This is a genomic window from Prochlorococcus marinus XMU1405 (assembly GCF_017696275.1).
Classification (GTDB): Bacteria; Cyanobacteriota; Cyanobacteriia; order PCC-6307; family Cyanobiaceae; genus Prochlorococcus_A; species Prochlorococcus_A marinus_AB.
Genome location: NZ_JAAORF010000001.1, coordinates 408,174 through 603,219, shown reverse-complemented (window position 1 = coordinate 603,219; position 195,046 = coordinate 408,174). Strand labels below are relative to the sequence as shown.

The following is a 195,046-nucleotide window of genomic DNA, read 5'->3' as shown; positions in this document are numbered from 1 at the left end:
AATGGAACGACGAATATGGTCAATCTTTCTGGATAAGTGTTCATGACGATCAAGGTAACTATATGTATTCCGAAGATCCTGGATATCCAGGGTATGTAGATCCTAATAATCCTGCAAATAATGACTCTCCTGATGGAGTTTTCTATACAACAGAAACTAATTTTAATGTTGACTTAAACAATGACGGAAGAGTTGGAGCTCCTCCTAATACAGCGCCAACGCAAACAGGACAAAAATATATTTTCCCAACATTAGAAGTTGGACAGGAATTTACTATTTGGGAATCTAATTTATTACAAGGATTCTCTGATCCGGATGGAGATTATTTCTATATAAATGACACCTGGACTGATTATGGTTCTTTAACTTTTGACTATGACTCCTTAACTGCATATTTACCAGTAAGTAATGGCCAGGAATTAGAGCTGGATATGATACTTGAGCATCAAGGATATGATGATTATTATTTAACTGGTTTATCTTTTACTGTTCCAGAATATTTAAGTGATACAAACCTAAATCTTTACTATGAATTAACTGATGATAAAGGTGGTTATCTAGATGTTTCTCAAACTTTAAAAATTGATTCTGTTCCTGATGTTCCTGTTAATAACGCACCAACGCAAACGGGATTGCAAGTAACCTTAAACGATGCAAATGCAGGGGATAACTATACTGTTTACAAATCAGATCTTCTGCAAGGATTTACTGATCCTGATGGGGATCCTTTATCAATAACAAATATCTCAACACAATTTGGAGAGATAGATATTTATGGATATCTCCCAGTATCTCCAACAGACTCCGTTCTTATTCTTACTAATACCAATGGGGACTACACATTTACTCCTGATCCATATATTTTAGAAGGCATTGACTTAGATCTCACATACACGATAAGTGATGACAAAGGTGGTCAGATTGAGGCTCACCAAAATCTTTTTGTTAACCCAATTTCATGGAATGTAACTTGGACTGCAACCAATAACAAAATTGTGGAGGGAGGAAAGATATGGAACCCCTCTACAAACTCCTATGATCCGCTAAGTTACATAAATGTTCATGCAGATATAAATCCAGGTAGAAAAAATGGATGGGATTATTTTCATTGGGTCATAAATGGAAAAGATGAATCACCATATGATGCATCACCTGGTCGATCCAACATGGCTGATACAGATATAGATTCTTCTTCAAATTGGGGTTCTTATGCTGCTAACAGTAATTATGCAGAATTCGGTTGGGATCTTTCTGCTATGGAAGATTATTTAGTTGAAGGTGTTGAAGAATTTAAAATCACAATCTTTGCAGATGATGAAAGAACAATTCAAATCGGAGAGCCATTTTATTTTCAGGTACTTGATAAATCTATTGATAATAGTGAAGGGTTAATTTTTCCTGAATATCCTTTTAATAGGGAAAGTAATATTCAAGTTAGTAGTTTAATAAGTGAATTCACATATCCTTTCTTGCAGAGTTTTGACTATTTAAACTTATATTCACCTAACAGCGAAATAAAAGTCTATATTCACAACGCCGAAGAATATGCTGGAACCGCTGATATTTTTGGTCTTGATCAAAATGTCAATCTAATTCCACACACAGAGGGCGAATCATTATTCATTACGGAACAATTCTTAGATTTAGATTCCAATTTATCACTAGACTTTGCTTTCAGTGAACAAGAAGCTGGTTCTCTAATAAGAATTTATAAAGTCAGTGAAGATAGTAATTTTTATGTAGGCGGTTCACCAATTTTAGGTTTAGCTTACTCTCCTTGGGATCCAGATAATTCAGTGATTAATTACGGCATATTTAATGGTGATGAAAGGATAGATGTAATGTGGCAAGATCTCTCAGCTTGGAATAATTACGCTGTTGAGGATACTTATAGTGAAATATACGAAAACAGAAATATTGATATTAATTATGGTGGTATTAGTTACGGTGGCCTTACAGAACATGAAGCTCATACAATAGTTCACGAAATAGGTCATGCTCTTGGATTAGATCATCCTAATGGTGATCCATATGGAGAGATCTCTTGGAACGATAGTTTGGATACAATAATGTCTTATAATTTTGAGCCAGAAAATATTAATTACAATTTACAGACAATTCCATCTATTGATGCCCCTAGCTTTTCAGAGATTGACATTGAGGCATTGAAGTATATTTGGGGAAGTGAAGAAGGAGGAATGTGGGGTAGTAATAATGGATATGAATATTCATTATTCACAGACATTCATGACGATGGATTAATTAATGAATCCATCGGAAATGGTGGTGTAATTTACGCTGATGTAATTGATGAATTAACTGGCTTAGCAAAATCTAATCACTCTCATTCACATTTTGGATTATCAAACCAATCTGCTATGCGAGCTTCAAATTATAATGAACTAGATTTAGAAACATTATCAAATACTAATCCATTCACAGATGACGAAATAATTTTAGATGAATTTACAGAATGCTTAAACAATAGTTGTTTGGGAACAAATCAAAACAATTCTCTAATTGATCCTATTACAAATTTCCAAAATAATGAATCCAGCATATTCGATGATAATCATACTCAAAATACTTTTAGGGAGGAAAACTTTATCTAGTCAAATATCAAACAGGTTATTATTTCTAAAATAAAGTAAACATATATCATTAAAAAATTTCTTTTTTTTATATACTTTTTCTATCACTTTCAAGCTAATTCTGCCCGAAGACACAGTAGCAATAAAATCTTCAATCCCATAGATTCAAATATTGAATATAACTGAATAATCCTGTGGAGGGGTGGTCGAGTGGTTAAGGCTCTAGTCTTGAAAGCTAGATTTAATTATAGTTATACCTGTGATTCGTAAGATAACTTGACGTGCAGTTCCGGATCAGTTCCGAAAAATTTAGCCATCTTTTGATATAATTAAAAAGCTAAAATTTAATATTTTTTGCCTGGAGGGGTGGTCGAGTGGTTTAAGGCTCTAGTCTTGAAAACTAGCGTGTCTGCAAGGGCACCGTGGGTTCGAATCCCACCCCCTCCGTTCTAATAAAAAGCAACTGAAATTCAACCAAATAATATAAACGCCCTTTTGGTAAGTCTTTGTTAGGATTATTTTATTTGGACTATGAGTAAAGGATTCGCTACAGATAATTTAATATCCAAAAAATCGAAAAAAAAAGTTATTTCGAATGAACCTCAAGGAAGATTAATATCTTGGTCCCCTTGGCCACCAGCTAATTTTCAGACAAGATATCCTGCCTTCCCTTTTGTTCTTACAATATTGATTATAGTTATCGGCCAATGGTATCTTTCTCTACTACGTTAACCTAAAACTGGATTTTATCTTTAAATTTAATTTTGAATTGAGTTCGAGAATTTATTTTGTTTTTTTCAATTTTATTATTAGCCCATTTTCAAGCGGTAATTATCCCAATATTATTAGGTATTAGATCGATCAACAAATTCAAACATATAAACAAAAAGAAATTTATACCTTTCGGTTTTATTTTTTTAGGATTATCATCGATTTTTGAAATGATAGATCATACCCAAACATCTTGGATTTATGTAGATCATTCCTCTTTATTTAATTGGTTATTTTATTCTTTTCTATCTTTAGGCCTTACATGTTTATCAATATCAGTTACAGAAAATAAATTTATTCAAACGACTAACTTTTGCATTTCTTTATGTTCAATAATTTCATATTTTTTATTTAATAAAACTACTGCTCTCCTTTTTCAAGTAATAATAAGTATCTTTCTAATAATAAATTGGCAAAGAGTTTTTAAAGATTGGCTTTTTATCTTTTACCCATTATTTGGTATTTTTTTTACAACTTTCTTTGGGACAAGGCTCTCCATTAGTGGCGATCAATTTTGGCATGTTTTAATTGGCCCATCTGGAACAATTAGCGTTCTTACCTTTTATTTAGTATTAAAGAGATCGAACAAAAAATTTAATTAAGATTCTCATGAAAATATTTGTATTTAATAGTTTTATAGTGTGCTTAGTCGCAATAATCTCTCCAGGTGAAATTTTTGCTGATACTGCACTAGACGTTTATATGAATGATTTTTATTCTAAATCGAATGAAGCTAGCCAGATTCTGATAGAAATCGAAAATAGTCTTAAAGAGGGATCAAGAAAAAAAGTATGCTCTAGACAAAGAGAGGCAGCAAGATTAGGTCTATTAGCTAATAAATCATTAATTAAAGCCTTTGAAATAGAGGGAGCTAATCCACCAATGCAAGCAATAAAGGCAAGTCAACAAAGATGGGAATCTATTCTGAATGAGTGCTGAAGAAAGTTAGTAAATCTATAAAACTTTTTTAAATTTGCATTCTTACAGATTTACTAATTAAGGGTATTTCAGGTTCAACTCCATTAATACATTGAGAAACCGAATAGATAAAAATACATAGTGTAAATATAAAAATAATTGAGCCTAATTCAACTATGGGAAATACTCTTAATAGATATGAAATTATTATCAAAGCAATATCAATGAGTAATGCTTGGCATGCGTTATATCTAACGAAATAGGGGACTTTTGGATTTCTTGCTAACCCAGCAAACAAAATTATAAATAATAAGAAACTACCAAAAGGCAAAGATTTTTCAATTATTGCTATTGGAAAAGTTAGAAATAATAGTATTTTTAAAAAAGAATATTTATAGAACAAATAATATCCAAAAGGTATTGATGCCTTTAAAGGCAAAGTATATAAAAATACTGATGAGAGTCTCTGGAATATCTGATTCAATAATATTATTGGAATTTCGTATTAATATTTTAACCTAATTTTTTGAACTTAATAAAAAGAGTTACTTTCGAAAAAATCAACTTTGGCAGATGGTTATTAAATATAAGATAATTGATTCAGGTTCATAATTCAAAATGCGTATCCTACATACAATGTTGAGGGTTGGAGATTTAGATAAATCCATTGATTTCTACGTCAATAGATTAGGAATGAATTTATTGCGAAAAAAGGATTACCCTCATGGAAAATTCACTTTGGCATTTGTTGGTTATGGCTCAGAAAAAGAAAACTCAGTAATTGAATTAACTTATAACTGGCACAAAAAGTCTGAAGACTATGAGCTTGGAGATAAATATGGTCATATAGCTATTGGAGTAAAAGATATTCATCTAATTTGCCAAGGATTAGAAAAAAATGGTTGTAAAATAACAACCAAACCTAAAACAATGAGAAACAGTACTACTGTCTTGGCTTTTGTTGAGGATCCTGATGGTTATAAAATTGAACTTATTGAAAGAGATTAAAAGCTCAGAAGTCTTTAATTAAATAAACAAATAACTTAAATTTAAAAATATTGAATTATCAAATATATCGTTTTCAATTAGCGAAAAAATACCTCTAAGATCACATTGGATAGATTCTGCACTTTCAATTATTGTAAAAGATTATTTCTAAGACGAGGAATTATTAAAAATAAAATTAAAACTTTAAACAATCTATATTAATTCTATTTAGAATGAATAGACAATCTATATAGATTTATATATCATAGAATTAACTTATAAAGCTTATGCCTAGTAATTGGTCAAAAATAAGAGATGAATGGCTTGATAGAACCGCGGTTGCGAAAGATGATGCTAAGTGGGCATTAGAAGCTTTAATTAATTCTGAAGAAGAGTTATTTGAAATAGAACAAAAAATAAAGAATAAAGAGGACGCTATAAGCCAAGTAAAATTTTTGAAGAAAAAGGTTAAAGAAACTATTTCCTCTAAAGAAATTAGTCTCGATGATATTGCATTAAATACTTCAAATTCAAACAAAGTACAGATCTCAGTACCATCAAATCTTACTTATCTTTTGAAAGTTTGGGCCGCAGCAGAAGGAAGAGATCTATCAAGTGTTGCTTTTCAATGTTTAGAAACTGGTATAAGGGAAATGAAAAGCAAAGGTTCAATACCTTCAATAGCAGTAAATAGATATGACTCGGCCTGTCAAAAGAGGATTGCACTAGCAGAGGTAAATAATCTATTGGATAAATACGAATTAGCTCAGGATGAAATCAAATAATTATGAATAACAGAAAAATCATCAAAGGATACAAAACATTAATATCATCAAGATTTAATGTAGATACTTCTGTAGATAAATCTAAAGATGGAATAATTTATACTCTTTATTCTGATGCATTTAATTCACTTAAAGTTGGTTTTGCTGAAAATGATAAGGTACTAGTAAAAAAATTATCAAGTGAAGCATTGATATTATTGGATATGAAAAAAGGCAAAAAGAAAGATTTATGCTTATTAATAAGCACTCTAAATGAACTTGGCATCAAATATTCAGACAATTTTTATTTCAAATACTCAGGTTCTTTAATGAAACATTTATCTACTTTAGGTTGGCCTGTTGGAAGATCACTTTATAAACAAAGAAAGATTAAAAAAGAACTTGTATGTGCATAAATTTAAATGTAATCGCACTCTAAAGTTTCTCTGGTTTCTCTATTTGTAATTGGATTAGTTCCAGTAGCACTTTCACAAAATTTCCTAATAATGTCTTTTGGCAAGAAAACATTTGTGAAGTCTGCGCCTTGTATTTTTACATTTTCAAACTGGGTACTATAAGCAAAAGAATCCTCCAAGTTAGTATTTGATAAATCTGTTCCATCTAAAACAGCCGAGTCTAAAGTTACTTCTCTTAAGTTGGAGTTACTTAAATTAGTATCTTTCAATTTTGCTCCATAAAGAGTCGCATTTTGGAGCTCACAACCTGACAAATTTGCGTCTTGTAAATCAGTCAAATAGAAAGTTGCTCCTTTTAAATCAGATCCAGAAAAATCAGCTCCTACCAAAGATTGTTTACCATAATCCAACGCAGCGAAGCTTCTAGAAGGGAGGGTTAAAACAACTATTAAAAAAGTTAAAATTATAAATCTCATTTGTTTGAGTAGTATTTCAATAAATTCTAACTTCTTGAGCTGAAATCTAAAAATTAATTATTTACTGAATGCTATATTTATTGAAATAGCAAATCACGAAATAGGTTTTGGATATAAGTCCTTATGATGCAATTGTTGTTGGTTCTGGAGCTACTGGAGGAATAGCAGCACTTACATTGGCAGAACAAGGGATCAAAGTTTTAGTAATAGAAGCAGGGCCTCAAGTTAAAAGGAATGAAGCTAGTAATCATGAGCCAAAAAGTACATTAAAAAGATTGTCAGGAGTCATAACAAAAAAACATGCCAATCAGTGCCAACATCCTGGTTATTGGAAAAATAATCCTGACTTATATTCAAATGAATTGAAGCATCCTTATGAGTTCCCAAAAAAAAAGCCATTTCTTTGGACGCAAGGTAAACAATATGGGGGGAGATCATTAACTTGGGGAGGCATAACATTAAGACTTTCCTCAGAAGACTTTCATCCGGCTAAAAAAGACGGATTCGGGCCAAACTGGCCTATTTCATACGAAGAAATTTCCCCGCACTACGATTTTATTGAAAATTTCTGTGGAATTTATGGACGAAAAGATGATATCAAGGAGGTCCCAAACGGTAAATATATTGGTGAAATTCCTCTTACAGAAAACGAAAATGTTTTTGGCAGAAAAGTTAAATCAAAATTAAACTATCCATTTATCCAATCAAGAGGATTTGACCGTAACTCATCTGTAAAAGAAAAAAATTGGCCCAAGTCCTCAAGCGTAGGAAGCTCTTTAAAAAAAGCTTTAGATACTGGAAATGTACAAATAATCTCTAATTACCTAGTGGAGTCTTTTGAGATTAACAAGATAACAGAGCTTGCCTCAAAACTAACGATTGTAAACCTAGAAAATGGACACAAAGAAGTATTGGATTGTGATTTGATTCTTCTTTGCGCATCAACAATTTCAACACTGAGAATACTATTGAACTCAGAATACAAATCAAATTCCTCAGGGTTTAAAGATAATTCTGGGAAATTAGGTAAATACCTAATGGATCACATATCTATCTGTAGATTTTTTTCAGTCCCAAAAGCAAAAAACTCAGATAAATCACTAGATAATCCTCCTGATCTTTCTGGAGCAGGCAGCTTCTTTATTCCTTTTGGTTCAAATTTACCAGAAACTGACGACATAAATTTCCATAGAGGTTATGGAATCTGGGGGGCAATTGATAGATTAGGGATACCTAAATTTTTACAAAAAGACGCAAACAAATCCATTGGCTTTCTTATCGCCCATGGTGAAGTACTTCCTAGAGAGAAAAACTCAGTTTCTCTCTCAAGAAAAACAGATGAATGGGGAATACCAATTCCCAACATTGAATTCGAATGGAGCGAGAATGAGTTAAAGATGGCAAAACATATGGAAAAAACAATACAAAAATCAGTCAAAGCTGCAAATGGGAAAATAAAAAATATTGATGAACTAATGAATATTCCATTAGGGAATTTATTTACAAAAAATTTGATAGCACTTTCAGATAGTCCTCCTCCTCCTGGATATTATATTCATGAGGTAGGGGGAGCCCCAATGGGGTTAAATGAAGAAAATAGCGTAGTTGATAAACTTAACAGATTGTGGAGATGTAAGAATGTACTGGTACTAGATGGAGCGTGCTGGCCCACATCATCTTGGCAAAGCCCCACACTTACAATGATGGCCTTGAGTAGAAGAGCCTGTTTAAATATTAAAAAGACTTAGAGGGTGTAAATAATTGATTTAAATAAATTTCTGAGACAGAATTATCTGTACAACCGTTTTGAACGAGAAAAGTGGCTAATGCTGAATTTATAAGCTTATATTGATCCCAAGTAGGATTACTTAATACGAAATCTTTCATAGTGTTATAAAGAGTTTCTGAAAGCTCTGTTTCTAATGAGACTTTATTTGAAGAGCACTCTACGAGTTTCTTATCAGTTAAATTTGTTTGGTTGATTTGATCCATAAATTTATTTTTTCTACATCAACAATAATGATATTTTTCTCTTTAAATATCAAGAAAAATCTTCTGGTAAACTTTTCAAATTATCAAATAAGACTCATGTTATAAGTAGGTTTTTAAAAAACTTCTTTTTCAAATAAGGAAATTGAATAGATCTTAAAAAAAAGTCAACAATAATGTTGAAGTCCTGTTTTTTTTGAAAAATACTGCCATTTCTAATCCAGTGTGGATTTGGACGTGGAAAACAACCTGCAAATTGTGGAAAATCTTGCTCAAAATACTTTCACGATTTTATATTAAGAATACTTATATATACTGAGTCTATTAAGACTAGGTCGAGAAAGAGACAGGTGATTCAATGATTTCAACGGAATTTCTTAAGATTTAGTCTTTATTAGGCAAGCGAAGCGTGACAGGTCCTAAAGGGTGTTTTGAATTTGGATAAATACTATTGTGATGATGATGGTGATTATGTTCATGTTGATGAGCCTCTACATGTTCATGTTCTAAGTAATCAACTCCTCCTGTGTCTGATTTTTCTTGATTATGAGTTGGTATTTGATTTTGTATTTCACAAGCACCATTACATTCAGGATCACATAAATCACAGCTGATACCCAAGCCCTCTACATGGTCATGATGACTTTCTTGTACCATTCCAACTTCTTTTTCAAAGCCAAATAAATTTGATCTATATTTACAAGTTGAGCAATTCATAAAATTATTACCTTCGTTATTAAGAATCTCTTCAATCCTTTCTACAAAAGTGTCGACCACATAAGACTGCGACGAAAGATATTTTGCATGTATAAATGAAATATTTGGATTATTAATCGCAACTAAATCACTTTGCCTTTTTATTCTTGTAACAAGGACACCTGAGAAAAGGAAATAAGGGAAAACAATTATATTTTTATAACCAAGTCTCACAACATTTTTCAAGCCAGGTTCAACAAGGGGGAAAGTTACTCCAGAAAAAACTGTTTCCCCCCACCCTAAACCAATACCCTCTACGATCATTCTCGTAATTTTTGAAACATTGGAATTCGCATCTGGATCAGAAGAGCCTCTACCCACAACAACTAATAATGATTCTTCAGGTTTGAGATTATTATTTTGTTTAAATACATCTTTTACTCTTTCACAAGCTGCACTAATCATTAAATTATTAATACCTAATTCTCTTCCATAAATTATTTCAATTCCTGTTTTACTTGAATAATTCATAAGCAGGCTAGGTATATCATTCTTTACATGGCCAGCAGCGAAAAGCATTGCAGGTATTGCAATTACTTTTTTTATAGAAAGATCTTTTAACTTGTCTAAAGCATCAACAATCGAAGGTTTAGCAAATTCCAAGAACCCATATTCAACAAAAAAGTTTGGATATCTTTTTTGGATGAAATTAGTTAATTCTTGAAATTCAGTAATGGCTAGTTTATTTCTACTCCCATGTCCACAGATAAGTATCGCGACTTGATTATTTAAATTCAAATCTAAATTATCCAAATTCAAATTATTACTTATACCATAATAGTAAAGATCAATATCATGTAGTGAAAAATAATAAAAACTTGCTTGAAGTTCCAAATATCAACTCAAAGGATGCAAAATTAAAGAAATTAATTTATGACGTGGATGAATCCTTATTTAATGAGGATAACTATTCTTATAAAAAATTCGAGCACCTTTGCGTGTGTAGTGGAGGTACAACTTCTAGCTGTGCGAAAAATGGTTTTACAACTCTTGATCTAAGAAAAAATCACAGCAAAATTCATCTAGATAGAAAAACCAATTTAGTAACAATTGGAGGTGGTGTAATAATGGGGGATCTATTAAATCATTTACAAAAATATAATCGAAGTTTTCCAATCGGACTATCTAAACTTCCTGGAGCAGGCTATATACTTACTGGTGGAGTAAGCCCACTTAGTAGAACCTACGGATTAGCAATTGATAATATTGAATCAATAAAAGGTTTCTTGGGTAATGGCACATTTATTTCTTTAAAAAAAAATCAAATAAATACAGAAGAACAATTAATTTGGGAAGGAATTAAAGGCGCAGCACCCTTCTTTTCAATTATTACCGAAATAGAACTTAAGACTATCCAATCTAATTCAATTAAGGTTATTGAAGGATTTGTAAATCTAAATGAACTTACAGAAATAATAAAACTATCAGAGGAATTTCCAGAAAATATTAGTCTTCAATGGATTTATGCCCAAAAAATTTACATATATATTTTTGCTGAACTCAAAAATAATTTAGAGGATAAAAGAACAGAAGAATGCCTAATGCTTCTAGACAAATTCCCTACTCTAGAAAAACAATTTTATGAAAACTTTAACAAAATAAATTTCTTCCCTAAGGAATTGAATTTATATGAGCTGAATGCAAATAACCATTCTGAAGTAATTAGTCTTCTTGGGGAAGATTTAAAAGATAATATCACAATTTTCATAAAATGTTTGGATGAAATAATGGATAATAAACCTAATAATTCCTGTTACATTGCGTCTCAACAATTAGGTTGCAAAACTAAAAAGTTAAATCATGGCTCAAGCTTTTTTGTTCATAGAAAAAGCACTTGGAAACCATGGATATATGCATCATGGGAAAAAAATGATCTTCAAGAAAAAGAAGTCGCTTTGGAATGGATTTATAAATCGTGGAGCAAGCTAAAAAAGTTTTATCCAAATATTCACTTAGCCCAATTGCATAATCATTTGAATTCTCATGATGAAGAAATTACATTAGCCTTTGGAGATAGAATGAATGAATTAAAAACTTTAAAGAATATTTTTGACCCACAAGGTATTTTGCCTCCTTTATAAGGTAACTTCTTAAGTATAAAGAAACCTAAAATGTCAAATTTCTCAAGATATTTATCTAAAAATTGGTTAGATGATCCAAAGTCAAATATTCTCTCAGGCTTAGTTGTTGCGTTTGCAATGATCCCAGAAGCAATTGCTTTTTCAGGTATAGCTGGTGTAGATCCTAAAGTTGGCCTTTTTGGTGCATTTTGCTTATCTATAACAATTGCGATTGTTGGAGGGAGAAGGGGGATGATCACTTCAGCTACAGGTTCAACAGCTCTTTTGATGACTGGACTTGTTGCTTATGGAGAATCACAAGCTCCTGGATTGGGAGTCCCATATCTTATTGCAGCTGGAATATTAACTGGAATTTTCCAAATTCTTTGGGGATATTTAAGACTTGCCTACCAAATGCGATTCGTGCCAACGGGAGTATTAAGTGGATTTGTAAATGCACTGGCGCTTTTAATATTTCAGGCACAACTACCTCAGTTAGGAATAGGTATTAAAGAATCAAAAGGATTAATTGAACAAACTTTGAGTCAGTATCCAGTTAACTCTCAGATCCCAGTAGTTTGGATTCTTGTAATCCTAGGATTAATAATCATCTATGGGCTTCCAAAAATCACAAAAGTAGTCCCTTCTCAACTTATCGCGATAGTAGTAATTACTCTCATAAGCATATTCTTGAATCTAGATGTCCCAACAGTTAGCGATTTGGGTAAATTACCTGATGGATTACCAAGTATTTCTCTTCCTTTTGGATCAATAGAAAATGGGAAAGTACCTTTTAGTCTTGAAACATTAGGAATTATTTTACCGACTTCACTTGCAATATCTCTCGTGGGTTTAATGGAAACCTTTTTAACTCAAGACATTTTAGACGATGTAACTGATACAAGTTCTAATAAAAATAAAGAAGCAAGAGGACAGGGAATCGCAAATATTGTGGCATCTTTATTTGGTGGAATGGCAGGATGTGCCTTAGTTGGGCAATCTGTTATGAATACTGAAAATGGTGGTAAATCTAGATTATCAACTCTCTCCTCAGGTTTATCTCTACTAATTATGATTATTCTCTTGAAGTCTTGGATTGGAGCAATACCAATGGCTGCTTTAGTAGCAATCATGATAACGATCGCGATAAGTACAGCAGATATAAATGGATTAAAAAATATTAGAAAGATACCTAAAAGTGATACTGCAGTAATGCTTATGACATTTGCGGTTACAATGCTGACAAAACCTCATAATCTTGCACTGGGAGTTATTGCTGGAGTTGCATTAGCTGCAATCCTTTTCAGCAGAAAAGTCGCAAAAGTTATAACTGTCTCAAGAGCTAAAGAAAATAATTTGACTACCTACAAAGTAAAAGGACAATTATTTTTTGTAAGTAAAATTTATTTCTTACAAGGATTTGATATTCATGAACATCCAGAAAATATTGTAATTGACATGTCTTTAGCTCATATTTGGGATCAAAGTGGCGTTGTTGCTCTTGAGCAAATTATTAGAAAGTTCCAGAATGGTGGTTCTAAAGTTGAAATTATAGGATTAAATAAAGAAAGTCTTAACTTATTTGAAAGACTAGGTGGGATAGAAAGCGCTCATTAAAAAATTTAATTAAGACTAACTTGTTGATAACAGAACCAAAGCCATTGTTGAAAAAGCAAATTCCTATGAGACCTCCAAGCGGTTTTTGAACTGTTTGGATCAAAATTTTTAGGAGGAGGAACATCTCCCTTTTCTTTGTCTCTTTCAATTTCACTAATAATTCTATGCACAGTATATTCAGGATGACCTAAATGCATAAGTTGTTTTTGATCATTAGATTCAAATATTGTATATCCAACGTTTTCTCCATAAGCCAACAAATTCAGTTTCCCTTCTTTTTGGGCTTTCTCCATTTCCAAATCTGGTAATCCAGCAAATCTACTTTGAGGACAAATAAATTCATCATCTTGTGTACCCATCAAAGGGTGTCCAGGAACAAGACTTTTTAAAGGGAATACCCCAAATAATTTCCTATCAAAAACTTGCTTATCAACCCCTGCCAAATATGCCAGCGCAAAGCCAGCCCAACATAATCCAAGAGTACTCGCACAATAATTTCTGGCTTCATTTACAATTTTCACAAATTCATCCCAATACTTAACCTCCTCAAAGGCTAGGTGTTCAATAGGTGCTCCAGTAATAATAATTCCATCTAACGGTTCTGGATTATTTGCTTCTTCCCAAGTAATGTATAGATTATTCAGATGATTAAGATCCCATGTTTTATAAGAGTGAGTTTTAAGCTTTATCCAAACTGGCTCAATTTGAAGGGGAGATAAACCAAGTGGATGTAGCAAGTTAAATTCATACTGCTTGCCTAGAGGCATGATATTTAGAATACCAATCCTAAGAGGACGTATATCCTGTCTTTTTGCCAATTCTGGTTCAATCCAAGATATATGATTTTTCTCAACATCACTAATCTTGTGGTAGTTACTAGGAATTATTAAAGCCAATAAATCTCCTTTCCTATGTGATTTGTGAAAGTGCTTGTTCGAAATCTGCTTTTATATCATCAATATGCTCAATTCCTACAGAAACTCTTACCATCGTGGGAGTAACACCTGCAGATAATTGTTCTTCTTCAGATAATTGCTGATGAGTTGTTGAAGCAGGATGAATTACTAATGTTTTTGAATCCCCTACGTTAGCAAGGTGACTCGCTAATTTTAAGGAATCAATAAATTTTACTGCATTGTCAAAACCCCCATTGAGAGAGAACATAAGCATGCAACCCATTCCCCTTCCAGTAGTATATTTTTTGGCACTAGAGTAATATGGATCAGATTCTAGGCCAGGATAATTAACACTACTTACATTAGAATTAGAATCTAGCCATTTTGCTAATTCAAGAGCATTAGAAGTTTGTCTTTCTATTCTTAAACTTAGAGTTTCCAATCCCTGCAATAACAAAAACGAATTAAAAGGACTTTGAGCTGATCCCCAGTCTCTGAGGCATTCAAGTCTTGCTCTTAAAGCAAAAGCTATATTTCTATTATCAGGTACCCCCAAAGATTTGCAGATATCACTACCGAAACCAAAAGCATCCCAATGAACGAGCCCATGATAAGCAGCGCTTGGCTCACTCATTAGTGGGAATTTACCATTTCCCCAATCAAAGGTTCCGGCATCAACAATAACCCCTCCGATACTTGTTCCATGTCCACCGATCCATTTCGTTGCACTTTCCACAACAACATCGGCTCCAAAATCAATTGGTCTTATTAAAGCACCACCAGCACCAAGGGTATTATCCACTATTAAGGGAATTCCATTTTCCTTCGCCAAAGCAGAGAGTCCCTCAAAATCTGGGATGTTGAATCGAGGATTTCCCATTGATTCGACATATATTGCTTTGGTTTTATCATCAATTTTATTTCTAAAGCTATCGATACTATCGCCATCTGCAAATTTAACTTCTATTCCTAATCTTGGAAATTGTACTTTAAATTGATTGTAGGTCCCACCATATAGAAAAGAAGTAGAGACAAAATTATCCCCTGCAGTCATACAGTTCACTATTGCCAAGAATTGAGCAGCTTGACCTGAGGATGTTGCAAGTGCTGCCATACCTCCCTCCAAAGCTGCCATCCTTTTTTCGAAGACATCTGTGGTGGGGTTCATAAGTCGAGTATAAATATTTCCAAATTCTTTTAATCCAAAAAGATTCGCTCCATGCTCTGCATTATCAAAGACATAGGAACTAGTTTGATAGATGGGTACTGCTCTAGAATTTGTAGTTGGATCAGGAACTTGGCCTGCATGTAACTGAAGTGTCTCGAACTTTTGGTTGCTCAAAATTTTTTAAATAATCCTATTATCTATTTAACTTAGAAAAGTCCCAAAAAAAAACAAAAAAAAGATAAATATTTATAAATCCTTTTTTAATGAGGGGTAATTATCTTTCATATATGAACTCAAATCATCTTTTATCGCAGATCTGAGTTTATCAATATTTGCAGATTCAATTATTGGAAATGTTTTATTAGCCTCAGGATCTTTTTCAGTAATTGATTTCCAATTCTTACCAACATCTTTTTCAGAGTTGTTTAAAACTTCATCAAAGTTGAAAACCTTGTCATTACTTTTAGCATCAAATTCGCTAAAAGCTTTATTTATAAGCTTTTTTCTATTTTCGAATAGATTCTTAGCTTTTAAAGTATCTGGAAGACCCATAACTGGTTGTAATTCCTTAAGAAGTTTTATTTCCTCTTCAATTAAAAGTGTCCAAACACCATATTTATTTTTTTGAAGATTAGAATTACTAAAAATATAAATTTCATCGAGGTAAAAATTTAACCATCGATAATAAGATTTTTCTTCAATAGTTTTTTTAACGGATATCTTTTTATTTTGGATCTTTGGGAGTAACTTTTCTGCATTCTTTAAAAACTGTCTGTCTTCTCTTTCTAAATTTATTAATCCCCATCTTTGACTGTAGTCCCATAAATCTTCGTATCTTGTTAAGTCTTCTTGATTCCAACCAAGAGCTTTAAGTTCATTAGAACGATGAGTTAATTCCTTTTTCAAAAAAAACCTTTTAAACCATAATAATTCTAACCCTGCAATCAATATTAGTAAATAAATTAAGAACTTTGCTTTCTAGCAAATTAAAAAAATAATCAATTATTAAAATATTTATTAATAATTTTCAATACATTGATATAACTAGGATTTTTCTTAGAAATTTGATTGCTATATTTATTTGTTTTAAGGGCGTTTTGCTCTTTGTCAATAAATAATTTCTTATAAAAGTTTTCAATATCATCAAAAAGATAATCTCCTTTTAATTTTTCATTTAGTTCGAAAGATAATTCAGATTTCACAGATTCTTGGCAAAAATTAGTGATTTCTTCTGAACTAATTAAAACCTTATAAATTTCTTTTTTTTCTTCTGAATTAGCATTAAAGCATAAATAAATCAGATTAATCATTGAACAATTGTTATTTTTAATTTTGAATTCTTTATAAATGTCTGGCCAAAATTTTAAAGATTTTAGACCTTCTAAACCTCCTTGACTGAGAGAATATTTATTACACCAATTTATAAATTCTGAGACATCTTTTGGACATCTGTTGAGTTGCAAAAGCATGTCTGATAAAACTTGTCCTGCTTGAAAATTCCGTGTTGGTTTTCCTTCGGTTGGTAGAGTCATACTCCCTAAGACATCAGCCTTAACAGCATTTAATTGAGAAAAAGTATAATCTCCTTTTTCACAAAATTTATCATTAATTTTTTCCCTTGCACTAATTATTTCTTCACCATAACCAAGTTCTTTTAATGAAAGATATTTATTCTCTAATTTATTTTCTTTTCTAACTTTTATTGATACTGATGCGGCCTGATCTAAACATTGAGTTAACAAAATCGTATTAATGGTAGGCAGCATTCCTGGCTTATCGAAATGAAAGTTATTTACAAAACCTGCAAATATTGATGAGATATTTTTTATTGATTTTATATATTGACATTCAATATTGTGAACTCCAGGAGAAACTTGAATTTTCGGTGATAATTGATTCAAAATGCGTGCTCCTATCAATGCTGTTAGCGCATTAGGATGGCAGAAATTTGCAGTAAAACTATCATTAGGATTTCGTAAAGCTCCGTGACGATGAAATCCTGTAAAAAAAGCTAAATTTGGATATTTATTACAAAGAATAAAAGGGCTTTTATTTTTATTATCAATACAAAAAGAACCGACAAGACAGCCAAGAACGACATTTTCTCTTTTTAAATTTTTTCTGAGTTCTAAAGCATTTTTAACATCATCTTGTATGTGATTACTATTTGAAGCAAGAATAACCATCTCACATTTCAAGAGAAGATCTTTTAGATCAAAAGACTTTATTTTTCCCTCTGAAGAATAATTTCCCATTTTCTTAATCTTTTCAATAATCTCATTATCCATATCAGAAATAACATCATTTGAGAAAGCACCTAACAAATCTCTATCTTCCCTAGGAGCCAAGAGAATATTATTTGATTTTCCATGCATAGCACAGTTGTATGCTAGTGATGCAGGATATAAACCAACACTGTAAAATCCAACTTTGCTATTCTCTATATCTTCAATCAATGAATAAAAATATTTTTCATCTTTGATGTTTTCTACGAAATTATTCTTCATTTTTGGAAACTCTTGATAATTTTTTTAATTTCTTACCCATACCAACATTTTTCTACATTAAAGCAATTTTTGACCATAGCAAATTATTTATTGAAAATATTGAGTTTTTTAATTTATAATTTCTGAGAAAGTGGAAATTAAAAGAAAAATAATTATAAATATGGAATATATGGCAAGTAATTCAAATGAACAAAAAAAATTAATTTCTTCTAAAAATATCTTATTTATTCAAGACATTGACGGAGTTTGTATCCCTTTAGTTAAAGATCCAATGACTAGAGAATTAGAATCAAAATATATCTATGCCGTAAAAGAATTAGCCGAGGAATTCTTTGTATTAACTTGCGGGGAACATGAAGGCCCAAGAGGAGTTAACAGAATAATAGAGAGGAGTTTAAGGAGCACTACTGAGCCTAAAAACAAAGAACTGTATTTAAGAGGTTTAGCGGCCTGTGGAGTAGAGTATCAAGACAGTAATGGTGAAATAAGTTTTGAAGGAGTCTCAGAAAAAGAGCTAAGTTTTTTATCTAAAGTACCTAGTTTAATAAGACCAAAATTTAATTATATAGTTAAGAATATTTTTCCTGAACTTAGCCAAAAGGATATCAATTTTCACGCAGTAAAATCAATATGTGAAACACGCTTCTCGCCAACGATTAATTTCAATAGTCTATTTGATTTAGTTCATGAAGATTCTGATAAAAGAAAGCTTATTCAAATTAGTTTTGAAAAAATGATGAATGAAATCATTTTAAAAGCTGAATCCGAAGGGCTCAAAAACTCATTTTTCCTTCATATTTCACCAAATTTAGGTAATAAAAATGGTAGAGAAACAATTAAACTTTCTTCTCAAAATGATATCGGATCAACAGACATACAATTACTTATTAAAGGAGCAGTTAAAGATTCTGGAGTTTTATTTCTTTTAAATAAATTTATTGCGGATAAAACTGGTAAAGCTCCTTTTGGAAGAAATTTTAATTTTAGAAACTCTCCAAATTCTTTTACGGAAAAAATTGATTTATGCAAAAGAACTATTCAAAAAGAAGATATGCCTTTGATTATAGGAGTTGGTGACACAGTCACATCAAAAAAAAATAATGATGAAAAAAGTTATTCAAGAGGAGGAAGTGACAGGTCTTTTCTAGAATTAATACAAATATTAGGTAATGAATTTGGGATTAAGAATAAAATAATTTTTGTAGATAGTAGTTCTGGTGAAGTTGAAAGACCCTCTACAAAAAAAACTGGTTTAATAGGGATCAGTGATGTTCATGACAATTTAAAATTTGACATAGTTTTTAAAAATGGTCCCAAAGAATACATAAGTTGGTTTATTGAACTTGCTAATGAGAGATCAAACTTTAAAAAAAATAGTTGACTTTTTTATTTTCGAATGACAATTTATAAATAATAGATTCATGAAAGAAAAATTCCCCTCAATATATAAAGAACCTATAGAAACATTGCAAATTAATATAGGTTATAAATGCAATCAGGCTTGTAAGCATTGTCATGTCAATTCGAGTCCCCTAAGGACTGAAAAGATGTCTAATGAAATGATAACTCTTATTCCAAAAATAATTGAAAAATACAAAATCAAGACTTTAGATATTACAGGTGGTGCGCCAGAACTTCACCCAAAATTTAAAAACCTAATAACCAGCTTGAACACAAAACAAGTTGATATTATTGATAGGTGCAATTTGACAATTTTTTTTGAAGAAGGTTATGAAGATCTTCCTCAATTTCTTGCAAAAAATAAAGTTATAATTACTGCTTCGCTACCGTGTTATGAAAAAAATAATGTTGATTTTCAAAGGGGTTTTGGCGTTTTTGAAAAAAGTATTAATGCCATAAAAATTCTTAATGATTTAGGCTATGGAAAGAAAGAAAATGGATTACAATTAAACCTTGTTTACAATCCTGTAAGCCCAATTCTTCCACCTTCTCAGGAAATATTGGAGAAGGATTATAAAAAAATTTTATTCGAAAAATACAATATCGTTTTTAATAATTTATACACAATAACTAATATGCCAATAAATAGATATGAAGAATCTCTTAGAAGAGAAGGGAAACTAAATACTTATTACAAATTATTAAAAGAAAATTTTAATGAAAAAAATTTAGAAAATCTAATGTGTAAAAAGACAATTAGCGTAAATTGGCTAGGAGAAATTTATGATTGTGACTTTAACCAACAGATAAATTTCCGAGAGAATAAAGGACCAAAGACACTTGTTGATCTGTTGGATGAATCATTTACTTTTGACTATGGGGTAGCTGTAAAAGAACATTGTTTTGCTTGCACTGCAGGAGCAGGTTCAAGTTGTGGAGGGTCTTTAAGTTAAAACCTGCTAAATACAATTAGGACAAATTGCTCTTACATTTAAAGAGGATTCAATTAGTTTAAAACCATTAACTTTTGCTGCAACTTTGCCTGCCTCTAAAACCTCATCATTTTCGAATTCTTCTGTTCTTCCACACCTAATGCAAATCAAATGATGATGTTCCGGTGTGTCGTTACTAAGCAATTCATATCTGTGTCCACCCTCACTGAGTTCTAATTCATGAAGCAAACCCATTTGCACTAAAAGTCTTAAAGTTCTATAAATTGTTGCTAGTGAAACTTTGGAGCTTGTTTTAACTAACTTTTCATGAACCTCTTCAGCACTAAGATGCTTTCCAGAGCCAATATTTTCAAATAAATTAAGAACCTTTAACCTCTGAGGAGTTAATCTCTTCCCATCTTTATGCAATCCATCACCAAGAGGAGATGTTATTACTTTGTATTGAGAGGATAATGACAAAATTAATCCTTGGCTATTCTCAATAATAACTCTAGATGAGAGTAAAACAACTTATTTATTTAAAATGTTTACTAAAGTTCTTCTAAATATTATGTTAAATGTATATCTATATGTAAATGATGAATGATCAAAAAATCTCTTCTGATAAATTATCATCGAAAGTAAATGCATTGATAATTATTGATATTCAGGAAAAAATAATAAGACCAATTTTTAATAAGGACTCAATAATCAAAAACATTAAAAAGCTAATAAATGCTTACAAAATTTTAGAAGAAAACATATTTATATCTGAACAAAACCCACTCAAATTGGGAGTAACGATTCCTGAATTATCACCCATAGTAGAATTTAGAAAATTTGAAAAAATGGAATTTAGCCTAGCTAAATTAGAAGATTTTTTGAAAGAACTTAAAGATAAGAAAATTACTAATTTGATAGTTTGTGGGATCGAAACGCATATTTGTATTCAACAAACAGTCTTAGATTGTTTACAAAAAGGATTTGCAGTTTTTCTCATATCAGATTCCATGGGAAGTCGAAATAGGGTAGATCATGAAATAGCATTACAAAGAATGACTCAGAGTGGGGCGATCTTAACAACAACTGAATCAATAATTTTTGAATTATGCAAAACTGCGGATAGAGAAGAATTTAAAGAAATTAGAAACATAATAATGAGTTAAAGAAAAATAAAGACTGGTTTGTTATTTAGAGATAATTTAAAATTTTATTAGAAACAAAATTTAAGGGTTTATTTGAATATGAAATTAGTCACTGAAAACTTCCTTCTGGCAATATCTATTTTTTTTGTTGGAACTTTATTATCGATAATAATTTCAAAAGTTTCAAAAATATTTTTTAAAAAGATCTCCAAAAGAACAAAAACAAATTTCGATGATTTTATTTTTGAGGTGATCTCTGGAATTATAAAACCTATAGGTTTCCTCCTCTCATTTTATTTTTCAATTGACTATTTTTTTGCTGATGAAATAACTTTCATCTCTGTCTTATTGAATATTTTGAAATTATTTATATTAATAATCATCATAAAAGCTCTCAACAAAGTTTTAATAAGATCTTTAACAGAATCAACCTCGAAAATTAATGATTCCTCAATTAGTTCGATGGTATCTTCACTAACTCCATTGATAAAAGCATTAACATGGACCATTGGCTCAATTTTTTTCTTACAAAATATAGGTGTTCAAATGACTGCTATTTGGGCTTTACTAAGTGCAGGAGGTATTGGAGCAGGATTAGCTTTGAAAGATCCAGTTCAGGAGTTCTTTGAATATATAACAATTTTGCTTGATAAACCTTTTCAAAAAGGTGAGTTTATAAAATCTGATGGAGTCCTAGGAATGGTTGAGAGAGTGGGAGTACGGTCATCCAGGATAAGAAGTATTAATGGAGAAGTAATAGTAATGAGCAATAGCGCCCTAACAAATGGAATAATTTCAAATTACGCACAAATGGAAAAAAGAAGGTTAGTGCATAAATTGGGAGTTGTTTATGAAACCTCTCCAAAACTTATGAAATTGATTCCAATAATAATTAAAAAAATAGTTGAAGAGACAAAAGATGCGTCTTTTGATAGATGTCATTTCACAGATTTCGGCGACTTCAGTCTTAATTTCGAACTTGTTTATTACATCCCAACAAATAATTATCTCGCCGCAATGGAAGCTCAACAATCTATAAATTTAAGAATTATTGAGGAATTTGCGGTTAATAATATAGAGTTTGCATTCCCAACACAAACCTTAAATATTGAAAGTAACAAAGCCAAATGATCTGCAAATCTCTTCACTTAAAATCCAGAGTTTTGAAGCCAACTCAGAATTATTTGCCTCATCACTAACCTTACTTTCAACTAATTTATGTTTTTTAAAAGATATAAGTTTATTACTTAAATGAACGTAACCAATATTATTTAAATTTGAATCAAAAACAATTTCAGAAAGTATCCTACCAGCATTTTCTATACTTTCAGAAATTCCTAAAATATTTTTTGCAGCTTTAGAAAAAATAAAGTATCCAAAGAGATTAAAACGCTTACTATATCTAAAAAAACCAAGATCATCATTTGGTATTACTAGACCAGGAGCCCAAGTAATTACAGAAATTTTACTAGAGGAAATTTTTAATTTTTTTTCAAGTTCTTTAGCAAACAAAATATTACATAACTTACTATTTTTATAAGCTTCATCAGCATTAAAATTTAAAAATTGCCCAGTTACTTTTTTTCTTAAATTAACTAGGTTATTAAGTCCCGCTTTCTTTCCTATATTGCCACCTGAACTTTTGGGGTCGTGTACATCTGATGATGTAATAATGATTCTAGATTCTCCCTTATCTCTAATAAAATCTTTTAGGACATTTACCAAGTAAAAATGTGCAAGATGATTTACTGCAAAAGTTAGTTCTATGCCTTGTTTTGATACTTTAGGGTAAAAAGAGCCTGTATATTGCAATCCTGCATTTAAAACAAGAACATCTAAAAAAATCTTTTTACTAATAAAATAATCTTTAATTTTTTTAATATTCTCTAGATCTGAAAGATCACAATTTTCAATAATAATTAAAAATTTACTAAGGTAATTTTTATCAAAATGTTTCTCAATTTTCCTGAGAAATTCATTCTTTCTAAATTCGTTTTTTATTACAACATATAAAATATTTTTCGTCTTCAGTAAATTAATAATGGCAAAAAAACCTATCCCCGAATTACCTCCAGTAATTAAAATATTTTTATTTTTAATCATTTAAATTCCTATATTTTTTTTATGATAAAAAAATAAATAAAGTTTTTTTTATTTTGTAATCTTATAAATTATTGTTAAAACACTGAAAACTTAGTCACTAGTATTTGAGTAATTTGATTATTATTAATCTACTCTCATTATAAGTATTGGATGAAAAATATAATTCTAGGCTCAGAAGTAATAATTTGTTCAATAAATTTCTTTAATCATAAGATTTATATTTAATGTCAAAAGAAAATATGCCAGATGTTCTTGTTTTGGGTGCAGGGCCTGCAGGTATGGCTATTGCCTCAGCTTTAGGGAAGGAAAAATTAGATGTTGAAGTGCTTTCTCCAAATGGACCAGATGAACCTTGGCCAAATACATATGGCATTTGGGGCAAAGAAGTTGATCAACTCGGGCTTCAGGATTTACTTGAATATAGATGGAAGAATACTGTAAGTTTTTTTGGGCATGGCGCTTTAGAAGAGCAGGACGACGAGAATAAAGCCACGGAACATTCACTAGATTATGGACTATTTGATAAGAAAAAACTCCACAATTATTGGTTTAACGAATGCAATAAGTCTTTTATTAAATGGCATCAAGGCTTTGCAAACAAAATACATTTTGAAAAATACAAAAGTACAGTAACTACAAAAGAAGGCGAAACTTACTCTGCAAGATTAGTAGTAGATGCAACAGGGTATGATCCTGTTTTTCTTAAATTAAAATCCTTTGGTCCCTTAGCAGTCCAAACTTGTTATGGGATAGTAGGTAATTTTAGTAAACCTCCACTTAAGAAAGGGCAGTTTGTATTAATGGACTATAGAAATGACCATCTTAACGATGAGCAAAAAAAAGAACCGCCAACTTTTCTTTATGCCATGGATATGGGGGATGGGAAATATTTTCTTGAAGAGACATCTCTTGGTTTAGTAAATCCTCTAACAATGGAAAATTTAAAAGAGAGACTAGAGAAGAGGCTTTCTTATCGAAATATATCAATCACAAGGATGCAGCACGAAGAGCTTGGCTTATTTCTTCCAATGAATATGCCAATCCCAGATTTCAAACAACAAATACTAGGATATGGTGGTGCTGCTTCAATGGTACATCCTGCATCTGGATATTTAATTGGTAATGTTTTAAGAAGAGCTCCACTTGTCGCAAAGGCAGTCTCAGAAGCAATTAAAAACAAAAATCTAAGTACCTATCATATTGCTAGAAAAGGTTGGGAAACTTTATGGTCAAAAGAATTAATTAGGAAGAAATCACTCTACCAATTTGGATTAGAAAAACTCATGAGGTTTGATGAGAAACTATTGAGAGAATTTTTTGGCAGTTTTTTCCAACTACCTAAAAATCAATGGTATGGGTTTCTAACTGATACTCTTTCTTTAAAAGAGATTGTATATGCTATGTGCGTAATGTTTATAAAGGCTCCATGGAGTGTAAAGAAAGGTCTTATGATTATGCATGGAAGAGAATTTAAAATGTTACTAAGGATAATATTTCCAAACATATAGTTAAAAAATGAGAACCATTTTAATAAGTGGAGCCAGTAGAGGTATTGGACTAAATATTGCACATAAAGAATTAAAAGAAGGCAATAGAATTAGTGTTGGCATAAGAGATTTAGAATCATTAAAAGGAAGCGTTATTGATCCAAAAAAATGGCCAGAAGGGAAAATTATAATCAACCACTATGATGCTTTAAAAAAAATTACAGCCGAAAATTGGATAAAGAATACCGTAGATGAATTTGGAGGATTTGATTCAGTAATAAATTGTTCTGGAGTATTATCGAAAGTTCCTTTCTTATACAAAGATGGTGATGAAGAAGATATTTTAAATACATTAAATATCAATTTTTTGGCAATTTGGCATTTATGTAGGCTTTCTTGGGATCATTTATGTACCTCTGGAAGAGGAAGAGTTATTGTTTTAGTTTCAATGAGTGGGAAAAGATCCAAAGGTGATTTAGCCGCTTATTCTTCTTCAAAGTTTGCTTTGATGGGATTATGCCAAACTATGAAAAATAAAGGTTGGGATAAAAATATAAGGATTTCTGCAATTTGCCCAAGCTGGGTTAATACAAAAATGGCCCAAAATATCTCTTCTTTAGACAAATCAAGCATGACACAACCTGAAGATATTGCCGAAATATGCTCAACTATTCTTAAGTTACCTACCCAATCAGTTCCATTTGAAATCGCGTTAAATTGTAACTATGAAATTTAACCTAAATTAAAAATTAAGTAAGCCATTGAAAGCATTGCAATTGCAATAAATAAACCTTTTATTCGATTAGTTAATAATGAAAAAAGAGATAAATCTTCAGAAAAGTATCCGCCAAAACTACCTGTAATAAATAATATAACCATTGGTAGAGATGCCATTCCGAAAGAATAAGATATAGATCTTACAAATCCAAAATTTAAGTAATTAAAAATAAAAGAACCTAATGAAAACAATAAAAAAGATGCAAATAGAGTTATAGAAACTTCAGCATCTAAAGTGTGAGGTAAGCTACCCTTTAATTCAAATTGCTTTTTACATTCTCTAATTTGTCTTTTAGAAAGCTTTAAATAACCAGTTTCAGGAATTCTTTGCGACTTATATTTTCTTAGTAATCTTGCTTCAAGAGTTTCCGGCTCTTTAGTCATAATTGATGTTAATAATTCATCTGGGTTTAATTTTTTAATTTTCTTTTCAAGATTATCCGTTTTCCCAATCCTATAAAGGTCTCCCACTCTAACTAGGTAAACATATCCCGACATTTGCGTTGTAAAATTAATACTGTTCCTAATTAGATAATACTAAAAGAATTAGGGAAATTAAAAGTTTTTACAATATGAAAAACGATATTTTATATTCTTTTCGAAGATGTCCATATGCAATTCGTGCTAGATGGGCCCTGTTAATTTGCGAAATAAAAGTAGAGATAAGAGAAATTGATTTAAAAAATAAACCTCTAGATTTTTTAAATAATTCAAAGACGAAAACGGTTCCAATTCTTATAAAAAAAAATAGTGAAGTTATTGAAGAAAGTCTTGAAATCATACTTTGGGCCCTCTCAGAGTCGAAAAAGGAAAACATCAAATTAATTTATTTTCCTGAGAACAAAAAGGAAGATATTTTTGAAATAATTAACGAAAACGATAACGTTTTTAAATATCATTTAGATCGATTTAAATATGCCACAAGATATAAAGATAGCGATGAAGAATTTCATTTCACAAATGCTATTAAATTTATAAAGAGATGGAACGATTTACTTGCAGAAAACAAATATTTTTTTGGAGATAGCCCCACAATCGCTGATTGGTCTATTTGGCCTTTTGTAAGACAATTTAGAATCGCTTGTGAAAGTCAAAAAAGGATAAATTATTTTGAACCCTCGATAAAAAACTGGTTAGATTCATTTGAGAAAAATACAGAATTTAAATCCTTAATGTATAAATACGAATTATGGGAACCAAATTATAGAAAGAATTATTTTCCTTTTAATTAACTTTCTAACAACTTCCTTCTTTCAATTATTCTTGCTAACTCCAAAAAATATCCTGCTGTCCTAAATTTTCCAATATTTTTTTCCTTAAAATCAAGATCGCTTCTAATTTCTGCAGTCTCTGCCATTAGCAAATCTAAATCATTTGATCCAAGACTATACAATTCTCCTAGTTCGATTTCCCTTCCGAGTAAATGACTCCTAAACCACTTTCCTTTATTTTCTTGAGGTGGAATATCGTAGGGAGTAAATGACATTAAAATAAAATTTAGGCTGATACTATTCTAGGGTTCTTATTGAAACTTTCTCATCTCAATTTTATTAAAAATCAATGCAATAAAAAGAATTGCGAATGTAATTAGGGCACAAATTTCTGTCCAATAATCTAACCCAATTTTAGAAATCATTAATGGTGCAAGAACTGTAAATAGTCCCCCAGAAAGAATTAACTGAGCGAAAAGCTGTTTTGACGTAAAAATTGGTAAAGTCTTAGAAATATTTTTAGGATCTGCAAGCCTTAAAAGAAGTAACCCAGAAGCAACTACACCTGTAGAATTCCCAAACTCTATCAAGCTTTTTTCAAACCAATAATCATCAAAAATAAAGTATGCGAAATAAGCAATACAGATTAAATTCCAAAATAAACCGAAAATAGTAAACACTAAAATAAGTATCCAATTATCAAAAACAACTGCGATATCTAAACTCGCCATAGCTGTAAAAATCAACAAATCTGTGGATAAAATACCAATCTCCCTTTGTAGAATATTTGAAATAAATTCTGTATTTTTGGTTTTCTCTAAAATATATCTTATAAGGAGCGAACCTATAAGGATAAAAGGGAATACTGGTAGTGAAAAAATAATTTCCTTCGAAAAATCTCCCAAAGAACTTGAAATATACCTTAAAAATTTAAGTAGCAAAATACCAAAAGAAATTGCCAAACCAGAAAAGCCAATATTTATTATAAAAATTCTTAAGTCTGCAAAAATTCCTGTCTTATTTTTTCCCTTTAGAGTATCTTTTTGTTCAAGAATTTCCTCAGTATCTGAAAGACCTAAAGTTCTTCCAAGGAAGATGAATATACTACCCAATATTGAAGAGGATAAAAGACCCATTGTTGCCATAGCCAAACCAAGATCTAAACCATTTGGGAAACCTAGTTTATTAAAACTTTCACCGATTATTGATGCAGCTCCATGACCGCCCTCAAAACCTACCTCTATTAAACAACCCATTAGAGGATTTGCGTCCATAGATGGAGGCAGAAAATATTTAACAACAAGGCCACCGACAAAAAATTGTCCGAAACCTAGTGAAAGAGCTAATAGAAATTGATTAAAAATCGGTTTAACTAAACCATTTATATTCGGTATAGGTCTTCCCATCATTAAAGTTGCGAAGACTAATGATAAAAGAGGAGTAGGAAAATTACTCCAAACATTTATTGTTTCTTTTGGTAAAAAGTGTATCGCACCAAATGGGCCTATAGATATACCTAAAATTCCTGATATGACTGCTATCGGCAATCCAAATCTCTCGAGTTGAACAGCTAGTTTAAATTTCCTTCCAAAAATCAACAAAAAAAATATAATTAACAATCCAAAAAAACTTATCAATAGAGAATTTGAAAAAATATCTTTATTCTGTATCGAAAAAATATTCAATGATTTCAAAAACATATAATTCTAAATCTAAATTAATAAACAAAATTTTTCAAATAAAAAAGGCTCCGATAAGAGGAGCCTTTTGATATTGGTAAGAAATTTTGAAAATTAATCTTTAAGAGTAACTGTAGCACTATCAATATTACTGATAGCATTTGTAACTCTCTTGAAATCAAAGCCTAGTGCTCTTAAAGCGTGCCATAGATGACCTTGAATAAAGAAGAATCCAAAATAGTAATGAACATTAGCTAACCATGCCCTTGAAGTGTACTCACCATCAGGAAGATCAACAGTATCTACCCAATAAGGAGAAATACTAAACTTCAATTCAAGTGGTTCACCAAAGAATTCAGTTGGATAAACTGTTGTGTTAGCTGCACTCCAGAAGGCTGCAATAATAGCCATCCAGCCTATTCCAGCTAGTGACCATGAGAGGACAGCTTCTGCAGAGAGAAGTCCTTTACCTTTAAATTTGGTATATTCACCAACTTGCTTAGTAGCAATATGCCAAGCACCACCAGTGATCTCAACGAAAGCAAGAAAAGCATGGCCTCCCATTACTTCTTCAAGGCTATCAATAGTCAAAAAGTCTGTTTGGTGATTCCAAATTTTGGCCAAATTTAATTCATACTCAACCTGTCTAACAGAACCAATAGCTGGATCATAAATTCCATGCACCCTTGCCCATTCAACAAAAGCGATAACTGCGAAACCAAGAATAATTAAATGGTGACCAAGAATAAATGTCAATTTGTCTGGATTATCCCATTCAATATTGAATTTTCTAGCTCTTGCTACATCAGAATCTTCTAGATTTCCAGGAAGAAGTAAAGAGTGTAAAAGTCCTCCGGCTGCTAAAACCATAGAAGAAACTAAGTGAACTATTGCTATCGCTAGAACAGGTTTAGTATCTCCCATAGCAACACCATTAGCATCAAACCCTATTCCAAGAGTTGCTAAGTGAGGAAGAACGATTAGAGGTTGATGACCCATTGGGACACTTGGGTCAAATCGTGAAAGTTCAAAAAGGGTGAATGCACCCGCCCAGAAAACAATTAATCCTGCATGAGCTACATGAGCAGCAATGAATTTTCCTGAGCGATTTGCTACACCTGAATTACCAGCCCACCATCCATAGGTAGTATCTGGATTTCCATAGGTTTGCATTTAGGAATTGATTAGCTTAAACGTTTTGAGAATACTTTATATTTCACCAAAGAGTTGAATTCATAACAAAATTGTAAAGGTTAGTAATCCTAACTATTACTAAACAAAAATTTTTCGTAGGGCAAGACAAGAGTAAAGAAGGTAGATTTAATGAAGAAAAATTATTCTCAGAGATATAAGTTCTATCAAATAAACCAGTATTTTTAAATTCAAATAAGTTAAATAAATTTCATTTTGCTGACATTAAACGATGTTTTGTTTCATTACACCGTGGAGGTTATTGCCTCATTTTCAAACAATTATTAAATATGGAATAAGACATCTAATATTATGACTACTTCTCAAGAGTCTTCTAGAAAATTTTCACTAGAAATGAAATCTGAAGTTCATTACAAAAAGGCTGCAAAATCTTACAGAAAATCGAAACAATATATAAATATGATTAATTTATATCCAACTTTGCAAAACACTCTTATTGAGTGTAAGGATGAGAATCTAATCGAATAAATATTTTATATATTTTTCAAAATTAATCAGGATAATATGTCATTCTTAGGCTGCAATATTATAGTTTTCTTCAGAATAAAATTTATTAATTATTTCTCTGCACATTTTTATATTGTATAGCGCTTTGGGTTTCCAAGGTTTTTTCTGACCAAGTGGAGAGCTTTTCCAATGAATCCCAGGCTTGAGTATTCCATTTTCACGCAAAGAAGAAAGTTTAATTTCAGTTATTCCCAGTTTTTCCGAGGTCAACTCAGATGAGCTCCACATATCCCCTAACATTGAATTAAGTAAATATTATTAATCCTTGATAACGTTAATTTTATTTTTTTGAAAGGGGTAAAACTTTTAAATAATTATTAAGTCACAAAAAACCTAGTATTTACAAAGAAAAGAGATTTGAAAGATTTATATCAAATTAAGAAATATTAAATAAAGAATCTTCATTAATGAATATCTCATCGATACCATTTCCTTTATTGATGGATTTATAGTTAACGTATTCTTCTGTAATCGATTGATGCTTTGCAAGATTGATCCAACCCTTCCACCAATTTCCACTATTTATTAATTCTTCATAAGTAGTTTTTAAGTTAATTTCAGAATCAAGGACAGAAACCATTAAATAACTAATATTTCCTTTTTCTTTAGTCTCATTTACTAAAACAAAATGTCTTAATCCTTTTATGGTTTTAATAGAAGTCCAGTAATTTTCCATAATTATTTTTTCTTAATGTTCCCCTCAGAATTTTTTCTAGATATTTTCTTATATTCATTCCTAATTTCGTCTAATAAAAGTTTTCTTTTATCCATGTAGTTAAGAGAATCTTGTTTTGTTAAGTTATATCTTTCTTTTTTAGGTAAATTCATCCAATTATTAAGATTCTTTTTATTGAAAGTTGTTATTTTTTTAGAATTAAAAACTTTTTGTTTTCTATTTAATTTAAGAAAATTCCTTAAATTAAAAAGAATAAATATAAAAAGAAAAATTATAACTATCTTCAAGAACATCACTTTTCAAGTAAGTTATTGTTTATCCAATTTTCTAATTTAATGTCATTCTCAAAAGATATAACCTCTTCTTCATTCCCATTACCTGATTGATCAAAGAGCCTAATAATATATTCCCCATTAACTGCCTCATCATCACCAATAACAATAATACTTTTAGATTTAAGTTTATTTGCCTTTTTAAATTGCTTAGAGAATGAGGCTCCGCTTAAATCTAACTCAACTAACAAATCGTAATTTCTTAATTTTCTAGATAAATCCATTGCTAATGATTCAGCAATTAAGCCTTGATTAATGATATAGATATCAGTATTTCTTGGGATTTCAAGCTCTTTTCCTGCGAGTAAAATTAATCTTTCTAAACCAATAGCGAAACCAATTGCAGGAGTTTTTGGCCCTCCCATTTGTTTTATTAAATCGTCATATCTCCCTCCTCCGCAAACTGTAGCTTGGGAGCCCAGAGCTCCACTAGTAATTTCAAAAGCTGTATGAGTGTAGTAATCTAAACCTCTTACAAGATTAAAATTTTCCACATAAGGTATTTTTAAAACCTCTAATTGTCTTTTTAAGTCTAAATATCTGTTATGACTTTTTTCAGATAAAAAATTAAATAATCTTGGTGCATTTTCAAGAACTTTTTTAGTTTGAATATTCTTTGAATCCAAAATCCTCAAAGGGTTTTTAGAAATTCTATTCTGAGAATCTAAATCTAGAGAATCTTTATTTGTTTCTAACCATTTTAAAAAAGATTTTTGAAAATTTGATCTGTCATTAGTATCACCTAACGTATTTATTTCAAGATTGAGTTCTTTTATTCCTAATTTACCTAAGATATCCCAAGCTAAAGCAATAATTTCAATATCACTTCTAACTGAATCATGTCCTATAAACTCAACACCTAATTGATGAAACTGTCTTTGCCTGCCTGCTTGAGGTCTTTCGTAACGAAACATAGGACCCATGTACCAAAGTTTTTGAAGAGGATTAGACGATATTCCATTTTGTATTAACGCTCGTGCGACTGAGGCTGTTCCTTCAGGTCTTAGAGTGCAAGATCTCTCCCCCCTATCAAGAAATGTATACATTTCCTTACTGACAACATCTGTTCCCTCACCAATTCCTCTTATAAATAGTTCGGTCATTTCCAATATTGGTGTTCTTATTTCTTTAATGGATGCTCTAGAAAGCTGTTCTAATAAAATTTTTTCAACGTTTTGCCACTTTATTAATTGATCAGGAAATAGGTCTACTGTTCCTCTTAGGTTTTTTAAGTTATTCAAAGTTCTAAAAAATAATTCAAAATTTTTAATTCATCTAGAAATTAATCTTTGATTGGTTATTTTGTGAGACAATTTTAATTTAACATTTAGAAAAACTATTGGGAATTAATAAAAGTAAAGAGAATCAACATTGCGGCACAAAACCAAAAAAAATTGCTTTTGGAATAGCACCTCTTGGTATAGTTTCAATAGGAATAGTGCCAATGGGAGTAATAAGTATAGGGGTAGTCCCAATGGGTGTATTTTCTTTTGGTGCAGTCGCAATGGGAATAGTCAATTTATCAGTAGTCGGGATGGGAATTTTCTCTGCCGGTGTTACTACTATGGGGATATGGGAGTATTCACCTAATTCTCATAAAGATTATCATAATCATTCCAAACAAATTTCAAATTCAAATAAGGAAAATTTGATGTCAGATCTATTTAACACTAAAGAAGAGGCTGAAAAGGCTGCTTCAAATTACGGATGTATTGGAGCACATAAAATGGGTAATAAATGGATGCCTTGTAAGATGCACTAAATATTTTCTTAGTCAAAAATTAAATAAATATTAATTCAAAATCTCAACTCTAAAATCAAGATTTTTTGCCTCATCAGTAGTTAATTTTCTTGACCAAGCTCCTTGCACAGGACTATTCCATCTAAACCCAGCATTTTTAGCTAAAGATCTATCTTCGTAACCAATAAGCGCCTTGTATAAAAATCTTGGTTCGGTAGCTTTAAGTAAAAGTTCATCTAAATTATCGCATTTTTTGAAGACCTCAGATAAGTAAAAGCAATCAGATAAAGCTCTATGTAAATTCCATACTGGTATTGAAAAAGATAAAGCTAGATCAGTTACGGATGGTCTATTTTTTAGTGATTTTTGAAAAGACCAATTAATATCCTCCAAACTGCATATCCATTTTTTATTAATTTTAGGTAATCTTCCATTCCCAAACCATTTCTTATCAAACTCTACATTATGCGCGACAATGAAATCCGAACAATCAACTAGTTTCAGAAAGAAATTCAATCCATCTTCCCATGGTTGAGAGATATTAGTTGCTTCAGCAGATATACCATTAACATATTCAGCTTCATTATTATTAACTGGTAATAAAAATGAAACTTGCGAAAGCACGCACTTAAAAGATACATCAAACAAAATACAACCTATCTCTATCACTTCATCTTTATTTTCGTCTAAACCTGTTGTTTCAGTATCAAGAATTAAAATTTTTTCAATTTTTTTATTTTGATTTGCAAAACTTTCTTCAGAGGGATAACTTACAATTTGATCCTGAAGAATATCCAATTGATTTAATTCTTTTTTGTTAGATAGTTCCAATTAGCTCAAAACACTTTCATTTATCTTGACGCATTTAATAAAAATTTCTCTTAAATTAATATAAATTAAGAAACAAGATTAGAAAATAATTTTTGAAACATTCTTATTTCATGAAATATGACTTTTACAAAATATCAATTTAACAATTTTTGTTATTGGCCTTCAAATCCTAAAAAAATTGTGGAATTTATTGGTGGAAGTTATCTAGCTTCTAAACCAGATTTTACTTATAGAAGATTCATAGAGAGTTTAATCAATAAAAACTATGCAGTACATGCATATAAATACACTCCACAATTTGATCATCAACAACTTGCTATTAAAGCATGGAGAGATTTCAAGAATTGTCGAATATCTTTGTCTAAGAGAATAGGAGTATCAATTCCTTCAATAAGAATTGGTCATAGCCTAGGCTGCAAACTTCATCTAATTTCCCCTGATGGTGGAAGAAATTGCGAAAAATTTATATCAATTAGTTTTAATAACTTCAGTGCTAACAAATCAATTCCATTATTGAAAAAAATTTCTCAAAAATTAGATTTCAATAGCGAATTCAGCCCAAGCCCTGAAAGAACTCTTCGAATAATTGAAAAGACTTATAATCAAAAAAATAACTTTTTAATTAAATTCAATTCAGACGAATTAGATCAAACAGATAAATTATTTTCTTGCCTGAAAGCAAGAAAAGAAGATAATTCTAAGGGTGTAATGTTAAAAGGTACACACACTATAATTGCAAGCGCAGGACTAAGAGAAAATTATTTGGGAGATTGGGCCGATGATGAATTCAAAAGAATTACAATAAAAAAAATTTCCAATTTAATTGATGAATCTGATTAGGATAATTCTTTCAGCTTTTCCAAAACAGAGCTATCTTCAAGCGTGCTTATGTCACCATTAATTTTTTCTCCAGCAGCCAAAGATCTTAAAATTCGCCTCATAATTTTTCCACTACGTGTTTTCGGAAGAGAATCAGAAATTATAATTTTTTCAGGCTTTGCAATAATTCCAATTTCATTAACAACATGTTTCTTTAAATTCTCTACTAATTCTGAAGAGCTGTTCACGTCTTTCTCAAGAGATACAAAAGCAACTATAACTTCACCTTTTAAATCATCTTTTTTGCCAACGACTGCAGACTCTGCAACTAATTTATGACTTACCAAAGCAGATTCTATTTCCATTGTTCCTAACCGATGTCCTGAAACACTTATGACATCATCAACTCTTCCCATAATCCATATATATCCATCTTCATCAATGCGTGCTCCATCTCCAGCAAAATAAACATATTTTTCTCCTTTAAAGGAAATATATTCCCAATAACTCTCCAAATATCTCTCTGAGTTTCCGTGAATTGTTCTCATCATTCCTGGCCATGGTTTCTTAATAATTAAGTAGCCACCCTCGTTCTCCTTAACCTTATCTCCATTCTTATCGACGATTTCAACTTCAATTCCTGGCAGAGGGACAGTAGCTGAACCTGGCTTTGTAGGAACAACTCCAGGCAAGGGACTTATCATCACGCCACCAGTCTCAGTTTGCCACCAAGTATCAACAATAGGGCATTTATTTTTACCAATAACCTCCCTGTACCACATCCATGCCTCAGGATTAATTGGTTCTCCAACTGTACCCAATAGTCTTAGACTTTCTAAATTGTATTTATCGGGGATCTCACGTCCAGACTTCATAAATGCTCTTATTGCTGTTGGAGCAGTATAAAAAATTGAAACCTTGTATTTTTGAATAATTTCCCAAAAAGCCCCCAGATTAGAGGGTCTTGGAACTCCTTCAAACATCAAAGTTGTAGCGCCATTAGATAAGGGCCCATAAACTATATAACTATGGCCAGTAATCCAACCAACATCAGCAGTGCACCAGTAGATATCGTCATCTTTTAAATCAAAAATCCATTTAAACGTCAAATGGGACCAAAGATTATAACCACCTGTAGTGTGAACTACGCCTTTGGGCTTTCCAGTAGAGCCCGAAGTATAAAGAATAAAAAGTCTATCTTCGCTACTCATTATTTCTGGTTCACAATGATTTTTTTGATCTTTTAATAATTCGTGCCACCATAGATCTCTATGATCAACCATCGAAATATTTTTTTTGGTTCGTTGAACAACAACTACTTTTTCAACAACTTTATCTGCCCCACCTTCAATTGCCGCATCAACTGCTTTCTTAAGTTCAATCACTTTATCTTTTCTAAAGCCACCATCAGCAGTAATAACAAATCTGGTATTTCCATCGATTAATCTATCTTTTAGAGCTTCTGAAGAAAATCCTCCAAAAACAACTGAATGAGGAGCACCAATTCTCGCACAAGCTAACATTGCAAACATCGCTTCAGGAATCATTGGCAAATAAATACATACCAAATCGCCTTTTTTTACTCCTATTGCTTTTAATGCATTAGCTGCCTTACATACCTCTTTTAGAAGTTCTTCATAAGTATATTTTTTGCTATCTCCTGGTTCACCTTCCCATATAAGGGCAGTCTTTCTTCCAAGCCCTCTTTTAATGTGTCTATCTAAGCAGTTATATGTAATATTGAGTTTTCCTTCTTTAAACCATTTAAAAAAAGGTGCATTATTGCTATCTAATACAGTTTGAAATGGCTCAAACCAATCTAATTCAGATTTTCCAAAAGATTCCCAAAATTGAATAGGATTTTCTGATGCTTGTTTTTTTAGACTTAATAATTCTTCTTGAGAACTTATATTTGAGTTTTCTGCAAATACTTCTGATGGAGGGAAAATCCTACTTTCTTCAAGTATGTTATTGATTGAATTTTTTTTATCTAATGACATTAAATAAATCTATGCTAAATAAACTTAGTCGAAAAATTTATATTTTTCAAAAATTTTAATATTAATTTAGTTGAAATAATTTATTTGAATGATTCTAATAAATTCGGCTTAGAACAAATTCTGGAAGAGCCATTAAAGCCCTTTTATATTCCGATTCAGGGAGCCAAGCTAGAGCTTCTTTGGAAAGCATTGCGAAATCCTCAGCAAGTTTTCTGGAACTTTCGATAGCTTTAGAATTCATAATAATACTTAGGGCGTCATCTAAATCATTTTTTTCGGCAAGTTCTCTGTTTATAAGAACAGACAATTTCTTATTTTCTTCTAAGGCATATAAAACTGGCGCAGTAAGATAACCACTTGCAAGATCGCTTACAGCAGGTTTTCCGAGTTGTTTATCATTTCCAGTAAAGTCAAGTATGTCATCTACAACTTGAAAGGCTAAGCCAATATTTTTGCCAAAATCGTACAAAGAGGTTAAGTTTTCATCATTAAGACCGCTTAAAACTCCAGCTGCTTTAGAGCTATTTGCAATTAATGATGCAGTTTTACAATAGCTTTTATTAATGTATTTTGAAAACGATTGAGCAGAGTCGAATCTATTTAGATTTTGTTTAATTTCACCTTCAGCTAAATCCATAATTACCCTACTAAGTAATTTAACTACATTTACATTATCAAGATTTGCAAGATGCCAACTTGCTTGAGCAAATAAGAAATCACCCGCCAAAACAGCTACTCTCGTATTAAATCTGCTATGAACTGTATCTACGCCTCTTCTTGTAGAAGCCTCATCAACAACATCATCATGAACTAATGATGCTGTATGAATCATTTCAGTAATCTCAGCAAGCCTTTTATGTTTACTAGTTAGATTAAACTCAGGAGATATTGCTTTTGAAATTAATAAGACAATACCTGGTCTAAGTCTTTTTCCCCCCGCACTAAAAAGATGTTCTGCAGCTGCTTGAAGAATTGGATGACCAGCTCCAATTAATTTTTTCAGTTCAAGAATTAGATCATCAAGATCATTTTCAACTGGTTGTAGTAGTTCTGTTACTGTGTTCATGATTGACCTCAACTATATATTAAGAAATCAAACATTGCTTCGGAGGTTAACTAACCTAATTTCTTTATTAATTTCAAACCAAAATTTTACTTTTTTGAAAAATACATCTTTTTCTGAAGTAACAAAGAATTCTACATTTTCATAAGAAAGACTCTCATAACAGGCAGTTTTTGGAATAGCAAAAGATTTATTAAATTTTTTTATTAATGCTACCGATGGATCAATAATTTTTATATTTGAATCTAATTTTTTTCTTAAAAAGTCAATAATTAAAGGGTAGTGACTACATCCAAGTATTAATTCTTCAATATTTTTGTTTAAAAGTGGTCTTAAGTATAAATCTGAAAGATAATTTAACTTATCAAGATTTAATTTTTCTTTTTCAATTTCTGGTACAAATTCTGGACATTCTTGCTGAAAAATTTTCGTATTCTCTTTTTTAGAATTTATGGCATTTTTATAATATGATGATCGAACTGTTGTTTGTGTTGCTAGGACTCCAATTATTTGTTTATCAACTATTTCTGATACTGAGTTTATAAGATCAAAACAAGGTACATTTAAATTACCTTCCAGGATATCAAGTGCACATGCATTTGTAGTGTTACAAGCTACAAATAGTGCATCCAAATTCTTATCTTCAAAAAAATTGCAAATCTCTTTTGCAATTAATCTTATCTCTTTAAAATTTTTGCTGCCAAAAGGTATTCTTTTCGTATCTGCCAAATAAAAAACTTCTACATCTTTACGTGTTTTTAGTAAAGAATTAAGGATAGTAAAACCACCTATACCACTGTCAAATATACCTATTTTAAGCTTCACCCTATTTTATAAAGATATTCAAGAATGCCTTTTGTAATCGCATAAGCTAATCTTTTACGGTGCGTTATTTTTTCTAATCTTCTTGCATCTAATCTCCCCGTTAAAAATCCAATTTCAACAAGAACTGCAGGCATCCTAGTATTTTTAATTACATAAAATCTACCTTGTTTAACACCTCGATCAGGACTCCCAGGAGAAACTCTTAGAATTTCTTTTTGAATTTTTTTAGCGAGTGACCTACCTCTCCAACCTCTATAATAAAATGTTTCCAAACCATTAATATCCCTTCTTTTCCCTCTTGATGCATTTGCATGAATACTCACAAAGATATCTGCATCCATCTTGTTAGCAAAGGAAACTCTTGGAGGCAAATCCAAATCAACTTCATTCTTTCTGGTTAATCTTACTTTGACACCTTTCTCAGACAGTAAATTTTTTACTATTTTGGAAACCTCAAGTACAACATCTGTTTCCCTAATACCACCAATACCTATTGCTCCTGGATCAGGACCTCCGTGCCCTGGGTCAATAACAACAGAATATTTATTTTGTTTTACATCTGGTAATTTCAAGTAATGATAATCACTTTTCTTCTCATGAATTGATTTTTGATTCTCTTTAATTTTTCCTATTCTCTTAACAACTTGACCTTCACTAATCTTCTTAAAAGTATATTTTGGTTTAAATAGTTTAATTCTCCACCTATTTTTATCTAAGCCAACCAATCTCCAAGTCAAAGGTTTCAAATAAGTTCCTTTCTTAAATTCAATTACTAGTCTTGTTTTACCCTTATTTGGTTTACCTAATCTAATTTCTTTTATTGGGCCATTACCTTTTATTGTTCTGGGATTTTTTAATTCTCCTGGAAAATCCACCCAGAATCTATCGCCATTTATTTGGTTAGCCTTCTGAAAGTATGCTTTTAAATTTGTATTTGATTTAGTTCTTAATTCTAAAACCCCATTAGTGTTTATAGCCCATGCCGCAAGAGCACTTGAAGATTTAACTGGGAGGATTAAAGAATTTAAAAATAAAAAAACTGATAAATAACGAAAAAGTTTATTATCTAAAAACTTTATCATTAGTTTGAAAACAATTTGTTTTTTCTATGTTTAAGGCTTGGCATTTGCTCCCTGATTTTCTTTACTCTTTCTTTATCAGCAGGTGCTATTGCAGCTCCCTGAGTTTTTCCTGCATCAGATAAAACTGTACCCCATGGATCAATTACCATTGCATGGCCATGACTTTGTCTCCTCCCATAATGAATCCCAGTTTGAGCTGGAGCAACTACGTATGCTGTATTCTCAATTGCTCTTGCTTGTAATAGGATTTGCCAATGATCTTTTCCAGTAAATGCTGTAAAAGCTGCAGGAATCATAATTAGCTCTGCACCATTCGAAGACAAATATCTATATAGTTCAGGAAATCTAACGTCGTAACAAATCGATAATCCTACTTTGCATAAACCCGGGACATCTATAACGGGTGGATACTCCTCCCCAGATAAAATAGTGGTTGATTCCTTATATAAATTTCCATCTGGCAAATCAACATCAAATAAGTGAATCTTGTCGTATTTTGCCAAAATCTGTCCGTCCTTCCCAAAAAGTGCCGACCTATTAAAAGTATGACTGTCATCACCTGCAGGAACGGGGTAACCTCCTCCAAGAAGAAATACTTGATATCTTTGTGACATGGTTTTTAGAAAATTTGCACACTTCTCTGACAATTCAGAAGCTAATCTCAGTTTTTCATCATCTCCTCCTAAAAAAGCAAAATTTTCAGGCAATCCTATTAACTCAGCACCTCTTCTAGCAGCTAATTCAATCTGTTCTTCTGCTTCAATAAAATTTGCATCAACATTTGAAGTACTCGTAATTTGCAATGCAGCTACCAAAAAATCAGTCAAGACTTTACTCCTAATGAACCAATTCGTAAATCATGAGGCACGAATTACACCTCTTTCAACTTGAGCTGGAACAATATCTAAGCAATCAAGTTCAGAGCAACATTTAAAATCATCCTCATAATCTCCAAGACTTGTCAATCTTTTGCCATGGGTTGCTGTTTTTAGACATTTCAAAATATCATTTTTCCAAAAATTCCAAAGTGCCAAAGCAGCGTATAATTCGTCATTCAGAATGTTAATTTCGAAATCACAGTTCTGTTTAAGGTATGAGGCCAAAGCACCAGCAGCTAAAGAATCCTCAAGAGAATAAGAGCCTTCCCAACCACTTCCAAGTATTAAAACATTTTCACTTTTTAATGAAATGATTTTTTCGGCAACTGCTTTCCTATTTGGGAGACCCATAGCAAATAAATGCTTAGCATTTTGAACTTTTTGCAATGATTTCGTCCCATTAGTCGTGCTCATAAATAGTCTTTTACCATTAACAACTTTATTTGTGACTGATAAAGGAGAATTTCCCAAATCAAAGCCCTCAATTTTCTTTCCGCCTCTCTCTCCAAGCATCAGTCTCTTTTCAGCTTGCCACTTTATTGCAGATTCTTTTAGTAAATCTAAATCAGCAAAAACTTGTATTGAATCAGCTCCATTCTTTAAAGCCCAAGAAATTGTGGTTGTAGCTCTTAGAACATCAATGACCACAGCAATGTCTGGACTTATTTCTGGAACCTCTCTTGCAACGTGATAATAAGTAAGATTAATAATCAGATCCTTTTTTTTTTATTATAGAAAACAGTTACTTAATTTGATTATTTTTTTTTTAAAAACAAACTTATTGATAATATATAAATAATTTGTTTTTACAGAAATCTTATCAAGTATTAAATTTGAAAATGAATAATATCCGCACAATAAAAGGTGGAGTTAATTTAAAAGGAAAAGTAAAAGTACCTGGAGATAAATCTATTTCTCATAGAGCTTTAATAATAGGAAGTATTGCTAAGGGTGAGACGACTATTGAGGGTTTTTTACATTCTGAAGATCCACTTTCAACTGCTGATTGTCTTAGAAAATTAGGTGTAGATATACCAGAAATAAAAAAAAATGAGCCTTTTACGATTTCAGGATTGGGTCTTGATGGATTAAAAGAGCCCAATGAAATTCTAAATTGTGGGAATTCGGGAACCACCATGAGATTATTAATGGGGTTACTTGCTGGTCAAGAAGGGAAAAATTTTATCTTAACAGGTGACATTTCTCTTAATGAAAGGCCAATGGGGAGAGTGGGTAAACCATTATCTTTAATGGGTGGCAAAATTTTTGGTAGAGAGAAAGGAAACAAAGCTCCAATCTCAATTGATGGGAATAAACTAAAAGGATGTGTGATTGGAACTCCAGTAGCGAGCGCTCAGGTAAAATCCGCAATCTTATTGGCAGGACTAAAAGCTTCTGGAACCACTTCAGTTATTGAACCAGCATCTTCAAGAGATCATACTGAAAGAATGTTAAAAGCATTTGGAGCAGACATCAGTATCAGAGGAGAATTAGGAAGGAATGTAGTTATCAAGTCAGGGGGTAACTTAATTGGCCAGAGAATATTGATTCCTGGAGACATAAGCTCTGCTTCTTTTTGGATGATTGCTGCATCTATTGTTCCAAATTCAGAGGTTTTAATTCAGAATGTAGGACTAAATCCTACTAGAACAGGGATTTTAAATGTAATGAATTCAATGGGGTGCAATTATGAGATTTTAGATAAATCGACTATTGCAGGTGAACCTATTGGATCTATAAAAGTAAAGACTTCAAATAATTTAAGATCATTCACTATTGAAGGAGATATTCTCCCAAAACTTATAGATGAAATTCCTATCCTTACTGTGGCTGCCTGTTTTTGTAACGGAGTTTCTGAAATTAAGGATGCACAAGAATTAAGAGTTAAGGAGACAGATCGATTAAAAGTCATGGCACGACAGTTACAAAAATTCGGTGCTGAAATAATAGAAAAAGAGGATGGCTTAATTATTAATGGGCAATCAAAATTTCATTCTGCGGAGGTAGACAGTGAGACAGATCATCGAGTAGCAATGAGTCTTGCTATTGCTTCACTTCTTGCCATAGGTACCTCAAAAATCATGAGGGCTGATGCAGCTAGCGTCTCGTATCCCACTTTTTGGGAAGAGCTTGCCAAACTAACTAACTAGCCTTAAAAGTTTTTGTCAGAATTAATAGAAGTTTTAACTAAAGATGGAAGTTACTCTTTAAGAAGTGTCTTTTTTCAAGAGAACTTCCATAGTTTATTGGGCGCATTGGAGGAAACAAAGTTAAAGTTTACATCTACTTCTCATTTGGAAAGATTTAAGGGTAAATCTCTAAATGTTTTGGATATATGTTTTGGCTTAGGATACAATTCCGCTTCTTTATTAGATGAATTAATCAAACAAAAATCGTATTTGAACTTGTATGCATTGGAGATTGATAAAAAGCCTCTTGAATATTCCCTTAGGAATGAAGCTTTCCTTAAATTATGGGCTCCAAAAGTCAAAACAATATTTGAATCAATGTATCGAAAAGATTACTTTGAGGATCAATTTTTTAAATGCAGTGTTTTGTGGGGGGATGCTAGAGAAAAAATCAACATTATTCCTTCATCTATTAAATTCGATCTGATTTATTTAGATGGTTTTTCTCCTCAAAAATGCCCACAATTATGGACAATTGAATTTTTATCAAAAGTAATAGAAAAACTTAATTCTCAGGGTTATTTAATAACTTATTCTTCTTCAGCGGCAGTAAGAAAAACTTTAAGAAATCTTGGATTAGAAATTTTTAGTATTAAGCCAAGTTTTAAAAACAGAACTTTTTGGAGTCAGGGAACTGTCGCAATATCAAAATTTGATAAGAATAAATTTAAACCTAATTTCAATTTTGAAAAGTTAACCTTAATGGAGGAGGAACATCTCTTAACTAAAGCTAGTGTTCCTTATAGAGATCTAGATTTAAACTCAAGCAAAGACGATATAATTAAGAGAAGATTAGATGAGCAATTATTCTCAAATCTATTATCCACAAATAAATGGAGAAAGAAGTGGGGAATGACGAATTTATCCGTTAAGAGTTAAATTTAAATAAGGATTTCAAATAAACATGTTAAGTGTTGCGATATTAGCGGCAGGCAAAGGTACTAGGATGGAAAGCTCATTGCCAAAAGTTTTACATAAAATTTCTGGCAAAAGTCTTTTACAAAGAGTAATTGATTCATGTGTCGAATTAAAACCTGATCAAATTTTCGTAATTACAGGGCACAAATCAAAAGAAGTACAAAAGTCAATCCCAAAAGATAAAAAAATCCATTTTGTTATTCAAGAACCTCAATCAGGAACCGGTCATGCTATCCAGGTACTTTGTAGAGAAGTAAAAAAAAATGAAGGAAAACTTTTGGTACTTAACGGGGATGTGCCACTCATTAAGACTAGTACCCTAAAAAGACTTTTATATTTACACGATTCAAAAAATGCTGATGCTTCTTTAATTACTACAAAGAAAACAAATCCTCATGGATATGGCAGAGTTTTTTTGAATGGGGATTTTATAGAGAGAATTATTGAAGAAAAAGATTGTAATGATCTAGAAAGAGAAAATCAATTAATTAATGCAGGTGTTTACTGTTTTAACTGGAGTAACTTGTCAGAAATAATTAATACCTTACAAAGCAATAATAATCAAAAAGAAATTTACTTAACAGATACAATTTCTTTGCTAAAAAATTCCTTAAGCCTCGAGGTAGAGGATAATGGAGAGCTTCAAGGAATTAATAACAGAATTCAACTATCAGAGTGCGAAGAAAGTATTCAGAATTTAATTAAAGAAAAGCATATGCTTAATGGTGTAACTTTTATAAATAAAGCAAGTTGTTCAATTAGTGAAGAAGCTGAAATTGGTAAGGATGTAATTATAGAGGCTAATACACATATAAGAGGAAATACCAAAATTAATAGTCATTGCATTATCGGACCAAATACTTTTATTGAGAATTCTAATGTGGGATTAAATTGTGAAATTTCAAACTCTACTGTTTATTCCTCTCAGATAATGGATCATATAAAAATTGGCCCTTATAGTCATATAAGACCTAATTCAAATATTTCTTCCTTTAGCAAAATAGGTAATTTTGTTGAAATCAAAAATAGTCAATTACAGGAAGAATCTAAAGTAAACCATTTAAGTTATATTGGCGATTCTATTATTGGAAGATCTACAAATATTGGAGCAGGCACTATTACTGCAAATTTTGATGGTCAGAAAAAACATCAAACAAAAATCGGGAAGAATTCCAGTATTGGCGCAAATACAGTATTTGTAGCCCCTATTAATCTCGGGGAATCAGTTACAACTGGAGCTGGTTCAGTGATCACAAAAGACTCCAAAGATAATTCATTAGCAATCTCAAGAACTAAGCAAGTAAATATAGAAAATTGGGAAAGAAAGAAATCCTGATCTAATTGATTAATTCAATAATTTTTTCAAGTTGCCAACATCTGCTTCCTTTTATAAGAATAGAATCACCTTCTTTTGTGGATTTATTTATCTCTTTAGGTACATCTTTAATATTATTTAAAACTATAAATTTTTTCTTATCTTTTAGATATTTAGTGTAAATTCTTTCATTTTTTTTATCGCAAATAAATAAACACTTTTCTATGTCTGAATTATTTATTAAGTTGAATATTTCTTTATGATATTTTTCAGATTCTTCGCCCAATTCTTGCATACTTCCAAATATGAAAAATTTATTTCTCGGTTTTTCAATCAGGTTTTTAATACATGCTTTTACTGACTCTGGAGAAGCATTATATGATTCATCATATATTGTCGTTTTTACTGATTTAAGAATTTTATTCCTTCCACCTAAAATTGCAAAATCAAATTTATTAAAACTTGCAAAATCTATGCCTATCTCTTTGGCAACTGCATAAGCAAACAAAAAATTAGAAGCATTGTGAAATCCCTCAAGTGAAATTTCAAAGATATTTTCTTCAATTAAAATTGTTTTATTCGAAGGATTATAAAATCCTCGCAAATTATCATCTTTCTTGAAACTCTCGTTTTGATTTTCTATATTTAATAGTTTTACTTTTATAACTCTACCTTTCCAAAATTCTTTTAAAGTTTTTTCTAGGAAAAGATCATTTGCTGGAATTATTACAACTCCTTCGGGATTTAAGAACTTACTAATTTCACACTTTGCATAAGTAATATTTTTTTTTGAACCTAACAATCCAATATGAGCTGTGCCAATGTTAGTAATAACTGCAATATCGGGTTCACTATATCTAGATAAATTCTCGATCTGTCCAAGACCTCTCATCCCCATCTCAAGAACTAAAGCTTTATCTTCTATATCTGTAGCAAGAATAGTAAGGCCAACTCCAATCTCATTATTAAAATTTGCATGAGATAATTTAATTCTTCCAAGTTTATTTAAAACTCCACCAATCATTTCTTTTGTTGTTGTTTTACCCACTGAACCAGTTATTGCGACAACAGGGATATTTAATTTTTTTCTTTTTAGCAATGCTAATTTTTGAAATGCTTCTAATGTGTCATTTACAACCCAATAAGGAAAATTACTAGGAAGTAAGCTCTGCATCCCTTTTTTAATTACTACTGATTTAACTCCTTTATCTAAAACATCTGGAAGAAAACTATGTCCGTCAAAATTTTTACCTTTTATAGCTATAAAAAGATCATTTTTTAATAAAGTTCTACTATCAATACTTATATTTTTAAAATAAAAAAGATCTCTTTTCCCTACACTAAGATTTTTAATATCCCCCAAAACATTGCTTAATTCTGATAAAGAGAATTCCATTAAAAAATTAAGTCATACTTTTTTTAAAGATGGATCAGCCGATTGTCCGTAAGAAAATTTTTCAACTTCAGCAAAATCTGGAGATGGTTCTTTTATTCCACAAACATCTTTGTACATAATTTCGTATTCGAGCGCGGATCTTTGCCAACTAAACTCTTGACTCATTGCTCTTTTTTGCAACAATTTCCAACTATCTTTATGCCTAAAGGCCTCCCAAGATCTTACTAAAGATGTATAGAAATCTATAGGTTCAAAGCGATCGAAGCAAAAACCTGTGCCACTATTATTTTCTGGGTCATAAGGTAAAACTGTATCAACCAAACCTCCTACTCGCCTTACTATTGGAATAGAACCATATCTCATGGCAAGTAGTTGACTAATGCCACAAGGTTCGAATCTACTTGGCATTAAAAATGCATCAGAGCCACCATATATAAGTCTTGATAAAGAATCATCATAGGTAAGAAATACAGAAAATCTTCCTGGGTAATCTAATGCAAGTTGCCATAATCCCGACTCTAAATATCTATCTCCAGTCCCTAAAACAACTATTTGCGAATCTGTATATGCTAAAAGTCTTCTTGAAACTTGTAGAAGTAAGTCAACCCCTTTCTGATCAACTAACCTACTGACCATTCCTAAAAGATATTTTTTAGGATTAACTTCGAGACCCATTTCTCTCTGCAGAATTTTTTTATTTTCTAGCCTATTTTCTAAATTCTTAATGCTAAATTTTGCAGGCAAAACTGGATCCTTGGCTGGATTCCATTCATCAAGATCTATGCCATTAAGAATTCCCCTTAATTTACCTGAAATGTAATTAAGTAATCCTTCAAGGCTTTCCCCGTATTCATGAGTTTTAATTTCATCGGCATAAGTCGGAGAAACAGCATTGACCCTATCTGCGTACAACATTGCCGCAGCCATTGTGTGGTCTCCATGCATATACCAAGGACACCAAGTCATTTTTTCAAGTTTCCATCTCCAAGGGCCTTGGTATTTTAAATTATGAATTGTGAAGACAGTGCTAATTTCGGGGTCCTGATGCATCCAAACAGGGATCATTCCAGTATGCCAATCGTGGCAATGGAGAACTTGAGGTTTCCAACAATTCCAGGCAAATTCTGCAGTAGCACTAGCAAAAAATGTAAAGCGCCAGTCCTCATTTTCGCCTCCGTATATTTGGTCAGAGTCAAATGTTGGATGACCCACTAGATAAATCACATAATTATGTATGGGATGTTTTGCTTCATATACGGCGAAATCAGTGCCCATTGTATTTGCTCTAAAGAGTGGTTCATTGGAAACCTCTAAAAGGCTCCACAATTTCCCATATCCTGGAATTATTACCCTTACATCGTGACCAAGTTTTATCAAAGATGGAGGTAACGAACCAACCACATCTCCCATACCTCCAACTTTGATCATTGGAGCACATTCAGCAGCGGCAAGAAGAATTCTCATTGATAACTATTTAAAAAGTTCTTTTGAAAAATAAACTAGGGTGTCCACTTATAGTCAGAAAAGTCTGGTGGACGCTTTTCAAGAAAGGCATCTCTACCTTCTTGAGCTTCTTCAGTCGCATAGAATAATTGAGTTGTGTATCCAGATAATTCTTGAATACCCGCAATCCCATCATTCTCCGCATTGAATGAAGCTTTAAGAATACGAATAGCAGTTGGACTATTTCGTAAAATCTCTCTTGCCCAGATTACACCCTCAGCTTCTAATTCTTCAATCTTTGTAATTGCATTTATCAAGCCCATCTTAAGAGCTTCTTTGGAATTATATTTTCTACATAAAAACCAAATTTCTTTTGCTTTTCTTTGACCAACAAGTCTTGCTAAGTAACCAGATCCAAAACCCGCATCAAAACTACCAACTCTTGGACCTGTTTGACCAAATATTGCATTTTCAGAGGCGATACTGAGATCACAAATTAAATGAAGTACCTGACCTCCTCCAATTGCAAAACCAGGAACTAAGGCAATAACCACTTTTGGCAAACTTCTTATTAATCTTTGAAGTTCAAGTACATTTAATCTCTGCTTCCCTTCATCATTTTTATATCCATTTTCACCTCTTACGCTCTGATCACCTCCAGAGCAAAAAGAATAGATACCTTTCTTGTCAGGACCCGCCCCTGTAAAGAGAACTACGCCAATAGTTTCATCATTTTTTACGATATTAAATGCGTTAATGAGTTCATCTATAGTTTGTGGCCTAAATGCATTTCTTTTTTCAGGCCGATTAATTGCAATTCTCGCAATTCCCTCATCTGATTTGTGAAACAATATATCTTCATAAGATTTGCATTCTGACCAATTTAAAGTTGTTTTACCGGGTAATACTTGCATGAAACCAAATTATTCAAAAATAGAAAATGATAAATTTAACTGCCAATTATTTTTTCTAGCAGAGCATTTTTTTCACAAATTTCACTTTCTGGATCAATATCAACTTTAATTATTACAGATTTCTTGATAGAAATGCTCCAATCGAATGCCTCTCGTAATTTTTTAAAATTTGCCACACTCTTAAAGTTTACTTGATAGGCCTCTGCGAGTTTTGACCAGTTTATTTCTTTTGGCATGAGAAAAAGTTTTTTTAATTCCTCTTCTTTTAAATTTTTTTTATAAATACGATTAAATATATTTCCGCCATTATTGTTTATCAAAAGAATTGTTAAATTCGTGTCGATTGAATTTTCAATCAGCCAACCGTTTATATCATGAATAAAAGCCAAATCTCCAGTCACAAGAAGTAGAGGCTTTTTAATTCTAGAAATACCTAATGCAAGAGATAAAGTACCGTCTATGCCGGAAGCTCCTCTAAAGCTGAAACAATTTCTTGTTAAAGTACCATTCTCAGAAAATGTAAGCCAATCTCTAATCGGGCTACTCGCAGAGAGCATTATAGGATTTTCAGCTGGCCAAAGTTTTGGAACAATATTTGCAATCATATACTCAGTAATTTGATTATCTTGAGTAATTTTCTCTTTTAAAATTTCTTTTATCTGCTCTCCTTCCTCTATTAAATCTAGAGCCATCGGAGTAAGAGACTTTTTGTTTTTTTCATTAATTGATAATTCTTCTAACAATAAATTAGTAAAATTTGATAGCCCAAAATCATATTCAAATGATTTTTTTATAGGATCCAATTTTCTGAAGTTTTTTTCTTTTATCAGAATTTGTATCCCATCGAAGGTTGTTAAAAACTTCTCCAAATCAATTGAGGATGACATAGGGCCAAGCCTCAAAAGCTGATGACAATTTACTAAATTCTTATTTTTTCTTAAGACTAATTCCCAATTAACAACTAAACCTCTCAAATCAGAACAAACGCCGGAAACAGGATCAGCAAATACTGGCCAACCAGTAATTTCTTGTAATTGCTCTAAAGATTTATTGAAAGAAGTTAAATCATTTATTGAACCTTGATAGGGACCTACCAAAATAATGCCGGATTCATCTAAATTTAAACTTTTTGAAACTTCTAAGAATTTGTTTTTATCAGACTTTATTTCAACCTCCTGAAATATGTATTTTTTCTTTAAATAAATTCTCTCAAAAACCTCTAAAACATTTTTTTTATTCAAAAATGAAATACCTAAAGGCTTATCAATAGGAATATTTAAATGAATAGGGCCAGGGAAGCTTGATATTTGTTTCTCAGTAATTCGAACTAAATTTAAAATTTCATTTTCTTGTGTTTCATGAAGTCCATTTAGATTTGTACTTAAAACTCTTCTGCAGACTGAACTCAAAAAATCTTCTTGATTTACTGTTTGATTAGCGCCACAATCTTTTAATTTTAAGGGTCTATCAGCAGTAAGAAATATAATACCTTTACAAGATCGGTCTGCCTCAACTGCTGCTGGCAATAAGTTACTTACGGCAGTCCCAGAAGTGGTAATTACTAAAGAAAGATTACCTGATGCAGCAGAAATTCCAAGAGAGTGGAATCCTGCAGATCTCTCATCTATTGAATTAAAAATATTTACCAGTCCTAATTTATTTAATTCTCCAGCAGCTATTGCTAAAGGTGCTGATCTACTACCAGGACATAGTATTAAATTTTGAACTCCTATTTTTATAAGAAGATTCAAAAGTTGTAAACTTCTAAGAAAATTTTTGCATTCAATAGTTGATGTCATAATTTATATAAATGCTTTGGTATTTTCCTTATAACTGAATTAAATAAAACATGTCTACAACACAAGAAAAAAGAAATTCAATACTAAAGGATTTAAAAAATCTTTTAATCTGGATATCTATTGCTTTAATTATACGATGGCAGGTTATAGAGCCAAGATGGATCCCATCCGGTTCAATGCTTCCAACTCTTCAAATACAAGATAAAATTCTTGTTGAGAAAGTAACACCCAAAATCACATCCAAATCAAATATTTCAAAATTAAAAAATAAAATAGTTGTCTTTAACGTTCCTGAACAATTAATTAATGCTGGTTATGAAGCAGATACTGCACTAATAAAAAGAGTAATTGGGATACCCGGAGACAAGGTAGAAGTAAGAGACGGTAACCTTTACTTAAATGATATCGCTCAAAAAAATTACGTTTTTGACAAAAACATTAATTATTCTATAGGGCCTTTTATTGTCCCAGAAGAGTCATTATGGGTGATGGGAGATAATAGAAATAACAGTATGGACTCACATATTTGGGGATTTTTACCATATAAAAAGGTTATTGGTAAGGCTATTTTTAGATATTGGCCGTTTAATAAAATTGGACCTATTCGGTTCCCTGCCCTTAATAATTTAGATTAATGGGTACTTGATGTTGTAGGGTTTTTATATCTTGAAGTTGTAGAAATGTTTAATCCAGAATTTCTTGCTACTGAAAATAATGATCCAAATGATGAGAATGACTTAATACAATATTTACAAAAACAATCTCCTGAAGTTTTGCAAAGAGTAGCAAAATCAGCTAGTGAAGATATTCAAGAAATTATTAGACATAATGTGCAAGGTCTTCTTGGAATGCTTCCTTCAGATCAATTTGATGTAAAAATAACATCTTCAAAAGACAACATTGCTAATTTATTATCTTCTGCAATGATGACGGGATATTTCTTAAGACAAATGGAGCAAAGAAAAGAGCTGGAACAAACTCTTAAAAATGATGAAAACATGTCTATTGAAGAATAATAGTTTTAAAGATTTACTTCATCAGGAATTATTCCTAGTTCAAACAACTTTTTATATAAACCCATCAAAAATTTATTATCCTCAGGAAGTTTGTCCCACTTTTGGGAATTAACTTCATTAATTAATTTTTGACAATCTTCTATTGTAAATTTTATAGGTGCCGTAAAATGCGCTGGAATTAAATATTCCATATCTTCAAAAGACTTGATATGTTCAAGCCATTTAAGTAATACTTCTTTTGAACGGGGAAAAATTAGTTTTTGTAAAACTGGTGCCACTTGAATCTTAGAAGTATCTTCACCCATTATTTCAACAAGAGAGGATTCCCAATCTTCGTCCCATAAAAAGGGATAAATACCGAAATGAGATCTCCAATTTCTAAGATCTTTTTTGAACGAATACTTAAATATTTCTCTCAAAGGTGGAATATTTAATTTACCTGGTTTCAAAAAAGATGAAAATAAGACTAACCTTTTCCAGCCTTTTTTTCTTTGTTCAATGGAGTCAATCAAAGGTTCATCTCCTCTCTCTCTCGAATGAAAAAGAAGTGGAGTTGGATCAAAATTAAATATCTCAGGTGGAGTGGAGTCTATTCCAACTAGTGCGTCAGTTACATGAAGAGTTTTCGTAGAATAATGGAAACAGCTTATCTCTTGATATCTTCCAAGTCCTAAATTCAGTGGGCCTAATGAAGACCATTTAAAGTAGTTCGTATGTGGAGTACCTTCCTCAAACAGTATTCTTGATCTTTTTGATGGAATACCCAAAAAGTCTAGTGGAAGATTGATGGGAAAACTCCACTGTCCAGGACAAAGCCAAATTTCTGCATCTTTGAAAATTCTTGAAAGAGCTGGCAGTCCGATTTTATGTTCTAGTCCGGAGGCACTTGGGAGAATTATTGTTTTTACTTTGCCGTGAATCGCAATTAATTTTTCTAATTCATTTATTAATTCTTTTGTAGGAGGCAGTGGGTTTATTAGCATCAACCCATTATCAACCTTTATTACCGTCATTCTTATTGGAACCGCAACATAATAAAGTCCCTGTATTTGTTCCAAGGACCATATTTGATCAGGAATTAATTCTCTTAAGATTGTTTTCTTTTTCCCATAAGGATATAGGGGAAATAATGGCCACCAATACCACTTTTTGTTAAAAGTTTCTTCCACCACTATCATTTATAACCAGCAAAAAATTTCTTTATCTTAAATATTCCGTATCTTGGAGCGAATAAAAAAGCGAATAAAAATATAAAAGTTTGTGCCAAGACAATTGATCCACCTGTTTCAAGATCAAACCAAAAACTAATGTAGATTCCTATTAGGCTTGAGATAATTGCACTTAATACTGAAATTATTGTCATATTATCAAACTTATCAGTAAGTAAATATGCTGTAGCCCCTGGTGTAATCAACATCGCAACTACCAAAATAATTCCAACAGACTGCAAGCCCACAACTGCTGCCAAAGATAAGCACGTGAGGAGTAAATAGTGAAGAAAAAATACGTTAATTCCAACTGTTTTTGCATGCCTAGGATCAAAACAATACAGCATTAAATCTTTCCTAAAAATTGATAAAAGGATTACTACCAATAAAGAAATGAATATAGTTTGTTTTACATCTGAAAGTGATATTCCTAATGGACTACCAAAAAGGATAGAGTGCAGATCAATATTACTTTTAATCTTAGAAACTAATACAATTCCAAGAGCGAAAAACCCAGTAAATACCAACCCAATAACAGTATCTTCCTTAACCCTAGATTTCTGCTTTATAAACCCTATCAATGCAACAGAACCAACTCCAAAAATAAATGCCCCTAATGAGAAAGGAAGACCTAATGCATAAGCAACCACAACACCAGGCATTACTGAATGTGACACTGCATCTCCCATTAAAGCCCATCCTTTAAGAGTTAAATAACTTGATAGGAAACCACAAACAGCTGCCACTAATGAACTCATAAGAAGTGCTTTTCTCATAAAGTCATGAGTTAAAGGATCTGTTATGAATGAATCTAAAGCTAAAAAAGAACAGAGCTCCATATAATTTAAAATTTAGGATTCAGGTCCAAACAAGAAATCAGGTGAGATTCCTCCAAAAGTAGTTGTAATATTTTCAGGGGTAAACACTTCAGAGGTCTCGCCATAAGCTACAACAGTTTTATTTATTAAAAGAACCAAATCACAAAATTCGCGGACATGAATCATATCGTGCGTTGATAATAATATAGTTTTCCCCTCATTTTTAAATTGAATAAATAATTCCGAGATAAGTTTCTCAGTTCTTATATCAACACCTGAAAAAGGCTCATCAAGAAGTAATATTGACGCCCTTTGCGCAATTGCTCTAGCTAAAAAAGTTCGTTTTCTCTGACCTCCAGATAAATTTCCAATAGGTGTAGATAAATGATCAGTAAGATCAACTCTCTCAATAGCATCTTTGACCGCCTGAACATCAGACTCTCTGGGGCACCTAAAAATATTCATCGAACCATATCTTCCCATCATCACTACATCCCAAACATTTATTGGAAATTGACTATCAATTCCCTCACTCTGAGGAACATAAGCAATTGTCTGATCTTTTTGAGCAGATCTTACAGACTCTCCATTAATTCTAATTTTTCCCTTTGAAATATTTACAAAGCCAGTTAAAGCATTAAAAAAAGTTGTTTTACCAGCCCCGTTCATCCCTACTAACCCGCAAATCTGGCCAGGTTTCAATCTTAAATTGGCATCATACAAAGCCACCTTACCGTTGTAATCTACGCAAATATTCTCTGCATCAATCCTAAAGTTTTGATAATTGATTGATTCCATAATTCAAAAAAGGCCTTTTTTAATTAAATCCAAATTATGCTCAAGCATTTTTATATAGGAACTAGCAGGCCCACTATCATCAGATAATGAATCAACAAAAAGATTTCCTCCAAACTTAGCCCCAGTTTCGTTTGCAACAACCATTTGAGATTCGTTACTTACAGTACTTTCGCAAAATACAGATGGGACATTTTTTTCTTTAACTAGTGAGATTGTTCTTGTCATTCTTTTGGGCGTAATTTGACTCTCAGCATTAACTGGCCATAAATAAACTTCCTCTAATCCATAATCATTTGTTAAATATGAAAAAGCACCTTCACAACTTACTAGATACCTACTGTCTTTATTTAAGTTATTAATAAAAAGTGAGAATTCTTTATCTATTTTAGAGAGTTTTTCTTTATAAATTTTTCCATTCTCTTCAAATAATATCCTTTTGGATGGCCTCAATTCTGATAAAGAATCCACCAGAATATCTACGTATAGGATCCCTCTTTTTGGAGAAATCCAGGCATGAGGATTGGGTTTCCCCTTATAAAAATCTTCACTGATAAAAATCGGATCTAAATCTTCCGCGACAGTTATTCTTTTAACATTTAAATTAGAAACAAATTTTTCAGCCCATAATTCAAATCCAAATCCATTATCAATAAAAACAAAAGCACTAGAGGCATTTACCAAATCGCTCGGAGTTGGTTGGTAGCCATGAACTTCAACTCCAGGTTTCGTTATTGATCTAACAATAAAATCATCTTTTGCAACATTGCTAATTATGTCCGCCAAAACAGTGAAACTTGCGAGTATTACTTCTTTACTTTCATTTTTATTGGATATTCTCTTGCATGAGCCTGAAACAAGAGAAAGCATAAGTAAAAAACTAAAAAAAAGAATTTTTTTTCTCATATTTAAATTTCATTCCTAGATTATGAACTAAAAGATATTTTCATAAGTGGTTTTCTAAGATCAGAAATGAATCCTTGCCAATTTATTTTTTCTTTTTCAAAAGCTTTTTCAACAATTTTCTCAGAATTTTTCTTTATAAAATCCAAATCAGGTTCTTCTACTCCTTTTGTTATTGCCATAAAATCAGCCAAAGAACTTGATACTACTCTTGTTAAATAAGCAGCACTGACAGCTTGAAATGTTCCAGAAACAAGCCAATTTGGTCCATGTAATTTTGTTATGCCAATTAGAGTCTGTCCACTCCATTCAATAACTCCCTGAGCAATTGCAGTCTTTAAAATCTCTTTAGAAACTTTATCTAAAATTTCAGGAGACCAATTACATCCCCATATAGACTTAATTTCTTTAATCATTAATGAATTTAGTACTGTCATTGCCATAACATCAATTGATGGGATAGGAGATAAGAAAACAGTTGTCGCGACAAGAATTTGATTTTTTCTTTGTATAACTTTTAACTGCATTCTTCTTATACCTTCAATTTCAGATTGCCAGGCAACATGAAGTTCTTTCAAGAGCCTTTTTTTTGTATTTTCAATATTTTTAGATGAACTTATGAAAAACCTCCTTAACGAAAAAGGTATATTTATTATTTCATTCTTATTCTCATCAAAAGTAATAATTTTATTTATGAAGTCACTTGAAATTTGCGACTTTAGTTCTTCTATCTGATTTTTGGCTTCTATTTCGTTGGAAGTTAAAGCCACCAACCAGATCGGCATATTTTTAGGAAACTTTTCCAGCCACAAAAAATCATTTGCGGACAAAGGCAAGTTTAAAAAATACAAGATTGCATCACTCTTCAAAGCTTCTTCTGGAATAACTTGAGAAGAATTGTATTTAGGCAGTTTTTTGTATAAATCAAAGTCAAACTTATCAACTTTAAAATGACTTTTTAAAACAGACTGACAACTTTGATAATCTTTTTGTCCAATGCAACTTATTTTTTCTTTTTCAAATCTATTAAGAATCGATTCAAGTGTATTTTGTCTTTTTGAATTCTGTTTTTCTAATTCATTTGTTGCTTCAAGTTCTTCAAAAAAATTTAAATCTTCATTACATAGATTTATCCAACCATCTAAATTATTTGGCTCATTAAATTTAGGCTTTTCATTCTTCAAGTAAAAATATCCCCCCAAACACAATGCAAAAAATCCTATTGAGCCTCCTGCAAAATGAATTAGGTCACTGACAAACCATTCACCAAAACCTAGCAATAATAGAATGATAATAAGATTTTTTTTCGGAAACTTTATGAAATCCTTTAAAAGGTTGTCTTTACTAATATCAAACACAATACTTTATTTTTCTACTATTATTTTAATGCAAGTTATGAATGAGAAAAGCAAAATTTCATAAGTCGTTAATCAAAAGATAAAAAATTAAGGCTTTTCAAAAGACTTATTGCATAACAAGATGCTAAGTTAATAGACTATTTAAATAACTTAAGAAACATCAAGATGTCTAATTCAAATTTCAGCAATAATTCTGGACAAGAAAATTATAGAGGTCGTTCTAACAATGAAAGATCTAATTTCAGAGATAGATCGGGCGGTAGAAGAGATGGAGGAGGATTCCGCATAAGATTGAGTGATAACGAAATGAAAGCTGTTAAATCAATACAAGAGGCCTTTGAATTGAGATCTACCGTTGCAGTTTTGGGTTTCTCTGTTAGAACGCTTAGCGAAATGATCAAAGACGAAAAATTGATTGAATCAATTACAGAATATGCAAAAAATAATAAAAACTCTTCTCCTAATAGACAATCACAAAATCCTTATGAAGAAAAGACAAAAACGGCACCTGACCCTTTTGCAAGACCTGTAAAAAGTACATCAACTGAAGAGATCCAATCTAGCGAAGTAGAAGAGGATGGCAAATAAAAAAAGAATTCTTTCTGGAGTTCAACCAACTGGTGATTTACATATTGGGAATTGGCTTGGGGCCATAAATAATTGGGTTATGCTCCAAGAGCAATATGAGACATTTCTATGTGTAGTTGATTTGCACGCAATCACAGCTTCATATAACCCCAAAGAATTGTCTCAGAACACTATCTCTACTGCAGCTTTGTACGTTGCTTGTGGAATAGATCCTAATATATGCTCAATTTTTGTCCAAAGTCAGATTTCTGCACATTCAGAACTTTGTTGGATATTAAATTGCATGACCCCAATAAATTGGATGGAAAGAATGATTCAATTCAAAGAAAAATCCATACAACAGGGGAATAATGTATCCATTGGATTATTTGACTATCCGATCCTAATGGCTGCAGACATTCTTCTATATGACGCTGACTTTGTACCAGTAGGTGAGGATCAAAAACAACATCTTGAACTTGCCAGAGATATTGCACAACAGAGAATTAATGCCAGATTTAGTAAGGATAAAAATATTTTAAAAATCCCTCAACCAATAATCATGAAGAGTGGATCAAAAATAATGAGTTTAATTGATGGTTCAAAAAAGATGAGCAAAAGTGATCCCAATGAAGGCAGTCGTATTAACTTATTAGATGCTCCTGAAGTAATAACGAAAAAAATAAAAAGAGCAAAAAGTGACAGTTCTATTGGAATTGAATTCAATAACCCTGAGAGACCAGAATCTAAAAATCTTTTGATGATTTATTCAATATTATCTGGCAAAGAAATTTCTCAATGTGAAAATGATTTCTCAGAGACTGGATGGGGGACATTTAAAAAATTAATTACAGAACAACTTATTGAATCACTAGAACCTATTCAGAAAAAATATAAATTATTGATTAATGATCCCTATCAATTAAATAAAATCCTTGATGAAGGGAAGGAAAAAGCTGAAGATTTAGCAAATCAGACTTTAAAAAGAGTTAAATCAAAATTGGGATTCTTTGAAATGGAGAAATAAAATATGCCAATAATTACCTTACCTGATGGTTCAAAAAAGGTTTTCGAAAAATCTGTAACTATTCTAGAAATTGCCCAGAGCATAGGCGCGGGATTAGCTAAAGCAACAATTGCTGGGAAAGTAAATGATGTTCTTCTAGATGCAACTATTCCTATAAAAAGAGATTCCGAAGTTGTAATCATCACATCAAAAGATAAAGAAGGAATTGAAATAATAAGACATTCATTTGCTCACCTTATTGGTCATGCTGTTAAACAAATTTACTCTGATATTAAGATGGCGATTGGGCCTGTAATTGAAGATGGTTTTTATTATGATATTTTTTCTGAATACAGATTTACTCCAGAAGATTTAATAAAAATCGAAAACAGAATTAATAAATTAATAAAAACAAACTATGACGTTGAAATTTTACAAGTTTCTAAAAAAGAGGCAATTAAAACTTTTAAAGAAAGAGATGAGACTTTTAAATTACGAATAATTGAAGAAATTCCTGAAGAAGGGCTCATAAATTTATACAAACACGAAGAATATATCGATATGTGTAGGGGGCCTCACGTACCCAATACTAGACATTTGAGATACTTTAAATTACTTAAATTATCAGGTTCATATTGGAGAGGGAATAGTGAGAATGAATCATTACAAAGAATATATGGAACTGCATGGGCAAAAGAAAAAGAACTCAAAGATTATTTAACAAGAATTGAAGAAGCGGAAAAAAGGGATCATAGAAAACTTGGTAAAAAACATTCACTATTTCATATACAAGAAGAATCTCCAGGAATGATTTTTTGGCATCCAAATGGATGGAGAATTTACCAAGTACTGGAAAAGTACATAAGAGAAATACTCAATAAAAATGATTATTTAGAAATTAAAACCCCACAAGCTGTTGATAAATCTCTTTGGGAAAAATCCGGTCATTGGGAAAAATTTAGAGACGATATGTTCACTACTGCATCAGAAAATCGAACTTATGCAATTAAACCAATGAATTGTCCATGCCATATACAAGTATTTAATCAAGGCTTAAAAAGTTACAAGGATTTACCTATTCGTCTTGCTGAATTTGGTTCTTGTCACAGAAATGAACCCTCTGGTGCACTGCACGGCTTAATGAGAGTAAGAAACTTTACTCAAGATGATGCACACATATTCTGCACAGAAGAGCAAATTCAAGAAGAGGTATCAACTTTTATAGATCTTGTTTTCGAGGTTTATAAAACTTTTGGTTTTGATGAAATAATTATCAAATTATCAACCCGTCCTGAAAAAAGGGTAGGTAGTGAAAAGATTTGGGATAAATCAGAGGAGGCTCTTACCAAAGCTCTCGATAATAAAAACCTGAAATGGGAACTCCAACCCGGAGAAGGGGCTTTTTATGGTCCAAAAATAGAATTCTCCTTAAAAGATTGTCTTAATAGAGTCTGGCAATGTGGCACTATTCAGGTTGATTTCTCAATGCCTATTAGATTGGATGCAACTTATGTGGATATTGATAATGAGAAAAGAAATCCAGTTATGCTTCATAGAGCAATTTTAGGATCCTTTGAGAGATTTATCGGAATCTTAATTGAACAATATGAGGCAAAATTCCCAATTTGGCTTGCACCTTATCAAATAATTTTATTGAGCATTACTGATAGAAATACCGAAAAGTGTTTAAGGTTTAATGAATTAATAAATAATAATGGTTACCGATCAAAAGTTGATGTTAGGAATGAAAAAATAGGATATAAAATTAGAGAGGCAACTCTCGGGAGAGTTCCTTTAATTGCAGTTATTGGAGATAAAGAAGAGGAAGTTGATTCAGTAGCGTTAAGAGCTTTAGATGGAACAAATTTAGGAATTTTCGACCTACCTAATCTATACAAATTAATGGATGAATTAATAGAAAAAAAAGGGAGAACAGAATAATTTCGAATAGATGAATTTTCTAGCTTGTGATTTAGGGGGTACCAAAGTTCTATTAGGAATATTTGAAAGAGTAATAAATGATGATTCGCCTAAATTGTTATTCAAAAAGAAATATATCTCTTCTGATTGGAATTCTTTTGAACTTATTTTAGAAGATTTTCTTAAAAATGAATGCAAAAATATTACACATCCTTCTTCTGCATGTTTTGCTGTAGCTGGTCCTTTATCTAACAACAACGCAAGAATCATGAACTTGTCATGGAATATTTCAGGAAATAAATTAAAAAATAAATTTAAATTTGAACAATGCGAGCTAATAAATGATTTTGCAGTGCAAATTTATGGAATTCCTTTCTTAAAAAAAAGTCAATATTCAACTATCCAGAATGGTTCATATTCTGAAGCCAATAATGATTTGCATGCCATTGTTGGAGCGGGGACTGGTTTGGGCATAGCAAGAGGCCTAATATCAGGGGGAAAGGTAAAAGTTTTAGCTAGTGAAGGTGGTCATGTTGAGTACTCTCCAAAGTCAAAATTAGAATGGGAATTAAAAATTTGGCTTAAGAATTATCTAAAAGTTGAAAGGATCTCCTGTGAAAGAATTATTAGCGGAACTGGTTTATCACGAATTGCCGAATGGAGACTAAGCAAACCTGATGCCCAAAACCATCCTTTACAACAATATTTAACTAAAATTAAAATTTTTGATGCTGCGAGGAAAGAACTACCTGAAAAAATTTGTAATCTTTCTAAAGAAGGAGATCAAATAATGATCGAAGTTGAGAGGATTTGGTTAGGCGCCTATGCCTCGTTGTTGGGAGATGTTGCTCTTCAAGAATTGTGCTTTGGTGGATTGTGGATTTCTGGAGGAACAGCATCAAAACATTTCAAAAACTTTAAATCAGACTTATTTTTAAAACAATTTTTCGACAAGGGAAGATTAAAAGATATTCTTAAAGCAATACCTATAAAAGTAATTTTAGATGAAGAGTTTGGACTTTTTAGTGCAGCCTGCAGAGCAAAAATGCTTTTAAAAACTTAAAAACAAAAAATGTCTATTCCTGAAGTAGGAAAAAAAATAAGGGTAACAGTGCCTTCCACAACTGCCAATTTAGGGCCTGGATTTGATTGCCTTGGAGCGGCATTAGATTTATATAATGAGTTTATTTTTACAAGAATTGAAGGCGGCGGAGATAGATTTGATTTAATAATGGAAAGTACAGATGGTAATCATTTAAGAGGAGGACCTGAAAACTTAGTTTTTAGAGCAGCTCAGAAAGTATGGGAGAGTGCAAATATGGATCCTTTTGCACTTGAAGCAAGAGTTAAGTTGGCAGTGCCACCTGCACGCGGGCTTGGAAGTAGCGCTACCGCAATAGTTGCTGGATTAATAGGAGCAAATGCAATAATGAACTCTCCATTGTCCAAAGAAAAACTCCTTGAACTTGCCATTGATATAGAAGGTCATCCCGATAATGTAGTTCCCTCTCTTCTGGGTGGGCTTTGCTTGACAGCCAGGTCTTCTTCTCAAAGATGGAGAATCATCAGATGTGATTGGCACGATTCAATTAAAGCTGTTGTAGCAATACCTGCAATTCGTCTAAGCACAAGTGAAGCAAGAAAGGTTATGCCCAAGAATGTACCCATTGCTGATGCAGTTACAAATATGGGGGCACTTACTTTGTTACTAAACGGCATAAAAGCAGGTAATGCTGAACTGATAAAAGAAGGAATGTTTGATAAATTACATGAACCATACAGATGGAAACTTATTAAGGGTGGATTAGAAGTTAAGGATGCCGCACTAAATGCAGGCGCTCTAGGATGCGCAATTAGTGGGGCGGGACCAAGTATTTTAGCTTTGTGTAAAAAAGAAAATGGGAAAAGCGTCAGTCAAGCCATGGTGAAAGCATGGGAGAAGTCAGGTGTAGCTAGCAGAGCACCGTTCTTAAACGTTCAAACAACGGGCAGCCAATTTAGCACTATCTCTGCTAAGTAGTTTTACTTAGGCATTTTTAATGTTATAGTCTCAAGCTAGTACAACTTCAACTAGAATAAAAAAATTATTCATTACATAAATGAATTTAGAATCTTTTCCTTGGCTCTCATCTATCGTTTTACTGCCTTTAATTGGGGCATTAATAATGCCTTTCTTGAGTTCAAAAGAAGGAGAAGATAATTCGTTACCTAGAAATATTTCATTAATTTTTCTATTTATAGATTTTTTATTAATAATCGGCGTCCTTTTTCAAAAATTCAATACTTCAGATAGCTCTTTACAACTGGTAGAAAGAGCTTCGTGGTTACCATCAATTGGCTTAGAGTGGTCTCTTGGCGTAGATGGGTTATCTGCTCCTTTAATAGCCTTAAGTGGGTTAATTACATTTTTATCAGCTGCGGCTAGTTGGAAAATTAAGAAAAAATCTAATTTATATTTTGCTCTTTTATTAGTCCAAGCATCAGCACAGGCACTAGTTTTCCTTTCTCAAGATTTCCTATTATTTTTCTTGGCCTGGGAACTTGAATTAGTTCCGGTTTATCTTCTCATTGCGATTTGGGGAGGAAAAAAGAAATTATATGCGGCCACTAAATTCATTCTTTATACAGCCTTAGCTTCTTTATTAATACTCATAAGTGGGTTAGCAATTGCCTTGAGTGGTGATACGTTTACTTTAAATATTACTGATTTAACCAATAAACATGTTTCTGGCAGCCTAGCTTTATTATCCTATTTAGGATTTTTAATTGGTTTTGGAGTAAAACTTCCTATCTTTCCATTACATACATGGTTACCTGATGCACATGGAGAGGCTAATGCTCCAGTTTCAATGTTATTAGCTGGAATACTCTTAAAAATGGGAGGTTATGCTCTCTTGAGATTCAATGTTCAAATACTACCTGAAGTACATCTTCAAATTGCACCTGCGTTAATCATTCTTGGAATTATTAATATAATTTACGGAGCTCTAAATGCATTTGCGCAAGATAATGTCAAAAGAAGAATTGCATGTAGCTCTGTGAGTCATATGGGTTTTGTTCTGTTAGGAATTGGAGCAGTAGATGCCCTAGGAATTAGCGGAGCAATGCTACAAATGATCAGTCACGGACTTATAGCTGCAGCTATGTTCTTTGTTACGGGCTCATTCTATGAAAGAACAAATACTCTTTCTATACCAAATATGGGTGGCTTAGCAAAGGTCTTGCCAATAACTTTTGCTTTTTTCTTAGCAAGCTCACTGGCCTCTCTTGCACTACCTGGAATGAGCGGTTTTATAAGTGAAATAACTGTATTTTTAGGTATCACTAGTCAAGAAGGATTTAGCTCTATCTTTAGATCAATCACGATTCTGATTGCAGCCATAGGATTAGTTCTAACACCAATATATCTTTTATCAATGTGTAGAAGAGTATTCTTTGGCCCTAGGATTCCAGCACTAGCTACAGTTAAAGAGATGAATGGTAGAGAATTGACTATTGGTTTCAGTTTATTGTTTCCTACATTGGTAATAGGTTTTTGGCCGAAAATCGCCATAAATTTATACGAATCTTCAACCAATGCTCTCAGTCAGCAGCTTACTTTAGCTAAATTGGTTGGGTTAATCCCAACTTTAGTTAATTAAATTATCTTAATAAATGGATACCTCAATCTTTAAATATGGAGAGTTACCACAATTTAAAAAATTTACTCCCGAAAGAATAAGAAAACAATTTCCAGTAGTACTAAAAAAGATAACTGAAGAATTTAAAAACATAGAAAAAAATTTATCTAATTATTTGATTGAAAATGATTTGAATTGGGATAAAGTAATAAATCCTTTAAATGAAGTAAATGAAATTCTTAGATGGAGTTGGGGAGTTATAAGTCATCTAAATGCCGTAAATAATTCTGAAAGTTTAAGAGATATTTATTCAAAATTTCTTCCAGAGATTATAAGCTTGAGTAATAAATTCGGGCAAAGCAAAATAATTTACAATTCTTTAGTCAAGCTTAAAGAAACAAATAACTTTGATCAAATTAAAAACAGAATTTTAGATAAAGAAATTCTTGAAATGCAACATAGAGGAATTTCACTTCAAAAAAATGATCAAGAAGAATTTAACAAAATTTCAGAAAAACTTGGACAGCTGTCAACCGAATTCAGTAACAATGTTATAGATGCCAGTAATGAATGGTTTTTAATATTAAATAAAAAATCTGAAGTCGATGGCCTTCCTGAACGAGTACTTGAATTAATGGCAATTTCTGCACACAATCACTTAAAAATAGATGAAGAAGTTAATATTAAAAATGGTCCTTGGAAATTAAGTCTAGATATTCCAACTTATACTTCGTTCATGACATATGCTAACAAGCGGAGTCTTAGAGAAAAACTATACAAGGCATTCGTTAGTAGGGCGTCTCAAGGAGAAAAAAATAATTCTCAAATAATTGAAGATATATTATCTCTTAGAACTAAACAAGCTAATCTTCTTGGTTATAAAAGTTGGGCAGAACTAAGTTTGTCAAAGAAAATGGCTAAAGAAATTAAAAATGTAGAGAAACTTTTAGAAGAATTGAGAGAACCAGCATTCAAAACCGCAAAAATTGAATTAGAAACTCTCGATAAGTTTTCAAAAGCTAATGGGTTTCCAAAATCGCAGAATATTGAGCCATGGGATATTAGTTATTGGTCTGAACTTCTTAGAAAGGAAAAGCTCAATTTGGATCAAGAGTCTTTAAGACCTTGGTTCCCACTAAATGATGTTTTGAAAGGTTTATTTAAATTAAGTGAGAAGCTTTTTGAAATTAAAGTTGTTGAGGCGACTGATGAGGCCCCTCTATGGAATGATGACGTCTTATTTTTTAATATCCTCAATAAAGAAGATAAGAAAATAGCATCTTTTTACCTGGATCCATATTCGAGACCTGAATCAAAGAGAGGAGGGGCTTGGATGGATGAATGTTTGAATAAAAACAATGTTGGCAAAAAGACCCTCCCTGTTGCTTATCTCGTTTGTAATCAGACTCCACCTTCAAAAGATAAACCTAGCTTGATGAGTTTTGAAGAAGTTCAGACACTTTTCCATGAATTTGGTCATGGCCTTCAACACATGCTTACTACTGTAAATCTTCCTCAAGCAGCCGGCATCAACAATGTTGAGTGGGATGCAGTTGAACTTCCAAGTCAATTTATGGAAAACTGGTGTTTTCATAAAAATACACTTATGAATATTGCTAAGCACTACAAAACAGGAGAAAAATTATCCAATGAGAATTTTGAGAAGCTCCTAAAGAATAGAACTTTTAATTGTGGTATGGCTACTCTTAGACAACTACATTTTGCAATCACAGACCTCAGATTGCACAGTAGTATTGATAATAACGAAGGCAAAACAGCAGATGAGATAAGAAGAGAAATTGCAAAACAAACTACTATTATTGAACCAATTCAAGAAGATCACTTTCTTTGTTGTTTTAGTCATATATTTGCAGGCGGATATTCTGCAGGATATTACTCATATAAATGGGCTGAAGTTCTAAGTGCTGATGCATTTTCAATGTTTGAGGAAGCTGATCTAGAAAACTCTGAAGATTTAAAGTTAATAGGAAAGAAATTCAAAGATACAATACTTAGCTTAGGAGGAAGCTTACCTCCATTAGACATATTTAAACTATTCAGGGGAAGAGAGCCACAAACTGATTCCTTAATAAGACACTTAGGTCTATCTGGAGCTACATAATAATTTCATCGATTATTTTGTCAACCACAGATTGATTTTTTACAAGGTTTCTATGTTTATATACTTTTACTGATATTTTTTTCCCAAAATTTAAATTTGTCCACCAGCTAGGGAAAACCATCATATCCCAATAAGTAAAGAAATTTATACACTCTATATCATCAAGAAAAAAATCATTATTTGCGAGTTCTCTTAAAAACTTACTATTTATTTTCATTTCTGATATTCCTCTGAAGGGGTATTTAGGTATTAATTGAGCCATCAAAGTTCCTTTGTGAGGGGAACCTATAGATATTAATCTTCTTGTTCTTTTATAACCATTAAATTTTTGAAGCCAGTATCTACCAATTATTCCTCCCATAGAAAATCCCAAAATATCTATTTCTTTTTCTAAGCCATATTTCTCTAAAATTAATTCGTTTAATTTATTAGTCAAATCCAGAATTGAAGTCATTCCATATGAATGCTTAAGAGTTGGGGCAAAATATTCAATGCCAATATCGTCAAGTTTTGAGGTAATAGAAGAAAAAATACTTGAAGTATTCCAAAGACCATGAATCAATATAATGGGATTTCTTTTTTCCAATACTTTAATTATTTTCAAGAATTCTTACTATTGAAACCTTGCCATCGAAACCTGTGATTGGAGGATTACATTTTGTCAGGATAATTTTAACTTTAGAAAACTTAAATTCCTGATCAATAATTTCTAAAATTGCGTTTGAATATTTTTCGATTGTGAAACAATATATTTTCTTTGATTGGTCTTTTAAAATTTGAACTAATTTTGAATAGTCAATTGTTTTTTTTATGTCATCATTTATTGTACATTTTTCAAAATCAGTCCACAAATATACATCTAAATTAAATAGTTGACCTAATTCTCTTTCTTCATCAAGAACCCCAACCCTAGCCCAAAGTTTAATATTCTCAATTTTTAAAAAAGTTTCCATCTTTAAAAGTTTTAAAGATCTTTATGTGTATAGATAGCCTTACCTGATGTAAAATCATCAACTATATTACCATCACCTTTTAGGAAATATTTATAAGTTACCAAACCTTCTAGACCTACAGGTCCCCTTGGTGGAAGAGTTTGAGTAGATATGCCAACTTCAGCGCCGAATCCATATCTAAACCCATCTGCAAACCTAGTAGAGCAATTATGAAAAACACCCGCACTATCAACTACGTTCATAAATTTATTGGCAGTATTTGAATTTTCAGTAATTATTCCATCTGTATGCTTTGAACTATATTTTTGAATATGTGTAATTGCTTGCTCAAGATCATCAACAATTTTTATCGATAGAATTAAATCCAAATATTCAGTTTTCCAATCTTCTAGGCTAGCCTTATACTTTAACCCTAATTCAACTGATCTCTTATCTCCAATTAATTTTACTTCTTTAGAATTAAATAGAGGGATGGCCTTTTCTAAAAAAGCTGGTGCGATATCTTTATGGACTAATAAGGTTTCGATAGCATTACAAGCTGCAGGATATTGAATTTTGCTGTCCAAAGCGACTGATAAAGCCATCTCTAGATTTGCCTCAATATCTATAAACAAGTGACAAATTCCATCAGCATGGCCTAGCACAGGAATTCTTGTATTCTCCTGAATAAATTTAACTAATTCATTACTACCTCTTGGAATTATTAAATTAATATATTTCTCAAGATTTAACATCGCCATGCTATCTTTTCTGCTTGTTAGTAAACATATTGCATTTTTATCAAGACCTGATTCATTTAAACCTTCTTGCAATGCTTTCACTATTGAAGTATTTGTTAAATTGGCTTCACTACCACCTTTTAGCATTACTCCATTACCTGATCTTATTGCTAAAGAACTAATCTGCATTACGGCATCTGGCCTTGATTCAAAAATAACCCCTAAAACTCCAATTGGTACAGTTTTTCTCTCTAAGATCAACCCCTCTGAAAGCTCTCTTTTTATTTGAACTTGATTTACAGGATCAGCTAAATCTCCAACTTTTCTTACTCCTTCAATTCCTGAATTTAATTTATCTTTTGATAACTTTAATCTAGAAAGTAAAGCTTTTGAAATCCCTCTCTTTTCTGCTCTTTGATAGTCCTCAATATTAGCCTCTAATATTTCTCTAGAATTTTTTTCTAGATAATCAGCCATAAAATTTAAGGCTTTAATTCGATTTTGATTTTCAGTCTGACTTATTTTTATTGATGCCAAACGAACTTTATCAGCTTTTTCTAGAAGATCATTACTTGGTTGCGGAATTTCAAAGATATTAACCATAATATTTTTTAGCTAATCTAATAATAATTCAAATTAACGATTCTTTAAAGTAAATTTCTTTCTGAATTAATATCTAAAAAATAATTGAACTTGGCTTTTCCAATCACCATTAGAGTCATAAGAACCTAACAATTCTAAGTTTGGATTGGCCTGAAAAGTCAAAGTTCCAATTGATGAAAGGTCATCTCTACCTGGAACGGTTTGAAAGGCAAAATTTATTGCATCAGTAATATCGAATCCTAGTTCAGCTACCCAAGCTTGCGAAGATAATTCTTTATCGGGAGATGACTCTTCATCATTATCAATATCTAAATTTTCATTTGAAAATATATTTTTTAAAGAATCATTATTTTCTATCAAGGCTGGATATAAAGACAACTGAAATCTTTCACTAAAAGCATCCGCATTATTAAGTTGAGAAATAAATGCTCTATTTATTAAATTTGAAGAGTTACCTCCTATTAAACCGATTATTTGTGATCTACTATAATTTGGAGTACTTCTCAATTGTATTCTTTTATTTTCATCTTCAAAAGATAATTGATCTAAAAATCCTTCGTAAGAAGCTTCAATTTTGATAAGCCTTGTATTACCAATTCCAAATGCCCCAAAACCACTTGAAGTCGCATCTTCATCAAGATCTTTTGCGATATTTGAATCTTGGTTATTTTCATTTATAGGTATTATAGAGTCTGGAACTTTGCTCACTAGAGAAAAATTAATAAATGGTACTACACCACTTCTTGAGGCAAATAAAATATAGTTTTCTTTATTCTTATCAAGCTTAAAGGGAGTAGTATACAAATTCGCTCTACCTTTTTCAAGATAAATAAGACCCCTAGCATTTAAATCTTTTCCCACCCCCCCATTGATATAAAGGTCTAATTTGGTTTTTAAATGAGCTTGAACTATTTCTGAATATTGAAGTTTAAAATCTGGTCCAAGTTTTAATTTAAGATTATTAAAACTCAAATTTTCCAAATAATTTGGCAAGGTTTCTCCTAATAGAACAGAATTTAAAATTGTTTCATTTGAAATTATTTCAATATTCTTATTATTGTTCCAATATAGTTCTGGCCAATTTTTGGTATGAACTTTCCTTTCAATGTTAGTATCTGTTTTATTGTTTTGATTAGTACTATTAAAATTAATATAACCATTATTAAGAGATAAATTACCTCCTAAAACTGGCTTTTCAAATGATCCATTTAAATCTATATCTGAATCTATTAGAAAATTGAAATTATCTTTCTTTATATTAAATTTATTTGCTCTCAAATTAATCTCTGACTTGCGATAATAATTTCTACTATAAAAAGGCAAAGAACCACCTATAAAAATATTTCCAGAATCTTCTGACTTGGCTTCTAGGTTTTTAATTTCTAAAGCATCAAAATCAAAAATTATCAAGCTATTAATATCTTTAATTATATTGCTATAAAAATCAATTTCAGAATCTTTAATTGCGACAAATCCATTTAATAGAGGTTTATTTAAGGTTCCTTTTAAAATCATTCTAAGATTCACATCCCCTTTTTTAAAGGTAAAGTATTCATCAGCAAAAATATCTATTAACTCAATAAATTTTCCATTCCCAATCAATCTTAGATCTAAGTTATCTGATTTATTTATAGGTATTGAGCCTTCAATATTAATTGGGACTACGGAATCATTTATTAGAAGTGAAAAATCAATATCAAAAATAGAATTATCAAATTCAACTAATCCTTTTTCAAATATTATTGTATTATTTTTAATTGATGAATTATTGGAAGAAATTTTGCTAGAGAAAGATCTTGTATCAAGATCATAAAATAAATCCATATCTAAACCTCCAAGAAAATCTCTTGGTTTATTTAAAAAGATATTTGCAGCACTTAATGGCAAATTATTTATTCTTAAAGAACCATTACCCTTTAATAATCCTCCTTCCAAATCAATAGAAAATTCTTCTTTATTATTCTTGTAGTCATCTTTAGCTACATCAAGATAGCCATTTAATTTTGCATTCAATTTGTAATTTACTGATCTATCGCCCTGAATAGTAAGTTTTCCGTTATATCTACTTCTGAATTTATTTAAATATTTTCGCAAATTAAATTTGTCCTCTAGCACATTATTATTTTCAATAAAGTTATTTATAAAATCGATTCTCTCTTTAAAGGATTTATTATCATTATTTATTTCCAAATCACCCAAAGTATTCGATTTACTTACGGGAACAACTTTTTTATTATCAAAGTTAAAAATATCAATCGCGGTAAGAATAGTCCAACTAGTGCTTACATTGGTAAATTCAGAATTAATAAAATTATTTTTATTTGAATCATATACAACTTCAATTTCTCCCCCATCTATTGGATAAAATGAAGAATTTATATAAAAATAATTATTTTTGATGTTGAAGTCAAATAATGAATTGGCTAGATTAATATTTCCATATTTACCTAAACTCCAAGCAATACGCCCAACAAGGTAGGACTGGTCTGACGAAATTGATCCCTCACCATTAATAATGCCATCAATTTTATCGAATTGATTTTTGTTTAAAGATAATTCAAGTTCATCAAGAGGAAAATTATCGGCTCGCCAGTTATAAATATTGTCCTTTTTGACTATACCTATAGTCCCTTTATTTGAGTTGAAAACTCTTATAAAATTTGCATTATCTAATTTAAGATCGGAATCAAACTTAATTGAAAGAAATGAAGGTATTGGAGAATATTTATTTTTCATATTTAGCAGAAATTCATTATTTTCATTTTTAATATCTCCCTCCCATGTTTCTCTAATGCGGATACCTTTAAAGTGCGGATAATCAACATTAAAATTTATAGAAATATCAGGATCAGTAATTTTTCCTTTTAATTGTCCTTTAGCAGTAATAAAACCCCTTATATCATTTTTTCGGAAAATATTTAAATTAGATAATTGAGTTCTATTTATTTTGAAACTAGTATCTATATCTCCAAAATTAATCCCTCTTTTATCAAACCAATAGGGAATAGTCCCCGATAATTTAATATCTGAATTGAGGCTATTAATGTAGCCAATACTTCCTTTTAGATCAATATTATTTAAACTTTTATTAAATGGTACATTTAGATTAAAATTCGAAGTTAAAGTTCCATAATTTAATTTTTCTGAATTACCAATTAAATTATTATCCTTACAAAAAAAACTAGTTGAATCTGAATTTATATTCTCTTCGAAATCTTCTGGTTTTATTTTTACTTTAGTAAAAGTAAAACTTCCTTCACAAAATGTACGCTTTGATGATTTATTAAATTTAAAGTTAGATTTAAAGGTACCCTTTTTAAAGCTAATTTTTCTATTCCCAATAATATATTCAGAATTCTCAAGATCTAAACCACTAGAAAATAAATCAAGCTTTAAAAAGTCTTGATTTAAGTTTGTATTAAATTTTAATTTTAAAAAACCCTTTTCATCAAAATTTGATTTTACATTTGCAATGATTTGTCTATTTCTTGACTTATAAATAACGTTACCTTTTACTTTTGTTTTTAATCCTGATTTTTTAAAATTTAAAATTGAATATTTATTTAAGTTAAAGTTTAATTCATACTTTGATTGTGATTTTTTTGTAATTCGATCATTTTTATAAGATTCCTCCCTTTTGAAAAAATCTCTATCTATATTTATATCTACTTTCTTAGGACTTATTTTTACAATCCATTTTTGTTTTAAAAAAGATCTAAAAGGCATAATGCCCACATATACATTTTTGGCTGTAATTTCAGAATCTATATTTTTTTTATCATTAATTTTTGAATTACCGAATGAAATTCCTAGAAATCTAATCCCGACATAATCACCTAAATCAACATTTTTATCTAAAAGATTCTCAATACTTTTTTCTAGTTCTAATTTCCTAGAAGTATAAGTTTCTTTTAAAAAATTATTTAATAAAAAAGATCCTAAAAAACCTAAGGGTAAAAGCATCCCTAATAAAAGTATCTTAGTATTTAAATTTAGAGATCTAATTTTTTTCAAGTTAGAGCCCAAAAATAGTGTAGGCTTACAAAATATAAGAAATTAATCAGGTCAAAGCCACTAAATGTCTTTTTTTGAACTATTAGAGAACACACCTAAAATTTTTGGATTCTTTGGAATATTTCTTTTCATTTGCACAATAGCGGCTTTTATATTAAATTTTGGTTTCAAATTTCGAATAATTGGAGCAACTATCTTTTCATTATTGCTTTCTTTAAGTAGTTGGGCATTTATACAAAGTTACTCAGAAAAGGTTGTAATAGAAGGAGCAAAATATGTTCCAATTGTTTATGACAATGGGTTCGATTTGATTATCGCTAAAGCAGATGATGACTTTCCAGAAGAATCTATTGAACCAACTTTAGAACAATTATCGGAAAACTTAAGGAAAGGTAGCAGATCTGGTGCGAATGTAAAAATAAAGATAAGAAAACTTGAAAGAATTTCAGATGGTGTGAGTAAACCAGTGGTTATAGGAGAAGTTCAGAAAAATGTCACAATGAATTAGTCTTTTAAAAATGGAAAGTAAAACCTTTTTAGATTTTTTGCCAACTAATTTTAGACATGAGAAATCTTTTTTTATTCAAAATAATCTAACTGACTTTGAAAAATTAAGTAATCTTTCGGACCAAGATATAAATCAGATTCAAAGAAAATCTTCACTATGTACGTTGAATAATCTAAAAAAAATTAGAGCTATATCTATTTTTAAAAAAGAAATTGGAATTTCCCCACCGCAAGCATATCTTCTTTTACATTGCGGTATATCTTCTATTAAATCATTATCACTATCTACTCCTTACGAATTAGAACGCAAAATTGGTAGATTAGAAAGAAATCTTAGAATAAAAAATGAGACAGATACAACTTTTAGTCTCTTAAAAAAATGGATTAAAAAAGCTAGTCAAATCGACAAATCTACTTAAATCTTGGTTAAAAATTTTTTTTAATGTAGAATTTAGTAAAAGTTAGTGATAATGAAACCTTTATTATTTTTGTTATTTTTGTTTTCCAACTCTTTATGCCCTGTTTTTAGTCAATCTAACTTATTGGAAAGTGTAAAAAAGAATCCAAACGAAGCCAAGAATTTATGTAATAAGTTTAGAGAGTTTAATTCAAAAGGTATTTCAGCTAGTTCAGATAAAGCTATTGAGTATATTTCAAACAAAAAAAAGTTAACTCCCGTTAACGCAGAGATCTTTTCTATTTACGTCATAGGGCTGCACTGCCCAGACATTATCTAAATTCTAAATGTCTGGTTCAAGATGCTTTGACAAGTCTCTATTACTTAGAGATGGAGTAAGACTTATATCCAGGATTTGGTTACCTAATAGTAAGGGGCCATGGCCTGCATTATTGATGAGACAACCATATGGCAGGGAAATAGCTTCAACTATTACCTATTATCACCCAGAATGGTGGGCTTCCAAAGGGTATATGGTAATAATTCAAGATGTTAGAGGTATGGGTTCTTCTGAAGGAGTATTTAATGGTTTTTCTCAAGAAGCTAGCGACACTTCAGAAACACATGAATGGGTAAGGTCTCTAAAAGAATGTAATGGAAAACTTGGCTTATATGGTTTTTCATATCAAGGATTTACTCAACTAACTTGTGAATTAAATTCAAAACCGCCCGATTGTTTATCTCCAGCAATGACTGGGATGAATATTAAGGATCATTGGTGCTCTGATGGAGGAGCATATTGGTGGCATAACAATATTGCTTGGGGACTTCAAATCGCAGCACTAAAAATGAAAAGAGAAAATAAATTGCTTGAGTGGGAAAATATAAGATTAGCTTTAGAAAATAAAAGTTATTTAAGGGAAGGAATTGATACTTTAAAAAAATATGATCCTAATAGCTTTGTTTTGGAATGGCTTAAAAATTTAAATAATGCTCGCCCATTTGAAGAATTTAAACCAATTTCAACATGGATTAAACAACCTATGTTAATTATTGGAGGACTTTGGGATCCACATTTAAAAGGTGCCTTTGATCTTTATAAAAAATCTAAAGAAGCTGGTGGGAGCCCAGAGATTATTATTGGGAATGCGACACATCTAAATTGGTGGGAGGGTTCACAAGAATCTTTATTAAATTTTTTTGATAAACATTTAAAATCAGATGAAAAAATTAATTCGAAGAATTTTAAAGAAGAGAAAAAAATATGGAATATATCATTAAATAAATGGGAAGAATTAGATAATAAATTTCACCCTGAATTTATTTTTGGACTCAAAAGCGATGGCACAGCAAATGTAGAGATTGAAGATGGAAGTCTGACAATAAATTCAAAAGGATCAGGATGGTTCACAATTGTTAATGACCCATGGAGACCTACTCCATCTGACGGTGGTCATTTAGGTCCAAATCCAGGAAAGTTTAATAGAGGTTTTATTGATAAACGCCTGGATGTAGGTGTTTTTCAAACCAATTCTTTTGAAGAAGATCAATATTTAAGAGGAGTTCCCACGTTAGAAATCCAAGTAAAAAGTGATCAGCCCAATTTCGATATCTGCCTCTCTTTATCTCTAGTTGAAGAAGATAATGAAAAGGTGAATCAATTTTCAACAGGATTCTTAAGGGTTAAAAACTCCAAAATAAGTGAAGAATGCATTTATCAAATAACAATGCAACCAACAAATATTTGCTTGATTAAAGATAGTAAGCTTCGCTTATCTATATCTGCAGCAGCTTATCCAGCTATTGGAGTTAATCCTGGATTTGGGGAGGGAAATATTGGAGCCCCTTCAGCAAATCATAGAGTTATTACTCTTAGTTTTGGCCTTAAAAGAACATTTATGAAAATGACCCCTTTTTTTTATAAATAATTATTTTTTTGGTTAATCATTTGATATTATAAATCCTTAATATCTACCAGTCATGATCGAGACAATTCAAGCAGACTGGATTAAATCAGAAGCTATCAACCTAGAAAATTGTTGCAATGATAATCCATTAAAAATATTAGGCCCTCATTTTTATGAAGAACAATGGGTAATAAGGGTATGGATGCCTGAAGCTGACGAAGTTAAAATAAAATTTAAAAACAATACCTATAAAGCGGAAAGCATAAACCATAAATGGCTTTTTGAAGCTATCCTGCCTGAAAATCCAAATTATAATTACGAAATAAATATTTCACGTGGAGGGATCACTCATACACAACATGACCCTTGGTCCTTTAGAGAAGAGTGGATGGGAGAAGTTGATAGACATCTTTTTGCAGAAGGTAATCATCATCATGTATGGGAAAAAATGGGAGCACATCTCATTGAAGAAAAGAATCAAAAAGGAGTCATGTTTTGCATTTGGGCTCCAAATGCAAAATCAATCTCGATAATTGGAGATATAAATTCTTGGGATGGAAGACATCATCCAATGCAAAAAAGATTAGGGGGAATTTGGGAACTATTCATGCCAACAATGCAGGAGGGCGACACATATAAATACGAAATAAGAACACAACAAGGTCATATTTATGAGAAAGCTGATCCATATGGTTTCCTTCATGAAATCAGACCTCAGAATGGTTCAATAGTTTCAAAATTGAAAAACTTTAATTGGAATGATAGTTCTTGGATTTCAAATAGAGATTCTTCTAGTCAAATTAACAAGCCAATTTCAGTTTATGAAATGCATTTAGGAAGTTGGCTCCATGAATCAACAGATAATAAATATCTTGAGGACAATGGTAAACCAAGAGCCCCAGTGCCTGCTGCCGATTTAAAACCTGGAACAAGATTATTAACTTATCCAGAATTAACCGAGAAACTCATCCCTTACGTAAAAGAGAGAGGATTTACTCATATTGAACTAATGCCAATATCTGAACATCCTTTCGATGGTTCATGGGGATACCAAGTTACAGGCTGGTATGCACCAACGAGTAGATTTGGTACCCCAAATGAATTTAGAGAATTTGTTAATAAATGTCATGAAGAGGGCTTAGGCGTAATTCTTGATTGGGTGCCTGGTCATTTCCCAAAAGATAAGCATGGTTTAGCATTTTTTGATGGTTGTCATCTTTATGAACATGGAGATTCACGCATAGGTGAACACAAAGAATGGGGAACCCTAATATTTAATTACAGTAGAAACGAAGTAAGAAATTTCTTAGTAGCCAACCTCGTTTATTGGTTTGAAGAGTTTCATATTGATGGCATAAGAGTAGATGCTGTAGCTTCAATGCTTTACAGAGATTATCTTCGTCCAGATGGAGAATGGATACCCAATGAAAATGGTGGTAATGAAAATATAGAAGCCGTTAAATTTCTTCAACAGGCTAATCATGTACTCTTCCAACATTTCCCAGGAGCACTTTCTATCGCTGAAGAATCAACAACTTGGCCAATGGTAACCAAACCAACTGACATGGGAGGATTAGGGTTTAACTTGAAATGGAATATGGGATGGATGCACGATATGCTCGATTATTTTGAAATAGATCCTTGGTTTAGGCAATTTCATCAAAATAGTGTGACTTTCTCAATAACATATAACTATACAGAGAACTTTATGCTTGCACTTAGTCATGATGAGGTTGTCCATGGGAAAAGTCATCTTTTGCATAAAATGCCTGGCGATGACTGGAAGAAATATGCAAATACTCGAGCTTTACTAACTTATATGTGGACCCACCCTGGTAAAAAAACGATATTTATGGGAATGGAATTTGGGCAAAGACAAGAATGGAATGTTTGGGATGATCTGCAATGGGAGTTACTAGAATTTGAGCCTCATAAAGGTATCAGAAACTTGGTTGATGACCTAAACGCACTTTATAAAAATGAACCTGCATTATGGAAAAATGACTTTGATCCTTATGGATTTCAATGGATTGATTGTAATGACAAATCTAATTCGGTTATAAGTTTCATGAGAAGAGAAAACGATACCAATGAGTGGCTTGTTGTTATTGCTAACTTTACACCTAATACTCATGAATCCTACAAAGTAGGTGTTCCTTTGGAAGGATACTATAAAGAAATATTTAATTCAGATGGCTCTAGATACGGGGGCAGTAACAAAGGAAATATGGGTGGTAAAGAAACTATAAATTACAATATTCATGATTATCAAAATGCTCTAGAACTAGCTTTGCCTCCATTAAGCGTTAGTATCTTCAAACATCAATCAAAAAAATAAGAAGGCTCATTTAACTAAGTTCTTCATATAAATGTTCATATAACGCTTTTGCTCTGCTTTACATTGTAAGATTTTTAAGTTGGATTTTAATTTTTTTTAAAAATATCGAATTGAAAAATGGGTCAAAACTTACCGCTACTACTTTCTGCCGCATTAGGTAAAAAAGTAAATAGGCCTCCAGTATGGATGATGAGGCAAGCAGGAAGATATATGAAAATTTATAGAGATTTAAGGGAGCGTTACCCAAGCTTTAGAGAGAGGTCTGAGAATCCAGAACTATCATATGAGATTTCAATGCAGCCCTTTCATGCTTTCAAACCGGATGGTGTGATCCTTTTTTCAGATATTCTCACACCTCTTCCAGGGATGGGCATAAATTTTGAAATAATAGAAAGTAAAGGTCCAATTATTGAGGACCCAATAAGAACTCTTAACCAGATAGAAAATTTAAAAGAATTAAATCCAAGTGAGAGTTTAAGTTTTGTTGGGCAAGTTCTTTCTTCACTAAAAAAAGATGTAAATAATGAGGCAACAGTTTTAGGTTTCGTTGGCGCACCTTGGACTCTTGCTGCATATGTAGTTGAAGGTAAAAGCAGTAAAAATTATTCTTTAATAAAATCAATGGCTTTTAATGAACCAGATTTACTTCATAAACTTCTTGATCATTTTGCAAAATCTATTGGTGAATATCTTAAATACCAAATAAAATCTGGAGCGCAAGTAGTACAAATTTTTGATTCATGGGCAGGCCAACTAAGCCCAAAAGATTACGATATCTTTGCTGGGCCGTATCAAAAAAAAGTTGTTGAAATTGTAAAAGCAGACTACCCTGAAACACCAATAATTCTTTACATTTCAGGAAGTGCTGGTGTCATAGAAAGAATGGCAAAAACTGGTGTAGATATAATCTCATTAGACTGGACAGTAGATATTGAAGAGGCTTGCAAAAGAATCCCTAGTGGGATAGGAATTCAAGGTAATGTTGACCCTGGCATTTTATTCGGCAACAAAGAATCAATAAAAGAAAGGATAGATAATACTTTCAATAAAATTAAAGACAGGAAATATATTCTTAATTTGGGTCATGGGATTTTACCTGGGACTCCAGAAGACAATGCTCAAACATTTTTTGAACATGGAAAAAAACTCACTTACTAGTCAAAGTCTTGGGATATAAAAACTTATTAATAACAGGCGCTAATGGATGTGTTGGCCAATATTTAGTTGATTGGTTTTTGAAAAACACAAAATTCAGGCTTTATCTGATGGTAAGAGACAAAAGTAAGTTACCAATTTCTGTTCAAGAAAATAAAAAAGTTAAGTTAATGGTGTGCGATATCAGGGAATCAAATAGGTATAAAAACGAAATTAGTCAAATTAATTACCTAATACATACTGCTACAGCTTGGGGAGATCCCAAAAGAGCCTATGAAGTAAATATTAAAGCTTTTGAAGAATTACTAGAAATGCTTGATATTGAAAAGTTAGAAAAGATTATTTATTTTTCAACAGCTAGTATTCTTGATACCCAAACAAAATTAATGAGGGAATCATTGATTTATGGAACAGAATACATTCAAACAAAATATGAATGTTTCTACAGACTTAGAGAAAGCTCATTTGCAGAAAAAACATTCGCTGTTTTTCCTACCTTGGTGTTTGGAGGGAATCTTGGAAAAAAAAGTAAATATCCTGTGAGTTATTTAACTAGTGGATTGAAAGAAATTGGGAAATGGCTTTGGTTAGCAAGATTTTTAAAACTCGATTCTAAATTTCACTTTATACATGCAAATGATATCGCCCAGATTTGCGGGTTTCTAATTAAAAATCATAAAAAAGAGCAATACAAAGGCTTTAGAAAATTTGTGCTAGGTCAAAAATTCATTTCAATTGATGATGCCATAATTACACTTTTAAAGAAACATAATATGAGGAGATTCTTTGCGATACCGCTTACAAAAAAAATTCTAAAAATATTATTAAGAATTCTCCCCATCCAAACTACTCCTTGGGATAGCTTCAGTATCAAAAAGTATGACTTTAATCATGTACCCATCACTAATCCTGAGACTTTTAAACTTAAAAGTTATGCCAAGTCACTGAATGATATTTTAAGGTTATCAAAGTTACCAAGCTGTAATAACAATTAAAATTCTCGCAGTTAGGTTCCCAAAGCCTTGTAATATATATATATAAGCAAATTTTTATTATGTTACGTTCAATCTTTGCAGGGTTATTTGCAATAGTTTTAACTCTAGGTATAGGTATTTCATCAGTTTCAGCTAAGACTGTTGAAGTAAAACTTGGAACAGATGCTGGAATGCTTGCATTTGAACCAAGTACAGTAACCATTAGTGCTGGTGATACAGTTAAATTCGTCAATAATAAACTTGCCCCTCACAATGCTGTTTTTGATGGGCATGAGGAATTAAGTCATGCGGACCTAGCTTTTGCTCCAGGAGAGTCTTGGGAAGAAACATTTGATACTGCTGGAACTTATGATTATTATTGCGAGCCACACAGAGGCGCTGGAATGGTAGGAAAAGTTATTGTTGAATAAATCTTCTAAATAGTTAAACTCCCTTTTTGACTTAATATTTATTTCGTTCATACCCAAATTTTGATTGATGAAAATAGTTCCAAGCGAATTTGAAAATTCTGCTTGGAACTGTTTTATTTTGGCCAAAGAAATTTCTTATAAAAATCATCAACAGAACGTAGACTCTGATAATTTATTATTGGCTCTTATAAAAGAAGACAGCCTTACAAAAAAATCTAAAAAAATAATGTAAATATTAAAAAGATTTAGAACGAAATAATGTCTTCACTGAATCGAAGGCAAGAATGAAAGATTAACGAGATAATTTATATATTTGTGATACTCTTACAAAATATTTTTGAAATCGAATGATATTAAAAATACTTTAAATGATGTAGTGATATCAACAGAACATTTAGTTTACGGTTTCACTTATGATGGTAAATATGGATTTCAAATTTTTAATAAAAAAGGTATTCCAGAATTTCTTGAAACTATAAAGAAAATGAAGTCAGATCCAGCAGTAAAAAATGACCTTAATACTTCTAATGAGTCTTTAGATAAATATGGTATTGATCTAACCCATTCAGCAAGGGATGGTGTCTTAGACCCAGTTATTGGTAGGGATGAAGAAATTAGAAGGACAATTCAAATATTGAGTAGAAGAACAAAAAATAATCCGGTTCTTATTGGAGAACCTGGGGTTGGTAAAACGGCCATTGTAGAAGGGTTGGCTCAAAGAATTATTAATGGAGATGTACCTTCTGCGTTAAAAGATAGGCAATTAATTTCATTAGATATGGGTTCACTTTTAGCTGGGGCAAAATATCGTGGAGAATTTGAAGAAAGAATAAAAAATGTCCTAAAGAAAGTGAAAGAATCGGATGGTAAGATCATTCTTTTTATTGATGAAATTCATACAGTTGTTGGAGCTGGTGCAAGCGGAGGTTCTTTAGATGCAAGCAACCTATTAAAACCAATGCTTGCGAGAGGAGAACTTAGATGTATTGGTGCTACAACGATTAATGAACATAAACAAAATATAGAAAAAGATCCTGCTCTAGAAAGAAGATTTCAGAAAATAAAAATTGAGGCTCCTTCAATAGATGATACTGTATCAATATTAAGAGGATTGAGAGAAAGATATGAAGTTCATCATAGTGTGAGAATTAGTGATAATGCTTTGGTTGCAGCTGCAACCCTTAGCGAAAGATATATTAACGATAGATTTCTTCCTGACAAAGCAATAGATTTAATCGATGAAGCAGCCTCAAGATTAAATATGGTCATAACTTCAAAACCTGAAGAAATTGATGAAATTGATCGAAAAGTTCTTCAGCTTGAGATGGAAAAATTATCTTTAAAAAGAGAAACAGATGATTTTTCTATAGAGAGATTAAAAAAAATCAATAATGAACTTATTTCACTTAAAGATAGACAGGAAGAATTAGGAGCTCAATGGAAAAAAGAAAAAGATGAAATTAATGAGATTAGCACCATAAAAGAAGAAATTGAATCCATCCAATTACAAATAGATCAAGCCAAAAGGAGTTTTGATCTCAATAAAGCAGCAGAATTGGAATTTGGGACTTTAAATTCATTACAGAAAAATTTGAAAGAAAAAAGTAAATCCCTTGTAAATTCTCAAAAAAATGGAGAGACAAGTCTTTTAAGGCAAGAGGTGACTTTTGATGATATTGCAGAAGTTGTCTCAAAGTGGACCTCAATTCCAGTTCAAAACTTAAACCAGTCAGAAAAAGATAAGCTTTTAAGCCTAGAGTCGATCCTTAAAGAAAAAATCATTGGTCAAGATAGCGCAATTAGAGCTGTGGCAGATTCTATTAAGAGATCAAGGACTGGTTTAAATGATCCAAACAAGCCATTAGCTAGTTTCCTCTTTTTAGGTCCAACTGGTGTTGGGAAAACAGAGCTGAGTAAAGTGACAGCAAAAATTATATTCGATTCAAATTCTTCAATTACAAGACTGGATATGTCTGAATATATGGAAAAGCATTCAGTGAGCAAAATTATAGGGGCGCCTCCTGGATATTTAGGTTTCGAATCAGGCGGTCAACTAACTGAAGCTGTACGCAAAAATCCTTATTCATTAATACTCCTAGATGAAATAGAGAAAGCTCACAAAGATATTTTAGATATTCTCTTACAGGTTCTTGATGATGGAATCATTACTGATGGTCAAGGTCGTACAATCAATTTCAAAAATTCAATCATTGTTCTCACAAGTAATTTAGGAAGTCAATCAATAAATGATTTATCAGTTAGAAAAGAAGATACAAATGAAATTAAAAAAGTTGTAGATAATGAAATAAAAAAATTTTTCAAGCCTGAGTTTTTAAATCGACTTGATGAAATAGTTATTTTTAATAATTTAGAATTAAATGACATAAAAGAAATTGCAAAAATCCAGCTTCAACATTTAGAAAAAAGACTTAACAAAAAAAACTTAAAATTCAAAATTACGGATGAAGCAATTAACCAACTTGTCGAAAATAGTTTCGATCATACCTATGGTGCAAGGCCTTTAAAAAGAATTATTCAAAAACAAATTGAGACAAAAATTTCAAATAATATATTGAATAATCATTACCTTAATAAAGACGAGATTAATATTTATCTGATTAATGGGAAGATAAATGTTGATTAAATATCTAATTAAAGAATCCTATATGACTTTAAAATTAACAACTTTAATCTAAGATTTGAACCAATCAGGAATTTCCTCATAACTTGCTTTATTCGATTTATTTTCTTTTGATTCTGTTTTCCAACAACATGTTCTGCCCTTATCCTTATCCTGCAAGTATTCATTAGCCCATCTCCAAATTAATTCAGAGGTGAACTCCATTCCCACATTATCCATAATTCTCAGATCTAAAGCATCTAAGTCATGTAATTTTTCCCAGTAATTCAGCAAAGGGTCATCTTTATTTATTAGAAAAGTATGGTCAAATTGCTCCTTTAGTCTATTTTCTAGGGGCTTTAGACTTGAAAAATCGACAACAAAACCATTTAGGTCTAATTTTTTTGCAGTGAACCAAAAGGTGAATGATCTTGAATATCCATGCACAAATCTGCAGTGGCCTTCATGGCGCCATTGCCTATGTGAACAGGGAAAATCCTCATAACTTTTGCTGCATGAAAATTTCAGAGAATGAATATACATCAATTAACTGTTAGGATAATTTTTAATAAAACACATTGAGGAGGATTTAACATAACGAACATAATGACTTATTCAACTAATTTTTCGATAGAGGATCTACGCTTTGATAATTATGGATTAATCCCTGCAATAGCACAAGATTGGCTTGACGGATCAATTCTTATGCTTGCTTGGATGAACAAAGAATCTTTGACAATTACACTTGAAACCAAAAACGTTCATTATTGGAGTAGATCAAGATCCGAAATTTGGAGAAAAGGAGCTACAAGTGGAAGTACCCAAATACTTAAGGAGATAAGATTCGACTGCGATAATGATGCACTTATCCTTTTGATTGAACAAAATGGTTCAGGCGCATGTCACACTGGGGAAAAAAGTTGTTTTTTCAACGAAATCAAAATTAATCAAAGTGATAAAAAAGAGAAAAAAACAACTCCCTTCTCAAATATTTGCTCTGAATTATTCAATACAATTAACGAAAGATCAATAAATCCATCAAAAAAAAGTTACACAAATCATTTATTAACAAAAGGTAGTAATACTATTTTGAAAAAAATAGGAGAGGAATCTGCAGAATTTATAATGGCTTGCAAAGATAAAGATAAAAATTCAATCTCAAATGAAGCTGCTGATTTAATTTATCATCTGCAAGTAGCCCTTATGCATAAAGGGGTTGAGTGGAGAGATGTACTTGCGGTTCTAGAATCAAGAAGAAAAAATTAAATAATTAAAATTTATAATTTTAAATTTTTTACCTTAGAAATTTTAAAAAATAATGTTAATTAACTAATTAATAATTATTAATTAATTATTAATTAATTATTACATGTATGGCTTATTACTGAATTAACTATAAGTTAAATATATCAACAATGAGGTAAATCGTGAGTTCATTAAGCGATTTTCTTGGTGAAATAGGTCGTCATCAACTTTTGACTCCCGAAAGAGAACTCACAATGGGCAGAAAAGTCCAAGAAATGGTAGTACTTGTTAATAGATGTCAAGAGGCAGGAGGGAAAGGCCCCGCTTGTGAATACTCCGAAGCTGAGAGAAAAAAGATAAAAATTGGTGAAAAAGCTAAAAACGAGATGATAACAGCCAACCTAAGACTAGTTGTCAACCTAGCCAAGAGATACCAAGGGAAAGGATTAGAATTACTAGACTTAATTCAGGAGGGTACATTAGGTCTTACAAGGGCCGTAGAAAAATATGATCCGTCTAGAGGACATAGATTTTCCACCTATGCTTATTGGTGGATTAGGCAAGGTTTAAATAGAGCATTGTCAACTCAAAGTAGAACGATAAGGATCCCTGTTAACATTAATGAAAAGCTTACAAAACTAAGATCAGCAAAATCAAAGCTTATGCAACTTAAGGGTATTCCACCTACTAGTGATGAGCTAGCTGAAGAAATGAAAATAACCAAAGAGGAAATTGAAGAACTCCTTTCTTGTGAATTGAGAAGCATCACTGTTAGTCTCCAAGGTACTGTTAAATCAAAATCAGATCCTTCCGAGTTAGTTGATATTCTTCCAAGTGATCAAACTCCCCCAATGGAATTAGCCGAATTAGCCGAAAGGACAGCTTCGGCTTGGAAGTTATTAGATAAAGCAAATTTAACTGAGAAAGAAAGAAAGATAGTAAGCTTAAGATTTGGTTTAGACGGCTCAAATGAATGGAGAACTTTAGCTGAAGTTGCGAGACATATGAGTTGTAGCAGGGAATATTGCCGACAAGTTGTTCAACGTGCTTTAAGAAAACTTAGAAAAGCAGGAATACAGAATGGATTAGTTGATAGTATTAGCTAAAAATTCCATTAAGAATATCTAAATTTCATTTATTTATAAGGATGAAGGAGAATTACAAAACTCAAGAAAAAATCTATGATGCTGAAGTTTTAGAAAGTTCAACATTTGATGAAAATATCATTATCAAGATTCTTATTAAAGCGGGAAGAACAATTGCCAAGCCTGCCTTAGAAGTTTTGGAGATGGCTTTAGATCCTTATACACCTGCACAAGTGAGAGTTTCATTAATGGCTGCTCTAGCATATTTGATTATGCCATTTGATCTTTTCCCTGACTTTATGCCTTTAGTTGGTTTTAGCGATGATTTTGTAGCCCTCACAGCAGTACTCAGTATATGGAGCAAATACATGACTCCTTCAATAAGAGCAAGAGCAGAGAATAAGCTTAATAAGTTATTTCCTTTTTATTGAATGAGTAAATTATCTATACAGGAAGAAAAAGAACTCGTCTCCTTCATTAAAGATTGGTTAAAAACGCATGGATTTACCCAAAAAGACTTAGCAAATGAATTAAATATTAAATCGAGTAGAACCTCCGAGATTATTCTCAAAATGAAAGAATTATATAAAAAAGGCGGCATGTTCAACATTGCAAAAAATCTTATAAAGATTGAGCAAAAATGGTTAAACAATATCAAGAACGATTATCTAGAAACAAAACAAACACCACCATATAATCAATTAGATATCGACTCATTAGTAAACCAGATAAATCAAGATACTAGTAAATAAATATTATTTAAAAAAATATATTTTTAATTAAAAATGATATAACCTCTTAAAACTAACGTTTAAATAAATATCGTTTTAACTCCCAAATAAGATAAATAATTGAATTTTTAAAGCAAAAATAATATGTATTTTTAAGTTAAATTAATCCTTTAAATAAATAGTTAATAATTACTAAATTTTTTCTTAAATCATATTTAAAATGCTTGAATCCAGGGATAAATATCATAATTAATCCATATACCTTTTTCCCAATATATATCCTCCTCAATAAGATCTTTCAACTCGTTTACATCATTAGCATTAAAAATTCCAAACAAATATTTGGTACATTTTGTTGGCCCTAATGTAACTAAAATATCGCTATCTTTTAAGTTTTTAAGTCTCTTAAGATGTTGTTCTCGAAATGGTTCCCTTTTAATAATTGCATCTTCACAGTACCGTCCAAAAACTACAAACTTTTCCATTTTTAAATATAAATAATAGAATTAATAGATACTTAATAATTGCATATTTTACACGCAGATTGCTATGTTATTTAATACAACTTTCTTTTAATTAATCATGCTAACTGGTAGCGATCTCCTTGCAAAAGTTAAAGAACTTGGTGATGTTAGCAAATCTGACCTAGTTCGCGCCTGTGGATATGTTTCCACTAAGAAAAACGGAGGTGAACGCTTAAACTTTACCGCATTTTATGAAGCACTTTTAGAAGCAAAAGGGGTTAATCTTGGTGATTCTGGAGTCGCAGGTATTGGAAAAGGTGGAAGAAAACTTAGTTATATTGCTACAGTTCAAGGCAATGGAAATCTTCTAATTGGGAAAGCATATACAGCACTTCTTGATTTAAAAGCAGGTGATGAATTCGAAATTAAGCTCGGAAGAAAACAAATCAGATTATTACCTACAGAAGAACCTTAAAGACAACAACAATAAATTGGTAATAACATTTTTTATTAATTTCTATAAATAATTCTTTTAATTAATTAATTATCTTTGTATTTATTTTTTTTGATCAGCAGCTAAACGCATTTCTTTACAAAATTCGCCAACATGATCGACAACATCTTTTTCTCTTGAGCTCGAGATTCGTTTTACAAATGCACTCCCAATAATTACTCCATCTGCTCCCCACTCACGAACTTTATTAACATGTTCTGGAGTTGATATTCCAAAACCAACAGCAATTGGATTGCTATTTACATCTTTTAATTTAGCAATTAGATTTTCTACTCTATTTTCCATTTTGTTTCTCTCACCAGTGACACCTGTAACACTTACTAAATAAGTAAAGCCTTTTGTATGATTTGATATTTGTTTCATTCTTTCAAAAGGAGTAGTTGGCGCTACCAATAAAATTAAGTCCATAGAATAGTTACTAACTATTTTAGAAAATTTATAAGCTTCTTCCAAAGGGAGGTCAGGAACTATTAGTCCAGAAACTCCAGCATCAGATGCCATCTCACAAAACCTTTCAAAGCCAAAACATAGTAATGGGTTCAAGTAAGAAAAAAGGATGATGGGGATATTTAATTTACCTTTTAAAGACTCTAAAAGTTTAATTACTTTTCTTAAGCTAGTTCCTGACTTTAAGGCGCGAGAGGCCGCGACTTGAATAACAGGTCCATCTGCAAGTGGATCACTATACGGGATACCTAATTCAATAAGGTCAGCTCCATTTTCTTGTAACTTTAATAAGATCTCAGACGTTATTTCAATATTGGGATCCCCAGCCATTATAAAAGGCATTAAAGCAAATTTTTTTTTATTTTTTAACTCACAAAACATCTCATCTACCTTAGATAAAGATTCATTTTTAGTAATTTGCATTTTGTTATCTTTCATAATTTTTAGATATTTTTCTATGAAAAATTTATGGATTTTTCTCTAAATCTTCCATAAGTTTTTGCTGCTCTTCCTTTGGCAATGAGTTGAATTTAGTTTCTAGTTTATCATTAACAACTTTTTCATACTCTTTTCTATAACGCTTCCTTTGTTCCATAAAAGTCATTTTTCCATTTACAACTCTATAAACATAAGATGTTACCCAAGTAATAACAATCAAAATCAAAATACAACTTGATAGAGTAGTGGCTGTAAAATTATCGATACCAATTTGCGGTGCAAATTTATAACTAATTAATCCTATTAATGAAATAAATAAACCTATTTGTATAACTTTTCCTTTAGTCAATTATTTACCCTTTACCACTTCCTTTTAGTCTGAGATTTAAAAATGGAGAAAATAAAATTAAACCAGGAAAGAAAAGAAATACAAGGCCATAAATTCCTAATCTTTCAAATTTGCCCATAATATTCCATCTATTATTCATCCAGTAAAATAGTAACAATGGGATAACCAATAAATAGGTAGAAATAATTCCGATATAAGCAATTAAAGTAGCGAATGAATTATTGAAAAAACTTTCCATTTTAATTTATGTTTGCCTAGTTAAAACATAACAACTATTGGAAGTTATCGTCAGAACTAAAATAAATAATTAAATAATGGGAGTGGGGGGACTTGAACCCCCACGAGCTAAATCGCTCGACGGATTTTAAGTCCGGCGCGTCTACCAATTCCGCCACACTCCCAAAGGAATTTGCGCTTTCTAATCGTAGCTGAAAGTAACCCATTTAACCAAGAAAAATTGGAATATTTACACTTTTAATTGTGAGATTAAATCCAATTTTTTAATTTACTATTCCTTCTACTTGCCATTGTAAAGTTTCACCTGCATGAAATGGTTTTATTTGTCCGACAATATTTTTTTCTTCAACAACATCAATATATTCTTTGATTTTGTGAGGTCTAGAAACTAATTTTAATTTTTCTTTATTTGGTGGGACATTATAAAAATTAGGGCCATTCAAACTTGCAAAGTTCTCAAAATTGTCTAGAGCATCCTCCTCTTCAAAAACTGTTAAGTAGCTTTCTATTGCTACTGGCGAATTAAAAATGCCTGCACATCCACAAAAAGCCTTCCACTTCCTAAGGTGTGGAGCAGAGTCAGTCCCCAAGAAAAAACATTTTTTCCCACTTGTTGCCGCTCTCCTTAAAGCGAGTCTATTATTTTCCCTCTTAGCAACTGGTAAGCAGTAAAAATCACTATTTAAGCCTCCAAAAAACATTGCATTTCTATTTATATGCAAATGATGCGGAGTAATAGTAGCCCCAATATTATTTTCTTGCACAAAATCCACTGCGTAAGAGGTGGTTATATGTTCTAGAACGATTTTTAATTTTGGAAATCTTTTGGTTATTTGAGAAAGTTCTTTATCTATAAAAACTTCTTCTCTATCGAATACATCTACTTCAGAATCAGTCACTTCCCCATGAATTAAAAGAGGCATTCCAGAATCTTGCATTAATTCAAAAATCCTATATAGATTTTCTATTTTCCTAACTCCATGACTGGAATTTGTTGTGGCATTAGCAGGATATAATTTTGCTGCAAAAAAAACATTTTTTTTAAAACCATTAATTAGTTCCCCTTTATCAGTGTCATCTGTAAGATAAATTGTCATTAATGGTTCAAACTTAGAACTTTCTGGGAGCGCTTCAACAATAGATTTCTTATAAGAAATAGCGCTATTGATTGATGTTATGGGACTTTTAGTATTTGGCATAACAATGGCTCTTCCAAAATATTTGGAAGTAAAATGAATGATATTTTTTAATACAAGACCTTCTCTTAAATGTAAATGCCAATCATCAGGTTTTATTATGTTTAAAGTCTTCAAAATTTTTTCTATTTAATCAATTTTAACAGCAAATTAAAATTGACAATAAATTATAGATATTTGAGGATAGTTATTAACCAATTATGAAAATTTTTATTATCTAAATTAAATCCTAAATATGAGTGATTTTTTATTTCCAATAATAGAAATATTTTTAGGCATAGTTCTACTTTTTGCTGGAGGAGAGTTCTTTATTCAAGGTGCCATATTTTTATCTTTAATTTTAGGAATACCTCAAATAGTAATTGGTTTGACAGTTGTTTCTCTTGGAACAAGCTCTCCTGAGTTGTTGGTAAGTTTGAGTTCAATTTTAAAAGGCAGTGATTCGCTTGCGGCAAGCAATGTAATTGGAAGCAATATTTTTAATGTTCTCGTTGTTTTGGGCATAAGCTCATTGATAACGCCTCTTAAAGTAAAAAGCAGAATAGTAAGAAGAGATGTGCCTCTTTTAATGGCAATTTCTTGTGCAGTTTGGGCTATGTCATCAACAGGATTATTAACATTGCAAGCAGGGATATTTCTAATTTTTTGTTTAATCTTAAATACAATATGGGAAATCAATACCATCAATGAAAAAGGAGAGGAGACAAAAGATGCTGAACCAGAGATAGAAGAATTAAAAGATAACTATAAAGGGAAAATGAATATTTTACTAAAGTTAATATTGGGAATATTTCTTTTAAGCTTTGGTTCAAATATTTTAGTAAATGGTTCTCAAACGCTCGCTACTCTTTTGGGTGTAAATGAAATTATTATTGGTTTAACTATCGTCGCAACTGGGACATCTTTACCAGAATTAGTAACTTCAATAATTGCTGCATTTAAAGGCAAAACAGATCTTGCAATTGGGAATGTAATAGGAAGTAATTTACTCAATCAACTTTTAATCCTTGGAAGTTGCAGTATTTTTTCTGGATTTAAAGGTTTAGTAATTGAAGAGAGTCTAATAAAAGTTGACTTACCTTTTATGGTTTTAACTACCTTTGCATGCTTACCAATTTTCTGGAGCAAAGGGAAAATTACAAGAATTGAAGGATTTATTTTGCTTAATCTTTATATTTTCTACATTCTCGATAAGATACTTTTCCTGAATAAATTTGACTTCCTTTCTGAATTAAGGATAGGTTTATTTATTTACTTTGCATTACTTATAGTATTTCTGATTGTTCAAGAAAAATTAAAATTTTCTAATTCATAATTTTATCCATACATAGTCACAAATTCTTCTGAGATAGTTGGGTGCAAAGCCATAGTAAAATCAAAGTCTTTTTTTGTTATCCCTGCATTTAATGAAATTGATGCCATTTGAATAATCTCAGACGATGTTTCTCCAAACATATGACATCCTAGGACTTTGTCAGTTAGCTTATGAACTACAATCTTCAACATACATTTTGATTTATTCTCTTTAAAGGTATTAGACATAGGGGTAAATTTGCATTTGAAAATTTTTATATTTTTTCCAGAGTAAATCTCTTTAGCTCTTTTCTCACTTAAGCCAACTGTTGAAATTTCTGGAATAGTAAAAACGGCCTTAGGGATATATTCATAATTTACTTTTCTTTTTTGGTCATTAAAAAAATTATCCGAAAAAACTCTCCCTTGTTCTATTGCTACTGGAGTTAAGTTTGGCTTATTTATGATATCGCCAACTGCAAAAATATTTGAGTTGCTTGTTTGATTAAGTTCATTGACATCTAAATATTGGCCATCCATCTTTAGATTTAAAAAATCTAAATTTAAAGGCAAAAGATTTGGTTCTCTTCCTGTAGCAATAAGGATATTATCAGTTAGGAGTTTATCTCCCGAGTCTAGGGTAGATTCCAAATTTCCATTTACTTTTTTGATAGAATTTAATTGAGTATTGGGGATTATATTGATTTCAGTAAAAGTAGGTGATTCCTCTAGGCATGAAGAAAGATCCTCATCAAAACCATTAAGTAAATGTTGACCTCTAATTAATTGAGTTACTTCAGTACCTAAATTTCTGAAAATAGAAGCAAATTCACAGGCAATATATCCACCTCCTACAATTAATATTGATTTAGGAAATTTTTCTAATTCAAAAATATCATCACTAGTCCATGCCAAATTTACCCCAGGAATATTTAATTTCTTTGGTTTACCTCCAACTGAAATAAGAATTTTTTTTGAACTTACTTTGTTTTTAATTTTCTTTGTTTTTGAACAAATAATTTCTAATTCATTTTGAGTAATAAATCTTCCTAAGCCTTCAAAAATAGTTATATTCAAGTTTTTTAAAGAATTTCTATGTAAATTACTTAATCTAGAAACCTCCTCTCTAACATTCTTCAACAAAACATTTGATTCAAAATTAATACCTTCATTTTTTAATCCATATCCTTCAGAAGAATCCATATTTTTTTTACTTTTAGCTGCATAAACCATTAATTTCTTAGGCACACATCCCCTTATCACACAAGTTCCTCCTATTTGATTTGCTTCTATGATTGCGACCTTTGCTCCATAACTAGCCGCACGTTTAGCCGCCGCGAGTCCCCCAGATCCAGCGCCAACAACAATTAAATCAAATTCAAATTCCAAGACTTTTTTTAATCAATTATTATAACGTTAGTTTATAGCTTTAATTCAAATAATGAATGGGATTTTGACATGGGATGATTTAAATAAATTTGAAGTTGAAGATCTGGATAGAGTCCATGGTATAAATAATTCCTACGCAAATTTAAGATTATTTGGACATAGTGAAAATGATGTATTAGTTACCTTCTATAGGGATAGGCATTCTTGGTGTCCTTACTGTCAGAAGATATGGTTATGGCTTGAATTTAAGAAAATTCCATACAGAGTCAAGAAAATTAATATGTTTTGCTACGGCCAAAAAGAAAAATGGTTCCTTGAAAAAGTCAGATCGGGGAAATTACCTGCAATTGAATTTAAAGGGCAAGTTATAACTGAAAGTGACAATATCATAGCTTTTCTAGAAAATGAATTTGGAGCACTTGGATCTTTTATTACATCTAGTCACCTTATCAAAATTCGAGACTTAGAAAGAGAAATTTTCAGATCCTGGTGTAATTGGCTATGCCGTGAAAGCTATAATTTTCTAGATAACTCTTTTAGAAAAAAAAGATTTAAAGAATCCATTTCTAAACTCGATGAAATCTTAACTAGATCAAAATCAGGTTTTGTTGATCCATCAGTATCTAATACAGGTGATATAGAGCCTGGTGTTGGAGATATAATTTTTATACCCTATATGGAGAGAATGAATGCATCACTTACTTATTATAAAGGGTTTAATTTAAGATCTTATTACCGTCATGTAGATAATTGGCTTACTCTTTTTGAAGGGACAAGTGCTTATAGAGGCACTCAAGGAGATTTTCATACTCACTCTCATGATTTACCCCCACAAATGGGAGGATGTTATAAAGAAAGCAATGAAAAACAGATTACTTTCTCTAAGCTAGTAGATACTGGTGAGGGTCTAGGAAATTATGAATTAAATAAAAATTATGATTCAAAATATTACGCTAAAATTGCTCTTAAAAGAGTGATAAAGCACAAAGATAATTTACTAAAAGTAAACCCATACAATAAAGAATCCTTTGAGGAATCATTGAGATCAGCTTTAACCCATATGGTCAAAGGTGAAGTATTAATCCCTAAAAAACTTTCAGGAATATCTTTAAGATACTTAAAAAATAGAATCTCAGTTCCAAGAGATATGCCAATTATTTCAGCAAGGTTATTAAGACAATCATTAAATAAAATTGAATCGCTTAGTGATATTAATGAAATAGATAAGATACCTTTTAGGCACAGATATGATCAAGATCCTAAAAATTTTATTTCTAGTTAACAAAAAAACTATAAATTTTTTCTTGAATCTATTTGCAGTAAATCCCTTATTTTTTGAACTTGACTTGCAACATTAGGATCAATAGACAATTTCTTTTCAACTTGTTCAATAGCATACATAACTGTTGTATGATCTTTGCCCCCAAACTCATCTCCAATTCTTGGTAGGCTTAGATCAGTACCATGTCGCATAAGATACATGCCTATTTGCCTAGCTTGACTTACTGGTTTTCTCCTACTTGAACTAATCAATTCATCGGTAGAAACTTTAAAGAAATCTGAAACTTTATTAATAACTTGTTTTGGAGTAACAACTACTCCAACACTATTTGGATCAAGCATTGGAGCAATTGATTGGACTGTCATTGGCAAGCCAGTTATTGATGCAAATGCGACAGCTCTTGTAAATGCTCCCTCCAATTCTCGAATATTCGAAGTGAATCTTCCTGCTATAAATTGAATTAAATCTCTTGGAAGACTCATCATCTCTTGTTCTGCCTTCTTTTGAAGGATGGCTGTCCTTGTCTCAAGGTCAGGGGGTTGAATATCTGCGGTCATACCCATTGAGAACCTAGAAATTAATCTCTCTTGAATTCCCGATAATTGATTTGGGGGTCTATCACTTGCAATAACTATTTGACTGCCTGATTCGTGAAGAGCGTTAAAAGTATGGAAGAATTCTTCCTGCGTATACTCTTTGCCTTCTAAGAACTGTATATCGTCTATTAAAATCAAATCTACATTTCTATATTTATCTCGAATAGCTGTCATTCCATCTCTTCTAATACCACTAATAACATCATTAGTAAAAGTCTCTGTAGATACATATTTAACTTTTGCTTCTGGATCTATCTCTACTCGATAATGCCCTATTGCTTGCATTAAATGAGTTTTACCAAGACCTACTCCACCACAAATAAATAATGGATTAAATTCTCTCCCAGGTGATTCGGCAACTGCCAAAGCCGCGGCATGAGCTAACCTACTATTTGGACCTACAACAAATCTTTTAAAGACGTAGCGCAAATTTAGACCGTTGGGATTTTTAGATCTATTTTTTGAAGAAATATCTTGACTATTATGAAATGATTTTGTCTTATGACTCACGATCTGTTCATCTAGGTTCTCTTTATTTGTTGAATCGCTACTAATATTTTCTTCAGATTTAAAAACAACTTTTACATCATGGCCGCATATTTCTTTTGCAGCCTTTTCGATAGTTTGACAATAATTCTTTCTTAACCAATCACTGGAAAATGTATTTGGAGCAATTAAGGTTAATAAGCCATTTTCAAAACAGTTAAATTTAGCAGGCCTTATCCATGTCTCAAATGAAGGCTTACTTAAACTTTTTTGAAGTGATTGTTGAACTTCCGCCCAAATAGGATTAATTGCTTGCAAAATTTTTTTCTCTAGATTATTAATCTAGTTGGAATTTACTAATTGGCCATTAGGAAATCACAAGATCACGACAAATTTAAAATTACTTAACAAAGCATCATACAAATTTATAAGAAAAAAAATTTTTTTAAGGCATATAATTATTATAAAACGGCATAAATTATTGGATAAAGCATTACTTATTATCATGGCAAAATGGCATGGTTTTGGTAGATGCAAAACAAGATTATCTAAAGATATAGGTAAAAGTAATTCTGCAAAGGTTCAAAGTGTAATGACCAAACACACTATTTCAGTCGCAAAATCTCTCCAAGAAAATCAACTAATTGATATTTCTATTGCTATATCTGGTTTGGGGTTAGGTAATTGCAGAAGATGGACTAGAGAGTTAGGCATTAAAAAATTTAATTTACAGGGGAAGGGCTGCTTGGGAGAAAAAATGAAACGGCAAATAATTATCAACAAAAAATTTTGTGCAAGACATAAGATCAAAAATATTATTTTTATTGGTACTGACCTTCCAGATTTATGCCATCAAGATTTATTGAATACTCTAAAAGAGCTTCAACAAAATGATCTTATTTTAGGACCATCTAATGATGGTGGATATTGGCTTATTGGTTTATCAAAAAAAATAATGTCGTCGCATATATATTTACCTTTTATAAACATAAAGTGGGGGACAGAAAATGTTCTTCAAAATACAATTGATAATTTCGCTTCTACAAAATTAAAATATAAGTTTTTAGATAAAAAAATAGATATAGATACAATTATTGATATTGAAAATAGGAAGTAATCGACTTGTCAAAAATCTCAATTATCATTCCAACTATTAATGAGGCTAATAATTTACCATTATTGCTTTCAGACTTGTCAAGTATGCAGAAAGAGGGTGAAATCATAATTGTTGATTGTGGAAGTGAAGATAAAACGCTTGATATAGCAAATATTTATGGAGCGAAAGTATTTTTATCCAAAGAAAGGAATCGAGGTTTACAATTAGATATTGGAGCTAAAAATTCAAAAGGAGAGTGGCTCATATTTTTACATGCGGACACAAGATTAACTAATGATTGGTTTAAAAAAATAAATTCATTTTTGAATGGAAACAAGAATAGTATTTACTATTTTGAATTCAAAATTAATCACAAAAAGATAATTTATAGAGTCCTCGAAATTCTCGTGAATTTTAGAAGTAAATTTTTTAAACAACCGTATGGTGATCAAGGTTTAATAATTCATAGAACTGCCTATTTTAAGAATAATGGTTTTAGAAAGATACCTTTGATGGAAGATGTAGATTTTTTAAGGAGATTAAACCAAAAAAAAAATTTAAAACAATTAAATTTACCTATTTTTATAAGTTCAAGGAAATGGGAAAGAACTAATATTTTTATCCAAGCAATTAAGAACTGGCACTTTAGGAGAAGATGGTTAAAAGGCGAATCGTTAAAATCTATATATTCTGACTACTATAAAAATGATTAATTTGCATACCAAAAAGCACATTTAGAGCCTTTAGGTTCTAATATCCAACCTTGTCTTTTGTAAAATGACACCACTTCAGCATCAGCAAAAAGGGTTACTTTAGAAATTCCAATATTTTTCAATTCTTTTAGGACATATTTCATTAACTCTTTCCCCAATCCAATTCCTTGGTAGACAGGGTTAATAGCCACATCCCAAACTGTTGCTTCTAGAATTCCATCTCCAGTACATCTTGCAAATCCTACTAGTCTGGGGAATTTATTATCATGACGCCATAAACCAACCACCAAAATACTGAAATCCAAAGCTCTTTTTACCCTCCTTATAGGTCTTCTGCTCCATCCAACAGTTTGCAAAAGTTGATCTAGTTCTATTAGATCTAGATCTTTATTTTTACTACATACAAATATTTCTTTTTTATTTGTTTGAGTAAACTCATAAGAATTTAAACCATATAGATCTATTAGCACATCCATTGATATGCTGTTTGATTTTTTTATTAAAGATCCTTGGTTTCTAAAAATCATTAAAAATTTGCAAATCCTTTTTGTTGAAGCTCAGAGAGTTGAAAATATAAACCCTTTTTCATCCTTAATTCACTATGTGTTCCCTCTTCAACTAATGAACCCCCTTTTAAGACTAAAATCTTATCAGAACTTTCAATAGTTGCTAATCTGTGAGCTATTACTAATGCTGTTCTTTTTGACAGAATTCTCTCAAGATCTTTCTGCAACGTAGCCTCTGTAGAGGGATCCATAAACGCTGTTGCTTCGTCCATTATTAATACAACAGGATTTCTAATCGCTACTCTAGCTACTGAAAGAAGTTGTCTCTCACCAGAAGAGAGATTCCCCCCTCTTTCTCTTAGTGAGGTGTTCAAACCTTCAGGTAACTTTTTCAACAAATTATCTAACCCTAATTCTTTACAGAGATTTTCTAATTCAAAATTATCTATATTCGAATTTAGTTTCAAATTATCTGCGACGTTTCCACTAAAGATAAAGGTATCTTGCAAAACTACCCCCAACATATTTCTAAGAGTTGCAATAGGAATGTCTTTTATATCTATATCATCAATTAAAATTTGGCCAGATTGAGGTTCATACAATCTACTTAATAGTCTTATTATCGTAGTCTTACCTGAACCAGTTGGCCCTACAAAAGCCACATGCTCTCCTGGATTGATTATGAAAGATAAATTCTTTATGATGTGTTCTCCTTCGTTATAGAAAAAATTTACATTCCTGAACTCAATTTTGCCATTAAATTTCTTATTTAAATTTTTTGCATTTTCTAAAAAATGTTTTGCGGAAATTGAGTCCTTAATCTGTATTTCTTCATCCAGTAATTCATTTATTCTTTCTACAGCTGTTAAACCTCCTTGTATCTGAGTAAATCTTTCTGCAAGCTGTCTTAGAGGTTCAAAAAGTCTTTGGGAATATAATATAAAAGTTGTTAATGTTCCTAAACCAATATTTCCAGAAGTTACAAAATATCCTCCAACTGCTAAAACCAAGGAAACTGCTGCAAGAGAAATCCATTCTATAAATGCCGAAATACTGCTGTCATAAAATATTGTTCCATTTACTGCTTTCTTATAAGCAATTCCAGTATTGGAAAATTTCTTGCTATTGAAAGCCTCTCTTCTGAACATCTGAACGACTTCTAAACCTTGAAGATTCTCTTGAAAATCAGAGTTGAGTTGAGACAATTCTTCTCTTACTTGATAATTGGCTCTTCTATAACGTTTTTGAAGCCAAATAATAAAATATGATACTGGGATTTGAGTTAGAAGTAATAAAATTGCAAGTCCTCTATCAATTGACAGCATTGTCAAAGAAATTACTATCAAACTGACGAAGTCAGCAATGACTCCAACTGCACCACTCCCAAAAACCTCGGCTAAAGCATCAACATCATTTGTTAATCTAGTTAATAATTTCCCTACAGGCATTTTGTCGTGATACCTAAGAGATAAAGATATTGAATGATCAAAAAGTTCTCTTCTTATTCTTGCTGTCAAACGTTGTCCCACTGCTTGGATGTTGTAAGTTTGGTATCCCTGTAGAACTAATCTAAATAGAACTGTTATAAATAAAGTTAATATTATGGCATTTATTGACTGCCCAAAGTAAGTTTTACTTAGCCAAACATCGGTATTTTCGTTCTTGAGAATAGTAATTGCTTGACCAAGTAATAATGGTTGAATAGCTCCAGAGAAAGAAACAGGTAACAAAACTATTAAAATTAAATAGATTGTTTTTTTATCTTTAGTTAAATATTTACCTAACTTTTTAATCCTTCTAAAATCTTTAAAAAACATTTAGCTAATCTTCTATAAAGCATTTTTTGATTCTATTGATAAAATTGTATCTCTGAGATGATTATCATCTAACCTCATAGATAAAGGATTTCCAATTAGTCTTGCAGTCGAGTAGAAAAGATCATCTATTTTAATTAAACCATTCTCTTTCAGAGTCTTTCCTGTTGCCACCAAATCAACTATTGCCTCTGCCATACCTGTAATAGGACCAAGCTCGACTGAACCTGTCAAATGAACTATCTCTACAGGAATATTTAATTCTTCAAAATAAGATCTTGCTGTTTTTATAAATTTACTAGCTACTTTACAATTCGCTGGAAGATCTGTTGGTTTTGAATAATTACTATTTTTCTTAACCGCTAACGACATATGACAACCCCCAAATCCTAAATCTAATAACTTTGCAACTTTTAATTCAGATTCTCGTAAAACGTCATACCCAACAATACCCAAATCAGCCTGACCATAACTTACATAAACAGGAACATCTCCATTTCTTACTAATAGAGCTTTAGCCCGTTTGCAATTTGATTCAAAGGTTAATGATCTATTATTTTCGTCTAACGCGTCAGAGAAATCTAGCCCAGCTCTTTTAAAAGTTGAAATTGAATCTTTTAACAGAGCTCCCTTTGGTAAAGCTATAGTGAACATAGATCAATTTCTTCCAAGGATTCTTCATTCTAAGTTAACAATGGAATTTAATAAAGCTCGAAATATAATCGGACTTAGAGTTTTGAGTGATAACGTTATTTGGTTGTGGGTAAAAGATAAATCCGTTGTAGTTGTAGATCCATCTGTTCACGAACCAGTTGTTAAATATATAAATGAAAACAATTTTCACTTAGAAGCTATTTTGCAAACTCATCATCATTCAGACCATATTGGAGGAACGAAGTCCCTTATTAAAAGATGGCCGAATGTAAAGGTTATTGCCTCCTCCAAAGAAAAAAAGCGCATACCATTTCAAAATGTATCTGTAGAAGATGGAGAAACTTTAAATATTTTAGATGAAGAAGTAAAAATAATTGAAGTATTGGGACATACAAGCTCACATATTGCCTTCTTTTTGAAAGGTGAAAACCCTGTTCTTTTTATTGGTGACACATTATTTTCTGGAGGCTGTGGAAGAATTTTTGAAGGAACTTATCAACAAATGTATTCTTCACTAGAACGAATCAAATCTTTACCTAAAAATACTCACATATATTGTGCGCATGAATATACAAAGTCAAATATATTGTGGGCATTAAATCTGAAACCTAAAGATCAAGATATAAAAAATAAACTTTCGGAAGTTGAAAAAAAACATTCTCTTAATGAATTGACAATTCCATTTTTACTTGATGAAGAGATGAAAATAAACCTTTTCTTAAGAGCAAAAAATTTAGAAGAATTTACTTTTTTAAGAGAAAATAAAGATTTATGGGTTTAAATAGATAGGTATCTTCTTAAACAAATGTCCCCCAAACAAGTAATTAAAACATCAAATGCTCCAGATCCAGTAGGACCTTATAATCAAGCTATAAAAGCTGGGGATTTTATCTATTGTTCTGGTCAAATTGCTATAGACCCAGCTTTAAATGAAATAACATGTTTAGGCGATATAGAGAAGGAAACTATTCAAGTTTTAAAAAATCTCGCAGAAGTTCTTAAAGCTGGTGGAGCAAAAATAGAGGATGTAATAAAAACAACTATTTACTTAACTGACTTAAGTAATTTTCAAATTGTCAATAAAATATATAGTGATTTTTTTAATATAGAGAATCCCCCAGCAAGAGCCTGTGTGGAAGTTTCATCTCTACCAAAAGGAGTTTTAGTTGAAATAGATTGCGTCGCATTTCTAGATTAATTTCTAATTATTGAGAAATTTGAAATATGAACCAATTGTGCACCATAGTTGTATAGATTATTAGTTGATAATTCATCTTTGATTTATGTCAGCAGCAAAGCTTAATATAGATGAACTAGAAGCAGGTTATCCTTTATTTTGCAAAGCTCTTAGACTATTAATTTTAAAAGGAAACTCAGTTAAAGATATTGAAAAGACAGTGTGTTGGAGTCATCTTGAAACTTTAAATAGATGTCTGCCTGGCAGATATAAAGCACCAACATATTTAATGGCTTTAATCAAAAGAGATATTGCAAAGCCAAATAATTATTAAAAAAACTAATCTTCTAGATAAAATTTATCAATATCCATTGAAAAGTCTTTTTCTTTATCTGATATTTCTTTATCGTCTAAAAATATTGAAAGACTTACAAAATTCTTTCCGAAGCTGATATTGGGATAGATATCCCTTTCTTTACATAATTTCTCAATTTCACCCATGAATTTACTAATTTTTGAGTATTGATCAAATTCAAATCTTTTTTCAATCCTCGAAGGTGATTCTCTTTCTTTCCACATTACATTCTTTATTCAAGACTAATTACACTATACCTTCAACAAAGTTTCTCAATAAATTTTTGGAGATAAAATTTTTAGTCACTCTCCCAATAATCAATAATCCCGCCAATTGTTAAATCGGTTTGAACTTCTGGATTAGGGCATGCAAATCTAGCGGCAGAGCCACTAGCAGTAAAAACCCAGTTACCTTCTCTAGCTCCAACAGGATCAACAGCAACTAATTTCTTTCCTTTATTATTTTCTAAAATTCGTAAATTCATATGACCTAAGCCAGGGACTCTTTGAGTGCATACCATCCTTCCTAATACCTTCATAATTTCCACAATTTATATCCTCCTTTTTATGACTTGTTAGGATCCCAATGATCAATAATTCCAACAATCGTTAAATCGCTTGGATAAGATTTACTTCCCGCAGCTTCTCTAGCAGCAGAACTTCCGACACAAATAACCCAATCTCCTGGCTTACAGCCAACAGCATCAACTGCAACTTTATTAGAAGAACCATCTAATACAACCTGCAGATGTTTATGTTCAAAACCAGGAATCCTATTGGTAGAAACAAGTGGTTTTACAACCTTGCAAATTAACATAATTAGTGAGCCTCCTCTGTTTTTTTATCTAAAGACATTCCAATAATTTGGGCGGAATGAATTTTGTCCCTATCTCTAATAGTAGAGCAAGTATGTAACAAACCTTGATCAACTAAATTTTTATATCTAATTGATATCGCATTATTAACTCTTACACAATCATTTATTGCCCTCTCTTTTGCGCCAGGTACTTTTCCAGAGTAATCAAATCTTATTACTACCGGAATAGGTAGATCTTGAGAAACATTTAATCCAGTAAAAATCTTTACTCCAACATCTAAATCCGGAGCCCCTTCTTCGACTGTATCTAAATGAGCAAAATAAGTTAAATTTCTGAGATGTACTTCTTTGAAACCTATACCTACTCCAATAAACCTCTCTGCATGTCCAATATCTTCATATGAACCATTATGAAAACTCTTAACATAATCAATTTGAGAAATATTATTGACAATTAATTTATATGTAAATTTTTCCAGTCCACTGAGTTTATCTTTTGAAGATTGCTTAGAAATTGTCTGGCAAATTTCTCTTTCCGCATCCTCTTTCGAAAAATTTATTGTTGAATTATAAATTTCTAATGTAGAAATAGTTTTTTCTAAATCTATACCGCCATCGCTATTTGATAAATGTATTTTTAATGAATCAGTGTCTGTATCAAGTCCAATTAACATCAAATCCACAGAAGCTCCGCAGCAAAAGCTATTCTCTACAGCCTCTTTGAAAGCATATAATTTATTTCTACCTTCAGCTGCAGCTAACTCGTCATTACTGCCATGAGCTGCGCATCCCTGATGTAAAGGATCTACTGAACTAAAATGATAAGTTACAACTTTTAAGTACCTGGTATCTTTATGAGCTTCATTAGGAACATTCTCTCTATATCTTTTATGTTCAGTTTTTACCCATCGATTAACGGTATTTTCAATATCAAACAGTGCTCCAGCATGGGATCTTCTCCTTACTGAACTAAAAGGTATTCTCATTACATAAGCAACTGAATGAGCTAACCTTCCATCTGAACAAGGAGTTATATCAAGTAAATGTATTCCACAATCTAAGAGAAATTTTTCAAAATCTTCCGCATCCCTACTTCCAGCAGCACCTTCAAGTGGATCATTGTTAAAAAAATTGTCGCTAAGTTTCTTGTGCTGTTTGAAAGCACACCATGCATATAAAGCTCTCATATCAAGAGGTTTAACCCAAGATTTATCTAATACATGGAGAGGTAAATCTATTCCCAAATTTTTTCTTGATATTTTCTGAGCCTTATTTATAAAATCTTCGTGATGTTGGATTCGAGCAATTTCCTTGAGAGTTGGAACAATTTCGTCAAAATCACTTTTTATTTTGCTTTCATACCTAAATAGATTTTCATTTTGAATATTATTGGTTAATTTATGAGACTTTCCAGAATTTCGGAAATTATTTGATTCTTTAGTTTGTATATGTATATTTTCAGTAAAGGTTTTCATTGGAGCGGTTGGCCCCAATGTGAAATTCTTGGCTTTAGCCAGTCCTCTTAAAGGCATTATTTACTTAACCTCTTGCACCGCCTGAAAAGGTAACAAGTTGTCCTTCACGAGTATTTCCACTAGATCCAGTTATCAAGAAATCTGGTTTTTCTGTTTCCTCATTCCTTTTAACTTCCATAGGGGGCATTGCGCTCATGAATCCTGCTCTTGATGGATTTCGCTTTCTAGAAGAAGCTCCCTCTGTGCCTGTTACCTTATCACCGCGATCCCAATCATCACCAGTTACGTTTCCTACTGATTGTCCTTCTCCAGTAATCCTTGATGCGACTCTTTTTTCTGGTGTCTTTGCAGCACGGTCTACCTCTTCAATTTCCATTTTTTGTTTATAAGTAATATTTTTATTCGGTTCAAATCTAAATTTTTCAGTGCCAGTGACCTTGTCAACTGCCATATCAAAAGGTCCTGTTACCTTTGAACCATTTTCATATTCATTACCCGTAACACCTTGAGTATTTTTTTCAGAATATTTATCTCTTGATGGTGATTTAACAGAGAATTCCTTCCAAGAGTTACCTGCCGACTTTTCCGGATTCGCATAAGCCGCATCATGTGCAGGATTATCACAAGCTTGTGAGAGCTGATCTCCACCAACATAGGGAGTCCCTGTTAGATTTTTACAAGCACCTTTCTTAGCACCTGTCATTACTCCGCCAATTCCTGGTTGCTGTCCTGTAAGTCTGGCATTTGAATTATTTCCAGAATTAACTGTTGCTCGGGATTTCATATCTTCTGAAATCTCAGTACTACAATTTTCATTAATCTGATCTAAGCCTGCGTATGGTGTTCCTGTTAACACTTTGCATGAACCTGGTTCATCTCCAGTTACTATTTCTGATCTTCCTGTCATAGTGCCGCTTATTAAATTTGACTTTGAAGAAAGGCTTAAACCTACTTTTCTAGCTTCTGGTTTTGGTTTTGAACCGCAAAACTTCTCATATTGTTGAGATCCTATGTACTCATCGCCAGTTACATTCTTACAACTCCCATGTTCATTACCTGTCATATGGTCTGATCTTCCAACCCCTGTACCAGTTACATTATTCCCATTAAGAGTGTTGTAACTGCCTACTTTTTCAAATGCTTTACCTTTTGGATTTGGCTCAGAGCCAAGATATTGATCTCCAGTTAATTGATGTCCAGAACCTGATTCATCTCCAGTAACTAGGGTGGATCTACCAGGTAGTGATCCAGATACTTTTAATCCATCGGTTGTAGTGCTGTGTTTAACCTTGGAAGGATTTCTTGGGACATCACCACAATACTTCTGCGATTGATTAGAAGATACATATTCAGTACCTGTAAGGTTTTTACACGTTCCTGGCTCATCGCCTGTGACCCTATCAGATCTACCAACTTCATTTCCAGTTACTTTATTACCTGATGTTGTAGAGGTAACAGTAGATCTAAGTGGCTGTTTATAACTTGGTCTATCTTGACAAAATTGATCAGTAACTTCTGCTCCCATATATTGGGTACCAGTTACAGTTCTGCATGTACTTGCTTCATTACCTGTAGTTTTTACAGATCTATTAGCTTGAGTTCCAGTAACTATTTGACCTGAATCAGTTTCACTTTTACCAACTTTCCAGCTAGCATCTGCAATATTTTGTTTGGCACCATTTTTGTTTGGACCACATGGTCTACATTTACCATTACCTTTTTTGCCTGTGGCACCAGTTTTACTTCTTAGCTCTCTCACTCTCTGAGAAATTTCTCTACTACTTAAATCTGGGTCTCCCCTTCTAGCTAATGAAGCGGCACTAGTATTTTGTTTAGTTGCAGATTTACCATGTTTAGATTGAGCTTCTCTTCTCGCCAAAACAATATCTCTACTTGTATTAGTAATAGGCTTTCTCTTCTGATTAATTCTTCTCTTAACGTTGGGTTTTAAGGACTTAGATTCTGTACTAGTTGAATCCTGAATTTCTTGATTTTTACTTATAGTTGGTTTAACTGCGGTTAAAGGACTTTCTTTTTTAACATCAGTACGGGTTCTATCGGATGAAGTTATAGCTGATTTCCCGTGGGTAGACATTGCTTTTCTTCTCTCTATTACTAACTCTTTACTAGATAAAGTTGTTGAAGAATTTATGTTTACCTGAGTTTTTGGAATATGTTTTGTAGCTGGTTTAGAAATATTATGATTATTAGGAGAAGACTGAGTCCCAGAAATCTGTATATCTTGAGAAGATCGAACTCTATCTTTGGTAGTTGAAGAATAAGCAGCAGCTTTTTTACCGCTATCACTCATCGCCTTTCTTCTTTCAAGTGCAATCTCTCTACTGGTTTTTTTTGACATGATCTTCAAGTTTAAATTCTTTAAAAAGACTTTTGAAAAACTTTCTCCAAAAATTTTTTTGGAGAAAGATATTAACTACGAAAAGTAGCTTTAACGTCCTTGGAAAACTACAAAAGCTGTTCCTTGACTTTGAGTGTAAGCATCGTATCCGATGATTCTTACATGATGATCAGGGTATGCTCTATGGCATGCCTCTAATTCGCTCACGATCAAGTTAAGATCTTTTTCCCCAAAGAATGGGAGTTTCCAATAAGACCAATAAGTTTGCATACATCCACTTGGATGAACATGCTCAATAACTGGACTCCAACCTTGAGCAATTATGTACGCAATTTGGTCATATATTTCTTCCTGGGTCATCGGTGGTAAAAAACCGAATGTTTCCAGGGTTGCAACTGTTTGATAGTCGCTTACTGTGCTCTGGAAAGGCATAATTAATCAAAATGTGAATGAAAGTACTCGTAAAAACGAGATTTTAATAAGTCTGAGGAGAATAAATCTCCTCGATTTCGAAACTTGAGTTAACCCTGAACATCAAGTTTGTCGACAGTGTCAAACTCAAACTTAATTTCCTTCCAAGTTTCTAGAGCAATAGCTAATTCAGGACTATGCTTAGCAGCTTCCATGAGAATGTCTCTACTCTCTTTTTCGATTTCGCGACCAGCATTACGAGCTTTTACACAAGCTTCTAATGCAACTCTGTTAGCTGCAGCTCCAGCAGCTGAACCCCATGGGTGACCATGTGTTCCACCACCGAACTGAAGGCAGGAATCATCCCCAAAGATCGCTAGAAGTGCAGGCATATGCCAAACGTGGATACCACCTGATGCGACTGCAAATACTCCAGGCATTGAACCCCAATCTTGATCAAAGAAGTTACCTCTTGATCTATCTTCAGGAACAAATGACTCTCTTAAGTTGTCAATATAACCAAGAGTTGTTTGACGATCACCTTCTAGTTTTCCAACAACGGTTCCAGTATGTAATTGGTCTCCTCCAGAAAGTCTCAAACATTTTGCAAGAACTCTGAAGTGAATACCATGCTTTGGATGTCTATCAATAACAGCATGCATAGCTCTGTGAATATGCAGAAGCATGCCATTTTTACGACACCAATTAGCTAATCCAGTATTTGCAGTAAAACCACCAGTTATATAATCATGCATGATGATTGGCATATCTAGCTCTTTCGCAAATTCAGCTCTTTCATAGAGTTCTTCAGGAGTGTTAGCAGTACAATTTAGATAATGACCTTTAACTTCTCCAGTTTCCCGCTGAGCAAGCTTAACTGCTTCTGCAACAAACTCAAATCTTTCTCTCCAACGTTGGAATGGTTGAGAATTTATATTCTCATCATCCTTCGTTAAATCAAGACCGCCTCTAAGACATTCATATACAACTCGACCATAGTTTTTACCAGATAATCCTAATTTAGGTTTGATGGTACAACCAAGAAGAGGTCTTCCGTATTTGTTAAGTCGATCTCTTTCAACTACGATTCCGTTTGGTGGACCACCGCAAGTTTTAATGAAAGCAATTGGGAATCTAATATCTTCTAGACGTAGATGTCTTAGAGCTTTAAATCCAAAAACGTTTCCTACAAGAGATGTTAATACGTTTGTAATTGAGCCTTCTTCAAAAAGATCTAAAGGATATGCAATAAAAGCATAGAAAGCTTCAGGATCTCCAGGAACGTCTTCGATTCGATAACAACGTCCTTTATAAAATTCTAAGTCTGTAAGTAACTCGGACCAAACTGTTGACCAAGTACCTGTTGAAGATTCAGCGGCAACAGCTGCTGCAACTTCTTCTCTTGGAACACCTTCCTGACCTGTACATTTGAAACAGGCTAGTAAATCGGTGTCTAGGGGAACATATTCTGGAGTCCAGTAGGTATCTCTGTACTCCTTTACCCCTGCGTCATACTTCTTACTCATAAGGATAAATTTAGGTCTGTGTAGGGAAAATAATTATTGTGCAAAATTTATAAATCTTGCATTACTTAATTAGTCCTTTTGACCAAGAAATTCACCGTTACCTAGAGCAGGTTCAACTTCTCTATGAGGACGAGCAATAATGTGAGCTGCAACTAAACCGTCACCAACTCTTTCACAAGCGTCAGCACCAGCTCTTACAGCTGCGTTAACTGCTCCTGTTTCGCCTCTAACTAATACTGTGACATAACCGCCACCAACGAATTCACGACCAATAAGGCGAACTTCTGCTGCCTTTGTCATTGCGTCTGCTGCTTCGATTGCAGGTACAAGTCCGCGTGTCTCGATCATGCCGAGAGCGATACCCATTGTTTCTGTAGCCATTGTCTACTAAATACTAAATGTGGAATGTTCAATTCGAAGAATGCTTCATTAAGTACTTATAAGTCAAGCGTTTTCGACAAAATCTCCATTAATGTTTTTTCTATCATTCATAAGTTAAACTTATCACCCTTGGTACTATTGATATGTCAATACTTATGCAAATTAGTTAGTGCATCAAAACATACTGTTGTGTTAAGAAAAAATTTACATTATGTTATTTCCGTACGAGGCAGGCCCTGTCTACACAGGTGTGGAATGTTCAACCTTTCCTGTCTCCGTATCAAGCTTTAAAGTAAGATATTACTCACAATAAATTTATTAGTTATTTTGAACCTTCCAGTTCTAACTATTGCGAGTGGCAACAAAAATAAAGTTTCTGAAATTTCGGAAATGCTTGATGTTTTGTCTTTAAGGGTTGAGAAGCAACCAGAATATTTAAATGTTGAAGAGACTGGAAACACATATTTTGAGAATGCACTTCTAAAAGCAAAAGCAGCTGCTTTAGAGACTAAAACTTGGGCATTAGCTGATGACTCGGGTCTTGAAGTAGATGTTTTAGATGGTCGGCCAGGAATTTATTCTGCTCGATATGCCAAAAATAATGATGAGAAAATTAAAAAATTAATTAATGAACTTTCTGAAAGCCCTTATAGGAGTGCAAGATTTATAAGTTGTATGGTTTTGTGCGATCCCTTAGGAAACTTAGTTAAAGATACAACAGGAATATGCTGGGGAGAAATTCTTAAGAACCCCAAATATCCAAATGGGGAATTCGAATCTATTTTTTGGGTAAAAGAGGCTAACTGTGTTTACGGTGAGCTCTCACAATCACAATTAAATAAATTAGGTAGTAGAGGTAAAGCTGCAAAAATTATGTCACCTTATCTAAAAAAAGAAATTGGTTTAAATTAAAAAATTCTCAATAATTCGAAATTTCATCAATTGCTCTTATAGCAGCTGCTGCAGCCTCTTCTACATCCCCTTCTTTCCCGGCGAGAGTTAATCTACCAAAAGCTCCAACTGCCTTAACATCAACAACAGTTATATTAGATGCCTTTTCAGCTTCATTAGCTGCTTTTAAAACATAACCAGCTGGTTCAGTTTCTAATATAAACATACTCATCCCAGATTGAATCATTGATCCACTCCTGTTTTGTCTATTTATTAAAACAGCATGATCTGGAGTAATAGCTCGAATCACTTCTGTCCAACTTGTTGAAGGTTTGGTTCTTTTTCTAACTTCACTACCAATAGCATCTAGAACAACATCCCCGGAATGCAAAACAGTACTTTGATCTTTATGGTAAAGGGCAAGAGAACCAAATGCTCTTTCAACGATCATCTGTCCAAGTCTTACATTGCTAGCCTTTAAGGCAATATCAGTGACTCTATGCACGGCCATCCCAGGTGAAACTTCCATCCATAGGCAAGAATCTCCAGGGATTGGTAAAAAACCTCTACTAACAGTTCCCATATATGCAGCCAATTGAGGCTGAAGAGAATCTAAAAAAACATATGTTCTTAACTCAATTTGTTCTACTTGACTTGCTTGTCTGGATACCAAAGACTTTTCTGAGTCAGTTGTAATAAAACAGCTTGCACCACTAGCCTGAGATTGCACCTCAGATCCTGTGACAAGAGAACTCCCTTTCTTTCGTTCCCCTCTGTTTAAACTAGAAGTTGGTTCCATTCACGCGACTATAACGGATAATGGTTCATTTTTTCCATTAAATTTACTTGCATGCTTCCCACAAAACGATAACTTCAAGTAAAAGATATGCATTTTTATGGGAACTTCTCAAAAAAAAGAACCAAATGTTTCTGGCACTGAAAAAGAATTAACTCCTGATCAAACTCTTGGATTAGTCAGCCTAAGCTTGATGCAAAAATTATCTCAGAAAGATCCATCTTTTAGTTGGTTAGAAGAAGATAAAATCGAGAAGGTAAATCTTAAGAACCTTAGAGATAGGTTGGAGTTAACGCAATTAGCTATAAATACTGGAGCACCTTTAACTACTTCAGAAGTTACAGCTTTAATTGGAGCAAAGCCCGGAAAATCAAAGTTAGAAAGAGCAGGATTATTAGCAACGAAAATAGCTAGAAATGTATGGAAAATCTCAAAAACAAGTCAAGGAAATTCCTTCTACAGAAATTAAAATACGTCCAAAAAGTTTTTTTTCATAATTCCCATTTAAGTATTTAAACATTCATATAAGTTTTTTAAATGTGTTCATTTTGTAAGAGAACTTATTAATTACTTTCTTAAATTAAAAAGTTTATGCAAGCTTGAAATATAAGCTCTTGAAAATTTTTAATGAGTAAAGTTGAATTTAATAAGGAAACTGGACCGAGGGAAGTTTTTTGCGGTTTAACTTCAATAGTTTGGCTCCATAGAAGAATGCCTGATGCATTTTTTCTGGTAGTAGGTTCAAGGACATGTGCTCATTTAATTCAAAGCGCTGCTGGAGTTATGATTTTTGCTGAGCCAAGATTTGGGACGGCTATTCTTGAAGAAAAAGATCTAGCTGGTCTTGCTGACGCTCATGAAGAATTAGATCGAGTGGTTAATGATCTTATTGCAAGAAGACCCGAAATAAAAACTCTTTTTCTAGTTGGATCTTGTCCAAGTGAAGTAATTAAACTAGATCTTGCAACTGTCGCAGAGAAATTAAATAAAAGATTTTTAGGTCAAGTAAGATTCGTGAATTACTCTGGAAGTGGGATAGAAACAACTTTTACCCAAGGAGAGGATGGCGCCTTAAAAGCTTTAATTCCATTAATGGAGTCATCAAATGAGGAAAAATTATTATTAGTTGGGACTCTCGCAAATAATGTAGAAGATAGGTTTAAAAAGATTTTTAGAAATTTAGGAATTTCAAATATTGAGAGCTTTCCACCACGGCAATCAACAGAATTACCAAAGATTGGCAAAAATACAAAAGTATTATTAACTCAGCCTTATTTAAGTGATACGGTTCGAGACCTTAAACATCGCGGTTGTGAAATAATTTCAGCTCCATTTCCTCTAGGTATCGAAGGCAGTACAAAATGGTTTTTAGCCGCTGCCAAAGCCTTCAAAATTAGTGAACTTAAAGTTCATGAAATTATTTCGCCTTTAATCAATAGAGCAAAACTTGCTCTTGATTCACACAAAGAAATACTTAAGGGGAAAAGATTATTTCTTCTTCCTGAATCGCAACTGGAGATATCTTTGGCAAGATTTTTGCATAATGAATGCGAAATGGATCTTATAGAGGTAGGCACTCCTTACCTAAATAAAGATTTAATGAAAGAGGAGATTAATTTATTACCTGATAATACAAAAATTGTCGAAGGGCAACATGTAGAAAAACAATTAGATCGAGTGAGAGAATCTAATCCAGACTTAGTAGTTTGTGGAATGGGTTTAGCTAACCCTCTTGAGGCGGAGGGGATTAGTACTAAGTGGTCAATAGAAATGGTATTCAGTCCAATTCATGGAATTGATCAAGCCGCAGATTTGGCTGGTCTCTTCTCCAAGCCTTTAAAAAGAAATCAAATACTAACTTCAAAAACTTTAGTAACTCATTAAAAACTATGGAATTAACTCTTTGGACGTACGAAGGACCACCTCATGTTGGTGCTATGAGAATTGCCTCGTCAATGAAAGACATTCATTATGTGCTTCATGCCCCCCAAGGAGATACATATGCGGATCTTCTCTTTACAATGATCGAGAGAAGGGGTCAAAGGCCTCCAGTAACTTATACAACTTTTCAAGCTAGAGACCTTGGAGGCGATACAGCAGAATTAGTGAAGAAAAATATTAAGGAAGCCGTTGAACGATTCAAACCCAAAACTCTTTTAGTCGGAGAAAGTTGTACAGCAGAACTTATCCAAGACCAACCTGGAGCACTTGCAAAAGGGATGGGGTTTGATATGCCGATTGTTAATCTTGAATTACCTGCTTACAGCAAGAAAGAAAATTGGGGGGCATCAGAAACTTTTTATCAATTAACAAGAACTCTTTTAAAAGAGAAAGTAAGTTCTTCAGAAAAAATAAATCCTCTAAGATGGAAGGCATTATGTCGTAGACCAAAAGTTAATATACTTGGCCCTTCATTACTAGGATTTAGATGCAGAGATGATGTAATCGAAATTCAACGCATACTTTCGGAGCAAGGAATAGATACAAACGTAGTTGCTCCATTAGGCGCTAGTCCAGACGATATTGAAAGACTAATTGATGCTGAAATAAATATTTGTCTTTATCCAGAAATTGCGGAAGCATCATGTGAATGGCTTAAACGGAACTTTGGAATGGAATATACAAACACTATTCCAATTGGAATAAAAAATACAATTGAATTTATAAATGAAGTTCATAAAAAATTAGATCTTCCTTTGACGAATAAAAAAGAATTAGAAAATAAATCAAAACTTCCTTGGTACTCAAAATCAGTTGATTCAAATTATCTAACTGGCAAAAGAGTTTTTATTTTTGGTGATGGAACACATGCAATTGCAGCAGCCAAAATTGCTAAGGAAGAATTGGGTTTTGAAGTAGTTGGTCTTGGGACATACAGCAGGGAAATGGCAAGACAAGTAAGAGCAACAGCGAAAGAACTAAATGTAAAAGCTTTAATTACTAATAACTATTTAGAAGTAGAAGATGCAATGAAAAAAGCCGCACCTGAATTAGTTTTAGGGACTCAAATGGAAAGGCACAGTGCCAAGAGACTTGGCATTCCATGTTCAGTAATAAGCACACCAATGCATGTTCAAGATGTTCCTGCAAGATATAGCCCACAAATGGGATGGGAAGGAGCAAATGTGATTTTTGATGATTGGGTACATCCCTTAATGATGGGATTAGAAGAGCATCTTATCGATATGTTTAAACATGACTTTGAGTTTGTCGACGGTCATCAAAGCCATTTAGGACATACAGCGACAAACACAAAGGAATTTTTAAATTCTGACGAAAAAAAGGAGAATAATCCTAAAGAGGGCATTATTTGGACTGAATCAGGTAGAGCTGAATTAACAAAAGTTCCGTTTTTTGTAAGAGGCAAAGTTAAAACAAATACCGAAAAATATGCAATCTTAAGAGGAATTCCAGAGATAAGCGATGAAACTCTTTACGATGCCAAAGCATATTTTAGTTAATTTTTTACTAATAAATTTTAATTTAGCCATGAGTATTTTCACTCATAACTTAATAGATTAAATTTTAAAAATGTAGTTATAAGAACATATTTCCCGCTTTTAATACAATTGAATACATATTTGTTTAGAAACATATTTCATGTGTATTTACACTGCAAGAATATAAATAATAATGTGTTTTAAAGCTTTAAATGACAAGTACTATAAACAAGCCTCTTGATGGGGAAGGGAGTGTTCAAGTAAAGCAAGATCCTAAAATAAATATCGAAGAAGGAGCTTTAGTTATTGCCGTATACGGAAAGGGCGGCATCGGGAAATCAACTACATCATCAAACCTATCTGCGGCATTCTCAAAATTAGGGAAAAAGGTTCTACAAATTGGATGTGATCCAAAGCACGATAGCACTTTCACTTTGACTCACAAGATGGTGCCTACAGTTATCGACATTCTCGAAGAGGTAGATTTTCATAGCGAAGAATTGAGGCCAAACGATTTCATGTTTGAAGGCTTTAATGGCGTAATGTGTGTTGAAAGTGGAGGTCCTCCTGCTGGGACAGGGTGTGGGGGATATGTAACCGGTCAGACAGTTAAACTATTAAAAGAACATCATTTATTAGAAGATACTGACGTTGTTATTTTTGATGTCCTTGGAGACGTCGTTTGCGGAGGATTTGCAGCCCCATTGCAACATGCAAATTATTGTCTAATTGTCACTGCTAATGATTTCGATTCAATATTCGCTATGAATAGAATTGTTTCTGCAATTAAAGCAAAAGCAAAAAATTATAAAGTCAGATTAGGTGGGGTAGTTGCAAATAGATCAAAAGACACAGATCAAATTGATAAATTCAATGAAAGAACAGGTTTAAAAACTATGGCTCACTTTAAAGATGTCGACGCCATTAGAAGATCAAGACTGAAAAAATGCACAATTTTTGAAATGGAACCAACTGAAGATGTTATTGAAGTTCAAAATGAATATTTATCTCTTGCCAAAAATATGCTTGAAAACGTCGAACCCTTAGAAGGTAATCCACTTAAAGATAGAGAAATTTTTGATTTATTAGGATTTGATTAGTCTAACTTAATTTAATCCAACCAATTGGCTTGTTAAATCATAAGTTTGTTGAGAGGTCTTCGTATCAATTATTCTTTTTGACAATTTTTGAGAAAAAGCTTTTCTGCCAGTTTTCTGACGATTTCCCCAGCTCCAATGGACTGATGGTTTAGCAAATTCTTTATAAGTTGCCACTTGAGCTACCCTCTCTCCTGCCTGTCTTTGTGAAACATATCCTTTTGTTATGAATTTTTGAAATATCGGGAAAAGGAATCTAAATAACCAAGGTGTATCTCTAAAAAGTTTTGTATCAGCAACACATCCAGGATATAGAGAATTAACAATAATCTTTTCTGCAGGATATCTTTTTGATAATTCCTGAACAGTCACCATATTGCAAAGTTTACTATCCTTATAAGCCTTACCAGGTTTAAATTTCTTTCCATTCGCCATACTTATGGGAGATAAAAAACCATTTTTGAATCCTGCTAAATCTCCCAAATCAGCTGGGGCAGGAATGGGGATCCTTCCTCCAAGTTCTGAATAATTAGCCGTAACAGTTCCTAATACTGTAATTCTTGGCTTGAATACAGTTGATTTGCCATTTAAAACAATTTCTCTTTGAGAAGATAAAATATTTTCCATAAGTAGGTTTATCATAAGAAAATGCCCAAAATGATTTACTGCCATAGAGTTTTCAAACCCCTGAGCAGACCTTTCAGGTTTCTTTAGTCTCGGTTTATAAACTGCTGCATTACAAATAAGAGAATTTATTGGCTTCTTAAATCTTTCTAATATTTCATCGCAACCTTTTCTCACATCATCCAAGTTAGAAAGATCTATTTCTATAAAGTGAACATTTTTAAATTCCTCTTTTGTCAAGGATTCATCAGCTATTTTTATAGCTCTTTTATTTGATCGATTAACTGCTATAACCTCCCATCCAAATCTTAATAGAGGTTTTAGAGTATTTAATCCAACTCCTGAAGTTGTTCCTGTTATTAGGACCAAACCCTTAATGTTCTTACTCACTAGCAAAAAAGTTAATTAAAAAATGATAAGTTGAATGATTCATGATCATCCTTATCAACGCCATATTACTCTGATAATGTCCCGAGAAATCATTTGATCCTGATCCTTCATAAATCTTTGCTCACCTTCAGAAGAGAATAAATCATCAAACTTATCTGTTAATAAATTAAATCTGTATTTTTCGTATAAAAATGATTCTTCAATTTCCCTTAATCTGTTCAACCTTACTTTAGAACTATAGCCAAGCTTAATCAGGCTTATTATTGCTAAAAGGGAAAAGCTAATTTTTATAATTAAAAAAATCAAAGATACAAAATTATCCTCTTTCTGTTGTCTTTTTACAAATACATCCCCTAAATATTTTTTGTAGAAAATACTATTTTTATAAAAAGATTTTGACAAATTAAGTACTTGATTTTTTTACTGAATAAATCAATTCAGTCTTACTTTATTTTTACCTTATAAATTTTAAATTTTCTAATAGACTTTAGTTCCTACCTAAACTAATTCCTAGTCTTAATGCTAAAACTCCTGCATGCATAACAACTATGAGACTTAATGCAATAAGATTTATTGTTTGAGTTGGCTCCATGGTAAAAAAATTATTTTCTATATTCTCCACCGAAAAGAGAAGATTTGAAACACTATTACAAAATGATGTTACGTAATTAACAAATTGAAAGAAAAAATTTATTGAAAATTATCATAAATAAACCTGCAAAGTTAATTTTGGGAATTGAAAATCAGGCTTTAATTTTTTCAACAAATAATTTACCTGGATTTGATCAAATGGCATTAGATTTAAATTCTTTAGATCAGACAATTTCGAATCCTGAAATAATTCTCACATTGAGGTTCTACTATTGGACTGGGGATTGGCTTTCAATTGGCTATCACCAAAAGGAAATTCCTCTTCATTGGAAAAATTTATTATCAAATGGGGAAATTAATATTGTTAGACGTCCCTCAGGAGGGGGAGCTGTTCTGCATTCAGGAGGCATAACATATGCATTAACATTTAAAAAAACTTACTATAAAGTCTTTAGTTATGAAATGGTTAATAATTGGTTAATTAAAAGTTTTAGAGAATTAGGCCTCAACTTACAGTATGGAAATTCACGAAAATCAAGTATTAAAACAAATTGTTTTGGGACTTCATTAATTTCCGATTTAGTTGATCAGGATGGGTTTAAGAGAATAGGTAGTGCTCAATTTCGTAAAAAAGGAGCATTCCTTCAACATGGAGAAATTCAAACAAATCCTTCAAGAGATTTGTGGTTCAAATTATTCAAAGAAGAAGCTCCACCAAAAGTAAATTTAAAACTAACAAATGATGAAATAGTTCAACATTTGAGAAATTCATTCCTGAAAAATAAATCAAATATAAATTTTAAAAATATTGCAATAGATAATAAAAAATAGAAAATTTTAATTACAAGAATTATTAAAGATCTCCTTTCTGCTTCATTGAATTAATTATTCTCGGCAATTCAATTCCTAGGGGATAATTATTTTTAAAGTTTAATTTGTCAACAATATCTGAAGGCAAATTAAAACCTAATCTATTCAACACAAAGTTTCCAATTTTTGACCTATCAATTATCCCCAAAGGGATATCTGCAGCATTGAGAACCAATAAAAAACCTTCATTTGTTTCTTCAAGTCTTTCTACAGTTCTCCATAATTTATCGTTATAAGATACACTTTCAAAACTATCGATTGGTTTCTTAAAATCTCCAACAAAGTTCCGTTCCCATTTTTTTAAGGAAACAGTCTTTAAGATATTCTCATCAACAAAACCGGTCCATCTACCATTATTCGTAACAAAAAAATATTTATCCGATGTATCCTTCTTATTTTTTATTAACTTATTAAATTCTGAGAAATTCGAATCGTATTCAATTTTCCTCAAAGGTTTTAATTTGATCTCAGAAACTTTACTAAATTTAAGTATGTTTTCAATTTTAAAAAATTGACTTTCAGATTTTGAAGAATTAATTCCAAACAAGCCCAAAAAAGAAAAAATAAAACCAAAGTAAAAGTTAAATCTAAATAAACAAATTATCCCAAAAAATAAAACAAAAAAAGATAATAATAAATTTACTTTATTGAGGAAATTTCTTCCTTTATTTTTACTCCCTGAGAAATGCCAAATAATACTTTTTAATAAATTCCCTCCATCTAAAGAACCAATTGGAATCAAATTTAAGAAGCCTAAGAATAAATTAAATATACCTACTCTTGAAATTACATTAACTGCTATTTGTTCCTGAGATGCACTGTTATTACTAATTAAAAGTAAGATAGATGCTGTAGCGAAACATAAAAGAGGTCTAACAATTGCAATTTTTATATTACCTAAAGCAGTTTGACAATACTTATCTATTTGTAAAATTGCTCCTAAAAAATAAAAAGTAATTTTTTTTATTTTTACCCCCTGATTAAGTGAAACAAGCGTATGAAAAACCTCATGAAAAATAATTGAAGATAATAAGAAAAAAGAAGTTAAAAATCCTATAATCCAAGATTCTTTAATACTATAAATATCACCTGAAGTTAAATTAACCTGATTTCTTATACTCCATGAGAATAAAAAGAGAATAGCAAACCAATAAGGATGTACTTTAAAGGGAATTCCCCATATTTTAAAAATTTGCCAACTTCTCAAAAATAATCTCCGCTATATTTAGCAATAATATTAATCTTACATACAGGCCAATTATATGCCCAAGAGTAATACTTTAATTAAAATTTGTGGCCTAACGTCAGCAGAACAAGCTTTGCAAGTCGCAAAATTAGGAGCGCATGCTATAGGTATTATTTCAGTGGAAGAGTCACCAAGATATGTATCAGCTGAAATTAAGAAAAATATTTTTACAACCTTAGAAAGGTTGTATCCAAAAATCGAGAGGGTATCTGTTGTACAAAATTGTCCAATAGACTTAATTATTAAAAATTTCTTAGGACACCCAAGTGAAACTATCATTCAATTACATGGAGATGAAGATATTGATTATTGCAAAGAAATAAGGAAAAAAATTCCAAATATTGGCCTATGGAAGGCTTTCAGAATAAAAACGAAAAAAGATATCGATAAAATTAAACCTTTTGAGGATTTTGTAGACGCGATACTACTCGACTCTTGGAACAAAGAAACTTATGGAGGTTCAGGGAAAAAAATAAACTCTATTTATCTAAAGAATCTGCAATTTAGTAAACCTTGGTGGTTAGCAGGTGGGATATCAATTGAATGGATTGATGAAATCCTTACTGAAGTCAAACCAGACGGATTAGATATTTCAAGTAGTATTGAGATATCTCCGGGTTTAAAAGATATTAATAAAACAGAGGGTCTTTTAAAATTTTTAAAAAGAAATTAGTAATTATTAGTAGCTGACTGCTGTTTTACAAGCTCAAAAAATTCTTGTTTCAAACTTAAATCGTGTCTAAAATCGCCTCTCACCACAGAATTAATCATGCTTGTATTTGGTTCTTTGACTCCCCTCCACTTCATACAATAATGTTGGGCCTTTACAATAATGCCTAAACCTTTAGGTTCGCAAAGTTTTTCAATTTCATCTGCAAGGATCATTACAGCTTCTTCCTGAATATGAGGTCTGGAAAAAACCCAATCAGCAACTCTCGCAAATTTTGAAAGTCCTATGACTTTATTTCCAGGTTTTATACCTATCCAACATTCTCCTAGAATTGGAACTAGGTGATGTGAACATGCAGATCTGACCGAAATTGGACCAACTGTATAAATTTCATCAAGATTCTTGTCATTTGGGAAACTTGTAACTTTAGGTTGTTCATGATATCTACCTTTAAAAACTTCATTTAGATACATTTTTGATACTCTTTCAGCAGTTTCTTGAGTATTATGATCATTCTCAACATCAATTACGAGGGACTTTAGTAAGTCTTTAACTCTTGAGGCTATTTCTTTTTCTAAAATTTCTAATTCACCAGGATTTATAAAATCAGAAATATTATCGTTAGCACTAAATCTTGTACCAGAACTCTTAATTCTGTCTCTTATAATTTCAGAAATTAGTTTATTAGTAATCTGGTCGTCAAAGTTTCTAATATTATCGTTGGGTAATGTAGAGGTCATAAAATTCTAAACAGAAAATTGTATGCAACTTAATTAACTGTATCTTCCAAAAGCTTAATTGCTCATATACTATATCACATTCTCTTGTTTAATCGGGCTCAAATAGCACTAAAAAAAATCACTGTTTTAAGATCAATCAGATAAACAGAATGTTTAAAAGGCTCCGCCAGAAGGCATCAAAGTCAAGTCTTCGATCAATTGTGATTCAGGTTTTTGAGCCATGTAGAGAATAGTTTCTGATACCTCTTTTGAGGAGAGCATAGAAGTTCTATCAAAATCAGAATTTATTGATTCGGAGTCCCAAAGAGGAGTATTTACTGAACCAAGCGTTATTGTGCATGCTCTTATTGAATTAGACCTCTCCTCCTCCCTAAGGCATTTAGTAAACATAGCTAGTGCAGATTTTGAAACACAATAAGCTCCCCATTGGGGAAATGCATTATAAGAGGCATGACTACTGACATTAATAACTAAACCACCATGTTTTCTCATTTCAGGAATTATTAAACTACAAATTTGAAAAACACTTGTGAGGTTTATTTGAATAGTTTGTTCCCATTGACCTAATTCCATTTCAGCTAAAAGGCCATTAAATGCGCAGCCGGCATTATTTATCAATACTGAAGGGCACCCATACTTCTCAATTGCCTCATTAACACAATGCTCTATTTCTAGAGGATTAGATAAATCACATTTTACTAGGTTAATTTTTGATTTAGTGGTCAACAGTTCGCTCTTTAGTTTCTCCATTAAATCCATATTCCTGGAGAGTAAAATTAAATCCCAGCCAGCATTGGCAAAAGTAATTGCGGTGGATCTACCAATACCTTTCGTAGCACCTGTTATAAAAGCTAGTTTCAAGTTATTCAGTTTTTGGGGGGATTTCACTATAAATCTCTTCAATATTATTTGCTTCGATAAATTTACCTAAAACCCTAAATTTTTTGTATCTTTCCTCAATCAATTCTTCTTTAGGCATTTGCAGTAAAGCGTTAAGGTGTTTCTCGATAGCCTCTTTTAGTGTGTTGCCAGCATCTAAAGGAGCCCAATTATTCCCACCAGAAGGTTCTGATAATACCTCGTCTATTATACCTAATTTAAGTAAATCTTTACCTGTGATTTTAAGTGCTGATGCTGCTTCTGGCGCCTTCGCAGCATCTCTCCACAAAATTGATGCACATGCTTCTGGACTAGCAACTGTATAAACACTGTGTTCAAACATTAGTAACCTATCGGCAACACCTATTCCAAGTGCTCCTCCAGAACCTCCTTCTCCAATGACAGTAGCCACAATTGGAACTTTAAATCCAAACATCTCTCGAAGGTTTCTTGCAATCGCTTCACCTTGACCTTGCTCTTCAGCTTTTAAACCAGCATAAGCTCCAGGAGTGTCAATAAATGTAAGAATTGGCAAAGAAAATCTATTTGCATGCTGCATTAATCTAAGAGCTTTTCTGTAACCTCCTGGTTTTGCCATACCAAAGTTTCTTACTACATTTTCTTTTGTGTCCCTTCCTTTCTGATGCCCTAACATCAATACTGGTCTATTATTTATCGAACCTATCCCCCCAATAAGTGCCATATCATCGCCACCATTTCTGTCTCCATGTAATTCTATCCAGTCATCACAAAACATTTGAACAAAATCCAAAGTACTAGGTCTTTGAGGATGTCTAGCTACCTGAATCTTTTGAGCAGGGGTGAGAGATTTAAATATTTCTTCTCTTCTCCTTGCAGCTAAGGTTTCAAGTTGCAGAAGCTGTTGACTAACATCAACTTCTGAATCTCGAGCTAATTCTTTAATTTGCTCTATCTGCTTCTCAAGTTCAACAAGAGGTTTTTCAAAATCAAGGAGGTAACGTTTAGCCATAATTTAAACAGTTAATACGTTAGGCTGCTTATCAAGTCCAATTGCAGAAAAACCATGCTTTAAAGATGCTGCTCCAATAAACTCCATCTTTTCAAGGGAAATATTATTTCTTCCCCAACTAAAGTTTGTATGACACTTTTCAAATTCTAAAATCATAGCTTCTGCAAAGCAAGCAAACATCTCTCGCTGAGGGTTTCGCATTTCTGCAAGTTCCATCATATTCCAACCAATATCATTGAAAAACTCTACTATACCTCCTTTTAAAACATGAATATTTTCACCCTGAAATTTCTCATCAAGATTTTTGGGGTATCCGCCATCAATCATTAAACATGGTTTTTTTAAGTTATCTGTATCAATTCCAATGGTTTTAGGCATACTTGCAACCCATACAACAATATCCGCCTGAGGCAATGCCTCATTTAAGCTTGTTACGGTTCCACCATCTAATTCTTTTTGTAACAGTGCTAGTGGTTCTTGTTGTCTTGCTACCATAAGAAGTTCTGAAATCCCAGTTTTATTGATAAGCCATCTACAAACAGCACTACCAATATCGCCTGTAGCTCCAATTACAGCAACAGTTGCTTTTTTAAGGTCTATCCCAATGCGAGGCGCATTTATTTCTAGTTGCTTACAAATAACCCAGGCGGTATGAGTATTGCCAGTAGTAAACCTTTCCCACTCTAATGAAGTATTTCTAATTTGTTTATGCTGTAGAAGATTAAAATTCTCAAAAATTATAGAAGTAAATCCTCCTAAAGCGGTAATGTTAATCCCTTTTTTCTGAGCTAGTTCCATAGCATTTAGTACTTTTCTTCTAGCCGTTTTAAATCTAGAAAGCATTTCAGGAACAAAGCACGAATCAATATAAGAACCTTCAATAGATATTCCAGTAGCACTCTTAACTTCTACATTTTCAACAAGCTGAGGAGGAGCAGTACACCAAACATCTAAGTCGCCATCAGCAATATGATCAAAGCCTAGCATCGAAGCTTTTCTTTTTGCATCTTCAAAACTGGTTGAGTGGCCTATTAACCCAAACATTTAAAATTTATAAATGGTTTCTATACAATGTTATGAACAATAGCACAGAGGTAACTACTTAAATAGGATTGATTAATTATTAAAAGTCTTAATTAATTAGAAATGTAATTAGACGATAGCTGCCATAGCCATTCTTGCAATTTCTCTATTATCTAGACCTATTTCCATCAATGTATCTTGATAAGCAATCATAAATTCTTCCATTAATTCTTCTCTGTCCATAGCTAAAACTGATGCGTCATCTGCTACTTCATCTAACATCTTTTTAATTAACGGAAGATTAACCTTATTAGCTTCCATTAATTCCTCTTTACAAGTAGATAGATTCTCTTTAAGCCACTCTTGACCATAATTTAAATGAAGGTATTCATCTTTAACCACTCCCTCTGTTATTTTTTTTGCAAAAGGATCAGCAACTCTTATGTAGACGTTATAAGCAGAAATAGCAAATGCTTCAATTAAGATGGCTTGTATTAAAAGACATGTTGTTAAATTTCCTTTTTCAAGAGCAACTTGAAAATTACCATGTAATTTAGAAAAGAATTTTTTAGCAAATTCCATATCAGCTACTACACCTAAATTTCTTCCACATGCAGTAAAGCCTTTTTTATGCTTCATTTCCATTCTCGCCAATTTAGTTAACTCCTCTAACTCATTTGGAATTAAAGTTGCTATTGAAATGTAATTATCATGAGCCTCTTGCTCTCCCTCTATAACAATTGCATTTATTCTGCTGTATGCATCCTTATAAGAATCTGTAGTGAAGTCGGGTAAATCTAAAGAAATCGGGTTAGTCGATTCTTCAACAGTTTTTTTATTTGATTCTAGAGTTTGCATGTCAGTAATCTTTAGCTCATTATGCATGAATATTACATTATTATAGAGGGTTTATTTAAATATCATGAAAATAGTTTCAATTGTAAAGTCACATTTTTTACTTAAACTTATTTAAGAATTGTTTGGCCAATCTGATTGCATCAGATTCATAATCAATTTGAACCAATGATTAATCAATAATTCCTTTAAATTTTTTCCTAAAGACTCATTTGCTCCTCTACTATCGCCAATAACACCTGATTTACTGAAGTCGTCAGTAAGCCAAGCAGTAGGCGCATTGCCCTCTAGACTCCAACCTTCAGGGATCTCTAATTTATAACCCTCATTTGGGCGTTCATCACCTACTAATTCTGGTTTCAAAGCCAGCATCAAACTTGTTTCAGCTAAAGAGGCATGAAGCCCATCCTCGATCTCAGTTTTTGTTAACAATTCACTTAATCCATTAACACCACTCCATAAGAAACAAGGAAAAACTGCCATCCCAGGAGCGAAACTCCTCAGTTCTCTTGCCGCTGTATTTAGTAGTGAGATTTGACCTCCATGTCCATTAATCAATATCAATCTTTTAAAACCCATTTCAGATAATTGACCTCCCACTTCCTTAATCATTGAGGTTATTAAATCTGAGGAAAGTGAAATTGTCCCAGCAAAACCCCTATGTTCTGGTGAAAACCCAATGTATTGAGTTGGAAGTTTTTTTAATGGAACTTTAGGAGATAATAATTTAAAAACTTCGCTAATGATTTCATCAACAAAAATACTATCTGTAGCAAGGGGCAAGTGCGGCCCATGTTGCTCAACAGCGCCGAATGGCCAAATCACTGTTGATCTTTTATCTTTTGCAACACTTTCAATCTCTTGCCAATTTAAATATTCAAATTTATTAGGTATTGGTTTAAAGTTCATTAATTTTAATTTTGAGTACTAACATTTAGAGTATGTTAATAATTAGTTATTCTTATTTTACCTACAATGGGAGTCAGTAATAAAAATGCCCAAAATAATATCCAACCAAAGGGCAATAAAAAAGATTTTAAAAAACCTCTTCAGGTACTTCACATAAGCAAGAAAGATATTCAAAAAAAATCTCAAGATATACAAAATGAGCATCCCAACTCTCAAGAAGAGATTAGAAAAGAAAATATTGCAATCAAACCTCAAATAACTAAAGATGACTCAGTAAAAGAAAATGAGGACAATAATGAAAACACTAAAACATTTGATATTTCTCAACAAGACTTAAATAGACCGCTTAATTTTTCTGAGCAAATCACAGATTTTCAATTAGAAAGAACAGTTGATGAATTTGATTTTGATGAAAGTGCTTTTTTGGAGGCTTTAAATGCAAATGAGCCAATTGGGGCTACAGGAGAGACAATTACAGGAAAGGTTATAGCAATCGAAAGTGATGGATTATATATTGACATTGGTGGGAAAGCACCTGGTTATATGCCCAAAAAAGAATGTGGGCTAGGCGTCATAACTAACTTTAAAGAGAAGTTTTCTATAGGCCTTGAAATGGAAGTTTTGGTTATCAAAGAACAAAATGCTGATGGGATGGTAACGGTGAGCGCTCGGGCACTAATTCTCAGGCAAAGTTGGGAGAAAGTATCAAGTTTCGCAAAAAATGGAGAATTAATTAACGTTTTAATTAATGGATTTAATAGAGGTGGGCTTACTTGCGATGTAGATGGATTAAGAGGATTTATCCCAAGATCCCAACTTGAAGATGGTCAAGATTATCAATCTATTGTTGGCAAAACTCTAAAAGTAGCTTTTCTTGAGGTGAATCCAGAATCCAGAAAATTAGTTCTCTCTGAAAAGAAAGCATCATTAGTCTCTAAACTTACAAGTCTAAAATTAGGACAATTAATTGAAGGAGAAGTTTTAGCTGTAAAACCATATGGCTTCTTTATAGAATTAGGTGGAGCTAGTGGGCTTCTTCATCAATCCTCACTAACAAATGGATCGATTCGTTCTTTAAGAGAAGTTTTTAGAGAAGGGGAAATCATTAAAGCATTAATATCTGAAATTGACCTCGAAAAAGGGCGCATTGGTCTCAATACAGCACTCCTTGAAAACTCTGCGGGAGAATTAATTATTGATAAGCAAAAAGTTATGCAAGAAGCCACAGAGAGAGCACTAAAAACTAAAGCACTCTTCGATAAAAAAGAACAAGATAAATGAACATCAATAAAAAAATGGAGTCAAGTCTTAAGTTAAAGATTTCAGATTGGGAATTAGACTTTTACTCAAGACCAATTATTGAATTAAATGGAAAAAAAAGGTGGGAGTTAATTATTTGTTCTACAAGAAGTTATAAGACAGAAGATATTTTTCTTTGGAATAAAAAATGCCCTGCCAATGAAGTCAATTCAGTATGGCTTACAAAGTCACTAAATGAAGCAATAAGTGAAGCAAAAAAACTAGGGTGGGAGAAACCTTCGATAGTTCGGTTCTGGAGGTCGTCAATGAAATCGATCATTAAGAAATCTTTGGAGGCCGTAAGTATTGAGGCTCTCGTAAGTAGGAGAACTTATGATTTATTAGATAGAATCGAATTTCTTGAAAAAGAGATTTATCCCAAGGAAAAAGGTTATGTAAAAGGTGTATTAGCTCCAACTTTTACTTCTAAAATTGAAAGCTCTCCTACACCTCTACCAGAAGCAGTAAGGGGTGATGCTTTAACTATCTCTGAAATATCAATTGGCGAATTAAAATCAGCAGAAAATTGGCCTATGGAATTTGGAAATATTTTCCCAATTCAGAAAGATTTAGATGATAATTACTTAGTTCCAGGATTAAGACTTTTTAGCAAAGATAGATCTTTAGCACTTTCTGCATGGTTCAGTTGTTTAGAACCTGTTAAATTAGTCATTAGTAAGAACCAACTCATACTTGAAGCTTCAGAAGACGATAAGTGGCTGGTAACTGATTTGCCAGAGAAAGATGCAAAAATTTTGAGTACAAAGTTTTTAGAGAATAAAAAAAATTCTTTTGGTTATCAATTTATTGCCATACAGTCAACGCCATACATCGAAAAATTTGCAGGATTCTGGATCTTGAGAGATATTGAATTAATTTCATAAATTAAGTTTAGGAGCAAGAACTATTCCTTACAAAGAAATAGCTTTCTCAAAAGCTGAAATTTTTATTCAAAACAAAAAATTTGAGTATTACTCATCACCTATCCTTAGTCAAAATAATTTCAAACATGCATTTTTTACGAAGTCAAGCTCTGAGAAATTTCTTCAATTATTAGGGAATTACTTTAATAAAAATTATATAAATTGTGTTCCCAAGCAAATTCACAGTAACGTGATTATTTTTGGATCTCATTCTGAAGAAGGGATTAAGAGTGATGCAGATGGTCTTGTTGGTAATAAATGCAATCAAAACTTATGGGTTTACACAGCTGATTGTATGCCAATATTTTTTGCAGATAAAGGGACAAAAAATGTAGCGACCTTGCATTGTGGAAGAAAAGGTTTAGAAAAAAAAATAATAAAAAATATGGTTAAAATTTTCGATAACTTTGGGACATCTAGAGATGATTTACTTGTTGCAATAGGTCCAGCGATTTCTAAGGAACATTATCTAGTTGATAAAATGACACTAAGAGAATTTTATAGAAAAGTCGAAAACAAAGACATAACTGTCAATTTGACTAAAACTGAAAATATTCTTTGTTTTAGTGATTCAAATCCTTTTAAAGAGCAAAACTTAAATCAACTTGATCTCAAAAAATCTGCCTATAGACAACTTTTAAATGAGAATATTCCTAATACAAATATAGACATCTCAAATTTATGCACATACAAATTCAAAAATGAATTTAATTCCTGGAGAAGGAACAAAACAATCTCAAGACAATGGAATTTTATTTGTTCAAAGAGATAGTTAACTTGTACAAACTTCACTAGTTAGGTCTTTAGCGACTAATAATTCAGTCATCTCCTTACTTCCCTTAATATTAAAAACTTTGGCTAACAAAACATTCTCTTTGAAACCAAAAGGTTTTATTTTCACTTTGGTTCCCCTTGGGAATTCACTTTTAAGTAAATTAGTTGCTTCAAGCTCATCACTTTCATTTACATCTATACAAAATAATCCAATAGTTAGATTCCTATTTTGATCCCCCACCAAAATAGTATTTGAACTCTTAATTTGAAGAATTTCAGCCGAGTTAACTATTACAGGATTAAGAACAATCAAGCAGACTATAAAAATTTTGATAATTTTTTTCAATTCAAAAATATCTAAGTTTTTAAATTATCTTAGAGTTAATTTTTTAAAATGATGAATTATAAAAAATTAGTCTTCACAATTAACATATCCAACCATTTGAGCATTACTCTTACCAGGAGGAACCATTGGATAACAATTTTCACCTCTTCTAACAAGGATATTAATCAAGGCAGGGCCGTCATGATCAAGCCCATTTTTTAATTCATTCTGTAATTGTTTTCTATCAGAAATTTGGTATCCTTTAACTCCAAAAGACTCAGCAAGTTTTACAAAATCAGGTTCGCCACAACTCATATCAGAGGAGGAATATCTTTCATCGTAGAAACTCTCCTGCCATTGCCTTACCATCCCTTGCCAGCGATTATTAATGATGATCAACTTTACATTTAATCCATATTGAGACAAAGTTCCTAATTCTTGAATATTCATTAAAACGCTTGCATCTCCTGCAATGCAAATTACATCTGAATTAGGTAAAGCTGCTTTCACTCCAATTGCTGCTGGCAATCCAAAACCCATAGTTCCTAAGCCTGCACTACTAATCCATTTTCTTGGAGAATTTCTTAAATATTGTGCAGCCCACATCTGATGTTGACCTACATCTGTAGTTACATAAGCTTCTGGTGAAAGTTCCCTAACTTTCAAAAGAACTTCCTGAGGATAAATTTCTCCTTCTTTAGGCGGGTCATATAAAGGGTGTTTATTTTTCCAAAAAGCAATTTTTTCTAACCAGTTCTTCGTCCGACAACTAAATTTGTTATTCAGAAATTTTTGATTAATTTTGCGAACGGCTTTCGAAACGTCAGAGACAATTGCAACATCTACGCGTCTATTTTTATTAACTTCTGCTGGATCAATATCTATATGAATTACCTTTGCATTAGGTGCAAAAGTATCTAATTTCCCCGTTACCCGATCATCGAATCTAGCTCCAATAGCAATTAAAAGATCGCATTCTGTAACAGCAAAGTTTGCGTAAGCAGTTCCATGCATTCCTAACATTCCTACTGATAAATTGTCTTTTTCATCAAAAGCTCCTTTACCCATTAAGGTTGTAGTAACTGGTATTTGATAATTCTTTGCCAAAGTTCTTATTTCATCATGAGCTCCAGAAGATATTGCCCCACCTCCTACGTATAGAAGGGGTCTTTCAGAATCTTCTATTAATTTAATTGCTTTATTGATATCGCAATCGTTAATTTCTCCATTCCTTTTAAATCCTTTAGGAATAATCTCACCAGGCAAAACTCTTTGGTAATTAAAGAACTCCTGACCTACATCTTTGGGTATATCAATTAAAACAGGGCCAGGCCTTCCAGATGAGGCAATAAAAAAAGCTTCAGAAACTACTTTCGCGATATCTGAAGGATCTCTTATTACCCATGAATGTTTCACTATTGGAAGAGTTATGCCAAAAATATCAGTTTCTTGAAAAGCGTCTGTCCCTATAGCAGGTCTTGGGACTTGACCTGTAACTACAACTAGGGGGACTGAATCCATTTGCGCAGTGGCAATTCCAGTTACCAAATTTGTTGCACCTGGGCCTGAGGTCCCAAAACATACTCCTACTTCACCAGTAGATCTTGCATATCCATCAGCCGCATGTGAACCACCTTGTTCATGCCTAACCATATAATGCTTCAACCAACCTTCATTTTCTGCCTTATGAACAGCGTCATATATTGGTAGTATGGCCCCCCCTGGATATCCAAATATGACTTTTACTCCATGAATTTTTAAAGAATCCATTAATGCATCTGCACCAGTTATCCAAACTGGATTTTCATGTTTTGAACTACCCTTTGAAAAGGATCTCGAAGTAAGAGTCACTAAAGAAATTCAATACTTACTATAAATATTAAACTTAATTAAATACTTTTGCCTCATTTAGAAATGTAATGTCAGAAATGCATTCAAAAAAATCTTTTAATAAATTAAAAATAAACAAATAAATTTCAATTGTTCTTTATAAAATACCTAATTTATGTAGAGGTCCAGAACCTGAAATAAGTTCAATAAAAAGCACAAGAAATATAATCATTGCAACCCTTCCGTTCCACACTTCTGAACTATTATTCCAACCCCATTGCCACTTCTCTTGGGGATATAGTTTAACTTTTTCAGGCAACTGTGAAGCCTCTTCTATATTAACAAGAGGTCCTTCCAAGCAGGAAATCACTAGATCACTAAGTCCTTCAATAAAAGTAGGATGAGTATTTAAAGCCCTTACTCTCCGAAAGTTTTTAATACCAGCTTTTTCAGCAATTTCTTTATATTCAATATCAATTTCTTGCAATGTTTCGATATGCTCTCCAACGAAACTTATAGGGACCACAATCAGATCATTAACATTTGACCTTCCAAGATCCGCCAACACTTCTTCTGTATAAGGCTTCAACCATTCAACAGGACCAACTCTACTTTGATAAGAAAGTGTATGAGGGTTACCATGCCCTAAACATTTTTCCAGCTCATTAATAATTAATAAAGAACAATCTTCAATTTGTTGTTTGTAAGGGTCTCCAGCTTCCTCTACGTAACTCTTAGGAACTCCATGAGCAGTGAAAAATATATGGGCTTTTGAAGGTGATTCACAAAGTGAAATTTGTTCAGAAATTAATTCAACCATAGACTTTAAGTAACCTGATTGACTAAACCAACTCCTTACACATCTCATTGGAACCTTCTTAAATTCCTCATCAGAATCTCGCAATTTTTTTAATTCCCTAAAGCTCGAACCACTAGTACTTATCGAAAAATGTGGATACAAGGGTATTACAACAACTTGATCTATGCCATCTGCCTTCATATCAGCAATTGCTGATTCGGTAAAAGGATGCCAATACCTCATAGCGATGTAAGTAGTAGCATTAAATCCCTTGTTCCTTAAGTTAGATTGTAATTCTCTTGCTTGTTGTTCAGTTATCCTTCTGATAGGTGAACCTCCACCTATAGAAAGGTAAGCCTGTTGTGAAGTAGTACTCCTCAGCGTACTAATTAACCAAGCTAGGGGCTTTTGAAAAACAGGAAAAGGTGTCCTGATAATTTCTGGATCAGAAAAAAGATTGTATAAGAATGGGCCTACATCAGTAATGCGTTCAGGCCCTCCTAAATTCATTAGTAAGACGCCTATTTTATCCATTTAAAATTTATGAAGATTGAAAATCAACATTAAAAACGTCATCATATGGTCAATTATATAAGTAAATGAACGTAATTCAGGAAATTAATAATGTCAATGATAAATTTGCTACTCAAGGCAGCAAGCTTAAAATTGAGAAAAGAGGAGAGAAATTAAATATTCGTGGTTCACTTCCCTCCAAAGAAGATAACAACAACTTTAAAATCCAAAGAATATCTCTTGGTTTAAAGGCTGATATTTCTGGATTAGAGGAGGCCAAAAAAAAATTACAATTAATCAATTTGCAATTGGAATTGAATCAATTTGATTGGATTAATTGGATAAGCAAGCCCTATAAAAAGGAAATAAAACATGGGTTTGAATTTCCAAAAAGATTAAATCAATTTGAGGAATTTTTTTTTAAAGAAAATAAAAGTGATTTTCGAACCAGCACTAGAAAAACTACTTGGAGAAGTTCTTACAAACCATATATGAAAAGAATCCTAAACATTTACAATGAATATGAGAATGAAGCTTTAGAAAAAATATTTCAAAAAACACTTGAAAGTTATAAGGAAGGTACCAGAAGTAGGAAACAATGCGCTACGTCTTTAAGTGTTTTGGCTAAGTTTTTAGAAATTAAACTACCAGAAGATTGGAAATTAAATTCTAAAGGATATGGTCTGAACAAAGCAGGATTTAGGGATCTACCTAAAGACGAATTAATAGAAAAACTGTGGGAAAAGATACCAAACAAGTCTTGGAAATTTGTTTTTGGTCTGATGGCCACATATGGATTAAGGAATCATGAAGTATTTTTTTGTGATTTAAGTTCTCTGACTAATTTTGGGGACAAAATTATTAGAGTTTTACCTACTACTAAAACTGGGGAACATCAAGTTTGGCCATTTCATCCTGAATGGGTGGAAAAGTTCGACTTATTAAAACTTGGTGAAAATCCAGAACTTCTACCAAATATTAATAGAGACCTTAAAATTACAACCTTACAGAATATTGGGAAAAAAATTACAGATCAGTTTAAGCGTTACTCTTTACCAATAAAACCCTATGATCTAAGGCATGCTTGGGCAGTTAGAACAATTTTTTATGATTTACCTGATACTGTTGCTGCTAGAATGATGGGACATTCGGTTAGTTTACATACTCAAACTTATCACCACTGGATTACTAAAAGAGATCAACAACAGGCAGTAAATAATGCACTTTTAAAAGTTAAAAGAGTTAAAAATATTTAAAGATTTATAATAATTAAATAAAAAAAAAGTCATATGCAAAAAAAACCTTCATCTTCCAAGAAAATATTTAACCTCGATAATCAAGCAAATAAAATTGGAATGGGAGGTAAATTATCACCGGATATCGATGAGAACTCATATAAAAAAAGAATGCAGCAAAGAAAAGATATCCAAGCCGAAAGACTACAAATTAGAAAAATAAAAAAAGGATTATTGATTGTTTTTACAGGAAATGGCAAGGGCAAGACAACTGCATCTTTAGGTATGGCTTTAAGGACGATAGGTCATGGCTATAAAGTAGCAATAATTCAATTTATCAAAGGAGGCTGGACCACTGGAGAAGAAAAAGCACTTAAAAACTTTTCTTCAAAGATATCTTGGCATTCATTAGGAGAGGGATTTACTTGGGAAACACAAGACAGAATAAGAGATGAAAAATTAGTTCAAGAGGCTTGGCAACTAGCCAAAAAATACATACAAAACGAATCTTATAAACTTATCATTCTTGATGAAATTAATATTGCGACAAAACTTGGATATCTTGCACCCAAAGAAATAATCACTTTTTTAAAAAGCTTAAATAATAGAAAAAATCATATTGTTTTAACTGGAAGGGGAGCATCTGATTCAATTATCAATTACGCTGATCTAGTTACAGAAATGAAACTAATAAGACATCCATTTAAAGAACAAGGAATAAAAGCACAAAAGTGTGTTGAATTTTAGTTGAAGTAAATTATTATTTAGATTTTTATTTAGGCAGGTTTAGAAATGTTTAAAGACGCAAGCAATATCTGAACAAAAAATAAATTTGGTGCATTTACTTGCTAATGTCTTAAAAGTACAATTATTGAATGAATTACAAAAGAGTTCTCTTAAAACTTAGTGGTGAAGCACTAATGGGTGAAAAACCTTATGGTATTGATCCTGCTATAGTTCAGTCAATTGCAGAGGATGTTTCAAAAGTAGTCGAAAATAATGTACAACTTGCAATAGTTGTTGGTGGTGGAAACATTTTTAGAGGGCTTAAAGGATCTGCAGACGGAATGGATCGCGCTACGGCTGATTATGTAGGGATGCTAGCAACAGTAATGAACGCAATTTCACTTCAAGATGGTCTTGAGAGAGTTGGAGTTGCAACCAGAGTGCAAACAGCAATCGAAATGCAGGAAATTGCCGAACCCTACATCAGAAGAAGAGCAATGAGGCACCTAGAAAAAGGTAGAGTTGTAGTCTTCGGAGGTGGATGCGGAAATCCATTTTTTACAACTGATACTACGGCAGCCTTGAGGGCAGCAGAGATAAACGCTGAAGTTGTTATGAAGGCTACTAAAGTTGATGGGGTATACGATCGTGATCCAAATCAATTTAAAGATGCAAGAAAGTATTCCTCTCTCAGTTATCAACAAGTTCTTAGTGATGAAATTGCAGTAATGGACAGTACTGCGATTGCACTTTGCAAAGATAATAATATCCCAATTATGGTTTTTGATATATTCAAAAAAGGGAACATTTCTAAAGCTGTTGCTGGTGAGCCAATAGGCTCTTTAATTAGTTAAAAGTCATTTAATTTTTTTAATTATGAAAGAAAAAGAAATTCAAGAAAATATGAATAAAAGTATTGAAGCCACACAAAGAAACTTTAATACAATTAGGACAGGAAGAGCCAATGCTTCCTTGTTAGACAGAGTAAGTGTTGAGTACTACGGAGCAGAAACACCAATCAAATCGCTTGCCACTATAAGCACTGTTGATTCGCAAACAATTTCAATACAACCTTTCGATATTTCATGTTTACAAGCGATAGAGAAATCTATTTCTATGAGTGATTTAGGTATAACTCCAAATAATGATGGAAAAGTAATAAGAATAAATGTTCCTCCTTTAACAGAAGAAAGAAGAAAAGAATTTTGTAAATTAGCCTCTAAATATGCAGAGGAAGGAAAAGTAGCTTTGAGAAATATCAGAAGAGATGCTGTTGATAAAGAAAAAAAAGACGAAAAAGAAGGCCTTATTTCTATTGACGAATCGAGAGATAATCAATCTGAAATTCAAAAAATTACTGATAAATATATTTCTTTAATAGAAACTAAATTGTCTGAGAAAGAGAAGGAAATTCTAAAAGTTTGATAGAATTTGACGTTGTAATAATTGGTGGAGGTTTATCAGGCTCTTCCACTGCTCTTAACCTATCAAAGAAAGGATATTCAGTTTTAATTATTGAAAAAGAAAAATTCCAAGATTACAATCCATGTGCTGGTGGGATGGCATCTTCGATGCAAAGATTTCTTCCTTTAAATATAGAAGATTGCATAGAATCAAAAATTAAGAATGTTGAATTCAGATGGAAGTCTGCAGATAATGTGACTGCTGATCTGACTGGTGAATCCCCATTTTGGATTGTTAAAAGGGAAAAACTAGATCAATTATTACTCGATGAATCATTGAGTAATGGTGCTCAGATAATGAGACCATTATTGATAGAAAAAATCATAAAAAAAAATGATAAATGGGAAATTACTTGCAGTAACAAAATAAAATACATAGCAGAATTCCTTGTAATTGCAGATGGATCCCAATCGAAATGGGCGAGTTATTTCAATTTAGGTCCAAGAAAACCGAAATTTGCTAATACAATCTCATTAAGATTGAAAGGTTTAGGTGAAATACCTAGAGATGCAGTTAGATTTGAGTTTGGATTTATAAAATATGGTTTTGCATGGGCATTCCCCCTAAAAGAAAGCTTAAATATTGGTTTAGGTACTTTTATAAATAATGGTCTCTTAGAAAATCAGGTTATAAATAACCAAGTGATCAAAAGCTTCGGTTTTTATGATTTTCCTCATAAAACAACTAGTAAGAAACTGAGAATATGGAATGGCTTCCACTCAATTAATGGTGACAAAGTTTTAGCAGTTGGAGATGCCGCATCTTTATGTGATCCATTTTTAGCTGAAGGAATTAGACCATCTTTAATTAGCAGTTTCTATGCTGCAGAATACATTGATCAGTGTTTATCAGGAACAGTAGATGATTTAAGTCTTTATACAAAAAAAATTAACAGCATTTGGGGGAAATCAATGGCTTGGGGGAGGAGAATAGCACAAGTATTTTATAGATTTCCAAGAACTGGATATCAATTAGGTGTCAAAAGAAAAACCGCACCTAAACGTATTGCTCAAATATTATCAGGCGAAATGAGCTATGAAGATATTGCAAAAAGAGTTATCAGAAGGCTTTTAACAAAAAGTGGTACTTGATTCTTTTAAATTCAAACTTAAATTTAGTTAGCAGAAATCAATTTATGATTTTTAATCTCTGAATATCTCTTTAGTAGCAGCTCTTCCAATTCTTCTATAGCCTTACTGAATCCAGTAATACCTTCACTAAGCTTTTCACTTGCCATTTGATCTTCTAACATACTTAATCTGAAATCTTTTTCTTCAAATTCGTAGTCAATAGAATTATTTATTTGGGTACTTACATCTAATTTCCTAACTAACTCTCCTTTTTCTTTTTTCAGTTCCTCAAGAAATTTTGGTGCGATTGTTAAAAGATCGCAACCTGCTAATTCTTTTATTTCATCAAGATTTCTAAAACTCGCTCCCATGACTTCTGTTTCGAATCCCTTTTCTTTAAAGTACTTGTATATTTGAGTAACTGAAATAACACCAGGGTCTTCAGCACCAGCAAAACTAGTTTTACCAGTTTTTGCTTTATGCCAATCTAATATACGGCCAACGAAAGGAGAAATTAGAGTTATCTTTGCATTGGCACAAGTTACCGCTTGGCAGAAGTTAAAAAGTAAAGTTAGGTTGCACCTAATACCCTCTTTTTCCAAAATTTCAGCTGCCTTAATTCCCTCCCAAGTTGCGGCAATCTTAATCAAGATTCTTTCCTTTTCAATTCCAAAATTTTTGTAAAGTTTGATCAATTTTCTAGCTTTTTCAACGGTAGCTTCAGTGTCAAAGCTAAGTCTTGCATCAACTTCTGTAGATACGCGCCCTGAAATAATTTTCAAAATTTCTTTTCCAAAAAATACTGAAACTTGATCAACAGTTTCTTTAATTAACTCAATTTCGGAGAATCCTTGGGGCAAGGCATTTTCTGAACTTTCTAAAGCTTTATCAATTAATTTCACATAATCAGGGTTCTTAGCAGCAGCAAGTATTAGTGATGGATTGGTGGTGGCGTCCCTTGGTTGAAATTTTTTTATCGAATCTAAATCTCCAGTATCAGCAACAACAACGGTCATTGAGGACAATTGTTCTAAAATTGATTTCATATCTAGATAATCATATATATACATAAACTAGCTTTTATTCCTGATGAAATCATCAGATAATGAACTAAATATTTATAAAATTGTGAAATTTTAGGGTTTTTTAACAATCATTCCATGATTTTTAATCTTGGGAGGTATTTTTTCAATTACTATTAAACTCTCGATAATTTCTTTAGCAACTGGTACAGCAACAGTTGAACCATATGCATAAGATTTAGATGGCTCATCAACGACTACAAGGACAGCATATTTCGGATCATTAACTGGTAAGGTCGCCACAAAACTGCAAACTTTTTTACTTGTATAGGAACCATTTAAGGCTTTTTGGGAAGTACCCGTTTTCCCTGCTATCCTATAACCCTCGATTTTTACTCCAGATCCACTGCCTTTATCAACTACGCTCTCCATCCATTCAAGAACAGTTTTAGAGACTTCGTGTGAAAAAAATTGCTTTTTTGGATTTTTATTTACTCTCTCTTTGAAAGTTGAGGTAACATGTGGAGTCACTTCATAACCACCATTTGCGAGAGCCGCATGAAGTTGAAGCAATTTAAGTGGCGAGATTGAGAAACCTTTGCCAAAAGAAGTTACTGCAGGCTCAATTGATTGATTTACAAATAAGTCTTTTTTCTTTAGTTGGCCAGCAGTTGATTCAAATAAGTCAGTTTCTAAATTTTTATTTATACCTAAATTTTTTAGCCAATCCCAATAAATTGTAGGGTCTAAATTTTGCATTATTTTTACCATCCCAACATTGCTTGAAACCTGCAAAACTTTTGGATAGTCAATATATCCATTACCTTTTTTATCCCAATTAGAAATCGTCCATCCTCCAACATTAATTTTCCCAATATCTTCGACTACTCCATCTTTCTGGATTACTTTTTCTTCTAAAGCTAAGGCAAGATTAATAGGTTTAAAAGTTGAACCAGGCTCAAATAAATCTTGAGAATACCAACCCCTAAAAAGTCGAGAATCATACTGCCAAAATTTATTTGGATCGTAAGAAGGGACTGTAACCAAGGAAAGAATCCGACCATTATTAACATCCATAACTATGGCAAATCCTTTCTTTGCTTTCCATTTGCTTACTTGCTTTGATAATGCATTGAATGAAGCTTTCTGTAATTTTGAATCTATAGTTAGGCCTAAACTTTTGTAATCAGAAACAAAATCACCTGGGGCTGAATAATCCGGTAAAGGAGTTCCATCTCCTCCTCTTTTTATTAAATTACTTTTATTAAAAACTTTAATTTGATTATCTAAATAAAGCTCTAAACCTGCTGAAGCTATATTCTCATCATTAACAAAACCGACAAGATTAGAGTAAAGCTTCCCTTGTGGATAATATCTCTGCGAATATTTAAATAAATCAATACCACTTATTTGAAGGTTCTTAATCTTTTCAGCCTTTTCTTCAGAAATTTTATCCAAAAGCTTGATACCACTCTTTTTATTATTAAATTTACTCAAAAGTATTTCACCATTTATATCCAAGATAGGTGACAATTTTTCTGTAACTTCTTCAATACTGCGAACTCTGTTAATTGAATCACCAGGAAAATTAAAATATTTTGGATGAGCCCATAATTTATAGAGCGGTTTATCGTAAGCAACTAGTCTATTATTTCTATCAACAATTGCTCTCCTTTTTTTTAAGGCATTAGTTTTAGAAGACTGTATTAATCTGGCTTTCCTTTGCAAATCAGAGGCGTTATAGACTTGCAATTTAACTAACCTACCAAACAAACAAAATATTAATAGTAAGCTAAAAATATACAGAAATTTAAATCTTCTTTGATCAAGGGGTATTAGACAAACAATTTTTTTGTATTTTTTCATCAATATCCCCTTTGATATTTGCTATCACTAAAACCTTCAACGAAGGTACTTAAATTTTTCTTGAACAAACTCTCTTTTTTTTCTGGAAGTTTATCAAGATAGATTAAATCTTCAGGTTTAGTTTTTCTATAGATATTGAGAGACTCAAGTTTACTTATATAAAATTCCTCAATTTTAGAAATATAATCAATTAGATTATTATTGACAGCTCTTGTCTTAGATAAATTTTTATATGTATTTGACCATTTTCTTTGACTATTAAAAGATAAGAAAAATAAGGTTAAAATTAATACCAAAAGAGAGATATTTATGGTGTCGATAATTTGATGTATTAATTTGATATCAATTATGGATGTTTTTTCAGAATTTTTTTTACTTTCATATGAAACTTTTTTTTTTAAATTAAGTTGATTCCCATAAGGTTTCATCTATGATTTATGTTTTGAATAAAAGAAGTGTTATTAATTAAATAAACATCTTTTTGTTTGATTCGCAAGTAAGAAATTAAATTCTTTATGTCCTCAATAAGAACAAATTTAAGAAAGTCAATCCATTCCATAGAGAATGCATGATAACTGAAGAAAACAAACTTCCTGAAGCAATTCTTGTAATTGCTAATCCAATCCCTAGAACAAATAATGGCGGCATTTCTCCCAAACTTAAATGGGCTAATGCAAAGATAAAAGATGAAACTATGATGCCCGAAATTACTCCAAAATCTCTTGAAAGAGTTGGCAGTAAAATACCCCGAAATATAATTTCCTCAAATAGAGGAGCTAATAAAGTTGTTGTTACAAATAATAAAAAAAATGATAAGTAATTATTATTATTTAGAACAATTTCTAGTAAAGGGTTACTACCATTCTGATTATCGATCAAACTATTCATAATTAGAGAAATCAATAAAACAAAAGGGACAATTGCTAACCAACCCTTAATTCCCTGAGTAATTGCATACTTTATTGGAAAGAAATTGAACTGTAAATAATCCTTTTTAAAAGTGAATTCTCTATTCAAAGATTTAAGTTGATAATAAACTATCCCTAATGGCGGAATAGCCATAAAAAGATATCCAAAGAATATTTTTAAAGATTGCGACAATTCATCAGAAATACTTTTAGAAAAAAGTTCAACCAAACTTATAGAGAACAAAGGTGATACTACTTCTCCTAAAACAACAAATCCACCTGCTATTAGTAAAACCATATCTATTAATTCTAAATCTAAGGATTTAATTTCTTGCCAACCAAACTTTTTCAAAGATATGGTGCTCCATAATATTTTTAGAGCCAGTATGGAGCCAATAAGTATTGACAAAAGTGGTATTAGTCTAATGGCTAATATTTTTAAAAACATTTTGCTTGAAAATGATTTTGTTATTAATGAACTATCGTCAAAATCAAATTTCCGGCTTAAAAGATGATATAAAAATCTATCATCTTTAAATAAATCAAATTTATTAGAATTTGGTTTATATAAATTATTATTAGATTTTTTTTCTATCTCATCAATCAGAAATTTATAGTTTTTATTTTCAAAGTCATTGGATATATTTTTATAGATTATAGGATCATTTGATTTTGAAGAAACTATTCTAATTAATTTATTTCTTTCTGTTAGCTCTTCAAATGAGAACTCAGAGAGTGATTTATTTATTTGATCAACAGGATCATTTATGATAAAAAACTTTTTTAGATCTACAGGTATTGATTGGACCGATAATTCAGCAATTTCTTGTTCTTTTTGACTTATATCAAATGAAACAGACGGTCTATTTAAACTATCTCTTAAGCCTTGCTGCCATACAAAAAAAGTTATGACTATAGAAATAAAAGCTAAAGTGAGTTTTGGCTTAGAAACATTTTTAAAGATCATAACTCATTATATTTTGAAAACCATACTTAGTTATCATTGAAGTTCGTGATGTTTATGTATCTATTTTAATCACGCCATGAGATGATTAAATAATCTTAATTTTCAAACTTATATAATGGCTATACGATTAGTGTTAGTTAGGCATGGACTAAGCAGTTTCAATGCAAAAGGATTAATTCAAGGAAGAACAGATGATTCAATACTAACTGATGAAGGATACGAACAAGCTCAAAAAGCAGGCAAAGCATTATCAAAAATAAACTTCGATAAAATCTATTCCTCCCCACTTGTAAGAGCGGCAGAGACTGCAAAAACAATTAAAAAGATCTTTGATGAAGAGCAAGATATTGTATTCGATAATAATTTGCTAGAGGTAGATCTTAGTGAATGGTCTGGTCTAAAAATTGATGAAATAAAAAAGAAATTTCCGGAAATTTACCCTATATGGAAAAATGATCCAGAAAATCTTATCTTAAAAAGAAATGACAATAAAACTTATAAACCAATTCAAGAGTTATTTTTTCAAGCAACAAATTTTGTAGAAGATATTTTAAAAATTTATCAACACAAAGATGATATAAATATTTTAGTTGTTGGACATAATGCAATTCTCAGATGTTTAATACTTTTGTTATTAGGAAAGCCTAAGCAAGGTTTTAGAAAAATAAGATTAGAAAATGCTTCTTTCTCGATACTCAATATTTCAAAGAAAGATAATTCTTTTAAGACTCAAATTGAATGCTTAAATCAAACTTCCCATCTTAATAAAAATATTCCAAATAAAATTGGAGATTCCAGAATATTTCTAATAAGGCATGGTGAAACTAACTGGAACAAAGAAGGTAGATTTCAAGGCCAAATTGATATCCCTTTAAATGAAAACGGAAAAGATCAAGCTAGAAAGACTTTTGAATATTTGAGAAATATTTCTTTCAATAAGGCATTTTCAAGTTCAATGCATAGGCCTTATGAAACTGCACAAATAATCCTTCAAAATAACAAAGATTTAAAAATTGAGAAAATAGATTTACTGGTAGAAATCAGTCACGGATTATGGGAGGGTAAATTGGAAGCAGAAATTAGAGAAGAGTGGCCTGCTTTACTAAAAAATTGGCATGATAAACCTGAAGAAGTAATAATGCCCGAAGGTGAATGTATAAAAGATGTATCAGAAAGGTCAGTAGAAGCTTTTGAAAAAATTTGTTTATCTCAAAAGGATAATGATCAAACCCTCTTGGTTGCTCATGATGCAGTCAATAAAACTCTAATTTGTAATATCCTTGGGATTAATTATTCAAATATTTGGATGATAAAACAGGGTAATGGCGGCATAACAATAATTGATCTTTTTAATGATCCTAATAAGCCCCCTGTGATTAGCGCTCTTAACATAACAACACATCTAGGGGGAATACTTGATTCAACTGCTTCCGGAGCACTTTAAATTAAGCCTTGTTAAAAATTTATTTTGATAAAGTCAGAGGTAGGGGAAAGGCTTCATTTACTGAAAAAGCCAACTTGACTAAGAGGCCAAAATCTGAAATATGCTTTACCAATTATCTCTTTTTTATGAAGAAATTTACTTCCAGGCCAATATCTTCCATCCCAGCTATTTGCCCTATTATCACCTAAAACTAAAAAATGATCTTCTGGCACTTTTATGTTTTCAAATTTACCACAATTATTAAATAGGGATAATGAGCACTTATAAGAGACATAGGGTTCAGGAATTAATTTATTATTTATTATTAATTCACCATTAGACTTTACACTTACAATTTCTCCTGGGAGGGCCACCACTCTTTTAATATAAGCATCGCAAGCTTGATCCCTCAAACCAGGAATAAACGACATTGGAGGAAAACTCATAAAAAAACAATATCTTTTATTTGGTAAAGGCTTAGATCTTGAGGAAATTAACTTTTTATCAAACGAGTAAGGTGAGTTAAAAACGACAATATCTCCTCTTTTTGGTAAAGAGTTTCTTATCGAAAATTTTTCAATAATTAACCTATCATTTATTTGTAATTCTGGGAGCATTGAACCAGAAGGGATATAACGTGGTTCTGCAAAAAATGATCTACAAGAAGAAACAAAAAAAGTTAATAGAATTAGTAGACCCCATTCTTTAAAAAAACTTTTTATGGAACTAGGCATAGGATTAATCAAGTCCTGATTTTCTAGACTTATTTAAATTGTTTTGCATATTCAATTTCGTTAAAACCTAATATTACTTTTTTCAATTCGTAAATCAAAAATGGTCTTTTTATTAATTTGCCATCACTTAAAAGAAGTTGAATAATTTCTTCCTTTGACAAACGATCAATATCAAGATCAAGAGTTTTAAAGGCTTTACCTCTTGTATTGAAAATACTTTTCTTATCATCAGAGTATTGTTCCAAAGCTAGATTTAAATAATTAACTAGTGGAGGTTCTTTTACAATATCAATTAACTGAAATTCAAAATCTTTGCTTTCAAGCCACTTTGCAGCTTTTCGGCATGTAGAGCATTTTAAATAACTATAAAAAATTATTTTATTCAATTTAATTTACTAATATTTGATTTCTTAAGTACTTTAAAGTTTTTCTTTTTTAGAGGCATACAACTTTTCAATAAATTTTCCACTACATCAAAATCCCTCCAACCATCAATTTGAACTGTTCTTCCATCGAGTCCTTTACTTGTTCTAAAAAATTCTGCAACATCCTCGAGCTGATTAGGAGCAATTTGATTAATACTCACTATGTTAGCCTGCCTAGGATTAGCAATAGGCACACATAAAAGTTTTCCATCATATGCACCACAATCATGCATATCCAAAACTCCAATAGGTCTAGCTTTTATTAGACAACCGGCAAAAGTAGGTTCGTCCATTATCACCATTGCATCAAGGGGAGCTCCATCTTCAGCCAGGGTATTTGGGATAAAACCATAATCAAAAGGGTACCTTACTGAAGAATGTAATACTCTGTCTAGGGCCATTATTCCTGCGTCAGAGCAATATTCATATTTATTCCTACTCCCTGCAGGTATTTCAACAACAATATTCACTATTCCCTTCATTGGAGATGGAGGTATTGAACTAAGGTCCATCTTTTGTAAAATCCTGATTATGAATTATCTCGTTTCCTTGAGATAAAGGTCTGCCAATTAAAATGCTTATTAAAGGTAAAAAAATTGTCAAAAAGGCAAAAATAATACCTAAAGATGATATTGATAAACTCCTTATACTTAAGGGGTCATCATCATCTCTTTCAAAATCACTTCGAGCAGAACCATGAGAAGATTCTTCGCTTGATTTACTTTGAATAAACTGCTTTGATTTCGTGTAACTCAAGAACTCTTAATTGGTAAAGATTAAGGAGATAATTAAACATCATTATCCTACATTTAAAATGTCAATAAATCAAAACATTGATTGGTGACTTTTTAATTACTCTTTTTCTAGCAAAGACCTAATAGATTTTAGTTCGTCTAATATTTGCACCAGTATATTTTGAGCAGCGGACGAAGGTGTATTAAAGACCTCTACAGTAACTTCCTTTATTCTTAAAATATCTTTTGCAAATCTTGCTACTTCATTAGGATGGAATTTTAAAGGATCTTTTTGATCAGTCCGAAATTCGGGATTTAATTTTCTTGGATTAAAACTAGGGTTTAGATTTCTTAAATCTGTATTTGTATACCTATAGACAGAAGCTCTTGATCTATTTAGGAATTTTTGAACTTCATCAATACCTACTAATTCCTCTTCACTAGAAATATTGGAATCTATATTTTCCATAAACTTAAGAAAATGATTAAGTAGTAATGAACTTTTTAAAGAGTCTTAACTTCATTACTGAAGAAGTTAGCAGAAAGAGCATTCTTAGACTAGCCGCGTTGAGGGACTCAAGACACTTTGAATTATTTTTTCATCTTAATTGATAAAATCAAATAATATCTAGGGATTTTTTTGTATGCGCGTGACCACCTCATTTCCTCTGGGGACACTTCGTGACACACCTTCTGAAGCTGAGATTATTTCACATCAATTACTCTTAAAAGCTGGGTATATTCGCAGAGTTAACAGCGGTATTTATGCATACATGCCACTAATGCTTAGAGTTATTGAAAAAATATCCGAAATAATAGAGAAAGAACTTAATAGTATTGGTTGTACAAAATTACTATTACCCCAACTTCATCCTGCAGATTTATGGAAAAAAAGTGAAAGGTGGGAAGGATATACCGCAGGTGAAGGAATAATGTTTAATCTCAAAGATAGACAAGGTAAAGAATTTGGTTTAGCGCCAACTCACGAAGAGGTGATCACGAGTATTGCATCAGAGACCATCAACTCCTATAAGCAATTACCTCAATGTTTTTACCAAATTCAGACAAAATTTAGAGATGAAATAAGGCCAAGGTTTGGATTGATGAGAAGTAGAGAATTCATAATGAAAGATGGTTATTCTTTTCATTCTTCAGAAAACGATCTAGCTTCTTTCTATGAAAAAGTGGGCAATGCTTATGAAAATATTTTTAAATCTTGTGGACTGCAGATAGTAGGGGTTGAAGCTGATAGTGGAGCAATTGGGGGTGCTTCATCTAAAGAATTTATGGTCACTGCTGATGCTGGGGAAGATTCCATTTTGTTCACTCAAAGCGGATCTTATGCTGCCAATATCGAAAAAGCTGTTTCTCTACCCTCTAAACCTATTCCACTAAAAGACAATATTGCAGAGTGGTTGGAAACGCCTCATCAAAAAACAATTCTAGAAGTTTGCAATAATAACAATTTAGTCCCAAGTCAGATTATTAAAGTAGTAATATTCCTTGCACAGTTCGAAGGTAAATTTGAGGTCCCAATTCTTGCATGCATAAGAGGCGATCAACACATTAATGAAGTAAAGCTTTTTAACTTAATCAATAAACTTAATCACTTCAATCTCCTTAATCTTAAAAAGATTGAAGACAAAAATACTATCGAAAAAAATCTAGTTGATTTACCCTTAGGTTTTATAGGGCCAGATTTAGATAATAAAACTATTAAAGCTACTTCTAATTGGGAAAAAAAATGGACAAGAATAATTGATCATTCTGCAAGTGAACTTTCAAAGTTTATAAGTGGTGGGAATAAAGTTAATTTCCATAAAGTTTTTCAAGAATTTTCTTTTGATTCGAAAGACTATCTAATTGGGGATATCAGGAATGCCAAAAAAGGAGATAAAGTAAGTATTTATAATGATGAAGAACTTAAAGAAAAAAAAGGTATCGAGATTGGACATATTTTCCAACTAGGTCAGAAATATAGTGAAAAATTAAATGCAAAGTTCTCCGATAAGGACGGTCAGTTAAAAAATTTATGGATGGGTTGTTACGGAATAGGAGTGACAAGAATAGCTCAAGCCGCTATCGAACAGAATCATGATCAAAAAGGAATTTGTTGGCCTATCCAGATTTCTCCTTTTGAAGTTATTATTATCCCAACAAACCTAAAAGATCCTATTCAAAGTGATCTTACTGAGCAAATCTATAACAACTTTTTAATTAATAAAATTGATGTCCTTCTTGATGATAGAAACGACAGAGCTGGAGTAAAATTTAAAGATGCGGAATTAATTGGTATTCCTTTTCAGATAATTATTGGCAGAGATTCTATTAATAAAGAAGTAGAACTTTTATGCAGAACAAATAATACTAAGCTTAAAATTAGTACTGATAAATTGTTAGAAACATTTATTTCCGAATCTGAAATAATGTACAATAATAAGTCTTGAGGCTTATTTTTTTTGGGAGCTAAGTTATGTTACTGAAATGGACATCAAAATTATTTTTTAAGAATCTTATCAAAGCTATATCTTTTGCAATATCCTTAATTGTTGCTTTTACACTATTTAGTTCCCCTTCCATAGCTGCAAAAACCGCTATGACAGGTGACTACACAAAGGATACAATTTCAGTTGTTAAAACATTACAAACAGCTGTTGATACTCCAAAAGATTCTCCAAATAAAGATGAAGTAAGAAGTGAGGCTCTTACACTCATAACTGACTATATTTCAAGATATAGAAATAGAGGGATGGTGAATAAAACACAATCATTTACCACAATGCAAACAGCATTAAATGCTATGGCAGGTCATTACAAAAACTTTGCAAGTAGACCTTTACCAGATAAACTTAAGGAGCGTTTAACCAAAGAATTTTCTCTTGCTGAAAAAATGGTTCTAAGAGAAAGTTGATACAATTCATTTACTTTTTAAAAGTAAACCAAGATTTTTGAATATATTAAATATTCGCACAAAAATAATGCTCTTCTAAAATTGGCCAATGTTGTTGTAATCGGAGCCCAATGGGGTGACGAAGGAAAAGGTAAAATAACGGATTTACTTAGTCGTTCGGCAGATGTTGTCGTTCGCTATCAAGGGGGAGTAAATGCAGGTCATACTATAGTCGTAGATGATAAAGTCTTAAAATTACATTTAATTCCCTCAGGGATACTTTATAAAAATACTTCTTGTCTAATTGGTTCGGGAACTGTTGTAGATCCAAAAATCTTGCTTAAAGAAATTGACATGTTAATTGATAATGGAATTGATATCTCAGGATTAAAAATTTCATCAACATCACATGTAACAATGCCCTACCACCGAATATTAGATGAAGCGATGGAGGCTGATAGAGGTTCAAACAAAATAGGTACAACAGGTCGTGGGATTGGCCCAACTTATGCGGATAAATCACAAAGAAATGGCATCAGAATAAGAGATTTGCTCAATAAGGAAAGGCTAAGTGATGTGATAAAAATTCCATTAAGAGAAAAAAACGGTCTACTAGAAAAAATCTATGAAATTAAACCACTTAAATTAGAAGACATTGTTGAAGAATATCTTGACTATGGAGAAAGATTATCAAAGCATGTAGTTGACTGTACAAGGACTATACATGCAGCCTCAAAAAACAAAAAGAATATCCTATTCGAAGGTGCTCAAGGGACTCTACTTGACTTGGATCATGGAACTTATCCTTTTGTTACCTCATCAAACCCTATATCAGGAGGGGCATGTATTGGTGCTGGAGTTGGTCCCACTCTAATTGATAGAGTAATAGGTGTTGCAAAAGCTTACACCACAAGGGTAGGAGAGGGACCATTCCCAACGGAATTACAAGGGAGTATTAATGACCAACTCTGTGATAGAGGTAGTGAATTTGGAACCACTACTGGGAGGAGGAGGAGATGTGGGTGGTTTGATGGAGTTATTGGTAAATATGCTGTATCTGTAAATGGTCTTGATTGTTTAGCAGTTACAAAACTTGATGTGTTAGATGAATTAGATGAGATTCAAGTTTGCATTGCATATGATCTCGATGGAGAGGAAATAGACTACTTTCCGACTAATTCAGATGACTTAAAAAAATGTAAGCCAATCTTCAAAAAATTAAAAGGTTGGCAATGTTCAACTGCAGATTGCAGAAAACTATCTGATCTCCCAGAGAATGCTATGAATTATCTAAGATTTTTAGCTGAATTAATGGAGGTTCCAATTGCCATTGTCTCTTTGGGGGCGAATAGAGATCAAACTATAGTAATTGAAGACCCAATACATGGTCCTAAAAGAGCACTGTTAAGGTAATTTAGTTTCAAATTAATGATGGAATCCTTTAGACATTTTGAACATAAAAAAGTCGATCTCATTGGTATCGGGAACGCAATAGTAGATATTATTGTAAATATTGAAGATGAATTTCTTGAGATAAATAATCTGGATAAAGGATCAATGAATCTAATTAATTCTGATGAATCTCAGAGATTGTTAGAAAATTGCAAAGTTATCAAACAAATTTCAGGTGGGTCCTCAGCAAATACCGTTGTTTCTTTAGCAGAATTAGGTAATCATGTGCAGTTTATAGGAAGAGTCAAAAATGATCAATTTGGTAATTTCTTTTCTGACGATATAAAAAAAAGTAAAACGATATTTAATACTCCACCAACTATTGCAGGTGCTCCAACAGCTCATTCAATCATTTTGGTTACACCTGATGCACAAAGAACTATGTGCACTTACCTAGGCGCATCTGTAGAATTTGAGCCAAAAGACATTGACTTTACTGTAATTAAGGAAAGTAAATATTTATATTTAGAAGGATATTTATGGGACAGCGAATTAGCTAAAAAAGCTTTTATTAACGCCGCCCAAATTGCAAAACAATCTAATACAAAAATAATCCTTTCTTTGTCTGATTCATTTTGTGTAGATAGGCATCGTGAGAGTTTCTTAGAATTAATTTATGAATATGTAGATATCGTTTTTTGTAATGAATCCGAGGTGTTAAGTCTATTTAAAAATGATAAATTAGCAAGCTGCCAAGAAGACCTATCATCCTTATGTGAATTAGTCATAGTAACTCTTGGAAGAAATGGTTCTCTCATAGTTAATAAAAAAAATGTTGAAATAATTGAGTCAATAACGAAAGGCAAGATTATTGATACTACAGGAGCAGGAGATATCTATGCGGGAGGATTTATCCATGGATTAATAAACAATTGTTCCCTCAAAAAATGCGGAGAGATAGCTTCAATTTGTGCGGGGCAAATAATTACGGAATTAGGATCTAGATCAGATATTGATCTTAAAGAGTTAATAAAATAGATTTAATCAAATAGTCTTATTAAACCAATCATAATATTTCATCTCAGCATGGTATTTTTTGTAAATAATTTGAGGAACATTATATGTGGAATTTTTATTTACGAAATCAATTAAACAATCTCTAAATTCTAGTTTACTTTTTATTGTGATTTCAAACTCTTTAGTTTCTTCAATATCATCATTCCACTTATAAATTGAAAAAATTTGCTTTATCGAAACACAAGCTGCAAGCTTATTTTGTATTAGTAATTTAGCCATTCGCAAAGCATTTGCGTTACTTGATTCAGTTGTGATCATAACTAATACTTCCATAATGAATTAAAAATCAATATTTTTTAATTATGTGATTTATCAAATTATGATATTGATCAAAAGAGTAAGAATAATCATTTTTAACTTTCGGCCTTTTAACCAAAAATAACTTCATTTTACTTCCAGAAACTATACTCTCCCAGTTTTTCTGAGAATAACTTCCAGATTCTCTGCATAAAACATAATCTATCTCCCAAAAATCACAAAGTTTTTTTTCTAAAATGCTTTTATTATTTTTACTCGGTTCAAGTATCGCTATGTTTGAATTTTGAATACATGAGCCAAAAGCTTTAGTTATACTCTCATAAGTTGGAAGTATCCTTGTAAATACATTTGCTTTACAATTCATATAATGATTAGCTGTATCGTTAAGGAATCTTGATCCTATTGCAAGAAGAATATTCTTATTCTCAATATCAACGTTATTTATATCCTTTAAATCATCAATATAAAAAAAATTATTAGTCTTATTTATGAGAGATTTCCTCTCAAAAAGTAAAAGAGGTGTATTAATCTCTTTACATGCATTATTAAGATTTTTAGAAATTATTACCGCAAACGGATGAGTAGCATCAACAACGCATGTGATTTTATTTTTATTTATGAAATTAATTATTTGTTCTTTATTATTTAATTTCCCCGTAATGATATGTAACTTTGGATTCTCAATATAAGCTTGCCCTGCTTTATAAGTTAAAACACTTGCAAAGACTGAATAATTTAGTTCAAGAAGCTTATTAGCTATTACAGGTCCATCCGAAGTTCCTGATAGGATCCAAACATTTTTATAGCAATTTCCTTGATTCTGCATCAGTATGTCTTTAATTAAATAGTAAGTAATGAATCATTGTTTAATTCAGGCGGTCATTAATAGCGCTCCCCAAATGAGGTATACCAAAGAAAACCAAACTCCAATTGCAGAAATGATTGTTAATTTTAAAGGATTACGTAGTGAAGATCCAACCAGAGATCTCAAGATCATAGGATGGGGAAATATTGCCCAAGAAATGGTAGATGAACTAAAGGAGGGGCAAAATATTGTTATTGAGGGACGTTTAAAGATGAATTCTGTCACTAGAAAAGACGGAACGAAAGAAAAGCAACCAGAACTAACAGCTTCAAAAATTCATCAAATATCGCCAGTTAATTTTATTAAGTCTGATCAAAAAGAAAATAATGAGTCATTTGAAAAAAAAGAAAGCACCAAAAATTCAAGTTGGGATAGTTCACCTTTAGTACCTGAAGTTGACGAAATACCTTTTTAAATCAAATATCAACATTATTTTCTTGAACACTTATAATTAGTTTGCTTATTTTTCTTTCAAGTGCGGCAAGTTCGCTTCTAATTTCTGGCCATTTACCCTTATCAAGATTTTCTAATAACCATGCTCTATCTTGATCAAGTTTAAAAATTAAATCTCCTTGATTTGCAGTATTAGGATCTTGCATAATACTTTTTAGACAATTTAAAATACATTCTACTAAATCAAAATGAAGAAATACCTATCGCCTGGAAACTTAATCGTAACCGCTGGGGGGATATTAGCTTTTGTAGGAATGACTGCTTATTTTACAGACTCAGTAAATTTAAGTGTACCTACTTTTTTTTATGGAGTACCTATTTTTTTAATTGGATTAGGTTTAAAGACTTCCGAAATACCTCCTGTAGAGTTGTTTGACAAGACAAATTTTGCGACAAATAAATTTAACAGACCAAAAGAATTAACAGCACTAGTTAAAGATGTTACAAGATGGAGATATGGGATAAAAGCTCATCTTGAATCGTCATTAGAATCTCTAAATTTGTGGGACGAGGATAATCCCCCTCAACTAAAAGAAATCGAAGAAATTACAAAGGAAGAAAAAAATGGTCTAAGAATGCGTTTCGAATTAAACGCTGTCCCTCTAGAAAAATGGATTGAAAAGCAAGAAAGATTAAACAGGTTTTTCGTAAAAGGTCTTGAATCAGAATTTATTATCGACGATAATAAAAAAGAATTTGATTTTATTCTCTTTTATTGAATATAGGGATATATTTGTAAAAACCTAATTTCTCAATTCAATCAAGTTTTAATGAATTTTAATAATGAATGATTCTCAAAGAGTATCAATATTAAGCGAAGCACTCCCATATATACAAAGTTTCTCTGGTAGAAAAATTGTTATCAAGTATGGTGGTTCTGTTATGGAGAATGATAATTTAAAAAATGCTTTTTTTAGAGACATAGCACTTTTATCAACCGTTGGAGTTTGTCCAGTAGTAATTCATGGAGGTGGACCCGAAATTAATAATTGGTTAAAGAAATTAGAAATATCTCCTAAATTCGAAAATGGATTAAGAGTTACTGATCAAAAAACAATGGAAATTGTCGAGATGGTTCTAATGGGCAGAGTTAACAAACAAATTGTAAAAGGCATTAATAAAACTGGATCTTTAGCTGTTGGAATATCAGGTCTTGATGGCAACTTAATTCAATCTAGAGAACTGGGAGATGGGAGCCATGGGTTGGTGGGAGAGGTTACAAAAATCAATTCTGAGATATTAGATCCTCTTATCTCTAAAGGATATATCCCTATTATTTCTAGTATTGGATCAACCATAGAAGGTATTTCCCATAATATTAATGCAGATTTTGTTGCTGGAGAAATTGCTGCTTCAATAAATGCAGAAAAACTTATTCTTCTTACTGATACTCAAGGTATTTTAAGAGAAAAAGATAACAAAAATAGCCTTATTGAAAAAACGAATCTCAAAGAGGCAAGAGATTTTATTGATAAAAAAATTGTAACTGAAGGTATGATTCCAAAGACAGAATGCTGCATAAGAGCTTTAGCACAAGGAGTCAAAGCAGCTCACATAATCGATGGAAGAATAGAACATTCATTACTTCTTGAGATTTTTACAAATTCTGGAATAGGTACAATGATAGTCGCCTAACTTATGAAAACTTATGAGCAAGTTTTAGAAATAGTAGAACTTGCTTTAGCTAAAGGTGAGTATAATTATTGTATAAAATTTCTTTTGCCCAAAATCGAATCGTTTCCTTTATCAAGCAAAGAAGGAGTAAATTTAAGAACAATTTTAATTACTGCTCTTTGTGGAGTTAATAAAAAGGAAGAGGCTAAAATATTTTGTAAAGAACTTCTAAAATCTTACGATAATAAGACGAGAGAAAATGCAAAATATTTGATGGAAGTTATAGATTCCCCTGACATTAAAAAGCCAGAAAATTGGAACGTACAGTTTGAAAGCGACCCATCATTAAATAAAAAATCTTTTAACTCACTGCGCAAAAAAAAAGAAGTTTTGCAGAAAAAGAAATTTATTAATGTTACTGAGACTCCGACTGGTGAAACAAAACCGTTTCAGAAAGGCTTTTCACTTATCATTTTTTTAATATTATTATTATTAATTCCACTCTTAAGTGGCTGCGTTAAAGTTGAGGATACACTTGATCTTGGTGAACTTGATTCAATAACCAATAATTTAGTTATAGAAAGCAAATACATAAAGAAATTTCCTTGGCAATTAAAATTTGAAGAGAAGATGAAAGATATTTTTCCTGATGCAAAAATTGAACAAGACGAATCAACCTTTTCTTTGAAACATAAAAATCTAAATCTTGAAGATACAAAGCAAGTTCTTAAAATCACCCAAAATACCGCAGGAGAGTTAGCGGGAGGATCAACAAATATAGAAATTAATACTACTCAAAAAAACTTCATTTTTTTTAAAAAATACTTTTACAGGTTAGATTTGGATCTAAGTTCAATTCAAGGTATTGATAATTTAGAACTCATTTTCAAAATTATTCATCCTAATAAAGCTACTCTCACAGATAAAAGTAATTCAAATTTAGAAATCACAAAAAATCAAATCATTTGGAATTTAAATCAAGGACAGATAAATAGTCTTGAATTTTCTTTCTGGAGTCTCAACAAACTTTTGATTGGGATATTTTTTATTTTAATCATTATAGTATTAGCTTATTTATTAAGATTCTATAGATTTAAATTAGGTACAGATTTACCTCAACTTCCATCAAAATAATTACAACTCTGCAGGATTAACATCAATTGTTAAAAATACATTTTTTGGAATAAGTTTCCATAATATTGACCTGTCAGGTAAGGGGATATTTGTTCCTTCAGGACCATGTATTAATATCTGCCATCTAAATTTTTTACCGACTTTAGCAATTAGACTAGGAGCAGGACCAATTAATTTCCAGTTCTTTTTTTCGCAAAAATTGAGTAAATATTTTGCTAATTTCATTGCAATTGATTCAGTTAATTCATAATTTTCACCTGATAATTTAAGAATGCAAATCCTGCAAAATGGGAATAAATCAGCATCTTTTCTCAATCTCGAGTTTTCAATTAAAAATCTTTCATAATCTCTCTTCTGAAGATACGAAATTACCGGATGGTTAGGTTTATATGTTTGAAAAATCACTTTTCCTTTTTTTTGAGCCCTGCCTGCCCTTCCAGCTAATTGCAAAAACAATTGTAATGATTTTTCTTCTGCCGAAATATCTGGGCGATGAAGCAACCCATCTGCTGCAATAACTACTGAAAGAGTAATATTGGGGATATCAATCCCTTTTGCTAACATTTGAGTTCCCACAAGAATATCAGCATCACCTTTAGAAAACTTTGAAAGAATATCTCTATGACCATCCTTTCCAGAGGTTGTATCTCTATCAAAGCGAAGTACTCTTAATTCTGGAAATTCTTCATTTAAAAACTCTATTACCCTTTGTGTCCCAATTCCAAAAGGTTTAAAAGCAGTCGAATGACAATCTGGGCAACGATTGATCAATCTCGATTTATGATCACACCAATGACAGCTTAACCATTTTTTTCCTTGTGAACCGAGATGCACTGATAAGGGAACGTCACAGTTGGGGCAATTTATTAAATATCCACAACTTCTACAACTTAAAAACCCACTATGTCCCCTTCTAGGGATCAAAATTATTGCCTGCTCTTTTTTTAGGCGGAGTTGAGGAAGTAATTGTAATAATTCATTAGAAAAAATTTTCATATTCCCCTTTTTGAACTCATCCCGCATATCAATAATTCTTATTTCAGGAATCTCATTACTGGATATCCTTTGAATCATTCTTACCAATTTAAAATTCTTTTCAAAAACGCACTTTTTCCAAGTCTTCATTGATGGGGTTGCACTCCCTAAAATTAACTTTGCAGAATTCCTTTTAACTATTTCAATAGCTATCTCTCGTGCGTCATAACAAGGCATAGGACTATCTTGTTTATATGAAACATCATGTTCTTCATCCATTATTATTAATCCCAGATTTTTAATTGGAAGAAAAACTGCAGACCTTGTTCCTATTACTATAAGAGGTTCATCAGCATTAATAATTTTCTTCCAAACTAAAGTTCTATGACTGGAAGAACAGTTACTATGATATTCGTAAACAACATTTTTAAATCGCTGACTAAACCTATCAATAAGTTGAGGAATTAGTCCAATTTCTGGGGTTAGTATCAAACAACTTTTTTTCTTAAGAATTTGATCTTCAGCAATTCTCATGTAAACTTCTGTTTTACCTGAACCCGTTTCGCCCCATAGAAGTAAAACATCTCCCGGTTTCAATTTTTGAAATTCTTGAAATGCAATTTTTTGTTCATTTGTAAGATTTGGTTTTTTCGTTGAAATATTCTCATTTAAAAAAGAATTAAATTTAGTATTTATATTTTTTTTTCTTTTAGATTTGACAAGGTAATTTTTACTGACCATTGAGTTAATCAGAGTGTAATTAAAACCAGACTTTATTATTTCACTTTGCCAATTACCTTTTCCCCACAAAGTATTCATTAAAAAAAATTCTTTTTTGGTTAATCCATTTTTCTTAATATCAGATTCTTTTTTAGTTTCAATCCATATTTGATCTTTTAAACCTTGAGAAATATTCTTATATTTACCAATCCAGCCAGGAGGAAATGCCGTTTTAAACATTTTTAAATTACTAACCATATAAAAAGAGGCTAGGGACTCTATCCATTCTCTCCAAGAGTCATCAATTATTTTTTTCTGCAAAATACTCTCAACGAACAAATATCTTATATTTTTTCTTGCAATAATATTTGATTCATCATTATTAATCTTCGAAAAGTTTTTTTTGGAGATTACCAACCCATTCAATAATCTTCCTCTTAGTTTCACACTTACAATATCCCCAACTTCTACCCCAAGATTATTTCCATCTAAATAGTAAAAGCTTTCATTACTTCTACCTATATCAAGCAAAATTTCCAATTTGTGGGAGATATTTAATAACTGATTACTTGCCGGCTTCAAAACTTTTTCTTAGTATTGGATTGTTGAACATTCCACAAAGTGTTTTTTGCACATTGTAAGTATCCTGATCTTAAGGGAGACATGAAGCTTTGATCATTGACTGACAATTCAAAAATGATCTGCCTGTCTGAGAAATCCCAAGACTTTTTACTTTAGGTAATCTATAGCACTATTTAAATTTTTCAACAGTTAAAAAAACTTTTTTATTCAAATTTCTGAAAAAGTTCTTTTACAAATTAATGGGGAAGTTTACTACTAAATGTACAAATTAGCCCTAAATAAAATTTTATCTAGTTAAATTCACCGTAGAAAGGAGTAAATCATGTGTCCAGTAGCAGCAGAATCAAAAAATTCCAAGCCTAGCTCAAAAAAAAAGATTAATAAAAAAATTAATACTAATTTAGAAACAGTAGTTGAAGAAAAAAATAATATAGAGAGCCAAAATTTTCAGGCATCCTCTGATTTAAGGGAAAGCGGAATAGAAACCAATAATGAATTTAGTGATTCTGAAGATGAAGAAAAAGGCATTGGTAACATAAAGCTTGGGCCAAAAGGTATTTACACTGAAGATTCAATAAGAGTTTATCTACAGGAAATTGGAAGAATTAGACTTTTAAGACCAGATGAAGAAATTGAGCTTGCAAGAAAAATTGCTGATTTACTCCAACTAGAAGAGCTGGCAACTCAATATGAGTCAGAAAAAGGACATTTCCCATCTGTTAGAGAATGGGCCGAGTTAATAGATATGCCTCTTCCCAAATTTAGAAGAAGACTCCTCTTAGGTAGGAGAGCTAAAGAAAAAATGGTTCAATCAAATTTAAGATTAGTTGTTTCCATTGCTAAAAAATATATGAATAGAGGTTTATCATTTCAAGATTTAATACAAGAAGGAAGTTTGGGTCTAATTAGGGCAGCTGAAAAATTTGACCATGAAAAAGGTTATAAGTTCTCTACGTATGCAACTTGGTGGATTCGCCAAGCCATTACAAGAGCAATAGCGGATCAAAGTAGAACTATTAGATTGCCAGTTCACTTATACGAGACAATATCCAGAATTAAAAAAACTACAAAAGTTCTTAGCCAAGAATTTGGCAGGAAACCTAGTGAAGAAGAAATTGCTGAGAGTATGGAAATGACAATTGAAAAATTAAGATTTATAGCTAAAAGTGCACAACTTCCTATTTCTTTAGAAACTCCAATAGGGAAAGAAGAAGACTCAAGACTCGGAGACTTTATAGAGGCTGATATAGAAAATCCAGAGCAAGATGTTTCTAAAACTTTATTGAGAGAAGATTTGGAAGGAGTTTTAGCCACTCTTAGTCCGAGAGAAAGAGATGTCCTTAGATTAAGATATGGAATTGATGATGGAAGGATGAAAACTCTTGAAGAAATTGGCCAAATTTTTGATGTAACGAGAGAGAGAATTAGACAAATAGAGGCAAAAGCCCTCAGAAAACTTAGACATCCCAATCGAAATGGGGTTTTAAAAGAATATATAAAATAAAAAAAGTTAAGTATAGTATTCAGCTTTAAAAACTTGCAAAAGAATAGCTTAAAATAAATTCGACTTTATTTTTAATTCAAACTCAAAATAATATTTAATGACTAATTTTAAGCTGAAAATAGCTAGTAGAAGAAGTAAACTAGCAATGGTTCAAACTTTATGGGTTAAAGATCAACTAGAAAGGAATATTCCCAATTTAGAGGTATCTATAGAAGCTATGGCAACCCAAGGTGACAAAATCCTGGATGTAGCCTTAGCAAAAATAGGCGACAAAGGCTTATTTACAAAAGAACTTGAAGCACAAATGCTTGTAGGCCATGCTGATATAGCAGTACATTCTCTGAAAGATTTACCAACCAATTTGCCAAGTGGCCTTAAATTAGGATGCATTACAAAAAGGGAAGATCCTGCAGATGCTTTAGTAGTAAGCAAAAAAAATGACTGTTATAAATTAGAAACCTTACCTGAAGGTTCGATAGTTGGAACAAGCTCTCTAAGAAGACTTGCACAATTAAGAAATAAGTACCCACATCTTGTTTTCAAAGATATCAGGGGAAATGTTATTACAAGAATTGAAAAGTTAGATGCTGGAGAATTTGATTGTATAATTCTTGCGGCCGCTGGTTTAAAGAGATTAGGCTTTGAATCAAGAATTCACCAGATTATACCAAGTGAAATTTCCCTTCATGCTGTTGGCCAAGGAGCGTTAGGCATTGAATGTAAATCTGATGACAAAAAAGTTTTAGAAATTATAAATGTCTTAGAAGATAAACCCACTAGTCAAAGATGTCTGGCAGAAAGGGCTTTTTTAAGAGAGCTTGAAGGTGGATGCCAAGTCCCAATAGGTGTTAATAGTAAAATTGATAATGGACAACTTTACCTTACTGGTATGGTAGCCTCTCTTGATGGAGAAAGGCTTATAAAAGATCAAGTTATTGGAAATATTAATGACCCTGAACTGGTAGGCATAGAACTAGCAAAGAGACTAAAACTTCAAGGTGCCGACAAAATACTCAGCAAAATATTTGAAGAATTTAGAGAAAAATAAAATTAGTTAATTTACTAATTTAGGATCAATTTCTTTTTTGTATCTCTCTTCACAATCTTTAATCACTTTTACAGCTTCTTCTATCCCAAAAAAACCATTGACAGTACATGTTCCTGGTTTTTTTAGATCTTTGTAGTGCTCCCAATAATACTTTGTTTCTTTTAACCAATGATCTCCAAGGTCTTCATAACTTGAGATATGATCCATTCTTTTATCATCCGCGAGAACCGCTATTACCTTATCATCGACCTCTCCACCATCATCAAATTTCATCACCCCTATAATCCTTGCTTCCACAATAGATCCGGGTATCAATGGCTCAGTTACGCCAACAATTTCTACATCAAGTGGATCTCCATCTTCATCCCATGTCCTTGGAATACATCCATAAGCAAAAGGATACGCAAGTGATGAATAACCTACCCTATCAAGTTTAAGATGGCCCGTTTCTGTAATTAATTCATATTTATTTATGGTATTAGAATTCAATTCAACAATAGTATTTATTATTGTATTTGTGCTATCAGTGAAAGCATTTAGTATGTGCAATAAATTTGGGGTAACCCTGCTTGGGGGCTGATTTAGATTTGCCATCAAGAAATTATTTTTGTTTATCTTACATCCTCACACCTAACCAAATTCTTCAAAAGTAATGTTTCAGCAAAAATCATTTATTTTAGACCTTAAATGATTAATAAAATAGTTTGGCGATAGTTCTTCATTAGTTACAGCTCTTACCAACTCCATACAATTAACTGATCTGCCATATTTATGTATATTATTTTTTAACCAAAAGATGATCTTTTGATATTCACCATTTTCAATTAAGTTGTCAATCAAACCTATGTCTCTTTCCATTTGAGAAGATATTTGCGCACTTATAACATGTCCTAACAAATATGAGGGGAAATATCCAAACGCTCCTTCACTCCAATGAACATCTTGAAGACAGCCTTCTGAATCATTAGATGGTTTAATTCCTAGTAGTTCATCATATCTTTTATTCCATTCTATTGGAATATCTTCAGCAGGTAACCCTCTTTCAATTAAATCTATTTCAAGTTCGGTTCTTATTAATATGTGTAAGCCATAAGTCAATTCATCCGCTTCAACCCTATTTAATCCTGCTTCCAAATGATTAATAGATTTCCATAGTTCTAAATAATTATTAAGAGAACATCCAGCTGAAACAAATTTTTTAAAAAATCTTTTTGAAAAAGATTTGGATTTAACTATTCTATTTTCCCAAAATAAAGATTGACTTTCGTGAATACCCATAGAGGTTGCTTGACCTAAAGGCCAAGCAAACCATTGATGACTTTGAGATGGCAAACCCTGCTCATAAATAGAATGCCCCCACTCATGCGCAGTTGCTAAAAAACTTGATAATGGTTCACCTTCAACAATTCTTGTCGTAATCCTATAATCATTAGGCCCTAATGTAATCGAAAAAGGATGGGGAGATTTACCAACAACAACTAGATCTTTATCTCTCCCAAACTCATCAAGTAATTTTGAACATAACTCATGTTGAGATTCTGGACTTAAATCCCAATGATTTTTTTGGGACTTGTTAGTTGCTCTAATCAAGCCTGGGATGGTTTCTTTCAAAGGTTGAAAAATTTTATTCAACCATTTCAAATTTAATTCAGGCTCAAAGGGTTGGGCTAATGTCTCCCAAGGTGAACATTGAATAGATATTTGTTTTGCCTCTTCAATTCGCAATTTAACTAATTCTTCAAAGAAAGGAAGAAAAATTTTAAAATCTGATTTTTCCTTAGCTTCTTGCCAGCTTTCATACCCTTTAGATTTTGCCTTTGCTAGAGACTCAACTAATTTAGGATCTAAATTTCTTTCTCTATTAAACTCCTTCAATAAAAGACTAATATTTCTTTCTTTATCTTTTATTAAAAGTTGATTATCGGAATTTAGTTCAATATCTGCTAGTTCATTTTTAGCAGATTGTATTAAATTAGAAAATTCCTCGGAAGAATTTCTTTCATGTAATACTTTTGCAATATAAGTAAGTTGTTCAGACCTCCAAGAAGCACCTTTCTTTGGCATTCCAGTATTCTGATCCCAATAAAGTGTATTTTGGATTGAACCTAATATTTGTGTTTCTTTAAGGTAAGCACCCAGCTTATTCCAATGAGTTTCAGCCAAAGATTTAAATGGAAATTAAATTTATCTTAAGATAAAAATTTTAATGTCTGCAGTAAAAAATGCATCTTTATCCATAATAGGATATTGATTAATTAAGTTTTCACTTATATGGAACAAATATTTTCAAAATTAAAATTCATAACCCATGGCGAGGGTTTTATTGATATCACATATGATTTAAATTTATATGTTGAAAAAAATAATTTTCATTCTGGAATTTTAAATTTAACTTCACTTCATACAAGTTGCAGTTTAACTATTAATGAGAACGCAGATCCAAATGTACTTAGGGACCTAAAAAAGTATATGCAATCGATAGTTCCCTATGATTCCTACTTAACCTTATCAAAAAATAGAGAAGAAATATCCTATAAACATTATCAAGAAGGGGCTGACGATATGCCAGCACATATCAAAACATCCCTAACAAACACTTGTTTATCTTTGAGTTTTCAAGACGGAAAAATTATGCTCGGCACATGGCAAGCAGTTTATTTATGGGAACATCGATTTGATCAAAAGGAAAGAATCATAAATGTACACATAATTGGTGAGAAAAAGTGAGCTACTTATAATGTAATAAGTCAGATTTCTTATTTAATGGAACCCTACATTTTGCAAGATGAAGAATTGAATGAATTAGTTGTCAAAATACCTGGCTGGGAAATTAAATCAAAACAAATCCGAAGAGAATTTAACTTCGCTAATTTTATTGAAGCCTTTGCTTTTATGACTAAGGTTGCTTTAATCTGTGAAAAATATAATCATCATCCTAACTGGGAGAATGTTTATGCAAAAGTAATAATTAAATTAAATACACATGATCTAGGAGGTATTACAAATCTGGATCAAACATTAGCTTCGGAAATCAACAAAATTTTCGATCAATAAAAATATAAACTTGTTTTCAACTATTCAAAATGTCTAAAAATTTATTGCCAGTTACTATTATTAGTGGATTTTTAGGTTCTGGCAAAACTACACTTCTGAATCATATTTTAAAAAATCAAGTTGGTATTAAAACAGCTGTTTTAGTTAACGAATTTGGAGAGATCGGAATAGATAATGACTTAATAATAGAAGGCTCAGAAGATATGATCGAATTAAATAATGGATGTATATGTTGCTCTATCAATGGCGAATTATTAAATACCGTATCCAAAGTTTTAGAAAGAGCTGAAAAATTAGACTATTTAATTGTTGAAACAACTGGATTAGCAGATCCATTACCAGTAGCCATGACTTTTGCAGCTGGTGATCTTAGAGAAAAGGTAAGATTAGACTCGATAATCACTGTCATTGATGGAGAAAATTTTGATTTTGAAATTAATAATACAAGCATCGCCTATTCTCAAATTTTATACGGAGATATCCTTCTTCTAAATAAATCTGATTTAGTAGATGAAAAACAATTAAAGAAAATAGAGGAGTTTATAAATAAAATAAAAAAAGAACCAAGGATTTTGAGATCAACTAATAGTGAAGTTGCATTACATACAATAATGAGCGTGGGTCTATTTGAGACGGATACTTTTGAATTCGAGAAAAATAAAAAAAATATAGAACAAAATTCCCACGATCACTCTTCTCATTCCCACGATCACTCTTCTCATTCTCACGATCACTCTTCTCATTCCCACGATCACTCTTCTCATTCCCACGATCACTCTTCTCATTCCCATGATCACTCTTCTCATTCCCACGATTTGATTAATAATATCGAGGGTTTTACCTCAGTTTCATATGAGACATTTGAACCATTTTCTTTAAGGAAGTTTCAATATTTCTTAGATAATCAAATCTCACAAAATGTATTTAGAGCAAAAGGAATATTATGGTTTATGGAAAGTGAAAGAAAACATATTTTTCACCTATCTGGAAAGCGGTTTTCTCTAGATGATGAGGAATGGACAAAAGAAAAATCTAACAAGATAGTATTAATTGGGAAAAACTTAGATCACCAAACTATTAAAAATCAACTGTCATCATGTAGATTTAATTCAGATTAGAGTTCATATTAGGATTTAATTAATTTTTGAAAATACGCATTAAAGGGTTTAAAAAAACATTAACAGAATTAAATTTTCTTTATTTCATTTCGTTTATTGTTTCACTTTTAGTAATCATTCCAATTTCCAATTTTCTTCTAGAGGGAATTGATTACATTGTTAGTGGAAATTTTTCATTAGGTATTGCTGGAGGAGAAGAGGTATTAGGCACTTTAAAAGTTCTAATACTGACAAGTTTTTTTGGTGGCGGGTTAGGAACTTTGAATGGATGGTTACTTTCAAATTGTGATTTTAAGTTCAGAAAAGTTCTCCGTATTTGTCAGCTAGTTCCACTAGCTGCCCCAGCATATTTAATAACAGCTATTTTGCAGGATTTAGGAAGTATTTTTGGGTATCAAGTAACTGGTTTATGGTGGGGGGTATTAATACTTTCAATTTCTACTTATCCATATGTATTCATTCTTGCTAACGAAAGTTTTAATAAATTTGGAGTTAATCAAATCAATGCTAGTAGAGGATTAGGAGTAGGGCCTTGGAGCAGCTTCTTTAAAATCGCTTTCCCAATGGCGTTACCAGCACTAATAACAGGAATAAGTTTAATGTGTATGGAAGTAATGAATGAGTTAGGTACATTTGCATTATTAAACATACCAAGTATTTCTACTGGTATAGCTGAAAATTGGATAATTGAAGGTAATCCAAAAAGTGCTATTGGACTATCTTTGGTTGCCTTATTAATAATTTTCACTTTAATTATTTTCGAAAAGTTATCAAGAAAGAAATCAAAGAGGTGGAGTGAAAATCCTGCATCAAAAGATTCTCAAGGATGGGAATTAAACAAAACTAAAGCTTTTTTAGCAATAATCATATCTTTATTTCCTCCAATTTTCTCTTTTGGGATTCCATGTTTTTGGGTTCTACTCAATATAGATCTAATTCAAAAAGGGTTATCTATAGAATTACTTAGCCTATCATTAAGGACCATAAGTCTAGGACTTTTAACTGCATTAATAGCGATGCTATTCTCCTTAATAATTTCTTTAGTCAGACGCCCAAATAAAAGCTTTTTACTAGGACTAATAACAAATCTTGCGGGAATAGGTTACGCAATCCCAGGTACTGTATTAGCTTTATCTTTAATAAGCATTTCTTCTTCAAAATTTAATTTTATTGCTATTTGCTTACTGATTTGGGGTTATCTAGTCCGATTTCTAACTATCTCTAAGGGTTCTATTGATTCAAGTCTTGAGAGAATTTCTCCTAGTCTTGATGAAGCAGCACTTGGACTAGGAGAGAATTGGCTTGGGATTATCAAAAGAATTCATCTACCTCTTCTCCAAGGGCCAATATTCGTAGGATCACTTTTAGTTTTTGTTGACACGATAAAAGAATTACCCATAACCTTTATTTTAAGACCATTCGATTTCGATACATTATCTGTGAGAATATATCAATATGCTGGAGATGAAAGAATGGTAGAAGCAATATTCCCGGCCATTCTTATCATGACTTTAGGCCTTATTGCATCAATGACATTGATACCAAGTTTAGAGAAAAAACACTAAATTTTTTTAGACACTTTTCTTATTAAGAAAGGTAAGCTTAACAACAAATCTGCCGAGGTAGATATAACCCTAAAATAAACTAAACTTATAAGAATTATATGTTCTGGAATACTTTTGCCAACAAATAAAAGGAGGCAAGCCTCAAAAACGCCAACTCCTCCTGGAGCTGCTGGGACTACCAAGCCTATGGACCATGACAAAGAAAAAATTACTAATAAAAATATGATATTCAGGGTATTACTTGTATAAAAACTATTTAAGCAAATATAAAACCCAATAAATTTAGATAAAACAAAACCAATTTCAAGAAATAAAGCTCTAGAAGGGAAAAAAGAAACTACATTTATTCTCTCTTCAAATTGGCCCTTTGAATTTGGAAGTCTCAAAACCTTAAATACTTTCCCTTTAAGAGCCCCTATTCTTTCTAAGACAAGATAAATTAATTTCCTGTTTAAAAATACTAGAGGAAAAATTAAAAAAAAATAAATTGGTGAAAAAATTAATCCCAGCGATGCCAATAGAAAAGATCCACTCAACATAAAATAAGGTTCAATAAGAGTGGAATACAAAGCGATCTGAGTATTACTTATTTTTTTTATAAAATTAAATCTTTCTACAAAATGCCAAATTCCTCCTGGAACGTATTTAAGAATATTAGTTAAAACATAAAAAGAAACTAGATTATTACTTTTAAACTCTTTCCCGAACCATTTAACAATATATTTCCATGCATAAGCGTTCAGGTAAATACTTAAAACACAAAATAAAAATGATAAAGATAGATTAATTCCATTTCTTTTAAAATCTATATCAAAAGAAATTTGCTCAATATTATAAAAAAAATAGATGCAAAAATATAATAGGCTTGAAATAAAAAAAATACTCTTTAAACAACCTAAATTAATTTTTTTAAGGAATTTGAAATATGGTTGATTTCTTGTATTAAATCTCATTTCCAGTTTTCAAATGCTTTAAATTTTTTACTTGACTCTTTTATAACTTTTCTTATTTCATAAGTTGATATTTTATGCTTTAATTTTAATCTCAAAACCTCATCATTTTCTGGTTTCATATTTATTGATCCATCGGGGTTCAAAGTTTGTTTAACTTTTATATTTCCAAATTTCGTTAAACATTCTCCTCTACGTCTAAGTAATATCCACCTAGATTGGGTCCTTTCACGAACCCCAATAGTGCTGGAATAATCAAACCATAATCGCCTAAAAAATTCTTTTTTCTCAATGGGCAAGATTACTTGAATAGAAAATCCAATCCTATTTTTTTTCATATTGATAGCTTGATAGGAAACGTCGTAAGCCCCCTCAATTCTCAGTGTCTCCACAAAATTAGATATGTCTTCAGGTGTTTGATCATCAATCCATGCTTCTTGAATAGATATCTCTTCACACTTTGGACTAATTTGTTCATTATCGTTAATAGAATAACTTTTAAATGAAGTAATTTTATAAACTCTTACCAAATTAGGGAATGGGAATTTTAGGTTACCTATTCCTACTCCATAAGAGTTAACAGAAAATTTTAAAGGAGGTTCTAGATCGTCGACTAAATTAGCAATTAAAGCAATACCAGTTGGTGTTGAGAGTTCGCCCTCTGTTAGGTCACGATTTGATAAAACCTTAATATTTTTTTGTCTTATTAGCTCTATTACCGCTGGAGGTGGTATGGATAATTTTCCATGTTCAGTTTGAACAAAACCTTTCCCCAACATTGGTTCATTACAATATACCCTCTTTGGATTTAAGTAATTCAATGCAGCACATACCCCAATGATATCCACCAATGAATCTATAGCTCCAATTTCGTGAAAATGAACATCATCACATTTAATGCCATGAACTTTTCCTTCTGCAATTGCTAAAGATTCAAATACTTCATAAATTATTTTTTTTAATTTATCTTCTAAGTGGCCATTTAAAATAAGTTCCTTAATACTTCTCCAAGTTCTTTTACTGGGACTACAATCAATATTCTCAACCTTTGCCTTAATGCCTCGGATTGAACAACTTTTTGATTCCATAAAATCTAGTTGATATAAATCCTTTAATCCAAGATCAATAAGTGGCTGTTCAATAACTTTTTTAGGAACCCCTAAATCATAAAAAGCTCCTAACAACATATCTCCAGAGATACCAGGAGAACATTCAATTAAAACATCATCCATAAATCAAAGATTTCTTAACTAGTAAAATTGCGGTGGAAATCAACTTTTCATTCTAGTTATTTTGAGAAAGGTTTTTTTCAATCACTTCGTACTTTATTAGTTTCAAAGAATTTCCATCTCTGTTGATATCTAAACTTACAAAGCTATGGAGAAGTTCGAGAGAAAGCTCTCCTTTTATGACTAATTTAAAATTTTTATTTTTTAAATTTTTTGACTTAATAGCAGGACAAATTTTAATAACAATTTCTTTATTTTGAGTGTTGACATAAACTAATTCTCCTCTAACAGAAAAATAATTATCTTTTAAATCTAATTCTTCTAATAATTTTGAGAAGTTAGTTTTTGAAGAATCTTTAGGGAAATCATTCAGTTTGTAGGGATCCCAGATACCTGCAACCTGTAAATGCAAGTTTTGAGTATTTTTATTCTTTGGATAAACAATCCAATAGTAACTTTTCTTTAAATCAATATGTTTTTTTAAAAGTGATAAGGCTTTACCTAGTACTACTGTTTCAATTTTTTCGTCTTTATTGTCGATTAAAAAGCCTCTATTTAATTGCTCACTACTAAGGGGAGTAAATTTGCCATTAATAATACCGATTGCTCTATGCTGTAATTGGTTAGTAACTTTTGGGATAGGGTTTTTTAACATACTTAAAAATTTGGAAATAACAATTTATCGCATTAAATTTCTTAATTTCCCTCCAAACTATTAAAGGACTTTAACGCATCGTCAATTGCATCAGAAGGATCAGTCGCATCATTCATACTATTTTGTCTCCGAATCATTTCCACAAGTTCAAAAGGATTAGTTGGAAGAACTGAACCATCTTCTTCTGTTTTAGTTGAGGAATCAATTTCTAATTCTTCAAATAAATATTCAGCATTTAGATAACCACCTTTAAAAGAAATTAATAAAGTAAAAAGAATTACAATATTTATTGGTATAGGCAGGCTTTTGCAAAAATAATCTTTCATTTTATTTAATTTCAAAATTCTTTAATACAAAAAAATTTTTGCTAGTTTAATTTTACATAATTTGGTAGAAATTTGTTAATAGCAACTTGGAATGTTAACTCTATAAGAACCAGACTTTCACAAATTATAGATTGGATTAATAAAACCAATCCAGATATTCTATGTTTGCAGGAAACAAAAGTGATGGATGATAGCTTCCCTATTGAACCTTTTGAAAAATTAGGATACTCAGTAGAGGTCTACGGACAAAAATCATACAATGGTGTAGCTATTATTTCTAAATTAAAGCCAGAAAATGTAAAAAAAGGATTTTACGGTTGTACCAACTTTGATCAAAATATCGGAATTTTCCTAGATCAAAAAAGATTGATTTCTGCTGATATTAATGGTATTAAAATCATAAATGTTTACGTGCCAAACGGTTCTTCTCTAGAATCTAGTAAGTTCGAGTACAAAATTAATTGGTTAAATTGTTTATCTTCATTTTTGGATGACCAAGAAAAAAAAGGAACATTAATGTGTCTTATGGGCGATTTTAATATTGCTCCGTCTAACTTGGATATTAATGATCCAAAGAAATATGAAGGTGGAATAATGGCATCTGAGATAGAGAGAAATGCACTAAATAATGTTCTGAAAAAAAGATTAATAGATTCGTTCAGGATTTTTGAACAAAATACTGGCCATTGGAGTTGGTGGGATTACCGTAACAACGCATTTGAATTAAATAAGGGTTGGAGAATAGACCATATATATATCAGCAAAGAACTTTCATCAAAACTAAAAAGTTGTGTCATAGACAGCTCACCTAGGGGTAATTTGCGTCCAAGTGATCATGCCCCAGTAATGATAGATCTTAACTTAAACGACATAAATGTAGATTTTTTTGAGGATGAGGATAATTTCTTCGAAATATAAATAAAATAAATTAAATTTCATTTATGCCTGAAAAAGCTTATTAATAAAGAGTTATCTAAAGGAAAATTGTTTTTTATCATGATTTCTTTAAAATTAATAATTTACAATCCAAACTATCGCAATAAAAATATCATAATGTAGAATTTCAATCTGATTGACAAAGTTTTTACTTATTTCTAATTTAGAACATGACAAGATTTTTCTTAAAACATCATTTAGCTAAATTGTGACTGACATATTAAATTACACAAACTCTGAAGAAATTTTCTCTGCAGCCCAACAACTAATGCCAGGAGGAGTTAGCTCCCCAGTAAGAGCTTTTAAGTCTGTAGGTGGCCAGCCAATTGTTTTTGATAGAGTCAAAGGCCCTTTCGCTTGGGATATTGATGGAAATAGATATATTGACTATATAGGGAGTTGGGGGCCGGCTATATGTGGACATGCCCACCCTGAAGTTACAACGGCATTACAGGAAGCAATAGAGAAAGGCACGAGCTTTGGCGCTCCATGCGTTCTAGAGAACAAACTTGCTGAAATGGTAATAGATGCAGTCCCATCTGTAGAAATGGTTAGATTTGTTAATAGTGGAACTGAAGCATGCATGGCTGTTTTGAGACTCATGCGAGCATTTACTGGGAGAGATAAAGTTATTAAATTTGACGGTTGCTATCACGGTCATGCAGATATGTTTTTAGTGAAAGCAGGGTCTGGTGTAGCCACTCTGGGTTTACCAGATTCTCCAGGTGTTCCACGGACAACAACTGCCAACACACTTACTGCACCCTACAATGACCTTGAAGCAGTAAAAAAATTATTTTCAGAAAATCCTGATGCCATTTCGGGGGTTATACTCGAGCCTATTGTTGGTAATGCTGGATTTATTACTCCAGAACCTGGATTCTTAGAAGGATTAAGAGAATTAACCACTGAGAATGGATCCTTATTAGTTTTTGACGAAGTAATGACTGGATTCAGAATAAGTTATGGAGGCGCTCAAGAAAAGTTTGGGGTTACTCCTGATTTAACTACACTTGGGAAAGTAATTGGTGGAGGCCTGCCTGTTGGAGCCTACGGAGGCAAGAAAGAAATAATGTCAATGGTAGCGCCTTCAGGACCGGTATACCAAGCAGGTACTTTAAGCGGCAATCCTCTCGCAATGACTGCTGGAATAAAAACTCTTGAACTGCTCAAACAAGATGGTACGTACGATAAACTTGATTCAACAACTTCTAGATTAATTGATGGGATAATTCAGTCTGCAGAAAATAACGGTATCGCTATCAATGGTGGAAGTGTAAGTGCTATGTTTGGATTTTTCTTATGCGAAGGGCCCGTGAGGAACTTTGATGAAGCTAAAACAAATGATGCCGAACTTTTTGGTAAGTTACATAGAGAAATGCTTCGAAGAGGAATTTACCTAGCGCCGAGTCCTTTTGAAGCTGGTTTCACATCACTAGCTCACAGCGAAGAAGAAATTGATAAAACTATTGAGGCTTTTGACGAATCTTTCAATGCAATAAAAAGATAATAAATTACTTGTAATCATTAAAGAAAAAAAGTAGATGATTAAAACTTTAAGAAGGATTTTTTCAAAATAATTATCTTCTACCACCAACTATTACTGGTGGACTACCTCCTTCTGAGCCTGGCAAGCCAGGGACTACTTGTGTACTTCCATCCCATTTGTCGAGGAATAATTTGAAAAGTACCTGATCGTCGAGGCTTCTATTTAATGTCTCATATCTAAGTGCTTCTTGTTCAGCAATTTCAACCTCTGTCTTTGCTCTTAGTAATTGCTGACCAGCTATTTGCTTTTGTTCAATCGCAGCTCTATATTCTTCAGCAATCTCTAATCCAGTTAAATCTAGACTTTTAACATCTACATAATCGAATGAATTTAGTTCTTGTGCCACAGTATCGCCTACCTTCTCAGAGATTACTGCGAATTCAGTAGCAATTGTTTCTAGCTCGTATTGAGAAAAGACTGATTTTAGAGCTTTTAACAAAGATGGCTGAACAATTTTCTGATAAACATCGCTATTTCTACTTGCAATTGTTGCGAAAATTCTTCCTGCTTCATTGGGTTTTACTGAATACTTAACAGTAGCTGTAGCCCTAATAACTTGAAGATCTTTAGTTAAAGTTTCAAATTTTTCGGGTTGAACTTGAGTTTTTATATCAAATGGATATACAGACTGAACAAATGGGAGTTTAAAGTTTAAACCAGCTCTCCTTGACGGGCCACTTACTTTGCCTAGTGTTGTGACGACCGCGACTTGTCCAGAAGGTACAACAAATAGAGATTGTGTTAGCAAAAGAAAGCCAGTAAAAGACAATACAATCAATAATGTTGCTGTCCCACCAGGACCTGTTGGTGTTACATTTTTAAAGGATGTTGACATTAAATTTTATCTTTATAATTAATCATATTTAAATAGATTAATTAGTGCATTAATAAGACATTTAATTAAAATATTTTTTTAATAATTGTCAAATTTAATATAGATATTTTTCAGCAGATATTTTATTTAAATTCTCGCAAAAGTTTTAAATAAAGGTCCTCATCTATTTCCCTGATGTCATATTCAGAGGGTAAAACACCATGCTTATGCTCATGAACCGCCATCCAACAAAATTTCTCTATTTCTTCTTTTGAAAAACGAGGATATTCTTTTACTTTCTTAATCAGTGATTTAATGAGAGATTCTGAATGATCTGCCATATTTGAAAATAATCTTACTAAAGATTTTATCTAAAGTTATTAGCTTTTAGAGGAATGTTCAAAGACTCTTCCAACTCACTAACAAGCTTAATTGCTAATTGAAGATCATTTTTGCTCTTACTAGCTACTCTGAGTGTTTCTCCATTGATGCTGACATTAATTTTTTTTATTTGATCTCTGATATTTTTACTTATTTTTTTTGCGATTTCTTGTTTAATTCCTTGTTTTAATAAAATTGTCTGTTTAATTCTATTACCACTAACCATTTCAATTTCACCGTAGTCAAATATTTTTAGAGATAAGTTTCTTTTTATTGCCTTTTGTCTAATTATGTCATTTACAGCATTTAAGGTTAGTTCGCTATTGGTGATTATAAAAATATTTTCTTTATCTAATTCAACTGAGGTATCTGTGCCCTTCAGATCATAACGCTGAGAAATTTCTCTTTTTACTTGATCCAAAGTGTTGACTAATTCCTGTCTATCAAAATCAGAAACTACATCAAATGAAAAACTTTCTGCCATAGTTAATTATTAAACGCTAAATATTATTAGCATAAATTATCTTTTAGTAAGGGCAAATGAATTAATTTAATCGAAAAATAACAAACTAACCACTTTTCCCATTTCTTCCGCGCATCTACAACTATTGAGCAAAGTTTCACTATCGTGAAAGGCAAAGCATATTAATTGATCGCACCTAGTAATAATTTCTTGATTACAAAGACTACTTGCAAGTGGTAAAGGTAATTCATCATTTTCACTTTTTTCAACCAAATGTATAACTCTCTCTAGTTGATCCTTTATTTCGGGTATTTGTCTATCAAGACTTTGTGGTAATAAAACAGTTAATAATGATGGATTAATATCTAATACCGCTCGAATGACAGCTGCATTTACACCTTGAGATCCAGAAGTAAGGATATTATGTCCTTCCTCTGCTAAAGACCTTGCTATCAACTCAATTAAATGGATATCGACAACCGGTACGTGTCTACTCCCCAAAAAAGCAATTCTCCTTTTCCCATTATCTTGGAGTTTTGCAAGTTCTTGAGCTAAGGCATCAACGCCTTCAGTGGCGGGTAGATCTAAAGAGCGACTCAAAATAATAAAGTTCCTATATTTGAAATTAGCATTTATCTAAAAAATTGCAGGGAAAATCTATCTTTTCCAGAATTCTTTCTAGATTTACATGCTCTTGAACTAATTGAATAGCATAAGAAGCTTTAATTGATTCATGTATTCTGACATGTCCAAAAGCTTGTTCAATAATTTCTACGGTAGAAAGAGTATCTAATTCCACCTTTAAAATTGGCACCTCCAATTCCTCCGCTCTATGAATCAATTGTGACAAAGGGTCCCCTAAACCAGTTAAAATTAGGCATTGAGTCGAAGCCTCCAAAGCAGCGAGTTGGATATCAGTTCTATCAGCTCCAGTAACTACAGCCATATTCCTTCTTCTTCTGAAAAATTCCATAGCAGAATTCACCCCCATTGCACCAATACTTAATGTTTCAACAAGTAATTGATCTTTTTCAGGACAACAAATTACTTGGGCATCTAGTCTTCTTACAAGCTCACCGACGGTGACACTTCTAAGAAGTGGTGATTTCGGCATCACCCCAAATACTTCAATATTCAGATCTTCAAGTGAAGGTATTATTTCATTTTTAACTTTTTCGACTTCTTGCGGCACAACTCCGTTCAATACAACTCCAGCCAATTTCTCACCTAATTGTTTTTTCGCATCAAGTAATGCATCCACACTTTTACAATCTTCCCACAAATTCACAATTAAAACTTTCGCATCTAAATCCTTAGCTAGTTGTGGGAGACTTAAGCCATAAATCATACCTTCATGAAGACTTCCAGCAGCCTCTAAAATATTAAGACCTTCAAAATCATCACTAACCAATGCTTCAATTTGATCAAAACCTTTTCCTGGGAGCAAGTCTTTATTGAAGATTCTTTTTTCAGCTGATATATTATCCAATAATCCTACTGAAGAAATTAAATTCTCCTCTTCGATATTTAATGTAGATCCAATAAACTTAACATCGTCATCTATTAATCCTTCATAAGACATTGAAGGTAGATTAGTAAGTTCAATACATGTTGCTAGGGGTTTTCCTATGCGTACTTTTTTTTTCTTCTGTAAAAGTTTTTTTGCTATCCCAAGAACCATTGCAGACTTACCACTAAATGGCTCACAAGAACCAATTAATAATATATCGCTCATAATTAGTAAAATTATTTATCAATAGGTTTAAGATAATATTTTTTCTAGAACTAAACAAACATTTATTTATGAGTTTTAATCAAATAAAAAAAAGAAATAATCTTTTTTTGGTAAATTTATTTTAATTCTTTGGTATCTCATAAAAATCAAGCAAAATGGTAAATTCAACCAAAAACGAAAAAACGATAGGGATTACTGGAGCCTCAGGTGCGCTAGGGAAAGAACTTACAAAGTTATTTCGTAAAAAAGGATATAAAGTGATTGGATTTACTCATAGTAAAACTAATTATGAAACAAATCTTGAATCTCCAAATGAATGGATTAAATGGGAATGTGGGGAGGAGTCGTCATTAAAAAAACAATTAGAAAAGATAGATATTTTAATTTTGAATCATGGCATTTATGATTTGAGTAGAGAAAATTCCAATTATGAAAACTCGATAGAAATAAATGCATTAAGCAAATTCAAATTTTTGAATTTATTTGAAGATGTTGCTCTAAAAAATGATTCTCTAGTAAAAAAAGAGGTATGGATAAACACATCTGAAGCAGAAATATTACCAGCATTAAATCCGTCATATGAGATTAGCAAATCCCTTATTGGGAAATTAGTTTCTTTCAAAAAAAATCTTTTAGACAACAATACAAAGAAAAAATTAATAATTAAAAAAATCATCTTAGGGCCTTTTAAATCAGAACTAAATCCTATTGGAATAATGAGTCCAAAATTTGTTTCTGAAAGAATGTATGATTTAGCTAATTCAAAAAATTATTTAATAATCATTAGTCCAAACCCATTAACTTACCTGCTTTTCCCATTGAAAGAATTTTTTAATTTTTTGTATTGCCAAATAATCTATAAATACAAATCTTAGTGTCTAGAAATCTCTATCTGTCAATATTTCAATACCATCTTTTAAAACAACTATTGTATGCTCCCATTGGGCCGATAATTTTCCATCTTTTGTTATTACGGTCCATCTATCATTTAATGTTTTGCAAAATTTAGTCCCTTCATTAACAATAGGTTCCACAGCTAATGTCATTCCTTCACGAAGGACGACATTGGGCAACTCCTTAGTCCTGAAATTAAATACCGATGGTTCTTCATGAAGATTTCTTCCAACTCCATGACCTGTATAGTCTTCCACAACACTAAAGCCATTTTTTAAAACAGTATCTTCAATTTCCCCAGCCACATCTAGAAGTGTATTACCTGCTTTGATTTTCGAAAGACCTGCATACAATGCTTTATAAGCTACATCGCTAAGTTTTTGAGCCTTTGCACTAACTTCTCCTACACAAATTGATATACAACTATCTCCATGGAAGCCATCTAAATATGCCCCTGTATCAATTTTAACCAAGTCACCATTTTTAATTATTTTATTTTTATTTGGTATTCCATGAACAACCTCATTATTGATACTAGAACAAATACTAGAAGGGAATCCATGATAGCCCTTAAAACTTGGAACAGCTCCAAAACTTTTTATTCTCTTTTCTGCGAAATCATCTAAATCTTTTGTACTCATTCCAGGTTTAATTAAGTCATTAATTTCCCTCAAAACAGTTGCTACAATCCTGCTAGATTTTTTCATCAAATTTATTTCACGTGAAGACTTTATTTCAATTCCTCTTCTCCTCTGAATAAAAGGAACTTGATCATTAGCCTTGGAATTATTTTTATTTAACAAAAGATCTGCAAAATGTCTCATTGGAATAAATAATAGTATTAGGAAAATATATTCAAAATAGCCTTTATGGTCTTGGCTACTTTAAATCTATCAATAACAATGGGGAAGAAACAAAAATGAAAAGTTTTTTTAATTCTAGGCAATTTCATAAGGCTTTGGCGCCTTGGGTTTTTCTTCCATTATTTATATCTTCAATTACAGGTCTTCTATATAGGGTTTCAAAAGATTTACTAGGTTACTCTAGAGAACAAGTTCATTGGTTAATGTCTCTCCATGAGGGCGAATGGCTTGGAGATAATGGAGAACTTATATACGTAATATTGAATTCCCTTGGAGTTTTATGGATGGTCGTAACAGGATTCCAAATGTTTTCAAAAACAATTTCATTTACCAAAAAGGTTACTAAAGGCGAGTCAAAAGGTTAAGATATAAAACTTGTAGGACAATAAAGACCAAAATGGCTAAAGAGAAACAAGAGAAGAAATTAGAAACCGGTATTAAAGCTGATGCATCAGTTGATGTAGCAGTTGAACAAAAAGAAAAAAACACGGTTTCTGAGACTACACAAACCTTGAGCGCATCAAACCTTATTAAGGAATTTGAGAATGAACAATTAAAAAAAGAATTACCTGAAATATATGTTGGGGACACTGTTAAAGTTGGAGTAAAAATTACAGAAGGTAATAAAGAAAGAGTCCAACCTTATGAAGGTGTTGTCATAGCAAAAAGGCATGGAGGTATTAACCAGACTATTACAGTTAGAAGAATTTTTCAGGGTATAGGCGTTGAAAGAGTATTTATGCTACATAGTCCACAGGTTGCCTCTCTAAAAGTTGAGCGTAGAGGTAAAGTAAGGAGAGCTAAGTTATTCTATCTAAGAGATAGAGTAGGAAAAGCTACTCGCGTAAAACAACGCTTTGATCGATAAAGTTGTAAATTAATCAACTTATTGGTCACAAAGACGCTTATAATTACCTAAATGCGTCGTTAGTTCAGTTGGTAGAACGCAGGTCTCCAAAACCTGATGTCGGGGGTTCAAGTCCTCCACGACGCGTTTGATCAACATTTTGTAAATCATTTTTTCATAAGATGGAGTTAGATCTTCAACCTGGGGACGTAGTAAAAGTCCTCGAATCAGCAGCTTTAGGATGGGTTCGTGCAAGAGTCATCAGAGTTAAGTCTGGTGGAAGAGTAGTCGTACAAAGTGACCAAGGCAGAGAATTTACCGCTAGAGGCAATCAAGTTAGGTTGATAGAACCTGCAGGTTTTAGACCTCAAAAATAAATAGTTGCTTAAATTAAGCCAGTTGAAAAACTAATTATTTCTGTAAATCCTCAAATTAATAAATTTTTTTTATTACAACCCCATAAATTAAGTATTATGATCTGATAATTTTATGAATGAAGTTCTAAATAAACTTAGAACAAAACTCTGGGACCGTAGTTCAACTGGTTAGAGCACCGCCCTGTCACGGCGGAAGTTGCGGGTTCGAATCCCGTCGGTCCCGTTTTTTCTAAAAGAAATTTGGAAAAACGTTTAAGACTAGCCCCGAGTCCAACGGGTTTATTCCATATTGGGACAGCGCGAACAGCATTATTCAACTGGTTGTATGCACAAAAAATAGGTGGAAAATTTCTTATCAGAATAGAAGATACAGATTTTCTTCGATCTAAATCTGAATATACAAAAAATATATTAGATGGCTTGAAATGGCTTGGACTTAAATGGGATGAAGAACCTATAAATCAAAGTAACCGAATTTCGATTCACAAAAGTTATATCAAAAAGCTATTGGAATGTGGAGCTGCATATAGGTGCTTTACAACAGAAGAAGAGATATCTGAATTAAGAGAAGAACAAAAAAAGAAAGGATTACCTCCAAAGCATGATAATAGACACAGAAATCTTTCAAAAGAAGAGATCGAAACATTCATATCCCAAGGAAGGACTTCAGTAATAAGGTTTAAGATTGATGAAAAGATTGAAATTAAATGGGTTGATCAGATAAGAGGCGAAATAAAATGGCAAGGTAAGGACTTGGGTGGTGATTTAGTTTTGTCAAGAAGGGCTAAGGGATATGAAATTGGAGATCCTTTGTATAATCTTGCAGTTGTAATTGATGATAATTTCATGAATATTACTCATGTTGTAAGGGGTGAAGACCATATCTCGAATACTGCAAAACAAATATTGATTTATAAAGCATTAAATTTTAATTTGCCAACTTTTTCGCATACACCCTTAATACTAAATAGCGAAGGGAAAAAATTATCTAAGAGAGATTGCGTTACTTCAATAGACGAATTTCGAGAAATGGGATATTTACCTGAGGCCTTATCGAACTATATGGCATTTTTAGGTTGGTCTCCAAAATCTGCCGACAGAGAAATTCTTTCACTTGAAGAGATATCTGAAATTTTTGAATTATCAGATATAAATAAAGCTGGAGCTAAATTCAGTTGGGAAAAACTCAACTGGATTAATTCTCAATATATAAAAAATATGGAATCAATAGAGTTAAGTAAGACAATGAGGAAATACTGGGATGATGCTGGTTGGGTGCCTCCATCTCAAGAATGGGCTTATAAATTAGCAATTTTGCTTAAAGACTCTATGACTCTTTTAAAAGATACAATTGATCAATCAAAACCATTTTTCTTAATTCCTCCAATTCAAAAAGAAGGTAAAGATTTTCTGAAAAGCAAGGATACCAAACTATCTCTTGAACTAATCTTAAATTTTTTAATTGAGGGAAATACCATAAAACTAAATAAAGAGAGAGCCAAAGAAATACTAAACGAAATCTCAAAAATGCATAATATTAAAAAAGGGATATTAATGAAATCATTAAGAGTAGCCTTTTTTGGATCTCTCAGTGGGCCAGATTTGATTCAAAGTTGGGAGCTTTTCGCAGAGAGTAAAACTGATAGAACCCGAATTGAAAGATGCCTTTAATCAATCTAAATTATTTTTTTGGCCTAGTTCAAGCCTATTAGCTAATGGTTTAGCTGAAAGACCTTGTATTCCTACTGTCAGCAATATAGTAAGGAAAACTAGACCTTGAAGACGGCCAGCTCCAAGAATACCAGCCTGCTCTAATCTGATAGAAAAAAGTGAAGCTACAGCTGCTGTAACAATACCTCTTGGGGCTAACCAGGCTAAAAATATTTTTTCTTTTAAGTTCAATTCTCTTCCCATTGTTGCTATCCAGATAGAGATGGGGCGAACAATTACCATCAACATAAAAACGCAAACAACCCCTCCCCATCCAAGCGGACTTAATTCACCCCAAGAAACATCAGCGGCCAAAAGAGGGAAAAGAACAGTTATTGCTAATTGGGCTAATTCACCTATTAGATTATCCAATCTCTCCTTATCTATAACTTCTCTTTTACCTACAATAAAACCTGCTGCGACTGAGGCCGGCAAGCCTGATTCTGGTAAAAAATATTCGCAAATTCCATACACAAGGAAAATAAATCCAAGGGTAACTTGAAGCTCTATGCCAAATGAGGCTTCATTTTTTATTTTTTTTAAAATTTCTGATAGTAACCATCCTGCACTTAATCCGATTAAGACTCCACCCCCTAATCTTTGCATTAATGCTATAAATACATCGTTAATCCCACGAAGGTCCCCTAAAGTCAGTTCTAAAAGTAGTAATGCTAGTACTGCACCAATCGGTTCAAGTAACAACCCCTCAGCTTTTAAAACTTCCGAGAGTGGGGAAGCTAATTTTATTTGTTCCACTAATGGAGAGACAACTGTTGGTCCAGTAGCTAGAACTATGGCACTATATATTCCTGCGACTTGCCATGAGAGGCCAGCCAGCCAATGAGCAATAAAAATTCCAGCTGATAAAGAAATAAAAAGTCGTACCAATGAAATTTTCAAAACTGTATTTCTTATATTCCCCTCAGGCAGTTTTAAATTTAATCCTCCTTCAAAAAGAACCAAACAGACCAAAAGCCCCACAATAGTTTCAAGTCCCTGCCCGAGATCTAAAGGTTCAACAAGTCCTAATCCTGATCTTCCGATGAATAATCCAGAAAGTAATAAAATTACAACACTTGGGAATCCTGTAAAAGAGGAAAATAATCGAGCGCAAGCACCTGCAAATACAGTTATCCCCCAAAGTAATCCAAGCCTTTCAGGCGTCATATAAAATTATAAATAATAAAAATATTAATTATTTTGATTAAATCAATAATCTTATCTCAAGTCCAATAAATACAATACTTTTTAATTTAATTAATCAGTTGAAGAAGGGGAATTTCTATTAAATCTTTCAAAACTACTTTTTAAAAATGAATCTTATTTCTATTAAGAAAGCTGGCTTATTAAAGCAATAATTATAAATATAATTCCAATACCAACAGTTGCCATCCTTCCATTCCATATTTCAGCTTGAGGGGTAAATCCTCTTTTCCACAAATTCAGTTCCTTTTTATCAACAAAGTTTTTTGTTTCTTTAATCTCGATTTTAGGTTGTTTGTTCATTGAAATTAGAAAGGAGGGTTTTCTTCATAAAGGGTGTTTGCTTGTTCAATTGATAGTCTTGCTGCGACACCTAGTTTAAGGGAACTTAAATGATCCTTAAATTTGATTCTGAACAAAGCCGCCGCTCCAATCATTGCCGCATTATCTGTACAAAGATCAAGCGGAGCTAAATGAACTTTAATAGATTTTTTACTAGCTTCATTAATCATCATTTTTCTTAATGTATTGTTAGCAGCCACTCCTCCAACCACAACAACATTATCCAAGCTATGATCCTCTGCGCATTTTATTGTTCTCTCTACCAACACCTCTGCCACTACTCTCTCAAAACTTGCAGCGATATCTGGAATTGGAACTGTCTTCCCATCCAAATTTATTCTCTCAACTAATCTCAATACGGCAGTTTTTAGACCACTAAAAGAGAAATCATATTTGAGAAATCCACCTTTTTTATCAGATATCTTGCATTTTGGTAAATTAAATTTCATTGGGTCCCCATTTTTAGCAATCTTTTCTATTGCCGGTCCTCCTGGATAACTAAGACCTAATAGTCTGCCAACTTTATCAAATGCTTCTCCAGCAGCATCATCAAAACTTTTACCTAATCTTTGCATCCCCCTTCTATCATCAACCTTAATCAATTCAGTATGCCCACCGCTAACAAGTAATGTAAGAAAAGATTTCTTTGGATAGTTTTCTGAAAATAGAATTGAAGATAAATGCCCCTCCAAATGATGAATCCCCAAAAATGGTTTTGAATGTAACATGCAAAGTGATCTTGCAGTAATTGAGCCAACTCGTAAACAACCAACTAATCCAGGAGCTACAGTTGACGCAATGTAATCGACTTCCTCAATTTTAATCTTTGATTCTTCCAAAGCCTTATCTAAAACAAAAGGTAATAACTCTAAATGCTTTCTAGCTGCAAGTTCAGGCACAACTCCTCCCCATTTTGAATGATCTTCAATTTGAGAGGCAACTATATTTGAATGTATTCTAAAAGTATCGCCAATATTGGAAACTATTGAGACAGATGTCTCATCACAACTTGTTTCAATAGCTAAAACTTTATGCATTTTTGATTCAACTTGTCTTATTTTAATATTAATTTCTTACTTAACACACTATAAGGAATTAAAGATTGCAACTTATGAAATTCTTTTTTTCAATCATAACCTCAGTTTTTCTGTTCCTCGGAATTACTCCAATTGCTCTAGCTGCAAATGGGCCTGCCTTAAACGCAGATAGAGCTAGCACAGAATATACTGCTTCAGCCCTCACAAAATGCTCTGATAATCCTAAATTCATTGAGAGAGCAAATACTGCAACTACTCAAAAAGACATCGCAAGATTTGAAAGATATGGGAAAGCATCATGCGGAGATGATGGTCTTCCACATTTAATAATTGGACCTCCTCTTGAGCCATGGGGAGCCCTTTTAAATAGAGGTCATGAAGGAGATTTACTTATACCAGGAGTATTGTTTATTTACATTGCTGGAATTATTGGTTGGTCAGGAAGAGAGTATCTCATTGAATCAAAAAAGACTAAGAATCCAGCAGATCTTGAGATCATTATTGACCTAGACTTAGCCAGAAAATGTCTTGTCAAAGGAGCGCAATGGCCTCTTCTTGCTAATAAACAAGGTAGAAATGGAGATTTAAGAGAGAAAGACAACAATATTACACTTAATGGTCCTCGCTAAACATCCTTAAAAAACTTTCATAAAACAAATGTTCAAAATTCTAAACACAAAATTTGTCAGATCTGCTCCAGTGGTAGCAGCAATTTGGCTAAGCCTTACAGCTGGAATAATTATTGAATTTAATAGGTTTTTCCCAGATTTATTATTCCATCCTATGAGTTGATAAAGAGAAAATAATCAAGTTTTTATTAACTTGATTATTTTTTTTGCTGTTTCATCAACATTGTGATTTGTTAATGCAAAATCAAATTGATTTGATACTGAAATCTCATAATTAGCCCTTGAGAGTCTTTTCTTAATTGCTTCTTCTTTTTCTGTACCCCTATTTCTTATTCTTCTCTCTAACTCTTCTTTATCCGGAGGAAGTAAAAATATTGACAGTGAATTAGGAAACTTATTTTTTATTTGCCTTGCACCCTCTACTTCAATTTCAAGTAGAACGGTAAATCCCTTTTTTATTTTCTCATTAACAGAAGACAAAGGGGTTCCATAGTAGTTTCCAGCGAATTGAGCCCATTCAAGGAAAAGGTTTTGTTCAATCATTACTTTAAACTTTTCTTGATTTAAGAAATAGTAATTTTCTCCGTCTTTCTCTCCCTCTCTAGGTTCTCTAGTAGTTGCAGATATTGAAAGCCAAAAATTTTTTTCTTTACCTAATATTTCTTTAACAACTGTTCCTTTACCTACCCCGCTGGGTCCAGTAAGGATAATAAGTTTTTTTTGATTTTTCATATTAAAATTTTTACAGTAAGATAAACATCTTGTGAATTAAAAAGGAATGGAATAATGCAAAAAGGTGTTCCACAGATAATGGATATTACATCTATTAGATCTGTCTTGCATTATTTGACGAAGAACATCTTACCTACAAAGTTTGATACTGCCCAACAACCAGAGCCTAATACAATTCAATTATGTTTCAGAGGAGTTAATTCTCAAACATGGTTAGAAGTTTCATGGAATGGAGACTCTCCTAGAATACTAAAGATAAATAAGCCAGAAAAGATTGGGAGAGAAAGCACACTTTCTAAACAAATAAGATATGGATTAAAGTATATGGCTTTAATTTCGATTGATCAAGATGATTTCGAGAGAGTTATAAAATTTAGTTTTGCAAAAAAACCTGGAGATGAAATTAATAAATATTTAATTTTTGAATTAATGGGAAAACATAGCAATATTTTTTATTTGGATAATAAACAAAAAATAATTGCCGTTGGTAAACAAATTAAATCAAGTCAATCTAGTTTTAGAACAATTTCAACAGGATCAATTTATTCTGGCCCTCCAATTAATCTCAAAAAACAACCTAGAGAAGATGAGTCTTTTCAATCATGGAAAAACTCAATTTCAATAGTACCTGAGTCTTTGAAATACTGTTTAATAAATACCTATCAAGGAGTAAGCCCTATCCTCACAAAACAATTAGAGGTTATTAGTAAAACTGGTAATCCGCAAATAATGGAAAAAAATATCGATTTCATTAGCGATTCAGACTTAAAGGAGATATTTAAAAATTGGAAGATTTGGATAAATAGGTTTAAAAACAATAACTTTAAGTTTTCTACATTTAACGATGATTTTTATTGCGTTTGGTTTTTTGATAAAGAAATTAATTGCGAAAATAAAATAGATTTATGCAATAGTTTAGAGAATTATTATGATTATTATCTGAAACAAAAAAAACTTGAATTATTGGAAAAGAAAATTGAAGGGATAATTTTTAAACAGACCAATACTGAGAAAAAGAATTTAAATATTCAATTTGATCTTCTGAAAAAATCAGAAAACTACGAGATATATAAAGAAAAAGCTGATATTATATTTGCCTCACATGAAATTAAAAAACAAGATATTATAAAGGGACAAAAACTATATAAAAAATCAAAAAAACTAAAGAGATCTAGAGAATTAATAAAAGAAAGATTAAGTATTTACAAAACAAATATAGAGAGATTAGACGAATTCACTATGCTTCTAGAAAATTTAAATTCTTTAAATCATGAAAAACTTTTTATGAGAATCAAGCTACTAGAAGAAATTATGGAAGAAATTTGTAACGAGTTCAATATCAAGAAGCAAAGAGAAGATCAGAAAAGTATATATGAGATAGAGTCTTCACCAATTCAAGTTGACACTCCCACAGGATTGAAGCTTCAGGTAGGGCGAAATATGAGGCAAAATGATTTAATAAGCTTTAAATTCTCAAAAAAAGGCGATTTATGGTTTCATGCACAGGAATCACCAGGCAGTCATGTAGTTTTGAAGTCTTCATCTCAAGTAGCATCTGAACAAGATCTTCAAATAGCTGCAGATTTAGCTGCTTTATTTAGTAAGGCAAAAAGAAACATTAAAGTTCCAATTAATTTAGTAAAGATTAAAGATTTGCAAAAAATCAAAAACGGAGGGCCAGGTTGCGTTTCCTTTAAAAATGGAGAAATTATTTGGGGAAATCCTACAAGAGGAGAAGATTACATTAAAAAAAATCTTAAAACAGTAATTTAGTTTATAATAAAAAAAATTTTTAAATCTAAATGTTTGATTTTCTTTTAGGCACTCATGAATTTTTAGGAAATCATAGCTTTCCAGAATTTATTGTTGGATATCTATTTGGTGCTGCTTTAATAATTGGAGCTCCTACTGTTTTCTTACTACTTGCCTTCGTAAGCGCTTTAATGAAAACAAATGGGAAAATGGGTGGATATAGAGAATATGAAACTTATGGTGAATCATCTCTAAATGATGCCCCTCCTTTCTTATTACCAGATCCAACAAATCCTAAATTAAGCAAATAATTAAGTTTATCGAAAAATAAATTGGACTTTGACAATAGAAGTTTTAAACCTTTTTCTTACACAATTTTTATGAAATAATAATGAGAGGTACAGGTCAAAGTGAAAATAAATTATCAGATTCGATGACTTTTAGTGATCATTTAGAGGAGCTTCGTCAAAGGATACTAAACTCAATTTACTCAATACTTATTTCAATATTCTTTAGTTTTCTCATCATAAAGCCATTAATATCTTTTTTAGAAATTCCAGCTGGTGATATTCATTTACTACAACTTGCTCCAGGAGAGTTTTTATTTGTCGCTATTAAAGTTGCAGGTTACAGCGGATTGATAGTTTCTATGCCTTATATTTTTTATCAAATAATATTATTCATTTCTCCTGGTTTAACAAAACAAGAAAAAAGCCTCATCTTACCTGCAGTTTTTGGTTCAGGTCTTCTGTTTTTTTTAGGATTAATTTTTTCATGGTGGATATTAGTCCCTGCAGCAATAAATTTCTTCATTAGTTTCGGTGCTGATATTGTTGAACCAACTTGGTCTATAGAAAGATATTTTGATTTTGTTCTCTTATTAATGTCTAGCACCGCAATAGCTTTTCAATTGCCAGTATTACAATTTATTCTTGGTTCTCTTGGAATAATCACAACAGAAAAAATGATTTCGAATTGGAAGATAGTTGTAATTTCCTCTGCAATATTATCTGCAGTGATTACCCCTTCAACTGACCCATTGACTATGTCATTGCTATCTATATCGATTGTGTTTTTATTTTTTGTGGGTACTGGATTAACTTACTTATCAGAAAATCTTAAGTCAAAAACTCTTTCATCTTCTCATTAAGATCTAATTGCAAGCTGACAGCTCTTCCTAACCTTGGCTTAGCGTTGACTTTCATTAGCCATTCCCTTACTTCTTCTGAATATCCACATCTATTTAAAATCTCGATTTTATCAGCTATCGATTTTTTATATTCATCTTCACTTAAAGGGAATGATTCCTGTCCAAGAAATCCCCACATCATTTGAAAATACACGAATTTTCCTCTTCTAAAGAGTCTAAAATCATATTTTTTCCCCCAGCGATGAATCAAATAATGTATAACTTCATCTACTAGCAAAGGGTTCATTTAAATTAATTAATTAAGACTTCCTAAACTTTTACTTTAAATTATTAAAAGTCCTATCTATTTGCAACAGAAATTGAACAATTTGCTCCATAATAACTAATAAATAACAGAACCAAGTAGCGAATGACTCAATTAAGTTCCAATGATGTCCCTTCAATGGGTCGAAGGCAATTTATGAATCTTCTTACATTTGGTACTGCAACTGGTGTAGCTTTAGGAGCCCTTTACCCTGTAGCGAATTATTTCATGCCTTTAAGAGCAGGCGGTGGTGGAGGTGGAACTTCTGCCAAAGATGAATTAGGGAATCCAATAACTAAGACAGGTTGGTTAGCTACCCATCAAGCAGGAGACAGAAGTTTAGTTCAGGGTCTAAAGGGAGATCCAACTTATTTAATAGTTAATGAGGGTGGGGAAATAGGAGAATTTGGTTTAAATGCAATTTGTACTCATTTAGGTTGCGTTGTTCCATGGGATAGTGGTGCTAATAAATTCATATGTCCTTGTCACGGCAGTCAGTACGATACTAACGGGAAGGTAGTAAGAGGGCCTGCGCCTTTATCTTTAGCTCTAGCTCATGTCGATATTGAAGATGATGCTGTACTCGTCAAACAATGGTCAGAAACTGACTTTAGAACTAATGAAAATCCATGGTGGGCATAAAAAAATGAAAGGTCTTAAAAATCAAATCATGAAAAAAACAAGTTTATTAATCTGTACTCTGCTTTTCATTTCAAGCATTGTATTTTATCCAAAGATTAGTTTTGCTTATCCATTTTGGGCTCAGCAAAACTACGAATCCCCAAGAGAAGCCACAGGTAAGATAGTCTGTGCAAATTGTCATCTAGCTCAGATGCCTACAATTGCAGAAGTTCCCCAATCTGTTGGAGCAGACAGTGTTTTCAAAGCTGTAGTCAAAATACCCTACAAAAATGATTTAAAAGAGATAGGTGCTGATGGTTCGGAAGTCCCATTACAAGTTGGTGCTGTTGTAATGCTGCCTGATGGCTTTAAACTTGCTCCACAAGAAAGATGGACCGAAGAAATAAAAGAAGAGACAGAAGGTGTTTACTTCACTAATTACAGTGAAGAGAAAGATAATATCATTATTGTCGGACCTTTACCTGGCGATACCAATAAAGAAATCGTTTTCCCTGTACTTTCCCCTGACCCATCCACTAATAAAGAATATCACTATGGAAAATACTCGTTGCATATTGGAGGCAATAGAGGTAGAGGTCAGGTATATCCAACTGGAGACAAGAGCAATAATGTAGTATTCACTTCTTCCACCGCAGGAACTATAAATTCAATAGAAACAATTGAAGATGGTAGCTATCTAGTCAATATAGAAAACGATAATGGTGAAATAACTACTGAAGCAGTGCCTGTTGGTCCTCAACTTATCGTAAATGAGCAAGACAAAATTAATGTGGGTGACCCTCTTACTAATGATCCCAACGTTGGTGGCTTTGGACAATTAGATGCTGAGGTTGTGCTTCAGAGCCCTTATAGAGTTATTGGATTGATTGCATTCTTCATTGGTGTAGGCTTAACACAAATACTTTTAGTATTAAAGAAAAAACAAGTAGAAAAAGTGCAAGCAGCAGAGGGTATCTAACTTTCTCTAAATGCTTATACTTCAAGCTTTTATACAATCTCCAGGAGAATCTATTTTAAATTTAGGATTTATAACTATTAGATGGTACGGACTTCTTATTTCGGTTTCAGTTTTAATAGGCCTATTTGTCTCTAAAAAACTAGCAAAGGCAAGAAATATAAACCCAGAGTACATTAGTGAAATACTTCCATCATTAATAATCTCTTCAATAATTGGAGCTAGAGCTTATTACGTAATTTTTGAGTGGAGGCAATATAGCGGAGAGAACTTTTTTACTTCTTTTGAACTATTCAATAACATCATTCAAATACCTTCTTTTCTTGCAGTTTGGGAAGGAGGCATAGCAATTCATGGAGGTCTAATTGGAGGATTAATATCTATTATCTATTTCTGTAAGTCGAAAAAAATTAATTTAAAAACTTTTATAGATATATTAATACCCTCGATTATTCTTGGACAATCAATAGGAAGGTGGGGAAATTTTTTCAATAATGAAGCCTTTGGAGTTCCTACAAATTTGCCTTGGAAATTATTTATACCTATTCAAAATAGGCCTTTAGAATTTATTAATTATGAATTTTTTCATCCTACATTTCTCTATGAGTCATTGTGGAATCTTTTAATTTTCATCGTCCTTATTATTACCTTTAATAAACAAAATAAAACAGATTTTTTCAGGCCTGGCTTTATTAGCTGTCTTTATTTAATAAGTTATAGCTTTGGAAGATTCTGGATTGAAGGTTTAAGAACTGACCCACTATGCATTGGTGGACTTCCACCTTTCTGTGATGGCGGTATAAGAATGGCTCAATTTATAAGTATTTTTCTATTTTCATCTGGATTAATTGGAATATTTTTTTTAAGATTGAGAACATATAGTGGGAAAAATAGAAAGAATGGATAACAAAATATCCTTTATTGGTGTTGGTCCAGGCGATCCAGAATTATTAACTTTAAAAGCATTAAAAAAGATAAAAATTGCAGATGTCATTATTTGGACTGATTCTCTAATTCCTGAAAAGATTTTAGATTCTGCTAAAGAAGGTTCTGAAAAAATAAAAACGAGTTCACTTAACTTAGAGCAAATCACCTCAATTATGATAGAAAAATTTCAGGCAGGGAAAACTGTTGTAAGGTTGCATGATGGAGACCCTTGCCTTTTTGGAGCAATTAGAGAACAAATCGAAATTTTAAAAAATGAAAAAATTGAAATCGAGGTTGTTCCTGGAGTAAGTGCTTTTCAAGTTGCTGCAGCATATCATGAAGCTGAGTTAACCATCCCTGAAGTAACGCAAACAATAATTTTAACTAGAGCAGGAGGGCGAACAGGGATGCCCGAAAAAGAATCTCTGAAAGATCTTGCGAAACACAATTCCTCAATATGTCTTTATTTAAGTGCTAGGCATGTGAAAAGGTCTCAAGACACACTACTAGAGTTTTACCCTCCAGAGACTAAAGTGATTGTTGGATTCAGAGTATCTTGGGATGATGGTTGGACATCATTAATAGAATTAAAAGATATGGAAAAATTTTCTATTGCGAAAAAACTAATTAGAACAACCATTTACATAATTAGCCCAGCAATTAGTAATTCTCAAAAAAGATCTAATCTTTATAATCCATCTTATAAACATCTCTTTAGGAATAAATAATCTTAAAGTTGATAGAAAATTTTTAATTACTATAATTAGTAAAAATTTACTTACTTTGAAAGAAATAAAATCTGTTTCGGCAAACGACAATAATGGAGAAAATTCCTCTTTAAAGAGAATTGGAAATTTTATTAAAGAGGCTAGATTAAGTAGAAATCAATCTATTGAAGAATTGTCTTCTGATTTAAAAATCGGAGCTCATCAACTTGAAGCCATAGAAGAAGGTTGTGAAGAAAAGCTACCTGAAAAAGTATTTGTCAAGGCAATGATTAGACGTATTTCACAGAAGCTCAAACTTGATACAAAATTTATAATGGACGAATTTAAGACAGAGAGGAAAGAAGTGAAAATTGAAGAAATAGTTGAAGAAGTTTCAAAAAAAAATTATAAATCTAGTCAATCTAAGAATCTCAATCCAGTAGGGTTTCTATTATTTATTTTAATTTCAGGCTTTCTCGGACTAATCGCATCGTCCTTAATTTTCAATTTATTTTCAGATTCTTCTCAGAATCAAATTCCAAAACAAGAACTTATTAAAAATTAAATAACTTTTAAATCCAAATTCTTAAGTTCTTTTACTACATTACGGCATAACCCTAAGTTCCATTTTTCAAGTAAAAGATCATGGTTTTTAATTAAAGGCAAAAGTTCAAAAGTAAGAATATTTTCCTGCAATTTTATTTGAACTGAGGAGATTACCTTATCAGGTCTTTGATCAAGAGATGCTGCTAGTCTCAAAATTAATGACATTTCTAGAACTAATGTTTTATCTTCTTTGGATATTAAATTTTGCCAAGACTCATGTCTTTTCTTGGGTAGAGTCTTTCTATGGTATCTAGCGATCGAAGCAATAATATTTGTTTCTGCTTCAGAATATCCCAACAACTCACAATTTTTTATTAAGTACCAAGAGTGTTTATGATATGAACCAACATTCACATATTTCCCACAATTATAAAGATTAGAAGCTGCCCAAAGAAGTTCTTTAGCTTTAGGGTCATTATCGCTATGAAAGATATTTTTAGTCTGATCATAGATTTGAAAGGCAATATCGATAACTTTCTCAGCTCTTGTATTGTCTACTCCAAACTTTCTGGCCTGATGAACTATGGTTGTTTTTCTAATATTGCTTTGAATACTTAACTCGTTTTTTATTATCCCTTTGCGAAGCATCCAATCAACCACTAAACCCTCTCGAAGTGCCCTCTCACTTATTATTAATTCATTAAAGTTCAACATCTCCATTGCGGTGTTTAATATCAATGCGCCTGGAATAATTATTTCTGATCTTCTCTCACTTAATGAAGGTATTTTCTTGATTTCCGAAACTGGCAATTTAATTAGTTTTTCCAATACAATCTTTAAATTTTCCCTTTTAAATTTATAGCCATGCAACTTTTGTTTAGATTCTCCTAAATCTTCTGAAATCAAATTTCCTAATGAGGTTGCAGTGCCACTTGTTGCAATCATAGATAAAGTCTTATCTCCCTTAGATCTAGTCTTTATTTTTCGAACGGATGGTTCTAAAGATCCTTGAATAAAAGTTTTTAGAAAACTAGATCTTTCTGAATTCATAGACTCTTTATTAAAAAAATCATTCTTAAGCCTTACCGCACCAATTCTCGAACTGGTAAGAGCTATTGCATCTTTTTTATCTGCAAGTATTAATTCTGTAGATCCTCCTCCAATATCTATGATTACAAAAGACTGATCCTCAAAAGCCATACCAGAGAGAACACCAAGGTAAATTAATCTGGCTTCCTCAGAACCACTTATCATTTCTATTTGAATATTAGTTTCATCAAGAACTCTTCTAATAAAATCCTGACCGTTTGGAGATTCCCTAACTGCACTTGTTGCTGCTGTTACTATTTCTTTTACTCCATTACTTTTACAATATTCCTTAAATCGCTTAAGAGTAACTAATGCTCTTTGGATTGATTCTTCAGTAAGATTTCCCTCCTCATCTCTTTCTCCAAGACGAGTGGTTGATTTATCAGTGAATTTTATTGAAAATGATTTTAATTCCAGATTAATTTCTGCTACCAAGAGATGTGTAGAGTTAGTTCCAATATCTATCGAAGCTACTAAAATTTGATTCTCCTGAAAATATCTTAAATCTTTTTTATTTATCATTTTCTTATTTATCATTTTCTATGAGATGCAGATATCTTTAATCCATTAATAAATATACCCAAAATTGATTATTAAATAATAGATATCATTTAATCCTAGTAAGATTATTTAAAGTTATGAAATATACAATAGGTTATATGCGAAATAAAAATCGACAAATTAAATTAAATAATTTTATTGAATTATTGAGGTGGAATAAGCCGACTGGAAGAATGATCTTACTTATTCCTGCTGGATGGAGTTTATATTTAACCCCAGATGCTAATCCATCATTTTTAATGTTGTTAAGAATAATCCTGGGAGGGCTACTAGTAAGTGGATTAGGCTGCGTAGTAAATGATATTTGGGACAAAAAAATTGATCAAAGAGTCTTTAGGACAAAAAATAGACCTCTAGCTGCAAATAAAATCGGCCTTAAAACGGCTTATTCAATTCTTTTCTTTTTAATTTTATGTAGTTTCTTTTTAACTTTGTCACTACCTCAACCTGGCAGGATCCTTTCCATATCTCTTGCTTTTTTAGCTTTACCTATTATTTTAATTTATCCTTCTGCCAAAAGATGGTTTAAATATCCTCAATTAATCTTATCCATATGCTGGGGTTTTGCTGTCTTAATTCCATGGGCCGCAAATGAAGGCAATTTGAATAGTGTTGTTTTATTGTTTTGCTGGCTAGCTACTATTTTTTGGACTTTTGGCTTTGACACGATTTATGCTTTAGCGGATAAAAAATATGATATCGAAATTGGAATAAATAGTTCAGCTGTTAACCTACAGAATAACACAAGAATAACTATTCAAATTTGTTATTTATTAAGTTCTATTTTTCTGGCATTATGCGGATTTATTAATCAAATGGATTTTATATTTTGGCCAATTTGGCTTACAACGGCAATCTTAATGCAGCGAGATATACTAAAGGTATTTCCTGAAGAAAAGCAATCAATAAAAAATATTGGTAATCACTTCAAAAATCAATCAATATATGGAGGAGTCATTTTATTAGGAATTATTATTGCCTCATAAATTTTAAATATGGTTTTTAGATTAAAAAAAGGAGATCTAATAGATATTTTAGCTCCAGGCTCCTTTATTGATGAAGAAGAAAATTTTCAAAAAGGCATAGAAATCTTAAAAAACTGGGGCTTGGAAATTAATGAAAATAATTCTCTATCAAAAAAATTTGGTTATTTTGCAGGTGATGATCTAACTAGATTTGAAGAACTGGAAAAAGCACAGAATAGTAAGCTAATCATTTTTGCAAAAGGAGGCTGGGGTTCAGCAAGACTTTTAGAAAAAGAACCTTCTTGGCAGCATGGTTTAATGCTTGGATTCTCAGATACATGTTCTTTATTATTATCTAAATATTCTCAAGGATTTATTGGTTCTATTCATGGCCCCATGCTTACTGGCCTTTTCAAAGAGCCAGAGTGGAGTCTTGAAAGATTAAGAAATTTACTTTTTGAGGGATATGTTGAGGACATAAGAGGAATTCCCTTAAGAAGTGGGCAAGCTAAAGGAGAAATTATCGTTTCCAACTTAACTATTGCTACTTTTTTAATTGGTACTAGTCACTTTCCGGATTGCAAAGGGAAAATAATAATTTTTGAAGATATTAATGAAGATATTTATAAAATTGATCGCATGTTGACTTACCTCAGAATGACTAAAATACTTACTGAAATTGCGGGTATTGGATTCGGAAGTTTTTCTAATGATTCCTGTGACCTTGAATGGAAAGATTTACTAAAAAACTGCATTATTGAAAGACTCCAAGGGTATGATTTTCCTATTCTTTTTGACCTCCCCGTAGGCCACATATCAGGGAATGCTTGTATTCCTTATGGATATAAAGCAACCTTAGATGGTGATAACGGAATTCTTAGTATCGATAAACCTTTTTAACTAGGAGTTCTTCACAAAAAGTTTTGCTATTTTCAAATCTATAGGGGATGTGATTTTTATATTTGAATAAGTACCTTCAATAATCTTTACCTTCCAATTAAGCATTTCGAATAGAGAGGCATCATCTGTGACAATCCAGTTTTTATCAATTGCCATCTTATGAGCTTTTTTTAATCTATCTACTAAAAAGCCCTGAGGAGTTTGCGCAGCCCATAAATAATTTCTATCTGGTGTTTCTTTAATAAAACCTTCATTATCAACAATCTTTATTGTGTCAGTTACCTTAGTAGCCAAAATTACAGCTTCATTTTCATCTAATTGCTTAGCACAAAGGTCTATCAATTCAGGATTAATTAGACATCTAGCACCATCATGTATTAAAACTTTTTCAGCATCTTTTGGCAGCGCTTTTAAACCATTAAAAACTGACTGTTGTCTGGTGTCCCCACCATTTATCCAATGAACTTTATGGGCAAGATCCTTTGCTGAATTTAATAATAAATTTTTATCTTTCGGTTGCCCAATTATTCCAACCCAATTTGTTGAGCTTGCAGAAAATACAGATTTAAGTGTCCAATAAATCAAAGACTCTCCCTCTAAATCAATAAGTAATTTATTTTTTCCAGCTTTCATTCTGCTACCGCTCCCTGCAGCTGGTATTAAAAAGTGCACAATAGAAGGTTTTAATATTTTCTAGACAATTATAAATAAAAGCAATATCTTTACACAAATAGTACTACGATTGAAAATTATAAAAATTTCATAATGTCCAATAAAGATTCATTATCAGGAAAAATTGCTTTAATCACTGGAGCTAGCAGAGGAATTGGTAAAGAAATTGCTTTAGAACTAAGCCGATTGGGAGCAGAAGTTTTTATTAATTACTCTTCTTCTGATGAAAAAGCTGAAGAAGTTGTAAATTTAATAAAAAATTCAGGAGGTAAAGCTCATAAATTAAAATTTGATGTTTCAAAAGAGGATTCTGTCAGTTCAGCTTTTGAAGAAATAATCAAAATTAATGGCAATATTGATATCCTCATTAACAATGCTGGAATTACTAGAGATGGACTATTGATGAGAATGAAATCGGAACAATGGGATGATGTACTAAATACAAACTTAAAAGGAGTTTTTCTTTGTACAAAATATGCTTCAAAATTTATGATGAAAAAAAGAAGTGGTAGCATCGTAAATATTTCATCTGTTGTTGGCATAATTGGTAATCCTGGACAAGCAAATTATTCTGCAGCCAAAGCTGGAGTTATTGGATTTACCAAAACTTGCGCTAAAGAATTTGCCTCAAGAGGTATAAATGTTAATGCAATAGCTCCAGGTTTTATAGAAACAGAGATGACTGAAAAACTTAATACTGAAGAGATTCTAAAAGTTATTCCTTTAGGGAAATTAGGAAGTTGTACTCAAATTGCAAACTTAGTGTCATTCTTAGTTTCAAATGATGCAGGAAGTTACATTACAGGACAGACAATCAGTATAGACGGGGGTATGAGTATTTAGTCATGTACTTTCATAAGGCTGGCCTAATTCATCCCTCAACCTTCTAATTTTTTGCAAAAGTTTTAGTCTTCGACTTCTAGCAGTTAATGTTAAGAAAAATCTTAAAGGAAAGTATATTAATGTCATAGCAATCGCGAGGATTGCAGTAAGAGTAAAAATAAGATTATTTGTTTCTTCCATAACTTAAAGATACTCTTATTTGAGTTAATTTGTATGTCCTATTAAAAGAAATTCGGCTTTCCCCACTTAATTAAATATCCCTTAAAAATGATTCTATGGGAGATTAGAATAAGACAAAAGATTGAGTAAACATGGCTAAACAGTTAAGTTTTTCTAATGAATCAAGAGAAGCGCTAGAAAAAGGTGTGAATTTTGTAGCTAATGCAGTAAAGGTTACTATTGGGCCAAAAGCAAAAAACGTTGTAATAGAAAAGAAATTTGGTTCGCCAGATATAGTAAGAGATGGATCTACAGTTGCTAAAGAAATCGAGATTGAAAACCCTATTTCTAATTTAGGTGCGAAATTAATAGAACAAGTTGCATCCAAGACAAAAGAGAGTGCTGGTGATGGAACAACAACAGCAACCATTTTAACTCAGAAGATGGTTCAGGAGGGATTAAAAAATATTGCTTCTGGCGCCAACCCTATGGAGTTAAAAAAAGGTATGGAGGCAGGCCTTGCTTTTATCTTAGAAAAATTAAGTTCCAAAAGTATTTCATTAAGTGGTTCTGACATCCAAAAAGTTGCAACAGTTAGTGCTGGAGGTGATGAAGAAATTGGATCTATAATCTCTAAAGCAATGGATATTGTTACGTCAGATGGTGTAATAACTGTTGAAGAATCTCAATCACTAGAAACAGAATTAGATATAACTGAAGGAATGTCTTTTGATAGAGGTTATAGTTCTCCATATTTCGTAACAGACCAAGAAAGACAAGTTTGTGAACTTGAAAACCCTAAAATATTAATAACTGATCAAAAAATCTCAACTTTGGTTGATCTAGTGCCAATACTTGAAGAAATTCAGAAGTCAGGCTCACCTTTTCTTATTCTTGCTGAAGATATCGAAGGAGAGGCTTTAACCACTCTGGTTTTGAATAAGAATAGTGGGGTTTTAAATGTAGCTTCCGTGAGAGCCCCGTTATTTGGTGAGAGAAGAAAAGCTGCCCTTGAAGATATCTCAATTCTTACAGGCGCTAAGTTAATTAGCGAAGATAAATCGATGAAACTTGATAATGTATCGATTAGTGATTTAGGCAAAGCAAAAAAAATAACTATTACAAAGGATAAAACTACAATTGTGGCCTTCGAAGACACTAAAGATTTAGTTAAAGCGCGAGTAGAGAAATTAAAGAGAGAAGTCAATATAACTGAATCTGAGTATGATCAGGACAAAATCAATGAAAGGATAGCCAAACTAGCCGGAGGAGTAGCTCTTATCAAAGTAGGGGCTGCTACAGAAACAGAGATGAAGTATAAAAAGTTGAGAATCGAAGATTCCCTTAATGCTACGAAAGCTGCTATTGAAGAGGGTGTTGTTTCTGGAGGAGGACAAACTTTAATTGAAATATCAGATGACCTTTTAAATTTAAGTGAAACATCTTCAGATGATTTAAGAACAGGGATAAATATAGTCAAAGAAGCCCTTTTGGAACCCACCAAACAAATAGCAAAAAATGCTGGTTTTAATGGAGATGTAGTTGTCGCTGAAATTAAAAGACTTAACAAAGGTTTTAATGCTAATTCAGGAAAATATGAGGATTTAAAAGATTCAGGAATATTAGATCCAACCAAAGTAATAAGATTAGCTCTTCAAGATTCAGTATCTATTGCAGCTATGCTCCTAACAACAGAAGTTGCGATGGCAGATATTCCAGAGCCTGAAGCCGCAGCCCCTGGAGGTTCAGGTGGAGATCCAATGGGAGGAATGGGTGGCATGGGTATGCCAGGTATGGGTGGCATGGGTATGCCAGGAATGGGTGGCATGGGTATGCCAGGAATGGGTGGCATGGGTATGCCGGGTATGGGTGGCATGGGTATGCCGGGTATGATGTAAAGCTAAAAAGAGACTAGAAAAAATGAAGGCTCATGCTTAAATCAGGCTTTGAAGGAGAACTATTTAACTTGTACTAATATCATTAGGTTCTTTCTAGCTAACTAGCTTTTTTATCGTTGTTAATCCACTTTCTTAAATTTTTAATATAAGGTAAGGGTAATTTTGGGGTTTCAGTAAATTTATTTATTTTATTATGATTTTGATTTTTGCTAGATATTCCATTACTACTAGCAGTTTCCAGGCCATTTGATTCCCACTTTGTTTCTTCAATATTTTCAAAAGTTTTTGATGATTCAAGTTTAATTTGTTCTTGATTTTCTTCTTCACCTACTTCATCGATTAAAGTGATTTGTTCTTGATTTTCTTCTTCACCTACTTCATCGATTAAAGTGATTTGTTCTTGATTTTCTTCTTCACCTACTTCATCGA

Annotated in this window: 207 protein-coding genes, 4 tRNA genes and 2 pseudogenes; 107 read left to right on the top strand and 106 right to left on the bottom strand. The window is 32.1% G+C overall.

Going from position 1 to position 195,046, the window contains the following annotated elements; genetic code table 11:
• The 5 genes from HA148_RS03405 to HA148_RS03385 form a co-directional block, all read left to right on the top strand.
• Nucleotides 1-2,612 (top strand): cadherin-like domain-containing protein (locus HA148_RS03405; protein ID WP_209130212.1); only part of this gene is annotated, 2,612 nt, incomplete at its 5' end.
• 339 nt (nt 2,613-2,951) lie between these two features.
• A tRNA-Ser gene (locus tag HA148_RS03400) sits at nt 2,952-3,038 on the top strand.
• Between the two features lie 84 nt (nt 3,039-3,122).
• Nucleotides 3,123-3,323, top strand: coding sequence for a hypothetical protein (locus HA148_RS03395; protein WP_025926248.1), 201 nt, complete (start codon nt 3,123-3,125; stop codon nt 3,321-3,323).
• A 209-nt stretch (nt 3,324-3,532) separates the two neighbouring features.
• The gene (locus HA148_RS03390) at nt 3,533-3,964 is read left to right on the top strand and encodes a hypothetical protein (protein ID WP_245151989.1); all 432 of its coding nucleotides are present in this window, start codon (nt 3,533-3,535) and stop codon (nt 3,962-3,964) included.
• 7 nt (nt 3,965-3,971) lie between these two features.
• The gene (locus HA148_RS03385) at nt 3,972-4,301 is read left to right on the top strand and encodes a hypothetical protein (RefSeq protein WP_209130208.1); all 330 of its coding nucleotides are present in this window, start codon (nt 3,972-3,974) and stop codon (nt 4,299-4,301) included.
• 28 nt (nt 4,302-4,329) lie between these two features.
• Here HA148_RS03385 and HA148_RS03380 read toward each other — a convergent pair whose 3' ends face one another.
• Nucleotides 4,330-4,764 (bottom strand): Tic20 family protein, encoded by a 435-nt coding sequence (locus HA148_RS03380; protein WP_209130206.1) that lies wholly within the window; start codon nt 4,762-4,764, stop codon nt 4,330-4,332.
• 134 nt (nt 4,765-4,898) lie between these two features.
• On the opposite strand from HA148_RS03380, the gene gloA reads away from it, so the two are divergent.
• The 3 genes from gloA (at nt 4,899) to HA148_RS03365 (ending at nt 6,447) form a co-directional block, all read left to right on the top strand.
• Nucleotides 4,899-5,288, top strand: coding sequence for a lactoylglutathione lyase (gene gloA / locus HA148_RS03375; RefSeq protein WP_209130205.1), 390 nt, complete (start codon nt 4,899-4,901; stop codon nt 5,286-5,288).
• A 266-nt stretch (nt 5,289-5,554) separates the two neighbouring features.
• Entirely contained in the window at nt 5,555-6,052 is a 498-nt protein-coding gene (locus HA148_RS03370; protein ID WP_209130203.1) for a VHS domain-containing protein, read from the top strand.
• Nucleotides 6,053-6,054: 2 nt separating this feature from the next.
• On the top strand, nt 6,055-6,447 hold the full coding sequence (locus HA148_RS03365) for an LEM domain-containing protein (RefSeq protein WP_209130201.1): 393 nt from the start codon (nt 6,055-6,057) through the stop codon (nt 6,445-6,447).
• Nucleotides 6,448-6,449: 2 nt separating this feature from the next.
• Here HA148_RS03365 and HA148_RS03360 read toward each other — a convergent pair whose 3' ends face one another.
• Complete coding sequence (locus HA148_RS03360) at nt 6,450-6,923, bottom strand: pentapeptide repeat-containing protein (RefSeq protein WP_025952595.1); 474 nt, start codon at nt 6,921-6,923, stop codon at nt 6,450-6,452.
• Between the two features lie 107 nt (nt 6,924-7,030).
• Here HA148_RS03360 and HA148_RS03355 point away from each other — a divergent pair, with 107 nt between their 5' ends.
• Nucleotides 7,031-8,671 carry a GMC oxidoreductase gene (locus HA148_RS03355; protein WP_209130199.1) on the top strand — a complete coding sequence of 547 codons (1,641 nt, stop codon included), beginning with the start codon at nt 7,031-7,033 and terminating at the stop codon, nt 8,669-8,671.
• Here HA148_RS03355 and HA148_RS03350 read toward each other — a convergent pair.
• Entirely contained in the window at nt 8,658-8,915 is a 258-nt protein-coding gene (locus HA148_RS03350) for a DUF2811 domain-containing protein (protein WP_025938148.1), read from the bottom strand. The genes HA148_RS03355 and HA148_RS03350 overlap by 14 nt on opposite strands.
• Nucleotides 8,916-9,296: 381 nt before the next feature.
• Entirely contained in the window at nt 9,297-10,427 is a 1,131-nt protein-coding gene (locus HA148_RS03345) for a sirohydrochlorin chelatase (protein WP_374938818.1), read from the bottom strand.
• 41 nt (nt 10,428-10,468) lie between these two features.
• On the opposite strand from HA148_RS03345, the gene HA148_RS03340 reads away from it, so the two are divergent.
• Both HA148_RS03340 and HA148_RS03335 read left to right on the top strand, forming a co-directional pair.
• A complete protein-coding gene (locus HA148_RS03340) occupies nt 10,469-11,749 on the top strand; it encodes an FAD-binding oxidoreductase (protein ID WP_209130195.1) in 1,281 nt (426 codons plus the stop codon).
• A 30-nt stretch (nt 11,750-11,779) separates the two neighbouring features.
• Nucleotides 11,780-13,345, top strand: a complete 1,566-nt coding sequence (locus HA148_RS03335) for a SulP family inorganic anion transporter (RefSeq protein ID WP_209130192.1) — start codon at nt 11,780-11,782, stop codon at nt 13,343-13,345.
• A gap of 5 nt (nt 13,346-13,350) precedes the next feature.
• On the opposite strand, the gene HA148_RS03330 is transcribed toward HA148_RS03335, so the two are convergent.
• The 4 genes from HA148_RS03330 to HA148_RS03315 all read right to left on the bottom strand — a co-directional run bounded on the left by HA148_RS03330 (nt 13,351) and on the right by HA148_RS03315 (nt 17,916).
• On the bottom strand, nt 13,351-14,241 hold the full coding sequence (locus HA148_RS03330) for a homoserine O-succinyltransferase (RefSeq protein WP_209130190.1): 891 nt from the start codon (nt 14,239-14,241) through the stop codon (nt 13,351-13,353).
• Between the two features lie 13 nt (nt 14,242-14,254).
• Complete coding sequence (locus HA148_RS03325; protein ID WP_209130188.1) at nt 14,255-15,583, bottom strand: O-acetylhomoserine aminocarboxypropyltransferase/cysteine synthase family protein; 1,329 nt, start codon at nt 15,581-15,583, stop codon at nt 14,255-14,257.
• Between the two features lie 72 nt (nt 15,584-15,655).
• The gene (locus HA148_RS03320) at nt 15,656-16,315 is read right to left on the bottom strand and encodes a hypothetical protein (protein WP_209130186.1); all 660 of its coding nucleotides are present in this window, start codon (nt 16,313-16,315) and stop codon (nt 15,656-15,658) included.
• A gap of 92 nt (nt 16,316-16,407) precedes the next feature.
• Nucleotides 16,408-17,916 (bottom strand): hypothetical protein, encoded by a 1,509-nt coding sequence (locus tag HA148_RS03315; protein ID WP_209130184.1) that lies wholly within the window; start codon nt 17,914-17,916, stop codon nt 16,408-16,410.
• 160 nt (nt 17,917-18,076) lie between these two features.
• Here HA148_RS03315 and stpA point away from each other — a divergent pair, with 160 nt between their 5' ends.
• Both stpA and arsS read left to right on the top strand, forming a co-directional pair.
• Complete coding sequence (gene stpA / locus HA148_RS03310) at nt 18,077-19,297, top strand: glucosylglycerol 3-phosphatase (protein WP_209130246.1); 1,221 nt, start codon at nt 18,077-18,079, stop codon at nt 19,295-19,297.
• Between the two features lie 40 nt (nt 19,298-19,337).
• Nucleotides 19,338-20,270, top strand: a complete 933-nt coding sequence (arsS, locus tag HA148_RS03305; RefSeq protein WP_209130182.1) for an arsenosugar biosynthesis radical SAM (seleno)protein ArsS — start codon at nt 19,338-19,340, stop codon at nt 20,268-20,270.
• Between the two features lie 6 nt (nt 20,271-20,276).
• On the opposite strand, the gene HA148_RS03300 is transcribed toward arsS, so the two are convergent.
• Entirely contained in the window at nt 20,277-20,729 is a 453-nt protein-coding gene (locus HA148_RS03300) for a Fur family transcriptional regulator (protein WP_209130180.1), read from the bottom strand.
• Nucleotides 20,730-20,845: 116 nt separating this feature from the next.
• On the opposite strand from HA148_RS03300, the gene HA148_RS03295 reads away from it, so the two are divergent.
• Nucleotides 20,846-21,415, top strand: coding sequence for an isochorismatase family protein (locus tag HA148_RS03295; protein ID WP_209130178.1), 570 nt, complete (start codon nt 20,846-20,848; stop codon nt 21,413-21,415).
• A 78-nt stretch (nt 21,416-21,493) separates the two neighbouring features.
• Nucleotides 21,494-22,525 carry a mechanosensitive ion channel family protein gene (locus tag HA148_RS03290; protein ID WP_209130176.1) on the top strand — a complete coding sequence of 344 codons (1,032 nt, stop codon included), beginning with the start codon at nt 21,494-21,496 and terminating at the stop codon, nt 22,523-22,525.
• On the opposite strand, the gene HA148_RS03285 is transcribed toward HA148_RS03290, so the two are convergent.
• On the bottom strand, nt 22,496-23,497 hold the full coding sequence (locus HA148_RS03285; RefSeq protein WP_209130174.1) for an SDR family NAD(P)-dependent oxidoreductase: 1,002 nt from the start codon (nt 23,495-23,497) through the stop codon (nt 22,496-22,498). The two genes, HA148_RS03290 and HA148_RS03285, sit on opposite strands and share 30 nt — an antisense overlap.
• A 224-nt stretch (nt 23,498-23,721) precedes the next feature.
• Between HA148_RS03285 and crtL the strand changes: the two genes are divergently transcribed.
• Together crtL and HA148_RS03275 are read left to right on the top strand one after the other, a co-directional pair.
• Nucleotides 23,722-25,005, top strand: coding sequence for a lycopene beta cyclase (crtL, locus tag HA148_RS03280; RefSeq protein WP_209130172.1), 1,284 nt, complete (start codon nt 23,722-23,724; stop codon nt 25,003-25,005).
• Nucleotides 25,006-25,012: 7 nt separating this feature from the next.
• Entirely contained in the window at nt 25,013-25,720 is a 708-nt protein-coding gene (locus HA148_RS03275; protein WP_209130170.1) for an SDR family NAD(P)-dependent oxidoreductase, read from the top strand.
• Here the strand turns inward: HA148_RS03275 and HA148_RS03270 are convergent.
• A complete protein-coding gene (locus HA148_RS03270) occupies nt 25,717-26,259 on the bottom strand; it encodes a GIY-YIG nuclease family protein (RefSeq protein WP_209130168.1) in 543 nt (180 codons plus the stop codon). The genes HA148_RS03275 and HA148_RS03270 overlap by 4 nt on opposite strands.
• 74 nt (nt 26,260-26,333) lie before the next feature.
• Between HA148_RS03270 and HA148_RS03265 the strand changes: the two genes are divergently transcribed.
• A complete protein-coding gene (locus HA148_RS03265; protein WP_209130165.1) occupies nt 26,334-26,993 on the top strand; it encodes a glutathione S-transferase in 660 nt (219 codons plus the stop codon).
• Here HA148_RS03265 and HA148_RS03260 read toward each other — a convergent pair.
• The 3 genes from HA148_RS03260 to HA148_RS03250 all read right to left on the bottom strand — a co-directional run bounded on the left by HA148_RS03260 (nt 26,990) and on the right by HA148_RS03250 (nt 29,824).
• Nucleotides 26,990-27,247 carry a hypothetical protein gene (locus HA148_RS03260; protein ID WP_209130163.1) on the bottom strand — a complete coding sequence of 86 codons (258 nt, stop codon included), beginning with the start codon at nt 27,245-27,247 and terminating at the stop codon, nt 26,990-26,992. The two genes, HA148_RS03265 and HA148_RS03260, sit on opposite strands and share 4 nt — an antisense overlap.
• Nucleotides 27,248-27,283: 36 nt before the next feature.
• Nucleotides 27,284-28,672, bottom strand: a complete 1,389-nt coding sequence (locus HA148_RS03255; protein WP_209130161.1) for a sodium:solute symporter — start codon at nt 28,670-28,672, stop codon at nt 27,284-27,286.
• 93 nt (nt 28,673-28,765) lie between these two features.
• On the bottom strand, nt 28,766-29,824 hold the full coding sequence (locus tag HA148_RS03250) for a chlorophyll a/b binding light-harvesting protein (RefSeq protein ID WP_011818131.1): 1,059 nt from the start codon (nt 29,822-29,824) through the stop codon (nt 28,766-28,768).
• A 330-nt stretch (nt 29,825-30,154) separates the two neighbouring features.
• On the opposite strand from HA148_RS03250, the gene HA148_RS03245 reads away from it, so the two are divergent.
• Nucleotides 30,155-30,331, top strand: coding sequence for a hypothetical protein (locus tag HA148_RS03245; RefSeq protein WP_167315821.1), 177 nt, complete (start codon nt 30,155-30,157; stop codon nt 30,329-30,331).
• Nucleotides 30,332-30,376: 45 nt separating this feature from the next.
• On the opposite strand, the gene HA148_RS03240 is transcribed toward HA148_RS03245, so the two are convergent.
• From HA148_RS03240 to hisS, 4 genes are all read right to left on the bottom strand, one after another.
• A complete protein-coding gene (locus HA148_RS03240) occupies nt 30,377-30,610 on the bottom strand; it encodes a hypothetical protein (protein WP_209130159.1) in 234 nt (77 codons plus the stop codon).
• A gap of 136 nt (nt 30,611-30,746) precedes the next feature.
• Nucleotides 30,747-31,046: a TIGR02450 family Trp-rich protein gene (locus tag HA148_RS03235; RefSeq protein ID WP_209130157.1), complete on the bottom strand. Its 300-nt coding sequence runs from the start codon at nt 31,044-31,046 to the stop codon at nt 30,747-30,749.
• A 2-nt stretch (nt 31,047-31,048) separates the two neighbouring features.
• Nucleotides 31,049-31,198 carry a hypothetical protein gene (locus tag HA148_RS09565; RefSeq protein WP_245151987.1) on the bottom strand — a complete coding sequence of 50 codons (150 nt, stop codon included), beginning with the start codon at nt 31,196-31,198 and terminating at the stop codon, nt 31,049-31,051.
• A gap of 140 nt (nt 31,199-31,338) precedes the next feature.
• Nucleotides 31,339-32,619, bottom strand: a complete 1,281-nt coding sequence (hisS, locus tag HA148_RS03225) for a histidine--tRNA ligase (protein WP_209130153.1) — start codon at nt 32,617-32,619, stop codon at nt 31,339-31,341.
• A 98-nt stretch (nt 32,620-32,717) separates the two neighbouring features.
• Here hisS and HA148_RS03220 point away from each other — a divergent pair, with 98 nt between their 5' ends.
• The gene (locus HA148_RS03220) at nt 32,718-33,140 is read left to right on the top strand and encodes a hypothetical protein (RefSeq protein WP_209130151.1); all 423 of its coding nucleotides are present in this window, start codon (nt 32,718-32,720) and stop codon (nt 33,138-33,140) included.
• Nucleotides 33,141-33,170: 30 nt separating this feature from the next.
• On the opposite strand, the gene HA148_RS03215 is transcribed toward HA148_RS03220, so the two are convergent.
• Entirely contained in the window at nt 33,171-33,950 is a 780-nt protein-coding gene (locus HA148_RS03215; protein ID WP_209130149.1) for a 3'-5' exonuclease, read from the bottom strand.
• Nucleotides 33,951-34,067: 117 nt separating this feature from the next.
• Between HA148_RS03215 and HA148_RS03210 the strand changes: the two genes are divergently transcribed.
• Nucleotides 34,068-34,790 carry a DUF1350 family protein gene (locus HA148_RS03210; RefSeq protein WP_209130147.1) on the top strand — a complete coding sequence of 241 codons (723 nt, stop codon included), beginning with the start codon at nt 34,068-34,070 and terminating at the stop codon, nt 34,788-34,790.
• On the opposite strand, the gene acs is transcribed toward HA148_RS03210, so the two are convergent.
• The 6 genes from acs to HA148_RS03180 form a co-directional block, all read right to left on the bottom strand.
• Nucleotides 34,787-36,769, bottom strand: a complete 1,983-nt coding sequence (gene acs / locus HA148_RS03205; RefSeq protein ID WP_209130145.1) for an acetate--CoA ligase — start codon at nt 36,767-36,769, stop codon at nt 34,787-34,789. The genes HA148_RS03210 and acs overlap by 4 nt on opposite strands.
• Nucleotides 36,770-36,863: 94 nt before the next feature.
• Entirely contained in the window at nt 36,864-37,835 is a 972-nt protein-coding gene (sds, locus tag HA148_RS03200) for a solanesyl diphosphate synthase (protein WP_209130143.1), read from the bottom strand.
• A gap of 27 nt (nt 37,836-37,862) precedes the next feature.
• Complete coding sequence (murI, locus tag HA148_RS03195; protein ID WP_209130141.1) at nt 37,863-38,657, bottom strand: glutamate racemase; 795 nt, start codon at nt 38,655-38,657, stop codon at nt 37,863-37,865.
• The gene (locus HA148_RS03190) at nt 38,654-39,739 is read right to left on the bottom strand and encodes an N-acetylmuramoyl-L-alanine amidase (protein WP_209130139.1); all 1,086 of its coding nucleotides are present in this window, start codon (nt 39,737-39,739) and stop codon (nt 38,654-38,656) included. Before HA148_RS03190 ends, murI begins: the two co-directional genes overlap by 4 nt.
• Nucleotides 39,739-40,566, bottom strand: coding sequence for a carbon-nitrogen hydrolase family protein (locus HA148_RS03185; protein WP_209130137.1), 828 nt, complete (start codon nt 40,564-40,566; stop codon nt 39,739-39,741). Before HA148_RS03185 ends, HA148_RS03190 begins: the two co-directional genes overlap by 1 nt.
• Nucleotides 40,567-40,596: 30 nt before the next feature.
• A complete protein-coding gene (locus HA148_RS03180; protein ID WP_209130244.1) occupies nt 40,597-41,325 on the bottom strand; it encodes a 2-phosphosulfolactate phosphatase family protein in 729 nt (242 codons plus the stop codon).
• Nucleotides 41,326-41,450: 125 nt separating this feature from the next.
• On the opposite strand from HA148_RS03180, the gene aroA reads away from it, so the two are divergent.
• The 3 genes from aroA to glmU are packed head-to-tail and all read left to right on the top strand — an operon-like array spanning nt 41,451 to nt 45,060.
• Nucleotides 41,451-42,767 (top strand): 3-phosphoshikimate 1-carboxyvinyltransferase, encoded by a 1,317-nt coding sequence (gene aroA, locus HA148_RS03175; RefSeq protein WP_209130135.1) that lies wholly within the window; start codon nt 41,451-41,453, stop codon nt 42,765-42,767.
• A 12-nt stretch (nt 42,768-42,779) separates the two neighbouring features.
• Nucleotides 42,780-43,685 (top strand): tRNA (5-methylaminomethyl-2-thiouridine)(34)-methyltransferase MnmD, encoded by a 906-nt coding sequence (locus tag HA148_RS03170; RefSeq protein ID WP_209130133.1) that lies wholly within the window; start codon nt 42,780-42,782, stop codon nt 43,683-43,685.
• 25 nt (nt 43,686-43,710) lie between these two features.
• A complete protein-coding gene (gene glmU / locus HA148_RS03165; protein WP_209130131.1) occupies nt 43,711-45,060 on the top strand; it encodes a bifunctional UDP-N-acetylglucosamine diphosphorylase/glucosamine-1-phosphate N-acetyltransferase GlmU in 1,350 nt (449 codons plus the stop codon).
• A 1-nt stretch (nt 45,061) separates the two neighbouring features.
• On the opposite strand, the gene HA148_RS03160 is transcribed toward glmU, so the two are convergent.
• The 4 genes from HA148_RS03160 to menD are packed head-to-tail and all read right to left on the bottom strand — an operon-like array spanning nt 45,062 to nt 50,591.
• Nucleotides 45,062-46,435, bottom strand: a complete 1,374-nt coding sequence (locus tag HA148_RS03160; protein ID WP_209130129.1) for a UDP-N-acetylmuramoyl-tripeptide--D-alanyl-D-alanine ligase — start codon at nt 46,433-46,435, stop codon at nt 45,062-45,064.
• 12 nt (nt 46,436-46,447) lie between these two features.
• Nucleotides 46,448-47,899 carry a glycogen synthase GlgA gene (gene glgA, locus HA148_RS03155; protein WP_209130127.1) on the bottom strand — a complete coding sequence of 484 codons (1,452 nt, stop codon included), beginning with the start codon at nt 47,897-47,899 and terminating at the stop codon, nt 46,448-46,450.
• Nucleotides 47,900-47,934: 35 nt separating this feature from the next.
• On the bottom strand, nt 47,935-48,792 hold the full coding sequence (gene menB, locus HA148_RS03150; RefSeq protein ID WP_209130125.1) for a 1,4-dihydroxy-2-naphthoyl-CoA synthase: 858 nt from the start codon (nt 48,790-48,792) through the stop codon (nt 47,935-47,937).
• Nucleotides 48,793-48,827: 35 nt separating this feature from the next.
• A complete protein-coding gene (gene menD, locus HA148_RS03145; protein WP_209130123.1) occupies nt 48,828-50,591 on the bottom strand; it encodes a 2-succinyl-5-enolpyruvyl-6-hydroxy-3-cyclohexene-1-carboxylic-acid synthase in 1,764 nt (587 codons plus the stop codon).
• Between the two features lie 50 nt (nt 50,592-50,641).
• Between menD and lepB (HA148_RS03140) the strand changes: the two genes are divergently transcribed.
• Nucleotides 50,642-51,226: a signal peptidase I gene (gene lepB / locus HA148_RS03140; RefSeq protein WP_209130121.1), complete on the top strand. Its 585-nt coding sequence runs from the start codon at nt 50,642-50,644 to the stop codon at nt 51,224-51,226.
• A gap of 45 nt (nt 51,227-51,271) precedes the next feature.
• Entirely contained in the window at nt 51,272-51,607 is a 336-nt protein-coding gene (locus tag HA148_RS03135; RefSeq protein ID WP_012007422.1) for a DUF760 domain-containing protein, read from the top strand.
• Between the two features lie 5 nt (nt 51,608-51,612).
• Here the strand turns inward: HA148_RS03135 and HA148_RS03130 are convergent, their stop codons facing one another.
• From HA148_RS03130 to HA148_RS03110, 5 genes are read right to left on the bottom strand one after another with little or no spacing between them, the layout of a single operon-like run.
• Nucleotides 51,613-52,785 (bottom strand): DUF4336 domain-containing protein, encoded by a 1,173-nt coding sequence (locus HA148_RS03130; RefSeq protein ID WP_209130119.1) that lies wholly within the window; start codon nt 52,783-52,785, stop codon nt 51,613-51,615.
• Nucleotides 52,782-53,654 (bottom strand): metal ABC transporter permease, encoded by an 873-nt coding sequence (locus tag HA148_RS03125; RefSeq protein WP_209130117.1) that lies wholly within the window; start codon nt 53,652-53,654, stop codon nt 52,782-52,784. Before HA148_RS03125 ends, HA148_RS03130 begins: the two co-directional genes overlap by 4 nt.
• 12 nt (nt 53,655-53,666) lie before the next feature.
• The gene (locus HA148_RS03120; protein ID WP_209109799.1) at nt 53,667-54,431 is read right to left on the bottom strand and encodes a metal ABC transporter ATP-binding protein; all 765 of its coding nucleotides are present in this window, start codon (nt 54,429-54,431) and stop codon (nt 53,667-53,669) included.
• A 3-nt stretch (nt 54,432-54,434) separates the two neighbouring features.
• Nucleotides 54,435-55,334, bottom strand: a complete 900-nt coding sequence (locus HA148_RS03115) for a metal ABC transporter substrate-binding protein (protein WP_209130115.1) — start codon at nt 55,332-55,334, stop codon at nt 54,435-54,437.
• Nucleotides 55,335-55,354: 20 nt separating this feature from the next.
• A complete protein-coding gene (locus tag HA148_RS03110) occupies nt 55,355-56,689 on the bottom strand; it encodes a YcjF family protein (protein ID WP_209130113.1) in 1,335 nt (444 codons plus the stop codon).
• Nucleotides 56,690-56,854: 165 nt separating this feature from the next.
• Here HA148_RS03110 and HA148_RS03105 point away from each other — a divergent pair, with 165 nt between their 5' ends.
• The 7 genes from HA148_RS03105 (at nt 56,855) to HA148_RS03075 (ending at nt 65,924) form a co-directional block, all read left to right on the top strand.
• On the top strand, nt 56,855-57,277 hold the full coding sequence (locus HA148_RS03105) for a hypothetical protein (RefSeq protein WP_209130111.1): 423 nt from the start codon (nt 56,855-56,857) through the stop codon (nt 57,275-57,277).
• The gene (gene trpS / locus HA148_RS03100; RefSeq protein WP_209130109.1) at nt 57,267-58,283 is read left to right on the top strand and encodes a tryptophan--tRNA ligase; all 1,017 of its coding nucleotides are present in this window, start codon (nt 57,267-57,269) and stop codon (nt 58,281-58,283) included. The genes HA148_RS03105 and trpS overlap by 11 nt, the downstream gene beginning before the upstream one ends.
• Nucleotides 58,284-58,286: 3 nt before the next feature.
• Entirely contained in the window at nt 58,287-60,203 is a 1,917-nt protein-coding gene (gene thrS, locus HA148_RS03095) for a threonine--tRNA ligase (protein ID WP_209130107.1), read from the top strand.
• A gap of 10 nt (nt 60,204-60,213) precedes the next feature.
• A complete protein-coding gene (locus tag HA148_RS03090; RefSeq protein ID WP_209130105.1) occupies nt 60,214-61,245 on the top strand; it encodes a glucokinase in 1,032 nt (343 codons plus the stop codon).
• A gap of 9 nt (nt 61,246-61,254) precedes the next feature.
• Nucleotides 61,255-62,202, top strand: a complete 948-nt coding sequence (thrB, locus tag HA148_RS03085; RefSeq protein ID WP_209130103.1) for a homoserine kinase — start codon at nt 61,255-61,257, stop codon at nt 62,200-62,202.
• Between the two features lie 79 nt (nt 62,203-62,281).
• The gene (locus HA148_RS03080; protein ID WP_209130101.1) at nt 62,282-63,823 is read left to right on the top strand and encodes an NAD(P)H-quinone oxidoreductase subunit 4; all 1,542 of its coding nucleotides are present in this window, start codon (nt 62,282-62,284) and stop codon (nt 63,821-63,823) included.
• A 13-nt stretch (nt 63,824-63,836) separates the two neighbouring features.
• Complete coding sequence (locus HA148_RS03075) at nt 63,837-65,924, top strand: M3 family metallopeptidase (RefSeq protein ID WP_209130099.1); 2,088 nt, start codon at nt 63,837-63,839, stop codon at nt 65,922-65,924.
• On the opposite strand, the gene HA148_RS03070 is transcribed toward HA148_RS03075, so the two are convergent.
• From HA148_RS03070 to HA148_RS03055, 4 genes are all read right to left on the bottom strand, one after another.
• Nucleotides 65,917-66,510 carry an esterase/lipase family protein gene (locus HA148_RS03070; protein ID WP_209130097.1) on the bottom strand — a complete coding sequence of 198 codons (594 nt, stop codon included), beginning with the start codon at nt 66,508-66,510 and terminating at the stop codon, nt 65,917-65,919. The genes HA148_RS03075 and HA148_RS03070 overlap by 8 nt on opposite strands.
• Before the next feature lie 4 nt (nt 66,511-66,514).
• Nucleotides 66,515-66,877 carry a dihydroneopterin aldolase gene (gene folB, locus HA148_RS03065; protein WP_209130094.1) on the bottom strand — a complete coding sequence of 121 codons (363 nt, stop codon included), beginning with the start codon at nt 66,875-66,877 and terminating at the stop codon, nt 66,515-66,517.
• 11 nt (nt 66,878-66,888) lie between these two features.
• A complete protein-coding gene (locus HA148_RS03060; protein WP_209130092.1) occupies nt 66,889-68,199 on the bottom strand; it encodes a glutamate-5-semialdehyde dehydrogenase in 1,311 nt (436 codons plus the stop codon).
• Nucleotides 68,200-68,265: 66 nt separating this feature from the next.
• Entirely contained in the window at nt 68,266-72,162 is a 3,897-nt protein-coding gene (locus HA148_RS03055; RefSeq protein ID WP_209130090.1) for a translocation/assembly module TamB domain-containing protein, read from the bottom strand.
• 115 nt (nt 72,163-72,277) lie between these two features.
• Between HA148_RS03055 and HA148_RS03050 the strand changes: the two genes are divergently transcribed.
• The 9 genes and pseudogenes from HA148_RS03050 (at nt 72,278) to HA148_RS03015 (ending at nt 82,566) form a co-directional block, all read left to right on the top strand.
• Complete coding sequence (locus tag HA148_RS03050) at nt 72,278-72,721, top strand: DUF2518 family protein (protein WP_209130088.1); 444 nt, start codon at nt 72,278-72,280, stop codon at nt 72,719-72,721.
• Between the two features lie 10 nt (nt 72,722-72,731).
• The gene (locus HA148_RS03045; protein ID WP_209130086.1) at nt 72,732-73,139 is read left to right on the top strand and encodes a DUF4332 domain-containing protein; all 408 of its coding nucleotides are present in this window, start codon (nt 72,732-72,734) and stop codon (nt 73,137-73,139) included.
• A gap of 51 nt (nt 73,140-73,190) precedes the next feature.
• On the top strand, nt 73,191-73,457 hold the full coding sequence (locus HA148_RS09560) for a hypothetical protein (RefSeq protein WP_245151985.1): 267 nt from the start codon (nt 73,191-73,193) through the stop codon (nt 73,455-73,457).
• Nucleotides 73,458-73,464: 7 nt separating this feature from the next.
• Nucleotides 73,465-75,045 carry a CocE/NonD family hydrolase gene (locus tag HA148_RS03040; RefSeq protein WP_209130084.1) on the top strand — a complete coding sequence of 527 codons (1,581 nt, stop codon included), beginning with the start codon at nt 73,465-73,467 and terminating at the stop codon, nt 75,043-75,045.
• 52 nt (nt 75,046-75,097) lie between these two features.
• Nucleotides 75,098-77,362, top strand: a complete 2,265-nt coding sequence (gene glgB, locus HA148_RS03035) for a 1,4-alpha-glucan branching protein GlgB (protein ID WP_209130082.1) — start codon at nt 75,098-75,100, stop codon at nt 77,360-77,362.
• A 117-nt stretch (nt 77,363-77,479) separates the two neighbouring features.
• Complete coding sequence (gene hemE, locus HA148_RS03030; RefSeq protein ID WP_209130064.1) at nt 77,480-78,520, top strand: uroporphyrinogen decarboxylase; 1,041 nt, start codon at nt 77,480-77,482, stop codon at nt 78,518-78,520.
• Between the two features lie 8 nt (nt 78,521-78,528).
• Nucleotides 78,529-79,512, top strand: coding sequence for an NAD-dependent epimerase/dehydratase family protein (locus tag HA148_RS03025; RefSeq protein ID WP_209130062.1), 984 nt, complete (start codon nt 78,529-78,531; stop codon nt 79,510-79,512).
• Nucleotides 79,513-79,571: 59 nt separating this feature from the next.
• The gene (petE, locus tag HA148_RS03020) at nt 79,572-79,922 is read left to right on the top strand and encodes a plastocyanin (RefSeq protein WP_209130060.1); all 351 of its coding nucleotides are present in this window, start codon (nt 79,572-79,574) and stop codon (nt 79,920-79,922) included.
• A gap of 67 nt (nt 79,923-79,989) precedes the next feature.
• Nucleotides 79,990-82,566: pseudogene (locus HA148_RS03015) on the top strand (ATP-dependent Clp protease ATP-binding subunit).
• Nucleotides 82,567-82,614: 48 nt separating this feature from the next.
• Here HA148_RS03015 and HA148_RS03010 read toward each other — a convergent pair.
• Nucleotides 82,615-83,085, bottom strand: a complete 471-nt coding sequence (locus HA148_RS03010) for a 6-carboxytetrahydropterin synthase (RefSeq protein ID WP_002807714.1) — start codon at nt 83,083-83,085, stop codon at nt 82,615-82,617.
• 63 nt (nt 83,086-83,148) lie between these two features.
• Between HA148_RS03010 and hisIE the strand changes: the two genes are divergently transcribed.
• The 4 genes from hisIE (at nt 83,149) to HA148_RS02990 (ending at nt 85,624) form a co-directional block, all read left to right on the top strand.
• Entirely contained in the window at nt 83,149-83,808 is a 660-nt protein-coding gene (gene hisIE / locus HA148_RS03005) for a bifunctional phosphoribosyl-AMP cyclohydrolase/phosphoribosyl-ATP diphosphatase HisIE (protein ID WP_209130058.1), read from the top strand.
• 161 nt (nt 83,809-83,969) lie between these two features.
• On the top strand, nt 83,970-84,893 hold the full coding sequence (locus HA148_RS03000; protein WP_209130056.1) for a sigma-70 family RNA polymerase sigma factor: 924 nt from the start codon (nt 83,970-83,972) through the stop codon (nt 84,891-84,893).
• A 41-nt stretch (nt 84,894-84,934) separates the two neighbouring features.
• Complete coding sequence (locus HA148_RS02995; RefSeq protein WP_011818080.1) at nt 84,935-85,303, top strand: YkvA family protein; 369 nt, start codon at nt 84,935-84,937, stop codon at nt 85,301-85,303.
• Nucleotides 85,304-85,624 carry a hypothetical protein gene (locus tag HA148_RS02990; RefSeq protein WP_025894216.1) on the top strand — a complete coding sequence of 107 codons (321 nt, stop codon included), beginning with the start codon at nt 85,304-85,306 and terminating at the stop codon, nt 85,622-85,624.
• 194 nt (nt 85,625-85,818) lie between these two features.
• Here HA148_RS02990 and HA148_RS02985 read toward each other — a convergent pair whose 3' ends face one another.
• On the bottom strand, nt 85,819-86,088 hold the full coding sequence (locus tag HA148_RS02985) for a YciI family protein (RefSeq protein WP_041484355.1): 270 nt from the start codon (nt 86,086-86,088) through the stop codon (nt 85,819-85,821).
• Between the two features lie 97 nt (nt 86,089-86,185).
• Here HA148_RS02985 and HA148_RS02980 point away from each other — a divergent pair, with 97 nt between their 5' ends.
• Complete coding sequence (locus HA148_RS02980) at nt 86,186-86,542, top strand: AbrB family transcriptional regulator (protein ID WP_209130053.1); 357 nt, start codon at nt 86,186-86,188, stop codon at nt 86,540-86,542.
• An 81-nt stretch (nt 86,543-86,623) separates the two neighbouring features.
• On the opposite strand, the gene trpA is transcribed toward HA148_RS02980, so the two are convergent.
• The 5 genes from trpA to pyrC all read right to left on the bottom strand — a co-directional run bounded on the left by trpA (nt 86,624) and on the right by pyrC (nt 89,365).
• Complete coding sequence (trpA, locus tag HA148_RS02975; protein WP_209130051.1) at nt 86,624-87,466, bottom strand: tryptophan synthase subunit alpha; 843 nt, start codon at nt 87,464-87,466, stop codon at nt 86,624-86,626.
• A gap of 28 nt (nt 87,467-87,494) precedes the next feature.
• On the bottom strand, nt 87,495-87,815 hold the full coding sequence (locus tag HA148_RS02970; protein ID WP_209130049.1) for a DUF3007 family protein: 321 nt from the start codon (nt 87,813-87,815) through the stop codon (nt 87,495-87,497).
• A 4-nt stretch (nt 87,816-87,819) separates the two neighbouring features.
• On the bottom strand, nt 87,820-88,053 hold the full coding sequence (locus HA148_RS02965) for an NAD(P)H-quinone oxidoreductase subunit L (protein WP_025892975.1): 234 nt from the start codon (nt 88,051-88,053) through the stop codon (nt 87,820-87,822).
• 77 nt (nt 88,054-88,130) lie between these two features.
• Nucleotides 88,131-88,216, bottom strand: a tRNA-Leu gene (locus tag HA148_RS02960).
• Nucleotides 88,217-88,315: 99 nt separating this feature from the next.
• Nucleotides 88,316-89,365 (bottom strand): dihydroorotase, encoded by a 1,050-nt coding sequence (gene pyrC, locus HA148_RS02955; protein ID WP_209130047.1) that lies wholly within the window; start codon nt 89,363-89,365, stop codon nt 88,316-88,318.
• Nucleotides 89,366-89,483: 118 nt separating this feature from the next.
• On the opposite strand from pyrC, the gene HA148_RS02950 reads away from it, so the two are divergent.
• Nucleotides 89,484-90,563 carry a calcium/sodium antiporter gene (locus HA148_RS02950; protein WP_209130045.1) on the top strand — a complete coding sequence of 360 codons (1,080 nt, stop codon included), beginning with the start codon at nt 89,484-89,486 and terminating at the stop codon, nt 90,561-90,563.
• 2 nt (nt 90,564-90,565) lie between these two features.
• Here the strand turns inward: HA148_RS02950 and gorA are convergent, their stop codons facing one another.
• Nucleotides 90,566-91,930, bottom strand: coding sequence for a glutathione-disulfide reductase (gene gorA, locus HA148_RS02945; RefSeq protein ID WP_209130043.1), 1,365 nt, complete (start codon nt 91,928-91,930; stop codon nt 90,566-90,568).
• A gap of 52 nt (nt 91,931-91,982) precedes the next feature.
• On the opposite strand from gorA, the gene HA148_RS02940 reads away from it, so the two are divergent.
• Complete coding sequence (locus tag HA148_RS02940) at nt 91,983-93,212, top strand: glutathione S-transferase (protein ID WP_209130041.1); 1,230 nt, start codon at nt 91,983-91,985, stop codon at nt 93,210-93,212.
• An 8-nt stretch (nt 93,213-93,220) separates the two neighbouring features.
• On the opposite strand, the gene dnaA is transcribed toward HA148_RS02940, so the two are convergent.
• Entirely contained in the window at nt 93,221-94,612 is a 1,392-nt protein-coding gene (dnaA, locus tag HA148_RS02935) for a chromosomal replication initiator protein DnaA (RefSeq protein ID WP_209130040.1), read from the bottom strand.
• 187 nt (nt 94,613-94,799) lie between these two features.
• On the opposite strand from dnaA, the gene HA148_RS02930 reads away from it, so the two are divergent.
• Complete coding sequence (locus HA148_RS02930) at nt 94,800-95,411, top strand: TIGR04282 family arsenosugar biosynthesis glycosyltransferase (protein WP_209130039.1); 612 nt, start codon at nt 94,800-94,802, stop codon at nt 95,409-95,411.
• A gap of 5 nt (nt 95,412-95,416) precedes the next feature.
• Nucleotides 95,417-96,103 carry a TIGR04283 family arsenosugar biosynthesis glycosyltransferase gene (locus tag HA148_RS02925; RefSeq protein WP_209130037.1) on the top strand — a complete coding sequence of 229 codons (687 nt, stop codon included), beginning with the start codon at nt 95,417-95,419 and terminating at the stop codon, nt 96,101-96,103.
• On the opposite strand, the gene HA148_RS02920 is transcribed toward HA148_RS02925, so the two are convergent.
• From HA148_RS02920 to hisG, 3 genes are read right to left on the bottom strand one after another with little or no spacing between them, the layout of a single operon-like run.
• Nucleotides 96,100-96,630, bottom strand: a complete 531-nt coding sequence (locus HA148_RS02920; protein WP_209130035.1) for a GNAT family N-acetyltransferase — start codon at nt 96,628-96,630, stop codon at nt 96,100-96,102. The two genes, HA148_RS02925 and HA148_RS02920, sit on opposite strands and share 4 nt — an antisense overlap.
• On the bottom strand, nt 96,630-98,426 hold the full coding sequence (locus HA148_RS02915; RefSeq protein WP_209130033.1) for an ABC transporter ATP-binding protein: 1,797 nt from the start codon (nt 98,424-98,426) through the stop codon (nt 96,630-96,632). Before HA148_RS02915 ends, HA148_RS02920 begins: the two co-directional genes overlap by 1 nt.
• Nucleotides 98,427-98,438: 12 nt before the next feature.
• A complete protein-coding gene (hisG, locus tag HA148_RS02910) occupies nt 98,439-99,077 on the bottom strand; it encodes an ATP phosphoribosyltransferase (protein ID WP_209130031.1) in 639 nt (212 codons plus the stop codon).
• A 40-nt stretch (nt 99,078-99,117) separates the two neighbouring features.
• On the opposite strand from hisG, the gene gloB reads away from it, so the two are divergent.
• The 3 genes from gloB (at nt 99,118) to HA148_RS02895 (ending at nt 100,588) form a co-directional block, all read left to right on the top strand.
• Nucleotides 99,118-99,858, top strand: a complete 741-nt coding sequence (gene gloB / locus HA148_RS02905) for a hydroxyacylglutathione hydrolase (protein ID WP_209130029.1) — start codon at nt 99,118-99,120, stop codon at nt 99,856-99,858.
• 24 nt (nt 99,859-99,882) lie between these two features.
• Entirely contained in the window at nt 99,883-100,275 is a 393-nt protein-coding gene (locus HA148_RS02900) for a Rid family detoxifying hydrolase (protein WP_025924297.1), read from the top strand.
• An 85-nt stretch (nt 100,276-100,360) separates the two neighbouring features.
• A complete protein-coding gene (locus tag HA148_RS02895) occupies nt 100,361-100,588 on the top strand; it encodes a DUF3136 domain-containing protein (protein WP_011862573.1) in 228 nt (75 codons plus the stop codon).
• A gap of 5 nt (nt 100,589-100,593) precedes the next feature.
• On the opposite strand, the gene HA148_RS02890 is transcribed toward HA148_RS02895, so the two are convergent.
• The 8 genes from HA148_RS02890 to HA148_RS02855 all read right to left on the bottom strand — a co-directional run bounded on the left by HA148_RS02890 (nt 100,594) and on the right by HA148_RS02855 (nt 107,577).
• Nucleotides 100,594-100,833 (bottom strand): 4a-hydroxytetrahydrobiopterin dehydratase, encoded by a 240-nt coding sequence (locus HA148_RS02890; RefSeq protein WP_209130026.1) that lies wholly within the window; start codon nt 100,831-100,833, stop codon nt 100,594-100,596.
• A gap of 74 nt (nt 100,834-100,907) precedes the next feature.
• Entirely contained in the window at nt 100,908-101,156 is a 249-nt protein-coding gene (locus tag HA148_RS02885; RefSeq protein ID WP_025924295.1) for a carboxysome peptide B, read from the bottom strand.
• Nucleotides 101,157-101,173: 17 nt separating this feature from the next.
• Nucleotides 101,174-101,425 carry a carboxysome peptide A gene (locus HA148_RS02880; protein WP_012007372.1) on the bottom strand — a complete coding sequence of 84 codons (252 nt, stop codon included), beginning with the start codon at nt 101,423-101,425 and terminating at the stop codon, nt 101,174-101,176.
• 2 nt (nt 101,426-101,427) lie between these two features.
• Entirely contained in the window at nt 101,428-102,957 is a 1,530-nt protein-coding gene (locus tag HA148_RS02875; RefSeq protein WP_209130024.1) for a carboxysome shell carbonic anhydrase, read from the bottom strand.
• Between the two features lie 7 nt (nt 102,958-102,964).
• A complete protein-coding gene (gene csoS2, locus HA148_RS02870) occupies nt 102,965-105,259 on the bottom strand; it encodes a carboxysome assembly protein CsoS2 (protein WP_209130022.1) in 2,295 nt (764 codons plus the stop codon).
• Nucleotides 105,260-105,349: 90 nt separating this feature from the next.
• On the bottom strand, nt 105,350-105,691 hold the full coding sequence (locus HA148_RS02865) for a ribulose bisphosphate carboxylase small subunit (RefSeq protein ID WP_011862568.1): 342 nt from the start codon (nt 105,689-105,691) through the stop codon (nt 105,350-105,352).
• Between the two features lie 89 nt (nt 105,692-105,780).
• A complete protein-coding gene (locus tag HA148_RS02860) occupies nt 105,781-107,196 on the bottom strand; it encodes a form I ribulose bisphosphate carboxylase large subunit (RefSeq protein ID WP_011862567.1) in 1,416 nt (471 codons plus the stop codon).
• Nucleotides 107,197-107,265: 69 nt separating this feature from the next.
• Entirely contained in the window at nt 107,266-107,577 is a 312-nt protein-coding gene (locus HA148_RS02855; RefSeq protein ID WP_002807869.1) for a BMC domain-containing protein, read from the bottom strand.
• A gap of 327 nt (nt 107,578-107,904) precedes the next feature.
• On the opposite strand from HA148_RS02855, the gene rdgB reads away from it, so the two are divergent.
• Nucleotides 107,905-108,489: an RdgB/HAM1 family non-canonical purine NTP pyrophosphatase gene (gene rdgB / locus HA148_RS02850; protein WP_209130020.1), complete on the top strand. Its 585-nt coding sequence runs from the start codon at nt 107,905-107,907 to the stop codon at nt 108,487-108,489.
• A gap of 7 nt (nt 108,490-108,496) precedes the next feature.
• On the opposite strand, the gene HA148_RS02845 is transcribed toward rdgB, so the two are convergent.
• The gene (locus HA148_RS02845) at nt 108,497-109,267 is read right to left on the bottom strand and encodes a hypothetical protein (protein ID WP_011818055.1); all 771 of its coding nucleotides are present in this window, start codon (nt 109,265-109,267) and stop codon (nt 108,497-108,499) included.
• A 97-nt stretch (nt 109,268-109,364) separates the two neighbouring features.
• Here HA148_RS02845 and HA148_RS02840 point away from each other — a divergent pair, with 97 nt between their 5' ends.
• The 4 genes from HA148_RS02840 to bchL all read left to right on the top strand — a co-directional run bounded on the left by HA148_RS02840 (nt 109,365) and on the right by bchL (nt 113,804).
• A complete protein-coding gene (locus HA148_RS02840; protein WP_011862565.1) occupies nt 109,365-109,733 on the top strand; it encodes a hypothetical protein in 369 nt (122 codons plus the stop codon).
• A gap of 158 nt (nt 109,734-109,891) precedes the next feature.
• A complete protein-coding gene (locus tag HA148_RS02835) occupies nt 109,892-111,148 on the top strand; it encodes a ferredoxin:protochlorophyllide reductase (ATP-dependent) subunit N (RefSeq protein WP_025965465.1) in 1,257 nt (418 codons plus the stop codon).
• Between the two features lie 5 nt (nt 111,149-111,153).
• Complete coding sequence (locus HA148_RS02830) at nt 111,154-112,725, top strand: ferredoxin:protochlorophyllide reductase (ATP-dependent) subunit B (RefSeq protein ID WP_209130018.1); 1,572 nt, start codon at nt 111,154-111,156, stop codon at nt 112,723-112,725.
• A 191-nt stretch (nt 112,726-112,916) separates the two neighbouring features.
• The gene (gene bchL, locus HA148_RS02825) at nt 112,917-113,804 is read left to right on the top strand and encodes a ferredoxin:protochlorophyllide reductase (ATP-dependent) iron-sulfur ATP-binding protein (RefSeq protein ID WP_002805445.1); all 888 of its coding nucleotides are present in this window, start codon (nt 112,917-112,919) and stop codon (nt 113,802-113,804) included.
• A 6-nt stretch (nt 113,805-113,810) separates the two neighbouring features.
• On the opposite strand, the gene HA148_RS02820 is transcribed toward bchL, so the two are convergent.
• From HA148_RS02820 to psaM, 3 genes are all read right to left on the bottom strand, one after another.
• Nucleotides 113,811-114,815 carry a protochlorophyllide reductase gene (locus HA148_RS02820; protein WP_209130016.1) on the bottom strand — a complete coding sequence of 335 codons (1,005 nt, stop codon included), beginning with the start codon at nt 114,813-114,815 and terminating at the stop codon, nt 113,811-113,813.
• 54 nt (nt 114,816-114,869) lie between these two features.
• Entirely contained in the window at nt 114,870-115,217 is a 348-nt protein-coding gene (locus HA148_RS02815; protein ID WP_209130014.1) for a hypothetical protein, read from the bottom strand.
• Nucleotides 115,218-115,302: 85 nt separating this feature from the next.
• The gene (gene psaM / locus HA148_RS02810) at nt 115,303-115,407 is read right to left on the bottom strand and encodes a photosystem I reaction center subunit XII (protein WP_025887817.1); all 105 of its coding nucleotides are present in this window, start codon (nt 115,405-115,407) and stop codon (nt 115,303-115,305) included.
• A gap of 101 nt (nt 115,408-115,508) precedes the next feature.
• Between psaM and HA148_RS02805 the strand changes: the two genes are divergently transcribed.
• Nucleotides 115,509-116,237 (top strand): lipoyl protein ligase domain-containing protein, encoded by a 729-nt coding sequence (locus HA148_RS02805; protein WP_209130012.1) that lies wholly within the window; start codon nt 115,509-115,511, stop codon nt 116,235-116,237.
• 22 nt (nt 116,238-116,259) lie between these two features.
• On the opposite strand, the gene HA148_RS02800 is transcribed toward HA148_RS02805, so the two are convergent.
• Nucleotides 116,260-117,483, bottom strand: a complete 1,224-nt coding sequence (locus HA148_RS02800; protein ID WP_209130010.1) for a site-2 protease family protein — start codon at nt 117,481-117,483, stop codon at nt 116,260-116,262.
• A 55-nt stretch (nt 117,484-117,538) separates the two neighbouring features.
• Here HA148_RS02800 and HA148_RS02795 point away from each other — a divergent pair, with 55 nt between their 5' ends.
• Nucleotides 117,539-118,195: a phosphoribosylanthranilate isomerase gene (locus HA148_RS02795; RefSeq protein ID WP_209130008.1), complete on the top strand. Its 657-nt coding sequence runs from the start codon at nt 117,539-117,541 to the stop codon at nt 118,193-118,195.
• On the opposite strand, the gene folE is transcribed toward HA148_RS02795, so the two are convergent.
• The 6 genes from folE to HA148_RS02765 all read right to left on the bottom strand — a co-directional run bounded on the left by folE (nt 118,192) and on the right by HA148_RS02765 (nt 123,589).
• Nucleotides 118,192-118,932: a GTP cyclohydrolase I gene (gene folE, locus HA148_RS02790; RefSeq protein WP_209130006.1), complete on the bottom strand. Its 741-nt coding sequence runs from the start codon at nt 118,930-118,932 to the stop codon at nt 118,192-118,194. The two genes, HA148_RS02795 and folE, sit on opposite strands and share 4 nt — an antisense overlap.
• A 153-nt stretch (nt 118,933-119,085) precedes the next feature.
• Nucleotides 119,086-119,820: an SDR family oxidoreductase gene (locus tag HA148_RS02785; RefSeq protein ID WP_209130004.1), complete on the bottom strand. Its 735-nt coding sequence runs from the start codon at nt 119,818-119,820 to the stop codon at nt 119,086-119,088.
• Complete coding sequence (locus HA148_RS02780) at nt 119,795-120,802, bottom strand: acetyl-CoA carboxylase carboxyltransferase subunit alpha (RefSeq protein ID WP_209130002.1); 1,008 nt, start codon at nt 120,800-120,802, stop codon at nt 119,795-119,797. Before HA148_RS02780 ends, HA148_RS02785 begins: the two co-directional genes overlap by 26 nt.
• A 3-nt stretch (nt 120,803-120,805) precedes the next feature.
• Nucleotides 120,806-121,846 (bottom strand): long-chain acyl-[acyl-carrier-protein] reductase, encoded by a 1,041-nt coding sequence (locus HA148_RS02775; protein ID WP_209130000.1) that lies wholly within the window; start codon nt 121,844-121,846, stop codon nt 120,806-120,808.
• 108 nt (nt 121,847-121,954) lie between these two features.
• Nucleotides 121,955-122,683: an aldehyde oxygenase (deformylating) gene (locus tag HA148_RS02770; RefSeq protein WP_209129998.1), complete on the bottom strand. Its 729-nt coding sequence runs from the start codon at nt 122,681-122,683 to the stop codon at nt 121,955-121,957.
• Between the two features lie 111 nt (nt 122,684-122,794).
• The gene (locus tag HA148_RS02765; protein ID WP_209129996.1) at nt 122,795-123,589 is read right to left on the bottom strand and encodes a creatininase family protein; all 795 of its coding nucleotides are present in this window, start codon (nt 123,587-123,589) and stop codon (nt 122,795-122,797) included.
• Between the two features lie 66 nt (nt 123,590-123,655).
• On the opposite strand from HA148_RS02765, the gene HA148_RS02760 reads away from it, so the two are divergent.
• The 3 genes from HA148_RS02760 to pgeF are packed head-to-tail and all read left to right on the top strand — an operon-like array spanning nt 123,656 to nt 126,583.
• The gene (locus HA148_RS02760; RefSeq protein WP_209129994.1) at nt 123,656-124,870 is read left to right on the top strand and encodes a S1 RNA-binding domain-containing protein; all 1,215 of its coding nucleotides are present in this window, start codon (nt 123,656-123,658) and stop codon (nt 124,868-124,870) included.
• A complete protein-coding gene (locus HA148_RS02755) occupies nt 124,867-125,772 on the top strand; it encodes a Tab2 family RNA-binding protein (RefSeq protein ID WP_209129992.1) in 906 nt (301 codons plus the stop codon). The genes HA148_RS02760 and HA148_RS02755 overlap by 4 nt, the downstream gene beginning before the upstream one ends.
• 22 nt (nt 125,773-125,794) lie before the next feature.
• Entirely contained in the window at nt 125,795-126,583 is a 789-nt protein-coding gene (pgeF, locus tag HA148_RS02750) for a peptidoglycan editing factor PgeF (RefSeq protein ID WP_308789037.1), read from the top strand.
• Here the strand turns inward: pgeF and HA148_RS02745 are convergent, their stop codons facing one another.
• The 3 genes from HA148_RS02745 to hemH form a co-directional block, all read right to left on the bottom strand.
• Nucleotides 126,584-126,931 (bottom strand): hypothetical protein, encoded by a 348-nt coding sequence (locus HA148_RS02745; protein WP_209129990.1) that lies wholly within the window; start codon nt 126,929-126,931, stop codon nt 126,584-126,586.
• A gap of 66 nt (nt 126,932-126,997) precedes the next feature.
• A complete protein-coding gene (gene ilvB / locus HA148_RS02740) occupies nt 126,998-128,761 on the bottom strand; it encodes a biosynthetic-type acetolactate synthase large subunit (protein WP_209129988.1) in 1,764 nt (587 codons plus the stop codon).
• A gap of 136 nt (nt 128,762-128,897) precedes the next feature.
• Nucleotides 128,898-130,073 (bottom strand): ferrochelatase, encoded by a 1,176-nt coding sequence (gene hemH / locus HA148_RS02735; RefSeq protein WP_209129986.1) that lies wholly within the window; start codon nt 130,071-130,073, stop codon nt 128,898-128,900.
• A 65-nt stretch (nt 130,074-130,138) separates the two neighbouring features.
• Here hemH and HA148_RS02730 point away from each other — a divergent pair, with 65 nt between their 5' ends.
• From HA148_RS02730 to HA148_RS02710, 5 genes are all read left to right on the top strand, one after another.
• Nucleotides 130,139-131,308, top strand: a complete 1,170-nt coding sequence (locus tag HA148_RS02730) for a site-specific integrase (protein ID WP_209129984.1) — start codon at nt 130,139-130,141, stop codon at nt 131,306-131,308.
• Between the two features lie 33 nt (nt 131,309-131,341).
• Complete coding sequence (gene cobO, locus HA148_RS02725; protein WP_209129981.1) at nt 131,342-132,034, top strand: cob(I)yrinic acid a,c-diamide adenosyltransferase; 693 nt, start codon at nt 131,342-131,344, stop codon at nt 132,032-132,034.
• 128 nt (nt 132,035-132,162) lie between these two features.
• Nucleotides 132,163-132,867 (top strand): UMP kinase, encoded by a 705-nt coding sequence (pyrH, locus tag HA148_RS02720; RefSeq protein WP_209129979.1) that lies wholly within the window; start codon nt 132,163-132,165, stop codon nt 132,865-132,867.
• Nucleotides 132,868-132,889: 22 nt separating this feature from the next.
• Entirely contained in the window at nt 132,890-133,438 is a 549-nt protein-coding gene (frr, locus tag HA148_RS02715) for a ribosome recycling factor (protein WP_209129976.1), read from the top strand.
• Nucleotides 133,435-134,568, top strand: a complete 1,134-nt coding sequence (locus tag HA148_RS02710) for an NAD(P)/FAD-dependent oxidoreductase (RefSeq protein WP_209129974.1) — start codon at nt 133,435-133,437, stop codon at nt 134,566-134,568. The genes frr and HA148_RS02710 overlap by 4 nt, the downstream gene beginning before the upstream one ends.
• 23 nt (nt 134,569-134,591) lie before the next feature.
• Here HA148_RS02710 and tal read toward each other — a convergent pair whose 3' ends face one another.
• The 4 genes from tal to HA148_RS02690 form a co-directional block, all read right to left on the bottom strand.
• A complete protein-coding gene (gene tal / locus HA148_RS02705; RefSeq protein ID WP_209129972.1) occupies nt 134,592-135,593 on the bottom strand; it encodes a transaldolase in 1,002 nt (333 codons plus the stop codon).
• Nucleotides 135,594-135,683: 90 nt separating this feature from the next.
• Nucleotides 135,684-137,435 (bottom strand): peptidoglycan D,D-transpeptidase FtsI family protein, encoded by a 1,752-nt coding sequence (locus HA148_RS02700; protein ID WP_209129970.1) that lies wholly within the window; start codon nt 137,433-137,435, stop codon nt 135,684-135,686.
• Nucleotides 137,435-137,863, bottom strand: coding sequence for a hypothetical protein (locus tag HA148_RS02695; RefSeq protein ID WP_209129967.1), 429 nt, complete (start codon nt 137,861-137,863; stop codon nt 137,435-137,437). Before HA148_RS02695 ends, HA148_RS02700 begins: the two co-directional genes overlap by 1 nt.
• An 85-nt stretch (nt 137,864-137,948) precedes the next feature.
• On the bottom strand, nt 137,949-139,310 hold the full coding sequence (locus tag HA148_RS02690) for a CPBP family intramembrane glutamic endopeptidase (RefSeq protein WP_209129965.1): 1,362 nt from the start codon (nt 139,308-139,310) through the stop codon (nt 137,949-137,951).
• A gap of 115 nt (nt 139,311-139,425) precedes the next feature.
• On the opposite strand from HA148_RS02690, the gene HA148_RS02685 reads away from it, so the two are divergent.
• Nucleotides 139,426-140,754: a histidine phosphatase family protein gene (locus HA148_RS02685; RefSeq protein ID WP_209129963.1), complete on the top strand. Its 1,329-nt coding sequence runs from the start codon at nt 139,426-139,428 to the stop codon at nt 140,752-140,754.
• A gap of 53 nt (nt 140,755-140,807) precedes the next feature.
• Here HA148_RS02685 and lepB (HA148_RS02680) read toward each other — a convergent pair whose 3' ends face one another.
• The 5 genes from lepB (HA148_RS02680) to HA148_RS02660 all read right to left on the bottom strand — a co-directional run bounded on the left by lepB (HA148_RS02680) (nt 140,808) and on the right by HA148_RS02660 (nt 143,095).
• Complete coding sequence (gene lepB, locus HA148_RS02680; RefSeq protein WP_209129961.1) at nt 140,808-141,467, bottom strand: signal peptidase I; 660 nt, start codon at nt 141,465-141,467, stop codon at nt 140,808-140,810.
• 29 nt (nt 141,468-141,496) lie between these two features.
• Entirely contained in the window at nt 141,497-141,853 is a 357-nt protein-coding gene (locus tag HA148_RS02675) for a Spx/MgsR family RNA polymerase-binding regulatory protein (protein ID WP_209129959.1), read from the bottom strand.
• A complete protein-coding gene (locus HA148_RS02670) occupies nt 141,850-142,404 on the bottom strand; it encodes an inorganic diphosphatase (RefSeq protein WP_209129957.1) in 555 nt (184 codons plus the stop codon). Before HA148_RS02670 ends, HA148_RS02675 begins: the two co-directional genes overlap by 4 nt.
• Entirely contained in the window at nt 142,394-142,648 is a 255-nt protein-coding gene (locus HA148_RS02665) for a hypothetical protein (RefSeq protein ID WP_209129955.1), read from the bottom strand. Before HA148_RS02665 ends, HA148_RS02670 begins: the two co-directional genes overlap by 11 nt.
• 96 nt (nt 142,649-142,744) lie before the next feature.
• Entirely contained in the window at nt 142,745-143,095 is a 351-nt protein-coding gene (locus HA148_RS02660) for a hypothetical protein (RefSeq protein WP_025914328.1), read from the bottom strand.
• A gap of 175 nt (nt 143,096-143,270) precedes the next feature.
• Here HA148_RS02660 and HA148_RS02655 point away from each other — a divergent pair, with 175 nt between their 5' ends.
• The 4 genes from HA148_RS02655 (at nt 143,271) to HA148_RS02640 (ending at nt 147,946) form a co-directional block, all read left to right on the top strand.
• The gene (locus tag HA148_RS02655) at nt 143,271-145,073 is read left to right on the top strand and encodes a proline--tRNA ligase (RefSeq protein ID WP_209129953.1); all 1,803 of its coding nucleotides are present in this window, start codon (nt 143,271-143,273) and stop codon (nt 145,071-145,073) included.
• Nucleotides 145,074-145,099: 26 nt separating this feature from the next.
• Nucleotides 145,100-145,537: a photosystem II protein Psb27 gene (gene psb27, locus HA148_RS02650; RefSeq protein ID WP_209129951.1), complete on the top strand. Its 438-nt coding sequence runs from the start codon at nt 145,100-145,102 to the stop codon at nt 145,535-145,537.
• An 81-nt stretch (nt 145,538-145,618) separates the two neighbouring features.
• Nucleotides 145,619-146,929, top strand: a complete 1,311-nt coding sequence (locus HA148_RS02645) for an adenylosuccinate synthase (protein ID WP_209129949.1) — start codon at nt 145,619-145,621, stop codon at nt 146,927-146,929.
• Nucleotides 146,930-146,944: 15 nt separating this feature from the next.
• A complete protein-coding gene (locus tag HA148_RS02640; protein ID WP_209129947.1) occupies nt 146,945-147,946 on the top strand; it encodes an adenosine kinase in 1,002 nt (333 codons plus the stop codon).
• 6 nt (nt 147,947-147,952) lie between these two features.
• Here the strand turns inward: HA148_RS02640 and cutA are convergent, their stop codons facing one another.
• Together cutA and cobK are read right to left on the bottom strand one after the other, a co-directional pair.
• Entirely contained in the window at nt 147,953-148,258 is a 306-nt protein-coding gene (gene cutA / locus HA148_RS02635) for a divalent cation tolerance protein CutA (protein ID WP_209129945.1), read from the bottom strand.
• A 13-nt stretch (nt 148,259-148,271) separates the two neighbouring features.
• The gene (gene cobK, locus HA148_RS02630; RefSeq protein WP_209129943.1) at nt 148,272-149,069 is read right to left on the bottom strand and encodes a precorrin-6A reductase; all 798 of its coding nucleotides are present in this window, start codon (nt 149,067-149,069) and stop codon (nt 148,272-148,274) included.
• Between the two features lie 28 nt (nt 149,070-149,097).
• On the opposite strand from cobK, the gene HA148_RS02625 reads away from it, so the two are divergent.
• Nucleotides 149,098-149,523, top strand: coding sequence for a single-stranded DNA-binding protein (locus HA148_RS02625; protein WP_209129941.1), 426 nt, complete (start codon nt 149,098-149,100; stop codon nt 149,521-149,523).
• Nucleotide 149,524: 1 nt separating this feature from the next.
• Here HA148_RS02625 and HA148_RS02620 read toward each other — a convergent pair whose 3' ends face one another.
• The gene (locus tag HA148_RS02620) at nt 149,525-149,707 is read right to left on the bottom strand and encodes a hypothetical protein (protein WP_075440528.1); all 183 of its coding nucleotides are present in this window, start codon (nt 149,705-149,707) and stop codon (nt 149,525-149,527) included.
• Between the two features lie 42 nt (nt 149,708-149,749).
• On the opposite strand from HA148_RS02620, the gene HA148_RS02615 reads away from it, so the two are divergent.
• The 3 genes from HA148_RS02615 (at nt 149,750) to HA148_RS02605 (ending at nt 152,309) form a co-directional block, all read left to right on the top strand.
• Complete coding sequence (locus tag HA148_RS02615) at nt 149,750-150,280, top strand: DUF2854 domain-containing protein (RefSeq protein WP_025894150.1); 531 nt, start codon at nt 149,750-149,752, stop codon at nt 150,278-150,280.
• 64 nt (nt 150,281-150,344) lie between these two features.
• Entirely contained in the window at nt 150,345-151,196 is an 852-nt protein-coding gene (gene argB, locus HA148_RS02610; RefSeq protein ID WP_209129939.1) for an acetylglutamate kinase, read from the top strand.
• 3 nt (nt 151,197-151,199) lie between these two features.
• On the top strand, nt 151,200-152,309 hold the full coding sequence (locus HA148_RS02605; protein WP_209129937.1) for a DUF3153 domain-containing protein: 1,110 nt from the start codon (nt 151,200-151,202) through the stop codon (nt 152,307-152,309).
• Here the strand turns inward: HA148_RS02605 and priA are convergent, their stop codons facing one another.
• On the bottom strand, nt 152,310-154,586 hold the full coding sequence (priA, locus tag HA148_RS02600; RefSeq protein WP_209129934.1) for a replication restart helicase PriA: 2,277 nt from the start codon (nt 154,584-154,586) through the stop codon (nt 152,310-152,312).
• 322 nt (nt 154,587-154,908) lie between these two features.
• On the opposite strand from priA, the gene rpoD reads away from it, so the two are divergent.
• Both rpoD and hemC read left to right on the top strand, forming a co-directional pair.
• Complete coding sequence (gene rpoD / locus HA148_RS02595; RefSeq protein WP_209129932.1) at nt 154,909-156,090, top strand: RNA polymerase sigma factor RpoD; 1,182 nt, start codon at nt 154,909-154,911, stop codon at nt 156,088-156,090.
• 97 nt (nt 156,091-156,187) lie between these two features.
• Nucleotides 156,188-157,138 carry a hydroxymethylbilane synthase gene (hemC, locus tag HA148_RS02590; RefSeq protein WP_209129930.1) on the top strand — a complete coding sequence of 317 codons (951 nt, stop codon included), beginning with the start codon at nt 156,188-156,190 and terminating at the stop codon, nt 157,136-157,138.
• 6 nt (nt 157,139-157,144) lie between these two features.
• Here the strand turns inward: hemC and HA148_RS02585 are convergent, their stop codons facing one another.
• A complete protein-coding gene (locus HA148_RS02585) occupies nt 157,145-157,732 on the bottom strand; it encodes an inorganic diphosphatase (RefSeq protein ID WP_209129928.1) in 588 nt (195 codons plus the stop codon).
• Nucleotides 157,733-157,795: 63 nt separating this feature from the next.
• On the bottom strand, nt 157,796-159,301 hold the full coding sequence (locus HA148_RS02580; RefSeq protein ID WP_209129926.1) for a carboxypeptidase M32: 1,506 nt from the start codon (nt 159,299-159,301) through the stop codon (nt 157,796-157,798).
• 108 nt (nt 159,302-159,409) lie between these two features.
• Here HA148_RS02580 and HA148_RS02575 point away from each other — a divergent pair, with 108 nt between their 5' ends.
• From HA148_RS02575 to HA148_RS02560, 4 genes are read left to right on the top strand one after another with little or no spacing between them, the layout of a single operon-like run.
• Nucleotides 159,410-159,865, top strand: a complete 456-nt coding sequence (locus tag HA148_RS02575) for a secondary thiamine-phosphate synthase enzyme YjbQ (protein WP_209129924.1) — start codon at nt 159,410-159,412, stop codon at nt 159,863-159,865.
• 36 nt (nt 159,866-159,901) lie between these two features.
• Nucleotides 159,902-160,192 (top strand): 4a-hydroxytetrahydrobiopterin dehydratase, encoded by a 291-nt coding sequence (locus HA148_RS02570; protein WP_209129922.1) that lies wholly within the window; start codon nt 159,902-159,904, stop codon nt 160,190-160,192.
• A 29-nt stretch (nt 160,193-160,221) separates the two neighbouring features.
• Entirely contained in the window at nt 160,222-161,310 is a 1,089-nt protein-coding gene (locus tag HA148_RS02565; protein WP_209129920.1) for a CobW family GTP-binding protein, read from the top strand.
• Nucleotides 161,311-161,336: 26 nt separating this feature from the next.
• Nucleotides 161,337-162,875 (top strand): ABC transporter permease, encoded by a 1,539-nt coding sequence (locus HA148_RS02560; RefSeq protein ID WP_209129918.1) that lies wholly within the window; start codon nt 161,337-161,339, stop codon nt 162,873-162,875.
• Here the strand turns inward: HA148_RS02560 and HA148_RS02555 are convergent.
• The 4 genes from HA148_RS02555 to HA148_RS02540 are packed head-to-tail and all read right to left on the bottom strand — an operon-like array spanning nt 162,872 to nt 166,035.
• Nucleotides 162,872-163,828, bottom strand: a complete 957-nt coding sequence (locus HA148_RS02555) for a hypothetical protein (RefSeq protein WP_209129916.1) — start codon at nt 163,826-163,828, stop codon at nt 162,872-162,874. The two genes, HA148_RS02560 and HA148_RS02555, sit on opposite strands and share 4 nt — an antisense overlap.
• On the bottom strand, nt 163,825-165,057 hold the full coding sequence (larC, locus tag HA148_RS02550; RefSeq protein ID WP_209129913.1) for a nickel pincer cofactor biosynthesis protein LarC: 1,233 nt from the start codon (nt 165,055-165,057) through the stop codon (nt 163,825-163,827). The genes HA148_RS02555 and larC overlap by 4 nt, the downstream gene beginning before the upstream one ends.
• A gap of 52 nt (nt 165,058-165,109) precedes the next feature.
• Nucleotides 165,110-165,709 (bottom strand): hypothetical protein, encoded by a 600-nt coding sequence (locus HA148_RS02545; protein ID WP_209129911.1) that lies wholly within the window; start codon nt 165,707-165,709, stop codon nt 165,110-165,112.
• 41 nt (nt 165,710-165,750) lie between these two features.
• Nucleotides 165,751-166,035, bottom strand: coding sequence for a hypothetical protein (locus HA148_RS02540; protein WP_209129909.1), 285 nt, complete (start codon nt 166,033-166,035; stop codon nt 165,751-165,753).
• A 72-nt stretch (nt 166,036-166,107) separates the two neighbouring features.
• On the opposite strand from HA148_RS02540, the gene xth reads away from it, so the two are divergent.
• Nucleotides 166,108-166,953, top strand: a complete 846-nt coding sequence (gene xth / locus HA148_RS02535; protein WP_209129907.1) for an exodeoxyribonuclease III — start codon at nt 166,108-166,110, stop codon at nt 166,951-166,953.
• Nucleotides 166,954-167,179: 226 nt separating this feature from the next.
• Entirely contained in the window at nt 167,180-168,481 is a 1,302-nt protein-coding gene (gene hemL / locus HA148_RS02530; RefSeq protein WP_209129905.1) for a glutamate-1-semialdehyde 2,1-aminomutase, read from the top strand.
• A 70-nt stretch (nt 168,482-168,551) separates the two neighbouring features.
• On the opposite strand, the gene HA148_RS02525 is transcribed toward hemL, so the two are convergent.
• From HA148_RS02525 to HA148_RS02505, 5 genes are all read right to left on the bottom strand, one after another.
• On the bottom strand, nt 168,552-169,355 hold the full coding sequence (locus HA148_RS02525; RefSeq protein WP_025894130.1) for a prohibitin family protein: 804 nt from the start codon (nt 169,353-169,355) through the stop codon (nt 168,552-168,554).
• A 122-nt stretch (nt 169,356-169,477) separates the two neighbouring features.
• Nucleotides 169,478-169,675 carry a hypothetical protein gene (locus HA148_RS02520; RefSeq protein WP_209129903.1) on the bottom strand — a complete coding sequence of 66 codons (198 nt, stop codon included), beginning with the start codon at nt 169,673-169,675 and terminating at the stop codon, nt 169,478-169,480.
• Between the two features lie 26 nt (nt 169,676-169,701).
• The gene (locus HA148_RS02515; RefSeq protein ID WP_075440493.1) at nt 169,702-170,199 is read right to left on the bottom strand and encodes a YajQ family cyclic di-GMP-binding protein; all 498 of its coding nucleotides are present in this window, start codon (nt 170,197-170,199) and stop codon (nt 169,702-169,704) included.
• A gap of 66 nt (nt 170,200-170,265) precedes the next feature.
• The gene (locus tag HA148_RS02510; RefSeq protein WP_209129901.1) at nt 170,266-170,778 is read right to left on the bottom strand and encodes a DNA recombination-mediator protein A; all 513 of its coding nucleotides are present in this window, start codon (nt 170,776-170,778) and stop codon (nt 170,266-170,268) included.
• Between the two features lie 25 nt (nt 170,779-170,803).
• Nucleotides 170,804-171,913 carry a phosphotransacetylase family protein gene (locus HA148_RS02505; protein WP_209129899.1) on the bottom strand — a complete coding sequence of 370 codons (1,110 nt, stop codon included), beginning with the start codon at nt 171,911-171,913 and terminating at the stop codon, nt 170,804-170,806.
• Between the two features lie 155 nt (nt 171,914-172,068).
• Between HA148_RS02505 and HA148_RS02500 the strand changes: the two genes are divergently transcribed.
• On the top strand, nt 172,069-172,788 hold the full coding sequence (locus HA148_RS02500) for an SDR family oxidoreductase (RefSeq protein ID WP_209129897.1): 720 nt from the start codon (nt 172,069-172,071) through the stop codon (nt 172,786-172,788).
• A 3-nt stretch (nt 172,789-172,791) separates the two neighbouring features.
• On the opposite strand, the gene map is transcribed toward HA148_RS02500, so the two are convergent.
• The gene (gene map / locus HA148_RS02495) at nt 172,792-173,631 is read right to left on the bottom strand and encodes a type I methionyl aminopeptidase (protein ID WP_209129895.1); all 840 of its coding nucleotides are present in this window, start codon (nt 173,629-173,631) and stop codon (nt 172,792-172,794) included.
• A gap of 95 nt (nt 173,632-173,726) precedes the next feature.
• Here map and HA148_RS02490 point away from each other — a divergent pair, with 95 nt between their 5' ends.
• The 6 genes from HA148_RS02490 to gltX all read left to right on the top strand — a co-directional run bounded on the left by HA148_RS02490 (nt 173,727) and on the right by gltX (nt 176,565).
• Nucleotides 173,727-174,035 (top strand): PepSY domain-containing protein, encoded by a 309-nt coding sequence (locus HA148_RS02490; protein ID WP_209129893.1) that lies wholly within the window; start codon nt 173,727-173,729, stop codon nt 174,033-174,035.
• Between the two features lie 32 nt (nt 174,036-174,067).
• A complete protein-coding gene (gene rplS, locus HA148_RS02485) occupies nt 174,068-174,538 on the top strand; it encodes a 50S ribosomal protein L19 (protein WP_245151980.1) in 471 nt (156 codons plus the stop codon).
• Between the two features lie 53 nt (nt 174,539-174,591).
• A tRNA-Trp gene (locus HA148_RS02480) sits at nt 174,592-174,664 on the top strand.
• Nucleotides 174,665-174,699: 35 nt separating this feature from the next.
• Complete coding sequence (locus HA148_RS02475) at nt 174,700-174,894, top strand: hypothetical protein (RefSeq protein ID WP_002807701.1); 195 nt, start codon at nt 174,700-174,702, stop codon at nt 174,892-174,894.
• Between the two features lie 149 nt (nt 174,895-175,043).
• A tRNA-Asp gene (locus tag HA148_RS02470) sits at nt 175,044-175,117 on the top strand.
• 17 nt (nt 175,118-175,134) lie between these two features.
• Complete coding sequence (gene gltX, locus HA148_RS02465) at nt 175,135-176,565, top strand: glutamate--tRNA ligase (protein WP_209129891.1); 1,431 nt, start codon at nt 175,135-175,137, stop codon at nt 176,563-176,565.
• On the opposite strand, the gene HA148_RS02460 is transcribed toward gltX, so the two are convergent.
• The 3 genes from HA148_RS02460 to tsaD form a co-directional block, all read right to left on the bottom strand.
• Nucleotides 176,566-177,771, bottom strand: a complete 1,206-nt coding sequence (locus HA148_RS02460; RefSeq protein ID WP_209129889.1) for a cation:proton antiporter — start codon at nt 177,769-177,771, stop codon at nt 176,566-176,568.
• A gap of 162 nt (nt 177,772-177,933) precedes the next feature.
• The gene (locus HA148_RS02455) at nt 177,934-178,110 is read right to left on the bottom strand and encodes a high light inducible protein (protein ID WP_209129887.1); all 177 of its coding nucleotides are present in this window, start codon (nt 178,108-178,110) and stop codon (nt 177,934-177,936) included.
• A gap of 5 nt (nt 178,111-178,115) precedes the next feature.
• On the bottom strand, nt 178,116-179,186 hold the full coding sequence (tsaD, locus tag HA148_RS02450; RefSeq protein ID WP_209129885.1) for a tRNA (adenosine(37)-N6)-threonylcarbamoyltransferase complex transferase subunit TsaD: 1,071 nt from the start codon (nt 179,184-179,186) through the stop codon (nt 178,116-178,118).
• A 74-nt stretch (nt 179,187-179,260) separates the two neighbouring features.
• Between tsaD and HA148_RS02445 the strand changes: the two genes are divergently transcribed.
• Complete coding sequence (locus HA148_RS02445; protein WP_209129883.1) at nt 179,261-179,815, top strand: Photosystem I reaction center subunit III; 555 nt, start codon at nt 179,261-179,263, stop codon at nt 179,813-179,815.
• 28 nt (nt 179,816-179,843) lie between these two features.
• Nucleotides 179,844-179,978 carry a photosystem I reaction center subunit IX gene (gene psaJ, locus HA148_RS02440; protein ID WP_011862490.1) on the top strand — a complete coding sequence of 45 codons (135 nt, stop codon included), beginning with the start codon at nt 179,844-179,846 and terminating at the stop codon, nt 179,976-179,978.
• Between the two features lie 14 nt (nt 179,979-179,992).
• On the opposite strand, the gene gmk is transcribed toward psaJ, so the two are convergent.
• Nucleotides 179,993-180,547 (bottom strand): guanylate kinase, encoded by a 555-nt coding sequence (gmk, locus tag HA148_RS02435; protein ID WP_209129881.1) that lies wholly within the window; start codon nt 180,545-180,547, stop codon nt 179,993-179,995.
• A 78-nt stretch (nt 180,548-180,625) separates the two neighbouring features.
• Here gmk and HA148_RS02430 point away from each other — a divergent pair, with 78 nt between their 5' ends.
• From HA148_RS02430 to tatC, 3 genes are all read left to right on the top strand, one after another.
• On the top strand, nt 180,626-182,320 hold the full coding sequence (locus HA148_RS02430) for an Rqc2 family fibronectin-binding protein (RefSeq protein ID WP_209130240.1): 1,695 nt from the start codon (nt 180,626-180,628) through the stop codon (nt 182,318-182,320).
• 29 nt (nt 182,321-182,349) lie between these two features.
• On the top strand, nt 182,350-182,610 hold the full coding sequence (locus HA148_RS02425; protein ID WP_011376025.1) for a hypothetical protein: 261 nt from the start codon (nt 182,350-182,352) through the stop codon (nt 182,608-182,610).
• Between the two features lie 80 nt (nt 182,611-182,690).
• On the top strand, nt 182,691-183,449 hold the full coding sequence (gene tatC, locus HA148_RS02420) for a twin-arginine translocase subunit TatC (RefSeq protein ID WP_002807537.1): 759 nt from the start codon (nt 182,691-182,693) through the stop codon (nt 183,447-183,449).
• On the opposite strand, the gene HA148_RS02415 is transcribed toward tatC, so the two are convergent.
• Nucleotides 183,418-183,735 (bottom strand): DUF3067 family protein, encoded by a 318-nt coding sequence (locus tag HA148_RS02415; RefSeq protein WP_209129879.1) that lies wholly within the window; start codon nt 183,733-183,735, stop codon nt 183,418-183,420. The two genes, tatC and HA148_RS02415, sit on opposite strands and share 32 nt — an antisense overlap.
• Nucleotides 183,736-183,858: 123 nt before the next feature.
• Between HA148_RS02415 and petC the strand changes: the two genes are divergently transcribed.
• Genes petC through HA148_RS02390 form a run of 5 tightly spaced genes read left to right on the top strand, consistent with a single transcriptional unit; the run spans nt 183,859 to nt 187,549 of the window.
• Entirely contained in the window at nt 183,859-184,395 is a 537-nt protein-coding gene (gene petC / locus HA148_RS02410; RefSeq protein ID WP_011817974.1) for a cytochrome b6-f complex iron-sulfur subunit, read from the top strand.
• A 25-nt stretch (nt 184,396-184,420) separates the two neighbouring features.
• Nucleotides 184,421-185,353 carry a cytochrome f gene (petA, locus tag HA148_RS02405; protein ID WP_374938801.1) on the top strand — a complete coding sequence of 311 codons (933 nt, stop codon included), beginning with the start codon at nt 184,421-184,423 and terminating at the stop codon, nt 185,351-185,353.
• 10 nt (nt 185,354-185,363) lie between these two features.
• A complete protein-coding gene (gene lgt / locus HA148_RS02400) occupies nt 185,364-186,257 on the top strand; it encodes a prolipoprotein diacylglyceryl transferase (RefSeq protein WP_209129875.1) in 894 nt (297 codons plus the stop codon).
• Nucleotides 186,250-187,005 (top strand): precorrin-4 C(11)-methyltransferase, encoded by a 756-nt coding sequence (gene cobM, locus HA148_RS02395; protein ID WP_209129873.1) that lies wholly within the window; start codon nt 186,250-186,252, stop codon nt 187,003-187,005. Before lgt ends, cobM begins: the two co-directional genes overlap by 8 nt.
• A 55-nt stretch (nt 187,006-187,060) precedes the next feature.
• Nucleotides 187,061-187,549: a helix-turn-helix domain-containing protein gene (locus HA148_RS02390; protein WP_209129871.1), complete on the top strand. Its 489-nt coding sequence runs from the start codon at nt 187,061-187,063 to the stop codon at nt 187,547-187,549.
• Here the strand turns inward: HA148_RS02390 and HA148_RS02385 are convergent.
• On the bottom strand, nt 187,546-189,141 hold the full coding sequence (locus HA148_RS02385; RefSeq protein ID WP_209129869.1) for a Ppx/GppA phosphatase family protein: 1,596 nt from the start codon (nt 189,139-189,141) through the stop codon (nt 187,546-187,548). The two genes, HA148_RS02390 and HA148_RS02385, sit on opposite strands and share 4 nt — an antisense overlap.
• A 116-nt stretch (nt 189,142-189,257) precedes the next feature.
• On the opposite strand from HA148_RS02385, the gene HA148_RS02380 reads away from it, so the two are divergent.
• Nucleotides 189,258-190,166 (top strand): 4-hydroxybenzoate polyprenyltransferase, encoded by a 909-nt coding sequence (locus HA148_RS02380; protein ID WP_374938800.1) that lies wholly within the window; start codon nt 189,258-189,260, stop codon nt 190,164-190,166.
• Between the two features lie 9 nt (nt 190,167-190,175).
• Nucleotides 190,176-191,045, top strand: coding sequence for an LD-carboxypeptidase (locus tag HA148_RS02375; protein ID WP_209129867.1), 870 nt, complete (start codon nt 190,176-190,178; stop codon nt 191,043-191,045).
• Here the strand turns inward: HA148_RS02375 and ispD are convergent, their stop codons facing one another.
• Nucleotides 191,046-191,717, bottom strand: a complete 672-nt coding sequence (ispD, locus tag HA148_RS02370; RefSeq protein WP_209129865.1) for a 2-C-methyl-D-erythritol 4-phosphate cytidylyltransferase — start codon at nt 191,715-191,717, stop codon at nt 191,046-191,048.
• A gap of 93 nt (nt 191,718-191,810) precedes the next feature.
• On the opposite strand from ispD, the gene fabG reads away from it, so the two are divergent.
• Nucleotides 191,811-192,560: a 3-oxoacyl-[acyl-carrier-protein] reductase gene (fabG, locus tag HA148_RS02365; RefSeq protein WP_209129863.1), complete on the top strand. Its 750-nt coding sequence runs from the start codon at nt 191,811-191,813 to the stop codon at nt 192,558-192,560.
• Here fabG and HA148_RS02360 read toward each other — a convergent pair whose 3' ends face one another.
• On the bottom strand, nt 192,561-192,740 hold the full coding sequence (locus HA148_RS02360; RefSeq protein ID WP_011862475.1) for a hypothetical protein: 180 nt from the start codon (nt 192,738-192,740) through the stop codon (nt 192,561-192,563).
• 131 nt (nt 192,741-192,871) lie between these two features.
• Between HA148_RS02360 and groL the strand changes: the two genes are divergently transcribed.
• Nucleotides 192,872-194,617, top strand: coding sequence for a chaperonin GroEL (groL, locus tag HA148_RS02355; RefSeq protein ID WP_209129860.1), 1,746 nt, complete (start codon nt 192,872-192,874; stop codon nt 194,615-194,617).
• 97 nt (nt 194,618-194,714) lie between these two features.
• Here the strand turns inward: groL and HA148_RS02350 are convergent.
• Nucleotides 194,715-195,046, bottom strand: a pseudogene (locus HA148_RS02350) (glycoprotein); the annotation flags it as partial.

What these genes read in the sequence shown, in the direction of transcription:
- HA148_RS03395 (WP_025926248.1), top strand. Translation starts at nt 3,123, where the DNA reads ATGAGTAAAGGATTCGCTACAGATAATTTAATATCCAAAAAATCGAAA.
- HA148_RS03390 (WP_245151989.1), top strand. Translation starts at nt 3,533, where the DNA reads ATGATAGATCATACCCAAACATCTTGGATTTATGTAGATCATTCCTCT.
- HA148_RS03385 (WP_209130208.1), top strand. Translation starts at nt 3,972, where the DNA reads ATGAAAATATTTGTATTTAATAGTTTTATAGTGTGCTTAGTCGCAATA.
- gloA (WP_209130205.1), top strand. Translation starts at nt 4,899, where the DNA reads ATGCGTATCCTACATACAATGTTGAGGGTTGGAGATTTAGATAAATCC.
- HA148_RS03370 (WP_209130203.1), top strand. Translation starts at nt 5,555, where the DNA reads ATGCCTAGTAATTGGTCAAAAATAAGAGATGAATGGCTTGATAGAACC.
- HA148_RS03365 (WP_209130201.1), top strand. Translation starts at nt 6,055, where the DNA reads ATGAATAACAGAAAAATCATCAAAGGATACAAAACATTAATATCATCA.
- HA148_RS03360 (WP_025952595.1), bottom strand. Translation starts at nt 6,923, where the DNA reads ATGAGATTTATAATTTTAACTTTTTTAATAGTTGTTTTAACCCTCCCT.
- HA148_RS03350 (WP_025938148.1), bottom strand. Translation starts at nt 8,915, where the DNA reads ATGGATCAAATCAACCAAACAAATTTAACTGATAAGAAACTCGTAGAG.
- HA148_RS03335 (WP_209130192.1), top strand. Translation starts at nt 11,780, where the DNA reads ATGTCAAATTTCTCAAGATATTTATCTAAAAATTGGTTAGATGATCCA.
- HA148_RS03315 (WP_209130184.1), bottom strand. Translation starts at nt 17,916, where the DNA reads ATGAAGAATAATTTCGTAGAAAACATCAAAGATGAAAAATATTTTTAT.
- stpA (WP_209130246.1), top strand. Translation starts at nt 18,077, where the DNA reads ATGGAATATATGGCAAGTAATTCAAATGAACAAAAAAAATTAATTTCT.
- arsS (WP_209130182.1), top strand. Translation starts at nt 19,338, where the DNA reads ATGAAAGAAAAATTCCCCTCAATATATAAAGAACCTATAGAAACATTG.
- HA148_RS03295 (WP_209130178.1), top strand. Translation starts at nt 20,846, where the DNA reads ATGATGAATGATCAAAAAATCTCTTCTGATAAATTATCATCGAAAGTA.
- HA148_RS03290 (WP_209130176.1), top strand. Translation starts at nt 21,494, where the DNA reads ATGAAATTAGTCACTGAAAACTTCCTTCTGGCAATATCTATTTTTTTT.
- HA148_RS03285 (WP_209130174.1), bottom strand. Translation starts at nt 23,497, where the DNA reads ATGATTAAAAATAAAAATATTTTAATTACTGGAGGTAATTCGGGGATA.
- crtL (WP_209130172.1), top strand. Translation starts at nt 23,722, where the DNA reads ATGTCAAAAGAAAATATGCCAGATGTTCTTGTTTTGGGTGCAGGGCCT.
- HA148_RS03275 (WP_209130170.1), top strand. Translation starts at nt 25,013, where the DNA reads ATGAGAACCATTTTAATAAGTGGAGCCAGTAGAGGTATTGGACTAAAT.
- HA148_RS03270 (WP_209130168.1), bottom strand. Translation starts at nt 26,259, where the DNA reads ATGTCGGGATATGTTTACCTAGTTAGAGTGGGAGACCTTTATAGGATT.
- HA148_RS03265 (WP_209130165.1), top strand. Translation starts at nt 26,334, where the DNA reads ATGAAAAACGATATTTTATATTCTTTTCGAAGATGTCCATATGCAATT.
- HA148_RS03260 (WP_209130163.1), bottom strand. Translation starts at nt 27,247, where the DNA reads ATGTCATTTACTCCCTACGATATTCCACCTCAAGAAAATAAAGGAAAG.
- HA148_RS03255 (WP_209130161.1), bottom strand. Translation starts at nt 28,672, where the DNA reads ATGTTTTTGAAATCATTGAATATTTTTTCGATACAGAATAAAGATATT.
- HA148_RS03250 (WP_011818131.1), bottom strand. Translation starts at nt 29,824, where the DNA reads ATGCAAACCTATGGAAATCCAGATACTACCTATGGATGGTGGGCTGGT.
- HA148_RS03245 (WP_167315821.1), top strand. Translation starts at nt 30,155, where the DNA reads ATGACTACTTCTCAAGAGTCTTCTAGAAAATTTTCACTAGAAATGAAA.
- HA148_RS03240 (WP_209130159.1), bottom strand. Translation starts at nt 30,610, where the DNA reads ATGTTAGGGGATATGTGGAGCTCATCTGAGTTGACCTCGGAAAAACTG.
- HA148_RS03235 (WP_209130157.1), bottom strand. Translation starts at nt 31,046, where the DNA reads ATGGAAAATTACTGGACTTCTATTAAAACCATAAAAGGATTAAGACAT.
- HA148_RS09565 (WP_245151987.1), bottom strand. Translation starts at nt 31,198, where the DNA reads ATGAATTTACCTAAAAAAGAAAGATATAACTTAACAAAACAAGATTCT.
- HA148_RS03210 (WP_209130147.1), top strand. Translation starts at nt 34,068, where the DNA reads ATGACTTTTACAAAATATCAATTTAACAATTTTTGTTATTGGCCTTCA.
- acs (WP_209130145.1), bottom strand. Translation starts at nt 36,769, where the DNA reads ATGTCATTAGATAAAAAAAATTCAATCAATAACATACTTGAAGAAAGT.
- sds (WP_209130143.1), bottom strand. Translation starts at nt 37,835, where the DNA reads ATGAACACAGTAACAGAACTACTACAACCAGTTGAAAATGATCTTGAT.
- HA148_RS03190 (WP_209130139.1), bottom strand. Translation starts at nt 39,739, where the DNA reads ATGATAAAGTTTTTAGATAATAAACTTTTTCGTTATTTATCAGTTTTT.
- glmU (WP_209130131.1), top strand. Translation starts at nt 43,711, where the DNA reads ATGTTAAGTGTTGCGATATTAGCGGCAGGCAAAGGTACTAGGATGGAA.
- HA148_RS03160 (WP_209130129.1), bottom strand. Translation starts at nt 46,435, where the DNA reads ATGGAATTCTCTTTATCAGAATTAAGCAATGTTTTGGGGGATATTAAA.
- glgA (WP_209130127.1), bottom strand. Translation starts at nt 47,899, where the DNA reads ATGAGAATTCTTCTTGCCGCTGCTGAATGTGCTCCAATGATCAAAGTT.
- menB (WP_209130125.1), bottom strand. Translation starts at nt 48,792, where the DNA reads ATGCAAGTATTACCCGGTAAAACAACTTTAAATTGGTCAGAATGCAAA.
- menD (WP_209130123.1), bottom strand. Translation starts at nt 50,591, where the DNA reads ATGACATCAACTATTGAATGCAAAAATTTTCTTAGAAGTTTACAACTT.
- lepB (WP_209130121.1), top strand. Translation starts at nt 50,642, where the DNA reads ATGTCTACAACACAAGAAAAAAGAAATTCAATACTAAAGGATTTAAAA.
- HA148_RS03135 (WP_012007422.1), top strand. Translation starts at nt 51,272, where the DNA reads ATGTTTAATCCAGAATTTCTTGCTACTGAAAATAATGATCCAAATGAT.
- HA148_RS03130 (WP_209130119.1), bottom strand. Translation starts at nt 52,785, where the DNA reads ATGATAGTGGTGGAAGAAACTTTTAACAAAAAGTGGTATTGGTGGCCA.
- HA148_RS03125 (WP_209130117.1), bottom strand. Translation starts at nt 53,654, where the DNA reads ATGGAGCTCTGTTCTTTTTTAGCTTTAGATTCATTCATAACAGATCCT.
- HA148_RS03120 (WP_209109799.1), bottom strand. Translation starts at nt 54,431, where the DNA reads ATGGAATCAATCAATTATCAAAACTTTAGGATTGATGCAGAGAATATT.
- HA148_RS03115 (WP_209130115.1), bottom strand. Translation starts at nt 55,334, where the DNA reads ATGAGAAAAAAAATTCTTTTTTTTAGTTTTTTACTTATGCTTTCTCTT.
- HA148_RS03105 (WP_209130111.1), top strand. Translation starts at nt 56,855, where the DNA reads ATGTCTAATTCAAATTTCAGCAATAATTCTGGACAAGAAAATTATAGA.
- trpS (WP_209130109.1), top strand. Translation starts at nt 57,267, where the DNA reads ATGGCAAATAAAAAAAGAATTCTTTCTGGAGTTCAACCAACTGGTGAT.
- thrS (WP_209130107.1), top strand. Translation starts at nt 58,287, where the DNA reads ATGCCAATAATTACCTTACCTGATGGTTCAAAAAAGGTTTTCGAAAAA.
- HA148_RS03090 (WP_209130105.1), top strand. Translation starts at nt 60,214, where the DNA reads ATGAATTTTCTAGCTTGTGATTTAGGGGGTACCAAAGTTCTATTAGGA.
- thrB (WP_209130103.1), top strand. Translation starts at nt 61,255, where the DNA reads ATGTCTATTCCTGAAGTAGGAAAAAAAATAAGGGTAACAGTGCCTTCC.
- HA148_RS03080 (WP_209130101.1), top strand. Translation starts at nt 62,282, where the DNA reads ATGAATTTAGAATCTTTTCCTTGGCTCTCATCTATCGTTTTACTGCCT.
- HA148_RS03075 (WP_209130099.1), top strand. Translation starts at nt 63,837, where the DNA reads ATGGATACCTCAATCTTTAAATATGGAGAGTTACCACAATTTAAAAAA.
- folB (WP_209130094.1), bottom strand. Translation starts at nt 66,877, where the DNA reads ATGGAAACTTTTTTAAAAATTGAGAATATTAAACTTTGGGCTAGGGTT.
- HA148_RS03060 (WP_209130092.1), bottom strand. Translation starts at nt 68,199, where the DNA reads ATGGTTAATATCTTTGAAATTCCGCAACCAAGTAATGATCTTCTAGAA.
- HA148_RS03055 (WP_209130090.1), bottom strand. Translation starts at nt 72,162, where the DNA reads ATGCTTTTACCCTTAGGTTTTTTAGGATCTTTTTTATTAAATAATTTT.
- HA148_RS03050 (WP_209130088.1), top strand. Translation starts at nt 72,278, where the DNA reads ATGTCTTTTTTTGAACTATTAGAGAACACACCTAAAATTTTTGGATTC.
- HA148_RS03045 (WP_209130086.1), top strand. Translation starts at nt 72,732, where the DNA reads ATGGAAAGTAAAACCTTTTTAGATTTTTTGCCAACTAATTTTAGACAT.
- HA148_RS09560 (WP_245151985.1), top strand. Translation starts at nt 73,191, where the DNA reads ATGAAACCTTTATTATTTTTGTTATTTTTGTTTTCCAACTCTTTATGC.
- HA148_RS03040 (WP_209130084.1), top strand. Translation starts at nt 73,465, where the DNA reads ATGTCTGGTTCAAGATGCTTTGACAAGTCTCTATTACTTAGAGATGGA.
- glgB (WP_209130082.1), top strand. Translation starts at nt 75,098, where the DNA reads ATGATCGAGACAATTCAAGCAGACTGGATTAAATCAGAAGCTATCAAC.
- hemE (WP_209130064.1), top strand. Translation starts at nt 77,480, where the DNA reads ATGGGTCAAAACTTACCGCTACTACTTTCTGCCGCATTAGGTAAAAAA.
- petE (WP_209130060.1), top strand. Translation starts at nt 79,572, where the DNA reads ATGTTACGTTCAATCTTTGCAGGGTTATTTGCAATAGTTTTAACTCTA.
- HA148_RS03010 (WP_002807714.1), bottom strand. Translation starts at nt 83,085, where the DNA reads ATGTATATTCATTCTCTGAAATTTTCATGCAGCAAAAGTTATGAGGAT.
- hisIE (WP_209130058.1), top strand. Translation starts at nt 83,149, where the DNA reads ATGACTTATTCAACTAATTTTTCGATAGAGGATCTACGCTTTGATAAT.
- HA148_RS02995 (WP_011818080.1), top strand. Translation starts at nt 84,935, where the DNA reads ATGAAGGAGAATTACAAAACTCAAGAAAAAATCTATGATGCTGAAGTT.
- HA148_RS02990 (WP_025894216.1), top strand. Translation starts at nt 85,304, where the DNA reads ATGAGTAAATTATCTATACAGGAAGAAAAAGAACTCGTCTCCTTCATT.
- HA148_RS02985 (WP_041484355.1), bottom strand. Translation starts at nt 86,088, where the DNA reads ATGGAAAAGTTTGTAGTTTTTGGACGGTACTGTGAAGATGCAATTATT.
- HA148_RS02980 (WP_209130053.1), top strand. Translation starts at nt 86,186, where the DNA reads ATGCTAACTGGTAGCGATCTCCTTGCAAAAGTTAAAGAACTTGGTGAT.
- trpA (WP_209130051.1), bottom strand. Translation starts at nt 87,466, where the DNA reads ATGAAAGATAACAAAATGCAAATTACTAAAAATGAATCTTTATCTAAG.
- HA148_RS02965 (WP_025892975.1), bottom strand. Translation starts at nt 88,053, where the DNA reads ATGGAAAGTTTTTTCAATAATTCATTCGCTACTTTAATTGCTTATATC.
- HA148_RS02950 (WP_209130045.1), top strand. Translation starts at nt 89,484, where the DNA reads ATGAGTGATTTTTTATTTCCAATAATAGAAATATTTTTAGGCATAGTT.
- HA148_RS02940 (WP_209130041.1), top strand. Translation starts at nt 91,983, where the DNA reads ATGAATGGGATTTTGACATGGGATGATTTAAATAAATTTGAAGTTGAA.
- HA148_RS02930 (WP_209130039.1), top strand. Translation starts at nt 94,800, where the DNA reads ATGGCAAAATGGCATGGTTTTGGTAGATGCAAAACAAGATTATCTAAA.
- HA148_RS02920 (WP_209130035.1), bottom strand. Translation starts at nt 96,630, where the DNA reads ATGATTTTTAGAAACCAAGGATCTTTAATAAAAAAATCAAACAGCATA.
- HA148_RS02915 (WP_209130033.1), bottom strand. Translation starts at nt 98,426, where the DNA reads ATGTTTTTTAAAGATTTTAGAAGGATTAAAAAGTTAGGTAAATATTTA.
- hisG (WP_209130031.1), bottom strand. Translation starts at nt 99,077, where the DNA reads ATGTTCACTATAGCTTTACCAAAGGGAGCTCTGTTAAAAGATTCAATT.
- gloB (WP_209130029.1), top strand. Translation starts at nt 99,118, where the DNA reads ATGGAATTTAATAAAGCTCGAAATATAATCGGACTTAGAGTTTTGAGT.
- HA148_RS02900 (WP_025924297.1), top strand. Translation starts at nt 99,883, where the DNA reads ATGTCCCCCAAACAAGTAATTAAAACATCAAATGCTCCAGATCCAGTA.
- HA148_RS02895 (WP_011862573.1), top strand. Translation starts at nt 100,361, where the DNA reads ATGTCAGCAGCAAAGCTTAATATAGATGAACTAGAAGCAGGTTATCCT.
- HA148_RS02890 (WP_209130026.1), bottom strand. Translation starts at nt 100,833, where the DNA reads ATGTGGAAAGAAAGAGAATCACCTTCGAGGATTGAAAAAAGATTTGAA.
- HA148_RS02880 (WP_012007372.1), bottom strand. Translation starts at nt 101,425, where the DNA reads ATGTTAATTTGCAAGGTTGTAAAACCACTTGTTTCTACCAATAGGATT.
- HA148_RS02875 (WP_209130024.1), bottom strand. Translation starts at nt 102,957, where the DNA reads ATGCCTTTAAGAGGACTGGCTAAAGCCAAGAATTTCACATTGGGGCCA.
- csoS2 (WP_209130022.1), bottom strand. Translation starts at nt 105,259, where the DNA reads ATGTCAAAAAAAACCAGTAGAGAGATTGCACTTGAAAGAAGAAAGGCG.
- HA148_RS02865 (WP_011862568.1), bottom strand. Translation starts at nt 105,691, where the DNA reads ATGCCTTTCCAGAGCACAGTAAGCGACTATCAAACAGTTGCAACCCTG.
- HA148_RS02860 (WP_011862567.1), bottom strand. Translation starts at nt 107,196, where the DNA reads ATGAGTAAGAAGTATGACGCAGGGGTAAAGGAGTACAGAGATACCTAC.
- HA148_RS02855 (WP_002807869.1), bottom strand. Translation starts at nt 107,577, where the DNA reads ATGGCTACAGAAACAATGGGTATCGCTCTCGGCATGATCGAGACACGC.
- HA148_RS02845 (WP_011818055.1), bottom strand. Translation starts at nt 109,267, where the DNA reads ATGGAACCAACTTCTAGTTTAAACAGAGGGGAACGAAAGAAAGGGAGT.
- HA148_RS02840 (WP_011862565.1), top strand. Translation starts at nt 109,365, where the DNA reads ATGGGAACTTCTCAAAAAAAAGAACCAAATGTTTCTGGCACTGAAAAA.
- HA148_RS02835 (WP_025965465.1), top strand. Translation starts at nt 109,892, where the DNA reads ATGAGTAAAGTTGAATTTAATAAGGAAACTGGACCGAGGGAAGTTTTT.
- HA148_RS02830 (WP_209130018.1), top strand. Translation starts at nt 111,154, where the DNA reads ATGGAATTAACTCTTTGGACGTACGAAGGACCACCTCATGTTGGTGCT.
- bchL (WP_002805445.1), top strand. Translation starts at nt 112,917, where the DNA reads ATGACAAGTACTATAAACAAGCCTCTTGATGGGGAAGGGAGTGTTCAA.
- psaM (WP_025887817.1), bottom strand. Translation starts at nt 115,407, where the DNA reads ATGGAGCCAACTCAAACAATAAATCTTATTGCATTAAGTCTCATAGTT.
- HA148_RS02795 (WP_209130008.1), top strand. Translation starts at nt 117,539, where the DNA reads ATGCCCAAGAGTAATACTTTAATTAAAATTTGTGGCCTAACGTCAGCA.
- folE (WP_209130006.1), bottom strand. Translation starts at nt 118,932, where the DNA reads ATGACCTCTACATTACCCAACGATAATATTAGAAACTTTGACGACCAG.
- HA148_RS02780 (WP_209130002.1), bottom strand. Translation starts at nt 120,802, where the DNA reads ATGGCTAAACGTTACCTCCTTGATTTTGAAAAACCTCTTGTTGAACTT.
- HA148_RS02775 (WP_209130000.1), bottom strand. Translation starts at nt 121,846, where the DNA reads ATGTTTGGGTTAATAGGCCACTCAACCAGTTTTGAAGATGCAAAAAGA.
- HA148_RS02770 (WP_209129998.1), bottom strand. Translation starts at nt 122,683, where the DNA reads ATGCAAACTCTAGAATCAAATAAAAAAACTGTTGAAGAATCGACTAAC.
- HA148_RS02765 (WP_209129996.1), bottom strand. Translation starts at nt 123,589, where the DNA reads ATGAACTTTAAACCAATACCTAATAAATTTGAATATTTAAATTGGCAA.
- HA148_RS02760 (WP_209129994.1), top strand. Translation starts at nt 123,656, where the DNA reads ATGGGAGTCAGTAATAAAAATGCCCAAAATAATATCCAACCAAAGGGC.
- HA148_RS02755 (WP_209129992.1), top strand. Translation starts at nt 124,867, where the DNA reads ATGAACATCAATAAAAAAATGGAGTCAAGTCTTAAGTTAAAGATTTCA.
- hemH (WP_209129986.1), bottom strand. Translation starts at nt 130,073, where the DNA reads ATGGATAAAATAGGCGTCTTACTAATGAATTTAGGAGGGCCTGAACGC.
- HA148_RS02730 (WP_209129984.1), top strand. Translation starts at nt 130,139, where the DNA reads ATGAACGTAATTCAGGAAATTAATAATGTCAATGATAAATTTGCTACT.
- cobO (WP_209129981.1), top strand. Translation starts at nt 131,342, where the DNA reads ATGCAAAAAAAACCTTCATCTTCCAAGAAAATATTTAACCTCGATAAT.
- pyrH (WP_209129979.1), top strand. Translation starts at nt 132,163, where the DNA reads ATGAATTACAAAAGAGTTCTCTTAAAACTTAGTGGTGAAGCACTAATG.
- frr (WP_209129976.1), top strand. Translation starts at nt 132,890, where the DNA reads ATGAAAGAAAAAGAAATTCAAGAAAATATGAATAAAAGTATTGAAGCC.
- tal (WP_209129972.1), bottom strand. Translation starts at nt 135,593, where the DNA reads ATGAAATCAATTTTAGAACAATTGTCCTCAATGACCGTTGTTGTTGCT.
- HA148_RS02700 (WP_209129970.1), bottom strand. Translation starts at nt 137,435, where the DNA reads ATGAAAAAATACAAAAAAATTGTTTGTCTAATACCCCTTGATCAAAGA.
- HA148_RS02695 (WP_209129967.1), bottom strand. Translation starts at nt 137,863, where the DNA reads ATGAAACCTTATGGGAATCAACTTAATTTAAAAAAAAAAGTTTCATAT.
- HA148_RS02690 (WP_209129965.1), bottom strand. Translation starts at nt 139,310, where the DNA reads ATGATCTTTAAAAATGTTTCTAAGCCAAAACTCACTTTAGCTTTTATT.
- HA148_RS02685 (WP_209129963.1), top strand. Translation starts at nt 139,426, where the DNA reads ATGGCTATACGATTAGTGTTAGTTAGGCATGGACTAAGCAGTTTCAAT.
- lepB (WP_209129961.1), bottom strand. Translation starts at nt 141,467, where the DNA reads ATGCCTAGTTCCATAAAAAGTTTTTTTAAAGAATGGGGTCTACTAATT.
- HA148_RS02670 (WP_209129957.1), bottom strand. Translation starts at nt 142,404, where the DNA reads ATGGACCTTAGTTCAATACCTCCATCTCCAATGAAGGGAATAGTGAAT.
- HA148_RS02660 (WP_025914328.1), bottom strand. Translation starts at nt 143,095, where the DNA reads ATGGAAAATATAGATTCCAATATTTCTAGTGAAGAGGAATTAGTAGGT.
- HA148_RS02655 (WP_209129953.1), top strand. Translation starts at nt 143,271, where the DNA reads ATGCGCGTGACCACCTCATTTCCTCTGGGGACACTTCGTGACACACCT.
- psb27 (WP_209129951.1), top strand. Translation starts at nt 145,100, where the DNA reads ATGTTACTGAAATGGACATCAAAATTATTTTTTAAGAATCTTATCAAA.
- HA148_RS02640 (WP_209129947.1), top strand. Translation starts at nt 146,945, where the DNA reads ATGATGGAATCCTTTAGACATTTTGAACATAAAAAAGTCGATCTCATT.
- cutA (WP_209129945.1), bottom strand. Translation starts at nt 148,258, where the DNA reads ATGGAAGTATTAGTTATGATCACAACTGAATCAAGTAACGCAAATGCT.
- cobK (WP_209129943.1), bottom strand. Translation starts at nt 149,069, where the DNA reads ATGCAGAATCAAGGAAATTGCTATAAAAATGTTTGGATCCTATCAGGA.
- HA148_RS02625 (WP_209129941.1), top strand. Translation starts at nt 149,098, where the DNA reads ATGAATCATTGTTTAATTCAGGCGGTCATTAATAGCGCTCCCCAAATG.
- HA148_RS02620 (WP_075440528.1), bottom strand. Translation starts at nt 149,707, where the DNA reads ATGCAAGATCCTAATACTGCAAATCAAGGAGATTTAATTTTTAAACTT.
- HA148_RS02615 (WP_025894150.1), top strand. Translation starts at nt 149,750, where the DNA reads ATGAAGAAATACCTATCGCCTGGAAACTTAATCGTAACCGCTGGGGGG.
- argB (WP_209129939.1), top strand. Translation starts at nt 150,345, where the DNA reads ATGAATGATTCTCAAAGAGTATCAATATTAAGCGAAGCACTCCCATAT.
- HA148_RS02605 (WP_209129937.1), top strand. Translation starts at nt 151,200, where the DNA reads ATGAAAACTTATGAGCAAGTTTTAGAAATAGTAGAACTTGCTTTAGCT.
- rpoD (WP_209129932.1), top strand. Translation starts at nt 154,909, where the DNA reads ATGTGTCCAGTAGCAGCAGAATCAAAAAATTCCAAGCCTAGCTCAAAA.
- hemC (WP_209129930.1), top strand. Translation starts at nt 156,188, where the DNA reads ATGACTAATTTTAAGCTGAAAATAGCTAGTAGAAGAAGTAAACTAGCA.
- HA148_RS02585 (WP_209129928.1), bottom strand. Translation starts at nt 157,732, where the DNA reads ATGGCAAATCTAAATCAGCCCCCAAGCAGGGTTACCCCAAATTTATTG.
- HA148_RS02575 (WP_209129924.1), top strand. Translation starts at nt 159,410, where the DNA reads ATGGAACAAATATTTTCAAAATTAAAATTCATAACCCATGGCGAGGGT.
- HA148_RS02570 (WP_209129922.1), top strand. Translation starts at nt 159,902, where the DNA reads ATGGAACCCTACATTTTGCAAGATGAAGAATTGAATGAATTAGTTGTC.
- HA148_RS02565 (WP_209129920.1), top strand. Translation starts at nt 160,222, where the DNA reads ATGTCTAAAAATTTATTGCCAGTTACTATTATTAGTGGATTTTTAGGT.
- HA148_RS02555 (WP_209129916.1), bottom strand. Translation starts at nt 163,828, where the DNA reads ATGAGATTTAATACAAGAAATCAACCATATTTCAAATTCCTTAAAAAA.
- larC (WP_209129913.1), bottom strand. Translation starts at nt 165,057, where the DNA reads ATGGATGATGTTTTAATTGAATGTTCTCCTGGTATCTCTGGAGATATG.
- HA148_RS02545 (WP_209129911.1), bottom strand. Translation starts at nt 165,709, where the DNA reads ATGTTAAAAAACCCTATCCCAAAAGTTACTAACCAATTACAGCATAGA.
- HA148_RS02540 (WP_209129909.1), bottom strand. Translation starts at nt 166,035, where the DNA reads ATGAAAGATTATTTTTGCAAAAGCCTGCCTATACCAATAAATATTGTA.
- HA148_RS02525 (WP_025894130.1), bottom strand. Translation starts at nt 169,355, where the DNA reads ATGTCAACATCCTTTAAAAATGTAACACCAACAGGTCCTGGTGGGACA.
- HA148_RS02520 (WP_209129903.1), bottom strand. Translation starts at nt 169,675, where the DNA reads ATGGCAGATCATTCAGAATCTCTCATTAAATCACTGATTAAGAAAGTA.
- HA148_RS02515 (WP_075440493.1), bottom strand. Translation starts at nt 170,199, where the DNA reads ATGGCAGAAAGTTTTTCATTTGATGTAGTTTCTGATTTTGATAGACAG.
- HA148_RS02505 (WP_209129899.1), bottom strand. Translation starts at nt 171,913, where the DNA reads ATGAGCGATATATTATTAATTGGTTCTTGTGAGCCATTTAGTGGTAAG.
- HA148_RS02500 (WP_209129897.1), top strand. Translation starts at nt 172,069, where the DNA reads ATGGTAAATTCAACCAAAAACGAAAAAACGATAGGGATTACTGGAGCC.
- map (WP_209129895.1), bottom strand. Translation starts at nt 173,631, where the DNA reads ATGAGACATTTTGCAGATCTTTTGTTAAATAAAAATAATTCCAAGGCT.
- HA148_RS02490 (WP_209129893.1), top strand. Translation starts at nt 173,727, where the DNA reads ATGAAAAGTTTTTTTAATTCTAGGCAATTTCATAAGGCTTTGGCGCCT.
- rplS (WP_245151980.1), top strand. Translation starts at nt 174,068, where the DNA reads ATGGCTAAAGAGAAACAAGAGAAGAAATTAGAAACCGGTATTAAAGCT.
- HA148_RS02475 (WP_002807701.1), top strand. Translation starts at nt 174,700, where the DNA reads ATGGAGTTAGATCTTCAACCTGGGGACGTAGTAAAAGTCCTCGAATCA.
- HA148_RS02460 (WP_209129889.1), bottom strand. Translation starts at nt 177,771, where the DNA reads ATGACGCCTGAAAGGCTTGGATTACTTTGGGGGATAACTGTATTTGCA.
- HA148_RS02455 (WP_209129887.1), bottom strand. Translation starts at nt 178,110, where the DNA reads ATGAACAAACAACCTAAAATCGAGATTAAAGAAACAAAAAACTTTGTT.
- tsaD (WP_209129885.1), bottom strand. Translation starts at nt 179,186, where the DNA reads ATGCATAAAGTTTTAGCTATTGAAACAAGTTGTGATGAGACATCTGTC.
- HA148_RS02445 (WP_209129883.1), top strand. Translation starts at nt 179,261, where the DNA reads ATGAAATTCTTTTTTTCAATCATAACCTCAGTTTTTCTGTTCCTCGGA.
- psaJ (WP_011862490.1), top strand. Translation starts at nt 179,844, where the DNA reads ATGTTCAAAATTCTAAACACAAAATTTGTCAGATCTGCTCCAGTGGTA.
- gmk (WP_209129881.1), bottom strand. Translation starts at nt 180,547, where the DNA reads ATGAAAAATCAAAAAAAACTTATTATCCTTACTGGACCCAGCGGGGTA.
- HA148_RS02430 (WP_209130240.1), top strand. Translation starts at nt 180,626, where the DNA reads ATGGATATTACATCTATTAGATCTGTCTTGCATTATTTGACGAAGAAC.
- HA148_RS02425 (WP_011376025.1), top strand. Translation starts at nt 182,350, where the DNA reads ATGTTTGATTTTCTTTTAGGCACTCATGAATTTTTAGGAAATCATAGC.
- tatC (WP_002807537.1), top strand. Translation starts at nt 182,691, where the DNA reads ATGAGAGGTACAGGTCAAAGTGAAAATAAATTATCAGATTCGATGACT.
- HA148_RS02415 (WP_209129879.1), bottom strand. Translation starts at nt 183,735, where the DNA reads ATGAACCCTTTGCTAGTAGATGAAGTTATACATTATTTGATTCATCGC.
- petC (WP_011817974.1), top strand. Translation starts at nt 183,859, where the DNA reads ATGACTCAATTAAGTTCCAATGATGTCCCTTCAATGGGTCGAAGGCAA.
- lgt (WP_209129875.1), top strand. Translation starts at nt 185,364, where the DNA reads ATGCTTATACTTCAAGCTTTTATACAATCTCCAGGAGAATCTATTTTA.
- cobM (WP_209129873.1), top strand. Translation starts at nt 186,250, where the DNA reads ATGGATAACAAAATATCCTTTATTGGTGTTGGTCCAGGCGATCCAGAA.
- HA148_RS02385 (WP_209129869.1), bottom strand. Translation starts at nt 189,141, where the DNA reads ATGATAAATAAAAAAGATTTAAGATATTTTCAGGAGAATCAAATTTTA.
- HA148_RS02380 (WP_374938800.1), top strand. Translation starts at nt 189,258, where the DNA reads ATGAAATATACAATAGGTTATATGCGAAATAAAAATCGACAAATTAAA.
- HA148_RS02375 (WP_209129867.1), top strand. Translation starts at nt 190,176, where the DNA reads ATGGTTTTTAGATTAAAAAAAGGAGATCTAATAGATATTTTAGCTCCA.
- fabG (WP_209129863.1), top strand. Translation starts at nt 191,811, where the DNA reads ATGTCCAATAAAGATTCATTATCAGGAAAAATTGCTTTAATCACTGGA.
- HA148_RS02360 (WP_011862475.1), bottom strand. Translation starts at nt 192,740, where the DNA reads ATGGAAGAAACAAATAATCTTATTTTTACTCTTACTGCAATCCTCGCG.
- groL (WP_209129860.1), top strand. Translation starts at nt 192,872, where the DNA reads ATGGCTAAACAGTTAAGTTTTTCTAATGAATCAAGAGAAGCGCTAGAA.